This window comes from Paenibacillus sp. CB74 (assembly GCF_055687625.1).
Genome location: NZ_CM146009.1, coordinates 979,158 through 1,209,843 on the forward strand (window position 1 = coordinate 979,158; position 230,686 = coordinate 1,209,843).

Here is a 230,686-nt window from a genome sequence, read left to right on the forward strand (position 1 = left end):
ATTCTCCTGTTTCAGCCGGGTTAGAATTACTTTGTTCTTCTTGAATCGTGGTGGATTCGCCTGCTGATGTGGAATTTTCCGATGTTTTTTCTTCGGCTACCCCACAGGCTGACAGCAGTAAACTTGCAGCAATAATCAGGGAGGCTGTATGTCTGAACATGATTTCAACTCGCTTTCCTGTATTTATGCGGAATGAGATTGCTCACTACCGCAAACACTAAATATGATTTTAACACTTGAAGGAGGTTGGTGTAATGAAGACGTCATCCTTTTTTTGGGGCATTGTGATTGGTGTTGCAGCCAGTTCATGGCTGTCCAAAGGCAAATTGCCCATGATGTCATCGGGTTCATCACGAAACATGATGGATCAGGCAAAACATAAGATGATGGAGATGACTTTCCCGGGTATGGATGGGTTCACAAGCAAGCAAAATCAACATGGTGAATCACACAAAAATCCAGTGGCAAAGAGCGCAAGAGCAATCACACCGCAGGAAAAAGAAGCGAATATGAGTATGCTCAAAGATTTTATTCGCACTAATCCAGATGTGAAGCATGAAGTTGAGCAAATTTTAAGTCAAACAAACACAACAGTACCGGGTTTATAAACCAAAACCTCCAATTAGAATCATCCACAGTCTTGATTGGCTGTGGAATGATTCTTTTTTTGTCGATTTTACTTCGTGCATTTAGAGGTATAAAATGATAACATAACTACATAGATTTATTTTCAGCACATATTGTTTTGTGCTTCATAATCTGTTATAAGACTTGCTTATAAAGGGGAGATCCTGTATGAAAATAGAACGACTAAGTCACGATAAGATACGGATTTTCCTGACCTTTGACGATCTGAGCGAGCGCGGAATACAAAAAGAAGATATGTGGCAGGAAATACCTAAGGTTCATGAACTGTTCACTGAAATGATGGATCAGGCCTATTCCGAACTTGGATTTGATGCCACGGGTCCACTCGCTGTCGAAGTATTCGCACTTCCCGCTCAAGGGATGGTTGTCATTGTCACACGTGGAAAATATGATCCGCAACAATATGGTTCAGGTCATGAAGATGATCTTCCTGAAGAAGTATATGAAATGGAAGTTACACTCGAGCAAAGCGATTCCATCGTCTATGCGTTCAAGGACTTTGAAGTGCTCATTGAAGCTGCACATATGTTGCGTCAGCATGTTACGGATGCTGGGAGACTTTATTCTTATAAAGACAAGTGGTTCTTGCATTTGGAGCCAGATGAGGTTGATTCCACCAAACATGCGGCATTGATTGCCTTGCTTGCTGAATTTGGTGAAGGCTCCTCAGTGACTCCGGCAGTTATGGAAGAGTATGGTAAAGTTGTTATTCCTGCACAAGCGATTGATGTTATCTGCACCCACTTCAAACGCCAGGATTAATCTCTAGTTGTAATCGCGTCTTTAGTCAGAGGAGGGAATTTCGGTGCTTTTGTTTTCGGTCTTAGCGGCAGCAGTTGCTCCGGGTCTCGCCTTGTTAACATACTTTTACCTGAAAGACCGTTATGATTATGAGCCACTTCATATGGTATTGCGAGTGTTCCTTATGGGGATTCTCATGGTATTGCCAGTGATGATCATTCAGCGTGGCATGATGATGTGGCTCGGAGATAATCCTTATGTTGAGTCCATTCTGATCTCAGGTGGCGTGGAAGAATTCATCAAATGGTTCGTGCTTTATCATATCATCTACAATCACACCGAATTTGATGAACCGTATGACGGGATCTTATATGCAGTTGCTGTCTCGCTTGGATTTGCCACAGTTGAGAATGTGTTGTATGCCTTTGCGGGGAATGCATCCGTCTCAGCTATGTTTCTCCGGGCGTTGCTCCCTGTATCAGGGCACGCTATGTTTGCGGTAATCATGGGTTATTACATGGGCAAGGCCAAGTTTATCGGTGGCAAGAAAAAGCGGTGGTACCTGGTTCTTTCCCTTGTGTTACCTTTTTTCTGGCATGCGTTATACGATGTCATCATGAACACTATGGTGAATTATTGGTTATGGTTTATAGCGCCGCTAATGGCGGGCCTGTGGTATGGGGCAATGGGTAAAATCACACGTGCCAATAACCGTTCTCCTTTTCGTTTTGTGAAGCGGGAGGAAGAGGTTAAATTATAAAAATACGGACACACTGGTGGACATAAAGCGCATATTGCGCCTATGGCTCCGGTGTGTTTTTATTTTTGCGAAATATACTCCGGGGAATGACCAACAGAAACGGAGATTAACTGTGATGAGAATTAAAATTAAAATCAGATGCAAACAATGTGGTGAACGTTTTACATTACGTGGCAAGAAAGAACGGGGCCGAATTGAGACGGGATTCAAGCAGTGCCTCTGTGATAACAGAGACCAGTTCGAAATTGAAGAAGAGGGCATGGCAACTGGGGTTCAGTTGAATTAAAAGCAGGACCCTAACGGTACTTCAGCAGCCTGCTTGTGTAAGGACTGGAAATCGCATGCATAAGAGGTCTTTCTTCGATCCACAATAGAGGTAGTGGTTTAGAAGAAAGGAGACTCTACCGATGTATAAACGTTTAAGTTCAGTTATGTTTCCGATATTTGCGGTTCTGCTGGTCGGTGCGCTCGTGTGGGGCTATCAGGAGAATCAGGAGAAGAATGCGATTCTGATCAAGGCAGAGAACCAATATCAGCGTGCCTTTCACGATTTATCTTTTCATATGGATAAATTGCATTCGGAGATTGGCAACACCTTGGCGGTTCACTCCACATCACAGGGAATGCACCGCAAAGGTTTGATGAATGTATGGCGACTCACCAGTGAAGCACAGAATGAGATTAACCAGCTGCCACTCACCATGCTGCCATTTAACGAGACAGAGGAATTCCTCTCGCGCATTTCCAACTTTGCCTATCGGGCGTCGATGCGTGACTTGACGAACGAGCCGCTCAGTGAGAAGGAAATGGGCAACTTGAAAAAGCTGTATCAGAATTCATCCGAAATTACCAAGAATCTGCAGGATGTACAGCAGAAAGTGCTGACGGACCGTTTGCGCTGGATGGACGCGGAGACTGCCATGGCAACACAAGAGCAATCCATGGACAACACGATCGTTGACGGTTTTCGTACAGTGAATAAAAAGGTGCAGGAATACCCGGAGCTGGATTGGGGTCCTTCCGTATCCAATATCTATGCCAAACGAACAGTCAAGAAACTGGACGGCATGCCGGTGACCAAAGAACAGATTCAGAGCAAGGCTGCAAAATTCTCTGATGCGGACAGCAGCAAAATTAAGGTGCAGGAAAACGGTAAAGGAACGGACTGGGAATCGTATACTGCGACGGTCGATCATGCCAACAATGGCAAACTGATGATGGATTTCACCCGTAATGGGGGGATGCTTATCTCTTATAGTGATACACGTCCGATTGGAACCAAAAAAGTATCTCGTCAGGATGCCATGGCAAAAGCAGATCAATTTCTAACGAATAAAGGCTACAAAGATATGAAAGCCGTCAATTACGATGAATTTGGTAATTTGGGTAACCTTACTTATGTGCGTAAGCAAGGGGACACCTTGATCTATCCTGAGAAAATGTCAGTTCGTGTAGGACTGGATACAGGAGAAGTAACCGGATTTCAGGCGAGTGACTTTGTCTATGAACATAATGACAAGCGCAAAATTCCGAAAGCAACACTTACGGAGCAACAGGCACGTCAAAAGCTCAACTCAGACTTTGAAGAAAATTATGTACGAAAATCTCTGATTGAGAATGATTACAGCAAAGAAGTATTGTGTTATGAATTCGGAGGGAAAATTAACGGTTCTCGTTACCGGATATACATTAATGCGAATACAGGAATAGAAGAAGCGGTTGAAGAGATCAAACCGGTCAATGCAACCTCATAAAAAGATGGATAATCTCAATTTAAGTTGAGCGAATAATTGCGGCAGACCACGATGTGGTCTGTTTTTTTCTTGTTCAATGTGAGAAAGGTCATGGTATAATAGTCCTTGTACATACGAAGATAAATACATAAAGTGGCGGTGAACAGCTTGTTTCCTAAAATAAATGAAATTTTATTCATCCAGATTGCTTCTGCAGATGAAAAAGAGGAACACAAAGAGTACAAATCACGCATTGCAGATATGGATGACAGCAGTTTTCTGATTGAGGTCCCAATGCAACAAGGAAGCAGCCGTCTGAAAAGACTTTTTTTCGGAGAGGAACTGTCCATTTCATACATTACGGAAGATGGAGTCAGACATTATTTTAATACCTTTGTCACAGGATTTGAAGAAGATGTGGTTCGTCTTGTTCGTATACGCAAACCGCTTGCGAGCGATATATCCAAAATACAACGGCGTAGCTTTCTTCGTGTTCATGCAAATCTCGAATTGGCCATCCAGAGTGAAGATCTGACCCGTGCCGTCGGATTGACTGAAGATATTGGTGGCGGTGGATTGTCCATCTACGGCGAATCAGGGTTTCCAATAGCTGAAGGTCAAAAATTGAAATGCTGGTTGCTTGTTCCATACCGGAATTCAATCATAGAACATGTGAATTTTGAAGCTGAAGTTGTGCGGATCAAAACCCTGGAAACCGGCAGACAGTTATGCATGCTGAAATTTGTGCAGATCTCAGATTCGGAGCGCCAGAAAATTATCAAGTTTTGTTTCGAACGACAACTGGACTATCGCACGAAATAGGAATGTTGTGGCATAAATAGAGGGAACTGCGGGCACTGTAATGTAAAAAACGGAGGAATTGTCTTGAATCATCGTCATGCAACCCGCAGATATGAACGACTTTATTATGTTTTCTCCAGACGAATGGAACGAAGGGTTACGATTCTGATTACAGGCCTTTTAATCCTGCTTGTGGTGTATCAATTACTGCTGTTGGTACCAGGCTTCAAAAAGAATTTGACCACGATTGACCGTCTGGAAGGAACGCCAGTTCAATTGCAAACGGTGAATGAGTACGGGCAGCGCTGATTTGTCTGTTTTTGCATCCATGTGTAGAGTGTGGTATAATTTTCACGATGCAGGCAATGCCTGTTTTTTTATTGAGGTTTATCGTTTGAGGAGGAATGCCCCGTTGGCAAGCCAGAACACATCAGAGAACGGGAAAATGAACGTTGCAATTGACGGACCTGCCGGTGCCGGGAAAAGCACGGTGGCCCGATTGGTTGCAGAGGCGCTCGCGTATGTATACGTCGATACAGGCGCAATGTACCGTGCGGTAACCTTGCACATGCTTCGGAAAGATATTGCGCCAGAAGAAGTGACACAGGTACTTCAGGAAGCCCAAAAGCTGGTCATTGATTTACAACCGGATCCCGACGGACAGAAAGTGTTCTGTAATGGGGAAGAAGTAACCTCGGAAATCCGCTCCCGTGAAGTGACGGGAATCGTGTCCCGATATGCGCAAATCGAGGGGCTGCGTACGCAATTAGTGGATACTCAGCGGCAAATGGCTTTGCGCAAGGGCGTCGTTATGGATGGACGCGATATCGGAACGACAGTATTGCCCGATGCGGAAGTGAAAATCTTTATGACTGCCAGTGTGGAAGAGCGTGCGCTTCGCCGCTTCAAAGAACTGGACCCCTCTGAAGGACTGACGTTGCAACAGCTGGAGCGAGACATTGCCACCCGTGACAGATTGGATGAGAATCGGGAAATTTCCCCACTGCGTTGTGCTGAGGATGCTATCGTCCTGGATACAACAAAGATGAACATTCATGAAGTGGTTGACAAAATCGTATCTTATTGCACAATGGTCAGAGGAGAGATCGGTCTATGATTTACACATTTTGCAGCACATTACTGCGGATCATTTACACCATTCTTTTCCGCTTGGAGGCCGTTGGACGGGAGAATATTCCGGAAGAAGGCGGCGTACTTTTATGTTCCAATCATATTAGTAATTTCGATCCTCCAACTGTTGGTATCAAAATTCGCCGTCAGGTGCGTTTCATGGCCAAAAGCGAATTGTTTGAAATTCCGGTACTCGGCCGAATTATCAAAGCCGTGGGCGCTTTCCCCGTTAAACGTGGAGGTGTCAGCAAGGAATCCATCAAAACCTCACTCAATATTTTGCGTGATGGTCAAGTGCTTGGGATCTTCCCCTCGGGAAGCCGTCACAATGATGGAGGTATCGGCAAAAAAGGAGCAGCGAGTTTTGCTCTCCGTAGTGGCGCTACAGTTATTCCTACTGCTATTATCGGTAACTACAAAGTTTTTCGTAAGATGAAAGTTGTATATGGAGCACCAGTAAGTTTGGACGAGTTCAAGGAAGACCCCTCCGGAGAAGCTCTGGAGAAGGCCACTGAAAAGATTATGTCCAAGATTAACGAAATGGTGCAAACGGGCGTGCCAAGCAAGTAATGGCTTCGTCGGTAGCTGAGTGCATGTTTCCATATTTTTGAGGGAGACTAAAGCTTGAGTACTCAGTGATGAAAGTGTTTTGAACTCTGCTACAGGCAGGTTTGAATATAATGGGGTTTTTGAATTGAGGAGGGTATTTGACATGTCGGAAGAAATGAAAAATCAAGAAGCAACCCAAGATGAGTTGGATCAATTCGTTTCCTTGAAAAAAGGAGATACCGTAAAAGGAACCATCGTCAAATTGGAAGATAACCAAGCCTATGTGAGCATTGGATATAAATATGACGGTGTCATTCCAATTCGTGAACTGTCTTCATTACATGTGGACAGCGCGTCTGATGCAGTAGAAGTTGGACAAGAAGTTGAAGCTAAAGTTCTTAGCATCGACGACGAGAAAGAAAAACTCGTTCTGTCCAAACGTGCAATCGACAGCGAAAACGCTTGGGATCAATTGCAAAAGCATTTTGAAGACCAAGACGTATTCGAAGTTGTTGTAGGTGATGTTGTTAAAGGTGGTCTGGTAGCAGACGTGGGCGTGCGTGGATTTATCCCGGCATCCATGGTTGAACGCCATTTCGTTGAAGACTTCAGCGACTACAAAGGACGCACACTGCGTGTTAAAGTGAAAGAGATCGACCGTGAGAACAACAAAGTGATCCTTTCCCAAAAAGACGTACTGGAGCAAGAATTCGAAGCAAACAAAGCAACGGTTATGGCTGGTTTGCAAGAAGGTCAAGTGATCGAAGGTACAGTACAACGTTTGACTCAATTCGGCGCATTTGTTGATGTGGGCGGAGTTGACGGTTTGGTTCACGTATCCGAGCTGGCTTGGACACACGTTGAAAAACCATCCGACGTTCTGTCTGAAGGCGATAAAGTTAGTGTGAAAGTGCTGAAAGTTGACCCTGAAAAAGGCAAAATCAGCCTGAGCATGAAAGCAGTTCAACCAGGTCCTTGGGAAACTGCAAGCGAGAAATTCAATTCCAGCGATATCGTAACAGGTGTTGTAAAACGTCTGGTCGACTTCGGTGCATTTGTTGAAATCGCTCCTGGTGTTGAGGGACTTGTGCATATTTCACAAATCTCCCACAAACACATCGGCACTCCTCATGAAGTGCTGAAAGAAGGACAAGAAGTTCAAGTTAAAATCTTGGACATGAACCCTTCTGAGCAACGTGTAAGCTTGAGCATCAAAGAAACTGAAGAAGCTCCTGCTCAACCACAAAAATCAGAGCGTCCAGCAAGAAACAACGCTCCACGTGAAGAAATCAACAATCCAAACGTTTCCTTGAACAATCAAGGTATGAGCACTACGCTCGGCGAACTGTTTGGTGACAAACTCAGCAAATTCAAATAAGTTAACAATGCATGGTTCTAAGTTATATACTGCATATTTTGCTGAATAATAAAAGCAAGATCGGCGAGCCCCAGGCGGGTTCGCCGATTGTTTTTATTGCAAGTAATTTGGCATGAAACGTTAGCCAAGACTTATCTTTTTTGCTATGATGATTATCGTAAGTATGGACAGGAGGAGTGGACTGTATGGCAAGACCCGTTGTGGCAATTGTCGGACGACCGAACGTGGGTAAATCCACCATTTTCAATCGGATCATCGGCGATAGACTGGCCATTGTGGAAGACAAGCCGGGCATTACCCGTGACCGTATATATGGAATCGGTGAATGGAACGGTAAACCATTTAGTATTATTGATACAGGTGGTATCGAAATTGATGGTGAAGATGTAATCTTAAAATCGATTCGGATGCAAGCAGAGCTCGCTATTGAAGAAGCAGATGTTATTGTATTCATGTGTGATGCAAAAGCAGGTATTACGCAATCGGATGAAGAGGTAGCAGAGATGCTATACCGCTCAGGCAAGCCTATTGTTGTAGCGGTTAACAAAGTGGATAATATCGGACGAAGTGAGCTCATTTATGAGTTTTATGGATTCGGTTTCGGTGATCCCATCGGCGTATCGGGAAGTCACGGTACAGGTGTAGGTGATTTGCTTGATGCTATTGTGGAGAAGTTGCCAGAACTTGAGGAAGAGACTTACGACGAAGATGTCATTCGTGTAGCTCTGATCGGACGTCCTAATGTGGGTAAATCTTCACTGGTGAACGCTATTCTGGGGGAAGAGCGTGTCATTGTAAGTGATGTGGCTGGAACGACCCGGGATGCGATTGATACACCTTTTGAAAAAGACGGCCAACGTTACGTGCTGATTGATACAGCAGGTATGCGTAAGCGTGGTAAAGTATATGAAACAACTGAGAAATACAGTGTAATGCGTGCTATGCGTGCGATTGAGCGTGCAGATGTCGTTCTGATTGTCATTAATGGTGAAGAAGGCATTATTGAGCAGGACAAGCATATTGCTGGATATGCATTTGAAGCGGGCAAAGCGTCTTTGTTTGTCGTGAACAAATGGGATGTAGTCGAGAAGCATGACAAAACGATGAAAGAGTTTGAGACGAAAATTCGGGATCACTTCCTGTTTATGACGTATGCTCCAGTCGTATTTTTGTCAGCCCTGACAAAACAACGCTTACAAAAATTATTGCCGGTTGTAAAACATGTGGCGGAACAACACTCGTTGCGTGTTCAGACGCATCTGCTTAACGATGTCGTATCGGATGCGGTAGCTATTAACCCTCCGCCAACAGATAAAGGACGGAGAATGAGAATCAACTATGTGACTCAGGTTGCCGTTAAGCCACCGACCATGGTTGTTTTTGTGAACGATCCGGAATTGATGCACTTCTCATACGAGCGCTATCTGGAGAACAAGATCCGTGCAGCGTTTAACTTTGAAGGTACACCAATCCGTATATTTACTCGGAGGAAGTCCGACGAAGGTTAGGGGAGAAGTGTGTGATTTTACCAATCGCAGCGATTGTGCTGAGTTATCTGCTCGGTTCGATCAGCTTTAGTGTCCTCCTTGCAAAAGCGATACGGGGGATCGATATTCGTCAGCACGGAAGCGGAAACGCAGGAGCTACCAATACGTTGCGTATATTGGGTAAAGGACCGGCTATTGCTGTTCTGTTACTTGATGTACTTAAGGGTGTTGCAGCTGTATGGATTGGAATCTGGCTCGGCAACGGTTCTGCCTGGATTCCTGCACTCAGTGGTATAGCAGCCATCGCAGGACATAACTGGCCTCTTTACTTCCATTTTCGTGGAGGAAAAGGGATTGCCACGGCCATTGGTGTTCTGGTGAGTCTTGCTTTCCTACCTGCGTTATGTGCTGGGGTGATCGCTATTCTGTCTATTGTATTGACCCGGTATGTTTCATTGGGGTCTCTGATTTTTGTAGCATTTACACCCATCTTTATTCTGGTATTACCCGGATATTCAATGAATATCTTCTGGGGGAGTCTGATTATTTGTCTGTTTGCGTTCTGGAGACATCGTACCAATATTGCGAAGCTCGCCAAAGGACAGGAAAATAAATTGGGATCGAAAAACCCTGGAGGGGGTAAACGTGTTGTCTAAAAAAGTTGCTGTTCTGGTTGCTGGGAGCTGGGGAACAGCTCTGGCCAGTGTACTTGCCGCCAATCAGTTGGACGTGATGATGTGGACACGTGGTGAAGACCAAGCTAACGAAATCAATAGCAAGCACACCAATGCTCGCTATCTTCCGGATGCGGAGCTTTCACCACGAATTCAGGCAACAAGTGATATGGAAGCAGCGGTGGAAGGCGCTATAGCTGTGTTAATTGTTGCGCCTTCTTCAGCCATGCGTGCAGTTACGAACCAGCTTAAGGCTTATTATAAGCCTGAGATGTTAGTCATTCATGCAACCAAAGGTTTTGAGACAGAAAGCCTCAAACGGATGTCTACAGTCATTTCAGAAGAACTTGAATGTGAAGAAGGCCGTGTTGTAGTTCTTTCTGGCCCAAGCCATGCGGAAGAAGTGGTGAAGCGTTGTCCGACTACTGTGGTTGTAGCTTCATTGGATAAGTCATCTGCCGAGGCTGCTCAAGCTTTGTTTATGAATGCCTATTTCCGGGTTTACACGAATCGGGATATGCTCGGTGTTGAGCTGGCAGGTGCATTCAAAAACATTATTGCTCTTGGTGCAGGTATGTCCGATGGTCTTCAGTTCGGTGATAATGCCAAAGCCGCTTTGCTAACACGTGGTCTGGCAGAGATCACACGTATTGGAGTAGAGATGGGAGCGAATCCGTTAACGTTTTCGGGACTTGCCGGAATCGGAGATCTGGTTGTAACGGCTACAAGTCAGCATAGCCGGAACTGGAGAGCAGGTTCGATGCTGGGCCAGGGACAGAAGCTGGATGATGTTCTGAAGTCCATGGGCATGGTGGTAGAAGGCATTCGAACTACCCAAGCTGCCTATTTCATCTCGCAAAAATACGGTGTGCAAATGCCGATTGCGGATCAGCTGTATCACGTTTTATTCCAGGAGAGACAGCCGCGTGATGCAGTTGAAGCCTTGATGGGACGTGACCCGAAGACTGAAATGGAAGTCATGAAGCTTGAAACCTGGGAGCAGTGGCATTCCTGATTGTAATCCGCCTAAACCTATTTGTGAAATGAGAAGCTTATTCACCTTTTCTGTTGCGGACTCATACTATACACATGAGTATTGCCGGAGGAGGGGAGACGAATGGGTAACAACATTTCCAAAGATGCGCTGAATGCAATCAACAAGAAAACGGGTAAAACGATCACAGAAGGTGCCGTCAAGAAATTGGCAAGCACGGTGAAACCAACGACGATTCAAAATGAAGCTCAGTTGCGCCAATTGATCAAACAAGTATCCGCCATGGCGAAAGTTCCGGTATCTGAGGATACGGTTAAGGATATTGTGAGTGCGGTCAAGAAAAGCGGATTAAATCCGAGCAGTATGGAATCGTTAATGAAAATGATGATGAAAAAATAATAGATCACGCCTGCATGTGCAGGTGATCCAGTAAGACAAAAAGACGAGTCGGCTCCTGTCGGCTTGCTTTTTTGTCTTTTTTTTGGAAAGTTGCGCTTAATTTCGTGTTATAATGGTTGCAATTGTCACAGTGTCAGTGATGAATATCGGACTGAAGGGGAGATTGCTGGATTATGAGCGCAATGGACAAGATGTGGCTGTCATTGGTCGCCATCCTCATTATGGGACTATCTGTATTCCTGATTACGTTTGCTCGTGCCAAAACAAAAGGTATTGTACGAGGGATTCTTTCCTTCATTGCATTTTTGATTATGCTGATTGGCTTTTTCGGTGGAATCGCTTCTCTGACCTGATTTCCTATGCCTGAAGGTTAACATCCGCATAAGCACATCATAAGAACTGACACAATGAACACGGATGAGGGGAGTGTGAGCCTATGGGGCCGCATGATACGGAGGGTCGGACAGAGCGTTATCCGGAATTACACGCGGCTTTGCTGGAAACGGCCAAAGCCTGGAACACACAGCCACAGACATGGTTGCTTGGAGGAAGCTGTGGGTTGCTGCTTCAGGGAGTAGAGTTGCAACAGGCTCCCAGAGATATTGATATTTATGCGGATGTTGCTGCTGCTAAGGAACTTCACCGTAGTGCTCCAGGGGAAATGCTTGACGAGCCCACAGTGGATAAAACTGGACCTTATGCTTCTCTGCTAAGCCACTATCAGGTTGGTGAATGTGCGCTAGAACTGGTTGGTGGCTTCGAAATATGGGCTCGCAAAAGTTGGTACCGCATCGATATTGAACATGTACTTGCTCCGCATGCACCAGTAGCACAAGTGGGTTCATATCCCCTGCGACTGATGCCGCTTGCGCATGAGCTGTTGTTTAATATGCTGCGAGGTCGAGAAGATCGTTATGTACCCATTGCATCACAGATGCGTCAGCAACCACATGCCCATCAACCTATAATGATGCTTTTAAGTCAACAGAATGTATGGACAAGCCGCTTTAGAGCCGAAGTGGAAGAACTTGTTGGCTTTGCCTGGTCACAGTAGGGAGGAACATAATGGACTACAAAGTTACTTTTTTACCCATGAACAAATCAATCGTGCTTAAACCAGGGGCGACACTTCTGCATGTAGCACGACGAGCCGGAGTGAAGATTACGACCCGATGTGATGGTAAAGCTGCTTGCTTGATGTGCAAGGTGAACGTAGACGAAGAATATCGGGCGGAACTGTATCCGCCAACGGATGCAGAAAAGCGCAAGTTGGGTTCATTGTTGGAAGCAGGTACAAGACTGTCCTGTCAGGCCAAGGTGTGTGGTTCTCTATCGGTTCATGTTCCGGAGGACCCGCTGAAGGCAGCCATACGGAAACAACTGGAACGTCAGCAACAGGAAGACGACTGGTTCTGAGATAAGCGTTATTCTAGGAGGACACGAATGATTAGGAACAAGCCAAAAGGTGTTGAAGGAAGCGGACGGCACCGTCTGATGCATCAGATGAGCGGTCTGCTGTTATTCCTGTTGTTTGCTTTTACAGCAAGTGGTTGTATGTATCCATCGCAGAGCAATTCGGACCCTAAAATAGCCTATCGGGAAAGCGTGAGCCGTATCCAGAGTGCGGTAGAGGCATTCCAGCAAGATGAGGGGATTTTACCCATCCTCAATGCAGATATGGAAACGCCAAAATATGAAAAATTCAGAGTGGATCTGCCCAAGTTGAAGCAACTGGGGTATCTGGATGAAATACCGGGAACCGCTTTTGAAAGCGGTGGTAGCGCTTACTTCCTTATCCAGGATGAAGAAGTGAATCCCATCGTTAAAGTGATGGACCTCCTGACCGTTCAGAAAGTCAACGATGTGCAGCGAATGGTTAATCAATATAAATCCGTACATAACAATAAGCTGCCAAGCGGGGAAGAATTGTATCCGGGGTTATATGCTGTGGATATGGATCAGGCTGTACAGGCAGGAACTCCTTCCATTACATTGAATAGTGTGTATTCGGGTCAGGCATTACCTTTTATGATGGATGACGAAGGCAAGGTCTATGTAGATTATGCTTTTGACATTATGCAGGCAGTGGAAAAGTCTGATGTGTCTCCAGCAGAGACGGATGATGTTCGGGATCTTCTGTTGGAGCACTCCTACTTCGTACCTGTAAAATCTGTTTTATACACTTGGCAAAATAATGCACCAGTGGCACAGCCAACAAAATAAGTCTGGTTGCCATTCATATGATCTAACTGTATGCCTCACATGCCTCTAAGGGTTCAAAAAGAGATATTCCAAATCAGGGATATCTCTTTTTTCTTTTGTCCGTATGAGCAATAACCGTCATAAAAACTTCACGGATCACATAAAGTAGATTGAAATAAAGACGCGCAGTCCGAGATCGGGGGATTCTCCTAATGTCATCACCATAAGATAAAAAAACAAAAATACGCGTCATATTGCCGCATACGGATACATAAGATGATACTAGTCCAATTGCATGTACGAGTTAACGCCGCTCTCGCCGGTTTCATCAGAATGCAACGTTCGGCGGCGGACGACTTCCGGGCACTCACAAAGGCGGCTCTACCGTTGCAGGGATTTCAGTCTTCTGATTGAAAAAACGAAGCGGATGCTCTTTAGCATTTTTCCTTCGGAGTAATTTAGGGAGGGGATTTCATTGGAGAAAGTGGACATTTTTAAGGACATAGCTGAGCGGACCGGAGGGGATATTTATCTCGGGGTTGTCGGCGCAGTCCGGACGGGAAAATCAACATTTATTAAACGATTCATGGAAACGATCGTATTGCCCAACATCGCAAGCGAGGCTGATCGTGCCCGTGCAGTGGATGAACTTCCACAAAGTGCAGCAGGCAAAACCATCATGACAACCGAACCAAAATTTGTACCGAATAACGCAGTTCAGATCAAGGTGGCCGAAGGGCTTGATGTCAATGTACGCCTTGTGGATTGTGTGGGTTACGCGGTGGAAGGAGCCAAGGGGTACGAGGATGAAAATGGTCCGCGCATGATCTCCACGCCTTGGTTCGAAGAGCCAATTCCGTTCCAGGAAGCCGCCGAGATTGGGACTCGCAAAGTCATTCAGGAGCATTCCACACTGGGTGTTGTGGTCACAACAGACGGCACAATTGCCGAAATTGCCCGCAGTTCCTATGTGGAATCCGAAGAACGGGTTATTGCGGAATTGAAAGAAGTCGGTAAACCGTTTGTCTTGGTCATCAACTCCACTCGCCCACGCAGTGAAGAAGCCCTGCAATTGCGTAGTGAACTTGCTGCCAAATACGACATTCCGGTGATGACACTCAGTGCAGCCACAATGACTGAAGATGATGTGACGGGTGTACTTCGTGAAGTGCTCTATGAGTTCCCTGTGCATGAAGTGAATGTAAACCTGCCGAGCTGGGTTATGGTGTTGAACGAGACTCACTGGCTGCGAAGCAACTACGAGAATTCTGTACGGGATACCGTGAAGGATATTCGCAGACTTCGCGATGTGGATCGGGTTGTCGCTCAGTTCATGGAATATGAATTCATTGATCGCGCAGGACTAAGTGGTATGAACATGGGGCAGGGTGTAGCTGAAATTGACCTGTATGCGCCGGATGAACTGTATGATCAGATTCTCGTAGAAGTAGTTGGCATCGAGATTCGCGGCAAGGATCATCTGCTGCAATTGATGCAGGAGTTCTCACATGCGAAGAGAGAATACGATCGCTTCGCAGAAGCGCTGGAAATGGTCAAAACGACCGGATACGGCATTGCTGCTCCATCTCTCGCCGAGATGGCTCTGGATGAACCTGAGCTCATTCGTCAGGGCACCAAATTTGGCGTACGTCTGAAAGCTACGGCACCGTCCATTCATATGATCCGGGTCGATGTGGAATCGGAGTTCGCTCCAATTATCGGTACGGAGAAGCAAAGTGAGGAACTGGTGAGATACCTGATGCAGGACTTCGAGAACGATCCGATCAAGGTATGGGATTCAGATATGTTCGGCCGTTCGCTACACTCTATCGTGCGAGAAGGGATTCAGGGCAAGATTGCCATGATGCCGGATAATGCAAGATACAAACTGCAAGAGACGCTGGGAAGAATCATTAACGAAGGTTCAGGTGGCTTGATCGCTATCATTTTGTAAGACATCAAAAGACCGTAAGGGGAAATCCCCTCGCGGTCTTTTTTATGTGATTTCTTTATTTTGGATGAAATGGATGGGAAGAATAGTGCTTTCAAAAAAAACTTAGCGATTTTTAGCTTTAAATTGCTAAAACCCATTTACATACTAGGGATTAGCCGTTATATTAATATTCAACTATTGTGATCGAGATCACAGAGAGTGGACAGGGGGAGACAGAGATGAAAAGAAAAGAGATAAAATGGGTATGGTTGAGTGTGTTATTGGTATTTACATTGGCACTGTCCGCTTGCGGAATTAAAAAAGAACCGGCAGCAACTCCAGCTTCAGGTGCATCAGCTGATACGCCGAAAACGGAAGCAGTTACAGGCCCTTTAAGCGGTAAAAGAATTGCACTTATTATGGAATTTAATACAGGTACCTTCTCGCAGCAATATGTACAAGGAGTCAAACAAGAAATCGAAAAATTCGGTGGCGAACTGACGACGTTTGTTGCCGATAATGACAAAGCAAAGATGGTATCTTTGCTTGATAGCGCAATTAATCAGAAATTCGATGCCATTCTTACGGATCACGGTGATTCCCTATTAGAGCCAGGCGTAAAGAAGGCAGTAGAACAGGACATTCCCGTGGTTGTATTCGACGCAGCCATTACTGTACCGGGAGCTACAGTCCTGTCACAGGATGACCAGAAGATGGCTGAGCTCACACTGGAGCAAATGAAAAAAGATATCAATGGAGAAGGAAATATTGTGAAAGTATGGGTAGCTGGTTTCGCACCGATGGAACGTCGTCAGATTGCATACGGTGAATTCATGAAAGCAAATCCGGACATCAAGGAAATAGCTACATTTGGTTCCGCACAGAATCCGGCGCTGGATACTCAAGCCAAAATGGAAGCTATTCTCAAGCAATATCCAAAAGGTGAGATTACAGCTGTATGGACTGCATGGGATGAATTCGCCAAAGGTGCAGCGCGTGCAATTCAACAAGCTGGACGTGACGAGATCAAAGTGTATGGTATCGATATGAGTGACGAGGATCTGCAAATGATTCAGGACCCGAAAAATCCTTGGGTTGCTTCTGCTGCTGTTGATCCAACGGATATTGGTCGCGTCCAAGTCCGTTATGCTTATCAGAAACTGAACGGGGACGAGACAGAAGATTCAGTTGTGCTTAACCCGGTCTATGTTCAACGTGAAGCTCTGCCAGATCAACAAATCTCCACTTCGGAGCTGTCAGAGTTCGTTGAAGGATGGGGTGGAAGCACACAGGGAATCAAGGACTGGATGAGCGAATACGGAATTACTGCTAAATAAGCAGCGTATGGGAAGCGCGCCGCAAGGCGCGCTTTTTTCAAACATAATGAAGATATGTTTGGCCTGGATGAAAAAAGGGATGCTCCCGGAAGGGAACGATTGGAGGTTAACATCATGAGCACTGCACCGATTCTGCTTCAAATGGAACACATCCACAAGCAGTTTTCAGGCATACCTGCACTGAAGGATGTGGATTTCTCTGTAAAAGGCGGGGAGATTCATGCGCTGCTGGGTGCCAATGGTGCCGGTAAGAGCACGTTAATGAAAATTTTGTCTGGTGCTTATCCATTGGATCAGGGGACGATTCAGCTAAGTGGACAAGCGCTTCATTTAAGTTCTCCGGGAGACGCGAAGGCAAGCGGGATTCACTGTGTCTATCAGGAAGTGGATGCGGCACTGGTGCCACAGCTGACGGCTGCGGAGAACATTATGTTGGATCAGTTGGCTTCACCTGCCGGGGGGTGGTGGAAAAGTCCACGGAAGCTGCAACAGCGTGCGATTGAGGCATTGAAGCAATTAGGGGCGGACATATCCGTTCACCAAAAAGTGGCTGATCTGACGCTTGCAGAAAAACAAATGATACTGCTGGCGCGGATTTTGATTCAGGATGCCAAGGTCATCATTTTTGACGAACCTACTGCACCGCTGAGTCAGGAAGAAACGGATGCATTTTTCCGGATTGTTCATCTTTTGAAGGAACGGGGCGTAGCCTGCATTTTCATAACCCATCGTCTTGCTGAAGTGACGGGTCACTGTGATCGCGTTACGGTTATGAGGGATGGGCAACATGTATTTACCGGCGAAGCAAAGGGACTGACAATCAACGATTTGGTTACTCAGATGTTAGGCAAACCATTTGAAGAAGAGTTTCCGAAGACGGAAGCCCCCGTGGGGGAGATGCTGTTAGAAGCTCGTGGGCTTCGTCGTGGAGTGAAAGTCAAAGGTGTTGACCTCTCTGTACGCCGAGGTGAAGTCCTCGCTGTGGTTGGCTTGGTAGGCGCGGGTAAAACGGAAAGCTCTCGTTTGCTGATTGGTGCAGATCGGCTGGAGGGAGGGGAGATCCGGCTTAACAACCGTAATCTTCGTCTGTCTCAGCCTGCGGATGCGGCGGCTCTGGGGATTGTTTCTGTACCGGAGGAGCGACGTAAACAAGGAATCCTGATTCAGGAGAACGTGGAACGGAATCTAAGTCTGCCTTTGCTTAGCCGTCTCAGTACATTAGGTTTCGTAAGCCGCAAACGGGAACGTCTGAATGCTGAGTCGTTGGTGAAACAGCTTGGAATCAAAACATCGTCAGTGAAGCAGGAAGTGAAATATCTAAGCGGTGGTAATCAGCAGAAGGTAGCCATTGGCAAATGGCTTAATGCGGATGCAGATGTATTTATATTTGATGAGCCAACCAAAGGCGTAGATATCGGGGCAAAAAGTGACATTTTCCGCATTATCAACGAACTGGCTTTAGCCGGCAAGGGCGTCATCTATTTCACCTGTGAACTGGATGAAGGCATGGGAATTGGCGACCGAATCGCTGTCATGTGCGAGGGTGTTATCGTGAAAGAGTTCAAACGAGGCGAGACTAATCAAGAACAGCTGCTATACTATGCAAGCGGTGGACAAGAGGTGCAATCATGAAGGATAAATCAATGGATTTTGCGTTCCGTTACGGAGCAATTATAGTTATTATAGGAGTTATCGCATTTTTCGGCATTAAATTGCCTTATTTCTTTACGTACAGTAACTTGACCGATATTTTGGGCTCGATTTCAATCGTCACGTTTGTAGCGATAGGTGTTACGTTATCTCTCATTGTTGATGGATTTGATCTCTCTGTAGGGGCGACTGTTTCATTGACCACCGTCGTGACGGCTTCATTAATGATATGGTATCAACAACCGCTAGCAATCGTCATTATCGTGCCACTAATTATCGGTGCTGTTATTGGTTTGTTGAACGCTTTGCTCATTGTAAAATTGCGTATTCCGGATTTGCTGGCAACCCTCGCCACGATGTACATCATCGGAGGTATTCACAAAACGTATGCACAGGGGTATACCATTTACAATCACATGCAGTTCCCTGATGGAAGCAAAGCTGCGGGCGAGATGGACCCGACCTTCCTGCTTATAGGGCAGGGTAAATGGCTGGGGATGCCAATATCGGTTATCCTGCTGCTTATTGCGGTAATAGGTGTGCATATCTTTTTGACGTATACGAAATATGGGCGCCAGATGTACATTACAGGCGGTAATGAGGAAGCTGCACGATTGTCTGGAATCAAGGTGAAAAAGGTGCGTACACTCGCCTATGTAGCCGCTGGAGTGTTTGCAGCAATCGGTGGTATCATCTATGCTTCCAAAGTAGGATCTGGGCAAATAGATGCGGGATCACCGTTGTTAATGGAATCCGTAGCGGCAGTATTTGTCGGTTTCTCTGTGTTCGGGGCGGGTAAACCGAATGTCATCGGAACCTTCATCGGTTCGGTTCTGATTGGTGTTCTTGTGAACGGGTTAACGATGATGAACGTACAGTATTTCACGCATGATATTGTAAAAGGTGGAGTTCTCGTGCTTGCCCTGGCGGTTACATTTTACGTCTTAAACCGCAACCGGACTTGAAATTGTGGGCTGTCTGTATTAGTATGAAATTTGTTCGGCGTCTGAAATGCCCGTGGTTTCAGACGACATTCTGCCGAAAATGACTGTTGACCGCAAGCGGAGATTTGTGTTCATCGCTCAAGATGTACGTAGATTTTTTGCGTATGAACGTATATTTCGCTATAAAACGGAAACACAGTATAACATTCAGGACATTGATACAGGAGGTGAAAAACAAATGAACAAATCAGACTTGATTACACACGTATCTGAAGCGACTGAATTGTCCAAAAAAGATGTAACGAAAGCGGTTGATGCCGTATTCGAAGCAATCTCTGAGGCTCTTCAAAGCGGAGATAAAGTACAATTGGTTGGTTTTGGGAACTTCGAAGTTCGCGAGCGCTCCGCACGTAAAGGACGCAACCCGCAAACAGGTGAAGAAATCGAAATTCCTGCGAGCAAAATTCCTGCATTCAAACCAGGTAAAGCGCTCAAAGACGGAATTAAATAAGATTTCTACATATTCCATATGTCGACAAAAAGACCGTGACTTGTTCACGGCCTTTTCTTTTGCCCTTTAACGATGATTCTTGCGGCTATCCGAGTGCTCAGGATCATCCGGTTGCCCGGTATAAGCAACGAGAATCAGTTCTTCGCCAGCAGCTGCAGACAGATGCTGTTCAATTTTTTTTAACTGATGAATATGCTCGTCTGTAAGTGCGGCAGGGGTGTACTTCATGTAGATTCTCCTTTCTGTGGCGGTACAACTGTAGTATGACCCGAGGGTAGCTGATTCTTGCGGTGCATCGTATAAGGCGCAGGTTGACAAATGAAACAATCTTAATCATCATTAACGCTATCGAACTTAAGAAGGGGACATGCGTGATGGATCATCCAACCGGCAATGATTATATTGTAATTAAGGCAGAGGAAAATGGTGTCCAGGTGATCGGATTAACCCGAGGTCAGGATACACGTTTTCACCACACCGAGAAATTGGACAAGGGTGAAGTGATGTTTGCCCAATTTACCACCCATACCTCAGCTATTAAAATCCGGGGCAAAGCCACGCTGATTACCAAGCATGGACAGATTGAATCGGAGTAATGTACAGATTGAATACAATCAAATGAAGATTGCAGGCATAGCCTGCTTTTTTTCATTGTACAATGAGGTATGAGCCTTTACCGGACAGACTACACTAACAGGTAAAGGCAGGGAGGCGTATATGAATCCGCGGATGATTGTTACTGCTTCAATGCTGGCAACGGTTGCGGCAGTCTTTCTGCTTGTTGCGATACAAACCTTACATATGCGTACCTGGGGCGGGGAAAACGTACAACCTGCCTCTGCATCACATCATCCTGTTCAGCTAACGAATGACAATCTGGTTGATGTGCTAAGCTCCATGCAACTATCCACACCCATCGCAAGAGTGGAATGGAAACAGTCCATTTTGACACTGGACCTCAAAGTAAAAGGAACGGGTACAAGTTACACTGAAATCTATGAGAACATGGCAGCTGTGGCGGATCTGGGCTTTCGTACTCTGGATAACGTGGATCAGGTGCTGCTGCGTGTGATGGCAGAGGATGAATGGATGCATAAACGACATCTGTTGCTTGCTGCTGATATTCGGCGTGGTGAGTGGCCCCTGTATGCGATTGACACATTACGGAACTGGAAAAGTGCGGCCTTTTCAGAGGAATTGAAGGACTGGTTTCATTTGATGGAAACCGAACTCTGGAAGAAGCAATTCGAAATGACAAGTCAGGGGTAATAGAATAGCAGGATTCAGTGCGTGCCCGATCAACATATGCTATAATATATAAGATTGTAGTGCAGAAATGGTTTAACAATGTTAAGGCTCGGAGGCTGAGAATGAATTCATATCGCGTACCCCAACTAGCAAAGAAATATACGGATTACGACATGATTCGACAACATACGGAAATCCCATCATTTCCGGATAGCCGAGCACGTCTGCTGCAGGTATTTGTGGGCCGCACAGACGAAAAGCTGCATCAAGAGTTATATGCTCTTGCAACTTCGCTCGTTCAGTTGGCCATGGATACGCATGATCGAATCGATACCATTTCCGGTGAGCGGAGAGAGCAGGAGATGCGTTCACGCCAGTTGAATGTACTCGCCGGAGATTATTTAAGTAGCCGTTTTTATCAATTGCTTGCCCAAGCGGGCAGAATTGAAATGATTGGCAAACTCAGTGGTGCTGTATCCGAAGTGAACGCACGCAAGATGACGCTGTATGAACGGATGAAGAAGCTTCTCGTTTCGGCTGATGAATACTTGCGTGAAACGGTACAGCTGAGAATGCAGCTGTTTCTTTCATTTACAGGCATGATTCGAGATAACGAAGAATCACTATGGAACAGCCTGTTGACCGAATTCAGCTCCTGCGAAACGATCGTGGAAGAACTGAAGCGGATGAATGACGAAAGACAATATCTCCACAGCTATGCATACTGGCACATATACGAGCATGGTAATGACGATGAGCGCACTGTGCTGCGTCAATCTGAACCGGATGTACGTGCATGGAACGCTATGATGCTGAAGCATAGGGTTGGTGAAGTTTTGCTGGACAAGCTTCGCGATTGTACACACCGCATTCAAGTGTTGTTGCAAGACGAGGAAGGGCGAATGGGCTTGCATGAGATCCATGCGATTCTTGAGCCTTACTTGGCATATTTGCAGCCTTCACATGCGGCAGTAAGGGAAGATTGAGGGGGAGACAGACGAATGGGGAGCGGAGAGACCAAACCGAAAGAAGAATATGTCCATTCGGTTTTTCAGAGCATAGCCGGAAAATATGATGTCATGAATGATATTCTAAGTTTCCGCAGGCATAAGGCTTGGCGCAAATTCACCATGAAAAAGATGAATATGTCCAAAGGTGACACCGGTCTTGATTTGTGCTGCGGCACGTGTGACTGGACGCTTGCTATGGCAGAAGCAAGTGAAACAGGGCACATGCACGGACTTGATTTCAGCAGCAACATGCTGGAGGTCGGTCAGACGAAGATCAATGCGGTTCAACGTCAGAATCAGATTACCCTGACACAAGGGAATGCCATGTCACTTCCTTTTGAAGACAATTCATTTGATTATGTGACAATCGGGTTCGGGCTTCGCAATGTACCGGATCTCAGACAGGTGTTATCTGAAATGAAACGTGTGGTCAAACCGGGCGGTATGGTTGTGTGTCTGGAATTGTCCAAGCCAACATGGCAGCCGTTCAAAGGTATTTATTATTTTTATTTTGAGAAGGTTTTACCGAATCTTGCCAAAGTGTTTGCTAAAAGTTTTGAGCAGTACAAATGGCTGCCCGACTCTCTGGCGATTTTTCCCGGAAGGAAGGAACTGGCGGACATTTTTGCAGAAACAGGATTACAAGAAGTGCAGGCCTACCCTCTAACCGGAGGTATCGCGGCATTGCATATTGGAACCAAGGAGAATCAGCATGTTTAGGAAAATTCGCATCTTTTTAGAAATGATCAAGATTGAACATACGCTTTTTGCTTTACCCTTTGCATTTATGGGGGCCATTCTAGGCTCCATGGTAGTGAATGATACCTTCCCAAGCTGGATGCAGATCATGTGGGTATTGCTTGCGATGGTCGGTGCACGTAGTGCAGCATTCGGTTTGAACCGGATTATTGACCAAGCGATTGATGGTAAAAACCCCCGTACTGCGATGAGAGCCATCCCGGCAGGGCTTTTGAAAAATGGGGAAGTTGTTATATTTGTCATTATCTCATTTATATTGTTATTCTGGGCCTCATCCAATCTTAATGTATTGTCCATGCAGCTGTTGCCTATTGCTGTGTTTATGTTGGTACTGTATTCGTACACCAAACGATTCACATGGTTATGCCACGTCGTTCTCGGAATGACGATTGGTTTGGCACCACTTGGTGGCTGGGTAGCTGTAACAGGCACGATGGATTGGACAGCGATTGTGCTGTACGTTACGATTGTGTTCTGGACAGCGGGCTTTGATATTATCTATGCATGTCAGGATCTGGAGTTTGATCAGGGAGAGGGTCTTCACTCCATACCTTCTCGCTTTGGCCTGGTTAAATCCTTGCAGATCGCTAAGTTCTTCCATGTGATTACTGCAATTGGTTTTCTTGCGTTATTGTTGATGACAGATCTGAGCTGGTGGTATGGCGCAGGCATGTTGGTGACGTATGGAATTCTGTTCTATCAACACTATATTGTATCGCCTAATGATATGAGCCGTGTTCAAACGGCGTTTTTTACCATGAACAGTTTGCTTAGTATAATCGTATTTACGTTTACTCTGATTGATCTGGCGGTGAAATAAATGGTACAGCAGCCGGACAATAAACGACTGGTTGTCGGAATTACCGGAGCGAGTGGCAGTATATATGGCATTCGATTAATTGAAACGCTGCTTGATTTGGAATATAACGTTCATCTGGTCATATCCAATGCAGGGTGGCGTGTACTGAAAGAAGAAATGGACTGGGATGTGACGAATCGGGATGTGGTGCTGGAAGAAAAATTCGGCAACCGTGCCGGTTCTCTGATCTACCATCCTGTGAGTGATATAGGGGCCTCCATTGCAAGTGGTTCTTATCTGGCCGACGGCATGATTATCATGCCATGTTCTATGGGAACTCTTTCGTCCATTGCGCAGGGATCGTCGGATAATCTGATGTCCCGTGCAGCTGATGTGATGATGAAAGAGGGAAGAACATTGATCCTCGTACCACGTGAGACGCCTCTTCATGCAATCCATCTGGAGAACATGCTGAAGCTTTCACGTCTTGGTGTGCGTATGATACCGGCTATGCCTGCTTTTTATTACAAACCTCAGACTATGGATGAGTTGATTCTGTTTTTGGTGGGAAAAGTGCTGGATAGCTTGCGAATCCCACATCAACTTTTTACAAGATGGGGAGAACCGGATGTACGGGGATAATGACTGAGTCCGATACAAGGCAGTTTTTTGCCAAGGTGTTGCTCGGTTTATTTGTCCCCCGAATCCCGGGGTATTGGTGAGTGCTGATGGTGAGTCTTCATGAACCACAGTCTTGACCCATGCTCCGGCAACTTCTGTATTTTGTTTCAGAACAAGTCGCAGAGTTTAATTCCCGGTTGTCGGCCATGACATTCGGTGAAGAAGAATACGTTAGAACTTTATGGAAAAACACAAGCAAGAACGGTAAGACGGGTTTTTCGTAATGCCTGCAGGCCCGACTTGCTGGAGGGGAAGGTAAGCATGGATTTGTGGACTGACAATACGCTGATACGGGTGAACGAATGAAACTATTGGATATTTTCGGGTTGTTAAAAAAGGACATGGATTACATTGAGAAAGAGCTCTATCGCAGTGTTCGAGGAGAACAGAAGCTGCTGAGTGAAACGTCGCTTCATTTGCTCAAAGCAGGAGGAAAACGGTTGCGGCCCGTTTTTGTATTACTTGGCGGGAAATTTGGTACATATGACATTGAACGTCTGAAGCTGGTCGCGGTTCCGTTGGAACTGATTCATTCCGCATCGCTCGTTCACGATGATGTGATTGATAATGCGGAGACACGCCGAGGCAAACCCACGGTGAAGTCAAAATGGGATAATCGGATTGCCATGTACACAGGAGACTATATCTACGGTAAGGCACTTGAGATGACTGCCGGATTATCCGATCCAGCTATTCATCGTATTCTTGCCAAAGCCATGGTACAGATGTCCATTGGTGAAATGGAGCAAATTCGCGATTTTTTCAATACGGGACAAAGTGTTCGTAACTATCTGCTGCGGATTCGCCGTAAAACAGCACTTCTGATTGCGGTTAGCTGTCAGTTAGGCGCATTGGCCACACGCGCGCCTGAGCATGTATCTTCCCTGCTGTATACATACGGATACAATGTGGGGATGGCTTTCCAGATTCAAGATGATGTACTGGATCTGGTAGGTACCGAGAAACAACTTGGTAAGCCACCAGGCAGTGATATGAAGCAAGGAAATATTACTCTTCCTGTACTTTATGCCCTAGAAGAATCCGATCTGCGGGAACCTTTGCTTAAGGAGATTTCCCGTGTCCAGCATGAAGAAGGACGGGCAAGTGCATCGGATGCAATTGGAATGATTCGCCAAAGTCAAGGAATCGCTAAAGCAGAAGCCCTTGCTGACCGATATATGAAGAAAGCGCTCGATGCTCTCGATCAGCTACCTAACATCAAGACGACCAAAAACCTGCGTGACATCGCTCATTTTGTGGTTAAACGTACGCATTAAACTTTGTATGACCTTCAACTCTCAGATCGCTCATACCCAAAGATGAACAGACTTGTGATATTCCTCATTGGGAGGATTTGGACATGTATGTTACAATCAGAGGGATTGCGTTTACATAGTGATTAACTTTGAACCGTGAGTGAGGAGTGAGCTGATGGATCGTACATTTTTGATGGTGAAGCCGGATGGTGTGCAGCGTGGATTGATCGGTCGAATTATTAGCCGTCTGGAAGACAAAGGATTTAAGTTGGTGGCAGGCAAATTGGTGCAGATGTCTGAGGAACAGGCAAAACGCCATTATGCTGAACATGAGGGCAAACCGTTTTTCGATGATTTGGTTCGTTTTATCACATCTGGGCCTGTATTTGCCATGGTGTGGGAAGGGGACGATATTGTGGCGCTTGCGCGCATCGTCATCGGAAAAACCAATGTGAAGGAAGCAGCTCCGGGTACCATTCGCGGAGACTTCGCCAGCCACACACCACATAATCTGATTCATGGGGCAGATTCACCGGAAAGTGCTTCCCGTGAAGCAGCCAATTTCTTTGCTTCAGATGAATTGGTGGTATACGACAAGAGCATCGCAGCCTGGTTGTAATTATTAGCCAAAAGGGTGATACACGATGCTGGAGCAAGAACAACTACTAGACCCGGATTACACCGGATTCATTCGTAAAATCAAAGAGAGCACAGGCATTGATCTTGCTCAATACAAGGAAGGCCAGATGAAAAGAAGGCTGACCACACTTCGCAACAAAAACGGGTTTCATACATTTTCTAACTTTTTTGATGCTATGCAGAAAGATAAATCATTGTTTTACGAGTTCCTTGATCGCATGACCATTAATGTGTCTGAATTCTGGCGTAATCCCAATCGTTGGGAAGTGCTGCGGGACGAGATCCTGCCTGAACTGCTAGGGTCCAAGCGTCGTGTCAAAGTCTGGAGTGCAGCCTGTTCAACAGGTGAAGAACCATACACACTTGCCATGATTTTGGACACGATGGGTATTTTGAAGGACAGCTCGATTACGGCAAGTGATCTGGATGAAGGTGCATTGGCCAAAGCCAAAGAAGGGCGTTATATGGAACGCTCACTTAAGGATGTGCCAAAGGAAACGGCGAACCGTTACTTCAAGCAAGATGGCCTGGTATACCGTATTGATGAGCAACTCAAAAATTCGATCAAGTTCATGAAACAAAATTTGCTGGTGGACCGTTTTGACGATGGGTACGATCTGATTGTGTGCCGAAATGTCATGATCTATTTTACCGAGGAAGCCAAAAACCTGTTGTATCACAAATTTGCAGCAAGTTTACGTCCAGGCGGTATCTTATTTGTGGGTAGTACGGAGCAGATCTTCTCCCCGGGACAATATGGTCTGGAGACAGCAGAAACATTTTTCTATCGGAAAAAATAATGATAATGGTTGTTCAGCCGTCTGAAGCACATGTACATGTGTTCAGGCGGTTATTTGTATACCAAGTACAAGAAAGAGCCGACTTTCTTGTCAAAGCCGGTCAGCTATACTATAATAAGCAAAGAAATTATGGGATTTTAGCAATGTGAAGTTTAACAGTTTAAAGGGGGAACGTATTATGAGTTTACGCTATTTAACCGCAGGGGAGACGCACGGACCCCAATTGACCGCTATTATTGAAGGATTGCCAAGTAATTTGACGATTGATTTTGAAGAACTGAATTTCCAGCTTCACCGCCGCCAAAAGGGGTATGGTCGTGGACGCCGGATGCAGATCGAGAAGGATCAGGCGAATTTCGTTGGTGGGATCCGTCACGGATATACAACAGGTGCTCCGGTAGCGCTGGTTGTTCAAAATAATGACTGGAAACATTGGCAGAATATTATGAATATTGAGCCGATCGAAGGCAGTGACGAAGAGAAACGTCGCGTTCATCGTCCTCGTCCCGGACACGCTGATCTGAACGGTGGACTCAAGTATAATCTCAAAGACTTGCGTAACGTATTGGAGCGCTCCAGTGCACGTGAAACAACAGTACGTGTGGCATGTGGTGCCATTGCACGTCAATTCCTGGCTGAATTTGGAATCAAGGTAGCTGGACGTGTACTTCGTATTGGAGAGATCGAAGCTCCATATCAGGACCTTCCGATTGATGAACTGATCGCAGTGACAGAAGCTTCCTCTGTACGTGTCACGGATGCTGAGACAGAGAAGAAGATGGAAGCCTACATCGACCAGATTAAACAAGAAGGCGATTCCATCGGAGGAATCGTGGAATGTATCGTTGAAGGGGTGCCAATTGGTCTGGGTAGCTATGTTCAATACGATCGCAAGCTGGATGCGCGAATCGCTCAAGGCGTAATGTCCATTAATGCATTCAAAGGTGTAGAGATTGGTATCGGATTCGAAGCCGGAGTCATTCGTGGTTCACAGGTGCATGATGAAATCATGCATACGGATGAACGCGGCTACCACCGGGCAACCAACCGTCTGGGCGGATTCGAAGGCGGGATGACGAACGGTATGCCAGTGGTTGTACGCGGTGTGATGAAGCCAATCCCAACGTTGTATAAGCCACTGCAAAGTGTGGATATTGATACGAAAGAAGCATTTACGGCTCAGGTTGAGCGCTCGGACGCTTGTGCTGTACCAGCAGCAAGTGTGGTGATGGAGCATGTTGTAGCGTGGGAAATTGCCAAGGCATTCCTGGAGAAATTCGGTGGGGATTCCATGGAAGAGATCCGTGCTAATGTTGCTAACTATAACGCTCAACTGGAGAATTACTAATATGCGTCAGCTGACGGTACAGTTGGAGGAGCGCTCATATCCGATTCTGATTGGTAGCGGCCTATTGGCACAAGCCCCTCAATATTTTGAGCAATATGGCCTAACCAAAAAAAGTCCCTTACTCATCATTACAGATGAAAATGTGGCTCCCAAATACTTGTCAGGTTTGGAGCAAACGCTGCGTATGGCTGGTTATACAGTCGTATCGGCGGTTGTACCCTCTGGTGAGACATCGAAATCCCTTTCGGTGTATCAGGATATGATGACCGTCGCGATCGAAGGCAAACTGGATCGGAGTTCTGCGATTCTGGCCCTAGGTGGTGGTGTCGTAGGTGATCTGGCGGGCTTTGTTGCTGCTACATATATGCGTGGAATCAAGTTTGTTCAAGTACCTACAACGATTTTGGCGCATGACAGCAGCGTAGGTGGCAAGGTGGCTGTCAATCATCCGCTGGCCAAAAATATGATCGGTGCATTCCACCAGCCCGAGCTGGTACTCTACGATGTGGACACACTTCAATCCTTGCCGCCACGAGATGTTTCGGCAGGTTTGTCAGAGATGCTGAAGCACGGGCTGATCCGTGATGCGGCTTTTGCACACTGGTGTGAGGAACATGCAGAGGAGTTGCTAGCGCTCAATCCCGAAGCGTTGGGATATGGTCTGGAGCGAGGTTGTGGTATCAAGGCAGAGATCGTATCCAGAGACGAGCGTGAAAATGGAGAACGTGCATTGTTGAACCTTGGACATACGATTGGTCATGCCATTGAAGCGATTGCCGGTTATGGAGAATTCCTGCACGGAGAAGCAATTTCCATCGGTATGGCTGGATCGGCATTGCTTGGTGAGAAGCTTGGTGCGCCAGCAGGGCTGTATGAAGATACGGTCCGCATGTTGCGTTCACTTCGCCTTCCAACAACGATGCCTGCTCATCTGGACACGGATGCATTAATGGAAGCGATGATGCATGACAAAAAATTCCGTGAAGGTCATATGGTGTTCATCATTCCTGATCGGATTGGGGCTGCAAGAATTGTGAAGGACGTACCTGTGTCGACAGTTCGGGACGTCATTGAGATGCTCAGGAAGGGAGAATAACAGCAATGGTCACACGAGGAATTCGCGGGGCTACAACAGTCACGCAGAACAACGAAGAACAGATTTTGAAAGAAACGGCTGTATTGCTGCAGGAGATTGTGGATCGCAATGAGATCCAACCGGAAGATATCTGTAGTGTGTGGATTACGTTAACTGGGGATCTGGATGCTGCTTTTCCGGCAAAAGCTATACGCCAACTGGATGGTTGGGAACTCGTACCACTGATGTGTGCACTGGAAGTTCCGGTTAAAGGTGCCTTGGCACAATGCATTCGATTCATGGTACATGTCAATACAAACAAAGCTCAGAACGAAATCCATCATGTGTATCTGAACGGTGCACAGGCATTGCGTCCGGATCTGGCAGCACCTTCTGGATCTTAAAAAAGCAGGTTGTCAAACAGATCATAATGATGTATAGTGAGAACCAGTTGAGTAGAGTAGAGATTGAGCTGAGAGCAGCTGAGCTAGTGGAGTATATAGCAGAGTCCAGTGGGTGGTAACCGGGGCAACAGAAACCGGTCAACTGATTCACGGTACGTCGTGCTACGGAAGTTGTAACAGGAACAGGAAAGCAGCAAATGTGTCGTAGGACACCTTTTGTTTAGATATATATCGGTTCAACACAAACATGTACTTTCCCATATTTTACGAAATATTGGAATGAGTAGTTGATGTGTTATAACTGATTTATTTTCCCGCATTGGATGATGTAACATGCATCAATCCAGAGACCTGTAATAATCCGAGAGCGAAGTATAGGGACTTGTTATTTATGAAGCATCACCCTGTTGAATACAGCTTATAACCAAACCTCTACCTGATGGTAGAGGTTTTTTTGTACATATTTTTTTCTTCTACCCTTATAGGTTCAACTAAGCTTTTTACACAAACGGAGAGGACAGAAATAACCTGATGAAGCGGAGCGTTCGCCTTTATCAACGGATTTTCCCTTTAGAAAGGGAGTCAAAAAATTCTGGGGATAACAGCGATCGGAAGGTTGTTCAGTCATCGGAGTGCTCAGTGTAACCTCTTTAGTTGAACCTACCTAAATCTGAAAGGACGTGATTTGATGATAACGCCAAACGTTAATCAAGTACTGAAAATGTCAAATGAGTATAATCTGATTCCGGTAGTCAAACGGATTTTGGCAGATATGGAGACTCCGATTCGAATATTCCGCCGTTTTGCTGACAACGACCGGGCATTCCTGTTGGAAAGTGTAGAGGGGGGAATCCAATGGGCGAGATACTCGTTCATCGGTACAGATCCGTTCCTAATGATTTCGGCCAAGAAGGGCCGGATTGTAGTGGAAGAAGCGGGACAGACTCGTGAATTGCCAGGCAAACCGATTGAAGAACTGAAAGCACTGTTGCGTAAGTACCGCAGCCCAAAAGATGATGAACTGCCACCATTCACAGGCGGGGCAATTGGTTTCTTCGGATATGATCTGCTGTCCTATTATGAGAAGCTTCCAGCCCACGCGCTGGATGATCTGAATATGGATGACATCCGTTTTATGTTCTGTGACCAGATTATCGTGTTCGACCATGTGAAGCAGCAGATGCTGCTCGTCGGTAATGTACACGTCAAGGATGGTGCAACGGATGATGAGATACGGCAAGCGTATGCGGTGACTTCGGAGAAGCTGGAGCAGGCCGCTGAACGGTTGCAGCAGCAAGGACCAGGGGAAAATCTGAATCCGCGTTCCATTCCAGGAGACGTGGAGCTGGGAGATATTCGCTCCAACCTTACGAAGGAACAATTCATAGGTAATGTAGAGCAAGCCAAAGAGTACATTCGCGCAGGTGATATTTTTCAAGTGGTATTATCCCAACGTTTTCACATTGATACAGAGGTTTCTCCGCTTCACGTGTATCGCGTGCTTCGAACCCTGAATCCATCACCTTATATGTACTACCTCAAAATGGATGATGAAATTATCGTCGGCACTTCGCCTGAAGCGCTGGTCAAGGTGGACGGAAATCGTGTGGAGACACGTCCGATTGCGGGAACACGTCCAAGGGGGGCAACCGAAGCGGAAGATCGTGCACTCGCTGCTGATCTGCTCCAGGATGAGAAGGAACGTGCGGAGCATCTCATGCTGGTTGATTTGGGCCGTAACGATCTGGGTCGGGTATCCAGCTTCGGCAGTGTGAAGTGTGACATGTTCATGGAGATTGAACGGTATTCTCACGTGATGCACATGGTATCCAACGTTACGGGCGAGCTAAGAGATGATAAGGATTTCTTCGATGCGTTCCTCTCATGCTTGCCAGCGGGTACCGTATCTGGTGCACCGAAACTTCGTGCAATGGAGATCATAGCGGAACTGGAGAAAGAGGCACGCGGTGCATACGCCGGAGCGATTGGATACCTCGGTTTCTCTGGTAACATGGACTCCTGTATTACTATTCGTACGATTATTTTCAAAAAAGGAAAAGCATATGTGCAGGCCGGAGCAGGCATCGTGTGGGATTCAGTGCCTGAGAATGAATATGTAGAAACGGTTAACAAAGCCAAAGCATTGCTCAAGGCGATTCGAACAGCAGAAGCCATGTTTCCTGCCAAAGAAAAGGACAGCACGTTGAGATTGGCAAATGCAGACTACTTTGTCACACCAGCTGCCGCTAAAAACTAAGAGAGGAGAGACCGGAGATGAACATAAACCCGATTATGAATGAAAACTTTGTAACCCCGATTACTGAGATGACTCGCGAGGATGGCATGAAGAATGGATTAGCGAAGATTTTAGAGGGCAGCCATCTGGAGCAAGCCGAAGCACGAGATTTGATGTATTCGATTATGAGAGGTGAGGCAACGCCGGCTCAAATCGGAGGTTTGTTAATGGCGCTGCGCATGAAGGGGGAAACGGTGGATGAGATCACCGGTTTTGCTGAAGCGATGCGTGGTCAAGGCGGACGGATTCTCACGGATGGCAGCGGCTTGTTGGACACTTGTGGAACAGGCGGATCGGGAATTCATAAATTCAATATTTCCACGGCATCTGCCATTATTGCTTCCGCCGTCTCGGTTCGGGTCGCCAAACATGGCAACCGTTCAGCTTCAGGCAAAGCAGGTAGTGCAGATGTATTGGAGGCACTCGGTGTAAATATCCATCTGAACGGGGAACAAGCCAGACAATGTCTGGATGATATCGGAATTTGCTTCTGTTTTGCCCAAGTATATCACCCTTCCATGCGACATGCGGCAGGACCGAGAAAAGAGCTGGGTGTGCGTACCATTTTCAATATGCTCGGACCCTTAACCAATCCTGCGGGAGCAGATCGCCAATTGCTTGGTCTGTATGATCGTTCCCGGACGCCGATGATCGCTGAAGTGCTGAATCGTCTTGGTCTCAAAAGAGCGTTGGTCGTGGCCAGTCATGATGGTTTGGATGAAATCAGTATCTCGGCGCCAACTCAGGTATCTGAACTTCGCAATGGTGAAGTGCACACCTACGATATTGATCCACGTGATATGGGCTTGTCTCTGCATCCACTCGAAGCGGTGCTTGGAGGAGATGCGGCACAGAATGCCGAAATTATTAAGAGGATCTTCCAGGGTGAGCAGAGTGCCTACCGTGATGTCGTACTGTTGAACGCTGGAGCATGCATCTACGTATCCGGTCTTGCAGATAGCATTGCTGAAGGGGTCACACTTGCCGCCGAAGCGGTAGATTCAGGCAAAGCTGCCGGGAAGCTTGAACAGTTAATTCATACAACGGAGGCGTACAGTCATGTATCTTGATCGAATCGTTGCAACCAAACATAAAGAAGTAGAAGTATTGGCACAGACATTTCGCATGGATGAGGCTATCCAAAAAATCGAACAACTACCCGCAACCCGGGGATTTGAACAAGCATTATCAAGCAGACGTAATCGCAAACTCGGCCTTATTGCTGAAGTGAAGAAGGCTTCACCATCCAAAGGGTTAATTCGCCCGGATTTTCATCCGGTAGAGATTGCTGCTGCTTATGAGCGAGCAGGTGCAGACTGCATCTCCGTATTAACGGATGTGTCGTATTTTCAAGGGAGCAACGAGTACTTGCAGGCGATCCATCAAGCGGTGAATATTCCGCTATTACGCAAGGATTTTATTATAGATGAACGACAGATTGCCGAGGCAAGATTACTGGGTGCTGATGCGATCCTGCTGATTGCCAGTATTCTGACACCTGAACAGATTCGTCAATATCTGGAATTTGCCAAAAGTTTGGGGCTGGATGCCTTGATTGAAGTTCACGATCGAACAGAACTGGAGCAGGTATTGGAGATTCCGCAGGCCACACTTGTGGGCATTAATAACCGTAATTTGAAAACATTCGAAACCAGTCTGAGCACGACACTGGATTTGATGGAATTGATTCCAAGTGGGGTCACTTTGATTAGCGAAAGTGGTATTGACGGACCAGAATCAACGGTGCCTCTGATCCAGGCCGGTGTTCATGGTATTCTCGTAGGTGAGCATCTCATGCGCAAGGATGATGTCGAGGCGGCTGTATATGATTTGATGGGACCCAAATGATGAATACTTCCATACACGATGGCACAGGTGACAGTATGTCTGAACGGAGAAACCCGCTGCCAGCGGCCGTAAAAATATGTGGACTTCAGGACGTTGAAGTGCTAAAATCGATGATAAACTTGCCTGTGGATTACATTGGTGTTGTTTTTGCCAAATCACGCCGCCGAATCGAACCCGAGCAGGCTGCTGCATTAAGAACCGTGTTGTTCGAATGGTCTGCCTATGATCGGCCGAAGCTTGCGGGTGTATTTGTGAATCCTACGCTTGATGAACTGGAACACATTATGGACATTGCTCACCTGGATGTTATTCAACTGCATGGACAGGAGTCTGCGGAATTCTGCCATCAGGTCAAGCAGCGGTGGAATGCCGAAGTATTCAAGGTTTTTTCTTTTCCCAAAGATGAAACGGGTCCGGAAGCTGATGATGTAGCCGTAAGGGCTCTTGATGCTTACGATAAATTCGTTGATGCGATATTGCTTGATACCCATGATCCTCTATATGGAGGGGGCTCCGGGAAAACATTTGCCTGGGAGCGAATTCCTGCCTATGCGGAATGGGCGAAAAGTCGCGAAATCTCTCTGTTCGTTGCAGGAGGTTTGCAGCCGGACAATGTACAGCAATTAATACAGACATATGCACCTTTCGGCGTCGATGTATCCAGTGGCGTTGAGACTGAAGGTGTGAAGGATATTGCCAAAATTACAGCATTCGTAGAAAGGGTGAAGCAGGCATGACACATCAATTGCCGGATCAACACGGGCGTTTCGGTCACTTCGGAGGCCGCTTTGTACCTGAGACACTAATGAACGCACTTATTGAGTTGGAGGAGGCATACAGCCACTTCTCTGAAGATGAGGAATTCAACAAGGAACTGAATTATCTGCTGAGCGAGTATTCTGGACGTGAAACCCCATTGTATCATGCAGAGCAATTGTCACGCCGATTGGGCGGACCGAAAATTTATCTGAAACGTGAAGATCTCAATCATACAGGCGCGCACAAAATTAATAACGCCATTGGACAAGGTCTGCTTGCCAAACGGATGGGCAAAAAGAAAGTTATTGCCGAAACGGGTGCAGGTCAACACGGCGTTGCAACGGCAACTGTAGCCGCATTGCTTGGACTGGAATGCAAAGTATTTATGGGCGAAGAAGATACAGAGCGTCAGCAGTTAAACGTATTTCGGATGAAGCTGCTCGGAGCAGAAGTAATTCCGGTTACGTCCGGAACACGGACACTGAAGGATGCTGGTAATGAAGCGCTTCGCTACTGGGTCAGCAATGTGGAGGATACGTTCTATGTGCTTGGATCAGTGGTTGGACCTCATCCATATCCGATGATGGTACGGAATTTCCAACGAGTGATTGGTGATGAGACCCGTCGTCAGATTCAGGAGATCGAAGGACGTTTGCCGGATGTAATTGTAGCAGCTGTCGGTGGAGGAAGTAATGCAATCGGCATGTTCTATCCATTTATCGGTGACCAGGATGTGAAGCTTGTTGGCGTTGAAGCCGCAGGCAAAGGGGTCGATACCGAGTATCACGCTGCGACGATGACCAAAGGTACGCATGGTGTGTTCCAGGGATCTATGAGTTACCTGTTGCAGGATGAGTATGGACAGGTTCAGCCAGCGCATTCCATCTCGGCCGGACTTGATTATCCGGGTGTTGGTCCGGAGCATTCCTATCTCAAGGATATTGAACGGGCAAAATATGTACCGATCACGGATCAGGAAGCACTTGATGCTCTGCAACTCCTATGTCGGACGGAAGGAATTATTCCTGCTCTGGAGTCTGCACATGCGGTTGCCCAAGTTGTCAAACTGGCGCCTGAACTCACAGCAGATGATATTGTAGTCATTTGTCTGTCGGGACGTGGAGACAAGGACGTTGAATCGATCATGAAATACACGGGAGGCGACTTGGGATGAATCTGATGGACCAGACCTTCCAGCAATTGAAGCAACAGAACCGAACGGCACTTATTCCATTCTTAACCGTGGGAGACCCGGATGTGGATACAACGATCGATATCATCAAGGAGCTTGAGCAGGCCGGAGCGGATATTTTGGAATTGGGTGTTCCTTATTCCGATCCACTTGCAGATGGTCCCGTCATTCAGCGTGCTTCCGAACGTGCGCTGAAAAGCCAGATTACCATTCGTACGGTTATGGAAACCGCAGCAAAAGCTCGTAAGGCAGGCGTGAAACTGCCGTTTGTGCTGTTCACCTATTATAATCCGGTCTTGCAGACCGGGTTGGATGTATTCTTTGAAGAATTGGTCAAACACGATATTAGTGGCATGATCATTCCGGACTTGCCAATTGAGGAAGCGGAAGAGATGCGACAACGTGCTAATCGCGCGGGAGTACATCTGGTGCCACTTGTTGCACCTACATCTAATGCACGGATTGAGCGGATTGTGAATGGAGCAAGTGGCTTTATCTATTGTGTATCTTCCCTTGGAGTAACCGGAGAGAGAGCTTCTTTCTTTGATGGTGTAGAAAGCTTCATTGAGACGGTGAAAAGTCTGACAGACGTCCCTGTAGCGGTAGGTTTCGGTATTTCTAGTCATGAGCAGGTGGAACATTTCTCCCGCATCTGCGATGGTGTTGTTGTAGGTAGTGCCATCGTTCGTCAGGTGGAAGAAGCGATCCCTCTGCTTGGAAATCCGGACACGCGTGCAGAGGGGCTGTTGCAAATTCGCAACTTTGTGGCACAATTGAAGGGATAGAGATGTCTTGAAAGTACATCCCTTGGACACATGAGGTGCACGCTCATTCGTGTCTAACATTATTTCAATAACAGGAGGCGGTCGGGTTGAAACCGAAATCCCAGATTGTCAATCTGCCTGTGTACCAACCGGGCAAACCGATTGAAGAAGTGAAACGTGAACTGGGGCTTGAACAAGTCATCAAACTGGCCTCCAACGAAAACCCATACGGCAGTTCTCCTGCCGCCCTGGAAGCCATTACGAGAGAAATGACTAACATAAGCATATACCCAGACGGTAGCTCGGTTGAGCTGACTGGAGTTCTTGCCAAGCATCTTGGTATTAAACGGAACAACTTAATATTTGGTTGTGGTTCTGATGAGATTATTGCTTTGATCACGAGAGCTTTCTTCTTGCCGGGTGACGAGACCATCATGGCAGATCAGACATTCTCCGTATACAAAAGCAATGCCGATATTGAAGGAGCCGTTACCATCGAAGTGCCTCTTAAAGATGGAACGCATGATCTGAGCGCGATGCTTGCGCAAATCAACGACAAAACGAAAGCGGTCTGGGTGTGTAATCCAAATAATCCGACAGGTACGATTATCTCTGAGCAGGAACTTACAGCCTTTATGGACCGTGTACCTGCACATGTGATGGTTGTACTGGACGAAGCTTATTATGAATTCGTAACCGATGATGCATATCCGCAAAGCATACCATTGATCGAACGGTATCCGAACTTGGTCATTCTGCGGACATTCTCCAAAATTTATGGTTTGGCTTCGCTCCGGATCGGATACGGCATCGCACGTCCCGAAATTATTGATTTGATTAACCGTGTACGTGAGCCGTTTAACACTTCGCGATTTGCACAGGTTGCGGCAACCGCTGCACTACTGGATCAGGATTTTGTTCAAGAGTGCTCGAAGCGGAATGCAACGGATCGGGATTTCCTGCAAAATGAATTTACACGGCTCGGATTGTCGTATTTCCCTTCACAGGGTAATTTCATTATGGTTGATCTGAACATGCCTTCGGCTACGGCGTTCCAATCCTTGCTGAAACAAGGCATTATCGTTCGCCCAGGATTCCACGTATACCCAACTTACATTCGTGTGTCCGTCGGAACATCAGAACAGAACCGTGCATTTGTCACGGCACTGGAGAACACGCTGGCTGAGAAGGCGGTAGCAAGCCCTTAATACTGGCGATGAAAGAGTGAGGACCCATGAAACTAAAAATTGCAATGATTGGTGTAGGACTCATCGGCGGTTCACTTGCGCTCTGCTTCAAAGGCAAGCCAGGTGTAACCGTGATGGGCTATGCCCACTTGGATGAACTGAAGGACAAGTACATAGCGAGCGGTGTAGTGGATGATGCTACGCTCTCACTGGAAGAAGCGGTAGAGGATGCCGACTTTATTTTTTTGTGCGTTCCCGTAGGTTTGCTTGAGTCCTACTTCGAGAAGCTTTCCAGGCTTCCATTGAAGAAAGGATGTATCATCACGGATGTAGGAAGCACCAAGGCTTCCATTGCCGCTTGTGCCGAGCATGTGCGGCTGACTGACGCTTACTTCATTGGTGGTCATCCTATGGCAGGGTCGGAGCGTGCAGGCGTGGATGCGGCCTCAGCCGTGTTGTTTGAGAATGCATATTATGTCTTAACCCCTTCAGAGCAAGTACCTGAAGAAGCTTACAGCAGGTTGTCGGAGCTGCTTGCCTATACGCGCGCACAGATCGTGCGTGTGGAGCCTCTGCTGCACGATGACATCGTGGGTGCGATTAGTCATTTGCCACATGTTATTGCTGTTGCGCTGGTCAATCAGGTGCGTGAATATAATGAGTCAAATCCGCTGTATAAAATGCTGGCTGCAGGTGGTTTCCGGGATATTACCCGGATTGCGTCCAGTGATGCAATTGTATGGAGAGATATCTTGCTTAGCAACCGTGATGTCCTACTGGGCTTGCTTAAGGACTGGAATAGCCAAATGACGGCCTTTACGGATATGTTGGAACATAAGAACGGTGATGGCATAGAGGAAGCATTCCGTCAGGCCCGTGAGTTCCGCAGTGTATTGCCCGAACGACGCAAAGGCATGATCTCACCGTTATTTGATCTGTACACCGATGTCCAGGATGCTCCGGGTATGATTGGTAAGATCGCAACTGAGCTTGGGGCGAATGACATTAACCTGAGCAACTTGGAGATTATCGAAAACCGGGTGGATGTGCCGGGCATCATGCGTCTGTCTTTCCGTCAGGAAGAGGATATGGAACGAGCCAAGACATTGTTGGATTCCTTAGGCTATCAAGTGTGGGTATAAGACGAGAAAGAGGGCGAAAGCCCTCTTTTTTGTGGAGTTGTAATGGAGTTGTTATATGAATTTCCTCAGAAATCAAAGAGGGCGATATATAAAAGATGAATGCAAATATTAACCTCTAAACTAGAGGTAATTCCTTTTTGAAGACAAAAAAAAGACCGCTTACAAAAGCGGCCATTGCTCACGTGGAGCAATACAGTTATTGGATAGGAGTGGAGAGAAACCATACTGTACCCTTATTATATGTATACGTTTTCATTCTGTCAACACTTTAAATAAAATTGTTTGAATTAATTATATCTTTCGGTAATTCAGGATAATAACTCCTTTTTTTGAGGGCCTGAAATCAAAAAAATATCACATTTTTGTAACCTTTTCAGTATATCATGCGTCTATATATGAAAGGCTTACCAAAAAGGCTCTAAATGAAGTCATGAACGTGAAAATGACTGCATATGAATGACAGGTCGGGTTCTGTGGACAGCAATGGATTTGCCAGGATGATGCAGACCGTTGTACAATAAATACTGTTAATGTAGAAACGTTGGGGAAATTGCCATTACATAGGGGAATTTGGCGGGAGGGCCAGTTATGGCGCTGAACGCTGTTTATATGCGGTGAAAACCGCAACTTTTTTGTGCCTGTTCGGTAATACATGGATAGAGTCGAACGGGGAGAAGCACATGGATGGGCGAGGAGGGGTCGCACTCAAATGACGGATTCCCAGTTGATTCGAGAGATCAAGGAAGGTAACCTGGAGTTATATTCCGAGCTGATGAGTCGTTATCAGCGTAAAATACTGGCTTTCGTATATCATATGTTGAAAAGTTCCAATATGGAGCTGCTTGCGGAAGATCTCTGTTCTGAGACTTTCTATAAGGCGTTCCGCAGTCTGCACTCTTTCCGTGAGGTGGATGCCTCATTCTCAACTTGGTTATATACCATTGCGAGAAATACGGTACTGAGTGAGCTTCGCAAACAGCGCAGCGGAAATGTCCCACTTGAAGAGAGCGGGATTGTTCCCGTTGCTCCTTCGGAGAATGCACCGGAGTATGCTGTACTGCGCAGCGAGCGGGTGATGCTGGTTAGAGATGCGATTAACAACTTGCCGGAGAAGCAACGTTCTGCGATTATACTCCGTGAGTATGATCAACTAGACTACCAGGAGATTGCGAATATTCTTGGGCAGAGCGTCAGTTCTGTGAAATCGCTATTATTCAGAGCAAGATCAAGCGTAAAAACTCAATTGGAACCTTATTTCTTCGAACCGGTGTACGAGCCATATGAAGGGATGAAGAACCGATGAATTGCAATGATGCCCAGGAACTGTTTGCACTGGTCTGGGACTTGCCGGAGAATCATCCTCAGCGGATTGCATTTCATGCTCATCTCGCTGGTTGTGAAGACTGCTCCGAGCAGTTTGAGGTTTGGGAAGAAGCCCAGATCTTGCTGCACAGCATCCCGATTCCAGTGACAGAACAACAGGCAGAGAGAGTGAACCGTAACGTTATGGACCGGATTTATGCGGAGTCTCCATGGTTATTGCCGGAGGAGGCAAAGGTTAATCGTTTCTCTGCTGCGATCCGCAAGCATATGTCTTTGTGGATTGCCGCGTTCCTGGCTATTTTTTTATGCAGCTTTCTGTACATGGCAATGTTTAAGCCAGATGTGTCAGAAGCTGAGCAAACCAAAGTTGTTGCTACGGGTATTCTGGAGACAGGAGTTGCCGGAAGCGCACCTTCGTCATCTGGATTATATCAGTACGACATGACTGGAGCGGATAGAGGAAGCATTATCGAACCTTTTGTAGTGAGTATGGGACCTGCTTATCCGCAGTATTGGATGGCCCTGTCTTTACTTGCAATTGGAATGGCGTTATTTTCTCTTGGCCGTATGCATCGAACAACGAATAAACGTAAACAAAGTGCGAGTGCATAGGTAATAACCTTTCGTTCGCCGTGTGGAGAAATGAGGGATGTAAGTGCGAATCGGGCTTATTCGTCACGGTCTTACAGACTGGAATGCGGCAGGCCGTATACAGGGGCAGACTGATATACCTCTGAATGGGGAAGGTCGTGAACAGGCTGAGCGACTGGGAAGACGTCTGTTGACTGAAGATTACCAGTGGGACCATATCATCACAAGTGGATTATCGCGGGCACAGGAAACAGGGGAGATTATCTCCAAACTGTTAAATGTACCTATGCTTGAGCCGGACGCACGGTTGAAAGAAAGGGCTTTTGGTCAGATTGAAGGTCTGACGTCAGAAGAGCGGGTTGCCCGTTGGGGCCAATCCTGGGAGACATTGGACTTGGGACAGGAGAAGATTGCGGATATCCAGCTTCGTGCAATGGCGTTTCTGGAAGATCTATGGTCTGCCTATTCGGACCAAAACGTACTCATTGTCACTCACGGAGCTTTTCTGGCCAACCTGTTAACAGCCTTGTTTAAAGATCGGTATACGCAGCGGATTGGAAACCTGTCACTGACGATCCTGGAAAAGGAACGTGATGACTGGAGTCCGCTGTTATATAATTGCACACGACATCTGTCTTTGGACACAGCAAAACAACCTGAGTAATCCAACTTGGGTTGTTTTTTTGCATTTTAGGGGGAATAAAGCCTTTATATGATTTCAAACCTCTCATTTTTCTTCTGATTGGCCGACTTGGGGCATAGTATGATTAACAATTAATTTCATAATTCACTAAAGATATTATGAAATTGATTCAAACATAAAAGATTTCCAAAAAGAGGTTTAGATTATAGGAATTCCGTCAACGATGTTTACAAAACCAAACTATTTCAGGCTCCGAATCAGCAGCCGAAGTAGTTAACGGGCGAGGCGATGGACCCATGAATCTAGCGGATATGCTTACTTTTGCCGATATTGGCCAGCTTAATCGAATTGCAGACTATTACCAATGTGAATGCAAACCCAACTCCAAACATGAACTCATCCAGAGTATTCTCACTACATTGGGCAGCAGACCCTTTTTTGAGCAGCAGGTACGACAACTGAATCAAGCAGATCAGCGCTTTTTGAACAACTTGTTGTTTGATCCTCGCCAGTATTATGGTATGGAAGAACTCATTGCCATAGCCCGTCAATCGATGGACAAAAAGGAGAGTGAGGCAGGCGCCAGTCCACGTGATCTCATCGTTCGCTTCAATAAGAGTGGATGGTTGTTCAATGGGACAACGCAGCAGACCAGGTATTTGTATCAGGTGCCACAGGATCTGAAATTAAGATTCAGGGATGTGTTATCCACACATCTGCGAGCAGGGATCACCAAAACTACGGAACCGCCCATGTATCGGGATGAGTATCATCTCTTAGCGGATGATCTCAAGTTGTTCCTTCAGTTTGTCCAGCAGCACGAAATTGCCCTTAACGCTGAGGGCATGATGTACCGGCGCTCTCAACAGCAGATTATGGAGCATCTACACATTAGTGAGGAATTGGTGGGCAAAGGTGGCTGGAGATTCGGATATGGTCGTTCATTTAAGGATTACCCGGATCGTTTTGCACTTCTCTACGACTATGCATTTCACCACCGGCTGGTTCGTGAGGAGCAAGGCATGCTGAAGCTGTCACCAACCGGAGAAGACAAGCTGGGGGCTGAGAAAACGGCCGAAATGATACAGCTATTTAGGTTTTGGTTAAGATTGTATAAAGGTGCTATTCCCAATCTGTCCTCTATTGTGTATTGGACAGGCGAATGTGCCTTGGAATGGTCTACCGCCGAGTCGCTGTTTCGTCAGATCGGTCCATTCATTCAGCCGTTCTATTATGATACAGCCGAGGCCATCTATGATAACAGAATTGTTAAAATGATGTTGCATCTTGGCATGGTCCGAATTGGGGAACATGAGGAAGGTCGGACGATACAAATGACAGCTTGGGGTTCACGTCTTGCTGCATCCTGTCGCTCCATTTCAGGAGACGTTACACCTATTATGTTTGACAAGTGAAGGACAAGTTGCTAAAATCACTCCCAAATTAAGGAGTGATAATAATGATAATTCCATACAAAGGCCTACAACCTCAGTTACACTCTTCGGTATATATAGCTGAAGGTGCGAAACTAATTGGTGATTTGAGAATGGGAGAAGAGTCTTCCGTCTGGTTCAATGCGGTCCTGCGGGCTGATTTGGCTCCTATTGTCATTGGAAAGCGCTGTAATATTCAAGATAATGTTGTTGGGCATGTCAATACGGATCAACCTTTAATTGTGGGAGATGATGTTTCCGTAGGACACACAGCGATCATTCATGGTTGTCGTATTGGAACAGGATCATTAATCGGCATGGGAGCCATTCTGCTGAATGGAGCAGACATTGGGGAATATACGCTGATTGGAGCCGGTTCTGTTGTTACTGAGAATAGTAAAATTCCGCCCTATACTCTTGCTTTGGGGACACCTGCCAAAGTGATACGTGAGTTGACTGATGCTGATCTGGAGCGGATGTCCAGAACTTCACTGGGTTATGTCACCAAAGGAAAAGAATATAGGAGCTCTTAAATCCGTTTTGGAGGTGCATCCTATTGGATAAAATGAAAGTTACGTATGAAGTCATGTTGGGGCTAGCAGCTGAGATGGTGTGGGACGAAGCGCTTCGCAAACAGCGCAGCGAGAAGCTCTATTTGGAAATCGATAAAGCGTTAGCTACCGGAGACGAAGTAGCTTTCCGGAGTCTGACGGATGAACTGAGGACCATAAACTGATGGGCAAAATAGTTCCTTTCTGAGATAAAAGGGAATGCGCAGATGCGTGTTTCCTTTTTTGATATGTGAAATTACGAAATGAATGTCTGGATTTATAAGAAATGGTCATATATAATATGGGAATAAAATGGATAGAGAGGGGATATAGGGAATTGAAATTCAGTGAGATGACTCAAGACAGCTGGGCTGAACTGCAACTCTATCTGGATACATGCCTTATTCCATATACAGCTCTTAGCGGTGAGCAGTCGCCGGTTGAAGTTACCGAGGCATTGGAGCGGCTGAGAGATTTTCTGGATCTGGTCGAAATTCCTTTCAAAGGGAGAATCATGACTTATCCAGCCTTTCACTATGCTAATCCGAAATTGTCAATGACATTAAATTCCTTGTCTTCACAGCTTAAGTCTTCCGGATTCAAATATGTGGTTATTATGTCATCAGATGGTCAATTAAATGAGGTGGAAATTCCTTCTGCTGATCTGGTTTTGAGTCGGTCCGTATTAACTCATGAGGTCGGAGAAGAGGGCATTGCGAGATTTGTAGGGGAAAAGATACGAGAGTTGTGGAAAAAATAGTTTTTGGCGACAAATGTGACAATTTTACAACATTTTTTTAATAACGCTTACAAATGAACCTTAAAAATGTGTGACAAATTCTTGACGGTGTTCTAGGGCTACTATATGATTATGTATGTTCTAGTAAGTCGTGGAATTTATGAAAATGAAAACGGTTGAGAGAGTTGGCTGAAAAAGGGGGTTGGAGACAGTATGAGCAGTGAGCATGACCACCACGAAGCTTCATTGAAATTGCCAAGCCGCATGGAGATGTCACGCAGGCAGTTTTTGACCTACACGCTTGGTGGAGCTACAGCCTACATGGCCGCCGGTGCAATCCTTCCTATGGTCCGTTTTGCGGTGGACCCGATTTTGCAACATAAGGGAGAAGGCACCTCTGTCAAAGTAGCTGAAATCAGCAAAATTACGAATGAGCCTCAAGAATTCACCTTTGAACTTAAACAACAGGATGGTTGGTATCTGAGTAATGCATCGTTAGTGGCGTGGATTCGCAAAGACGAGCAGGGTAAAATTTATGCACTTTCACCTATCTGTAAACATCTGGGATGTACAGTAGGCTGGAATAGTGACAAACAGTACCCTGACGAGTATCATTGCCCCTGCCATGGCGCGCACTATGACAAGGAAGGGAAGAATCTTGCCGTAGCCCCCAAACCGCTGGATGAGTACGTAGTCAAGGAAGAGCAGGGTTGGGTATATCTGGGCGACATTGTTCCGAACACCCGAGTGAATTAGGAGGCGTGAACGCAGATGTTTAAAAATGTCTATGACTGGATTGACGAGCGTCTCGATATCACGCCAATATGGCGGGACGTTGCGGATCATGAAGTTCCAGAGCATGTAAATCCGGCTCATCACTTTTCCGCATTCGTGTACTGCTTTGGTGGATTGACGTTCTTTATTACTGTTATTCAGATTCTGTCAGGCATGTTCCTGACCATGTATTACGTACCTGATATTATCAATGCCTACGCAAGTGTGGAGTATTTGCAGACCAAAGTAGCCTTCGGCCAAATTGTTCGCGGCATGCACCACTGGGGAGCCAGTCTGGTTATCGTAATGATGTTCTTACATACGATGCGTGTGTTCTTTACAGGCTCTTACAAGGCACCGCGTGAAATGAACTGGGTTGTCGGCATGCTGATCTTTTTCGTCATGTTGGGCCTGGGTCTGACAGGGTACTTGTTGCCATGGGATAACAAAGCCTATTTCGCAACAAAAGTAACACTGGAGATTGCCAATACGGTTCCTTGGTTGGGACCAATTATTAAAGAATTCCTGCAAGGCGGTACGATTGTTGGTGCACAGACACTAACCCGATTCTTTGCCCTGCACGTATTCTTCCTCCCCGCTGTGCTTCTGGTGCTTCTGGTCGGACACTTTATCATGATCCGCAGACAGGGCATTTCGGGACCACTATAAACGAAAGAAGGGAGGAATCGCAATGGCTCACGGACATAAGAAGCATGATGAGGAAAAGGTTATCTTTGTCGGTGATTCACGGGTTCGTAAAGGTGCGGGATTCATTACCCCGCCTGATTACACGGCGTATCCCGGCAAATCAGAAGCCTTTATTCCTAACTTCCTGCTGAAAGAATGGATGGTTGGTGTCGTTGTATTGGTGGGGATTTTGGTACTAACGATCTCAGAACCTGCACCTTTGGGGTATCCGGCCAATCCAAGCGCATCCGTTATACCCATGCCGGACTGGTACTTCCTTTTTCTGTATCAGTACTTGAAGTATCCATACGCATCGGGCGATTACGTGTTGCTCGGGGTACTGGGGGTCAGCGGGGTCGCTTTTGGAGCGTTGCTGCTGGCACCATTTCTGGACACAGGTAAGGAGCGGCGTTTCTATAAGCGCCCCATTGCTTCATCACTGATGATTCTGTCGGTCATTTCTGTATTCTATCTGACGAATGTAGCGTGGACACACTACGAGCATGAGTTGGAAGCAAGTGGACAGAAGCCTGAACATATTCAACGTGAAGAAGAAGCACTGGAGAGGCGTGAACAGGGGCTCCCTCCAGTTTCCAATGCACCTGGACAGCAAGAAGAAGTTGCGATCGTGGAACAGGATGATCCTGCAATGGAAACGTACAAGAAGGCTGGGTGTATTGGCTGCCATGCGGCTGATATGAAGGGGGCAAGTGGACCTTCACTTCGAGGTGTGGGTGACAAGCACAGCCAGGAAGAGATTCTGACCATTATCAAAGAAGGCTACAACGAGATGCCTGCGATGTACAATCAAGCGATTGCTCAAGGTGTAACGGATGAAGAGATTACTCATCTGACCGAATGGCTTGCGAAACAGAAAGCAGAACAGTAAAATCGAAATAACCAATGAAACCTGATCGTTTATGCGGTCAGGTTTTTTTGAAGTGTTTTTTGGACAGCACTGTATGTGCGCAATATATGATGAAGGAAGGGGCAGGGAATGTGGCTTTATCGTATTTCTGGAGCAGGGAGTTTCTGACCAATCGTTATTTCCTGTGGCTATTATTTTGGTGTAATGCGGTAGGAACGGTATACGGATACATCTGGTACGGAGAGCAAATGAAATTGACGCTGGCTGAGCAACCGGTGTGGCAGATCGTATTTGTGCCAGATAGTCCAACAGCGAGTTTGTTTTTTACTTTAGCGTTGCTATGGATCTTGTACCCACCACGGTCCATCGTTATCAAACGGATCGGACATGTGATTCAGGCGCTTGCTGTGGTCACATCTGTGAAATATGGCGTGTGGGCCGTATCCATTATTTTCGCTGGCTGGATGCAAGGTGGCACACAGCACTGGCAAGACTGGATGTTGATTGCTTCCCATAGCGCAATGGCGATTGAAGCTCTTATATATGTACGCTTTTTCGGCTTCCGATGGGCTGCCCTTGTCATTGCAGGTCTCTGGACGCTGTTGAACGATACAATGGATTATACATATGATATTTACCCTTGGTTACCCGCCTCCCTCTATGATCATGTTGATGGTGTGCGTAATTTCACATTCGGACTGACACTGGTGAGCATTCTGTGCGCGTGGCTAGCCTTAAGACAGGCAAGACGTACCTGAGCTCATACTTTGGGGAGTGGATAACAGTCTCATGAAGAGTCGCTATTTTAGCGGCTTTTTCTATGTCACAAATCGAGTAGGGTACGGAATCCTCTTCTGCTTGTTCTAACGAGTTGTCCCCCGCCATACATTGGTGGTGGGAGGGATGTCCATGAAGAGAACGTTCGGGATCAAAACCGGCTTATTGGTGGTATCGTTCATGGCTCTGCTGCTTTGGACGAACTTAGCATATCGTGTATCCGCGCAAAGTGATGGACTGAATTCGATTTCGGATCAGCAAGTGTCCACTAGCAATTCAATTGCGCAACTTAATGAAGAAGCAGCCATTTTGTATCGTCAGGCACTGGAGAACAATATTGAAGAAGTGCGAGGAAGCATTCTGCGTATTAGTAAAAGTCTGGAGCATATCTCCTTTGAGGGACAAACGACAGTCGAAGGCATTCACGCCTTGTCCGAAACCATAGTTGAAGTGAAACAAGCCGTTGTGAAGGTGAAAAATGACGACGCTTCTCTTCAGCAGTCCTCTGCCAAACTCAGACTTGCAGCAGATAGTCTCGCGAATCCAACCAAGCCTTTATGGCTTCAGTATTATAAAATCGTGAAAAACGATCTGGATGCTTTGTCCGCTGCTACAGATCAAGGGCAAACTGCGGCTGTGCTGGCAAATCGCTACACCGTTTTGGAGGAGCATTATGAGACGATACGTCCTGCCGCTCTGATTCGACGTGAACCGTATGAAATTGCTCAGATGGACGCTTGGTTATCTCATACCAAAGGGCTTACCGCTGCAAAACAGCCTGATCTGGCTCAGTTAAAGAGCATGGTGGGCCACGGTGAGGAACTGGTGAACCAGTTATTTGGTCGCGAGAAGGACGAGAGTGCCTTTGTACCGTTTGTACAAGGCCCTGATCGAAGGGCAGCCGGGCTGCTGATAAGTTCGGTCATTGTGGCGACGCTAAGTTACGCCGGATATCGTAAATATCGTGCACAGCAGCAGGGGATTTTTCCTTTTCGGCGCTAATTGGATATAAACGTGATCGTGGTATATTTATTATAAAAAAAGACCTCTTTCGCATAAACAGCCACGGTAACGGCTCTTCATGTGAAAAGAGGTCTTTTTGTAGTTTCTACAGCATGTCAGCTTTCTTTGAAACCTTCTCCATGTACATCGTGAACATCGCTGATGATGACAAAAGCTCTGGGGTCTATGGAACGTACAATAGTCTGCAGACGCCGGAACTCTTGCCTGGAGATCACACAGTAGGCCATGTGTTTGGCCTGTTTAGAGTATGCGCCAATGGCTGGAATGAGGGTAACGCCACGATCCATATCCCGTGTGATCTGGTCCGCAATCTCGGGTGCATGGTCACTAATGATCATAAATGCCCGGGCAGAATATGCACCTTCCTGAATAAAGTCGATGACTTTGGAAGCGATGAATACAGCTACGAGCGTATACAGGATTTTTTCTTTGGGGATGTAGATGAGAGAGAGACCGATAATAACAAAATCGATGCCAAGCAATACCCGTCCCATACTCCACCCATACTTGCGATTTAGAATGCGAGCAATGATGTCTGAACCGCCCGTCGTTCCACCCCAACGAAATACGATGCCAAGACCGGCTCCAAGGGTAACACCTGCATATAATGCAGCTAACAGGAGGTCATTCTCGGTATGTAATGGTTCAATCCAGCCCAGATGAATCAACTTTTCAAACAACCATAGAAAAACGGTCAAAGCCCCGATTCCGATACCCGTATAGATCATCTGTCTGCCGCCCAAAATTTTGAGCCCGATCAGAAAGAGGGGGACATTAAGAATCAAGGTCGTTAGAGAAGGTGAGATGCCGAAAGCATAATTGATCAGCACGGTAACCCCGGTGAGGCCACCTTCCATAAGCTGGTTAGGGATAATAAAATAGAGGAGCCCAAAGGCATATAAGGCTGTACCCAACAGGATGGGGAGTACCAGTTTAACTTGAACCCAGGTTTTGGCAGTGCTCATAAGATCCCTCGCTGTATATAAATTAGAATGAAGAAGCAATCATTCCCATCCTAGTATACCTGTTTATTGATTCTTTAAAAATGATTTGTCGCTGATGATGGTGGAAGTGAATCTAAATAACTGATATTATTAGGAACAAATACGACATCATTTCAAAAGGAGAATCCGTTCTCATGGAGAAAAGCATCGCAGAAATGCAGCGTGAGGTTGATCAGTATATCTCCCAGTTCAAGGAGGGGTATTTCAGTCCTCTGGCCATGCTGGCCCGGATGTCTGAAGAGGTTGGGGAGCTTGCCAGGGAAGTGAATCATGAGTTTGGCGAGAAGCCAAAGAAATCTTCCGAAGCAGCCAATTCCATTGAACTTGAGCTTGGAGATATTTTATTTATCACGATTTGTTTTGCGAACTCACTCGGCATTGATCTGGCTGAGGCGCACGACAAAGTCATGCATAAATTTAACACCCGCGATGCCAATCGGTGGACTCCCAAAAACACCGATTAGGCGTAGATTACATATGCTGTACCATCACCCGATCGGGGAGGGTCAGCTTAATGATGAAACCGGAAGAATATATGCAGCAGGCTTACCGCTGTATATTGCAAAATGATTTTGAGCAGGCGATTCGTTGGTTCGAGTCAGCCATTCACGCTCATCCCAAACATGCGGAGTTATATTATCGCTGTTCCATTACCCACGCCCGCAGCAAGCATCTGGTTCCGGCGCTTGAATATGCGCGTAAGGCGGTTGAATTGTCGCCAGGAACAGAAGAGTATATATTACATCTGCAGACGCTGGAAGCGAAACAATTGACCTCCAGAGCGAAGTTGCTGTTGGAGCAGGCGGGTATTGCAACACAGGAGCGCTATGTGGAAGCGTCAACGCTCCTGCAAGAAGCGGTCAAACTTGATCCGCTCTCCGTGGAAGCTCATGTTATGCTTGCGCTGGCTTACAGTGATTTGAATGAATTTGACTATGCCATTCAGGTGCTGCGTGAGGCAATTTTGCTGGACCCGCAGAATGGGCAGCTGCATCAGATGTTACAGGAAATCAAGCAACGTATGAAATCCATTCAATAAGAATTCATTTTGCAAAGATTCTTTTGAGTTGAAATGGATTCAACGATATGATCCAACATAGCGAGGAGATGCAGTCAATATGAGTGAAGTAATTAGAGTTGCCGTGATTGGAGCGGCTGGCCGAATGGGCCGTGAAGTTGTGAAATTGGTACTTCAGGACCCGGAATTGGAGCTTGCAGCGGCTGTCAACCGCTCCGGAGCAGGCACGGATGCAGGAACCCTTGTTGGTTTGCCGGAGTGTGGAGTGCTGGTGACTGATGATATCGAAATGGCGTTTGCCGAAACAAAACCTCAGGTTATGGTTGATTTTACAGTGCCGCAATATGCATTTGCACATACCGAGATCGCGATTCGTCATGGGGTTAGACCTGTCATGGGTGTTACCGGCTTTACGCCGGAGCAGATTGAACAGTTGGACAAGCAATGCCAGGACAAAGGAATTGGAGGGCTTATTGCCCCTAACTTCTCGATCGGCGCCATTCTGATGATGCGATTCGCAGCACAGGCTGCCAAACATATGCCGAATGTGGAGATTATCGAATATCACGGGGACCAGAAGCTGGATGCTCCTTCCGGAACAGCGATCAAAACGGCTGAACTGATTGCTGCCAATCGGGAAGAACTTCGCCAGGGTAACCCGAATGAGGAAGAAACGATCGAAGGATCACGTGGCGGTTATTACAACGGCTTCCGAATCCACAGTGTACGTTTGCCTGGTGTATTCGCACAGCAGGAAGTTGTTTTCGGAGACTATGGACAGTCACTCAAAATTCGGCATGACTCCTACGAGCGCGCAGGTTATATGCCTGGTGTTAAGATTGGTGTGCAAAAGGTTATGGAATATACAGGAATGATCTACGGATTTGACCACTTTATCGACTAAAAGGAGATTGTCATGTTGAAAATAGCATTTATCGCCCATGATCGTAAAAAAGAAGAGATGGTTAATTTCGTGACAGCATATGAGCCTGTTTTTACGGACCATCAATTGTATTCTACAGGAACCACAGGCCTTCGTATTATGGAAGGAACCTCTCTGAAGATTCATCGATTTGAATCAGGCCCATTGGGCGGAGATCAGCAGATTGGAGCTTTGGTTGCTCAAAATGAGATGGATCTGATTATATTCCTGCGAGATCCACTGATGGCACAACCTCACGAGCCGGATATCAATGCATTGTTACGTCTTTGTGATGTGCAGGGAATTCCACTTGCCACGAATATCGCAACCGCTGAGATTCTGGTTAAGGCACTGGATCGTGGCGATTTTGCCTGGAGAGAGCTGGTACATAAATACAAGCCGGAGGCTGGATTGAATTCAGGTGATTCCGAATGAGTCTGGATATTCTCATCTTTGGAGCTCATGCGGATGATGCGGAGATTGGTATGGGTGGAACGATTGCCAAACATACCGCTGCTGGCTTGAAAGTAGGCGTGTGTGATCTGACTCGTGCTGAGATGTCCTCCAACGGAACAGTAGAGCGCAGAACCGAGGAAGCGGAGCAAGCCTCCCGCGTCCTCGGTCTTTCGTGTCGAACGAATCTGGGGCTTCCTGATCGTGGGTTGTATCTTACTCCAGAACATGTACAGGCAGTAACGGCTGAGATCCGCCGTCATGCCCCTCGGATGGTATTTGCTCCCTATTGGGAAGATCGTCATCCGGATCATGTCAATTGCAGTAAGCTTGTGCAGGAGGCTGTTTTTAATGCCAAGCTTCGGAACTACATGCCAGATATGCCTGCCGTGCAGGTGAAGGAACTTTATTTTTACTTTATTAATGACATTGGACCTACGGATTTGATTGTAGATATTACGGAACACTATGAGCAAAAAGAAACTTCATTGCTCTCTTATCGTTCCCAATTCGAACTGGGAGACGGAGCGGTCTCGACGCCATTGAATCAGGGGTACATTGAACGTGTAAGAGCCCGTGATTCGTTGCTCGGACAACGAAGTCTCATCCCGTTTGCAGAAGGTTTTGCTACAATTACGCCTTACGTGGTTCATCAATTTGGCCCGAGTGCCCAATAAACGATTTCATTTTCTACGTATTAATGAGACGATTTGTTTCATTATTCCGTTGCATTATATCAACCTGCATGAAGCGGGAGATCAAAGGAGCGTCCACCGGATGGATCAAAAGCTAAAAATCGGCATCACCTGTTATCCGTCCCTCGGAGGGTCTGGCGTTGTCGCAACGGAGCTGGGCAAATTGCTTGCCGAACAGGGGCATCAGGTTCATTTTATTGCCAACAGTATCCCGTTCAGACTGGGTACGTTCCAGAAAAATATTTTTTATCACGAAGTTGAAGTAAATGATTATTATGTTTTCCGTTACCCTCCGTATGATCTGTCACTGGCAACGAAGATGGCCCAGGTGGCTAAGTCACAGCAGCTGGATCTGCTGCATGTTCATTATGCAGTGCCACACGCCGTATGCGCCTTTCTCGCGAAACAGATGGTAGGGGACGGCTTGAAAGTAGTTACCACGTTACATGGAACGGATATTACGGTTCTGGCTCAGGATGAATCTCTGAAGGATCTGATTCGACTTGCCATCAATGAAAGTGATGCGGTTACTGCTGTATCACAAGATTTGATTCGGGAAACGGTCGAATTGCTGGATATTCAACGTCCAATTGATTTAACCTATAATTTTATTGACAAACGAATATATTATCCGCGGGATGCTGCCAGTCTGCGAAGAGACTTTGCTGCGCCTGAAGAAAAAATATTAATGCACATTTCCAACTTCCGACCGGTGAAGAGAACTCAGGATGTGGTAGAGGTCTTCCGTCAGGTACAGGAGCAGGTTCCGGCAAAACTGTTATTTGTAGGAGAAGGGCCCGATTTGCCGAAGATGCAATGGAAGATTAATGATCTCGGCTTAAATGATAAGGTTCATTTCCTTGGTAAGCAGGATGATATTGCCCAAGTGATCTCCATGGCTGACGTGTTGATGCTTCCATCGGAGAAGGAAAGTTTCGGACTTGTTGCACTCGAAGCAATGGCTTGCGGCGTACCCACGATCGGTTCACAGGCTGGAGGAATTCCGGAACTGGTCTTACATGGCAAGACGGGATTCTTATCCGCCATTGGGGATACACAATCCATGGCCGAGAACACCATCCGTTTGTTAACGGACGATCGTTTGGCTGCGGAGTTCAGGGAAGCGTGTCTTCAGCGCGCACATCATGACTTTTGCAATGATGCCATTCGGCATGAATACGAGCAGATTTATTACCGGGTGTTGGGAAGGGAAGTTCCTAACTTGAAGCCGGTTTGCGGTTAATCAATTTTTTGACGTAATTATACTGTGCATACCACAACAGGCAAGAGAAGAGGTGATATGTGGTGGTTCAATGGACACAGGTTGATCGTGAAATGGCAATTCAAAGTGAGAATGTACTCACAACTTTAAACAAACATGGCTACAAGGCATATTGGGTAGGTGGTTGTGTTCGTGATGAATTGTTGGAACGTGTTGTAGACGATATGGATATCACGACATCTGCTTCTCCCCAGCAAGTCATGGAATTGTTCGACGATTGCATTCCTACAGGTTTGCAACATGGGACAATTACCGTGCGTTCAGGCGCTTATTACTTTGAAGTGACCACGTTTCGAACAGAATCCGACTATCAGGATAACCGCAGACCTGCTGCAGTTCAATTTGTTCAGGATATCAAGGAAGATCTACAGCGGCGTGACTTCACAATGAACGCTCTTGCGATGGACGTCACTGGAGTAATCGTTGACCCGTTTGGTGGACAGGCAGATATTAAGGAAGAGCGAGTCAGATGTGTAGGTTCTGCGATGGAACGGTTTGGTGAAGATGCACTGCGGATGCTCCGTTGTGTGCGATTTGCTTCGGTATTTGATTTTAAAATTGCCCATAACACGTGGAAGGGTCTTGTAAGGCAGCAAGACCTGCTTCAACATATTGCAATGGAACGGGTACGGACCGAGATGGTAAAAATGATGTCTGGGCCGCATCCATTAAGAGGGTTGGAACTGTTATACAGAAGTAATGCGCTTGCACATGTCAAAGCGCCGGTAAGCTCAGCCCGATTCAACAAGACGTTGTTATCTAATCTGGAACAGCTGTCAGGTGAGCATGTGTTGCTCCGTTGGTCACTCATTCTGCTTGCTGGCGGTTATAGCAAGGACGAGGCAGACGCATTATTACGTCAGTGGACATTCTCTAATGAACATCGTTCTCGTATATCAGGGGTCCTTCAGGTGGAGCAGTTGATTTATACTTCCGTTCAGGAGCAGAAGGATACGGTTAGTCTCCGTTCCGATTGGATTGTTACTGTACTGGCTTGTGGTGTTCAGGCTACTAATGATTGGCTTCGCATACAGTCTCTACTGCCAAGAGGCTGGCGGAACCAGTCCGAACAAGCAGAAATGCAGGTTGTTTTGGTTCAAGAAATGGCAGTCGAATGGAGTCAATCAATCCCTGTGCATGACTTGAAAGAATTGCACATCACAGGGGAACAGGTATTACAAATGCTGCAGCGCAAAGGCGGGCCTTGGCTGGGTCAACTGATGAAACATTTGTTAAGAGAAACGGCGATTGGAACGATATCGAATCAGCATGAAGCACTAAGTGCAGAAGTGAAGCGGGTGGTTGAAGATGACCAAGCATGAAGATCTGTTACATATGTTATTAGATGCAGAAGGACGGTTTGTATCGGGTGAAGAGATTAGCCGTCATCTGTCCATCAGTCGGACTGCTGTGTGGAAACATGTGAACAAGTTGCGGGACATGGGGTATGAGTTTGAAGCTGTATCCCGCAAAGGATATCGTCTGGTCACGAAGCCGGACAGCATTGACGCAACTGCCCTCCAATTGGCGCTGGATACGGCCGTATTCGGCCGTAAGGCTGTTCTGTTAACCTCGACCTTGTCTACACAAGGGGATGTTCTGAAGCTGGCTGAGCAGGGGCAAGCTGAAGGTGCTGTGGTCATTGCGGAAGAACAAACAGGAGGAAGAGGACGTTTTGGTCGCCAGTGGTTCTCTCCCCCGGGTAAAGGAATATGGATGAGTATCCTGCTGCGCCCTGATCTACCACTTCAGCATACACCACAGCTTACTTTATTAACAGGAGTGGCTGTGTGTCGTGCCGTTCGAGCTTGTACAGGCACTGATGCAGGCATCAAATGGCCCAATGATCTGATGATTGATGGACGCAAGGTATGTGGCATATTGCTTGAATCCACGGTGGAAGATCATGAAGTCAGATACTGTATTGCAGGTATAGGCGTTGACGTGAATTTTGATCCCAAGGATTATCCGGAAGATCTGACAGCTATAGCTACTTCACTCAAGATGGAGACGGGGCAACCTGTTGATCGTACCAAGCTCACGGCTACCATTTTAACCGAGCTGGAACAGTTATATTTTTTGTATCAAAAAGAAGGATTCGGTGTGATCTCAGCTCTATGGGAGGCCTTGTCCGTATCGATAAATCGAGAGATTACAGTGACGAATCCTCAGGGTGTCATTGAAGGGACAGCAATCGGTCTGGCCCCTTCAGGAGCACTCCTTGTGGAAAAACACGATGGAGAACAAGTACACGTCATCTCTGGTGAGATTTCCTGGAAATCGTAAACAATATGTCGAATTTTACTGGGAAAATGAACATAAGACGTGAAGTTTGAGCAGAACTTTGGTATACTGTCTTCGTGAGGCGATATCGGCTAATGCAGACCGAATTGCACTCCCGTAACAGTAACCTTTGTTCTGCTTTGATGTGTTTGATGTAAGCAGATCGCAGTGCAAGAATGAAATACGTTTAAGTGAGTTGTTGGATTCTGCTCTGAGCCGAAGAGGACCGAGACAGAAGGGACGATCGCAAGTGACTCTTTTTTGACTTTTCGGGACTTTTTAGTGGAAAACTAAAAGGTTTTTTTGTTGCGTTTTATTTGAAAAGAAGAAAGGAGCCATGAGAGAAAATGGCAAACAAACAAGCGATGAATATTGTGAAAATGAAAAAATATAAGCAGGATGGCGTGCCGCTTACGATGATCACGGCTTACGATTATCCTACAGCGCTCCTCGCAGAGGAAGCAGGAATCGATCTGATTCTAGTTGGTGATTCACTCGGCAATGTAGTGCTGGGTTATAACTCAACACTTCCGGTGACCATCGACGATATGGTGTACCATACACGTTCCGTCGTACGCGGGGCTGAGAAGACGTTTATCGTGGCTGATATGCCTTTTATGACTTATCATGGCAGCGTGGATGAGACGCTTAAGGGTGTACGTCGACTGATGCAAGAGGGGCATGCCCATGCGGTTAAGATGGAAGGCGGGGTGGAGATTGCGGACACCGTCAGAGCCGTTGTGCAAGCAGGTGTGCCTGTTCTTGGACATATCGGGCTGACACCTCAATCGGTCAATCAAATTGGTGGATATCGCATTCAGGGCAAGGATGCAGTGGATGCGAAACGTTTGATGGACGAAGCCAAAGCCTTGGAAGCTGCTGGTGCATTTGGCATCGTGCTTGAACTGGTTACGGAAGAAGTTGCACGGGCGATCTCGGAGGAACTGTCGATCCCTACCATTGGGATTGGTGCAGGACGGGGCTGTGACGGACAGGTACTGGTATTCCACGATGTGGTTCAATACGCCTCCCCGTATACGCCCAAACGTTTTGTCAAAACCTATGGAGATGTGGGTACATTAATCAGAACCAGCATCGAAGCTTACGTGAAAGAAGTTAAAGATCGTTCGTTCCCGGCCGAAGAGCATGTATTTAATGCTGCGGATGGTGTTCTGGATCAATTGTATGGACAACGCAAGGAAAAGGTGGGAAGTAACTCATGAAAGTATTACGGACAATCGCAGAGTTAAGACAGGAGCTAAGCTTGAAGCGTCAAGCGATTCGATCCAATGCGTCCGTTGTAGGTCTGGTACCGACAATGGGGTATCTACATCAAGGTCATGCTAGCTTGATGCAAGCAGCCAGACAACAGAGCGATATCGTGGTATTAAGCATTTTCGTTAATCCAATTCAATTTGGTCCTAATGAAGACTTTGACAGCTATCCGCGGGATGAAGCCAGAGATGTGGAAACAGCACGCTCACAAGGAGTGGATATCGTATTTATTCCCTCAGTTGAAGAGATGTATCCACAGGCAACGCAGACAACGGTATCTGTGTCAAAATTGACTGAGCGCTTATGTGGCGCTTCCAGACCAGGACATTTTAACGGAGTAACGACGGTAGTTTCGAAGCTTTTCAACATCGTACAGCCACAGCGTGCTTTTTTTGGTATGAAAGACGCTCAGCAGGTTGCGGTTATTCAACAGATGGTGAATGATTTGAATATGCCTGTAGAAATTGTTCCCTGTCCGATTGTTCGCGAAGAGGATGGTCTTGCTCTTAGTTCACGTAATGTCTATCTTAACTCGGAGCAGCGTACACAGGCATTAGTTCTGTCGAAAGCACTGCGCACAGCCCAGGAAGCTGTAGATACAGGGATAGCTAGGAACGCTTCAGATATCCGTCGTATTTTGCGTGAGCAGATCGCAACCTCACCGCTTGCAGTGATTGACTATGCCGAGATTCAGGCTTTTCCAAGTCTGGAGCCGCTCGCAGATCAGGAAGTAGTTCAAGGACGTGATGATCTGCTCATTGCACTTGCGGTGAAATTCGGAAAAACAAGATTGATTGACAATATAAGGTTGCAAAAATCGGAGGTGCTGTCCCATGTTTAGAACACTCATGAAATCCAAAATTCACCGGGCTACGGTAACGGAAGCCAACTTGAACTATGTGGGTAGCATTACCATAGATGAAGACTTGATGGAAACATCCGACTTGATGGAAAACGAGAAAGTGCAGATTGTGAACAACAACAATGGTGCACGTCTGGAAACTTATGTGATTCCAGGACCGCGCGGAAGCGGGGTCATCTGTCTAAACGGCGCAGCTGCTCGTCTGGTGCAGCCTGGAGACAACGTTATTATCATTTCTTATGCCATGATGTCGCAAGAAGAGGCAAATACTCACAAACCAACCGTTGTGTTTGTAGATGGACAGAATAAACCTGTACAAACAATGAAGCAGGAAGTTCACGCAACAATTATGTAATCGACTGGTAAGGAGAATGAAATCGGCCCTTGAAGCAAAAAATGAGTACAGGTCACTGCACTAATCCATTTTTTCAAGGGTGGGGATGCAACGATGTTCCAGCATGTTTTCGCAGAAATGAACGACATGTTAGATGAAATTATCAAGAGCTATCCTTCCGCTGAAGGTCTGAACAAACAAGAATTGCTGCAAAAGTGGAACTTGCTTAAGCGGATGAGTGACGGAATGTTGGATGAATGGCTGATGTTTGAAGAAAAGATGAGCCAGGTGAGGGAACGGGAGATGGATAAGCCTGCGTCCCTTGAACCGGAACAGGAAGCTGTCACCGCTCTGCCTGAACTCCATCTGGAATGTTTCAGTCGAGGACAAGGGTATTTCAAATTACAGATGTATCCGCAGGCGATCTTGCAGTTCTCCCGGGTTGTGACCGACCATCCGGAGAGTGCATTAACTCGTTTTTACTTGGCACTCGCATATCTGAATCTGGAACAAATCGCTGAAGCCGGGACACATTTGCAGCAGATCATGTATCTTAAGGGCTCACCTCGCTTGAAAGGGCTTGTATGTAACGCTCTGGGCTGTATTCAAGCCAAGCTTGCGAACCCGGAGGCTGCATGTTCACTCTTTGCACAGGCCCTTCAGTATGACCCGACATTGACCGAACCGCTGTACAACATGGAAGCTTGCAGGTTGAACAGGGGAAAATTGCAATATGCTAATCAGCTGACGACCCTTCATTAAGCGGGAATTCGGCGACAAAAAAACGGTGTTCCCTCCTTTGGCATAGCGGCGGGGACACCGCTTTTTTGTCAGTTAATTTTCAAATCCCCTTTTTTTTGCTATGCTGTAACATAGACTGGAATGGAAGGGACCGTATATTGCAATGAAATTTGCCGTATTGGATTTCGAAACAACCGGCACGCAGTCCGACGGTGAGATTATACAAGCCGGACTTGCCATCATAGATCATGACTTCAGCATAACTCAAATATATAGTTCTTATGTGAACCCTGGTGTCCCGATTCCCCCGTTTATCTCGGGGCTAACGGGTATTACCGATGAAGATGTGGCGGACGCTCCATCACTCGAAGAGATGATGATGGAGATGGTTCCGCTGCTTAACGATGTGGTGCTTGTTGGACACAACGTCGCTTTTGATTTTCACTTTTTGCAGAATGCTCTTGACCGTTGCGGTTATCTGCCGTTCACTGGCCGTATTCTGGATACCATTGATTTTCTGAAGATTACGTTCCCATCACTGGGTTCTTATCAACTCGGTTATGTGTCTTCTGAATTTGGATTTCAACATGATCGCCCTCACCAGGCCGACAGTGACGCACTGGCGACAGCCTATGTGCTGCTCAAGTGTCTGGATGAGTTAAAGGAATTACCGCTCATAACGATTCAACGGCTCAGTGACCTGTTCGCACCAGAAGACAGTGACTTGGGTTGGTTCTTGGACGGGATGCGCAGTGAGAAGGAAGCAGAGCCGATTCAGGATCTGGACGGACATACCTATTATCGGCAGCTTGCTCTTAATGTAAGTGATTGGACCGATATTGGTGCACCACGTGATGAGCGGGAAGGTAACCCCCTCGATGGTGTAAGCTTCGAACAGTTTATGGACCAGGTTCGGGAGAACCTGAAGGATACGCTGGATCATTACGAAGAGCGTGAAGCGCAGACCCAGATGTTCAGCAGTGTAAGGCAAGCCCTGGATGAAGAGAAACATCTCTTGATCGAAGCTGGAACAGGTACCGGTAAATCTCTGGGTTATCTGCTGCCAGCGATATACGAAAGTGTGAAACAAGAACAGAAAGTCATGGTCAGCACGCATACGATCAATTTGCAGGAGCAATTGAGAGAGCGAGATATTCCGATGCTGACCCAAGTGGTTCCGTTTCCGTTTAAGGCTGCTGTCTTCAAAGGACGTGGACATTACCTGTGCCTGCGCAAATTTGAACACAAAATCAATAAACGTGAATTCGCCACGCCCAAAGAGGATTATTTCACAGCCGCTCAGATGATTGTGTGGCTCACACAGACTGAAACTGGAGATGATGAGGAGCTTAACCTTAGCGGACGCGGAGGCGACTTCTGGGAGACTGTACAGAGCGAATCCGAGTCCTGTCTGGGAAGATCCTGCCCATGGTTCCGCAAATGTTTCTATCATCGTGCCAAACATGAGGCCGGGTTGTCTGATATCGTAATAACCAATCACTCCAAATTGTTTACCGATGTCAAAGCAGCACATCAGTTGTTGCCAGCCTATGAGAGTCTTGTGATCGATGAGGCCCATCATCTCGAGGATGTAGCTGGTAAACATCTTGGAATGCATATGAAATACTTCACGTTGGTTCATACCCTGACCCGTCTGTTCAAAGACAGTCGTAATGGACAACTGCCTATGCTTCGTTCGCAGTTATCCGGGCATGAAAATTCGGTGCAATGGGGCTCCATGGTAGATCAGATGTTCCCGCTAGCTGTTGAGGTTAAGGAACTGTGGGATCGTATGAGCGATGCCCTGTTCGGTCTTTTGCCTGAACGAAGTGATGCTTCACCGGGAGAGACAGGGCAATTTTCCCTGCGCCTGAAGGCATCTCAGAAACCTGCGAAATGGCAGGAGTTGCAGGATCTGGAGAACCAGATCTATGTGACTCTGGGCGATTTGGTTCGCAAAGGGGACAAATTGCTGCTTGAGGTGAAAGAGGATCAGGATGATTATCAATCGGATAGTCTGATTACGGACATTACAGGACTGCTGAAAGATCTGACCACATTGAAGGAGAATCTGCGATTCTTCATGCGTATGGATGATGCCAAAACGGTGTACTGGATGGAAGCCAGCGGTCAGTTCCGCAGTAAATCTCTTCAACTGTACGCCGTACCTGTCGATGTCAGTACACAACTGAAGGATTTGTTCTTTGATAAAAAGAAAAGTGTTGTGCTTACATCGGCTACGCTCTCTGTAGATAAGTCATTCCAGTTCATGATTGAGCAGCTTGGCTTACAGGAAGCCTCTGAGAATAATCGGCTGTTAACGTCGATGCTGCCATCACCTTTTAATTATCGTGATCAGGCACTTCTAGTGATTCCGCGTGATTTCCCGAGTGTGAAAGGCAGTGTGGGTGATGCGCACTTTGTCAATATGCTGGTGCAATCACTCGCAGAGACCGCAATTGCCACGCGTGGACGCATGATGGTTCTGTTTACTTCATACAAGATGCTGCGACAGGTCTATGATCCGCTGAAGGAGGCACTGTCTGGTAACGACATCTCGTTGTTGGGTCAAGGTGTGGACAGTGGAAGCCGCTCCAAGTTGACTCGCAGGTTCCAGGATGCCAAAGCTACGGTACTCTTGGGCACAAGCAGCTTCTGGGAGGGTGTAGATATCCCGGGAGAAGCACTGACCTGTCTCGCTATTGTGCGTCTGCCTTTCCAGCCGCCGAATCATCCGTTGGTTGAAGCCAAGAGTGAATTGCTCCAGGAGCAAAAGAAAAATCCATTCATGAAACTGTCTGTGCCGCAAGCGGTCATTCGTTTCAAGCAAGGATTTGGCCGGTTGGTGCGAACAGCGAAGGACAGAGGTATTGTCATTGTTTATGATACACGTGTGATCGAAGCGTACTATGGCAAATTCTTTTTATATTCATTACCTGGTCCCAAAATGGAGCATATGCTCACGGAGCAGATGGTTCCCCGAATTACCGAGTGGTTAGAAAAACCTCTTAATGAACAAGAATAATGGTTAACTTTGTTCGTTATATCATTGCATGACACTATCGTTTGGCGTTAAACTTTATTAGATATTTCCGTATCCGATTAAAGCAGTTGCACGTAAGAACTTATAACCTAAATTACAAAGAGCATTCTGTATAAAATGTCACGTCTATCTTTGAGTTTATACAGAATGCTCATCTTTTCATCTATTATTTTATCGTGGCATTGGTAAGGGGGAGCAAGAATGAAATCGGATAAAATTTCGGAAGCGGTGGTACGACGTCTGCCTGTATACTTGCGCTATTTGAACGAGTTGCATCAGCGTGAGGTGGCTACTGTTTCTTCTCAAGAGCTTGGACAGAGGTTGGATCTGAATCCGGCCCAAATTCGAAAAGACCTGGCTTATTTCGGTGATTTTGGTCGAAAAGGGATCGGGTATGATGTATCCTATTTGATCGAGAAAATTCGTCACATTCTCAAAATTGATCAGCAAATTAATGTAGCTTTGGTAGGTGCTGGTAACCTGGGACAGGCCTTGTCCAACTACAACGCATATCTGAAAGACAACATGAAGATTGTTGCTGTATTCGATGCATATGGACCGAAGATTGGTAGTCAAATCAACAGTTTGACGGTAAAACCAATGAATGAATTAACGGAAGCGGTTAAGACAGATAACATCCGCATCGGAATTATTACAGTTCCGGATACGGAAGCTCAAAATGTAGCCGATCAACTTATTGAGTCGGGAATCGAAGCGATTCTTAATTTTGCACCAACCATTCTAAAAACACCGCCACATATCCGCATTCACCATGCTGACTTTACAACGGATCTGCTTAGTTTGGCCTATTACTTGGAGACTGGAAAGGACGACGAGGAAGATGACAACAAATAGATGGGTAATTCACAACGGCAAATTTGCCGTTAATGAAGGCACTACATGGAACGTGGTTCATGGATACATGGTTGTCGAGAATGACAAGATTGTGCATATTGGTGAGACATTGCCGGATGGAGACGAAAATTGTACCAAAGTGGATGGAAAAGGATTGTTCTTCCTGCCGGGTCTGATCAATACGCATGGTCATGCAGCGATGTCGTTGCTTAGAGGACACGGGGACGATCTTGCGTTACAAGTATGGTTGCAGGAAAAAATGTGGCCGATGGAAGCAAAAATGACTTCTCAAGACGTATATTGGGGAACTTCGCTATCCGTGCTTGAAATGTTGAAAGGCGGAACTACAGCTTTCCTGGACATGTATGATCACATGGATCAGGTTGCCAAAGTTGTGGAACAATCCGGCGTTAGAGCAGCACTTGCACGTGGTGTAATCGGGCTGTGCTCGGAAGAAGAGCAATTGCGGAAGCTGGAGGAGTCGGCAGCGTTTGCGCGTGAGTGGAATGGACAGGCAGATGGTCGCATCACAACCGTAATCTCGCCACACGCACCATATACATGCCCTCCTGACTACATAGAGAAGCTTGTACAGGTCGCAAATGATCTTAACCTTCCGCTGCATACACATATGTCGGAAACGCTTCGTGAAGTGGAGCAGAACGTTACAGACTATGGACTGCGTCCTGTGGCACATCTGGAGAAACTGGGCTTTTTCTCCCGTCCATCCCTGGTAGCACATGCGGTGCATCTAAATGATGAAGAGATTGAAATTTTGGCCCGCCATGATGTGGCTGTATCCCATAACCCGGGAAGTAACCTGAAACTCGCTTCCGGTGTTGCGCGGGTACCTGCATTACTGAAAGCAGGAGTTACCGTGTCACTCGGAACCGACGGACCGGCAAGCAACAACAACCTGGATATGTTTGAAGAAATGAGACTGGCTGCATTGATCCACAAAGGTGTGTCTGGTGATCCGACTGCCGTGCCAGCGGGCGAAGCGTTACTACTCGGAACTTCATATGGTGCTAAATCCATCTTCCTGAACAATACCGGTGCGCTTCAGGTAGGCATGAAGGCTGATTTCATCGCCCTGGACATTGAACAGGCACACTTCTACCCACATACAGACCTGATCTCGCATACGATTTATTCAGCCTCTGCCAAAGATGTGGAGCACGTATGGGTAGATGGGAAACAAGTGGTTAAACATGGCGAATGTCTGACGCTGGATGAAGAACGCATTTTGCGTGAGTCTCAATTGGCATTTGATGGTTTGCTTGCGCGTTAATTGCATTGCGGAGCATCATAGGGAAAGGAAGTTCGGCTTTTGAAGAAAAAAAAGAAGTGGATATGGATTTCGCTGCTTGCACTAGTTCTGATTCTGTTTGGACTTCAGCGTTATTACGTGTATGTCACACAGGACCAGCGTAAGGAAGAAGCGCTCGCGATACAGGCAGCACAGGAGCAACTGGGCATTACATCTTATGATGAATTGCGTAAGTACATCTGGGGTGATAAAGAAGGCTCTGACAACATCTACTGGACCCTGCTCGGCAAAAACAAGGATAACCAGGATGTTATGGTCTGGGTTAAATTCGATGCAAACAATCAACCTGCTACAGGTGCTAACGCTATACACAGTGAACTGCTGCAGAATGGCATGTCCGAAGCACAGATACGCAATCGCTTTAGTTCCGAAGTTCCAGCCGGTGAGATTAAACGAATCATGCCCGGAGTTGTGAATGGAATATATGTGTGGCAAGTGTATTATAAAGACGGTACGCATAACCACTATCGGTTTTATCGTTTTAGCAATGGAGAACAGGTAGACTTGGTTTACACACTCCCCAACAGCTAGAACAAATAGAGTAACTTAGCTAGAGAATCGTAGAAATGAAAGAACCGGCAGACGGATATCCGACTGAACCGGTTCTTTGTGTTGCCTGTGAACAGTTTTGATTTAAATAGTTAAAATTAATAATTTATTCATATTTTCGCCTTCGAAATTGTATATACGATGTGATATACTCAGTTATGTACTCAAAGTTACATTCATAACAAATAAACCTGTCGAAATTCTCGCAGGAGTCAATGTGCACATATTCGTATATACCAATAGGCCAGTAAGTTAGGCCAAAATCTGGGAGGGGTAATTCACTTGAAGCTAAAAGTATTGCCTATTGCTTTAACTGCCGTCATTTCAGCCGTTGTGTTGTTTGGAGGTTGGTTTGTGTATCGTCAGGTGGCTTTGCAGAATCCGATTGAAAAGATGGTTACCCAGTACGATGGAGTCAATGACGTTCAATTAACTATTAACCGCAATGACGTACAATTGAAACTGGATCTGCAACCTGATGTTGATTTGGGCAGACTGGTACAATATATTCACAAAGAAGGACAGACCTTGATTGGAACTCGCTCATTAAAGTTGGATGTTGTAGATCATTCCAGTGAAGCACTGGAAAGCTGGTGGGGTGATGCGATGTTTACCGTAGCTCAGGCGATGGAGAACAAACAGTACACCGAGATCACACCAACATTGTCCAAGATGGCTACGAATGGAATAAAGGTAAATACAGCGATGGATGACAACAATGTATATGTCAGTCTCAGAGACGGAGATGCCAGCAAATTTATTATTCTGCCGCGTGTGCCCGGTCAGATAGGAGTGTGGCCTAATGCCTAAGTGGACCAAAGAAATTGCCATTGGATTTGTCCCCGTGTTGATTATTTTTCTTGCTTTTACTGGTGTTAATATTGTTCCGATTCTAATTGCAGCGGTGTTTGTTGGAGCTTTGTTGTTCATGATGCAAATGCGTGGCGGGATTACCGTAGGCGCTGCACAGGAGCGTAAACGGAAGAAAAAAGGTCCTTCCAAGCTTACTTTTGAAGAAATTGGTGGTCAGGACAGTGCCAAGCAAGAATTGCGTGAAGCACTGGACTTTCTCATCAAACATGAAGAAATTCGCAAGTTCGGGATTCGCCCGTTAAAAGGGATCTTGCTGACAGGCCCTCCAGGGACAGGGAAAACGTTGATGGCCAAAGCGGCTGCGCATTACACCGATTCTGTTTTCGTTGCTGCATCGGGCAGTGAGTTTGTGGAAATGTATGTTGGTGTTGGTGCCAGCAGAATTCGGGATTTGTTCAAGGATGCGAGAACCCGTGCCACCAAGGAAAATAAAGAAAATGCTATTATATTTATCGATGAGATCGATGTCATCGGGGGGAAACGTGAAGGTGGACAACAGCGGGAGTATGATCAGACGCTGAACCAGCTCTTGACGGAAATGGATGGAATTTATTCTTCCGATACCCCAAGAATACTGGTTATTGCTGCAACAAACCGCAAGGAAATGCTGGATAGCGCCCTGACACGTCCAGGACGTTTTGACCGCCACATTCAAGTGGACTTGCCTGACAAGAAGGGTAGAAAGCATATTCTGGAATTGCATGCGGTGAATAAACCTCTGATGAAGGAAGTGAATCTGGAGAAGACAGCGGAAGAATCGTATGGTTTCTCCGGTGCGCAGCTTGAAAGTGTGATGAACGAAGCAGCGATATATGCCATGCGGGATGGGCTGTTACACATAGAACAACGGCACTTGTCTCTGGCTATTGATAAAGTTATGATGGGCGAGAAAACAGATCGTGAGTCCAGTGTGGAAGAGAAGAAAAGGGTTGCCATTCATGAATTGGGACACGCCATTATGGCTGAACTTGTTCGTCCGGGCAGTGTAAGCCAGGTGGCACTCAGTCCGCGTGGACAGGCGCTGGGATATGTGCGTCATAACCCGCAACAGGAACAGTTCCTTTATACGAAGCGTTTTCTTGAAGAGCAGATCATGATTGCACTTGGAGGAGCTGCTGCAGAGGAAATGTATTACGGTGGACGTTCTACGGGTTCGCGCAATGACTTTGATCAAGCAACCAATGTCGTGCAAACGATGATGGCTTCCGGATTGACTTCTCTTGGGATTGTGAACATGGATATGGTTACCACCGAGGAGCTCATGCGAGAGAATAAATTAATATTGCAAGAACTCATGGAACAGACGAAGCGCTTACTTGAAGAACAACGGACAATTTTCGACAATTCACTCGACATCCTGATTCGAGAGGAAGTTTTGTCCGGCGAACAATTTCGTTGTCAATTTCGTGACAGTGCCCGTTTACCAGCATAATTTCTTTATGCTGGTTATTTTTTTTTACATTTCACTCGTGCTAAGATATTATTATATGTTGGGTCGAAATTTGTAATTTTCGGCGAACAGGGTACAATAGAGAAATAGAGAACCGAAAGGATGGAGCAGAACCATGTTTTTCAAAAAAATAGGAGTTGTCGGCGGCGGTACGATGGGGCAAGGTATTTCCCAAATGCTCGCAGCCAAAGGACTTGATGTGCTTCTCGTGGAGCATACAACACAAAAACTGGATCATGCCTATGACATGATCGAAACGAACCTGGATAAACAACTGGAGAAATGGGCGATTACAAAAGCGGAGAAGAAATTGATTCTTTCCCGTATTACCAAGGTAGCTCATTTAGCTGAACTTGGAACTTGCGATATGGTCATTGAGACGATTTCAGAAGATCTGGATGCGAAAAAAGCAGTATTCAGCCAACTGGACCAAGTTTGCCCAAGCAATGTCATTCTGGCAAGTAATACATCCACGCTGAGTTTGACCGAGCTTGCAAGCTCGACCAAATACCCAGAGCGTGTTATTGGTATGCACTTTATTCACCCGGTATCCCGGGTTGATCTTGTAGAGATTATTCGTGGACTGAAAACGTCGGATTCAACATTCGAAGAGACCAGACGTTTTGTTGAAGAAGTGGCAGACAAAAAAGGAGTCATGATCTATGAATCACCTGGATTCGTAACTTCCCGCTTGATCTGTCTGTTGATTAACGAAGCGTTGCATGTATTACAGGAAGGTGTTGCATCTGCTGAAGATATCGATGATGCAATGCGTATCGGATACAACTTCCAACATGGACCACTCGAAATGGCTGACCGTTTCGGATTGGACTCTGTTGAAGCTGCACTCGAAAGAATGTTCCGTGAATTCGGAGAATTGAAATATCGTCCTTCCACGGTCCTGAAGAAAATGGTGCGTGCAGGACACCTGGGTGTCAAAACAGGCGAAGGATTCTTCAAGTACGACAAGGATGGTGACCGACTGTGAAAGTACTCGTAATTAATGCGGGGAGTTCCTCGCTCAAATATCAACTGTATAATATGACTGACGAATCTGTCCTGGCTAAAGGTCTGGTAGAGCGGATCGGAATGGATTCCTCCATTCTGACACACAAACCGACAGGCCGTGAGGATGTTACAGAAGTTAGTGAGATTCTGGAGCATACAACGGCAATCCGTAAAGTCATTGATATTTTGACTCATAAAGAAAATGGTGTACTGGATTCTGTAAATGAAATTCAAGCTGTTGGACACCGTGTTGTTCACGGTGGTGAAGCATTTAAAGAATCTGCATTGGTAGATGATGCTGCCAAAGCTGAAATTCGTCGTTTGTTCGACTTGGCTCCACTTCATAACCCCGCAGCAATGATGGGGATTCGTGCGGCTGAATTAAATATGCCAGGTGTGCCTCAGGTAATGGTCTTCGATACAGCGTTCCATCAAACGATGCCGGAAAAAGCATATCTGTATGCTATTCCGCGTGTACTTTACAAAAAATATAAAGTACGTCGCTACGGCGCACATGGTACTTCCCATGATTTCGTAAGCAAGGCAGCTGCTGAATATCTGGATCGTCCAGTGGAAGATCTGAAAATCATCACTTGTCACGTCGGTAACGGTGGTAGTGTAACAGCAGTTAAAGGTGGCGTATCCGTTGATACTTCGATGGGTATGACTCCACTAGAGGGACTGATGATGGGAACGCGTTCGGGTGACCTTGACCCAGCCATCGTACCTTATGTCATGAACAAGGAAGAACTGAGCGTAAGCGAAGTGAACTCCATGTTGAACAAACACAGTGGATTGCTTGCAATCTCCGGAATCAGCAGCGACATGCGTGAGATTACAGAAGGTATGGAGAATGGCGATGCGAACTCCACGCTCGCTTTTGAAATGTACGAATACCGTCTGCGTAAATACATCGGATCATATGCAGCTGCAATGAACGGTGTAGACGTGATTGTCTTCACAGCTGGTGTAGGTGAGAACTCCGTTGTTCTTCGCCAAAAAGTATGTGAGCAACTTACGTATCTTGGCGTTGAGCTGGACGAAGCCCTGAACGCAGTCCGTTCTGGTGAGCCGCGTCGCATCACAACAGCGAACTCGAAAGTGGATGTTCTCGTTGTTCCAACAAATGAAGAATTGGTCATTGCGCGCGATACGCATCGAATCGTATTGAATTCTAAGTAATCTAACTGTAAAGTAAATATAGAGTGGCAAGGAAGTGCAGAGGACAGGCAACAGCCTGTCCGCTGCATTTTCAAATTTCAGGAACCAAGGGGAGATATGGCATGAATACGAATTGTGTAATTCGTAATGTGAACGAGCATGTGGGCGAGACCGTAACGATCGGTGCCTGGATTAACAACAAACGTTCCAGCGGCAAAATTCAGTTTTTGCAGTTGCGTGATGGAACCGGATATATTCAAGGGGTTGTTGTAAAAAGTGAAGTTAGCGAAGAGATCTGGAACAATGCGAAGAGCCTGACTCAAGAAAGTTCTTTGTATGTTACAGGGATTATTCGTGAAGAACCTCGCAGTGCGTCCGGTTACGAGATGACTGTGACTGGGGTCGAAATTATACATCTGACTGAAAACTATCCAATCACGCCTAAAGAGCATGGTGTTGATTTCTTGATGGACCATCGTCATCTGTGGCTCCGTTCTACGAAGCAACGTGCGGTTATGGTGATTCGTGCAGAGATTATTCGTGCTGTTCAGCAGTTCTTTGATGGTAACGGATTCACACAAGTTGATCCTCCGATTTTGACACCGTCGTCTGCTGAAGGAACGACAAACCTGTTCCACATCAAATACTTTGATGAAGATGCTTATCTGACGCAAAGTGGTCAATTGTATATGGAAGCAGCAGCCATGGCGCTAGGCAAAGTATATTCCTTTGGTCCTACATTCCGTGCTGAGAAATCCAAAACACGTCGCCATCTGATTGAATTCTGGATGATTGAGCCGGAAATGGCATTTGTTGATCACGAGGAAAGTCTGCGCGTACAAGAGAAATTTATCGCTCATGTTGTTCAATCCGTGGTGAAAAACTGCCGTGCAGAACTGGAATCCATCGGTCGTGATGTATCCAAACTCGAAGGCATCGTAGCGCCATTCCCGCGAATTACGTATGATGAAGCGATTGAATTCCTGCATGGACAAGGCTTTGATATTCCTTGGGGAGAAGACTTCGGTGCACCGCACGAAACAGCCATTGCCGAGAAGTACAATACACCAGTCTTTATCACGCATTACCCTGCAGGAATCAAAGCTTTCTATATGAAACCAGATCCAAATCGTCCAGAAGTTGTTCTTTGTGCTGATATGATTGCACCTGAAGGCTACGGAGAGATTATTGGCGGTTCTCAGCGTATTGATGATCCGGAATTGATGCAACAACGTTTTGAGGAGCACAATCTCTCGGATGAAGCTTACCAATGGTACCTGGATTTACGTAAATACGGATCGGTTCCTCACTCCGGTTTCGGTCTGGGATTGGAGCGGACGGTAGCATGGATCTGTGGATTGGATCATGTGCGTGAAACAATCGCATTCCCACGTATGCTCTATCGTCTGTACCCTTAATGCTTAACCGAGGACCGTCTATGGAAGATACCACATCCAAAGCCTGGTTGGATGGGGCAGCTTATGGCATGACTTCGGGCACAGCCCATCTGCCTTATGCCTTGTTACGTTATTATCACCAGCTTGGCCTATCAGATGCAGAAGTGCTTCTTCTGATTCAACTCCTAGGGTTCCGTCAGGCGGAGTTCAATGAGTTTCCGACGCTTGAAGAGCTTGCGGGGCGTATGGGACTTGCACCTGAAGGCATTGCCAGAATGTTGCAACGTCTGATGAGGGATGGATATATCGCTATTGACGAGCATCGTGACGAGGAACATGACATCCAGTACGAACGATATGACTTACATGGACTCTATGCCAAGCTTGCAAAGTGCACTGCGGAAGAAGTAGCCGCATTGCGTGCGGAGCAGCTGAGCAGCAGTGCAGCACGCCAAGATTCGAACAGTGTTCAAAAAGAAGAGGAAGAACGGAACATGTTCTCCATCTTTGAAAAAGAATTCGGACGTCCGCTCTCTCCAATGGAGTGTGAGACGATATCCAGCTGGTTGGATCAGGACCGTTACCAAGAGGAATTGATTCTAATGGCTCTGAAGGAAGCGGTTTTTGCAGGTAAAGTACATTTCCGGTATATCGATCGAATACTGCTTGAGTGGAGCCGTAATCGTGTCAAGACCGTTCAAGATGCGAAGGCATACACGCAGCGGTTTCGTAATGGTGGACGTTAATTCAGGTGTGGGCAAGAACAAGAGACAGGCCAGAAGTCATTCTGTGCCTGTCTTTTTTTGAATTATGAATTGGGTGAGTGATCAGCTACATCGACCTTTCAGGCAATGATTTCACTTTGTTATACAAAAATTTGATAGATCACGCAGGGGTAAACACACAAGCTGTCGTCTATTGTATTGGAGAGGAGGGGAGAGTTATTGATGAAGCGCGCGTAATCGAACAAATCCGTCAAGGAGATACATCGCAGATGCGTACTCTGATTGATAAGTATAGCCAGCATGTATACCATGTTGCCTATTCCGTACTCAGGAACGATCAGGAAGCACAGGATGCAGCTCAGGAGGCGTTCATACAGATGTATAAGTCTCTCCCCGACTACCGTTCCGAAGGTTTCAAAACGTGGTTAACCCGAATTGCCTTTCACAAAGCGATTGATGCCAAACGTAAGCTGGGCAGACGAACGGCCGAGGATCTGGGTGGAGAAGAAAAAATAATAAACATGCCCGGACGGGATGAAGACGTTCTTACCCGTCTCGTTCGTGAGGAACGTCAGGACAAACTTCGCGAACGGATCAATGAGTTGCCTGCTCAGCACCGTGACATTATCACTGCGTATTATCTAAGCGAAAAAAATTATGAGCAGATTGCCAGCGATGCACAGGTGGCTGTGAAAACTGTGGAATCCCGCTTGTACCGTGCCCGGCAGTGGATTCGAAAACATTGGAAGGAGGATGAATGGCGTGAGTAAACAGGAAAAGTATACCGCTGAGCAATGGACGGATTATATTGAAGGTTATATGAGTGAAACTCAAGCGAGTCGAATGGAGCAGCTTCTGATGGAAGACCCGGATGCGATGGACGGCTATCTGGAAGCACTCGGCATCCATGGAGAACTGCCCTCGTTGCCTGACCCGACAGGGTTTGCAGATTCAGTCATGCATCGGATTGAGGGGATTCAATCCTCCAAGGCACAACGCAAATCCCGTGCTGGACGAAACCGGCGCTGGCTTGAACATAAAGTGTTCCATTACGCGGTAGCGGCCTGTTTGACATTGATCTTCCTCTCGTCTGGACTTTTTGACAAGGTAGCACCTTATCACAAGTTTCAGGATGGCGACCACAGAGGGTCTTTTACGGAGAAATGGACGGAGGCAGCCACTTCATGGCTGGATAACCTCAAGCCTAAACCATAAATGGTTTCACATTGCCTGAAAAGAAAGGATGACGACTGTGCACTCAGATCGTAATAAATTACTCGCATTTCTATTAAACCTAATACCCGGTCTTGGTTTTATGTATTGGGGTAGGCCGGCAAGGGCTGTAATCTATCCATTGCTTTTTTTTGGAACAGCTGTTGGTTCATTCATGCTGGCAATGCTGCTTGCTGAACATGATTTATTGATTATTGGTGCCATTTTTTCGGCTTTCTTCTGGGGGATCAGTATGCTGGACATGATTATTGTTCTGCTCCGTGCACCTACTGCCCGGGATGCTCACTACAGGGGATACGCGGCGCACTATGGGCCACAACAAGGAGCAGCATACCAGGGAGCATACATGGGTCAACAAGGGCCTATGGAACCTATGAATGAAGATGAGCAGCATCAGCATCCAGGTAGTGAATATAGTCACCATGAGGGTGGATATGGTCAGCCCATGTATCAAAAAGGCAGTGAGGGTGAACGATTCTTCACCATTTTACTTTCATTTGTTCCTGGTTTGGGACATCTTCATCTGGGATTGTTGCATCGCGGGTTGTCCTTCCTGATGGCGTTTTTTGGTTCCTTTGCCATGATGGTCTTTGTAGCTTCAATCACCAATGAATCGGTGTTTTTAATGTTCTTGCTCATTCTGCCTGTAATATGGGTATACTGCATGTTTGATGCGGTGCAGCATGTCCACCGTAAGCAGGCTGGAGAGGTACTGCAGGATCGGACGTTATTCGAAGAATTGGAGATGGGCAGAGTAGCTGGACGACGCAGTAAAGTGCTGGCAACCCTTTTATCTGCTTTTCCAGGTGCGGGTCATCTATATCTGGGGTTGCAAAAAAGAGGCATGCAATTGATGTTCCTATTCCTGGGCAGCATTTATGTTCTGGACCTGCTACACCTATCCGTGTTCCTTTTCATGATACCGTTAATCTGGTTCTACAGCTTCTTTGACGGGCTACAGTGTTCCAGCCGCTATGGACGCGAGCCATTGATCGATCAGCCGATCTTCAAGGATTGGGCCCGCCATCAGCGACTGATTGGATTCGGGATTGCCGCGCTGGGTCTATATTACCTGACGATCCGTCTTGTCATTCCACAGCTGAATGAGCTCTTCCCTAATGCATTTATGACGTATGAGATTCGTTCCTATTTGAACACCGTTATTGTTTCCTTGCTGCTCATTTTTGGCGGCTTGAAGCTGCTGTTCGGCAAGCAACGGGGAACAGGCACCAATCATGCGGTTCATCGGAATGACGAAGAAGTGGATAGCCTCTTTTTATTCAAGGATCGGAATGATCGGCTGTAAGGTGTAATCGAAGTGGATCAAAGATGATTTTATTGACGCTGCGATGACAAAGGAATTTTCTATTCCATATCATCCCACAACATAGAAACACGCCAAGGACTGTGAAAATTCAGCCTTTGGCGTGTTTTTTGTTTTACATTTTAGATTTCAAGATGAATGATTGCTATTTCGTAGCACCCTTCAGCAGAAGTTGACGGTACATCACTTCGAATAGGAATTCGAAAGCTTCCAGGTGACGTTTTGCTTCAAAAGCATCTTTGCCCCACGCATATATGCCGTGATTACGAAGCAAGATTCCTGGCACATTGGCATCCAGAACATCCGGCACCAACTTAGCAATGGATGGGATGTCGGCAAAGTTAGGCAAGACAGGGACACGAATCTCGGCATTTTCTTCCCAGATGTTGAAAGCCTTAATCAGTTCGATGCCCTGAATCGGCACTTGACCCTCTGCTCCAAAGAATTCACTAATCAGATTGTTAAACACGGTATGCACGTGGAATACAGCACCGCAGCCGGTCAAACGATAGATTTCGCAGTGAATCAACGTCTCGGCACTTGGTTTCAACGTTGTTGTCTCAATTGCTTTGCCATGTTTGTCCACAAAAAGGAAGTCTTCCGGTGTGCGAAGAGATTTGTCTTTGCCAGAGGCGGTAACCGCAAAATAAAATTGCTCCGGGTCAAAATCTCCTACACGCATCGACAAGTTACCACTTGTACCCGGGAACCAGTTACGGCTGGCGAACAACGCTTTAATATCAGCCAGTTCTTCAAGGACCTGACGTTTGTGTTCCAATGTAATCTTTTCAAAGCCCATCGTTTACAGCACTCCTTGTGTTTGCTTCTGTTTCATATCTTCGATGATATCGTAAAAGGTAGCGAATGGCACATGGTCCACACCAAGTTCAATACATTTATCCGTCAAAATGGAGCGGGAGTAGACGAGATCGGCAATCTTTGCACCCTCAAAATCTGTCAGACTGTCTCCAATGAGGATTCGATTGTATTGTTCTGCCGGGAATGTACGAATCACGGTCGTTTTACACATTCCGCAACCGTTCTCACAAGGAGGCTGGCAGGGATGCGGCCATTCAATGCGGATGGTCTCACCTGAGAAGTCAGCGCCGTTACAATAGACATGATCCTGCGGGATATCGAAGGGCGCGAGTAAGGGTTCGATAAAGAAGTCCATACCACCGCTGGTCACATTGAATTCAATCCCTTCGCCGCGAACATAGTCAAGAAATTCGCTGAACCCTTCACGGATGCCGGCTTGTCCAAGTACGAATTCGACAATTTCATCTTTTTGCGATGCAGGCAACAGAGCGAACATGGCTCCAACCCCTTCACGCAGCGAGATGTTCTGCTCAATCGTATCTTTCATAATTGCTTCAATGCCCTCAGGCTTGAAATGTTTCATAATCGCGACAATATTGTCCGAGAGGGTAATTGTACCGTCAAAGTCACAGAAGATGACGGTTTTTTTATCACTTCTCATCGTTCGCCACCCCACAGGTCCAGTGCGCTTTTCAGTTCTGGATGATCGATTGCATATTCAGCGAGTGGAATGGAACGCTGAGCCGCCTCAATCGCTTGCAGGAATGCACGTCCGCCTGCTTCAGTTCCCATAGGATGCCCATGAATACCACCACCAGCATTAACGATAACATCTGTCCCAAAGTCTCGCAAAATAAGCGGTACTAGGCCTGGATGGATACCGGCTGATGGTACTGGCATACTGGATCTTACAGGCAGATCAGCTGTCAGTAATTGTTCTGTGATTGCCATATTTTCTTCCTTCGGCATCGTTACCGATCCATAAGGAGAAGGGAAGAGCACCAGATCGGCACCCGCAAGACGCATCAACTGGCCAAGTACAACCGAAGCCGAGATGCCGTAATGTGGTGAAGGATACAATGCTCCTGCAAGTGCAGGGTGAGCCATAATCGGCACATTAATATCAGGATCACTGCTGAGTTCATGCAGGACATCATACCCGTAGGACAACACGTTGAACAACAAGGCATTGGCTCCAGCACCGATGGCACGTTCAGCCTGCTCTTTCAGACGAGATGTAGGTCCTGTGAGATTGGTTGCATACAGTAGCTTCTTGCCTGTCTCTTGGCGTGCCTGTTCGGCAGCTTTGATGCAGACCTCGACTCTTTTTTCGATAGGTGTTAATTTGTTCTCGAACAGAATTTCATCGTCTTTGATCAGATCCACGCCACCAAGTGCCTGACGGATAAACTGTTCACGCAGTTCATCAGCGTTCAGCCCGATGACGGATTTGAAGATACTCATTAACAGCGGACGATCATGTACACCAAGCAGATCACGAACACCATTCAGTCCAAACTTGGGTCCCGGGAATGCACGGAGGAAGCCATCCGAGAAACCAAGCTTTGTCAATTTGATTCGGCCATCCATTGAGATTTTGCCAAAGACCGTTACGAGCAGGGCAGGGATATCACGGCTAAAGTTGATATCAGGATAGCCGATGGTAATGTCAGCGTAACGCTCACCCGCAGCCATTCCATCAGCTTCATGTACTTCTACGCTTATGACTTCACCCAGATGCTTCTGCATCGCTTCACGCTGAGCTTGTGGTAACTCCGTCCAGCTGCCCACGGTCATGCCGATCGCGATGGACTCGGCCTTCTTGCGGAAGTCTGCATGATCATCATGCAGACGATATGTGGCTGTGCACATGTTATTCATTTTTTAAATCCCCTTCCAAAGCAGCTCCCATCTCCCGTGAGCGCTCTGCACAGCGGTTGACGGCTGCGATTACATTTTCAAAGAAATCACCTTCGTCCAGCGTCTTCAGTGCTGCTTGTGTTGCCCCTCCCGGGGATGTCACATCACTGCGAAGCTTCATCGGCTCCATACCGGTTTGCTGTACCATGCGTGACGCGCCGAGCACCGTCTGAACAGTGAGATCACGAGATTGCTGACTGGATAAGCCACCACGAATGCCCGCGGCAATCATGGCCTCCATTAAATAGTATACATAAGCAGGGCCGCTTCCGGAAATCCCAGTGAGTACTTCGAGTTTATCCTCAGGTACAATGGTTACGATTCCGACCGCTTCAAACATGGTCATCACCGTGCTGCGCTGCTCATCCGTAATTTCCGCAGAGAAGGCAAGTCCGGTTGCACCAAGCCCGATCGTACTGGATGTATTCGGCATGGTTCTGGCAATAGGCTGTTTACGTCCAAGCAAGGATTGCATCGTGCGGATCGATAATCCGGCAATGACAGACACGATCAATTGATCAGGTGATAACAGCGGACCCAGTTCGCGCAGCGCTGCGGCAGCATCTTTGGGTTTCATACAGAGTACAATGACCGGAGTGGAAGCGAGATGATCCAAGGATTGCGAGGCAGTTCCGGTATGTACAGCATAACGGGTGCTGAGCTCCTCCTGACGTTTCTGGTTGCTGCGGTTCAGCATCGTAATATCCTGAGGACGAACGACAAGGCGGGAGATGAGTCCGCGCACGATGGCTTCGGCCATCGCGCCTGCTCCGTGGAAAGTAATCTTCTGTTGTAGTAACGTCTGTTGCTCTTGACTCATATTAATCGTTCCTCCTATATAACTGGTGCTGGATATTATTGACGAATCTGTCCATTGCCTGTAATACGATATTTGGTTGATGTCAGTGCTGGCAGCCCCATTGGTCCACGTGCATGCAGTTTTTGGGTACTGATGCCAATCTCGGCTCCATAACCAAATTCGAACCCGTCCGTGAAACGAGTGGAGGCATTGTGATAGACTGCTGCTGCATCCACATCATGCATGAAGCGTTCTGCATGGGCTGTATCCCGGGTTACGATACACTCGGAATGTTTGGTTCCGTAATGTGCGATGTGCTGCATGGCTTCGTCCAGGTTCTCAACCACACGGATATTTAAAATATAATCGTTGTACTCGGTCGCATAGTCTTCCTCGGTTGCCTCAAGGGCGGTAGGGACAAGACGGCGCACCGTGTCGCAACCTTTCAAGACCACACTCGCCTCACGGAATTGCTCGGCAAGAGCAGGAAGATGCTCTTCCGCGTATGCGGCATGCAGCAATAAAGTCTCCATGGAGTTACACACGGATGGGCGTTGTGCCTTGGCGTTGATGGCAATTTCGGCTGCCATGACGGGATCAGCTGATTCATCCACATAGGTATGACAGATGCCTGCACCGGTCTCAATAACAGGTACGGTCGCATTGGCAACCACATTACGGATGAGGGAGGCCCCGCCGCGTGGAATGATGACATCCAGCAGTCCGTTCAACTTGAGCATTTCATCTACGGAAGCACGATCCGCATCTTCAACCAGTTGCAAAGCATCAGCAGGCATGGCTGTCGTTGCCAGTGCATGATGCAGAACCTCTACAATTTTGCGATTGGAGGACAGGGCAGAGGAGCCACCGCGCAGAAGCACTGCATTACCTGTTTTGAGACATAATCCGGCTGCGTCTACAGTGACATTGGGACGAGCTTCGTAGATGATACCGATTAGACCAATAGGCACTCTTAACTTTTCAACATGCAATCCGTTGGGGCGCGTGAATGTCTCCAATACCTCACCGACAGGATCAGGCAGACCTGCAATCTGACGTAGTCCTTCGGCAATGCCTGCGATCCGTTCCTTATTAAGTGCGAGTCGATCCAGCATCGATTCCGGCGTGCCTTGTGCTCTGCCTCGTTCGAGATCTTCAGCGTTTGCTGTGATGATTGATTCCGACTCCGTGATCAATGCATCGGCCATAACACGAAGGGCCGCATTTTTCTGATCTGTATTCAATCGGTTCAGCTGTGTAACCGTAGCCTGAGCTTTGCTGGCTTTTTCTCTCACTTCACTCATCGTAATTCCTCCTCATATATATAAAGTTAAAATTTTTACCTCATGTTGGACTAAAGATTATCCACACAGACACTACGATGACAGAATAACCTTCCAATCGCTGTTACCCCCAGATTTTTTTGATTCCCTTTTCTAAAGGGAAAATCCGGGGATAAAGGCGAACGCTCCGCTTTTTCAGGTTTTTTCTGTCCTCTCCGTTACGTGTAAATGATTAGTTTAACTTAATATAGCTTCATGTTTATTTTAACGTAATCCACTCGTCTCTATGAATAACTTCAAGTCTGTGGATACTGGCAAGCTGTTTCATCACTTCGCCACTGGGAAGTCCGGCAATGAGTCGAAGTTGGTCATCATCATAATTGACAATACCGCGACCAAGCAAGGTTTCATCCATTCCAATGACCTCTACGACGTCTCCGGCGTGGAATGTTCCCAGCACCTTTTTGACCCCTACAGGCAGCAGACTATGCCCACCATGCACAAGAGCCTCTTCGGCCCCAGCATCCACAACAATTGTACCGAGCGGAGTGGACATGAAGCCAAGCCATTGCTTTTTACGGGATAACGAAGCGAGTCGTGTCTCAAAATAGGTTCCTTTGCCCGTTCCGTCCACGGCCTGTTGCATATCTCCAGGTTCTTTCACACTTCCTACAAATACAGGGACACCACCACGGGTTGCTACCTTGGCTGCATCAACTTTGGATCGCATCCCGCCTGTACCAACCGATGATCCTGAACCGCCGGCAAACGCATAAATCTCAGCCGTTATTTCAGGGATGCGGTCGTAACGAATGGCTGATGGATCTTTACGTGGATCGGCGGTGTACAGCCCGTTGGTATCCGTTAGAATGATCAGATGTTGTGCTTTTACCAGGTTCGCCACCAACGCGGACAATAGATCGTTATCACCAAACTTCAATTCGTCTACGGATACCGTATCATTTTCATTGAATATCGGAATCACTCGCTGTTTGAGCAGCTCTTCTACGGTCATTCCCGCATTACCCATACGTTTACGACTGTGAAAGTCTGTGCGGGTTAACAGAATTTGTGCCGTAGTAACGCGGTGCGCTGCAAAAGCCTGTTGATATGCCTGCATCAGCAATGCTTGCCCAACGGCTGCTGCAGCTTGTTTCTCATGCAACAGTTTGGGCCGCTGAGGGTAACCGATCTCCCGGAAACCTGCCGCCACTGCTCCAGAGGTAACCAAGAGCACCTCATGACCCTGGTCAGCCAAGGCTGCAATTTCTCCGGCAAAAAAGGTGATCGAACTGCGATCCAGACCGCCTTCTTCCGTGGTAAGCGAGCTGCTTCCAATCTTAACTACAATACGTGAAGTCATGATTTCACTTCCTTAAACATGATTAATAAGTGATTTTGTGTGAGGCTTAAGCGGGTACAAAAAAAACTCCCGCCCTTTAGTTAAAAAGGACGAAAGTTCGTTACTTCCGCGGTACCACCTTTATTGATGATTAAATCATCCGGCTTCATGCCCTGTAACAGAAGGCACTGTCCTGTACGTAACAGGCCGCTCAGGGGTAGGTTTCAGAGAAGAGCCGCGGTAAATTCTTTCAGCAGGGTGGAATTTACTCTCTGGGCACGACTGATATTCTCTTACTGGTCCCGTCATCACGTTTCGTTCAATATTTCTTATAACATACCATGGAAACTTGGCATATGCAAAGGGGTTATCGTCCTGTAAATTACTTGAATAAGTTCAGCTTGCCAATCCGTTCCACAGCTTCGCGTAATCGGTTTTCATCACTGAGCAGTCCTACGCGGACATAGCCTTCACCATGTGAACCAAAACCGACACCTGGGGCGACTGCCACCTTGGCTTCCTGCAGTAACAAGTCTGCAAATGAAGCAGAGGTATAACCTGCAGGTACAGGTAACCAGCTGAAGAATGAACCTGCCGGTTTCGAAGCTTGCCAGCCAATCGAAGAAAGAGCGTCATAGAACGCATTACGACGGGATTCGTAACGTGAAACCAGCGAAGTGACACATTCCTGAGATCCAGTAAGTGCTTCCGTTGCCGCAGCTTGTATCCCACCGAAAAGACTGACATAGATATGATCCTGCAGCAGATTGATTTTAGAGACGATCTCCGCATTACCCAGCGCGAATCCAACGCGCCATCCAGCCATATTGTACGTTTTGGATAACGTATAGAACTCAATGCCCACTTCTTTGGCACCAGGGGCTTGTAAGAAACTTACTGGACGATGTCCGTCAAATCCAATCGCACCGTAAGCAAAGTCGCTTGCAACGACGATTTGATTTTGAATGGCGAATTTAACCGTATCTTCGTAGAACGACAGTGGAGCCGTTGCCGACGTTGGATTGTTGGGATAGTTGAGGAACATCAGCTTGGCCTTCTCCCGATCTTCGGCTGTAACTGCTTCATAATCCGGCAGGAATGCATTGGACTCCAGCAAAGGCATATATGACATGTGTGCTTTCGCGAGTGCAACACCAGACCAGTAATCCGGATAGCCTGGATCGGGAACGAGAACAGTGTCACCGGGGTTAAGCAGAACCTGAGGTAACTGAACCAGTCCTGTTTTGCCTCCGAACAGAATGGCTACTTCAGTCTCGGGGTCCAGATCAACATTGTAATCTTCCTTATAACGTTTGGTGACCGCTTCCTTCAGGAAAGAGTACCCTCTAAAAGGGGAGTATTTGTGGTAGAGGGGATTGTCAGCCGACTCTTGCAGTGATTTCACAATATGGGGCGGTGTAGGTGTATCCGGGTTCCCCTGACCCAGATTAATCACATCATGTCCACTTGCGATTTCACGATTTACATTTTGAACAAGGGTAGCAAAAAATTGCGTTGGCAGCTGTGTCATTACATCAGAAGTCGGTATCGTAAATGCTGAACGAGCAGTTATATGATCTGAATGGGTCATTAGCTTCATCACTCCGGTTATTAAAAATGGCAAATAGTTCTCATTAATTTATCACGCCAATCCCGAGCTGTATAGAGGGAAATACACTTAATTATGCAGTACATAGGTGCCAAGAGCGGGAGATTGTACAAAATTGAAAGTGCTCATTTCGTTTTGTCCATTGAGCTGAGAGGAGCCATGTTTTATGATAATATCCGATAATGATAATCAATATCATTAAATTATATTGCACTATGCACATGATACAGGGGGAGAAACAGCAATGAAAAAGGGCATACGAAATACGGCAGTATTATTTACGATTACGTGGTTATCCGTGTTGATGCTGGCTTGTGGAAATCAGGCTGCAACACCTGCTGCTGGCGCAGAGGATTCCAAAGCAGCCACAGAAACTCAGGCTGAAGGAAAGGCAACCAATCAGGAACAAACTGCAACGGAAGAGACAACGAATGAGGGTGAGACCCGGGTATTCAAAGATTGGACTGGCCATGAGGTTGAGGTTCCTGTAAATCCGAAGCGAGTCATCTATCATGGAGAAGTTACCGGGGACCTGCTCGCGCTAGGTGTTGTACCAGTAGGCATACTGCATCAGGAGGGAACCGTATACGATGATCAGGTTGCTCAGGCAGAAGATGTAGGATTTCCGATTAGTGTGGAAAAGGCGTTAGCCTTGAATCCCGATTTGATCATCTTCTCCAACAGTGATGAGGCGCAATATGATCAGATTGCGAAAGTTGCACCCACGGTTACTTTTGACTCATTCGGGTCAATAGAAGATCGGTTGCGTATCCTTGGCGACTTGTTGAACAAGAAGCAAGAAGCGGAGGATTGGATTACGAAGCATCAACAAGCAACAGATGCGATGTGGAAGCAACTGCATGAGAACGGCTTGAAAGAAGGGGAGACGGCTTCGGTATTCACCATGTATCCCGGGAATCGTCTGTTTGTCATGGCAGGTGCAGGATTGCCACAGTTGTTATATGGTAAGGACGGACTGAAGCCAACCGCGGAAATTCAGAAAGTATTGGATCAAGACATGGGATTCGTAGAGATTTCGACCGAAAAATTATCTGAAATTGCCGGTGATCGGATATTTATTCTGGACCCTGTGACCGATGATGCCAAGCAATCCACCAAGGAATTGCTGGATAGTTCAATCTGGAAGAACCTGCCTGCGGTGAAGGAAGGAAAAGTATATCGTTTTGATATCGTAAAAGCTTCAAGTGATGCCCTTTCCAGGGAGTGGCTGTTACAAGAGCTGCCTAAACAGATGATCCAATAATTGGTGATGAGCCAGTAAGGCACCAGTAATACCTTTAAGTATGTTGATTAAAAAGTAAAAGGAGCCTTCAACTTTTCGTTGAGCGCTCTTTTTTGCTGATTAAAGTCATAGCTGGATTATTAACCATCACTCGCTTATAATCAGACCATACAGAACAATTGATAATCATTCTCATTTTAGAAAGACGAGGTGAACCGACATGCAGGCGCTGGATGCCGATGGGGGAGCGTTGTTCTTTTCAGCATTCATGTTTCGGCTGGATCATCTGGTACGACGAATTGAGCCACCTGAACAGGTGATGCTAGAAGTTGATTGCGAGAAACATGCGTTCCTGATCTGCGAAGAAGGAGAGGGACGTTTATATATTGGAGATGAACAGTATCCGTTTACTACGGGATTTGTTTATCCACTTTCTCCGGGAGAAGGCTACCAGATTGAACATCGCAAGGATTCGGAATTGAAATATATCGTGATGAGCTTTGATGTTATTCATGTGTTGACGAGCGATCCAGAGCTCTATACCCGCCCTGTATTTGCACACAGAAACCAATTGAATGGCTATCCATATGCTCCGTTAAATGGGCTATTGGAACAGATGTATGTCATTCGGAACTATAAAACAGACGCCGAGTACAGTCATCTGAATGCACAGTTCCAAAAATGGATGGAGATAATTATTACCCGGTACACTTCTCCAAAGAAGGAGCAGAGTATGGAAGCAAGGCTACGCAGTACAATTCAGTATGTGGACGACCATTATACTGAAGAAATCACTGTACAGAAACTGGCCCGTCTTGCAGAGATCAGACCTGTGCAGTACACGATTCTATTCAGACAACTTACAGGTCACAAGCCACTTGATTATGTAAACCACGTACGCATTAAACATGCCAAGGAATGGCTCCGCAAATCGGATGAGCCTCTTCGGGATATCGCAAGCCGCGTGGGGTTTAAGGATGAGTATTATTTCAGCAGGCGTTTTCGCCAAATGACTGGATTATCTCCTCGTCAATATGACAGATCTATTCAGCAGCAGACGTTGGTACAGGACTGGATGGGTCATGAAGTGAATATTCCTGTAAATCCGGAGCGAATTATGTATTACGGAGATTCCGCGGGAGATCTGCTGATGCTGGGTATTCCGGTGCTGGGAGATCAGACTTATGACGCGGTTGCTCCGGTTAAAGTGGAAGCAGCTGTTGTCATGAAGCCGGATCTGATAATTGTTGATAGTAACAATGAACAGCAGTATGAACAACTTTCCCACATTGCACCAACACTCGCTTACAATTCACACGCCATGTTGGACGAGCGAATGCGCGGTTTAGGCAACTGGTTTGGCAAACAACCTCAGGCTGAACAGTGGCTAACCTCCTATGCGGAGCGTACTGAGCAGATGTGGGTGAAGATCCATACAGCGATTGAAGAAGGGGAAACAGCATCCGTATTTACATTCCATCGAGGTGCACGATTATTTGTTATGGGCAATATCGGGCTGGCGCCATTGTTATACCATCCAATGGGGTTCAGGCCGGTTACCAAAGTGAAGGAAGCACTTGCGGCAGGCAGGGCCTATAAGGAAATTTCAGCAGAAGCGGTACGACAGTATGCGGGGGATCATGTATTTGTTATGCTGCCTGAGGAAGTCGTGGCAAGAAAGGCTACCGAGATGCTGATGAAAAGTTCCAGTTGGCAAGCCCTTCCGGCTGTGCAGAATAGACGGGTGTATACTGTGGAGGAGTCGATCTGGAACATGGGTGATGCGCTTACAAGCGATCGATTGTTGACCCTGCTGCCTGAGTTATTGTGTGCAAGTTCATAACAAAAACAGGCTTGCAGTCTTCAAGAGGATCAAGCTATGATAGCAGGTATTACGGTTCAGAGGAGTGCTTGTCATGACAGAACAACAACAGGGAGAAATGCGTGTAGCTCTGATTCAGGGGGATATCCAGCTCGGAGACCCTGAGGCTAATCATAAACATATGCAGTCGTTGCTTGAACGTGCGGTAGAACAATATCCGGACCTGGGGCTGGCTGTGCTACCTGAAATGTGGAATACCGGATACGCGTTGACGCAAATTCATGAACTCGCTGACCCGGAAGGCCAGAAATCTCGGGAATGGCTGTCCGCTTTTGCTCAAAAACATCAAATTTCCATCGTTGGCGGTTCCATTGCCGAGAAACGGGATGGTCAAATATACAATACAATGTACGCGTATGATCGTGAAGGAAAACAGGTAACGCGATACGATAAATTACATTTGTTCCGTCTGATGGACGAGGAGAAATATTTAGAGCCTGGTGCGGAACCTGAAATTTTTGAATTGCAAAATGGTCTTACAGCGGGTGCTTCGATCTGTTACGACATCCGGTTTCCGGAGCTTGCTCGGACCCTTGCTTTAAATGGTGCCAAGGCATTGATTGTACCGGCCGAATGGCCGAATCCTCGTCTGCACCACTGGCGTACATTGCTTACGGCAAGAGCGATTGAGAATCAGATGTATGTGATCGCCTGTAACCGTGTGGGAAAAGGGGGGGACACCGAGTTTTTCGGACATTCCCTCATCATTGATCCATGGGGTGAGATTGTGGCTGAAGGTGGCGAAGGGGAAGAGATCGTGACCGGAATCATTCGCCCTTCCCTGGTAGATGAGGTTCGCGGACGTATTCCCGTGTTTGAAGACCGTCGACCTGGCGTTTATTTTGGTGATAAATAAAAAAATGAAATAAATTCTGCAGAAAAAGTGTTTATTCTTCCAGCGTGCGGGTAATGATAACTATCCCGTTACCAAGGAGATGATCAATCAATGGACAACCATGTGAAAGATACGCTCAGGAGACTGGAACAGGATAACACAAGGGAAGATCACTTAAGGGCATTCTTAGAGAATGGAGCAGGAGGGCTATCACCGCCTGATTCAACTGTTCAGGACGAAGGCCGTGTAATGAATCAGCAAAACAGGCTGACAAGCGATCGTAATTTGCGAAAATAAACCGTTAGACATGAAGTTTTCTTATGTACGTTTCTACATTAACATTATAAATTAGCAATAAAACTAAACAACTTAACAAGCAACATTGTACTCTAACCAGTTACTGTGATTGCGTTGTAAGAACTCTATCCTGCTTATGCGGGAAACGAGTATATGACAAAGGCTTGGCCCATTAGGGTCAAGCCTTTGTTTTGGTCTGTGTTATATGTCCCCATACCCCTAGGAGAAATTCCTTAGTCTCCCTTGGACAATTCGGCCACCGTTTGTTGAAACGTATGGATGAATGCTTCGGCTGCCTTCGACAGTACTCTGCCTTGCCGGTAAGCCACAACAAGTGTTCTGCTGGGCGTTGGCTCAGCAAGTGGCACATACACGGGTACGAATTCACTGCGCGGCGCACGGGCAATAAAGCGTGGAACCAGTGTAATCCCCATCCCTGTGGCGACCAGTGACTGAACGGTTTCAATATTTGTGCTCTCGAACACAACCTGGGGATCAAAACCGGCCTGCTCACAGAGATCAAATGTAAGTTTGCGGAAACCTTGTCCTTTTTTCAATACAACAAATGGCTCATCCCGAAGCTCTTCAATGCGCACAGGAAGCGGATTATCCGGATCTGCCCTGCGTGCCAGAGGGTGATTCGGGGGAACCGCTAGATCAATCCGTTCTTCGCCAATAGTTACATAAGACAAGCTTGGTTCTTGTAAAGGAAGTGATAAGAGGCTAAGATCAGCTTTGCCGCTTGCTGTCAATTTCTCAAGCGTAAGTCCGGAGTCTTCCAACAAGGTGACTTCAATCTCGGGGTACGCTTGTTGGAATGCAGGAAGCACGTGTGGGAGCAGGTGTGAGCCGGTGATCGGCATGCTGCCCACAACGACTTTACCTTTGCGAAGCTGGGAGATGTCTGACATTTCCTGACGTAATAACTCCATAGCATCTACGATCTTCTGGGCTTGCTCCACAAACGTAACACCTGCATGGGTTAACTCTACGGTACTCGTATTACGCTGAAACAGCAGTACTCCCAATTCTTTTTCTAATTTGGATAATTGCTGGCTTAATGAAGGTTGAGCAATATGCAGTTTTTCTGCTGCCCTGGAGAAATTGCGTTCGGCCGCAATTTGCAGCGTATATTGAAGTTGTCTGAATTCCATCGTCATTGGTCATTCCTTTCGTTATGCCACCATTATATCACTACAGATAAAGAAATCATTCTTATTACCGGAACTACTGGTAAACTCAATTATTAAGAGGCGGCTTCTTTATTTTGTATAAAAACATTGACAGCGACGAAGCGGGAACGTACTATAAGACTTACATGATAATGATAATTGTTATCAATTGAAACCTCTGCGATGAGCAGTGGTTTATTTGCCTTTCTTTTATTATAGGTTAAACCTATTACATCTATAGATATTATATCTTGGAACAATGAAGGACGGGGTGATATATTTATGTCATTCAAGAGCTTCACTTTTTAAAGAAAAACAGAGGCTCTTCCAAGGACCGAACTTATGATGAGGTGAAAATGATGAGTAAAAAAACGATGTTTGAGAAAATTTGGGAAAATCACGTAATTCATCAAGAAGAAGGCAAACCAAGCATTCTGTATATCGATCTGCATCTGGTGCACGAAGTAACTTCTCCGCAGGCATTTGAAGGACTTCGTCTGAGTGGACGTAAAGTTCGTCGCCCTGAGCTGACATTTGCAACAATGGACCACAACGTTCCAACCAAAGACCGCTTCAACATTACAGATCCAATCTCCAAACAACAAATTGATACCCTTTCGCAAAACTGTCGTGATTTCGGCGTGAAGTTGTATGATCTGGACACGGTTGATCAAGGCGTTGTGCACGTTATGGGACCTGAACTTGGTCTGACTCACCCAGGTAAAACGATTGTATGTGGTGACAGTCATACGTCCACACACGGTGCGTTTGGCGCACTGGCATTCGGAATCGGAACAAGTGAAGTTGAACACGTTATGGCAACGCAATGTTTGCAACAAGCGAAAGCCAAAACGATGGAAGTTCGTTTTGTCGGCAAACGTAACCCGGGTGTAACCGCGAAGGATATGATCCTCGCAGTCATCGCCAAATACGGTACAGACTTTGCAACAGGTTATGTTATTGAGTACACGGGTGAATCCATCCGTGAATTGAGCATGGAAGAGCGTATGACGGTCTGCAACATGTCCATTGAAGGTGGAGCAAGAGCAGGATTGATCGCTCCGGATGAAACAACATTTGAATATCTGCGTGGACGTGAATACGTACCAGCGGGTGCGAAGTTCGATGAAGCTGTAGAAGGTTGGAAACAGCTTGTAACCGATGAAGGCGCGGAGTTCGACCATGTGGTTGAAATCGATGTCGAAACATTGATTCCACAAGTAACTTGGGGAACAAGCCCTGGCATGGGAACCGACATTTCTTCGAAAGTTCCTGTTCCGGCTGAATTGCCTACAGAAAACGAACGTAAAGCGGCTGAAAAAGCGCTTGAATATATGGGACTTGAGCCGGGAACACCAATTGCCGAGATTCCAATTGATTATGTATTTATCGGTTCTTGCACCAATGGTCGGATCGAAGATCTGCGTGCAGCTGCAAAAGTGGCTAAAGGTCACACGGTATCCAGTCAGGTTACAGCAATTGTTGTACCAGGTTCAGGACGAGTTAAAATCCAAGCAGAACAAGAAGGTTTGGATAAAATCTTTACGGAAGCCGGATTTGAATGGCGTGATGCGGGATGCAGCATGTGTCTGGCGATGAACCCGGATGTATTGAAGCCAGGACAACGTTGTGCTTCGACGTCCAACCGTAACTTTGAAGGACGTCAAGGACGCGGAGGACGTACACATCTGGTATCTCCGGCAATGGCAGCAGCAGCAGCGGTTAAGGGTCACTTTGTGGACGTACGGGATTGGAATTTCAAAACGGAAGCAGCGATCTAATCTATAACAGACAGAAGGGAGAACGTTTAATATGGAAGAATTCAAAACATTACAAGGCATCGTTGCACCGGTAGACCGGGTCAATGTAGATACAGACGCAATCATTCCGAAACAGTTCCTGAAACGGATTGAACGTACGGGATTTGGACAATTTTTGTTCTACGAATGGCGTTTTGATGAAGAGGGTAACAATAATGCCTCCTTCGAAATGAACAAACCTCGTTATGAAGGAGCATCCATCCTGATCTCACGTGCCAACTTTGGCTGTGGATCTTCCCGTGAGCATGCGCCATGGGCAATTATGGACTATGGATTCCGTTGTGTCATCGCTCCATCTTTTGCAGATATCTTCTATAATAACTGCTTTAAGAACGGGATCTTGCCAATCAAGTTGTCAGAAGAGCAAGTGGAAGACTTGTTCCAACGTACAGCGACACATGAAGGCTATGAGATGAATGTAAATCTGGAAAACAAAACGATTACCGATGCATACGGACTGCATATCGATTTTGATCTGGATGAGCATCGTCGTCAATTCCTTTTGCAAGGACTGGACGATATTGGTCTCACTCTTCAACATGATGACGAAATCGCTGCGTATGAGCAACGCCATGCGGCTAAACTATTCGGTTAATCGCTAGATTAGCGTACAGCAGAAAGCTTCTGTCTCGCCAAAGGAACCTTATTTCCTATGGATGAGATAGAAGCTTTTTTTATAATTTCAGAAGCTAAAATATCTTAATGAATCATCTATACATAGAACTCCCGATCTTTCTCGATTGAATACTTCAACATGTAATATCTTCAATATATGACATCATTGATACGGAATCGATGTACATTCATGTAAAAGAGAGGATGTTTTTGAATGTGAGCTGCTTTTTTTATCTTATTTCCGACTGAATATGACAACGTTGTAACCGGATGAAGGGACAATATCTGATAAACTGATTAGTAGATTATGGAAGGTTACATAGCGCCATTGATGTTACGCTGCAGAGAATCTGGTCGGATGTTCAAAAGACAAAAAGAATGGTGGATGAGGTATGAAAAAATGGTCCGCAGCAATCGTTTTTCTTCTGTTCCTATGTTTATTTCCAGTCATGGCCCATGCAGACACCACTCCCTCGATTGTACTCGACGGTGTAACCATTAACCAGCAGACAGGAGCACCTGCCGAAAATATCGGAAAGACGGTCATGGTTCCGATTCGAATTGTATCGGAGAATCTGGGTTATAAGGTGAAGTGGGAGAAGGCAACTCAGTCAGTCCAGGTTCAAAAAGGAAACAGCACAATTCAAATGACGGCTGGCAAAGATGCAGCTACAGTGAATGGAAACGTGGTGAATCTGGATTCGCCTCCACTGATCAAACAGGGAACGACGCTTGTTCCGTTACGCTTTGTCGGGGAAGGCATGGGTCTGCGTGTTGGTTGGGACAATGGAACCAAGACAGTAAGCCTATTTAGTATTCCTCCCGTAGTCGGAACGGAAGGTGACAGTGACCCCGTCGAGGCTCCTGTCCCGGATGGTCTGACAGAGCTTCAAGGGATCACCTTCAGCGGAGATCGGTTGATTGTAGCAACAAACGGGAATATCACTCCCAGAGTATCCAGTATAGGCGGGCCAGACCGTATTATAGTTGATCTGCCTTCAGCCACATTTTCTCAGGAATTCATTCAGGGACAAGCCTCTAACGCGGATGGCAGTGGACAGTTTCTCGTTACGGATTCATCATTCGTTTCCAAAGTCCGGTATGCCATGTTTAGTAAATCGCCTTCCACCGTGCGTGTCGTTCTGGATCTGAGTCAGTCGGCTACTGCCAAATGGTCTATTGGAGATAACAATGTCTTGCTTGTTGACCTGACAGCTACAAGTGGAGAACCCACAAGCCAACCGGCATTACCTACGAATGATGGCAAAACCATTGTGGTCATTGATCCCGGACATGGTGGTCGTCAATCCGGTGCAGTAAGTTTGTCTGGAGCTTATGAGAAGGATTTCAATCTGGCTGTAGGGCTGAAGGTACAGGCTATTCTTCAAAAGTACTCAAATATCCAAACGGTCATTACACGCCAGGATGACACAGAGCTTTCACTCAAACAGCGAGTGGATATTGCTGAATTGAATCAGGCAGATGTTTTTGTGTCCATTCATGGAAACAAATTCACCACACCCGTGCCAAACGGGATTGAAACGCTATATAGTCGCAAAGAAAGCAAGACTTTGGCTGATACTCTTCACAAATATGTGTTGCCGGTAACCGGACTCAAGGATCGTGGGGTTAAAACGGCTAGTCTACATGTGACCCGTGAAACAACCATGCCTGCTGTGTTGCTTGAATTAGGTTTTTTAAGTAATTCTTCAGATGAAGCAGTCATGCTCACAGAAGAATACCAGGAGAAATGTGCTCAGGCGATTGTGGACGGAATTGTTGAATTTTTGGGACTCTAAAATGAATTGTGCGTAATTATGCAGGTTAGGCTAGTACGTTGTTTAGAGATGTATATTTGATAAATAAGGAAAAAATAAGACATTGAAATGTAAAAAAAGCTTGATCTGACAACGTTTTTTTTCTGTTATGTTGGAATATATTCGCAACTTTTGAGAGCGAGGGGCGTCTAATAGGTGTCTGGTAATGCCCAAACGGTCAGTCGGAGTTGGAAAATGACAACATGCGGCAAAAAAATATGAGAATGGTAGGGGTGAAGGATGAAGAAGTTCGGTTTTTTGGTACTGTTATTTGTCTTTGGGCTCGTATTCCCGGGCTATAGTCACGCAGCAACAGACACGAAAATTATCCTAGACGGAAAAGAAATCGTACAGCCATCGGATGCAAAAGCGGAAATTATCAACAGCAAGGTGATGGTTCCGATCCGGGTTGTGTCCGAAAATCTTGGATATAGCGTGGAGTGGAAGCAGCAAACGCAAACGGTGACTATCAGCAAAGACAACACTGCCATGCAGATGATTGTTGGACAGAAGACGGCAACGGTGAACGGCAGTAACGTAAACCTGGATGCCCCGCCACTCGTTAAAAATGGTACTACGCTCGTACCTCTCCGATTTATCGGTGAGGAAATGGGTCTTAAGGTGGGTTGGAACAATACCACGAAGACGGTAACATTAGTTACCCAGAATTCAGGTTCCGGAAACGGGACAACCACACCTCCGAACTCTGGCAATGAAGGCGGAGGATCGGATCAGGAAGGTCTTGTACTGGTGAACGGCATCAGCTTCAGCGACAACCGCCTCATGATAGCAACAAGCGGGAGTACGAAGCCGAACGTCTTCACGATGACAGGACCAGATCGAATCGTTATAGACTTGCCGAATACCGCATTTGCTGATTCATTCAGTGAAGGACAGGCTCTAGACAGCAACCAGAATGGACAACTCGTCGTTAGCGGCTATCCGGATGTGTCTAAGATTCGTTACTCGTTATACAGCAACAGTCCATCCACAGTTCGTTTTGTGATCGATCTGTCCAGTTCGAAAGGGTACAGTGTGCAAAATGATTCCGGACTGATCATGATTAATCTCGACAATCAAAGTGGTACACCTGCTCCTCCCGTTGGGAATAATGGCAAAAAAGTTGTCGTTATCGATGCAGGTCACGGAGATCAGGATCCAGGGGCAATTGGTGTAACGGGGAAACGTGAAAAAGACTTCAATCTGGCAATGGCTCTGAAAGTGGAAGCCTTGTTGAAAAAAGAATCCAAAATTGACGTTGTGTTAACGCGCAGCGATGATACATTTTTGGCATTAAAAGAACGTGTGAAGATTGCACAAGACATAAAAGCGGACATCTTCATCTCCATTCATGCTAACAGTGGCCCTGCTGCTGCGAACGGTGTAGAGACATTCTATACACGCTCCAACAGCAAAGCACTTGCTACAGTGATGCACAAGTATCTCTTACAGTCTTCCGGACTGAAAGATCGCGGAGTGAAAACGGCAAGTCTCCATGTTACCCGTGAAACGACAATGCCAGCAGTTCTGCTGGAAGGTGGATTCCTTAGCAATAAGAGCGACGAAGCAGCCCTCTTCACGGAAAGTTTCCAGAACAGTGTTGCCAAAGGGATTGTTGCAGGAATCAAGGAGTATCTGGGAATTAAATAAGGGACAAGCCCTTATGTTGAGGAGGCGGAGTTAGAATGAACAAGAAAATATGGATTGCAGCCTTGCTGGTAACGGTTATGGCAGTTGCTGCTGGATGTGGAAGCAAGCCAACAGCTGCTCCGAATCAGACGCAAGGCGCGGGAACGGAAAACAATGTGACCGAGGTTGAAGGCGAAACAATTACCGAACCGGTAACTGCTGAACCAGAAGAGAACACAACACCAACAGAATCCACGGAAGGCAGTTCGGAGGGAACGACTACAACTACTCCGCCAAGCGAAACGTCTACGGACACGCCAACAACTTCCGAAAGTAATGAAAAGAAAACGATCACTGTATTCTATACGGATGAAGAAGAACTGGAGTTGCACAAAGCTTCGGCAGAGATTTCATACGCATCGGATGATGCCAAATATAAGGCTGCTTTTGAATCACTGCAACAGAGCAAAGACAATAAACTTGTTCCACTGTGGTCTAAAGAAATTGAATTGAAATCTGTTCAGTTCAAGGATGGAGCTCTTACCCTGGATATTCATATGCCAGATACGGCACGTCTTGGAGCAGGCGGAGAAGTCTTTGCGATGGATGCTCTGAAACAAACGTTCTTTCAGTTTGATGAAGTAAAATCACTTGATTTACTGGTGGATGGTCAGCAGACTGAGAGTCTGATGGGCCATGTGGATCTTGAACATCCAATGACAAGATCCGAATAGGTTGTACAGCAGTTGTTGTACCGTGAATCCACGGAATATGGGTCGTTTTACATGAGAGAGGGGAATCATAGGTGACTTTTAAATATAACAATCCATCACACTCTAAAAAAGTAGTATCAGCCGTGCTTGCAGGCATGATGGCCCTTAGCGTCGGCGGAGCTGCCATGGCAGCAGAATCAACAGAAACGGGGCAGGGTCAGACAGCTGCAATAACGAATACGGCTGCACCAACTGGTTTGTTCAGTGACATCAAGGTCGGATACTGGGCTGAGAAACATGTGTACAAACTGGCATATCAAGGCATTCTTCTCGGTAACAACGGCCTGTTCCGTCCAGGAGACGCGGTAACACAGCAAGAAGCTGTAACAATGGCAATCCGTTTTATGAATCAAGAGGGCCAGTTGAGTACCGACACGGCTGCGGCATTACCGACAAACATGGAAGTGGGAAATTATTTCAAGCCATATGTCGCGCTGGCACTTCAACTGGGACTGATTGACAAGACGGAAGAATCAACTGTGGATGTATCCAAGACATCATGGGGGCAAAAGCCGGCTTCACGGGAATGGATTACGAAATTGTTAATCCGCTCATTGGACAAGGATGCTGAAGCAAAGGCACAAAACAATCAATCTACCGGATTTGCTGATAATGCAGATATCTCTGAAAGTGGTAAAGGTTATGTCAATCTGGCTGTTAGCCTGGATCTGGCCAAAGGTGTGGAAGGCAACAAATTCAATCCAACTGGTTCCGTAACCCGTGCTCAACTTGCTACCTTCTTCAGTCGTGGCGAATCGTTAACGGATACGAAGTATCCGAACACTTCCACGGGTTATGTGACTGGATTGAAAGATGGGCAGATCACGCTGGTTGTGGACGGCAAAGCCGTTAACTTCGCAGTGAACAGCAGTACGCCTTACTTTACGAAAGACAGTGAGACGCGTGCTTCATCCACAGATGTGAAACTATACACGAAAGTTATGGTTGTGGGTTCGGCTGGCGGGGCTTCCTATGTGGAAGTCGTTGATGCTACACCACAGGTGGAAAGCGTTGAAGGTACATTTGCACGTTCATTGTCTGGCAATAAGATTGGTATTTTTGTGGGCGAGAATTACGAAACGTACAGTTATGATGAAGCAACGGCATTCATCGATCAGAATGGTAATGCAATCAGACTGTCCGATATTACGGCAGATAGTGTCATCGAAGTACAGCGTGAGACGTTCTCGGCTGACAAAAAAACAGTCGCAATCCGTGTGAAATCCGGCATTGTGAACAAGAGTGACAATGGCGTAGTTGCTGAAGTATCTACTTCTGGCAAAACCATTAAACTTGTCAATGCAGCGGGTGCTACCGAGCAGTTTGCTTACAATGACAATCTGCTTATCACATATCAGAACCGTATCCTGTCAGTGGCTGATCTGAAAGCCGGCAGTGCTGTAAAATACACCGTTAAGGACAGTGTTCTGCAAACGATCGTATTAACTCAAGGTGTGGAGCAATCTGTGCGCGGAACACTGGTTGAGATCGGTGGTAACCAATCCACGTTAACGTTCAAACGTGAAGGAGGTTCACTGGAGGCGAAACTGCTGACTGAAAAGCCGGAAGTCATTATCAATGGCATTCAGGATGCAACGCTGAATGATCTCATCACGGATGCTACGAACGGGGATCAGGTGGAGCTGACATTAAACGCTGATGACCAGGTAACGCGTATTCAGGTCATTGGACGCCAAATGGAACCTATGAACGGGGTAACAGTTGTGTCTTACAATAGTAAAACAAAGGTACTTACCGTGCTGGACAACAACAAAAAACCGTTTGTATTTACATTGGATGAGAAAACAAAGCTGGATTATAATACGACCAAACCTACACTGGCTGGTCTGGAGTCACTCTTAAACGATGGTCGAAAATTGGATCTGACATATGTGGGAACACGTGCATTGTCCGTTAAAGTAATTTACAAGTATGAAGGTACAATTAGCAACATTGATACTTCTGGCAAGAAAATCAGTTTGTTGTCCGGTAATCAGACGATTACAGTGCCTTATTCTACGGTTCCTACAGTCGAGATGTATAATAAATCCGGCGCAAGTCTGGGAGATCTGAAGATTGGTGACAAAGTTACCATAACACTTGGAGCAAATCAGGATGTAGTGCAGAAGATTGCACTGAACACTGTGGCTCAATTCGAAGTGGTTGCCTTGGAAGCAAATAGTCGTATTCGAGTAAAATCAGATATGTTGACAAGTCAGTTCTACGTGGATCAAGCGGTACTGACAGGAGAGAGTGGTCAGACGATCACGCCTTCACAGCTGACAGCAGGCAACCTGATTAATGTAACATTTGAAGGAGTTACGCCAAAAGCGGTTCAAGTCGTGAAGCGTACGCTGGCTGAAGTTACAGCAGTGGATGCTTCATCCGTAACACTCAAGCAGTTTAACGGCCAGACTGAAACCGTGCCTGTTAGCGGTTCGGTTAAAGTCGTAAAATCTGGCTCTACGTTAACTTCGCTGACTAGTCTTACGGTCGGTGATCGTGTTGAAATGACAAAAGATACGGATAATTCAACACGCTTCAGAGTACTAACTGTCATGAGCAAACAATTCTGGTCTTATGATGGCGTGGGTAACCAGATTTTGGTTAAACGGGAAACGACAGCAGACACAAACTATCGTTTTGCACTCGGATCAAGTGTATTTGTTCACCAGGGTGACAATACTTTAAGCGTGCAATCTCTCAGAGATAATGATAATATTGTATTGTATCTCCTGAACAATGTGATTCTGGAGATACAAAAACAGTAATCGTTTCTTTTCGAGGATCAAAAGAATGACCGTCTTGATACGGGATCTTTCCCGCATCAAGACGTTTTTTTTGCAAGCTTTTTGAGGTCCCCGCAAAGTATTCGGATGAAGCTTCGAAGTAAGGCTCCGCAGAGTGGAGTCATTTTGTGGGAGGTAGCTCTTCATGAATGCAGCGACGGTTAGGCATATACTCGAAACGATGGAAGCAATGTTTCCTGATGCACATTGCGAATTAAATCACAGCAATGCATTTGAATTGACGGTAGCTGTCCTTTTGTCTGCCCAGTGCACCGATGAAACGGTGAACAAGGTAACCGCAGATTTGTTCCAGAAGTACAAAAGCCTAGCAGATTATCTGGCGGTTCCTCTCGAAGAGTTGGAACAGGATATTCGGCGAATCGGTTTGTATCGGAACAAGGCCAAGCATATTCAGAACATGTGCCGAATTTTAATAGAGCAGTATGGCGGTGATGTACCGCAGGAACATGATCAGCTTGTGACGCTACCAGGTGTCGGGCGGAAAACCGCGAATGTAGTTGTTTCCAATGCGTTTGGAGTACCGGCAATTGCGGTAGATACTCATGTTGAACGTGTATCCAAGCGGTTGGCACTTGCAGGTTGGGATGACTCCGTACTTGAAGTCGAAAAGAAACTAATGAAGCGCGTACCCCGGGATGAGTGGACACTAACTCACCACCGGTTTATATTTTTTGGACGCTACCATTGCAAGGCACAGAACCCTGCGTGTCATATCTGTCCATTGCTGGACATATGCAGGGAAGGGAAAAAACGTATGAAAACGTCCCAAATCAGGAAAGATAAGGAACGTGTCACCACCCGAAAACGAAAAATAAATTAATGAGCAGAAAAGGATGAATAATCATGAAATGCATTTCCGTGTACACTGACAATTTTGAGGCCTTCTCCGATATTTTTGAACAAATCGTTGAACAGGAAATGGCGGAGAATGAAGAAAAAGAAGTAGAAGGCATCACAGTAAGCCATTCTGGCGACGTGCCTGAACATTACCTGGAGCGTATGTCCGTTAAACCAGAAGTTGTGGTTATGAGAGACAAAGGCAGAGACATTACAATTCTTCAGCATGGACAAGTATTTGAAATCTTGCTTCCTTCCATGGAGAACGCAGTTTCCTAAGTAGTGATTACACAATTGGGTTCTGTTGTATTAAAGAGTTAGCAGTATGCTAAATACTGAGTATAGAACGTCTGACAGATAAAACCGACTTGTTCGGTTTTATTTTTTTATAGATTTATATGTTCACAGCGCACCTGAACAATTCGGTAATTGCAAGAATAGCAATCACTAAACACGTTCTGTCTTCTGTGAAAATACGTTGATCAACGTTTTTCTTATATTTGCATTTGTATATATAGGATAGTTCAGGTATATTCCATTCAATCGTTCAAATTCAAACTTGATAATGTTAAAATAAATGTTGTAAAAGAGATAGACATCGAAACGGATGTCAAATTAGAGGAGCCAGGGGGAAGGCCAGTCATGTCCAGAACAGATTACCCAAAAGAAATGGCCAAACCTCTGCTTCCGCTGCGTGAAGCGATGGAGCAGACAGGGGACCATACGGCTGTACAGGCTTTAACGGATTTAATCAGCAAGGCGGAAACGAAACATCTGACGATTGCGTTCTGTGGTCATTTCTCTGCAGGCAAATCGAGTCTCATCAACAGTTTGTGCGGTAAGCGGGTGCTGCCTTCAAGTCCCGTGCCAACAAGTGCGAATGTGGTATCCATACGTAATGGTAAGCCGAGAGCGCTGATTTATACTACGCCAAACGTAAGCGCTGACAATGGAGCAGGAACACTTGAAGTTTCTCCAGAGGAACTGGAGGCGTATTGCAAAAATGGGGGAGCGTACAGCTCCATTGAGGTATGGGATGATATTCCCTTGCTGAAAGATGATGCTGTTCTGCTGGATACACCCGGTGTGGACTCTACAGATCGTGGGCACAGTCTTGCGACCCATTCCGCGCTCCATCTGGCGGATGTGGTCTTCTATGTCATGGACTATAATCATGTCCAGTCCGAGACGAACCTTTCATTTGCCAAAAGTTTGTCGGATTGGGGCAAACCCTTGTTTTTGATCGTGAACCAGATCGACAAGCATCGGGAACGTGAGCTTTCTTTTGAACAATATACCGAAGGGGTCGAAGCTATATTTGCAGCCTGGGAAGTTAGATATGACGGACTGTTGTTTACTTCCCTCCGCGACAAGGAGCATCGCTATAACCAGTGGGATATGCTGCCGGAACTCATTGGACACATGATGCAAGAAAAGGAAGCGTTAATTACGCACAGTTTGGCAAGTTCGGCCAGTCATGTAACGGAGCAGCACCTGACGAGAGAAGCGGAGAAACGTGAGGATGAAGAACAATCTCTGCTGGATGAGATCGGTGGTAAGGAAGGAATTGAACGCTTGGAACGGGAGCTGGAGCTTCTCGATCAACAAGCAGAAGACATTCGTACCGGGCCTTCGCGAGTGCGTGAGAAATTCCGGGCAGAGCTTGAGCCTCTTCTGGCGAATGCAAATCTTACTCCTGCGGATATTCGCGCGTCGGCTGCTGCCTATTTGGAGAGCCGCAAACCGGGTTTCAGGGTAGGCTTATTGTTCTCAGGCGGCAAAACCGAGCAGGAGAAACAACGCCGTGCTTCTGAACTGGTGCGTTTATTACAGGATCAGGCTTCCGGACAAGTGGAAGTACATATTCGTACGATGCTTAGGCAGCTGGGTGAATCCCATCAGATATGGGGAGCGGAGTGGGAGCAGGCGCTCAATACGGAGCTTCCTGCTGTGGATGAAGCACTATTGGAGATGAAACGCAGTGCCAGTGCAGAGGTATCTCCCGAGTATGTGATTCAGTTCAGTAAAGATGTGCGGGGCGAGATTGAGGCCCGCTATCGCAGGTCGGCCATGATGCTGGCCGACCGCATGCTTGAAGCGCTGGGTGCGCGAGGCGAAGCCGCGCTCCAGGCGCTGGACGCCAGCCGCGCAGCGCTGCTGGCGCAATCCGCGGCGGCGGCGCGCTACACGGCGCTCCAGCGCAGCGCCGCCGCAGAGGCAGCAGGGCTGCGCAGCCTGCTGCCTGATGCGGGCCCCCTCCCCTCCGGGCTATTGCCGGAGGTGAAGGGCCCGCACGTGCCCGCGGTGCCTGGACCGGGCGAAGCTCCCGGTCCGCATGCGGGCACGTCAGCGTCTGTGGCTACGCAGCCACAGACGCCAGAGGCACCGCCAGCGCAGCGCGCAGTCGCGGCGGCGGTGCCAGGGCCAACGGCAGCGGCTGGCGCTGAACGCCGCCGACGCCTGGACGCAGCAGCTGCACGGCTTGAAGCCGCTGCTGCGCTGGTAGAGCCGTACCCCGCCATGGGGTCGGCGGTACGGGATCTGCGTGCACGCGCGGCTTCGCTTGCGGGCGGCACGTTCACACTCGCGCTGTTCGGAGCGTTCAGCGCCGGCAAATCCTCCTTCGCCAACGCGTTGCTGGGCGAAGCTGTACTACCCGTCTCGCCGCATCCAACAACAGCGGCGATTAACCGGATCATGGCTCCTGCCGGGGGCGCGGAGCATGGAACAGCCCGGGTCCGCATGAAGACCCGGGACGCCTTCCAGGAAGACCTCGCCTATTCCTTCCGTTTGCTTGGACTGGGTGAGCCTGGAACCGAGTGGCAGAAGCGAGTACGTTCCCTCTCGCCACAGGATGTGCATCCGGCGGGGCGCCCGCATTACAGCTTTTTGCAGGCGGCAGCAGCCGGCTGGGAAGAAACAGCGGACCAGTTGGGCCAGGATGTACTGGTGGATCTGGAGGGTTACCGTAATTTTGTCGCAAACGAGAAGAAGTCCTGTTTTGTAGACAGTATTGATCTGTACTACAGTTGCGATGTGACTGAACAAGGCATTGTATTGGTAGACACACCAGGAGCGGACTCCGTGAATGCTCGTCATACGGGTGTAACCTTCAATTATATGAAGAATGCGGATGCACTCATTTTTGTGACGTATTACAACCATGCTTTCTCACAAGGCGATCGGCAGTTCCTGAATCAGTTGGGACGTGTTAAGGATAGTTCTGCCATGGATCAGATGTTCTTTGTTGTGAATGCTAGTGACTTGTCTTCCTCCGAGGAAGAACTGGAGCAGGTTCTCGATCATGTGAGCACCCAATTGCGCAGTAATGGAATTCGGGCACCACGACTCTTCCCCGTATCCAGTATATTGGCGATGGAAGGCAAGATGGCAGGTGATTCAAAGCTGCTTGAGCAATCCGGATTTATTCGTTTTGAGGAAGAGTTCAACCAGTTTGCAGGCAGAGAATTAGCCGATCTTGCCGTAGGCGGAGCTTCCGAAGAGATGGCACGTGTCATTCAGCGGCTGAAGAAACGCGCGGAGGATGCGGCTCAGGGAGAGGAAGCTTTGCAGCAGCGGCGGAATGAACTGGAGACGATCCAGGGACAATCACGCCAGCGCATCCAGCAACTTGCAGCACGATCCATGAAGGAAGAACTGTCACAGGAAACAGCAGAACTGCTCTTCCATGTGAGGCAGCGACTTGCCTATCGCCTTGGCCTATTCATGGCAGAAGCATTCCATCCATCCGTACTTCGGGAGGATCGGGGCAATCTGAAGACGGCTTTTGCGGCCTGTGGACGTGAACTGTTGCGCATGATTGCGATAGAACTTGAGCAGGAACTGCTTGCGACCACCCTCAGACTTGAACAGACAGGTCAGACTTGGCTGACAAAACAAGTTACAGATTGTATAGATGACGTCAGACAGTTATCAGGTGGGGTGGATGTGTCACTGCCACTGACCGAACGCTGGAGTACACCTGTGCTTGAAGAAGTCCGTCTGGAAGAACCGTCTGGATGGAAAAGCTATTTGAATTATTTCCGCAATCCGAAACAGTTCTTCGAAGGGGATGGGCGTCAGCGGTTACAAGAGGCGCTTGATCCGGTCCTCAAACAGATGATCATTGAAGTTCTTCCTGCTGCGCAAGACAAACTGATTCAGTTTTATGACAACCAGCTCAGTCAGTCATTGCAACACCAATCCCGTCAGTTGGAAGAACGTCTGGACGAGGCAGTGAGCGGAATTCAAGATACACTGGAGAGCGGAATTCCGGCGGAGCAATGGACCAGCTTGTCCAACCAACTGGAACAGATTGAACACCGTTAGAATCGCGGCATAACGCGTATTCTCTGGAAGTCTTTGTAAAACAAAATGAATGATACAGCAACACATTGAAAATGTTGCGAAAATCAACCTAAAAAGGCCCCTGCCGAAAAGGCATATAGGGAGCCTTTTTTTGGTACGAACAACCTGAAATAAAGAGAATATTCAAACATTTGATTGAAAGGTGGGTATTTACCTTCATTAATGCGTCAATAAGCTGAAAGCAGGCAGAATATGGTCTGTTATTCGCTTTGCCGCGAATGGGGTACGGTGATAAACTTCATAAATGTTCATAGTATTTTTGAACGACATAAGAGGAGGAGAAACATGGATGTTCTTAGGCAACTGCAAATCTTTTTTTGGGAAAAGCGAACGTATTTATTTGTATCAATCTTGTTCCTCGCCTTAGCGACCGCACTTGGGTTGGTGTATCCGTACATGCTGAGGATACTGATTGATGATGTTATTGTTCCGCGCACTTTTGAAGACGTTCCCATAATTGCCTTAACTGTGTTAGGTGTAGTGATTTTAAAAGCAGGAATGCAGTTTTTACATGGCTTTTTTGGAGGACGCTTGGGTAACTTCCTGGCGTACAGACTTCGTAACGCATGTTATGAAAAGCTTCAATTTTTATCCTTCCGTTATTATGATACGGCCAAGACAGGTGATCTGATGTCCCGCCTCACGGGAGATTTGGAAGCCATCCGTAACTTTATCGGATTTGGTTTCGCCCAGATTCTCAACATGGTATTGATGGTCGTATTCGGCGCAATCATGATGATGACCATGAGTTGGCAGCTTACACTGTTCACGCTCATATGCATCCCATTACTTGCCTTCGTTGCGCTGAGATTCGAATCCAAAATTCACCCTGCGTTTCAGGAGATGCGGCTGGCGCTCAGTTCACTGACGACAGCGGTACAGGAGAATATTACTGGCGTGCGTACGGTAAAATCCTTTGCACGTGAGCCTTATGAAGTGGAGAAGTTCTCCACACGCAATGAGCGTTACAAGACGAATCAGATTCATGCCGCAACATTGTGGAGTCACTATTTTCCGATCATGGAGATTCTTGCTTCGGTGAGCATCGTGCTGTTGCTGGTAATCGGTGGAAGAATGGTTATACAGAATACGCTGACACTTGGTGAACTCGTTGCCTTTTTCAGTTTGATCTGGTACATAATCGGTCCAATGTGGAATCTGGGGTTCCATATCAACAACTATACGCAATCGAAAGCTTCAGGTGAACGGGTGCTCGAACTGCTTAATACGCCAGTGGATGTGGAAGAAACGCAAGATCCGGTCATTGTGGAAGCAGACCAAGTGAATGGTCATGTGACATTTGATTCCGTTACCTTTGCCTACGGCAACAAAATGCCAGCGGTAACCGATATTAATTTTGATGCTGCACCCGGTTCTGTAATCGGTTTCCTCGGGGGCACAGGGTCAGGTAAATCGACGATCATTCAGCTTCTGATGCGTGCATATAACGTCAACTCGGGTACGATTAAGCTGGATGGCAAAAACATCAAAGATATAGGCATTCGCAGTTTGCGGAGTCAGATCGCTTCTGTTTTCCAGGAGACATTCCTGTTCTCATCCAGCATTCGCAATAATATTTCCTACGGACTCAAGAATGTCACCATGGATGAGATTATCCGTGCAGCCAAGCTGGCCAAGGCTCATGACTTCATTATGGAGTTCCCGGACGGATATGACACGGTGGTTGGTGAACGCGGCATGGGATTATCGGGTGGACAGAAACAGCGGATTGCGATCGCAAGGGCTTTGCTGAAAAATCCGAAAATTCTGGTACTTGATGACGCAACAAGCGCCGTGGACATGGAGACGGAACATGAGATTCAATCTGGTTTCCAGGAAGTTATGCGCGGTAGAACTACATTTATTATTGCACACCGGATATCTTCACTAAGACATGCAGATGAGATTCTGGTGCTGGATGAAGGTCGCGTGGTACAACGTGGCAAACATACCGAACTTATTGAAGTACCTGGACCATACCAGGATGTTTATAAAATTCAATACGCAGATTATATTGCCCGCGGTAAGCGGGAGGCTGGGGAGCAGGTGAATTCATGAGTGCCGAGACGATAGCAGACAGGCGCGAGGCCAAAGGGGCCTCCGAGAAGAAACTGAATGAACGATTTGTGTATCAGGATGATGAAATTATTGAAAAACCGTTTAACTGGAAAGAATTTGGACGTTTATTTGCATACATGAAACCTTATGCGAAACAACTGTTGCCACTCGTTATTCTAATGATGATTCTGGGTACCATTACGAAATTATCCGTACCTTTTCTGATCAGTCTGGCGATTGACCGGGCCATCGCACCGGCCACAGGGCTGCCAAGTATGACGATGCTTTATCTGATCGCAGGCTCCATATTCGTGTTGTATCTCATTCAGTGGGCTGCCAATACGTACCGGATCAAATTGACGAACATTATTGGACAGCGCGTTATCTACGATCTTCGCTCGGATCTGTTCAAGCATATCCAGAAGCTGTCCTTTAACTTTTTTGACAAAAGACCGGCAGGTTCCGTACTGGTGCGTGTGACGAATGATATTAACTCCCTGCAGGATCTGTTCACGAACGGTGCAGTTAACGTCATGATCGACTGCGTGCAGCTGCTCGGCATCATTGTGATCTTGCTGTTGATTAACTGGAAACTGGGTCTTGCCGTAATCATTACGGTGCCGATCATGTTTATCATCTCGACCAAACTGCGGGTGCTGATCCGTCGTGCCTGGCAGGATGTTCGCATGAAGAATTCCCGGATTAACTCTCACTTGAATGAATCCATTCAAGGGATTCGAGTGACTCAGGCGTATACACAGGAAAAAGAGAACATGAAGTATTTTGACAACATGAATCTGTCCAGCAAAAAGTCATGGGATAAAGCATCAGCGATGAACCAGGGCTTCGGACCACTGATCGAGATTACCGGCGGATTCGGGACATTAATCCTTTTCTGGTTTGGTGCCTATCTGATTCAGGATGGTCAGTTAACCGTAGGGTTACTTGTCGCTTTTGCCAACTATGTCGGCAACTTCTGGGACCCAATCAACCGTCTGGGACAGATGTACAATCAGCTATTGGTTGCGATGGCATCATCGGAGCGTATCTTCGAATTCATGGATGAAAAACCAAGTATTGCGGATAAACCAGGTGCCAAGCCACTTCCTTCTATTAAAGGAGATATCGCATTCGAAAACGTGGTGTTCGAATACGAGAAGGGCAGACAGGCGCTGAAAGGAATCAGCTTCTCGGCGGCTGCGGGACAATCAATTGCACTCGTTGGTCATACCGGTTCAGGTAAAAGTACGATCATCAACCTGATCAGTCGTTTCTATGATATATCCGGTGGACGTCTCACCATTGACGGACAGGATGTGCGGGATGTAACGGTAGAGAGTTTACGCAGCCAGATCAGTATTGTCTTGCAGGATACCTTCATCTTCTCGGGTACGATTCGTGACAATATTCGATTTGGACGATTGGATGCAACGAATGAAGAAGTGGAAGAGGCCGCCAAAGCAGTCAATGCGCATGAGTTCATTATGAAGCTGCCTGGCGGATATGATACCGAAGTGGAAGAACGAGGAAACGTATTATCCATGGGACAACGGCAATTGTTATCCTTTGCCCGTGCGCTGCTTGCCGATCCTCGCATATTGATTCTGGATGAAGCTACTGCCAGCATTGATACCGAGACAGAGCTTAAAATCCAGGAAGCACTGAAGGTATTGTTGCAGGGAAGAACGTCCTTTATGGTCGCTCACCGTCTCTCCACCATCCGGAATGCAGATAACATTATTGTCCTGGATCATGGTGAAATTAAAGAAGAGGGCAACCATGAGCAGCTTATCCAAAAACAAGGCGTATATAATGGATTAATAGAAGCTCAATACAGATTTTTGTAATAAGACCTTCGGACGGCTTTTAAAGTTAAAGTGTCTGAGCGCATATGAACGTATAATACTCTGGCGTTCTTTAGCCTGATCCTCAATAATAAGTGCATTTTATTTATTGAAGACAGGTTAGAGGATAGCCGGAGTGTTTTTTTTATCTTTAGTTCGTGTGGTATGTTATGTTTTAAAGAATGAAATCAGCATAATCGTTTAAGTCTGGAGGGAGATCAATGCAGATGGACAACAACGAAATAGATTCAAAACATTTTGATCACCTGGATCATATGAATTTTAGGCTCATTCACGTGAATTATACGACTGGTCCTGCGAAGGAGTGGCTTCTGAGGAAACACTTTATTGAAACTTACATGTTATTATTTGTAGCGAGTGGCCAAGGTTGGTTAAAGATAGATGGGACTTTCATCGAATTGAAAGCAGGCGGACTGTACATAGGTTTTCCAGGGCAGTTGATTGAGGCAAATGTGCATTCGTTGGATGAACGAGGCGTATATCACATGAGTTTTGATGTCATGTACGCACTGGAGCAGGAGGGTGGAACAGCCCTTGATATGATGAAGCAACTTTTACGTAATGAAGTGAATGGCGAGGTCAGCTCATCTTCTCCCATTGCCGTTGGTGTGATCTGTCAGATGATTTACCACCACACAATGAAGAAGGATGGCTTGCAAAGGTACTATGGTCAGATTCGTTTTCAGGAACTGTTGTATACCCTGTTTTACGACGTGGCCTGTGCAGAAAAGACGGATATGGCTTCACCGATCGAACATGTTAAAGCCTACATGGAGCAGAATTATTCCAAGAGATTAACTATTGAGGAATTAGCAAATGTGGCACGAATGAGCCCTCGACACTTCATGCGTTTATTCAAGAAAAGGTATGGCTACAGTCCAGTCGACTATTTAACGCTATATCGAATGAAACAAGCCCAGATCTTAATGAGAAATGATCACAGTTATCGACTCAAGGATGTGGCATCGTACATGGGGTACCAGGATGAGACGTATTTCCGGCGTAAATTCAAGCAAATCTCCGGGGTTCCACCGGCAGCGTTTATACGTAATAGCAAACAAAAAATTGCAGCGGTTCATTCCCTGAGCATTGGTATACTGCTTGCATTGCAGATCATTCCATGTGCCGCGCCGGCAAGTCATCCATGGACATATTATTATAGACGTAAATATGAAACGGACAAAGTTATGCCACTTGCTGAGAGTGAGACCACCTGGCTAGAACAGCTTCGATTAGTTAAGCCTGACTATATTATTACGATTGGGACGGAGTCTGAGGTTTTGCAAAGTCAGCTTCAATCCATTGCTCCTGTGTGTGACCTCCCGTGGGAAAAAGGGGATTGGAGAGAGCATTTGAGAGTTGTTGCAAGTTTTTTGGACAGGTCTGATATTGCAGAGGTATGGCTTCAAAGATATGAAGAGAAAGTAACGGTCATAAAGAATCAGCTTGCGGATTCCATACGAAAAGACAAGCTAGTTGTACTCAAATTTTATGGCGAAGAGTTGCGAGTGTTAGGCCCAAGGAGCATTGCTTCCGTTTTTTACATTGATATGCAAATGGATGGTCCCGAAGGAATTGAAACTTATTGGGAACGGGGAACAGTGAGCATTAAGGAGTTGTCTGTTCTTAACATTGAAAGAATATTACTGATTGTGGGTGATGATGAGACATCCAGGCTGACATGGTCTGTTGTGCGTAAGTCTGAAGAGTGGCTTGAGCTGTTAGCGATACAGAATGGCGTAATAGATGTCCTTTTGTCGAGCGTCCTGCTGGACTACACGGCGTTTACCCATGAGCTTATGTTGGATGAAATATTAAAGTTATGGCAAGATCGTCCATGGCAAAAAGTCTGAATAGTCAATATCATGCCTGAACATATTTGATTATACTACTCCTATATCGTAGTGATAATGATAATTATTATTGATTAGACATTGTCATATATTAATGACCTATAGGGGGTACATACAGAATGAGATTCAGATGGTTAACCGTCATATGTGCAATGATGTTGATGCTCGTTATTTCGGCTTGCGGGGCAGCAGGTAAAGAAGCGTCCACGAGTGAAGGACAAGAAGCGGGTACCACCAATTCTTCAGCGACAGAAGCAAGTCAGGTGAAGAAAGTGGACACGGAAATGGGAGAGATTGAAATCCCGATAAACCCACAAAAAATAGTGGGTCTGTCTGTGGTATATCCAGAATTTTTATATTCACTTGGGATTGTACCCATTGCTGTTCAGAACTATCATGAGGAGTTTCCTTCTTACTTACAGGAACCGTTCACAAACACGATGAAAATGGGAATCGGAAGAACACCTAATTTTGAAGCCCTCATGGAGGCAGCTCCGGATTTAATTATCGCTCCTGACTGGTGGTCCAAAAAGGACTATGATCAGCTTACGCTGATTGCACCTACCGTACTTTTACCACAGCGTGATGATTGGCGTGATGAACTGCGGGATATGGCCAAAATTCTGGATAAAGAAGAGCAGGCAGAAAAGGTTATTCAGGATTTGGTCGCTAAGGAGAAGGTAGCTGCTGACAAATTGCATAAGCTGATCGGTGAAGAGACTGTTCTCTACATTAGAGTGATGGAAAAAGAAATTGTACTGCATGGAGAGAATCTTGACCGAGGAAACTTTGTCCACAAACGATTGGGAATGAAACCACTTCCTAATTTCCCGAAAGATCAAACGGCCATGTCCGTATCCTTGGAAGTACTGCCTGAATACGACGCAGATCATCTGATCGTTCAGCTGGATGATGATACTAATCCGGAAATTAAAAAGAAATTTGAAGATATGTTATCGTCATCGTTATGGAAAAATCTGAAAGCAGTCAAGCAGAACCATGTTTACATGGTGGGTGGCAAGGAATGGTTCAACCTGGGAATGTCCCCGCTTGCCGACGAATATGTCATTGATGATATTGTAACTGCTTTTGAAGAAAAAAATAAATAAGGCAAACCGTACGTTACCAGAATCTCTCTAATTCATAATTAAATTAACAGGGTGTGTTCAAGATGAATGAAGAAGATATTTACGATGTAACCATCATTGGAGGCGGACCTGCCGGCATGTATGCGGCTTTTTATGCAGGGATGCGTGATATGAAAGTAAAGATCATTGAAGGTAAAGACCAGCTTGGTGGTTTTCTGCACACCTATTCGGAAAAAACAATTTGGGATGTAGGCGGTCTGCCGCCTATGAAATGTTCGAAGTTGATCGAGTGGCTTGTTCAGCAGGCCAATACGTTTAACCCGACGGTAGTATTGAATTGTAAAGTGGAAAGGTTCACTCGAATGGATAACGGAATATGGAGGATGTATACCACTGGAGGAGAGATACATTATACTCGTACGATCATTGTTGCAGTAGGCCGTGGTATCGCAGAGATTCAGAAGCTGGAGCTTCAGGAGCCGATTGAATATGAGCAAGAGAATCTTCATTACACCGTGCAAAATCCAGAACATTTTTCCGGGAAGCGTGTACTCATTTCGGGTGGAGGCAACAGTGCAGTAGACTGGGCAATTGAACTTGCTCAACTTGCTCGCAGTGTAGTTGTAATTCACCGGAATAATGAGTTCCGTGCAATGGAACGAAATGTCAGTAAGATGAACAATATAACGGATGTGAGAACACCATACAGCATCACGCAGCTTCATAATAATGGTAAGCGAATCCAGCAGGTTGTGATTACGCAGATGGAAAGTCAGGCCAATGTCGTGTTGGAAGTGGATGAAGTCGTTGTTAGTCACGGATATAAAAGCAATCTAAGTGATCTGGCCAGTTGTGGGCTGAAGATGGACGATGGAATGGTTCGAATGAGCCACGATGCACAGACGAGTCTTCCAGGTGTTTTTGCAGCAGGGGACTGTTCGACCCACGAGAGCAAAGTCAGACTCATTGCCGGAGCCTTTAATGATGCGATTGTTGCAGTCAATAGTGCGAAGCAATACATGACTCCAGACGCACCCAAGATGGCTTACGTTTCCTCACATAATGAAATTTTCAGAGAAAAAAATCGACAAATCCCAAGATTTTAAATTTGGGATTTTTTTGTGCACCCCGATTCTCTGAAATATTAAAATCTTCCCTTTTAACTTTTCCTTAATTCTGGGAGGAATGGAAAGAGTATTGAATCTGTGAGCGGTAATTGTAAAATTTGATCGAAAAAACACAAAAAATCTTGTAAAATTCACAAGAAAAATAGGGAGCACTCTTGCAATCTTTAACCAAAACCCCGAAAATAGAGAGACAGATATATAGAAGATTTCTCTTTGGGAGGATTGGAAAGAACATGTGGGGTGCTCCTTTTACGGCTCAAGCCAAAAAAATGCTGCTATTAGGCAGTGGAGAATTGGGAAAAGAGGTCGTTATTGAGGCCCAACGACTGGGAGTAGAGACGATCGCAGTTGATCGTTATGAGAACGCACCTGCAATGCAGGTCGCGCACCGGTCTTATTGCATCGACATGCTGGATGCCGAAGCTTTGAAACAATTGATCCGTAAAGAAAAACCTCATTACATCGTACCTGAGATTGAAGCTATTGCAACAGAAGCTTTACTGGAGCTTGAGGAAGAGGGATTTTGTGTAGTACCTACTGCCCGTGCTGCACGTCTAACGATGGATCGCGAAGGCATCCGTCGTCTTGCAGCCGAACAATTGAAACTTCCGACAGCTGATTACCTTTTTGCGGACAACCTGGAACAACTTCAGGAAGCCGTACGTGAGCTTGGCACACCTTGTGTCATTAAACCATTGATGAGTTCTTCCGGCAAAGGGCAGAGTGTATGCCGTACACCGGGGGATGTGGAGGATTGCTGGAACATTGCTCTTTCGGGAGCTCGTGGCAAATCCGTTCGTGTCATCGTGGAGAGCTTTGTGCAATTTGATAGTGAGATTACATTACTTACCGTCAGGTCTGTATCAGGCACCGTATTTTGTCCTCCGATTGGCCATATTCAAAAGGATGGGGATTATGTCGAATCGTGGCAGCCTCATGCAATGACGCCTGAGCAATGGAAACAGGCTTGTCATATTGCCAAATCCGTTACGGATGAACTTGGCGGCTATGGACTGTTTGGAGTGGAATTGTTCCTAACATCGGATGGTGTTGTGTTCAGCGAGGTATCTCCTCGTCCGCACGACACAGGTATGGTTACAATGGTGACGCAAGACAGTTCCGAGTTTGCGCTGCATGTACGTGCAATTCTTGGTTTTCCGGTCACAGGTGTACATCTGTTGACACCGGGAGCTTCAGCAACGCTGAAAGCTAATGATGAAACATCTGACTTTACTGTAGGCGGGATTGAAGAAGCACTGGCTCTTCCTCGTACTCAGATTCGTGTATTTGGCAAACCTGAGACGAAGGTAGGACGCCGAATGGCTGTAGCGCTAAGTGCTGGCCAAGATGTGGAAGAAGCTCGTAAAACAGCGGTGCAAGCCGCTAATATGCTGAAAGTGGAGGTAAATCATGTCCAATAATGTTGAGGCCCCTGTACTGATGATCCGAGAGTGTGAACTGCGAGATGCTGAAGCGGTAACAGGATTGATGCGAGAGGTCAGCTATCCGACAACAGCTAATGTCATGAAAGAACGCATTGAATGTTTGGAAACCAATCCAAACGCATGCATGCTTGTTGCCGAAGTGGATGAACAAATTATTGGTGTGATTGGCTTGCAATGTGTGCAAAGTCATGCCTATCCAGAACCTGCCGCACAAATTACTTCCCTGATTGTAGGTCAAGAACATCGTGGTGGTGGTATTGGCCGTCGTCTGATGGCTCGAGCCGAAGATTGGGGCAGACAGCAAGGTGGTAAACAACTGTTTGTCACAGGTGCGAACCGTGAAGTGACTTCAACAACGTACTCTTTTTATGAGCACATTGGTTTCCAGAAGAGAGGCTATCGGTTCAGTAAGGTTCTTCTATAGTATAAAAAGGTCTTTCCTACAACATTAAATTCTCATGATATCCTGATCTGCATGTTCTGGTGTAGTGACTGATAAATAAATGGTGAAGCGACATTCGACTAGCTTTGTTAGTCTGAATGTCTTTTTTTTATGGCTAAAAAATGACAAAAAAGTTACTTTTCCATATTTTATAGGTTCACAATCTCTTGTTGAATTGATATACTGCTAGAGTATTAATTACAAAGTTGTAATAACTAATTTTAAGGAGATGAATGAATTTGAAAAAGAAATGGATGAAAACTGTCGTAACGAGTAGTCTGACAGCCGTACTGGCCGTAGGGGTAATGCTCCCTGCTTCCGCGTCTGCTGCAGATTCAACATATAAGACTACCACAACGTATAAAATTACAAGTACAGACAGCCTGAAAGCATATATCGAACAGTGGCTCAAACAAAACGGATACACTGTATCCGAGGGACAAATTGTAGAGAAGCCTGCTACGCAGCCTGATCAAACGACCAAACCTGCTGAGCCGACTACAAAGCCAACTCAGCCGACAACTAAGCCTGAGCAACCGGCTAAACCAGCACAACCAACACAAGAAGAAAAACCGGCAACCACGCCAGCTAAAGATTCTTCAAACACAGGTAATACCGGTAACAATACAAGTAATAATGACAGCGAAAGCACACAATCCGACTTTGCTACGCAAGTTGTAAAGCTTGTGAACGCTGAGCGTGCCAAAGCAGGTCTGAGCGCACTGACTTCAGATGCTCTTCTGGACAAAGTAGCTGTAGCCAAAGTAAAAGATATGAGCAACAATAACTATTTTGATCACCAGTCACCGACGTATGGTTCTCCGTTTGATATGATGAAACAATTCGGAGTAACTTACAGCTATGCAGGTGAAAACATTGCCAAAGGACAAAAAACACCTCAGGAAGTTGTAACAGCCTGGATGAATAGTGCAGGACACCGTGCCAATATTCTGAGCAAAAACTTTACACATATCGGTGTAGGGTTCTACAACGGATACTGGGCTCAAGAGTTTATCGGTAAATAAGTAATTATAATGAAGTAAATAAAAATTTGTATATCAAAAGGTTATGCCAGCACAGTTGAAATCTGTGTATGGCATAACCTTTTTTCCGTTAAATGACATATAGAAAATGAATTCTGCGAATGTAGCGGCAAAATTTGCAAATTAACGACAGAACATTTATGTTATTTAGGAATAGCATCATCAAGGCGTGTCTTGAAAACTCCGAAGCAAGCGGATTTTCAGACACGCCTTGATGTAAAGTCATTATAAATTATTAAGCACCCAGACTGGTGTACATGAGCGGAGATGTGATGATGAAAAAGAAAAAAAGCCTTGATTCAGCACCATGGATCTGGAGAACCGTCAGTACAGTATCCATCTTGGCAACCTTGCTGTTGTTATTTGGATTTGGATACGCTATAAAAGACGTGATTTTCCCCGAGGGAGATTCAGCGTTAACTACAGGCCAGGAGGCAACTGCTCCATCTAGGGATAAGGAAGGTGAACCGGCCGTAGTGGAAGATGGCAAGATTCGGATGGCCGTCATCGGTGATTCCTTGGCAAGAGGTACGGGGGATGATGAGGGACTTGGTTTTGTGAGACGTGCAGGGAACTTGCTTAAAGATAAAGGATATGTTGTTCAGGTTCTAAATAATCTGGGTGTAAACGGGTTGAGAACGGATGCTTTATTGGAAAAACTCGATGAGCAAGGCGTGCGTTACGTCCTACAGCAGTCCAATTTTATTTTGCTATCCATTGGCGCGAATGATCTGTTCCAGGGAGGGCAAGTTCTACAGGGGGAAGATCCGCCAACAGCAGAGCAGCTGGCAGCGGCTTTACCGGAAACGTCAAAACGCCTTCAAGAGATTTTGAAGAAAGTCAAAGAAATCAATCCCGATGCACAGATTGCGTACATAGGGTTGTACAATCCATTTGGTGATGTGAAAGAATTGGAGAAGCCAGGGAATGCGGTTGTTGCCGCTTGGAACGATGCTGCACTGGCTATTTTAAACAATGAGGATAAGATGACACTTGTCCCTACATTCGATTTATTTGAAAATCATCTGGGGGAGTATCTCTCGTCAGATCATTTTCATCCAAACGGCCAAGGTTATGAGCAAATTGCAATTCGGATTGCACAGGAATTCCAGGCGGATACACCGGCAGAAGGGAGCGGAAAATAAATGGCAGAGCAGCAGTATGATTCCGTCCTGTCTGTACAGCATCTGAAGAAGCGGATCGGGCGCAAGTGGATCATTAAAGACGTTACATTTGACGTGAAACCCGGTGAAATCTTTGGATTTCTCGGTCCTAACGGTGCGGGAAAAACAACAACGATACGGATGCTGGTGGATCTGATCAAACCGACAGAAGGGAAAATTAAAGTCTGTGGTTATGATGTGAATCGGGACCCTGAGCGTGCTTTGAAGTATGTAGGCTCCATTGTTGAAAATCCTGAGGTATACACCTATCTGACCGGATGGGAGAACCTGGAACATTTTGCCCGCATGCAACCGGGAGTGGACAATGATCGTATCCAGGAAGTTGTGGATATTGTACGATTGGATCAGCGTATTCACGATAAAGTCAGAACCTACTCCCTGGGTATGCGTCAGCGGCTCGGTATTGCACAAGCGCTACTAGGGCGGCCTCGTCTGCTCATTCTGGATGAACCGACGAATGGTCTTGATCCAAAAGGAATTAAGGAACTTCGTGTCTTTATTAAACAACTTGCGAGTGAAGGCATGGCTGTATTTGTCAGCAGTCACTTGTTAAGTGAGATCCAACTGCTCTGTGACAGAGTAGCAATTATTAGTGCGGGTCGTGTGCTTGCTGTTGGAGGCGTAAGCGAACTGATTGAAGATCATTCCAAGTTGGCGATATGGCATGTATCCCCACTGGAGCAAGGCAAAAAAATGTTATTGGATGCAGGCATTGCTCTGGTAAGTCGACCTGCGGATGTGATGGATGATACCATTGTTGCGGGCCTTGGTCCCAACGCTGTGGTTGCCGAGATGCATGAAGATCGAATTCCTGATATGGTACAGCAGATGGTTCAATCTGGTGTACAGGTTGAAGGGGTACAGCGGATTCAGCCTACGCTTGAACAACTATTCTTAAAAATGACAGAAGGTGAATCCATTGAGTAATATCATGCCGCTGATCCGGAATGAAACGATTAAGATGGTGAAGAAAAAACGGCTTTATATTATATTTATTGTACTTGCGATCCTGGTACCGATGTTTACGTATGCCCAGATGAAATCTGCGGAGAATAATCGTGACAAATTCGGAGGCGATTGGCGGCTTGAACTGCAACAGGCCATTACAGACAATCAAAACTCGCTCGGTAGCGATCGCGTGCCAGAAGAGTACAAGAAATATAGAACCGTGTATATCCAGCAGATGCAGTATTATCTTGAAAATGACATCAATCCCAAAGAACCGGGTGGTGTTACCTTTACACGGGAGTTCATGAACAATGCAGTTGGATTGTTTATTCCACTGTTAATCATGGCCATTGCTTCAGATCTTGTTTCAGGTGAACGTACCACAGGTACGATTAAAATGCTTTTAACGCGTCCGGTTAGGCGCTGGAAAGTGCTTCTGAGCAAATTAATTACGCTGATTATGTTTGTTTCGATCATCGTGGTATCAGCCTACATTATATGTTATGTCATATCGGGTGCGGTCTTTGGCTACAAAGGCTTCAACATGCCAATCTTCACAGGATTCAAAGTTGTGGGAACAGATGTTGATATGTCGGCAGTGCATGCTGTAGACCAGTGGTTGTATATGCTTATGCAGGCTGGACTGATCTGGTTTGTGAGTGTAATCGTGGCTATGCTTGCATTTATGGTATCCGTACTTGTACGGAGTACAGCTGCAAGTATCGTGATTATGATGGCTGCTCTGATTGCAGGAACAATCTTGACCAGTATGGCTGCATCCTGGCAGACAGCGAAATATCTGTTCATGGTTAACCTCGAACTTCCTGATTATTTGTCAGGTGGATTACCACCAATCGAGGGTATGAATTTAGGTTTTTCTCTTATTGTGCTTAGTGTTTGGGGCGTTGCTTCACTCATTGTGTCATTCCTTGTCTTTACGAAACGGGATATCTTGAATTAAAATGGACAAGGATAAGAAAACATCTGTTTGCATTTTAGGCATTTTTTTAGTTGCAAGTTAAGAAGGGGGAGCATGAATGGTCGAGCAAATCGATATGTCGGCAGGTTCGACAGGCGGAGGACAGGGGTCTTCAGGCTACGACGCGGACGACATTCAAGTACTTGAAGGGCTGGTAGCGGTACGGAAACGGCCGGGGATGTACATCGGCAGCACCAGCACTTCGGGTTTACATCATTTGGTATGGGAAATTGTCGACAATGCTGTCGACGAACATCTCGCCAAATTCTGCTCCAAAATCGATATCACGCTGCATAAGGACGGTTCTATTACGGTTCAGGATAACGGAAGGGGAATTCCGACAGGTATACATAAAACAGGGATTCCTACTCCCCAGGTCGTGTTTACGATTTTGCACGCAGGCGGAAAGTTCGGTGGATCAGGATACAAAAAATCAGGCGGTTTGCACGGTGTAGGTGCGTCAGTTACTAACGCATTGTCCGAGTGGCTTGAAGTCGAGATTTTCCGTGATGGCAAGATTCATCGTCAGCGATTCGAGTATTGGAAGGACAAAAAAGGGATTGAACATGTCGGTGAACCGGTCTCCGGTCTCGAAGTGTTGGGCAATACCAATCGGACAGGTACGAAAGTGACATTCAAACCGGATATTCGGGTGTTCCAGAATGGCATTCAATTTAATTATGATACATTGGCAGAACGCCTTCAGGAGATTGCTTTTCTGAATTCAGGTTTGAAAATTGTGCTCAAGGACGAACGTTCGGGCAATCAGGATGAATACATGTATGAAGGCGGAGCAAGCCAGTTTGTTGCTTTTCTTAACGAAAATAAAGATGTGTTGCATGATGTTATTCACTTCTATGCGGAGAAGGATGACATTGAAGTCGAAGTGGCAATTCAGTATAACGCGGGTTATACAGAGACACTGGCTTCGTTCGTGAACTCGATCCCTACTCGGGGTGGCGGTACTCATGAGACCGGATTCAGGGCTGCGTATACCCGTGTAATGAATGATTACGCACGGCGTACCAGCATGATCAAGGAAAAAGATAAAAACCTCGAAGGTAATGATCTGCGTGAAGGCATGATGGCCGTCATCAGTGTTAAAATGTCAGAGGTTGAGTTCGTAGGTCAGACGAAGGATCAGCTTGGGAGCGCGACTGCGCGGAGTGCTGTGGATTCGGTCGTGTCCGAGAATATTCAGCGGTTCCTGGAAGAAAACCCGCAGGTAGCGCAAACGTTAATTCGCAAAGCGGTGCAAGCCTCCAGAGCCAGAGAAGCAGCTCGCAAAGCACGTGATGATATGCGTACAGGCAAGAAACGCAGTGAAAGTTCCAACCTGAACGGTAAGTTAACGCCGGCGCAATCCAAGGATTTTACCCGAAATGAGTTGTTTATTGTCGAAGGTGATTCCGCGGGTGGTTCTGCCAAACAGGGACGCGACTCGAAGATTCAGGCGATTCTGCCCCTCAAGGGAAAACCGCTCAATCCGGAAAAATCGAAGCTGGCGGACATTCTCAAAAATGAAGAGTACCGCGCCATAACCGCGGCGATCGGGGCGGGCATAGGAACCGAATTTGCAGTTGAAGACAGCAATTATTCCAAAATTATCATTATGACCGATGCGGATACGGACGGCGCACATATTCAGGTGCTGTTGTTGACCTTCTTTTATCGTTATATGAAGCCTTTAATTGATGCAGGCAAAGTATATATTGCTCAGCCGCCATTGTACAAACTTACTCGTAAGTCTGGTAAGCTCGCGAGTGTTCGATATGCATGGACGGATGAAGAACTGGCGAATTATATGAAGGAATTCGGTAATAATGTTGAGCTTCAACGTTATAAAGGTCTTGGTGAGATGAATCCGGATCAACTGTGGGAGACAACAATGAATCCGGAAACTCGTGCGATGTTGAAGGTACAGATTGTTGATGCAGCAAAAGCAGAACGTCGTGTATCTACGCTCATGGGTGATAAGGTTGATCCGCGGAAACGCTGGATTGTAGAGAACGTCGACTTTACAGAGTACGAAGAATAGAAGGTGCTTGGAATGAGTCCATCAGAACAATTTATGCCGGCCTTTCTCGAAGAGGTCGTAGGGGACCGTTTCGGTCGCTACTCCAAATATATTATTCAAGATCGAGCCATTCCGGACGTCCGGGATGGATTGAAGCCAGTACAACGGCGTATTCTGTACGCCATGTACGATTCAGGTAATACGCCTGACAAGACTTACCGCAAGTCTGCCAAAACCGTTGGGGACGTAATGGGTAATTATCATCCACATGGTGACTCCTCCATCTATGAGGGCATGGTGCGGATGGCTCAACCATGGAAAATGGGCCATATGCTCGTGGACGGTCATGGTAACTGGGGATCACAGGATGATGACCCGGCAGCGGCGATGCGGTATACGGAGGCCCGTTTGTCGCCCATCGCGATGGAGATGCTTCGCGATATCGAGAAACGGACGGTTCTGTTTAAGGATAATTTTGATAATACAGCCAAAGAACCGGTTGTATTGCCATCCCGTTATCCGAACTTGCTGGTTAATGGTGTCAGCGGTATCTCCTCAGGGTTTGCAACGGAGATTCCTCCACACAATTTGCGTGAGGTCATTGATGCTTCCATCGCTGTGATGGAGAAGCCGTCGATTGAGCTGGACGAGATCATGATGTTCATGAAGGGTCCAGACTTTCCAACCGGCGGATTGATTATGGGTGGTGACGGCATCCTGGATGCTTATCGCACAGGTAAAGGACGGATCTATATCCGGTCCAAAACCGAGATTGAAAATATGCGCGGTGGCAAACAGCAAATTGTCATTACCGAAATTCCTTATCAAGTCGTGAAGTCGCGTCTGGTTACAGCGATGGAGAACATTAGACTTGAGAAAAAAGTCGAAGGTATTGCCGAAGTGCGTGATGAGAGCGGACGTGAAGGGCTACGGATCGTGGTTGAGCTGAAAAAAGAAGCGGACGCACAAGGTATTTTGGCTTATTTGCTGAAGAAAACCGACCTTCAGGTCACTTATAACTTCAATATGGTTGCGATTGTGAATAAAGCACCACAGCAAATGGGATTGAAATCAATTCTGGAGGCTTACATTGCCCATCAGCGGGAAGTTGTCACATTCCGTACCCGGTTTGAGCTGGAGAAAGCGGAAGACCGTGCACATGTGCTGGAGGGCTTGGTTAAAGCTCTTAACATCCTTGACGAGGTCATTGCAGCGATCAAAGCGTCCAAGAATCGGCAGGATGCTCAAAATAACCTGATGTGGATGTTTGGATTCACGGAACGTCAAGCGGATTCCATCCTTACTTTGCAATTGTATCGTTTGACGAATCTGGAGATTAATTCTCTGGAGAAGGAACTCGGTGATCTGATGAAAAAGATTGCGCAATTACGATCCATTCTGGATAGTGACCGCAAGCTTATCGGAGTCATCCGCAAGGAATTGATGGAGATTCGTGAGAAATACGGTATAGACCGTCGTTCTGCGATCCAGGGTGAAGTGGAAGAACTCAAGGTGAATCTCGAAGTACTTGTGAATGCAGAAGATGTATTTGTGACGTTATCCAAAGAAGGATACGTGAAACGTACAGGCATGCAGTCCTTTACACGTTCTGGTGGTGAACGGAGCGGAAGTGGTGTAAAAGACGGCGATTATATCGCTCAGGTTCTGGAAGTAAATACGCTTGAGAATCTGCTTGTCTTTACGAGGAAAGGTCAGTATTTCCTGTTACCTGTTCATCAGGTACCTGAGTTCAAGTGGAAAGACCCGGGCACAGCCATTGTGAACGTCATTCCTCTTGCGAAAGACGACCGTATTGCAAGTGTGCTTGCTGTGAAATCCTTTGAAGAGCCGAATCATAGTCTGGTCTTCGTTACACGAAGAGGACAGGTGAAGCGGACGGAACTGAAGGATTACGTTACCAAACGTTCCGGCGCAGTTGCAGCTTGTAAAGTGGGTAAGGACGATGAAGTGTTATCTGTACATCTGAGTACGGGTGACCAAGATATTATGTTGATTACAAAAGAAGCCATGGCGATTCGTTTCCGTGAGGATGAGGTCAATCCAATGGGACGTGTATCCGGTGGTGTTCGTGGCATTCAGTTGAGAGATACAGATGAAGTTGTATCCGCCCTATGGGTTGCAGGAGATGAAGGTGAAGTTGCCGTGTTGTCCGATTTGGGATATGGTAAACGTTCATTACTGCTGGATTATGCTGTGCAGAGTCGTGGAGGCAAGGGACTTGCCACATTCGAGTTCAAGGAAGGCAAACGCGTGAAACCGAATGGCAGTCGTATTGTTGGCGCTTTTTATTGCAAAGAGCAACGCAACATCACTGTCATGACCAAGGAAGGCCACGTGCATCCGATCTCTTCGGAAGGTGTTCCGATTACGGAACGCAAACATATTGGCAAACTGCTCGTTCCTGTGGATAAACAGGACGAGATCGTTGAACTTCTGAGGGACTTCAATGAGAATCAGCCAGCATCAACTTGATAAAGAGTAAGCATAAAAGACTTTTCGCAGCGCAGCTAATCCTGTCATGCGAAGAGTCTTTTTTTGTTGTTCGAAGGCGGATTAGAAGAGCACATCCATGCGAAGTTTAACAACCTTCGTCGATTACGGTCGATCGCTAGGAAAATGAAAAAAGGCAGCAGGAATGCGGCTTTGGAGGGCGAAAACTTAAGCAGGTGAAGTGATAACCGGTTGCAGAGAGGAGCGATGCAAGATGTATAATTCCGATTTTGCCAAGTGCTGGTCCAGACTAACCAAAGATTATAAACTGCATATGGATCAAGAGCTGGCCCCCTCATTGACGGAGGCTCAGCTAGCTGTCCTGGAGGTGCTTGAGGATCATCAGAAGATGAAACCTTCGGATCTGATTCCTTATCTGGCGACTACGCCAGCTGCCGTAACCATGCTGCTCGATCGGATGGAAAAGAATGATCTGATTCGCAGGAATCGGGATAATCAGGATCGACGCATTGTCTGGGTTTCTCTTTCCGATAAAGGAAGAATGGAAACAGAGCGGGGGATTTCCATCCGCAATGAATTCATGAACTCTGTTCTCAGTAACATATCGATGCACAATCAACAATTGCTGGTATATCTGTTAGGCAAAATGACAACACCTAAAACGAAAGAGCCTGCATTATCCACTTCGGTATAATACAATGCTGATTATTCTGAGTAACCATAGGAGTACCTGCTCGTTTCGTGCAGGAGCCCTATGGTTATTTTATTTACAAATTACATATGATACACATTGTGTCCAGGTTAGTTGAGGAAAGGGGCAAGGAAATCACACATTTTAGTATGCCCCAATATTATTTTGTTGATTTCATATGTAAAGAGTTGACTATGTAAATATTTTTGTTATAATAAATAATTGTTCCCCTGATATTTCGTGTACGAAATATTATATTCCATAAGTAAAAGGGTGAAACAATGACTGATACGTATGAAGTATTCTATATTATCAATTCGTTCCGCCAAGTGAATCAAATGCTTTTTCGAGCATTCTGGAATGAAAACAAGGAGATCGAGTTGACTTCGATTCAGTTTATGGTGTTATCCATCCTGAGGGAGCGTCCTTCCATCGGCATCAACGAAGTAGCTGAGCTATGCCATATGGGTAGCAGTTCCATGAGTGCTGTTGTGGAGCGGCTCGTCAAGGGCGAGTATATCGTTCGGACACGTTCTGATGCTGACCGCCGATCCGTTAAACTTCAGATCACGGATAAAGGGGAGCAGGCCCAACAGGAAACCCACCATCTGTGGATGGAGAGAGTGTCACCCATTCTGGATATATCGAAGGAAGACCTTGAGCACCTACTTAGAATTCATAGTCAAATGATTGAAAAGTTACAAGGAAGAGAGATGAACAACATATGAGCACGACTACTGCTGCAGCTCCATCCTCCGCGATGGACAACATCAAGAAAGGCCCGATTGTAGCGGCATTGTTAATTGGTGCCTTCGTGGCATTCCTGAACCAAACCCTGATGAACGTAGCTCTTCCTAAAATTATGGAAGACCTCGCGATCAATGCAAACAAAGCCCAATGGTTAACCACGGGTTACATGCTCGTCAACGGTGTACTGATTCCGGTTACGGCATATCTGATTGCGAAATTTTCAACTCGTCAAATTTTCATTACAGCCATGACTCTCTTTACCATAGGGACGTTAGTCTGTGGTCTTAGTCCAACCTTTACGATTCTAATGGTGGGTCGTGTCATTCAGGCTGCGGGTGCAGGTATCCTGATGCCTCTGATGACCGTTGTATTCCTGACCATCTTCCCGATTGAGAAACGTGGTCAGGCCATGGGAACCATGGGGATCGCGATGATTCTGGCTCCTGCGATTGGGCCTACACTTTCAGGTTATGTAGTTGAGCACTATTCCTGGAGATTATTGTTCTACATCATCTTGCCATTCTCTATTATTGCAACGGCAATTGGTATTGCTTTTGTCAAAAACGTAACACGCCAGTCCAGACCTAAACTGGATTATCCAGGCGTTATTTTATCTACACTTGGTTTTGGCAGTTTGCTTTACGGATTTAGTGATGCGGGTACTGATGGATGGGGCAGTGCAATTGTCATTGGATGTCTCGTGGTAGGTGCGATTTCCCTGATTCTGTTCGTTATTCGTCAATTGACAACAGATCATCCGCTCCTTGAATTCCGTATCTTCAAGTACAATATGTATTCTTTAACGACAATCATCAATATGCTTGTGACAATGGCGATGTTTGCAGGTATGATCCTGCTTCCAATTTTCCTGCAAAACATTCGTGGTTTCTCACCAATTGAATCAGGACTTCTGATGATGCCTGGTGCGATATTGATGGGGATCATGTCTCCGATCACGGGTCGCATATTTGATAAGGTAGGCGCTCGCTGGCTTTCAGTTGCAGGTCTTGCCATTACGGCAATTACAACATTTGGACTGAGTCGTCTGGCCATCGACACGACTTACGGTTACATGATGTTTATCTACACGGCTCGTATGTTCGGTATGTCGATGCTGATGATGCCGATCCAGACAGCAGGTCTGAATCAACTGCCTCAACGTCTGAACGCGCATGGTACTGCGATGTCCAACACATTGCGTACGGTTGCCGGAGCGATCGGTACAGCCATTCTCGTTACCATCATGAGCAGCAAGCTCAAAACACATCTGGCCGATGCAGTGGCTGCGGGTCAGGTTGATCCTACTGATAAGACAGCGATGATAGCTGCTACAGCAGATGCAACAATATATGGTGTTAACTATGCATTCATCGTGGCTACCGGAATGACCGTGGTTGCTTTAATTATGGCGTTCTTTATTCGTAAAACGAAACCAGCTGTTGAACCTGTTACTGTAGAACAGGAAAAAGCGACGGCTACCGCATAACAAATATCAGATAAAAGCTAAAAAAAGAGAACTCTAGCAGTTGAAAAGGGGTAGCCCCTAACTGCCTGAGTTCTCTTTTTTGGTGTGCTGAAATATGGAGAGAGGAATCTTATTCGGGCTGGATCGTTGGATCGATAAGAAATACAGGATCGGGCTCATGTCCGAACCGTTTGAGATTAATGGTTCCGTTTAGTTGGAACTCCACACCTTCGCTAATCAGTTCTGTTTCCTGCATCATGCGCGAGTGTTCATCCGGTATGGAGATTTCGCCTTTTGCGTTGACGACACGGTGCCAGGGCAGACGTTCCTTGCGGCTCATCGAGTGGAGGATTCGTACGACTTGTCTCGCGGCTCTTGGACTACCGGCATGGGCTGCAATCTGACCGTAAGTCATCACTTTACCTTCAGGAATCGCCGCAATAATCGCAATGACTTGTTTGGTAAACGGGGTCATCAAAATGTCTCCTCTCTGTATGTTAGGCATATAGCTGGAAATATTAAAAAACGTGTCGTCAGATACAGAATCTGAACGACACGTGATATGGACAGATCTAACCTGATCCTGTGTACTTATAGAGGTTGTTCAAAAGCTTTTTGGTACACTGCAGCAGGCCATTCTGCCCAGGGAAATTCTCTTGCAGGCAAGGATTGCAGAATGACTTCTTCCTTGGTAACTGGATGGGGGAAGGCTGCAATCACAGACCATAGCGCAATCTGTTGCCCGGGTTTATTCACGCTTGCACCGTACTTCTGATCCCCGTACAGAGGACAGCCGACTTCTTTCATTTGCACCCGAATCTGATGAGATCTGCCGGTGTGCAGTTCGATATGGACGAGGCTGTAACGGTCTGTCTCCCCAATAACGCGGTAATCGAGAACGGCATCCTTACCACCAGCTGTACCCTTAGGTACAACCGTAACAGTATTCGTGCGTGCATCCTTCAGGAGCGTATGTTTTAACGTTCCCTGTTGTGCAGGCAGCTTGCCATGTACAACTGCCGCATATATTTTACGGAAATGACGTCCCCGCACTGTCTCGGACAATCTCGAAGCTGCTTTGGATGTCTTGGCAAAGATCATTGCCCCTCCAACAGGACGATCAAGTCGGTGTACCAACCCGAGATAGACATTGCCAGGTTTGTTATATCGTTCTTTCAGATCCTGTTTCAGCAATGTAAGCAAATCCGGATCACCTGATGCATCTTCCTGGGTAGGTACATTGACCGGCTTCGTAATGCCTAATAGATGGTTGTCTTCAAACAGAATCGGAATTGCATCATGATCATGCCGATGTTCTGACATGATTAGGACTCCCAACGGCCCAGAATACCACAAGGCAGATCAAGACCACTGCGTGTGATCGGCAGCCCGATTTCACCTGCAGTAATGTCACCACCGTACTGAGCAGACATTGTCATGGTTAACATGTTACGCAGAACCGTGGAGGAGATACCCGTGGTGTAGGAGTTAACCAGCATGAATAATGGATTATCCGACAGGATTGTCATACATGATTTCAAGAATGGATAAAGGTTCTCTTCCAGTTTCCATGTCTCTCCATTCGGACCACGGCCATAAGAAGGAGGGTCCATGATAATGGCGTCATAACGATTTCCACGTCGTTGCTCCCGTTGTACGAATTTGAATACATCATCTGTAATAAAACGAACAGGGCGATCAGCCAGTCCGGATAATTGAACATTTTCCTTGGCCCATTGAACCATGCCTTTAGCTGCATCCACATGCACGACAGAAGCGCCTGCGTAAGCTGCGGCTACCGTTGCACCGCCTGTATAGGCAAACAGGTTCAAGACAGAAATAGGGCGTCCTGCATTGGAGATTTTATCCATCATCCAGCTCCAGTTGGCAGCTTGTTCAGGGAACAGGCCAGTATGCTTGAAGCTGGTAGGTTTAATGTGGAATTTCAGGTTTTCGTATCCGATCGTCCAGCGCTCGGGAATGGGCTTTTTCATATCCCAGTTACCGCCACCGGAAGAGCTGCGATGATAGTGACCATGCACTTGACGCCATTCATTGGTTTCTTGCTCAAGGGGCCAAATAATCTGTGGATCGGGTCTGCGTAAAATCACATCTCCCCAACGCTCCAGTTTCTCTCCGCCTCCTGTATCGATTACTTCATAGTCCTTCCAATTCTTAGCTACGTACATAATAATTTATCCATCCTTCAAAAGTCATTTGGATACTATTGTACAACAAAAAAGGGCTTGTACGCCAGTTGGGGGACGGGATCATTGGAGGAAGGTATGACATCGGACCTTAAAAGGGTGAAGGATGTTTAGCTGTGTTGAAATCCAATGTGCGCCATATATTGAAAAACAGAGATAATCAAAATTTAATTTGACAATGATAATCATTATCACATATGATTTTGTTAATTCAAATTCATTCTTTCTTCGGAGAGAATATTAACATGATCCAATTAAAGTGAGGGAAAAATAGATGGCTAAATTGTTAGTGGCTTATGCGAGCATGACGGGAAATACAGAAGAAATTGCAGAACTGATTGTGGAAGGAATTACACAGGGAGGACACGAGGCAGATCTGAAATCCGTAACGGATTGTAATGCATCCGATGTATTGGACTATGACGGATTCATGATTGGCGTCTACACTTGGGGAGACGGGGAGTTGCCAGATGAATTCCTGGATTTCTATGAAGAGCTGGATGAGCTTGACTTGAGCGGGAAGAGAGCCGCGGTGTTCGGAAGTGGTGATACCTCGTATGAGCAGTTCTGTGGTGCAGTTGATCTCGCTGCTGCCAAGCTGCAAGAGCGTGGGGCGGAGGTTTCTCCAGAGATGTTAAAAATAGAATACAGTCCGCTTGAGCAGGAGAAGGATTCATGCCGTGACTTTGGCAAACGCTTTGCTGCTGCCGGATTACAGGTGTCCTAAAGATCATGTTAAGACATAATATTCAGGCGGCGATGCCGGTCGGAAGGAATGACCTTCCTGCCCGCTTGCTTGAAGATTACAGATTGGAAGAAATGCTGCGCAGCCCAGACCGGTTCATCCGCCCTGAACCCGTATCTGAGCAGCGTCCTCCACTGCAATGGAGGCACCGTGTACAATATGCGGTGAGCCATGCGGTTAATGCCTTTTATAGCTTGGACCCCGATGTTCGCAAAGAAATACCCGTACAGTATTTACTTGAGAAGTGGTGGCCCAGAAAGACAGATGGTTTCGAGTCGGTACTCCATTACTGGGATGTGAAGAGCAAGATCACGGATGAATTGTCACTCGCCATTGCAATGAACGATGATCTGAAGCATCCAGCCATTCTATTTGAACAGTGGAGAACGGAGTTACCTTCATTATCCATGCATTTGTCGATGATATTTCAGGCGGCCTGGCAACCAGAAGGATGGGATTCGCTGCTTATTCAGAAATATATGGTTGTCCATGATCCGAACGTAGTTGAGGCGTTTCAGCATATGGTCAGTGCATTCTGCTGGGAAGCTTTCGGAAAATTACCGGGGATGATCGAGATATACTGCTTGTTGGAAGGACGCAAAATTAGGTACATCCCTGGACGCCAGTCTCTGATTCGTTCCATGGACTACATTCACTTGATACGTGATAGCATGCCGCAAGCAGAAGTGGTGGAGTCAGAACAGTTTACAACGCGTGATAAAGTGCGCATACACGAAGAGGTGGATCGCTGGAGAACGGAAGCCGTTGAACCGAAGAAAACATGGTTGATGTGAAGGCGGTTGAAGGATAAAGATATATCATGCAGATAGAGGAGGGAAAGTAGCCATGTCTACCGGTCTAAGTCAAGATATAAGCAGCGGCAAAAGACGTGCAGGAACTTGTGAATTCAGTCCGTTGCCAGTACCCCAGTCGGTTATACGAAAGTTGCTTGATGAAGCAGATCCTTCATTATATGTGATGAGTTCAGAACCTTGGAGGTTTATGTTGTTTGCAGGCGAAGGGCGACAGCTATATTTGGAAGCGGTCAGACAGAGCTATCCACCCCATCTGGCTGATCGTTACGGCGATTGGGCTACATATCAGTACACGGAAGCGATCCCTACCCATCTGGTTGTGGTAGCGCCTGTGAATGCCCGTGAGGATAATCTTCTGCCGGCCAAAGCCTGGAGCAAACGTTTCAGTATTCTGGCTGCGGAACAGGGGTTGAATGCTGTCTGGAAGATCAATGATTATCAGCAACATCCTGTATTTATGAATCTGATGGGTTTGACAAGTGCAGAGAAGGTGTTAGGTGTATTCCATATCGGTTACGGAGACCAGCCTGGATTGCGGGATGTCGATGCAAGCAGACCGGCCTCTGAACTGATGACGGTCTATGACCATCTGGTATAAAATGAATCTTTGGTTCTCTTATTTGCTGGTATTGGTTAGAAAATCACGAACGAGCTTACGATTTGTCTGATCTTTGTTATATACGGAGTATAATCGATTGGATACGGTAAGGACATTGCCAAAAAAGAATCGTTCGAATTGAGTCTGTCTGCCTCCGAATGATCCAGCCCCAAGTTCCCAGATCAGACGGAACAGAGCGTTGCGTTCATAAGAAGCCATATCGTTCCCTTTCAGATAGATATTCAATGAAGGGGCGATATCGGATTGAAACTCTTCTTCCTGAGGGATCATAATTACCCCACTCGAACCCAAAAGTTGCAGAGTTTCAATCATCTCAGGATAAAGTTTCGGGAAAAGAAGATTGGCTGCCATCAATGGTTTGGGTGCAGGTAATACAAATCCTCTTCCATCTGGTATCGCACCTGCCTCCGCAGCCAAAGCCAATGCTTTTAATGATTCAAGACCTGCGAACAGACGTGCAGTTTTCTCAATAACATGTGCTTCCGTATTCAGATCGAGAGTATCCGTGAGAAGCTGAATTGTACCGAGGACAAATTCCGTCTTGGCAATATAACGACACAATACCTGATGACCTGCGTGAATATGAAAGTTACTACCACTGAAGAGACGTGAGGACATCTCCTCACTTCCTGCAAAAAATATTCGTTCATGTGGAACGAGTACCCGGTCAAAGATAACGATATTGTCCATTTCTTCATATCTGGAACTCAGTGGATAGTTGGTGTGAGATTCGGCTGCATAGGTATCCCTGCATACCAGACTGATTCCTGGAAGATCATTGGGGACAGCAAAAGAGAAAGCAAATGGATTTTCGTCATCAAATGGGGCAGGAGAAGGTGACGGATAGACAAAAATCTCATCCGAAGTGGCCGCTTGTGTAGCCATCATAAATGCTCCGCTAATAATGAGACCTTCTTCGGTACGATCTACGACTTTTGCTGCAATAGCATCCTCAGTGGCATCCAATTGCCCTGACATTTTGCTGGCATAAGGCTGAATGAAGGCATGAGATAGCGTAATATCATGATCACGGCAGTAGGCATAATAATTCTTGAGATTTTCTGCATATTGGGGAGACAATTCGTTCAGAAGATCGGCACCTGTGTAAAAGGACATGATGGCTGTATTCATGTAATCGGGTGAGCGTCCAAGAAAGCCATGATGGACATTTGCCCAGATATTCATCCCTTCCCGTCGTTTGCGGAGGTCGTCGGCACTGGTTGGGGGAAGGAAGGATATGCCCACAGGTTTTCCATCGGCCGGAGAGGCATACGTCATCATTTCCGTAAATTTAGGGTCAGATTGCAGATCATACATGTACATCTGAGTCTCCATTAAACCAGCAAATGCTACATGTTCAGAGCGTTTTCCAGTAATAAGGTTACCTTTGTACCAGCAAGGGACGGATTGTGCATCAATTCGTTCACGATACTGTGTGCCACTTTTAACAGGCATTGTTATTCACCTCTTGGTTCTAATCGTTCATGGGCAGATTGACTTCTTACGTAGTGTACGTAGGTGATCTGTCCAATGTGCATTTAAGAGGTGAGAAGGATTTTTACAGATTAGGGCTTGATAATAATTATCATTCTTGTTAAAATAGACAAAGAAAAAAGGAACCGGTAAGGGCTCCTTTAGGGAATTACACGAGATTACTTATTTTACTTCAAAAGTCTTACAGTCTGTTTCAGCAGACTGACTTGCTTCTTTGGAACTGTGGCTTACGATGTAGATTGAAGAAGCATTACATTTGTTCTCTTGAGCCCAGTGACGACAGGAATTAACTTCACACAATACGTCTTTTGCCATGATTGTTAACCTCACTTTAATTGGATTACATTCGTTGGTATAAAGAATCCAGATGTAGCAAGTTGCCGCTTGCGAATATGGAAAATTTTTGCTCTCACGAAAATTGGAGGGCTTTTTTGCGTTATACACAACGATGCATATTTAGAATAGCAAATTTTATTGAAGCTTGCAACCAATGACTACCTTCTGTGGCAGAATAGTGGACGTGCTTTGGTTAGATTTGCAAAAAGGCATTAGTATGTTATTATTTAATAGTAATAATTACGATTAAAATTTATTGGATTCTATATAACTTGAATCACGGACTTAAACTATAAGTGAAGGAGCATTTGTTACATGAGCAAAATGAACCATATGAACCGGATTCCACGAGCAAAAGGGATCGATATGGCTGCTTTTTACACACCCAAAGAGTGTAGGCGCAAAGCCCAGCATATTGTATTTTCCGCTGAAAATGAGCGTATCATTAATGAATTCATCACCATTCTGGGCATGAAAGAGAAATTCAGAGAGCATGATGTGTCCATCCCCAATAAAATGGTCATGTTCGGGCCACCTGGTACAGGAAAAACATTAACGGCATCACATCTGGCAGAGCGGCTTGATTTGCCACTGGTACTCGTGAGATTAGATGCAATTATTCATAGCCATCTTGGGGAGACGGGCAGTAATGTTCGCAAGTTATTCGAATATGCGCGATTGAATCCCTGTGTGTTATTTCTAGATGAATTTGATGCCATAGGTCGCACGCGTGAGAGTAATGATGAAGTAAAAGAGATGGCTCGTGTCGTCAATACGTTGTTGCAGTGTCTGGACGAATTCGATGGGGACAGTATTCTGGTGGCTGCAACGAATCTGGAAACCCAACTGGATCATGCCATATGGCGGCGTTTTGATACGAAGATGACCTATGGTATGCCTGATGATTCAAGTCGCAGATTGTATATCAGCAAGTTGGTTGGGACATTTGAACAGGAGACCCGGCTGGAAGATTACATATGTGAACGCCTGGCAGGGTGCAGTTATGCGGATATAGAGCAGATCGTTTTGAAAGCAAAGCGGAAAGCGATCATAGCCAGCAGTTTACTTCATAAGCAACTGATCTCGGATGCGTACGATGAATATAGGCCACGTGTATTAGAGTGTTGACTGAAAAACGCTGGAATAGCCCAGTCTCCTGAATGGAATTCCTGGGCTATTTGTCATGTTAGTGTTAGCATGTTGCGTTACACTTTAACGGCTGCTCCGTATGCTTTTTCCGTATTCACGGCTTCTTGACTTGCAGTCCAGCGTGGCAGGCTCAATCTGAACGTGCTGCCTTCCGGACTACTGGAGAGAAGTGTCAGTTCACCGCCTTGTTCCTGAGCGAGTAGCCGGCTATATGTTAAGCCTAGACCCAGGCCGCGGTTACGACGTTTCTTGAGTTCTCCACGATAGAAGCGTTCGAAGATCTTGGGTTGGTCTTCGGACGCGATGCCTGTGCCGTTGTCCTTGACATCAACGTATAACATCTGTTCTTCTGCGCGTAGATAAATATCGAAGACAGCCTTTTGTTCAGGAGCTGTGGCATGAAGTGCATTATTGAGCAAATTAACAATGATCTGCTGAATGCGGAGAGCATCCCCCATGGTAAAGAAGTTAATTGAAGGGGTGTGCAGCTGAACCTCTGGCATTTTATCCTCATACGCAATCTTCCACTGATAGATGATCTCACCAACTAACAGCTTCAGATCCGTCCGTTCCTTGCGAACCGTAACACTTCCTGCTGCCATGGCGTTATAATCCAGCAAATCTGCGACCATACGCTCCATGCGTTCAGATTCCTTCAAAGCGATATCCAAAAATTCTTTTCCTTCCTGTGGACTCACAACATCGTCACGTACTGCCATTACGAGCCCCTTGATGGAAGTTACCGGTGTCTTGAGTTCATGACTTACCCCTGCCAGCGAAAGTGTGCGCCATTCTTCAAGTTGTTGGAGACGAGAGGCCATATCGCGGAATGAATTAACAAGTTCATTGATCTCACGCTCTCGTGTATTCAAGTCAAGACTCACATCATAATTGCCACCTCGAATCTGTTCAGCTGCATAGGCTACCTGACGAATAGGTCTGGATAACTTATTGGACAGGAGATAGATTGTGAACCATCCGCAGAGGATTAGTCCTCCGAGGATTAGAGCCACGAGCCATATGGTCTCTGGACCAAATGTAATGGATTGTTTGGACTGCATGACCCACACTTTACCCAAGGTTTGATCGCCCTCGGATATGTTGACCGTTACACCTGCATATTTGTTGTTTCGCGGTTCAAGATAGTCGTCTGATAGTCGATATTGTACATCTTTTTGCTCCATTTTAGGCTGGGAAAAAATCAATTGATTGTTGTTGTCCAAGATCATCACACAAAAATAATGATCTGTATTAAATAGTTTCTCTCGCTTGGTTACCAGTCTGTCCAGATCGGGTGGAACCCGTAGTATATTATTTTCACTGGTCACATGATCTGCGATCTCCAGACCCAGCAGTTCTGCAGTTTTGAGGCTTTTCTCAATGGAAGTTGTTCGAATCCAGTAGAGTGCCCCAGCCACAATAATTGTGAAACCAATACATAAAATCAGAAAATATCGCAGTGTCCAGTGTGAAAGAATGGATATCGTTCGTTTCGGTTTCTTCTGTTTCAGTTGGCTATCCAAAATTGATACCCCATTCCTCGCAACGTCCGAATTTCTCCTGTCTCTGGCGACCAGTGGGAGAGGGCTTGACGCAGTCGTTTAATCGATAGATCCACAGCACGGTCACTGCCATCATAGTCCATCCCCCATACCTGTTCAATAAGGTGATCCCTGGTAAACGTACGATTTGGATAATCGGACAGGAAGAACAGTAATGAGAGGTCACGAGGTGTGAGTGCAACTTCTGCACCGTTCAGCAGCACCTGCTTGGCAGCAAGATCAATGACGAGATTTCCAAAGGAACGTTTCTCTTCGCCGCCTGAGGTCCAATGTGGATTACGGCGCAACACCGCATTAACTCTGGCGACCACTTCTTCCGGTACAAAAGGTTTGCTCATATAATCGTCAGCACCGGCATTCAATCCGTTGAGACGATCTGAAATGTCATCCAGTGCGGTTAGCATGATCACGGGACAAGCACTTTTTTCACGAATAATCCGCAGCAGATCCCATCCATCCATTCCTGGCAGCATCACATCAAGTAATACAAGGGAAGGTGTTACGGTATCAAAAAAGGTAAGTGCAGTCGGTCCATCTGCTGCATGATGAACTTCGAATTCTGCTTTTCTCAGATAAGCAGCCAGTACTCGTGCAATAGCTTGTTCATCCTCGACGATAAGTATGGATTTCAAGAAAAGCGTTCTCCTTTCATTTCATAAACTTGTACTGATTTTACATGAGCCAGAGCGTAAAGCCAATCCTGTATTACGGATTCGAAAAAAATATGGGCCTTGTCTTTTCTTGACTTCTTCCTGACACATTCAATTGATATGATCCATTCAACAACCAACTTAAACAATGATGCACTGGAGGAAATAGAGATGAACAAGAAAGCAAAAGCATGGCTCATAACAGGTGTAGCGGCTGTTGTCGTAATCGGTGGCGGTGGATACTATCTCAGTAATAGCTATTTGGGGAACAACGTGGAGATTGAGCAGGTGATTCCTGCGAGCACAGCGACTTCCACAACTACGGTAGACAGCACAGGAACGGCTATAGCCAATGAAACTGCGGGAGCAGAGCAATTGAACGGAGACTGGAGCATTAGTGAAGGTTCCAAAGTATACTTCTCTGTAACTACTTCGCAGGAGACCGTTAACTTTGTGGACGAGCAGGTAACAGGCAATTGGACTATTAATGTAGACGATGCTGCTCAGATGAAAGCAGAAGGACAGATCGAGATGGATGGAATTGATTCCGGGAATGGACAGCGTGATGGTCACGTGAAGCAAGCGGATTTCTTCGACATTGCTACATATCCGCAAGCAACATTTACAGCGACTTCATTTGAAGGGGTACCTGCAGAATGGCCTGTCGGTCAAACGGTTGATATCAAGATGAAGGGTACTTTAACCGTTAGAGGTATTGAAAAAGAAGTCACTTTTGATGCAAAAGCGGCTTATGAGAATAACGAAGTTTTGTTGTCAGCGACATCGATGGTAACCTTCGAAGATTTCGGAATGGAAAATCCGCACTCGGTTGTGCTTTCGACAGAAAATGATATTCAGGTACAGCTTGAATTAAAACTCTCCAAATAAGTATAGCAACGATCATATATCTAAAAATCTGTTCTGCATCCGCATTCCGGTGCACGGACAGATTTTTTTGTTTCTTACAAATCGTGGATTCTTATAGTGTGCGTTGTCATATGGTTGTCATATGAATGAAAATTTAAGATGCTGTGAAACTACGAGATTTGGATTTTATTGATGACGAACCTAACACTCATCTAAGTATAGTTTTGTGGGACATTGGACCAGTGCACATTAAACTAACGTAGAAACGTTAGTGTATAATGACAACAAGAAGCGGCCGATTATTGTGAATCAGGCCAAAAAAACAGAAGGGGTTACGGGAATTCATCTAGAGGTCAGCTAATGTATGTGAAGTACTCTAATATCTGGAGTGCTTCACTGTATTTAGTGAGATACGAGTGAGCATTTTTGCCCAAAAGGGCAATCAGACATACCCATTTGTACGATGCAAAGGAGGGGTAGATAACATTAAGATGAGGTAATAACTGAATTAACTCTCTTTCGCGCTTTTACAAATCTTTAGCATAAGTATCGGATAAGTCGTTAACCATATACCCAAAAAAGGGAATATAAGCTTTTATTGAAAAATTTTCAAAAATCATTGTACATATTGGAACTGAGGTGAACTTATATGGTTGTTACTAATAAGAATAAACTTGAGACTATACATGAACTATTTGAAACAAGAAAGCCCATCTTGATCTGGTTAATCTTTGTATACGCAGGATCTGTTACGCTTCAGTTTCTGGATGATCCTAGAGTGATTAGCAGTTTGGTATTCACGGGACTATTTATTCTCCACGCCGCGTTGCATTGGTTTTCTTATCGGGTTAACCAAAGACATTTTTGGTTTTATTTCGGAATACAAGGGATTTTAATTTACTTGTGCGCTATCCTTTTCCCCGGAAGTTATCAGGCAGTGTTAGTTGGGTTGCTCCCCGTACTCATTGCTCAAAGTTTAGGTTTTTCTTTTCGAATTAGCAGGGTGATATTTATAGCTTTAATCAGTGTTATTATATTTTTTGATTCTGCCTTAACCGTGGGAGATACCAAGGAACTGATAGTATTTATTCCAATGTTTGTGATGATGTTAATTATCGTAATCGCTTATGGAATCCTATTTTTTCGTCAAGTACATGAACGAGTCAGATTGCAAAAGTTTTTGAATGAATTGCAAGTGGCTCATCAAAAAGTCGAAGAACTTACATTGTCCAATGAACGGCAGCGAATGGCTAGGGACTTACATGATACTCTTGCTCAAGGAGTCGCGGGTCTAATTATGCAATTGGAAGCTTCTAATGCACACATGATGCAGGGGAATACAGAGAAGGCTCATAACATTATAATTCAATCCATGCAGCAAGCACGTAGAACACTGGCTGAAGCACGTAGGGCAATAGATGACCTTAGAACTAAATCAGCACCTGATATCGATTTTAAGGAAGCGATTGAAGATGAGGTGAGACACTTCAGACATTCCACGGGCATTCAGGTAGACTGCCATGTACAACTGAATCAGCTACTATCCAGAGTTGTGATGGAACATAGTCTGCATATCATCAGAGAAGTGTTGACGAATGTTGCACGCCATGCCAAAGCAAATGTAGTAAAAGTCAGTGTTATCGTCTCGAACAATCAACTTCAGATTGAAATATCAGATAATGGAAAAGGATTCAATCCTGATGCGATCGGAAAGGAACCAGGTCACTATGGGTTACTTGGGATCCATGAGCGAGCAAGATTGATTGGTGGACAGATTGAGATCGAGAGCAGCCTAGAAGGTACAACTATAACGATGTCAATGACAATTCATGAAGGAGGTCAGCATGAGCCCTTATAAAATTATGTTGGTGGACGATCATTTTGTAGTGCGTGAAGGACTGAAGCTCATATTAGAGACTAGCGAAAAATATCAAGTCGTAGGGGAAGCCGTAAATGGCCAGGATGCCCTTGAGAACGTTGAGAAGCTTCAGCCAGACATCATTTTAATGGATCTGAATATGCCTGTTCTGAGTGGACTTGAAACGATGAAGGAATTTAAGAAAAAAGGTCTTACGATCCCTATTATTATCCTGACTACGTATAATGAGGATGAAATGATGATTAACGGGTTGGCTTTGGGAGCCAAAGGATATTTGTTAAAAGACACAAGCAGAGAAAGCTTGTTCAGAAGCATTGATTCTGCAATGCGAGGGGAAATGCTTTTATCTGAGGAGATGCTAGAGCGAGTGATGGCCGCTAAATTAAAATCGCAACAAGAGGTCAAGGAAGATGTCAAACTGTTGAGCGATAAAGAAAGCTACATTTTGCAATGCGTGGCTAAAGGCTATAAAAGCAAAGAAATCGCATTCGATATGAATATTGGAGAACGAACAGTCAAAGCTCATCTAACGAATATATACAATAAATTGGGGGTAGATTCTCGATCACAGGCAGTAGCAACTGCGCTGGATCGAGGTATTCTGAAACTATAAATGTTAATCAACGCTAACCAGCATGCAGGGTACCTACCTGCATGCTTTTTACGTTGTCATCTATCTAGTTACATTTATTGCATATGATGTAGATGGTATCCACAAAAGAAAATATGAGCGTGTTACATCTTTCCCCAAAGGGCAGAATTGAATGCCCATTGGGACGATGTTGCTAATCCAAACTAATTATAAAATAAGATTATATTTAAGAGATAGAGCAGAGGAGACGATACTGACATGGCAAAAATGTTATACAGACTGGGATTTTGGTCTGCCAAGAACCGTATTAAGGTAATCATCGGAACAATAATGGTGATGTTAATTACCTCAATGGTAGCAATGGGGATGGGGCCAAAGCTTACTGAAGAAACTACGATACCCGGGTTAGAATCAATTGAAACGATGGGACAGATGTATCAGGAGTTTCCTTCAATGATAGATAGTAGTAAAGCAATTCAGCTGGTGCTCAAGGCGCCCGCAAACGAAACATTATCATCTGAAAAGGTGAAACAACTGATTGAAAAACAACTTCAGAGCATATCCAAAGATCCTGCTGTAACTGAAGTGTCTGGCCCATATGATAATGAATCAATGAACACCGATGGCACGATCGCTTATGCGACAGTCTCTTATAACAAGGCTGATGGTGATGTTAGTGAGACGTCTAAAGAATATGTAATTCATGCTGCAGATGATTTACGGAATGCCGGACTGCAAGCTGAGCTCACGGGCGCAGGTTATGTAAAGATGGAGATTGGTGGAGCTACAGAAGGCATTGGTATTCTAATTGCGTTAGTTATACTTTCTATTGCTTTCGGATCTGTCCTAACTGGAATCATTCCGATTCTAACCGCAGTCATTGGTCTTGGAACGGGTGTAATGCTAATCATTCTGGGATCTAATTTCCTGGATACACCTTCCTTTGCATTGTCATTGGCAAGTATGATTGGACTTGCAGTGGGTATTGATTATGCACTATTTATTATTTCAAGATATCGTCAAGAACGTGCAAAAGGTTTTGAGAAAAGAGAGGCTATTGCTATAGCTAATGGTACAGCAGGTAGTGCAGTTGTTTTTGCAGGAGTAACCGTAATTATTGGACTTGCAGGTATGGCAGTTGTTGGAATTCCTTTTCTCACAGCCATGGGAGTAGCTGCTGCACTTTGTATTTTTGTAGCTGTACTAATTGCAGTAATTACAGTGCCGGCCGTTCTTGACGTAATGGGCGGAAAGATCAAAGTTAAGCCGATAAAGGATTCTAAGAAATTAAATCAGTCCCGAGGAAATCTATGGGGTAGATTGGTTACAGGACGACCTTGGATCACAGTGATTCTAGGATTGGTTCTTCTCTCCACGATATCGGTACCCTTTCTACACATGGAAACAGGGACTATGGATGATGGATTAAAATCAACCAGTATGACGGAACGACGAGCATACGATTTGTTATCTGAAGCATATGGCGTAGGATACCACAATCCTCTGATGATTCTTGTCAAAACGGATGGAAGTGCTGAAGCTGGGGCTAATGTGGCAAAAACAGTGGAACAACTTAAAACCTATCCGAACATTGGGGTGGTTGCCGATCCGGTTACAGGCGCATCCGGAAAGGTATCTTTGATTAACATTATTCCAGCTACGGGGCACGCTGATGTGGAAACGGTGGAACTGGTAAAAACAATTCGCAGTCATATTCCTGAGATTGAACGTCAGAACCATGTGGAACTACAAATAACGGGCAGTACGGCAATTAATATTGATATCTCTCAAAAACTGAACGAAGCCTTACCTAAGTTCTGTATCATAATCGTTAGTTTGGCCTTTATCCTGCTAGTCATGGTGTTTCGCTCCATCTTGGTTCCAATTAAAGCAGTACTCGGTTTTGTTCTCTCACTCGGAGCTACGATGGGATTTATTACCTACGTTGTTCAGGATGGACATTTCCAAAATCTCTTTGGTTTCAGTGGACAATCACTTGTGCTTAACTTCTTACCAATAATGGTTGTGGGAATCCTGTTTGGACTGGCTATGGACTATGAAGTGTTTTTGGTTAGTCGTATGCGTGAGGACTTCAAAAAGCATGGTGATGCCAAACAATCTGTACTCGCAGGAATTAAGCATAGTGGGGGCGTAGTTACAACTGCTGGGTTGATCATGATATCCGTATTTGCAGGGTTTATGATGACAAATGATCCAAGTATTAAGGTTATGAGTTTTGCCCTACTCTTTGGTGTATTGTTTGATGCCTTTATTGTTCGGCTATTTATTGTCCCGGGTGTGATGATGCTTATGGGTAAATCGGCTTGGTATTTGCCGAAATGGTTAGATCGTCTTCTTCCGAACTTGGATGTTGAGGGGGAAAAGGTAATGGAAATCGTTGAAAAACGTCATCAGAAACGTGCGAATCAGCATGATCTATTTCCAGAGCCTATAAATAGAGCAGAGGTGTAAATCAAAGATGGCAGGTTTCGTGATGAAACCTGCCATCCAATGTTTTGTCGAGAGGTTAATCTCGTTTTTCTATTCTAAAAGATTGATTACGTTGTAAGGGAGGGAGGTGCTGCTCCTTCTCCTTTTTAATAATTTTAGAGGATGAATGGTATGTACAAACGAAATGAAGGCGCGGACATCAGATTACAACATCGATCCTATGAAAATTTGTGTTTGTTTAGTTTTATTCTCCTGTTGAAAAGTATAGTCGCATGGTCCGTTGTATTTCATGATGGAACGAATTGGACTATCGTTCAAACAGAGCTTCCTTTTTTTATCCTGGTGTTCAGCCTAATTGAATGGTTTGCAGCCAAGAGGAAGATCTTATACTATATACTTGTAAATTTGTGCATGACTTTAATATATTTTGCAGTCATCATGTACTATAAATATTACGGTGTTATCGCTACATATCATTCACTTAAACAAGCCAAAAAGGTTACTCATGTCGGAGAGAGCGCATTATCTCTGCTTACACCCTATTATTTATTTTTGTTTGTTGATATTGCCTTATTTCTAGTTCTAATTATCTTACCTAAGTATGGTTCAATCTGGAAGGATCGTGCTTCACGTATGAGTCATAAGGTGTTAACTTGTACGATTAGCGCATCTATCGTTTTATGTGTATTCAATATCTGGCCGGTTCATGCTAGTCTGAATGAGATCAATAAAGCGAAGAGTATGGGGATTCTTAATTATGAAGTATATAAGGTTGTTGCCGATCGTATGGAGAAGGAAGTGCTTATAGCTCCTGATGATATCTCCCAAGAAGCAATTAATGAAACCAAGGGAATTCCTCCACTTCAAGACGAACCAAAGTTTCATGGAATTAATAAAGGCATGAATTTAATACTCGTACAGATGGAATCCTTTCAAAACTTTTTGATCGACCTCAAAATGGATGGGCAAGAGATTACACCTCATCTAAATCAGTTGATTAAGAATAATACGTACTTCCCTTATTTCTATACGAATGCTGGACAGGGGACAACCTCGGATGCCGAGTTCGTCGTAAACACCTCCTTTTACGTACCTAAGGATGAACCAGCAACCTCATCCAAATATATGGATAAACAGCTTCCAAGTCTACCGCACTTACTGAAGGAAAATGGTTATGATACAGCGACGTTCCACACCAATAGTGTGGATTTCTGGAATCGTAATCGATTATATCGTGCCATTGGTTTTGAACGTTATTATGATGAAGTTTTTTTCGGAGAAGATGATCCTATTGCTTTTGGTGCATCGGATGAAGTTTTGTACGCCAAAACATCTGCTGAATTGTCCATGTTGGATAAGCAGGATCAACCTTTCTATGCCATGGTCATATCCATGAGTGCGCATCATCCCTATCACTTGCCTGAAGAAAAGGCTAAAATGAAGCTTCATGAGCGTTTCCAGGATACATTGATTGGTGACTATATTCAGGCTCAAAATTATGCAGATGTTGCGCTGGGTCAGTTTCTTGATGAGCTGATAGAGTCTGGACTATGGAATAACAGTGTGGTCGTATTTTATGGAGATCACCAGGGGATACCAATGACTGGTCTTACAGGAGAAGAAAAAGAACTGATGAATTCCTTGTTAGGTCATAACTATGGGTACACAGATATGATGAACATCCCATTCATTGTGCATTCGCCTTCAGGGCAGCTTCCTCCTGTAATTAATACGATAGGTGGACAAATTGATATTCTACCAATAGTAGCCAATCTGTTGGGAATTCCTCTGGGAGATCAACTGGTTTTAGGTGAAGATCTGTTCAATCAAGAGCGTAATTTGATTCCGTTAAGACACTTTCTACCTGATGGTTCATTTATTAATGATAAAATATTATATATGCCAGGTAATCAATATGCCGATGGAGTACATTATGAACTAAGCAATAATAGGATCGTTGAAGGTGGATCTACTGCATCTCAATTCTTGGCCGCCCAGCGTTTACTTGACCTCTCGAATAGCTACTTATTACAGTTACCTGATGACTACAGCAATCAGGAGAAATGAGAGTTAAAATGGGTGATTGCAAACAACTATTTTATGATACAGGACAAAGGCAAAGGGAGACATCAGTATCGATGTCTCCCTTTGCCTTTGTGTTTGCTCCTCAGATATGAAGAGCATATGCCCAAAAGTACAATACCTCTTTGCCCCAAGGTACATTACGTTAATTTCTTATTCAAGATAAAATGAATGTATACCAATACAAAATTGTTTTAAAGGAGACATTACAATTGATTATACAGACAGATATAGGGAAGATAAATGTTTTGGAGCAGGCGATTACAACAATTGTTTCAGGAGTTGCAAGATTAGAATCTCGAATAATATTGTTGTCAACAGGAGCCGTAGACAGCCTAATTAAACACGTGAGTGGGAAAAAAATGCATAAGGGAGTATCGGTTACCTTCTCGAACTCAAAGTTAATTATTGAGCTTAGAATTGTTGTCACTTACGGAGTGAAAATCCACTATGTCAGCCGTGAATTACAGTCCAGCATATTTGAAGCGGTGAATCATATGACGGGTATTTCTCCAGATCAGATCCACATTCGTATTGAAGGTATTACACGATAATGATTAGTGATACTTTATTAGAACTTGTTAATCAATACGGATATGTATTTTTCTTCTTGGCTTTTTCACTGGGTCCTTTTGGGATTCCCATACCTAATGAAGTCATTATTTTATCTGGATCCATTTTAAGCCATACGGGAGTAGTCATTTATTGGGCGACGTACAGCGCCATTTTAACAGGCTTATTGACTGCAATCACAACTTCCTATATCATGGGAAGGTTTTTTAGCCATAAATTTAAAAAAAGATGGTTAAACAATCGCTATTTTTTAAAGGCGGAGTCTTTGTTGAGGAGAAAGGGTAATCAAGCAATGTTCATTGGAATGTTTATCCCGGTGGTGCGCTATGTCATGCCTTTGCTGATTGGAATGAGTGAGATTCATTTCAAGAAATTTGCTCTTTTTACCTATACAAGTGCGCTGCTTTGGACAATGACCTATTTTGCTATAGGTATTTATTTTAAAGCGCCTATTTTATCGTTGATGCAAGTCTTGGGATATTGATATATGATAATCGTATATAAAGGAGATGATTTGCAATTAAAGAAACCTACATACATATTCAAGAAAAATGCGCTCCATACTGGAATAAAGTCAAGCAGATCGTCGTCCCTGAGTTGCGTTTACTCCCGGGGCATCTTACACTTTTTTTCGTGTTATCCCTAATTCCAATTTTAATTCTGATTAGTTACACATCATCCTATTTGAAATTTCCGATCATTGATATTCTAGAATCGTTAAAAGGAATACTTCCAACGTCTGTATTTGAAATGCTGGTTCCTTATACTGAGAAAGGGCTCACGCTTCATAGTGGCGTCTGGATGGTCTTTGCATTTATTTTGGCTTCTAACGGAATGCATGCAGTGCTTGTCTGTTCGGACACTTTATTTGGTTTTAAACATCGAAACTATTTTCTTCGTCGATTAAAAGCACTTCTGCTGACGATCATGTTGGTGATTATAATCATATTTACCTTGTTGGTGTATAGCTATAGTAGTATTATTTTGCATTTCGATTTACTTCATGACATGAATGAAATAACAAAGCTGTTGATCACTATTTTGAGGTGGCCTGTCGTTTTACTGTTTTTGTTTCTCACGATTAAAATTGTGTATATGGTAACACCTAGATATCGAATCCCTGGAAAGTACTCCAATATCGGAGCACTTTTTACTAGCATTGTATGGGTGATTTCAACATTTGCTTACTCATATTACCTTAATCATTTTAATAACCAATACAGTGATTTATACGGGGATTTTGCCAATGTAATTGTGTTAATCATGTGGATGTACATTTTATCCTATGTATTTACTTTAGGTATTTCTATAAACGCATATCATTATCGGATTAAACAAGTAAGCTGATGATCACAGCTACATTCTTAAATACATATAGGAGCACCCATTGCTGGATACTCCTCGTCTGTGTTTAGTGCTCTCATAACCACCTGAGTCACTTCGTCCAGGTTTCAACAACTTTTAGGCTGTTATTCTCTTCGGCAAAGTGTAAAAACTGCATGACGTCCCCAGCAGTCTTTTCCCCTGTCTTCGTGTCCTCATTCGTTATTCTATAGTGAATGGCTGCCCAGTCACCGCTGATAAGCATATTATCAAAACGAATACGTTTGACCTCGGTCGCTGCGGCATAATTCTTGACGGAATCCTTGTACTCATCGAGAGTCATAGTCTCTGCATTAGTGTGATATTTCAGATCGCTACTATAATACGTATCGGCCCAGTCACTCCAAGCATCAAAACCTTGGTTCCATCTATCAAAATCGCTATAAATGGCGCTTTGAATTTTTTTACCCATATCGGTATCAACCGTTGTCGGATAAGTAACAGGATATTTGGTTTCGAGATCTGTAGTGTTGGGGATCTTGGTGTTAACGATCTCATCTAATGCAGCTTGTTGTGCCGCCTTCGCTTCATCCGTTTGAAAATGGGTCAATGCGTCAAAATCTGCTCCCTTTGTACCGGCCCAGCCTTCAACAACTCGAGTTCCGAGCGGATTACCATAATCTTTGAAATGGACAAACTCCATTACACTTCCATCGGAAGATTGCTGGCTGCCTCGGGCAGTCGACGAGATGTCATATCGAATTGCTGCCCAATCATCGTTAATGATCATATTGTTGAAGTTACCCATCTGAATATCGGTAGACTTTAGCTGTGCATCCATAGCAGCCTGATATTCCTTCAATGTGAGTTTCACGCCGTGGACGTTATAGAGAGAGCCCTCTGTATAAAGAATGTCCCCCCAGGTTTCCCATGCCTCATATCCTCTATTCCAGTTTTCAAAACCATTTAGGAGTCTATTTTGTATATTCTTTTCCATCTCAGACTCAATTGGTGTTGAGTTAATAATTGGGAATTTAGCCGCAAGTTCTTCAGTATTGTCATAGGAATCAGAAATACTGACCGCAGATTCGTCTGAACTCACATTCTCCTCAACTTGGGCAGGGGTTGGATCTGTATTATTTCCACAACCTACAGCAACGGTCATAATGGTCAAAGCTGTCAAACTCGCCGTCAACATTCTCATCGTAGTATTCTTCATCATTATTCTCCTCTCAATTCTTAAGTTACTTTCATGCTTCGCTATGCCAACTACCAAATTAAAATGATTAGCTTACACATATATTACAATTGAAAAAAAATTGTAACATCGTTCGAAGAGGCAGATCATTTCTGCCCTTTAGGGAACTCTGCATCATTTGCTCAGATCAAAATGAAAAAATCCGAAGAAGTAACTTTATTTACTGTTGTTTACTACATATAAAAATTGAAGAAATAGAAAAATGAAATTTCACACTAACGATAGATTTTTATACAAAACTTGGTGGTTAAGCAAACGAAACAGAGTGGAAGCTCAAAGAAAAGCAAAGAGAGACCAACTTTGTCATTCTTCATGCTCCTCCTATCCACAGATACCCGAAAGGGCTGGATCAGATCCGCCCTTATGTACGATGTTGACCGTTCGTAATGAATATAAAATTAAATCATAAATTGAAGTAATTCATGGAGAGGGAGCATTCCAGTGATGAAACCAAAAATGATTGTAAATCCCGTTTCTGGGCAGCATAAAGCATATAAAACAAAGGCTTCAGTTATAGAGTATATGAAGAAGAGATACGCTTTAAATGATCGTGATATCTTTTACACAAGTAAAGAAAATCATAATTTAGGAGCTTCATTTTTTGAAGAATGTGATTCTTTAGTTGTTGCGGGAGGAGATGGAACCCTGCATTATGCAATAAACACGATTAAAAATCTGGGTCTAGATATACCCTTAGCATACCTGCCGACAGGTACAGTTAATGATTTTGGAAACGCGTTGAAATTACCACGATCCTATGAAGGATTCACGAGAATGCTAGAAAAAGGAGCGACCAAGAAGATTGATATCGGGTTGGCTGGAGAAGAATATTTTCATTACGTTGTGGCAGGTGGTGCAATGAATTCCATTAGCTATACAACCAATCAGACCCTGAAAAACGTGATAGGAGATAAGGCTTATTATTTGTCTGCTCTACCTAAACTCCCCCAAATATTATCGGGAACACATATTAAGATTGAATGTGACCATACAGAACAAGAACATGATGCACTACTCTATCTGGTTTCAAAATCAGCGATTATTGGCGGAATTGAGGGCATCGTTCCGGGTGCTAAAATGGATGACGGTCACCTTCATGTGCTTGTCATTCAAAAAAAATCATGGTTCAATACCTTGCAACTTCTGTTAGATATTAAAAATGGAAATCATCTTGGCCGTTCAGATGTGTTGTATTTTAAGACAAAGCGTTTAAGAATTACTCAATTTGGTGATGACATAGCAAAAGTTGGGATTGATGGTGAAATGCATACTACTGGGCTAATGGATATTGAAGTGATTCCTCGTGGATTAACGATGGTAGTCCCGTGTGGTTCAGATGTGGCGTAGATTCTGGATAGACTTATTATGTAGAAAGATTTAAAGAGATTTAAACGTTCTATATTTTAGGATAATACGGTTCCTCATTGGATCGAGTCAGGTGGACTGTATGTTCCTGTGTACCAACTTCAAGATGCTTATGTTCAATGGACCGAGTGAATTTACTAGTTTTAATTTTGACAATATTTTATGTGGTTTCTATAAAAGAGCAGAAGACAAAATAATTTTAATGAAGAAAATAGAGTAGGTAAACTGACTGTTATCTATTACAAGATAATGGTTTTTTTGCTTTATAATTAAGATTAAAATAACGAAAAATTTGTATTGAAACATAAACTTCTTTGTTGATTTTTTCACTATTATGACAACCACACATAGATCAAATGTAACTTATCCGCGATCATATTGTTAAAATAACTGCTGTTTCCTTTGGAAAATGCCGTGTTACCCACCACTATTAAGCGCTTACAATGAGGAGGATTGATCACATTCATTGATCCATGCACAATCAAACACAAAAAGGGGGAGATCAAGAGTGAATAAAAGGTACATAAGTGGTTGTCTGGTCTTACTGATGCTGTTCTGTGATCTGGGACTGATGGTTCGTCCAGCGGCTGCGGAAGATGCAAAAGTGAACGTGGCACTTAACAAGGCAGTTACGGTAAGCACAGAATATTTGGAGTGGGGAAGCAAGAAAGACCATTTGGTTGATGGTAAAAGTGACACGCATTGGGCAGCTACGGCTGGAGTGACAACAGAACAACCTCAGTGGGTCATGATTGATCTGGGTGAAGACTACAATCTGTCCGGAGCGGAAATCACGTGGAGAGAAAACACGGTTGTGAAATATATGGTAGAAACATCTGCTGACCAGCAAGCATGGACCAACGTTGCTGATCAAAGTGAAAATGCCGATCCCAAACAGATCGCCGATCTGACCTTTCAGCAGAATGATGTACGATACATCAGACTGAATATATCTTTTTACAAGGGTGAGGGAGTCTGGCCGGAAATATTGGAGTTCAAGGTGTGGGGAGAAGCAGATGGCACTGAACCGGCCAATATTAAAGGATATGATGAGATCGAAGTGAGAACGGTGACCAGAAGTGCGCCAATTCTGCCCAACGAGGTAAAAGCACAGTTCCAGAATGGAAAATCGGGGATGGTACCTGTGACTTGGGACCATATCGACCCTATGGAGTACGCCTCTGCAGGCGATTTTACGGTAACAGGGACTGTATATGGTGCGCCTCCAGAGCCTCAGCTTAAAGCTAAGGTGATCGTTGAGGGATATCGTGAAGACTATGTTAGAGGTGTCGATATTTCCACATTGACTGCCATTGAGGACAAAGGTGGCAAATACGTTGACAGCAACGGTACGGAGCGTGATTTGCTCGATATTCTCAAGGATCGCGGTGTCAATTACGTGCGTCTTCGTCTGTGGAATGATCCACAGAAATCAGGGGGCTACAACGATAAGGAAGATGTCATTCGTTTGGCTACGCGGGTGAAGGAAAAAGGTATGAAAATCCTGTTGGACTTCCACTATTCGGATGAGTGGGCGCACCCGGGTCAGCAGCTTCGTCCCAAAGCTTGGGAAGGTCTTTCCCACGAAGAGTTGAAGCAAGCCGTATACGATTATACGGTTGAAGTTGTGGGAGAGATGAAAGCAAAGGGCGCCATGCCAGATATGGTGCAGATCGGTAATGAGATCAACAGTGGTGTTCTGAACGGCTTGAGCAGTGACGTCGATTTCGAGAAAAATGTTGCATTGCTGAAAAGTGGAATTGATGCTGTACGTGCAGTAGAAGGAGAGATCACCAATAACGCGGATAAGGTGAAGATCATGATCCATCTGGCTGAAGGCGGCAAGGCGGATATGTTCAAATGGTACTTTGGAGAGTTAAGTAAAGGCGGACTGGACTATGACATTATCGGACTGTCATATTACCCATTCTGGCATGGGACGTTTGCGGATGTACAGAATACGATGAATGAAGTGTCAGCCGAGTTTGGCAAAGATGTCATTATCGCCGAGACGTCCTATCCGTTTTCCTACAAAAACGGGGACGCGCATGGAAACATCATCGGGTCGGACGAAGCGCTTCATGTAGGGGGAGCAGACTTCCCCGCAACCGTTCAAGGTCAATATGATGCCATCGCCGGCATTATGGACATGATTGCAAATGTGCCGAATAATCATGGTGCAGGTTTCTTCTACTGGGAGCCAGCATGGATTCCGGCCGGTGTAGGCTGGATTGCATCTGAAGGGAATGCATGGGAGAACCAAGCGATGTTTGACTACGATGAATTTCCGGCTAACGGCGGCCATTCGTATGAAGGCAGAGCATTATGGTCCCTTGATGTGTACAAGCGCGGATTAAATCTTCTGCCGGCAGACCGCCAACAACTGGCTGCGGCGCTTGCACGAGCCGAATCATTAGTCGAGACTGATTTTATTCCTGAAAGCTGGGGTACTCTGGCTCCGGCAATCTCCTCAGCGAATGCAATATACCAACAGGCATACACGCCGGGTGGCGTGACTCAAGCAGATACAGATGCAGCGACAACGGCATTAGAACATGTGATGCAGCAAATGCAGGTTATCCCTCCGCAGCTTGACGAGCTTCGAGCCAAATTAGCAGAAGGGCGTACGTATCAGCAGGCTGACTGGTCTGCGGCCACTTGGGCGGTATTGACCAAAGCACTGGAAGGCGCTGATCAGGTCTTGAATGATCCAAGAGCAACACAGACGGATGCAAATACAGCGGTTAAACGTTTGCATGATGCCATTCAAGGTCTATCCAATGTCGACAAAACGCAACTGCACCAGTACATTCAACAAATGCAGCAGCAGAACGAATCCTCATATACACGTCGGAGCTGGTCTGTATTGCAACAATCTTTGAAGGCGGCGATTCAGGTCCGAGATAACCAAGCTGTTGTCCAGTCTGAAGTGAATTCAGCACTGAGTACGTTGAAACAGGCCTTTACTAATCTGGTCTCTCTGGAGGCTCTCACAACGGGCAAAACGGCAACGGCTTCAAGCAGTGCAGGGACAGGAGGCAATCAAGCCAACTCACCTGAAGGTGCGATTGACAACAATCCAAACACTTCATGGGGAACGGATAAGAGTATTGATCGCTGGTGGCAAGTGGATTTGGGACAAGTCGCTAACCTTCGCAAGATCGAGATGTCGATGTGGAGTGGCGGCATCAAATACAAGATTGAAGTTTCCAATGATAACCAAAATTTTGTGAAAGTAGTGGACACCACAAGTGATGTGGTTGTATCGACCGCACCTAGCCATGTTCTTCCAGAAGGCACGGAGGGACGTTATATTCGCGTAACGATTACGGCAGGTCCTACATGGGTAGGATTCATGGAATTTGAAGCCTACGGTACGTTCCCGGCGGACAAATCTGCACTGCAAGTTACTGTAGATAACGCTGAGAAATTAAAACAAACGGAGTACACGACTTCAAGCTGGAATGTATTCAGTAAGGCGCTTTCTGAAGCGAAGGCGTTCATGCTGGATGTTGAATCTTCAACACAAGATGTAAGCAATGCGGATCAATCGTTACAAGATGCTATGAGTAAGCTTGTGCGTCAAGATAGTACACCTGGCCCTGGTCAGCCATCACAACCAAGTGTACCTTCACAACCTTCCAACCCGGGAACAGCTCCTTCGACGGGGAATCCCGATGTAACCCCACCCGTTGGATCGGGCACTGCACCAGAGAAGGGTTCAATCACGATAAAAGGAACAGCAACCGGGGATGACAAGTATTCGATTCGTCCGGCTGCATCCCAATTAACTCAGGCACTGCAATCCATGGATGCAGGAAATCGTACGTTAAAGCTGCTTGCAGATGTTCCTGATACAGCCAACACAGTTACATTCCAATTGGCTGCAAGTCAATTGGCAGCATGGGTTCGTTCCGAGGAAGTAAAATCTCTGGATGTAGTCGTAGGACAGACTACCGTTCGTGTTCCTCTAAAATCACTGCCGCTAACCATTGCTGAGACTACGGGAACGTTCGACATTGTAGTGGCAAAAGGATCAACAGATGCACTATCCACATCTCAAAAAGCAGCAATCGGTCATCATAAGGTTGTTGATGTGAATTTATTAATGAACAATAAGCCAATATCATGGACAAACAGAGCGATTGAAGTTGCTCTATCCAGTGTAGAGCAGCCTAAGCTGAATGATGTGGTTACGATCGTACATTCCATATCTCCAACTGGGGAGATGACACCTGTTACGTACTCCAAGTACGATGACAAAACGAAGACGATGGCGTTCAAACCGCTGGAATCCGGCAGTTTTGTCATAGCAGAAGTTGACGTGCCACTACATGATTTGCAAAATTACAATTGGGCTCTCCAAGAAGTGCGGAACCTCTACGGTAAAGGAATTATTATGGGGATGAGCGCAACTCGTTTTGCCCCGCAAGGTGAACTGACCAGAGCACAATTTTTGCAAATGATTATTAAAGGCATTGGTGACGCACGCCAGTCCGATGCATTCATTTCGCTCCCAGCGGATGTGAAGGAAGGGCAGTGGTATGCGGATTCAGTACGACTTGGCATTGAAATGAACATTATTCAAGGCCGAGCGGATGGAAGCTTCGGGGCCAACGAACGCATTTCACGAGAAGATATGGCCGTTATGCTGAATAGAGCTCTTCAGGTTGTGCAGCGTGAGGATGCGACCCATTCTGTACAAGGAAATATGGTGTTTGCAGACAACGATGAGATCGCGCCATACGCCAAAGAGGCTGTAGCCTCGATGCAACAACTTGGACTGCTGAATGGCATGCCTGATGGCACGTTTGCTCCGAAAGAAACGGCGAACCGTGCACAAGGGGCTGTTGCAGTAGCCAGATTGATGGAACGACTGTATTAGAAAATAACGAAGCAGGTAAGGAGATCGAATCAACGGATTCGGTCTCTTTGTTTTGTGGAAAGAAGAGGTTCAGACTTCATCCATTTCTCTACATAGGCATATGAATCATTTGTTAATGTCGTATTGACAATATAAAATTCATTTGTTATCATTTCGATAATATCAAAACGACAATATTAAGAAATGAGGAATGAGCCATGTTTGGATTCCGATTTGCGAAGTTTCAACCCAGTGAATATGTCATGAAGGTGAAAAATGGTAAGGTACAACGTCAGGGTATCGGATTGTCCTTTTATTATTATGAGCCGACCACATCGGTAGTGGTCCTACCCGTATCCTCGGTGGATGTACCATTCATGTTCGAAGAAATTACGGCGGACTATCAGACTGTTACTGTGCAGGGACAACTTAGCTATCGCATTGTAGATTATTTGAAAATAACCCAGAGCCTGAATTACACGTACAATTTGCGCAAGAATCGGTATATTTCCGACGACCCCGGCAAACTGGACCAACGGGTGATCACCACAGCGAAAGTACTAACTAAGAAATATCTGGAGAAAATGCCGTTGAAGGAGGCCATTCAATCCAGTGAACGGCTGGCAAGCAGCATGAAACGCGAAGTTGTGCAGAGTGAAGAGTTGGAGAAACTGGGCGTTGAGCTGATGAGCCTATCCATCCTGGCCATTCTGCCCAATAAAGAGACGATGCGTGCATTGGAAGCACAAGCGCGGGAAGAGATTTTACGTCAGGCTGATGAAGCGCTGTATGTGCGTCGTAATGCATCAATTGAACAGGAACGCCGAGTGAAGGAGAACGAACTGAACACCGAAATTGCCGTGGAGACAAAGAAACAGCAAATTCGTGAGACCCAATTGCATGCAGAACGCTCGGTGAAACAGAAACAAAACGAGATGGAGCAAGAACAGCTTCAGTTCAATACAGCGATGGAGGAACGCAAGCAGCAGTTAATTGAATTAACCATTGCCAATCACAATGCAGAAGCCGATGCCAAAGCATATGAGATCGCTGCCGTTATGAATTCGTTGCAACATGTACAGCCGAGTGTACTGCAAGCGATGGCAAACATGGGCATGAATTCCGATAAGCTGATTGCACTTGCATTCCAGGAACTGGCTGAAAATGCAGGCAAGATCGGACAGCTTAATATCTCGCCGGATCTGTTGCAGGGGTTGATGTCTCCCGCGCCGGGCAGAGATCAGGGAGGTAGAGGGCGATGAGATTAGGAAAAAGAGAGCAGGCAGAGCAAGCAGGGAAATCAGTACGTCATCAGGCTGCGCCGGACGATCGAATGAGCGAACACAAGCTCATTCTAGTTAAGCGTCGGACCCGACTGGAAGAGTTGGTGGTTCGATATAACACGGTGCAGCAAGCTCAGTTTTATATCGAACGTCTGGGCGCCGACTTCAGTGATTATATGGAGGAAGACCGTCGTTATCGGTTATCTGTGCAGCAGGCGCAGCAGCAACTGGGGCAATTGGGTCGTGTACAGACCATTGATCGGGAACATGTGCCGAACTTTATTTTTGGAGAGCAGGATATTGTGGTTGTGGTTGGACAGGATGGGCTTGTAGCCAATACCCTCAAATACGTAACCGAGCAGCCGCTCATTGGCGTGAACCCGGACCCGATGCGGTGGGACGGGGTGTTATTACCTTTTACTGTGGAGGATCTAAGCTTCATTGTTCCTGATGTCATTCGAAAGCAACGGACTTTGAAAGAAGTCACTCTCGCCAAAGTGGAACTCAATGATGGACAGTATCTATATGGTGTCAACGATCTGTTCATTGGTCGGAAGACACATGTATCGGCACGTTATGAAGTGCGTTTGGGTACATCCGTAGAACAACAATCCTCCAGCGGTATCATTGTATCTACAGGCATGGGATCGACAGGTTGGTTCAAAAGTGTGCTGGCCGGGGCCACTGGAATTGTAGGATCGGCGGCGTGGCAGAACATGAATTCGGAAGATGAGGTTGCTGTAGCATCCTCATCCATTCATGGAAGCAGGCAGGAGCTGAATCATTTTAACTGGGATGCGCCGTACTTGTATTTCTCAGTACGTGAACCTTTTCCAAGCCGAACGACTGCGGCCAACCTGGTGTTTGGACAGATCCATTCGAAGCAACCATTGCACATTGTATCCCAGATGCCGGAGGACGGAGTTATTTTCAGCGATGGGGTTGAGCAGGACTTTCTTGAGTTCAACTCAGGGGTGGAGGCTATCATTGGTTTGGCAGAGAGAAGGGGGCGTCTCGTAGTCTGACCCTTTATTTCCAAGCCGTTTCCAACTAAAATGGGTAACTAGATGTGATACATTGACGTCAGGAAACGGAAAGAGGGTTAACGATGCAATCGATATTGTTGGTTGAAGATGATGCCAAGCTTGCAGGATTGCTGGCGGCTTATCTGAACCGAAATGGATTCCAGGTACAGGTCACCGGTGATTTTCGTCATGTATTGGATGAGTTCGTGAAGATGGAACCGGATCTTGTGCTGATGGATGTGAACTTGCCTCAATATGATGGCTACTATTGGTGCAGACAGATACGTACACATTCCATATGTCCCATTTTATTCATATCTGCTCGGGATAGCGGCATGGATCAGATTATGGCATTGGAACATGGAGCGGATGATTATATTACAAAACCTTTTCAATATGAAGTTGTGCTTGCTAAAGTCCGCAGTCAGCTGCGCAGAGCCTATGGTTCTTACGCTGCTGTGCAGCAGGAAGTGAAAGTGAATAACGGTCCCATGATTCTCTATCCTGAGCGATTCGTATTGGAATATGATGAACGCTCTACAGAACTGACTCAGAAGGAAGCGATACTGGTGCAAGCGCTGATGGTGAAGGCAGGTCGAGTGGTCAGCCGGGAAAAATTGCTAGAACAGATGTGGGAAGATCAGCATTTTATTGATGATAATACGTTGAATGTCTATATTACACGTGTACGTCGGAAGTTGAAGGAACTGGGAGCAGAAGAGATTTTGGAGACGGTTCGCGGAGCGGGTTATCGCGTGTTGGATCTGGGCGCTTCTGCACAAGGACAAGGGAAATGAAACTTTTTCTGAAAGACCACCAGATGTTAGTTGGATTTTATGTGCTGCAGATGCTGCTTGTTCCGTGTGTATATTGGCTCTCTGGTGAAGATCGTCCGATGAAAATTATCCTCTATGGCATGCTGATTAGTACCGTTGTGTTACTGGTATATCTGGTCGTACGTTACTTCCAGCTACGAGCGTATTATCATCTGCTTCAACAACCACGTAAATGGGTAAACGAGTCTTTTCAGACCCTTGGAAATTCGGTTGTAGCTGAGGCTATCCAGGAATTGTTACACGAACTGGAGCGTAATCGGCAGAACGAGATGGGTCAGTTACGTACTAGCAAGGAACAGCAGGTGGTATTTATGAATCGCTGGGTTCATCAGATGAAGACACCGTTGTCTATTATCCAACTGACCTTGGAAGACGTGGAAGATGAGACGGCTGGCAGCATTCAGGATGAGCTGGATAAAATGCGTAAAGGACTTGAAATGGTCTTACATTCATCCCGGCTTGAACAGTTCGAAGGAGATTTTCGTGTGGAGCTGCTGTCTCTGCAAGAGGTACTTCGGAGCAGCATTGCAGAGAACCGACGTTTGTTTATACGCAGAGGTATTAAGCCGGATATCCGCATGGAGGAAGATCTTAAGATCTATAGTGATTCCAAGTGGCTGCGGTTCATGTTCACCCAGATCCTGACCAATGCGGTGAACTATTCCGATAGCAAATCAGGCAAAAAAGTGATCATTACCGGCTATAAACAGGAAGAGCGTACAATCCTGGATATTCAGGATGAGGGAATCGGCATCTCGTCCGAGGATATTCATCGTGTGTTCAATCCCTATTTTACAGGTGAACGTGGCAGGCAATACCATGAATCTACGGGAATGGGATTATATCTGGTTCGTGAGATTAGTGCACGCCTGGATAACCGGGTAGAGTTATTTTCAGAGCTGAATAAGGGAACATTGGTTAGATTCAGCTGGGTTCATACGAAAGTTCCGCAGTAAAGAGCGCTTTGCCCACAGCCGTGGGTGAGGTGTTTTTTTTATAGATACCAAAAGTTATGGAGGCAGGGGAACAGAACCTTAAACGTACTGTAAGGAAAGTTTAAGGTAATTCGATAGCACCGTTACGGAAGGTCAGTTAGGATAAGAATAGGATTAACATATAAAGAGTAATAGATTCGGAGGGGAATACACATGGAAATGTTACAAGTATCAGCACTAAGCAAAGTATATCAGGGCAAAGTGCAGACTCAAGCCCTTAGTGATATTCATCTGACAATCAAGCAAGGTGAGTTTGTGGGCATTATGGGCCCGTCCGGCAGTGGCAAAACCACATTGTTAAACATGGTCTCTACCATTGATGAACCCAGCTCAGGCAAGGTGCTGATTAATGGCATGAACCCGTTTGATATGAAAAAGAAAGAACTTGCCATGTTCCGGCGTCGGGAACTCGGGTTTGTCTTTCAGGATTTCAATCTGTTGGACACGCTGACGGTTGCCGAGAATATTGTACTTCCATTGACACTGGACAAGGTCAAACTGAAGGAGATGGAGAGTAGACTACAGCGCATTACAACCAAGCTTGGGATTGATCATATTCTGGATAAACGAGTGTACGAAATCTCGGGCGGTCAACGACAGCGCACAGCCATTGCGAGATCCATGATCAATATGCCTTCAATTGTATTGGCGGATGAACCTACGGGCGCATTGGATTCTACTTCATCTCAGGCTGTCATGGAGTCGCTTGAACAGATTAATCAGCAGGAGAAAACGACCATTATGCTGGTGACACACGATCCCCTTGCAGCAAGTTATTGCAATCGAATCGTATTCATCAAGGACGGGAAACTGGCAGCGGAGGTACACCGCGGAGATAATCGGCAGACGTTCTTCCAGCGGATCATTGATACGTTATCCTTCTGGGGAGGGAATTCACATGAGCTTTCCTCAGTTCGCGTTTAATAACATTCGCCGCAATGGGCGAGCGTATATTGCTTTTTTTCTAAGCAGTGTGTTTATGGTCATGATTTTCTTCGCTTATGCAGTGTTCATCTATCATCCGTATGTGACAGAGTTGCCGATGGGTGACACAACTGCTATGGGGATGCAGGTGGCTTCGATCATTGTATATGTGTTTGCATTTTTCTTTGTCATGTATTCCATCAGTGCTTTTCTCAAATCACGGAACAAGGAGTTTGGCATTCTAACCATACTTGGTGCGGAGCCTGGACAGATTCGGAAATTAATTATATTGGAAAATATGTTGATCGGCTGTCTTTCCATTATTGCGGGTATCGGCGGAGGCATGTTGTTGTCGAAGCTGTTCCTGATGTTAACCACTCGTTTTATCGGGATGGATGATCTGCCCTTCTATTTTCCGGTGAAAGCGATTCTGATTACGATCGGGGCATTTCTGTTATTATTTTTCTGCATTTCACTTTTCACATTGATATTTATCGGAAACAAACGGACGTTAGAGCTTTTGACAGGGACCAGCAAACCTAAAAAAGAACCCAAAGCTTCGTGGTTCTTCTCACTTCTGGGCCTGACATTACTTACAATCGGATTTGTAGTACTCCGCAGTAAATTGAGCGGCGGTACGATCTTACTCGCAGCAGTAACAGGCATCGCGGGGACGTATTTTTTCTACTCACAACTTTCCGTGCTCATTATACGGGTATTAAAGCGTAATCGTAAAACGGTATGGCATGGTACTCGTCTGTTATGGATCTCAGAGATGAGTTACAAAATGAAGGATAATGCTCGCATGCTCTTTATGGTGACCGTGGTCATTGCGATTGCTTCGATGAGTGCAGTTGTGATTTTGTCACTGGATCAAGAGAACCGGGAGCAATTTACCAATAACGATTTTGCAATCCAGTACAATGTGTACACACCTACGGATCAAATGGATATGAGCGCTATTAATTCAGCACTTGAAGCCGCAGGCTTGGATTATCAGCAAATGTATCTAGAGTACTTCTGGTCGGATGCGGATCAGAGTGCTGTCTCGGTTATGCCACTTAGTCACTACAACCGATTCAATACAATTCTAGGAAAAGAGACATTCCAATTGGATTCAAATTCAGCATTGTTCGTAGATTCCCGGAATGAGAAGGATCAGGCTCAGATCGATCGCAACAGGTTTCGCAATTTTTCGGAAGGAGACACATTGACCTTGAATCTAGAAGCTGGCCCAATGCAAGCAAGAGTTACAGCTACAGATGTGGAGGCAAGGTTTGCAACCTTAATCTATTCAACAGGTGTAGTTGTCCTCACGGATGAGAAGTTTGAAGAGATCACACAACAGGTCCATGAAAATAGGTTATCTGGCAAAGTTCTGTATCAGATTCCTGTCTGGGGTCATGCAGTACCTGACCGGCACTCCTCGGAAGCCATGGTTAGCGATCAGTTACTTTCGTCCGCAGATACCATTCGAAGCGATAATGCTTCGGATGAGAATTACTCCGGATATCTGAGTACACGGTACGGTGATTTTGAAAGATTCAGACAGGGGACAGCACTATTTACCTTCTTGGGCATATTTATCGGATTGATCTTCTCCATCTCTTCCGCAAGCTTTCTGTATTTCAGACTGCATACCGATCTTGAAGCGGATGGAAAGATGGTGCATTCTCTTTCGAAAATGGGTCTCAGTTTCCAGGAGATGAAACGATCATCCACCGTTCAGATTGCTATTCTGTTCTTTTTACCGATCGGGGTAGCTATCATTGAAACGTTGGTCGTGGTTAAGCCATTTCTTACTGAATTCGGTATTACCAATTATACGATGCCGGTGTTGACTGTATTTGGTGCCTTTGTACTTGCACAGACGTTTTATTTCATCGTTATACGTTCGAGATATATCGCTTCTCTGCGCAAAATGATGGTGTAACCATCTTAAAAACAAAGGGTCGTAAGGATCGACCATGATTTGTTCATTGCCTGCATTCCTTGATTCAGATCAAGGAAATGCGGGCTTTCTTGCGATAAGATGAATGTATTCACAGATTATATTATCGAGGAGGAAGATTAATCATGAGTATTACGTCATTGCAAGAAGTCAAAACATTCAGCGAGGATCGTTTTACGAAACGGGTATTATTCCAACAGGGTGGGGGAGTGACCTTTGTCCTTCATTTTCTGCCAGGACAAGAGCTTCCCGTCCATCAACATCCGGGCACAGACGTTATTCTGCTGGTGGTCGAAGGCACAGGCACACTTATTCTGGATGGTGAAGAACAAGTGGTGAATCAAGAGGATGTAATCCATTGCGGCGGCGAGGTAGAGTTCGCATTCCGTAATACAGGAGAACAGGAAGTTCGTTTGTTCGTGGTGTTAAATAAAGTACCAGCAGCATCGTATGCAAAGGACATCTAAGAGTTATTATCAAGGAATAGATACAATGATTCACTGATCGCCACGAATATAAGGGGGAACTCTATTCTGGAGTTTCCTTATTTATTTTTTTATCCAAAAATCACTGCATGTGTCCGACAAGGCCATTTCGTAGGAGACGATCCAGTGCAAGTCAATCCTTCGCAAAACAAAAAGCATACCTGGGTCTGAGAGAACATCAGATATCAGGTATGCTTTTTCATATTCCGTCAGCAACTTGTTCATTCATCCGGTCTATAGTCATTCGGCCTAGAAGTATCCTAGCATTTCCTTGGCTTCATTCGACATCCGCTGTGGAGACCACTGTGGCTCCCACACGACTTGAACATCAATATCAGTCTTGCCCCCGTATTTTCCTGCAAAACCCACTTCACCGCACCAACGATGGTATCGTGCAGCGGACAACCTGGTGTAGTCAGTGTCATCCGCACATGTACTCGTTCAGGTTCTTCTCTTACTTCATACACCAGACCCAAGTCAACGATATTGACACCTAATTCAGGGTCATACACTTCCTTGAGACATTCGAGTAAATGCGTCGTTTGTTCCACCTTTTCCACGCTCCGATCGATTTCATAATTTTAACGTCTGAATACCAAAGCAATATTTGCGATATAAACGATGGAGACAAGAGACAAAATCGTTCCACCAACCATCATGACCTCCGCCAGATTAATCAGAATTCCACTAACAAGCAGCAGGCTTCCAGCCACCATGGCGAGCATACCCCAATTGACATACCGTTCACTCAGCATACCTGCCATCAGCGGTGTTCCGGGTCTGCCTGCCTGCTTGCCATATTTGTGGGTCCACCACAGAAAAGGCACGATTTTGGAGGCATAGCCAAGTATGGTGAGAGACACCCAGCCCCCGAGATATATCCATCCAGACAACAGAACAACACGTGGATGGAGCAGCAGTTCAGTCCCTTGTGCGGAATAGATCAGTAGGGCGACAGCATATGCGGCAAATGCACGGCTTACATACACAGACCAGCGAATGCCTGGACCTGGGTTGCTTTTGTGTCGTTTCTCCTGAATTTGCTCCAAGTGATACACATAGACGAGTAAGGCTGCGGTAAGGAGAAGTAGCGCGAACCAGAGCCAACCTCCCTTGAGCCCAGTGAGAAATGCAACAACGCCTGTGATAACAGCTGCGTTCCACAGAACCAGGACCACTTTCTGTAATCGAATGGAATAATTGTGGGACAGGTAGAACATGGGCAGCATTTTGTAACTGAAACCGGTAATTAACATGCCAAACCAGCCGAGTGTCCCCATCCAGATGTGTGCGCCGAACAAGCGTTCATGCAAGCCATTCCAATCACCAAAGGCAAAATTCAGACCCATCAGCATACCGGACAGCCCGGTAAGAACCAGATAAAGACAGGAACAAGCTGCGCTGATCGTTACCGGATTCCATTGTGAAGCCCGGAAGAGGGTAATAGCCATATTCCATCCGAACAACAGAATGCCCGAGAGCGCGAGTGCAGCAGAACCGGCAATCCAGATGACATCAGCATGAATGAAGCCATATAACATGCCCACAATTCCGATACTGAACAAGAAATAATGACAATAACCGAGAAACAGACTATAGATATTGGATTGCAAAATAACATGTATCAACTGATATACGGCACCCATAGCCAGCATCGTTGCCCATCCAAGCACAAACAAATGAGCATGAAACCAGCCTTCGGGTCCTCTGAGTTCATCACCAAGCCAGCCTGTCAGCGAGAGCAGGGAGAAGACATGATACATTACAAATCCAAAGATGCCCGTGATGATAAAAAGAAACGGCAACCTGGACATGGCTTTCGCCTCCTTACCCTTTTTCAATTCTCACTTTGGCTGTGCCATCGGTTTGATCTTCAACCGTGTAGGTGCAACCGAGATTATTCAACTCTTCAATCAGGAATACAGGTACACGGTCATTGTGGATCAGCACGACTTCCCCAGACTTGCAACGATCCAGAGCTGCGAGTGTTCTCACCATGGGTTGTGGCGGTTCCAATCCGCGATTGTTCAGTATAATGGTGGGAGCCTGTAGAAATTCTAGGTTTTTAAATGCAGCAGGTTGCTCCTCTGGATGTCCATGGCATGAAGCTGATTCTTCATCTGAATCAGGTTCTAAATTAACTTCTGATCCAGATAAAACCATTGCAGAAATTGCCTTTGCACCGGTTTTATTTTTTTTGTGCACAAACGTGGTGACCCAGTGATCTGAAGCCTTTCGTTCCGATGTGCTGGAGTATCCTTTCAGCTTGAGAATACCGAGCAGAGGTGTTGGCTTGAACGGAGCGTGTAGTACAAACACATCGTCACGCTGAAGACCTTTGACCGTGTCCATAATCAGCTGAAACGGCTCCACCTTGTTACTCAGATGAGGACGCACATCCAATTCAACAACATGAACATCAGATGGATACATGTGCGTTCACATCCAATCCTGCTCCAATTCCAGCCGTCTGCTGTACTAACTGTAGAGATGATTCATACAGGCCGGCCATCCCACCGTACAGTGCATAGAAGAATGAATCCGGCGCATTGAGGGAGAAGGACAGATAAGATTTGGGGTCTATGCTGAGCATCTGTTCAAATAGTCTTGCACTGTCATAGGCGTAAAAACAGAAATGAGTATATTCGAACACTGGCATTTTTTCGTAAATGGTAATAATCTCTTGCGCATATTCGGCCTGTTCACGCTGTGCCATCTTCACCATGGTTATGGCATCTTCCAGCCGTAGCGTGATGCGAAGTGTAGTATCATCAATGATTTCAACGTGTGCCATCGCGGTTCAGCTCCAATCTATAGTTTGCTGATTTTGACCTGGAAGGTTGTAGGGCCCTGCTCAATATATTCCCAGTTGAAACCATCCGGATGTGTGGACTGGAACTGGAATCGAAGTGGCTTTGGATCGTGATCGTTAATGAGCAGCATGGATTCCTGTGGTCGCAACTGATCAAACGTTTCGAAAATCACTTTATGTTTCAAATGCGGTGCATACTCCGTGGCATTAATGGTTGCTGTGTATGTGTTCATGTGTCATTCCTCCAATTAGGGTTAGTTTGGTGTTGCAATTTGATTATAGGAAATGTGAAGAGGGATCTGTGTGAGCCTGCTCACATATTTGTAATGTCATTGTCTCGCCTTAATATGACTGAATTCTGCATACACAAAGAGACCTTAACGTGGGTTACGGGCGCTAAGGTCGTTTTGTGTAAACACAGTTTTATTGTTAGAGTGTGGGCCAAAAATAAAGTAGCCTGGGTGCAGGGAGATCAAGTATCCCTTTGCTGCTTCAAAGCTTGCAAATCATGAATGATAATCCGGTTGCGATCTACTTCGAGCAGATTCTCTTTTGTAAGCTGGTTCAAAAGCCGATTTGCTGTTTCCCTGGTTGTACCAATGGAATTGGCAAACTCCTGATGGGTCATGGGCAGATTGATGACAATATGTTCTTCATGTTTGTGTCCGTGCTGCTCTGCGAGCATGAGAAGGAAGGAAAGCACACGATTGCGTACATCCTGACCAGAGAGCACCTGCAACTTATCCTGCAATTCTCGTATTTTATCACCGAGCACACGCATAATTTTGATCGCAATGGAGGGTGTACTCAACATTAATCGTTCGAAAAGCCGCACAGGTATGGCAAGTAGCTCGGTAGGGGTAATTGCTTCCGCAGTAGCCGGGTAGGGGTGCGCGTTAAAAAAACCGGTGTGTGGGAACATATCTCCTGTTTTGAGGAAAGAGACGATCTGTTCATGCCCGTTCTCATCGGTTTTGTAGGCCTTTACAATGCCGGTACGTATGAAAAAAACAGCTTCTTTTTCGCTTCCTTCGCTGAAAATAACCGATTTCTTCTGAATGCTTCTGGAAATGGCGATGTCTTCGACTTGCTTTAATTCCTCGGGGCTAAGATCCTGGAAGATGGGGAACTGTTGCAGAAACTCCGCTGTGGTATCTTTGTTTACCCTACTCATGAGAATCTCTCCTCTCTGTGCTCATATTTCTGAACTACGACATCATTTTATCATAGCGTGATTTTTAAACACATCAGGTGATATAGATCACCGTAAAGCCACATCACTGTTTTTGATTGTTCAACCAGGGTTAATGGAATGATAGAAGCTAGAATATGATTGAACAAGAGAGGGGTCGACCCGGATGTGGACTGCATTCATGTGGGGCGGCATCTCTGCCTCCGCGGTAGTCATTGGCGCACTCGCAGCATTGTTTGTGAAGATTCCCAAACGAATCATCGGCTGGATCATGGCATTTGGAACAGGAACATTAATTGGTGCAGCAACCTTTGAACTTCTCGGAGATGCGCTGAATGATGGAGGTATTATACCCACAGCCATTGGATTTACAGCGGGGGCTGTTGTGTATACGCTGTTTGACCTGCTCGTTTCTGCAAAGGGAGGGGCAGGGCGTAAACGTTCGGCAAAGTCGGGAGACTCCAATCAAAGCGGCCTTGGCATCTTTGCAGGAACGGTAATGGATGCGATCCCGGAATCCATCATGCTTGGAGCCAGCTTGCTGGCTGGCAACGGTGTCAGTGTAGTCCTGATGGTATCGATCTTTGTCAGCAACATCCCTGAAGGTCTGTCCAGTACGGTTGGGCTACAGGGCAAGTACAGTCGCGGTAAAATCATGCTGATGTGGCTGAGTGTCCTGTTGATCTCTGCTCTTGCGGCACTGGGGGGCTATCTGTTTCTGGAGCAGCTTCCCAAAGAGATGGGTGCAGCGATTGGTGCATTTGCAGGTGGCGGAATTATTGCCATGATCTGCTCAACAATGATGCCGGAAGCCTTTGAAGAGGGCGGGCCTGTAGTGGGATTGATTGCATCCATGGGACTGCTTGTGTCGCTGTTGTTGGATATCTGAATAACTGGACCATACGAAAGAGTATCCGAACAGAAGCCCTTCTGTCCGGATACTCTTTTTGGCATAAACAGACTGCTCGCACCTGCAAGCTTGCTTACCACGTTCATTGGCTTAACGCTGGCGGTTCAATTCTTTCCCTGAGCTGTTCCAATTGAAGAATAAGAATGCAGTTCCCTGTAACCTGAAGAAGCCCCTGCGCTTGCATCATGGCGAGTTTACGACTAAGCGTCTCTGGTGTGATACCAAGCAATAGAGCCATGTCTTTTTTGAAGACAGGCAAACGGATCTCATGCCTTGCATGATTTCGGTTGTGGAAGAACAGAAGCAGTTTGGCAATCTTTTGTTCCGTTGTCATGGCACTAAGCGAGCAGTTCCATTCATCGGTTTCACGCAGAAGGTTGGAAATGGCAAGCAGGAAATGATAAGCAAGCTTTGGATCATGTTCAAGTAACCGGTCAAAATCATGCTTGCCGATGGAGCAGATGGCTGAAGGCTCCAGAACTTCGGCGTTCGCGGCATGTGGTTTTTGGTGTAACAGGGAATCTTGTCCGAAGAAATCTCCAGGAAACAGAAACCGGATAATATGTTCTTTGCCATTTTCATTATATTTGGATAACTTCACACATCCCTGATGAATCACATAAAGCGTATCTGAGCGTTCGCCCTCCTGGACAACCATCTCACCTTTGTTATATCGGCGGGTATGCAGAAGGGAGCTCAGCAATGCAGCTTCGGATTCATCCAGATGCTGGAACAGAGATACTTTGGAGAAACAGGTATCCTTCGCTTCGTGCGCACAGATCATCATATAATCACCTCGAAATGTTCAGGATGGGTACAGCCATTACCTATTGTTATGTCTTTAGTGAGACATGGCTAATCCACCATGATCTTTACCATCCTTGGTCACACGCAGAACAGCAGCAGCTCCTTTGGCTACATGATTGAACTGGTGGGTTACGATCGCATAATCGCCTTCTTCGGTCACGGTAAACTCCACGACAGCTCCACCACTTGCAGGAAGCATAACCGTCTGTATTCCATACTGGATATTGCATGGATTCCCATCGGTATATACACGGTCCATAATTGTACCTACAACGTGGAAGGATGAGACTTCATTGGGCCCGGCATTGCTGACATAGATCCGCACGGTATCGCCAACTTTGGCTAGCAGGGGGTGCTTGGTCAATCCATAATCATTGCCGTTAAATACGACATATTCAGGTTCTTCGTTCAAAAAAGCTTCGTAATCATGCTCTTTATACCATTCACTTTGAACCATGGTATACTCACGATCAACCAAGTGATCGGAAGGGTATCCAGCCTTGGGCTCCACAATAATCATGCCGTACATGCCGTTCGCAATATGGGCCAGCACTGGTTTGGTTCCACAGTGATACATGAATACACCGGGTGAGGAGGTTGGATAGGTGAACGTGCCTTTCTCGCCTGGCATAACATCTATAAATTTGCTGCTGGGAGCGGCATGTACCGCGTGAAAATCCATGGAGTGAGGCAGAGTAGAATCTTTATTTTTTAGTGTGAACACCAAGGTATCCCCCTCGGTCACTCGCAGGACGGGTCCCGGAACAGTACCATTAAATGTCCATGCGTTGTAGATCACACCCTCGGAGATTTCGATGTCTGTAACCTGAGCCGTCATTTCAATATATACCGTAGTTCCTTCTCTACGAATGATTGGGTCCACCGGGGGTTGACTGGCCGCAGAGGAGGAGACTTCATCGTTGTGAACAGGTTTAATCGTATCGGTGGAACTACAGTGAGAGAGAGTAGCAGTGAATATGGCGAATAGGAGTGACCATTTATATACATTTATGAAGGAAAACATAGGTGCACAACCTTTGCTAAGTGATGTTTTTCACAATATAAAAAGCAGGTATACCTTCAATCCAGTATTTATTTAGTTATAGATTACGTTATTGAGGCAGGAGCTGGTGTGACGGGGCACACACTTGGGTATGTCTTATTAAAGCCATTTTCAACAATCTGGCTTCCATTCTTGTGCTGAGGAACGGAGTTACATATAATTTTAGAGAGATGGATTGGTAAATGTTACGTATTTTCAGTCTGTGTATATCTTAGTTACAGAAGGAAGGGTGGATACGGAATGAAACGTTTCGAAGATGAAGGTGCGTATAAGTACAGTTTCTATGCGGTACTTCGTCGGGGCGAGCAGGTTGATGTGAAATGTCCCCAATGCGGTGGGCACGCATCTATAGAACAACGGAACAATCAACTGGGATGGAAGTGTTTTGAATGCTACGCTCAAGCTCTTGAAGAACCAGTGTATCAATATAGAGCCAAGGGGAATTGTGCTGTATGTGAACGTTGGTTTAACGTGGAGGTCACAGACGAGAAGAAGACGTCTCACCGATCATCGCATGTGGAATGTCCACATTGTGGTTCTGTTAATCAGGTTGAATTACATGCCAAGCCGATGTACGGCAGGTGTTTTTCCGAGATTCGTGCAGGGAAAGATCCTGTATTCGGGTTGGAGCTATACTTCCTGGATGAGTTCAGAGGAAAAATAATATGGGCAGTGAACCGGGAGCACTTAAATTATCTCATCGCTTATGTTTCCGCAGATCTGCGTGAAAAACCTGGAAATATGCCTTTAAAAACAGCTTCACACAGTATCCCAGCTTATATTAAGGATGCGAAGAACAGGGATGTGGTTGTTCGTACACTGTCGAAGCTTCAGCACAAGACTGGATGAGACTGAAAGCGAAGATGAAGCGTTAACGCTGCAAGGGAGAGTAAAACATGAAACTACGATTGAAATTAACTATTTTTGCAATCATTCTGGGTATGTTGATGATTCCGGCTTATTTTATTTTACAGACTTATGGTGTATTTCAAAAACAGACAGTTTTATCTGACTATGCTCTCGCGGTTGATGTGAATGGCAAGTCCTATGCAGCCTGGCCGCTGATTAACAGTTTTGCAGCGATGGATAAACAAGAGGATAACCGTCAGTTTTATTACCGGATCGATATGAGTCATATCCAATACCTGTTTAATCTGGCCTATCGGGAGTATGAAGTGAAGCCCGGTGGGGACAATCCATATCTGGATGGTACTGTGAACTATGAACATACGGACCATAACTACGTGCAGACCGAGAGAAAGTACGAGAATGCCAATGACTTCTCAACGGTCTTAAATCTGTATGATCAGGATGGGCAGATCGTCTATACCTACGATAATACTGGCAAAGCGGATAACGAATTGGTGAAGTCCATAATTCATCAGGGAATGAGCCGTACCAGTGGGAGTGGCAGCGAAGCTGCTCGCGATCCTTATATCAATATTACAGCGCTATTCCGTGACAAGCTAAACATCGATGTGAAACTGACGGTGGATGAGGAGCACAAAGTAGTTACTATTCGAATGAACAAATCGGAGGCGAGATGATGAATGAGTATGGTGTACAACACGGACCTGTATATCTGGAAGGTTTGACAAGAAAAGAAGAGGACGTTAAGTCCGAGGAAGTGGAGTGGAAAGGCAAGCTTCTAACGAGTGATGGTCATGATAAATTCCATATTTTTTATTATGGTGACTTGACGGAAGATGATCTGATTACCTGGCATGATTCGACACCGCTTCTTGTATATGCGGAGCATACCGTCACAGGTGAACGTTATCTGCTCATTGATGCCGCCAAGCACGGATATGATGCCATGTTATGTGAGACCTATTCGGAAGAAACACTACGTGACAGACCTCTTCGCCCTTATCTGGATGTTGAAGGAGAGGACATCTTTGAAGTGGAATTGACGGCCTACTACAATGTGCCTTGGGATGAAGAGTTCGGCGAAGATGTAGATGAAAATGGTGCATATGAACTGATTACGGGAGAGCGCATGCATTTTGATCAGGTCAAACGTGATGGATATGATGCCTTTGCCATTCGTATTCTGAATCGTAAAGGGGTCTGGACTGACATTGTACAGGAAGAACTGGCTTAGATCTGTAACGAATGAACCAAATTGAGATGGGAGATGCCAAAACAATGTATATCGTATCCCGTGCACTTAAGCCGGTTCCAGCAGAGGAACTGGATCACTTTGAACAACAGCATGCCATCTCACTACCTTTGTCATACTGTAACTGGATTGAACAATATGGGGAAGGCACATACACGGGCTGGATGAATGTGCAAAGACCGGACCCGGAAGTGTTGAAGCCTTTTGTTGAATATGATTTTTGGATACATACGGATGAATCGCCTATAAGTCAGCATCAACTTGAGCAGTGCATTACCATCGGCAGTTCTGTAGATGGAGATTTCCTTGCTGTTCATCCGGAAGTTGAGGGGCTGTTATGGCTACCGCGTCATGATGAGAATATCACCTTATGGACATGCTCGGAGACTGAATTTGGCAAAACGCTGGATCGGATCTATTGTGGGTATTACCATCAGGATACACCGATAACGCCTCGATACTATGAACCGTGGAATGAGCTGCGGAAACATACGTTTTACCACTTTACAGGTCTGGAACAGGGAATTTCAATGAAGGCTCTGGCGGAGAAGTGTAAAACGGAATACGAGTGGGACGCTGTGTTGGAGAATGAATACATGTGCAAGCTGTTTATGGCGTCAATGGGCGGATACGTACGTTTTAACTATGCAACGGGGAGAGAAGTTGCCTTATTTTATGAAGAAAAAAGCGGTACTGAAGAGGCCACAGATAACGATATCAGTCTGTTTTTGCAAGCACATCATTGCACGGCATATGAATAGGTTAGGGTGGAGGGGAACAGATGAGTTGGTTAAAGGAAGACATCGCGGAACAATGGCGCAATGAAGGCAAGCGTTATGCAAGGGATGTCAATGCATTTGTAAGGAGAAGCATGGAGGGAGAGCAACCAGACGAAGCCGAGCTGGAGGGAGACTCCAGAAGCGGAATGAGTACTAAAGTGCTCCATATGGTGAGACAAGCCAATCTCCACGGTGACTTGGAGGTGCTCCGACGTGAGCTGCCCGCAGCAACATGGCCATTGAGCGAGGCCTTTCAGTCTTCCATGCAAGCGGTCAAAGTTGTAGGTTATCTGAATGAGGAAACGTGTGTATGTAATACGGGTATCTTCACGGAGAAGGGTCAGGTCTATACGATGGATCAGCACGGATGGCAGTTGATTCCTTCGTATACTTTTGCAGGGTGTTCATCAGACGGATTGGACTATGCGCTTGCAGGACCGGATGGGATTCGTGTCATCCGTCAGCCTGATCGCAGGTTGGAAGGACAGGAGTTGGCAACATATCGTTGGGAGGATATTCAAGCCCGGATACAGTCTTCCTTTCCTCGGATCGAATCGCTTGCGGACTGTGAGCATCCCGAACGGACACTTGAGGGACTTATCCCTATGGATGCAGGCAGAGCACTACTCATACAATCACGATATGGGATATATCTGGTCACACAAGCTGAGGTGACCTTGCTTCATCCCGATCTGGCAGAGATCGAAGAGTATGAGTTAGAGGATACACAGATAGATATGGGACATGCAGCGGTATCTCGGGATGGCCGATGGATTGCCTATGGTAGCCAAGGGAGCAATCATATGGTGATGGACCGTCAGGTGAACAAAACTTACTCCCTCTATCCGGAATCGAGTTACCCTCATTATGCCGCATTCATGAGTGCTAAGCAGAGCGTGTGGTTTAACGCATGTCATTTCTATAATGGGGTCACGATACAGGTTCCGCTGGAAGATATACCAGGTAACGAAACGAAGGAAGACTGGCCAGTCATGGATGAGAATGCACGTGTGTATGCGGCAGTGGAAATAGAGGCGGGCATGGTGCTTGGAGATGCATATGGTTACCTGTACTGTGTGAATGGCGAGGGTGAGGAAGTATGGCGTCATTTTGTGGGCAGTACGATCTATTCTCTGGCTGTATCCCCTGAGCAGTCCAAGTTGGCAGTAGGTACCTATGGTGGCATGTTGCATGTGCTCAATCTTCATTCCAACGAGATGGACGAGTATGGGATCGGCACAGGTACACTACGTGAGTTAGAGCGGTATGTATTGTGGCGTGGAGAAGAACCTCTGCGTTGGTGAGGTAGCATGATGAGCTGGTTAGGGGTGAAGGCATGGAACGTGAAGAGGCTGTAATGTTATTAAAATGTCATGCTTTTTCCTATGATGATCTGAGTCATCCCAAGATGCAGAACGGTTTTACTGGCAGTCTGCGTCCCTTTCGTGGACATTTGATTGAGGAGAATTTTCATGAATTGATGGAGATATTACGGGTTCTGGCACCAGAACTTGCGCGGCCTACACTGGATCGGGAAGTCATGGCTTGTCTATGGGGAATTACTCACATGGCACGTGCCTGGGCTGTTGAACCCGAGGGCATGCTCCGCAGCAACAATCTCATCTCGGACGAGCAGGTAGTGTTGATGGAACAATGGCTTAATTTGTTATCTTACGCAGTCATGATCCTGATCGAGGGTGGTGGAGAGGAAGAAGCATTCTGGGAATATCATCAATATGTGCAAGAAGGGAATGGCGGAGCTAAGAAAGGGGAGGCCTAGTGAAACCGGAGTCGAATGTAACATTAAACGTACTTATGGACGAGCTGAATCGATTGCTTGATGAAAAAATACAGGATCAAGAGATTCGCAAATTGTTTGAAGAGTATCAGCATCGGGATGGGGCATACGAAGAAAGTCTCGATTTGTTCGAAAAGGAGTATGGGATTAGATTTCCTGCTGATTTTCGTACTTTTTACAAAGGCAAAGATGGCAGTGGCTACGGGTTGCATGTGCTGTACCCAGGTGATGCTGAGGCTGGGCGTTGTACGCCATTTTATCTGATGTCATTGGAAGATATTCGAGAGACCAAACAATATTTCTGTGAAGTGGATGAGAAGCTGGAAGAGTATTATTCTGCGGAAGAGATCAGCCAGTTGGACCCGGAGATCAAGCCATACCTGTTCCACAAACCATGGATTCCATTTGCAACGATCGCAGGAGGTTCATTATATCTGATGCTCGATTTCGATCCAACGGAGGAGGGGACGTATGGGCAGATTATTATGTACGTACATGATCCAGATTTTGTCTATTATCTAACCCCTACCTTCACGGATCTCCTCAGCATGTCGAACCGAAATCTGAAGGTGATGGATGAGATCACATATTAGCTCTAAACGATTAGAGGATAGTTCTAGATGAATAAAGAAGCTGCTGAAGCAGCTTCTTCATCTGATCTGAACCTGGACTTTGAATGAATCACATGTTTACCACTGAAAAAAACGATGTCCGTGAAATCCTCCGCCTGGAGGTCCTCCGTGTCCACCTGGACCACCTGGACCGCCGTGAGGTCCGCCGGGATAGCCACCTCCTGGGAAATGACCAGGGTGTCCACCGGGGTAACCACCGCCGGGATAGCCACCATGCCACCAAGGACCACCAATCGGAAATGGCAGTGGAACAGGAACGACGGGCGGGTATGGATAGGGATAAGGGTAAGGGTAGGGTGCCGGTGGTGGTGGATAATAAGGGTAAGGATAACCCGCAGGTTGCGGGGATGATACTGAACCAGGGCCGTATGCCATGTAACAAGCCTCCAATAACTGGATTGATGATATCAGCCTATGCCACAATGGTTGCAGGTGATACAGAAGATTGAAGATTAATCAATATAGAGTCATGAGGGGGAACCTATGGTAGCTGTAGCTTTTCACACCGATCCAAGTGGAACTGCCTATGAACTGTTGATTGACGAATTGATCGAGAAGACAGATCGTTTTATGTTGGTTGACCGAAAGTATGTTGAGGGAGATACACCTGAGAGGGTTGCCAAAGTGTTACAAAGACTTGAGCCGTATCTGATTGAAAAGAGTACGATGGAAGAAATGATGATGCAAAGCGGCGCGATGTACTCAGAGGGCATCTATTACATATATCGGTGCACGCCTGATTCCGGGCAGGTCCTTAAGGAGGAAGCCAATCGCTTTCATGACTGGTTATATCCGTCATTGCCGGATGATCTTTGTTTTCTGAAAGAGGATGGGAGCGATTACTTCTACACGGTTGCTCATGAGCATATGTATGGCATGCACATTACACAAGAAGAAGCAATTGAGCTAATGGAGCGTATTCCAGGCTTGTTCTTCGAGTTAGGTCGTCAGAGAGATATTCATCGACTGTTGGACGATGCCATCATGCATCAGGCTGATGTGCTGAATATTAGTTCACATTTCTTGAAAGAGATTCCGGAACGAATTCGGGAATTGACACATTTGAAACGTTTGACGATTTTTGAGCAGGATGTATATACGCTTCCTCCAGCCCTTTTTGAACTGACATCATTGGAAGAATTGGAGATCATGACAGCGGATTTGGAAGGCATTCACCAAGACATTGGAAAATTGAAACAACTTCGAGAGCTTAGAATTTATTGCGGTAGTTCTTATCATGTTCCTACCGGGTGGAAGCCGAAGGAGAAGTCGGATCTGGGTCTGAAACATATTCCAGCCGAGATTGGCGAATTGAGTGAACTTGTGAGTCTGGATATAAGTTACTCTGGCATTCGTGAAATCCCACCCGAACTGGAGCAGTTGAAGAAACTGCGGTATCTGAGTATAACGAATAGTTTAATCGAAGGTATGCCGGACATAGTCAAGCGGATGACATGGCTTCAGAGTGTAAATCTGGACAGTACTCCATTAGGGATCAGTTGGGAGGACATCTCCGACGAAAAAGAATTATAATAGCCAAATATCCCTGCTCCGTGTATCCGAGTCAGGGATATTAGTTATGCGATAAAAAATTGGCAGAAATGGGCTCACGTCTCTGGGTACTGGGCATAAGCTGATATATAGGTTATGACCTAAACCGAGAGCGAAGGGCAGGCGTTTTATTTTGGCAACCTCAACCATGGATTATACTTTACCAACCACCCAATTTACTTACGATTTAAGCAACAATCCGTTATTCAAGAAGGATGAGGACAACTATATTAACTCTCTCTCCATCAACCAGTTAAACACACTGGGCAATACTTCCTTACTGGATATTTTCCTTAACACAGGCAATGTGGTTGAACCACATATTCATCAGAATGCGACCGAACTGGTATATTGCATCAGCGGTTCTGCCGTTGTGTCCCTCATCAATCCGTTCACCAATGAGTTGCTTCATTTCCCAATTACTCCGGGGCAAGTGGCGAATGTACCTCAAGGCTGGTGGCATTATGAAGTGGCTACTGCAGATCATACGCATTTACTGGCGATCTTCGATGCACCCGTGCCTGAAGCGATATTTGGTTCAGACATCTTGCGACTTACACCTGCCAAACTTCTGGCTTATACGTACTGTCTGGACGAGAAAAAAGTTCAAGAAGCGCTGGCCCCCATTCAAAAAACAGTGATTATTGGCCCGCCGGCAGATTGTATGACGTCCACTGCCCCTATCTCTAACAGTGCTCCGAATGTGAATCATCAGCCGTACGTAATGCCTAATGTACAACCAAACATGCAGCCCAATGCACAGCCCAACATGCAACCAAACATGCCGCCAAATACTCAGCCCAATATGCAACCTTACGTAAACCGTCTTCCATACTGGGGTACTTGGGTCGATCCACGTATCATCCACGAACCGGGTTGTCCGTATTATAGAGAGCTTCCTGTGAATACGAATAATCAAGAGGAAAGATGACGGTTTATTAGGCAAGGTTTATATAGTACACATAGGTACTTCAGTTAAATAAGGTATAGAAAAAGAAGCGTTCCTTAGCGAACGCTTCTTTTTCTTGATTGCAGGTGTCTTCATACTTGCGAAAAGCCGTGTTTAGAGCTAAGCATGAGGCGCTAACGAATCGTAGGCTTCTTAATCAAGGATTAAAAGCGTGCCCAGAAGTCTAAAGAATCTGAGACACCTACTTACGATGTGTAATTTCGTCCCAAACCAATTTCCGTTAGTAATTGCCGATAAGCAATTGAAGTACGGTCAGCGGGAATGTGGGCCTCGGCATGCAGATCAAGGGGCAGATCCTCCGGTTTCTGTGACTCGACCATCTCGCGATCTTCTTCGAATACCTGCAAATTAAACTTGATTGTGTCTTCAATAGGAGCGTCTTTGTCAAAGTTGCGTGTGATTGGACAGAATAGACGGGTATACCGAGCAGAGATCGGCGAAGCACAATTCAGAATATTCAGCTTGTCGTCTCCTGGGAAATGTACCGTCAGCGAAGCCGCAAAAGGCGGGAATACCCGAAACTCACGCAACCATTGGAAACCTTCTGGAGCAACAAGATCTTGCCCTTTGCCATAGTTGCTCACCGTACTCCAATACTCGGCCAGTAACTCATTACCTTCACGTTTCACTTTGTATTGAGGGACTTCTGTGTTGTTTTTGTCACCAAACGTTTCCGTATGCACATAGGCAAAATGGGATACATCGAGGAATCCCTCCATTTGTCGCCCAGAAGAACCGGCAATATCAAAGTTGGGTGGCAAAATATTGATATATTCCGGATCATCCCATCCAGGGAAGGAGGGGATCTGTTCTTCCGTTCCCGCCAAAGTGGTCCAGATTAAACCATAACGTTCAACTGCGGGATACACAATAAGTTTGAGCTTAGGCGAGATCTTGGAGCTTGGGTGTGCAGGTACTGCGGTACATTTACCCTCACAATTATAACGGAAGCCGTGATAAGGGCAGACAATCTCACCATTTTCTACCCAGCCTTTGCTAAGTGGGGCCCCGCGGTGGAAACAAAGATCCTTGGCTACGACAACCTGATCATTACTACGATAGAGAACCAGCTTCACATCGAGTAATTGAGCAGCAAGTGGTTTGTCTGTTACTTCGGTAGCTTGTGCTACCGGATACCAATATTGTGATAATACATGCCAGTCTTCAGCGGTGAATGTACAACCTCTAGGCAATTCGGACGTATTAGGGTTTGCGTTGGAAGTTATCATAGTAAAAACACTCCTTACCAATATGAATAAACATTTCTCTTTATTATGTTAGAAAAGTTAACTTTATTAGCCGTATGTTACTACTCTTATAGTCAAAGTATCAATATATCCAACCTATTTTTGGTTTAAATCACAAACGGTACAGCAAAAACCGTACATGAACACGGAAATTTTCGAGTTTGCTTTACATTAGATGTTATATGTAGGAAAAGAAAACAACGTCTAGGCATGTTATTTCTTTAACTGATGGATGGCTGTATGGAGATGTTTTGTTAGAATCTCAGTGTTATATCTGTTAGTTGAGCAACCATTCTTGTGGGAATAAAAATATTTTCGTAAAGTATGTCACAGATCCCGGCCGTCGTTTGTCTACAGTATGTAAACCAAATGATGGAGGCGAATGAAATGAATTTAAGAACCAACTACAGAGCAGTGAGTCCAGGCGCTTTTAAAGCGATGATGGCGATGGAGCAGTATATATCCGGGCAATTCGAAAATAAAGTATTGTATGAGTTGTTAAAAATCCGTGTGTCCCAGATCAATGGCTGTGCCTTTTGTCTAGATATGCATGCCAAAGATCTGATGAAACTGGGTGATTATGCGGATCATATTCTATTGCTGAGTGTGTGGCGTGAAGTGTCTTTCTTCACGGATCAAGAACGTGTTATGCTGGAGCTGGCTGAGGCGGTGACCCGTATCTCGGAACATGGTGTACCCCTTGCGTTGTACGATAAGGTTCGTGAACATTTCAGTGAAGCCGAACTGGTGGATCTGATCCTGGCCATTAACACAATTAACAACTGGAACCGGATTGCGATTACAACAGGGATGTATCCGGGCTGCTTTAACTAAAATACATGCACCATGCCAGAGGAGGCCATTCTTATGAATTCCAATCTTCACGCCAATGAACCAGAAGTGTCTTCTCTGGATGTTGGTGAGCTGTATATACGGTATAAAAATTATGCATTTTCAATCGCTTATCGCATGCTTGGCAGTGTGGTAGAAGCTGAAGATATGGTTCAAGATTGTTTTGCGGGGATTCAGAGCAATGCTACTCAAGATATTCGTAATCCGAAGTCTTATATCGCCAGACTCGTGGTGAACCGAAGTTTGAACCTGCTCAATTCTGCCCGCAACCAGAGGGAGAATTATGTTGGAGAGTGGCTTCCGGAACCGATAGCAGACAGTAAGGCGGGAAACATACCAGAGGAAACGATGCAGAAGAAAGAGATGATTTCCTATGCCTATCTGGTCATGTTGGAGCGGCTCTCGCCTGTTGAACGGGCTGTTTTTGTACTTCGTGAAGCTTTCCGGTATGACTATTCTGAAATAGCGGATTGGCTGGGCAAAACGGAGAGTAACTGCCGTCAAATCTTTAGCCGAGCCAGACGGAACTTGCCTGAAAAACTTCCACCAATCGAGCAGAGTGATGCCGATATGATAGCGAAGGGTGAATTAATCAGCCGTTTTACAACGGCTTTCCTTCGTTATGATATCGCTGCGATGCTCGAGTTACTGGCAGATCAGCCTGTATTTACAGCAGACGGCGGTGGCGTTGTGCATACTGTGATGAGAACGATGAGCGTTCACAAAGGCGTGCTTGCCCTTCTGACCTCACGGCGGGTCCTAACGCGATTGCGTGAAAGAGAATGGGTACCGATGTGGATGAATGGTGAACTTCAACTTGCATTGATGAAAGAAGGACAATTGTCCGAGGTGCTCTGTTTGGGGTTGGACCCTTCAGGAGAGCGGATTGAGGGCATTTATCTCGTCGTTAATCCGAACAAACTTACATCAATTGACACTTCATCTCTTTGATCCAAACGTAAGGTGTGGTATGTAATGCAAAAAGGCGGCAACCTCGTTCAGAAGGTGTGCCGCTTTTCTGCATTTGTATTTGGCTTTTCTCGATCCGGGTTAATCAAGGGCAAATTGTTGTTGAACAGGTTCAATGATTGCTCGGACTTCAGGTGTAAGCTCATCATTGTTCTGATTCAGAACCTGCAAAATCTTTTCCATGGTATCGAGAAGAACACTCTCCGTATTGGGCTCCCGCTTAGCCAAAGCTTTCTCGTAAGCTTTTTTCACCTCAGGGTCCATGGTGCGGATTTCTTCATCCGTGTACCAATCATATACAGGCGTGTTGTCACTTCCGTAAAAAAGATATTCTACAAATAACCACTGCTTCACTGTTGAGGTGCGATTGGAATTCGGGAAGTTGTTCAGAAAGGCCTCTTTCTCCAATATACGCTGAATTAATTCATTCCAAGAGATGATAATGCCAGCATCTGCAGTTGTCATTTGATTGGATTCGGTAGCCATAATGTCGATGTATGCAGCGATATCAGCCTTAACAAACGGTTTGAACTTTTGGTAGATCTCATAATTGATGATAGGGTAATACAAGCCTTCACTGGTTTCCAGTTTGAATCCGAGATCAGATGCTTCCTGCAGAACCTTCCTCACTGACGGATCTTTAATTTCCTTCAGAAGACGACTATATGTAAGCTTCTGTTCGTAACCAAGTTGTTCATGGGCTTGAGATAGGGCTTGTTGAATCTGTTCCGTATACATTTGGTGATCCATATCCGCCAGCTTCATATTCTGCATATTCTCCAATTGCAGCGTCATTAATGTTGCCTGCCAAGGACCGACTTTGTCGATATGATTCATTAGATATTTACGTGCTTTAACCACACTTGCTGTGGATTTCACTGCTTCCGTTCGATACGTTTGGAATTGATGATACACCGCTTTGGAAGTGGGAACAGGTGCAGCCAGTGTTGTTGAGGTCACAAGTGTTGAGCCAATAGCAGTACAGCCGAGAGCCATAGCCAGTAAACCAAGTTTAGCAGGTTGCTTCCATCTCATTCGTATACCTCCCCATAATGAAGAAAAAGCCATTTGAATTCTCATATAACGGCATTTCACCGTATTCTATATGTATGATCCGTAAGTTGACTATGTACGTGTTTGTCATTGATTAAACCAGTTTCTGGTAACCGAATCAAGAGTCTTCAGTAGGAAAATGATTGTAAATAACCAAAAAACAGCCCCTAAAACCCAAATGGGTTGAAGAGACTGTTCTGGGTCTTCAGACTTTATGTTCTAACTTAATGAAGTGGTTTATTGCTGTTAGGCATCTGAGGTGCTCCTGTTGCTGGGATGTATGCCTGAAGCATCTGTTGTGTATCACTTGCAGTGAGTTGAGGGACTTGATAATAGGCGTTTTTATTCTGGAACATGAAAATCTCATAGGCCATCTCGATAAAATGCTGGATCTGTGAAGCGATGACACGGCGAACCGTTCCATTCGTGATCTCGCTGCAGGACATGCCGAGTAGACTCGCATGTGATTTAATGAGTCCCAGCATATGACCGCTAATCCCGGCATCCTTTACTTCAGCCAGGCTCTGGTTTGGCTTTTTCGGTGCTGATGGCTTAAGGCCATATACCGGCGGTACGATGTTGGGGATCATGTAGGTTGCCGTCTCTTGATGAGGCTTCTGTCCGGATGCAAAACACTCTGCTGTCAGATTGTACTGGGATAAAATGAAGTTATACTGCCGGTCCAGAATGCCAATCAGTTCCTGGCTTTGCACGAATGAACGGAAGATCATATATTGATCCAGCACGTTAATGGTGGAGGACAAAATCTCGTGTACATCGAACATCTCATGACCGCCATGATTCATGTTAGGGCTGATATTTGGATTTGTATTCAAGCTGTGCTGCATTGCATTTTGAGGGTTCATCGAATTTGGATTCATTGGTAATTTGATTCTCCTTTGGTAAATGGTATGATTCTAGTATGCTTGGAGAGTAGTGAAATTATGTAATACGTATGGATAAAAGCGTAAGCATAAATAGGAACAGGTTTGATCGAGATTAAGTTGAAGGAGACCGATTGGGGTGTAGTAGGATAACTGTGGATTGAATTTACGTGTTGAAAAGAATAAGGAAGAATTCATCGCTTTTCGGCAATGAAATGAAATCTTATCAAGTGAGGTCAGAATCATTGAGAAAACTGAACTATATTCGCATATTTATTTTCCTTAGTATGGTCACAGCCGTAACGCTGGGCTTGTACTATGTAGCCGCAGATTGGCTGGATCAGCGTTATTTCCGCTTCCTGATCTGGAATCTGTTTTTGGGCTGGATTCCTTTTGTGTTCTCCTATGCATCCTATCTGCTATCTGATGTGAAATGGAAAGGTGCCGGATGGCTTGCAGTCGCAAGTGGGCTGCTGTGGTTATTGTTTTTCCCCAACTCTTCTTACATTGTTACGGATTTGGTTCATCTGACAGCGAGAAGTTCCCGGTATTATGGTGGAAATGGAGTGGACTACACCTATTGGTACGACTTGAGTGTTGTTTTAATGTTTGTCTGGACGGGGCTCCTGCTTGGCTTCTTGTCCATGTATCAGCTTCAGGAAGTGATCTATCACCGAATCGGACGCTGGGCATCTTGGATCTTTGTACTCGCAGGCTGTGCTTTGGGAAGTTATGGAGTATTGCTTGGACGTGTATATCGACTGAATAGCTGGGATGCACTGACGAATCGCGAGACGCTGATTGAGCTGATGCACGAAAGTGTAAGCCGCCCGTCTCTTGCATTTTGCCTTTTCTTTGGCACGTTTATCATCACAATCTATGCCACACTATATTATCTGATTAATACGAGGTCTCTCCGTGATATGAAGAGTAGTGCAGGAATTCCAAGGTATAAAACGAGTGGAACAAGTGATTGAACAGCATTTAGGTATACTTTGTTCAACTTAGTCTTACCTTGTATGAAGAAGGGATATTTCCTTTTATAAGGGGGTAACTCTTCTTTTTTTATGGAAATTTGGCAGGTATGCAGGATATAACGAAGAATTAAGAATGAGAATGTAATGAATACATAGACAAGTAGGTGAACAACAAAATGTTGAATGTATTAGAGCTGACAACAAAGGTAGAAGAAGTCATGGAACGCGTCAATTTTTCGGGTGTTGTATTACTCCAACAAGGCGGGAAAACCCTTTTGAATATGAAACGTGGTTATGCGAATCGCAGTGAAGAGCTTGCCAATCAGGTGGATACACGGTTCGGCATTGCATCAGGATGTAAGATCTTCACGGCAGTGAGTATATGCCAGCTCATTGAAGCGGGTAAGTTATCTGCTGATTCCAAGCTTACGGATGTGTTGAATGTGGAATTTCCGCAGTGGGACGAAGGAATTACCATTCATCAATTGTTAACACATACGTCGGGTATTCCAGATTATTTCGATGAAGAAGTGATGGAAGACTTTTCGGAATTGTGGAAAGAGAGACCCGTCTACGCGATGCGGCGATTAAGTGACTTTCTGCCCATGTTTCAGCAGCTGCCGATGAAGTCTGCTCCGGGTGAACGTTTTCACTACAACAATGCGGGTTTCATTGTGCTGGGGCTTATTGTGGAACAACATTCAGGACTGTCGTTTACAGATTATGTGGAAGAGCACATTTTCAAACCGTGTGGCATGAAGGACTCCGGTTATTTCGTAACAGATCAGCTTCCGCGAAACACCGCTTTAGGGTATATCGATCATGAAGATGGCTCTTGGAACACCAATATGTTCTCCATTCCTGTCAAAGGTGGATCAGATGGTGGAGCCTATGTTACGGCACCGGATATGGTTCGATTTTGGGATGCTTTGCGGGGTCACCAATTGCTGAATGCTGAGACAACACGGCAGTTATTAACTCCACATGCTCATCAAGAGGATGAAGAGTATTATGGGCAGGGGATCTGGATTGACCGCAAGGGGGAAGGGATTTTGAAATTTCATGTCATGGGGTTTGATCCAGGGGTATCGTTCATGTCTTCCGTGTATCCAGACTATGATCTACAATTGGTTGTGCTCTCGAATCAAGAGTCTGGTCCGTATCCAATCACGGTTGCCATCGAAGAGGCATTCGTATGACGAATAAACCCTCAGCCTATGGGCTGGTTAAGCCTTCATAGGTTGGGGGTTCATTGGTCTAACCATTGGTCCAACAACATAAAAGAGCGGCCTGCATTTATAGCATTTTCCATAGCTCAGGGGCGATTAATCGAGGGAAAACATCCAGTGGAGGTTTCTCTTTCTTTCGTTTGTCATTGGTTAACACCGTAACAAGTTCCAGCTCAGGGACAATATATACATACTGACCACCAAATCCTCGCGCGTAATAATAATGGAGGTTGGGTCTGTCGTTCTCAGCAGCAATATCTTCGGCAACAGACCTTTCATTCGGATAGACATCGACCCACCAATGCCAAGCATAACTGCCGTAATTAGGTGGGCTGACTGTAATGAATGGCTGCGTTGAACGGGTAACGAGATGACTAGAAATGAGAGATTCACCCTCCCACATCCCTTGCTGTAAAAAGAGCTGGCCGAATTTCAGCAGATCTGCGGGCAACATCTTCATACCGAATCCGCCAGTATGAACACCTTGTGGGTCACTTTCCCATTCATAGTCCTTAATTCCCAGTGGGTCGAAAAGATAACGTTCTGCGAACGCGGCTACGTTCATACCTACATTTTGCATCAGAATAGCGGATAGGATCTGTGATACTCCTGAGTTGTACTCCATATGTGTACCCGGTACATGACTTAACCGTTGTTCCAACGCAAAATCCACCCAATGATCGGTGCGGGTCATGCGAGGAAATGAATTCTGCCCGCCGAACTCATCCCAGTTGAATCTAGCTGTCATGGTGAGTAGTTGTTCCAGTGTGATTGCTGGCTTACGCGGGTCAGGATCGGATGTCAACTGTGGGAAAAAGGTAGAGATTGGGGCTGATGCCTCTGGCAACAAGCCTTTATCCATCGCTATACAGATGAGTGCGGATAGCACACTCTTGGTACAGGAATTGATTTTTGCAATATCGGTCGCAGCCTCTTGGTTGCGGTAGTGTTCGTACATAAGCTCACCGCGTACACTGACGAGGCAGCTTCGCAGATCCAGCGGTGGAATGATCTGTTGTAACTTGGATGACAGTAATGAAGGATTCATAGTGTCCTTTCTGTACGGTTGATTTGTAATAGAATTTTGAATTTTGTAGAAATAGGTGTCCATTATCTTAGCATATTCCCGAGGTAGGGCTCAACAAGCGTAAATGTTTTGCTTGAAAAATCAGCTTGTAAAAGCTGCGAGTTCATCATGTGAGTAGTATATTTCAGAAGTAAGGGTGGTATATCATGCTTCAACAGTTACTGACTTATTTTAAGGCAAATCCTGAATTCTCAATCGTTACCACTATTGTTTGTACAGCTATTATCTGGCTTTATAAAGAGTTTAAAGTCATGATTGAAAGAGATAATCAAAATAAACTGGCGAGGATTCAGAAGCGGATGGATTCATACATTAAAGTTGAGGCTGCCATAGCTAGTATTTTAGCTCAACCCGCCAACGCAGGAGTGCTTCAGAACTTATACGATAAATTTGGTGAGTGTAGTTCTTACTTTTCCGAAGATATACGCGCTTTGATAAGAGAGTATTACACTAGGCAAGATGTTGCCAACCTAGTAACGATTATGAGTTTTATGAAAATTGAAATTAGGAAGTTAGATAGCCAAAGAAATAAAATAGAATCTCAAGATGTTTCGGGCGATGATTTTGATTCCATTCTTCGTTTATACAGACCCTTGAAACCCATTTTACTTATTATTTTGTTGTTCTTTGTTACTATAGGGTTCCTATTGCTTGCCTTATTAGAGAACAGTGTATGGAACAGATTATTTTTAGGAACTAGTTTTGTAACAACATCGCTAAGTGTAATGTTTTTATTCGCGGTTGTTGTAGTCTGGAAGAATGGTGAGTTATATATTAGAGGGAAATTGGAATCATCTCTTAAACTCAGCATGATGTTTTCTCCTCTTTTGATACTTCTTGATTGGAGATTGTCTGTTCTGTCATTAATTATTCAAATTGTTGCAGGTATACTGATAGCTAGGAGTATGAAAACAAGGCTGATCGTAATGTAAAAGTAATTAAACATTAGGAGGGTACACCTTTGTTCAAAATCGGAAATCAAGGATCGTTCGAAACGCTTCCTGATCAAGCTAGGGCAATATATGAGGGAGACACCGGTGCTGTAGAACAATTCATTAAGCAGGGCATGGACCTTGAGGAAGAGATTACACTCAGTAAATACATAGCATTAACGCCGCTCGACCTTGCCTTAATCTGCAATCAACTGGAAGTGGTTAAGTTGTTGGTCGAGCATGGAGTTAACCTGAATGTGAAAAATAATCCGGCGATCCTGAAGGCGGTTAGATATTGTGGAGAAGAAATGGTGCGATACCTGTACCAGCAAGGTGCCAAGTTAAATGGACTTAATCGGGTCAAATCCAGTGCATATGATGAAGCCTACTATGGTAACAAAAAGAATATAACCGTGCTGAATGAACTGGGGTTGGATATTCGTAAATATGGAGGCAAAACGTTACGCAAGGCAGTAGCAGATCACGATATGAAGACAATTCAGTACTTGCTGGATCAAGGAGTGGATGTCAATTACAATGAACCGGATATGGTATACCCGTATAAGGCGACACCTCTCACGGTAGCTGCAAGACTTAATAACATGAAGATGGTTCGATATCTGGTGGACCAGGGAGCAGATGTGACCATTCAGGAGAAGGATGGAGAGCGAGCGTACACGATCGCAATGAGTCAGAAAAATGAAGAAATGGCTGAATACCTAAAGGGGAATGAACCTCAAGAATTTCATGATATGAGCAACAAATTGCATACATTGAAGTCTTATAAACTTCCACAGCAACTTATTGATTTTCTAACTAGTGGACCCCGAAGAATAGACTTGCCAGATAGTGAATCAGGCATCCGATATATAGAATTCTTTCATCTGATCGATACCGTAGAGATGAAGATGGGCAGACAGAAGCTACTGCGTATTTCTTCGGATATCGATCAATACTCACATATCCTGATTGTCTGGAATCCGAGCAAAAAAATGATGGGATATGCGGATATTGAACATCAAGAACATGGAACGATAGCTACCTTTGAAGAGTTCATGTTAAATCCAGATACAGCTATAGAGGATATCCTGAATTAGATGGAGTAACACGAGAATTCCATGAACCTCTTTCCTATGATCATAATGGAAGAGGTTCTTTACTATTATGAACATGTTAATATAGGAAAATTTTCGTATGAAAAAAAGTATGATGGTGTCTGATAAGTTTTAAATGGTAAAATACCGAATTATGTTATAACCGTGGCGACAAATACCATGAATACTGCTTTGATATCATCTCACCCATCCCCATCCTGAACTAGAGCAACTCAGTTCCAATGAAAATGAAATTTGGCTTATTTAATGAAACGTTTCGAATTTATATTTATAAATTATCTTTATGATAATCAGAATTTGTAAGCGTTTTATTTTCTTGTTTACGGAAATGGGAAATTTATGATAACATATACACGAAACGTTTCGAATTCATTTGAAGGGAGAACATCATGAAAAAAGTAAAACTATTCAGCTTCATTTTAACTTTTTGTCTGTTCGCTAATCTAGCTTTAAGTCCGATGGCCTTAGCAGGTGAATCAAGCAATTTAATTGGATTTCGAGCAGAATTGAAAGCGATTGCATATAAAACCTATTCGTATTTTGAGGATTATACGGATCAGAACACTGGCTTGACTTACGATGAAGTTCGGCTCACTGAAAAAGGGACAGAAGAAGCTAAACGTACCTCGCCCACGAACATCGCCATGTATATGATGAGCACCGTTTCAGCGCAACAATTGGGTATCATTTCGAAGAAAGAAGCAGTACATCGCCTGCAAACGACTATCAATTCCCTCGAAAAGTTAGAAAAGTGGAACGGCCTATTTTATAACTGGTATAACACAGATGACGGTACAGTGAAGAAAGATTGGGGACAATTTATATCCCAAGTCGATAATGGCTGGTTATCCGCTGGTTTAATTGTTGTTGGGCAAGCCTATGAAGAACTTCATGGGGCAACAAGCGAGTTGGTCGAAAATATGAATTATACTCCGTTATATGATCCTGAAGTCGGTCAATTCCGCGGAGGCTATGATGTGGCTAAAGGTGCACTGACGGATCACCATTATGGAATGTTTTACACGGAACCACGTGTAGGCAGCTATATTGCCATTGGGAAAGGTGATGTTCCCCAAGAGCATTGGTGGAAGATGTATCGCACATTACCTCAAGAATGGGATTGGCAAGCTCAGATTCCTCAAGGCAAATCCGTTAAGTACGATGGAGTGGATGTGTTTGAAGGAAGTTATGTATACAAGGATAAAAAGTTCGTGCCAAGTTGGGGAGGCAGTATGTTTGAAGCTCTTATGCCCGGTATGGTTATAAAGGAAAAAGACCTAGGTACTCAAGCTTTGGGATTGAACAACCAGCGTCATGTTGAATTGCAGATCGAATATGCCAAAGAAAAAGGGTATGCCGCATGGGGGGGTTCACCTTCTGCAACGCCGACAGGTTACAGTGAGTTTGCAGCAACGCCGTTAGGGACCTCAGGTTATAAAGATGGAGCAACGGTTACAGCACACGCAACATTCCTTGCCCTCGATTATGCCCCTGAAGCTGTTCGAAAGAATATTAAAGCTTTAAAAAAATTCAAAATGTTTGGCAAGTATGGGTTCTATGACTCAGTCAATGTTGAAACGGGAGAACTCGCAAAAGCTTATCTGGCACTGGATCAAGGGATGATTATGGTGTCGATCGCTAACTATCTTCAAGACGGCGTTATACGCGATTATTTTCACAGTGATGTGATAGGGCAGACGCCAGAAGAATTGTTGAAAAAAGAAGTGTTTTCTATTCAATAAAGGGGAGGAAAACTTGCCATACCGATTGTTTGAACGGAACGAAGCAGCGTGTTTTCTGCTTCGTTCCGTTTGCGTTTGTCGAACCGTTTCTTAGTTCCAAACCTCCTATCCGTAGCGAGAACCGCCAAGAGCCTTCCGGTAAACTTGAGATGTTTAGGCTGGGTGAAAGGAGTGGTTTCTCTCATGAATGATGCAATGACTTAGAGTTGTATTGGTCGTTATCAAGATCCTATAGAGAAGAATTTTTCTTCGTATTTAATACCTCAAATGCCTCTGTCAAAAAATCCATGGTATGCTTAGGGATCAACGACTCATAGGGTTTTACGTTTATATAAAGTTCTTCGTTCTTTTCTTCGTCATGGAGAATCAGTTGATTTAATTGGGTATTTGTAATGATATCCTTCAACTGTTGCTGTATGGAAGGATGATCTGGTTTAAGATCGTGTAGGGTAGCTCGATGGACAAGCAATACCAGATTGGATAATTGTTCATCCAAGTAAGTTTGCTTAGAGATATCCTCTGGGAACACCTTTTCAATAATATCCGCAGAAACATAATTTCGAAGTAGCTTTTTTTGGTCCTCCTCAACACGCATCGAGTTCATAAGTAGCATGAGCAATTCTGAGTTTAATTCATTGAATTGATCTTTTTCCTTTAACCGTTTTATTCGTTTAATTAATGCCAAAGAACAATCAATAGCTTTTCTCCTATGTTTAAGCGATTGTTCTTGAACTTTAATTATTTCATCAAAAGAATATTGCGGATTATCCAAACCGGCTTTAATCTCGTTTAATGAAAGTCCTAGATTTTGCAACAATTGAATTTCATGCAGCCTTTTAAAATCCTCATTTATATATACATGATGATCATTTTCGTTCTTTTGTGAGGGAACCAATATGCCAAGTTGTCGATAATGTCTTAACGTACGGACTGTTGTGCCCGCCAGCTTTGCAAATTTACTCACTGTTAATTGCATCTAACGTCCCTCTTTTCAAATAATCAGTTCTTGTATTTTCGTGCCAGAATAATTCCAATAGAAATATTATAAATGACATGGGCAAGGATTGGGGGAATTAACGACCCCGTAAAATAAAAGAGTAGAGCAAAAATCAAACCATTTACAAACACAACGATAAGGACACCCGTAGCTCCTCTATATTGAGGAACGTGTATTATCCAGAATAGAAAAGTGCTTATTAGAATGACGATCCAATCCACGAACAAAGAGTATCCAATAAATAATCCGATCAGGACCCCTCTAAAAAAGAATTCTTCAAATATACCACCTATCGCTGTTAAAGCTATACCACTTGGTTGGATCATTATTTTTTTAATCATATCTGACCCTTCGGTTTTAGGGAGTTCTGTTCTTGTTCTGATAAATGTAATTAGGACAATCGTAGTAATAAAAAGACTGGCAATAAGACCAATGATGATTACGGATAATAAACTAATCTTGTTCGGTATGAATAAGGAAGCTATAAATGGCAACATTTCTCCCCACTTAAATAAACCAATAAAAATAAATCCAATAAATAGAAAGGCTGATTGCGTTAGTAATGCGATCAACAGTATTTTGTAATGTTCCTTTGCATAGGTCTCAGACATAATGAAAACTCCTTTATCACATTTTTTTCATTGTAGATTGTGACGTAACGTCCTCCGCAACAGCTTTTTTTATCAAAATATGATCAGCTACTCATAACAAAAGTTTGAATTCTTGCTCGGTGATCACAATATGTTTCTTTTGCAACGAGGAGGAGGTTCGTAATTCACATATTTACAGCCTTGCTCCATCTGCAACCATCCACATCAAGGCTAAACGAAAAGTACCGCAGTAGCGCGGTTTTACACACCCTATCGTGACAATGCAGAACCTACATATTTACCGTGTCATCTTCGTTTCTCTATACTTCGGATTGTAAGCGTTACCAAAATAGAGTCAGCAAGAATGCAAAGCAGCAACATAACCGTAGGTAATGAAAGGCATAGAAAGGAGTGAGAGAGTGAAGGAGAGTCACACAGTAGTATCCGTAAATCCTTCATTGAAGAAGAACTCTCTTGGCAAGAGAATTTGGAAAAACTGGGAGCTTTATCTGTTCATGCTTCCCGCGTTGTTGTATTTCCTTATTTTTCATTATGGCCCGATGTACGGCATTCAGATTGCTTTTAAGAATTTCGTACCTTCAAAAGGAATTACAGGCAGCGAATGGGTTGGTTTTGATCATTTTGAACGGTTCTTCAATTCTTATTTTTTCTGGGATCTGCTCTGGAACACATTCAGTATCAGCTTCTATGAACTTGCCATCGGATTTCCGTTGCCTATCATATTGGCGCTGGCCTTCAATGAAGTCCGCAACGGCCCGTTCAAGAAATCGGTCCAGACGGTCACCTATGCACCCCATTTCATTTCTGTAGTTGTCATGGCAGGTATGATCATTACCTTTTTATCACCCTCAAGCGGAATGATTGTCCGGTTCATCGAATTCATTGGTCTTGAACCAGCACAGTTTTTGACTGATCCCGCATGGTTTAAGACGGTATATGTATTCTCCGGCGTCTGGCAGAGCACCGGGTGGGGAACCATTATTTATCTCGCAGCCCTGTCAGGCGTAGATCCCCAGCTTCATGAAGCAGCCATTATGGATGGAGCCAGCCGAATGAAACGGGTGCTACATATCAATCTGCCGACGATATTACCCACGATTACGATCATGCTGATCTTGAATATGGGTAATATACTGGGTCTTGGTTTCGAGAAGATTCTGCTGCTGCAGAATTCACTCAATATGGAAGCATCCGATGTAATTTCCACCTATGTATATCGCGCCGGATTGGTGAACGCTCAGTATAGCTTCTCAACGGCTGTCGGATTGTTCAATTCGGTTGTCAACGTTATTTTGCTTGTTACGGTCAACCAGATCGCCAAACGCACCAGTGAGAACAGCCTCTGGTAGAAAGGAGTTGAAGTCTTTGGTTACTGCGATGAAAGAATCTCGGGGGGACAAGCTTTTCCTGATCAGCACTTATATTTATCTGGGTCTGGCAATGTTGGTTGTTCTCTATCCGCTCATCTATATTCTCAGCGCTTCAATCAGTTCGCCACAGGACGTCAATTCGGGAGCGATGTGGTTGTTTCCGAAAAATGTAACACTGGACGGATACAAGCTTGTGTTTGAGAACCCAAAGATATGGATTGGTTACTGGAACACCATTATCTACACAGTGGTGGGCACTCTGCTCAATCTCGCCGTCACTCTGCCGGCCTCGTATGCGCTCAGCAGATCTGATTTTGTCGGGCGCCAATTGTTCATGGGCCTCATTCTGTTCACGATGTTCTTCAGCGGCGGAATCGTGCCGACGTATCTGCTGGTCAAGAATCTTGGACTCATGAACAGCATGTGGGCATTGGTCCTGCCAGTGGCCGCTTCGGTCTGGAATATCGTCGTAGCCCGTACCTTTTTCCAGACGACCATTCCGAAAGAACTTCAGGAAGCAGCGCATATTGACGGCTGTACGAATCTAAAGCTGTTCATTCGCATTGTTCTACCGCTGTCGGCACCGATTGTAGCCGTTATGGCCCTGTTCTATGGGGTTAGCCACTGGAACAGCTACTTCCCGTCTCTGATCTATTTAAATGATGAAGCGAAGTATCCGCTGCAGATGGTTCTGCGTCAGATCCTTGTTCTTCAGGAAATGACAGCGGAAACGACGGGCTCTTCCATCAACGGCGAGGTGGCGACCGCCATGAATAATAAGGCAGAAACGGCATCCCTGATCAAATATGGAGTCATTGTTGTCTCCACACTGCCCATCGTGGCAATTTATCCGTTCCTGCAGCGTTACTTTGTCCAAGGGGTCATGATAGGCTCTGTTAAAGGTTAAACAGCTAAAATGTGATGAAATCAAGGGAGGAATTATAAATGCCAACCACACGTAGGTCATGGAAGCTTCTGTTATCTTCGGCTTTAGTTATTACATTATTGGCAGGCTGCAGCAGTACAAATGAAGGTGAAGCGAACAACAATCTCGGAAAAGTCGCTGTGAACAATGAAGGTTTCCCGATTGTTAATGAACCCGTTACTTTGTCGCTTATGGCGCCAGATGTAGGGATTCAGAACTGGGAGAACATGGCTGTGCTTCAGCAGATGCAAGAGAAGACCGGTATTAAGCTGGAATACAAGAACGCACCGAAGGATAGCTTCGAAACGAAGAAAAATCTGGTGCTCGCCAGTGGAGATTACCCGAATATCCTCTATGCTGCCGGTTTGACAACTGCAGAGCAGATGAATTACGGAGAGCAGGGTATCCTCATTCCACTGGAGGATCTGATTGAAGAGTATGCTCCGAATTTCAAGGCTCTGTTGGAGGAGAATCCGGATGTCCGCAAATCGATAACTGCACCGGACGGGCATATCTATTCCTTGCCAGTAGTAGAACTTAGCCAGCACTGGTACCGCAATCCGATGTGGTATAACGGAGACTTCCTAAAGGCGCTGAATATCGATAAACTCCCCGAAACGACAGAGGAGCTGTATACCTATCTGAAACGTGTGAAAGAGGAAGATCCCAACGGTAATGGCATAGCTGATGAAATTCCGATCTCCTCGGTGACTACACCCGCTGCGAACCTCCGCGATATCCGTACATGGCTGCTGGGTGCCTTCGGCATTTATGAAGAAGAAATTTATGTGGACGATGCGGACAAGGTGCATTACACACCGCTTGAAGAAGGCTACAAGGAATATTTGACCTATATGAACCGACTGTGGTCTGAAGACCTGCTGGATCATGAGAGCTTCTCACAAACAGCGGAGCAAAAAAAGGCCAAAGCACAGAACAATCAAATCGCCCTCTTTTCGGACTGGCATGCCTACATGAGCAAAGGTGGAGAGCCTTCGACGGCAGATCCCATGTTTGCACCTGTCCACAGTGAATCAGTTGCTGCCCCAGCGATTGCAAAGAACAGGGGGATTACAAGCGGTGCCTTTGCTATTACGCAGAGTAATCCTGCGCCGGAAGCCTCTATGCGCTGGGTGGATTATCTCTATTCTTATGAAGGTGCCATGTTCTTTAATAAAGGTCCAGAGGGCACTCTCTGGGAGTACACAGACAAAGAGAATCGGGACAAACGTTACTTGCCAGTACCGGACGGTAAGGAAATGGAAGATTATCGGGCAACTCTGACACCTAACTACGGCATTCCCGCTCCAACCCTGTCCATGGATGATATTAATAAGGGGCTGAAGACAGACTTTGACCTATGGGTCGAAGAGGAGACCAAGCAGAAGCTTCTCGATAAAGGCGCACGGATTCCGTTTCCGACCCTATTCCTTACCGTGGAAGAGCAGACCGAAATCAGTGGCCTGAATTCTGATTTGAAGACATATGTGAATCAGATGGAGGCGAAATTCATCACTGGAGCGGAGCCGCTTACGGGCTGGGACAATTATGTGGCGACAGTCAAGAAAATGGGCGGAGAGCGTATGGTTGAAATCAATCAGGCTGCCTATGATCGTTGGAAATCCAACTAATCAGGTCCATGCGAAAACGCGTCCCTGAACATTCATGCAGATGCAGGAGGAATAGACATGCAAATTACGAGGCATCCGAATAATCCCATTGTTGTGCCGGGCGATTATGAATGGCGTAAGGTTACGGTTTTCAACCCGGCGGTTATCATCGATAACGGCAAATTTTATATGATTGAGCGTACCGCGGGTTCCCTAACTCCATGCAAAAATTATTTGGGTCTGCTAGAGAGTGAAGACGGGGTGAACTTTACGCACGTGAAGGATAAGCCCATTGTGACGCCAGACATGCTGGGATTCCCTTATGGTAGTGTGCAGGATCCGCGGATTGTCAAAATCGACGGAACCTTCTATCTAAACTACGCCCTTCGTCCCTGTGCCATGAGTTATTACCCTACCGGGGCAGGTGTCCCCCTTCGCTCTATTCCGGAATATCCGGACGGGTGGGGGGACGAGGCGGGACATTGGCTAACCCGGTCCTCCATATTGAAATCAGATAATCTGCTGGATTGGGAGTATGTGGCGGACACGACACCTCTTGATATTAATGACCGGGACAACATTCTGTTCCCTGAGAAAATAGGTGGCAAATTCGTACTGTTGCGCCGCCCTGAGGAATATGTAGGAGAAGCCTACGGTACGGATAAGGCGGCCATGTGGATTACCTACTCCGAGGATCTCGTGAACTGGGAAGAGCCCAAGCTGCTTGCTACCGCCCAGAACTTCTCCTGGGAATCAAGGAAGATTGGCGGCTCAACGCCTCCGATTCGTACGGACAAGGGCTGGCTGGTGCTCTATCATGGCGTCGATGAGGACATTGTCTACCGTGTGGGAGCCATGCTGCTGGATTTGGAGCAACCGGAGAAAATCATTGCCCGAACGCATCATTTTATTACGGAGCCAGAGATGTATTATGAGAAATTTGGGTTCCAGATCCCAAATGTCATCTTTCCGACTGGAAATGTGGTCAAAGATGGACTGCTCTATATCTATTATGGGGTAACAGATACGGCGATTGCTCTTGCAACAGTTCCGCTGGACGAACTGGTAGAGCACATCCTCCAGGAAGGGCAGTAGCTAAGCAAAATAAACCTTAGATGAAGCGTATCTTTTAATATAAAAATGTAGTGCAGAAAAGGCGGAAGCTCCACTAACTTAAACAGGTCCTTTAATAGTGGCTGCTCTCAGGGCATGTTCCTTGCGATACTGACCTGGTGTCAAACCGATTTCTTTTTTGAACTTGCGGATGAAATTTGGCGCATCCATGTAACCGACCTGTTCGATAATTTCTTTGAGGGGTGCGCTAGTGTTCTCCAGGAGCCGCATGACTTCATCTACACGCCGCTGCCAGATATATTGTGAGAAATTGCGGCCGGTCTTCTCTTTGAAGCTCCGGCTTAAATATGAAGTTGAAATGGCAAACTTAAGTGCCACATGCTCTAGGCTGAGTGTGTAGTCTGCAAACTGTTGATCCACGTAAACCAGAATATCATCCATTAATGTTGACTCGCTTGTCTTCGTATTCAGCTCCACCTGCGCGCAAATGTCAGCAGCCAGACAGAGCAAACGACTCTCCAGCTCTTCGAGTGTTTCAAAGGCAGTCAATTCTGACATATTGGCGAACACCTCGTTCATACCAAGCTCGGAGGCGGTGCGTAGAAAAGCGTTTAGCAGATCGAAACAGATGCAGCGCAGCAGGTGAACCTGTAATGGCTCATTTTTGATCATATGAATGGTCTCGGTAATCAGTTGCACGGTTACTGATTCGTTGCCCTGCTTAAGGCTCTGCTCCAGTTTCAGCATGGATTTGCGTGGAATCCAGAAGCTCTCGGAAGCAGAAGGGTTCAGCTCTGCAAGCTGCTCGAAATAAGTTACCTGACCGCTGTGTTGGATGATCCGGTGCTCCAGAGCTGTAGCAGCTTCAATGAAGGATTGGTTAAGACGGGCCAAGTCCCCGTATGCCGTGCCGACACCGATACTCAGAGATAGCTGCGAATGCTCGCGGATTACCAATTGAATGGCTTCAATTACCTCTTCCAATTGGTTTTGAATCGGCTTCTCCACATCACCGGGAAGTGAAATTATCAGAGCAAACTGCTCTTTGACCGAGAATTCAACGCCGAAGATCTGAGCACCGGTGCCTGGTAGACATACATTGCTAAGTATATCCTGCAACAGAAGGCGTTCCTGCCAGCACTTGTCGCCAAGCAAAGTATCATCCCAAGACAATATAGCCGAGAAATATAGGCCTTGTCCCTGAGGATGCCGGAATCCGGCGTTCAGAATCATTTGTTCGATCTCAGGATCATCCGGCTTGCCGTGCTTGAGTAACAGCAGCATGCACTGATTACGGACGAAGGGCTCCTGAAAATCAATTTTCGCACTGTAATTGTGTAGGGTCTGTCGTATCCATTCCCATTCATTGTGGAGCTTGGAAGCATCATCGCCGTTGCCTCTCATCTTGTCCATCAAATCTCTGATTGGATGGTACTGCCGTTTGGCTAGCAACAGCGCAGCAGCTATACCGGTAATGACAGTAATGCAGAAGACGATCAGGATCAGAGTCTGGACATGGGCGACACGGCTGAAGAATTGGAAGCTTGGCATGGTGGTTACATAGGTCCAGCCATTTTCTTCCGATTGAACAGAAACAACGGAGTATTGTTCTCCGTCCATCTTCAAATTATGGATACCAGGCGCAAGTGTAGCTAAGTTCTCAATTTCGTTCTGTGGAAGGCTGATGCCATGGCTGTTCGCGGTCAACACCTGTCCGGAGGGACTGAATATATAGCTGCTTCCTGAAAAATCACTCAAAATCGAATCCATGACCCCGGTAAGGTTGGATTCTTTCATTAAATATACAACGGTCCCATATGGAAAGGGGTCATTCGGTTTAACAGGCACAAGCATGACGAGCATCGGCTCCATTCGGGAATTAACCTTCACGTTCTCAGCGGGACGGACCAGCGGCTGTCTAGTTTCATTTAAGTCCTGTCGCAATTCTTGCAGATTCCAATGTTCGAATTGATAGAGGCTAGCAAAGGTGACATCAAGATTAGCCAAACCGCGGTGCGAATAGATGTGGGAATCATTATGGAAATAGAGAAGCAGATCCTCTGCAATGCTGCTGCTAGCTTTGTAATTGGCCAGCGCTTGAATCGCCTCCAAGCTGTAAAAGGGGTGCTTTACCATATAAGGGGTCAGGTGTTTGTCATAGGCGATTCTCCCCGCTATTTCCTGAAGTTCATTCATCCGGTTATCTATAGTGCTCTTCACCTGGTTAAGTTGATTGACATTTGATTGTTCAATCTCAACACGCAATCCCTTGACAGCGTTTTCATAAACAAAAATAGTTACACCTGTCAGAGGGATAAGAAATATGAGAATGTAAGAAAAGGCATATTTCAGCAGAAGCCTTGATTTGAAATGATTCCAGCTGAGCCTGAATCTGTCGAGCAAGGATGGCTTGAATGCGGAATTTGCCATGAAGCAGTCCCTCCAGTGTTAAAATATTCGGATTTTGAATTGAAAATCGCTGTTCTCTTCTGGATTACACTTGTGCTAGTATAAACATTATAACATTATAATCTTTGAAGTGAAGTAGCTCATCAGGCTTATTTTAACGATTTGGAAATACAGATCTCATGTCATGAATCATTTTTTTGGAATTTGCCTGTATACCGTGGTTGAAAAAGGAGATGGGATGAGTGGGCACAGAGAATGTGCTGCGCAATTTGCAGCTTGTTGACGGGCGGATCGTGGATATCACCATTCAGGACGGGATCATCACCGCCATAACACCGCCAGGCCAAGCTGAAGGAGAAAATGTGTTGGATTGTTCAGGGTTATATGCGTCCAGTGGGTGGATTGATCTGCATGTGCATGCCGTCCAGGACCTTGACCCCTATGGCGATAATATCGACGAAATTGGTGTGAAGCAGGGGGTAACAACGCTTGTAGATGCCGGAAGCTGTGGTGCAGACCGAATAGGAGCTTTTTATACCGCAAGACTACAGGCTGCTACACAAGTATTTGCTCTGTTGAATATTTCAAGGATCGGACTTGAACGGACGGATGAACTGTCACAGCTGGAATGGATTGACCGGGCCAAGGTCTTGAATGCGGTAGCGGCTTATCCTGATTTCATTGTTGGTCTGAAAGCCCGCATCAGCGAAAGTGTCGTTAAAGACAGCGGGATACAACCCCTCAAGCTCGCACGCACACTCTCGGAAGAAACGAAACTTCCGCTCATGGTTCACATCGGTTCTGCTCCGCCCGCGATCTCGGATGTGCTGGAGTTATTACAGTCTGGCGATGTAATCACCCATTACCTTAACGGCAAGTCCAACAATCTGTTTCATCCGGACGGCACACCGCTGCAAGAATTACTGGACGCGGCTGCTCGGGGAGTTCATCTGGATGTGGGACATGGTACAGCGAGCTTCTCCTTCCGAATTGCAGAACAGGCCAAGGCTGCAGGCATTGCGCTGAATACAATCAGTACGGACATTTACCGAGGCAACCGTATGAAGGGTCCGGTATACAGTATGTCGAATGTACTGACGAAATTTCTGTACCTCGGCTACAGTCTGGAAGAGGTCATTCGCGCGGTTACAAGAAGTCCAGCAGAGTGGCTCGGTAAGCCGGAGCTCGGGAAGATCAGGGTTGGACAGCAGGCAAACCTGACTTTGTTTTCCCTGGAAGAAGGCGAAAAGCAGCTTGAGGACTCGGAAGGAGATGTCCGGGTCACACAACACTATATTGAGGTTAAAGGAGTGTTTGCTAATGGGTCACTCACTACAGGCTAAATATGGATTGAAGCGTGTTATTAATGCCAGTGGAAGAATGAGCATCCTTGGCGTTTCTGCACCAACGGATTCAGTCATGGATGCGATGAAACAGGGCGGACAGCGGTACGTGGAAATGGCTGATCTTGTGAACAAATCCGGAGAATATATTACACAGTTTCTTGGTTCGGAAAGCGCAGTTGTGGTGAACTCTGCATCCAGTGGTATTGCGCTTTCGGTAGCGGCCATTGTGACCGCCGGAAATCCGCGTATCAGCCTTCGTTTGCATCAGGAGCCGGTATTGAAAAATGAAATTATTATGCTAAAGGGCCATAATGTGCAATATGGAGCGCCAGTAGAAACCATGGTATTCCTTGGAGGTGGCCGGGTAGTGGAAGTTGGATATGCGAATGAAGGCCGCAAGGAGCATATCGATCAGGCGATCGGTGAAAACACGGCAGCCATTCTTTATGTTAAATCTCATCACACTGTGCAGAAAAACATGATTTCAGTGGAAGAGGCCTGGGAGGTGGCACAGCGCAGAGGGGTGCCGCTGATTGTGGATGCGGCAGCGGAAGAGGATCTGCGCAAATATGTCCAATTTTCGGATCTGGCCATTTATAGTGGGTCAAAAGCTATTGAAGGCCCTACTTCCGGTATTGTCGCCGGCAAAAAGAAATATGTGGAGTGGTTACAGGTACAACTTCACGGGATCGGCCGCAGTATGAAGGTTGGCAAAGAGACCATCTTTGGGTTACTTCAAGCTTTGGAGGAATACCAGGACAAAGCGGACCATAGTGAACGAGAGAATCAGAAGCTGGAGGCTCTTCAGCCACTTGGTGAACTTCCTGGTGTTTCGGTCCGCATTGTGCAGGATGAAGCCGGCAGATCGATTTTCCGAGGGCGTGTTCAGATTGATTCCTCTCTTGCTGGGGTGGATGCAAAGAAAGTGAATGACCAGCTGCGTGAAGGTGTTATTGCGGTATATACCCGAGACTATGGCGTCAAGCAGGGTTATTTCGATATTGATCCAAGGTCGCTGCAAGGGGATGATTTGCAGGTCATCGTCAGCAGAATACATGAAATCGTGGGAGGCAAACCAGAATGAGTCATATTCAGCAGTGTCTGTATAAGAATAGAGCCGCAATAAATGTACTGGCAGGAAGTATCGGGAACGCTAGAGATGTGTACGAGGCTGCGGAAGGTTATGTACTTGTTGGTGTGCTCTCCAAAAACTATGCTACGTCGGAGGAAGCTGTAGTGGCCATGACTGAATATGGTCAAGCGATTCAAGATGCAGTATCCATCGGACTTGGAGCTGGAGACAGTCGTCAGGCTGCAGTTGTGGCGGAGATTGCCGCGAGCTATCCGGGAAGCCATATCAATCAGGTATTCCCGGCAGTGGGGGCAACCCGTGCCAATCTGGGACCTAAAGATAGTTGGATTAACTGCCTGGTATCTCCGTGCGGGCAACCAGGCTATGTGAATATATCGACTGGCCCCGTTAGTTCAGTAACCACTCCGCAGGCCATTGTTCCAGTTCATGCCGCCATTGCACTGGTTCGTGACATGGGAGGGAACGCGCTCAAATATTATCCGATGCAGGGATTGAAGCTGGAGGAGGAGTACCGTGCGGTTGCCAAGGCTTGTGGGGAAGCGAGTTTTGCTCTGGAGCCCACAGGCGGAATTGACCTGGACAACTTTGGACCCATTCTAGAGATTGCACTACAGGCGGGTGTACCTCAAGTTATACCACATGTTTATTCTTCAATTATTGAGTCACAGAACGGGAATACCAACGTACAGGATGTCCGCAGATTGCTCGAAATAATGAAATCGCTGGTGGACCAGTATGCATAGGGTTGCTGCTTTTGGCGAAGTGATGATGCGGCTGCAGGTTCCGGGATACGAAACGCTGGTCCAGAGCAGCAGGCTGGAGTATTCTTTTTCCGGCAGCGGGGTGAATGTAACGGCAGCACTAGCCAGATACGGCCATAACGGTGCTCTTATTACGACTTTGCCGGAAACTCCGGTGGGCGAAGCGGCTATCGCTTATCTGCGCAAGCTTGGGGTGGATACCTCTCTTATTAGACAGGGCGGTAAACACCTTGGGATGTATTTTCTGGAGAATGGCTTTGGAGCCCGCCCAGGCAGAGTCACTTACACAGACCGGCTGGGCAGCAGTTTCAATACTGCGGGTGCGGCCAATTATGATATGAGAGATCTTGCGTCCCGGATCGACGTGCTTCATTTATGTGGCATTACGCTGGCTATGAATGAAGGCGTGCGCAAGCAGATGAAACAGCTTGCGGAGGAAGTGAAGAATGCTGGAGGCAAGGTTGTCTTTGATTGTAATTACCGTCCTGCGTTATGGGGGCCGGATGGCTATGTCAAGGCCCGCCCGCATTATGAAGAAATGCTGGGGCTGGCAGATCTGGTGCTGATGAATGAGATGGATGCGAAGGGCATTCTTGGCATCGGTACCGAAGAATATGATAGAATGACACGGATGAAGCAAGCGATTCCTGAAGTTGCACAGCGCTTCGGAATCGGAACGGTAGCAGGAACCCACCGTGAGATCAACGCGGACCATACGCATTCCTTGACAGGATATATCTATCATCAAGGTACGTTCGTATTTTCCCGCAAGCTGACGTTCCCGGTATACGACCGGATTGGTGCCGGCGATGTGTTTGCCAGCGCCATCATCCATGGAGAATTGCAGCGATATCCACAGGAACATACGGTTAATATGGCGGTGGCGGCAGCGATGCTGGCCCATACCACACAAGGTGATACAGCGCTTTTTACCGAGAATGAAGTACTCCGAGCGCTGTCGGATCGTACCTCAGATGTTGAAAGGTAGTGAACAGTGAGTGTCCCTAAAGCGCAAGCAAGGTCCTTTATATCAGCAAATCCAAAAAATTCTCAAAGATCGGATTCTACATGGCGTATATCCTCTCGGAAGCATCATTCCCTCCGAACCACAGCTGGAGAAGGAATTCGGAGTCAGTAAAATGACAGTCCGCGGTGCGGTCCAAGAGCTGTCCCAGGAAGGCTATGTGCAGAAGAAAAGTGGAGTCGGTACAATTGTAATGCGCAATACCTCTCATCAGAAGCTCTCAAAGGGCAAACGGTTTACGGAACTGCTCGTAGAAGAGGGTCATAAGCTGGAAAAGAAAGTTCTGAATTCCCGGTTACTGACCAATGATACTGGTACGGAGGAGTATGATCTCTACGGGCCATATTGTCAGCGGATTGAAAGACTCTACATTCTTAACGGACAACCTTATATTCATCTGATACACTTCTTGGCAGCAGCTGCATTGCCCGGCGGAGGCAAGGAGGAAATCAATGGAGACATCCAATCGCTCTATGAATCACTGGAGGAGAACGACATTTTGCTGGAGAACTTCAAAGACCGTTTCTTTGTAGAGCCGGCAACTCCTGAAGTATGCCAACTACTGAAGATCTCCCCGGGAACGCATGTGCTAAAGCGCCTTCGTAACTCCTTCGACGGAGAAGGCAGATTAATTGAGCACAGTATCGGGTGTTATAACACGGAACTTCATCATTATCTGGTTAGTTATGACACTTGAGGCCGGCGGACATATCGTGAAAGAAATTGTATTCATACAAAAAAAAGGGTCCTGCACTATCGATAACAGGGCCCTTTTTGCGTAAACAACGGTTTAACGGTGAAATCCCTAGAAATCTTTCAAACGTCAAATACCTCATATAATTCCTCGTCATTAACTTCTACCGAATCATCTTGACGCAGTTCCTAATTCTGCTGCATCTGCTCTAGTTGACTTAATTGACGAATTTCCTTCAAACACTGCTTGTATTTTCGTTCTGCACCATTTGATGCTAAGCTACTTGTAAATCAGGTATTCTGAAGAACTAACAATAAATAGATTATATCCAAGTCATTCAGAGACTACCATTTTGGGATAGAGTCGAATAGGCCTGAATACTTTTATAAAAAGGAACGATGTCTATGGATGCAGGTATGAGCCGTAGCAAAAAACTGGGTGAGTTTTTGAAATCACGTAGAAGCCGCATTCAACCGGAACAAGTTGGATTGTCAGGATCTTATGGACAGCGAAGAACACCGGGACTAAGGCGGGAAGAAGTAGCGGTATTGGCTGGTGTCAGCGCAACGTACTACACGTGGCTTGAACAAGGTAGGGAGTTGGCAGCTTCACGAGAAGTAATACAAAGCATAGCGAACGCGCTCCGGTTAACCCCGGAAGAGAAGATTCATCTGTTTGACTTATGGGACCCGAATGCGGAACATGAATTCCTTGCATCGTATTCACAACTGGACCCAGGTTGGCAGAGTATTATTAGTCAGTTGACTCATCCTTCCTTTATTACCAATGAACGCTCTGAGGTGCTTGCCTGGAATGAAGCAGCGGATACGAACCTCTTTAAGTTCTCGTCGATGAATATGAATGAGCGTCTATTGATGCGGATTTTATTCTTGGATGAAACGCTGAAGGAGCGCATGCACAATTGGGATGAATTCGCACGGCACTCGGTAGCTGTCTTTCGTACGTATTATGATAAGTATCCGAGTGACCCCGGATTTGGCAGCATCGTGAAACAACTGAGTGAAGAAAGTGTGGACTTCCGAACGATCTGGAACCTGCACCAAGTCGAATTAAAACAAGTCAATCGTGTTCTGCTTGAAACGACGGAACGGGCAGATGGTGTTGTGCATGCGTACGATATCTTTTCCATGAATAATCTGAACAGCCAATCGGGCATTCATTGTTGTATTTACGTCCCTGTTGTTATGTAGAAGGTTGACTAGACTAGTAATTTCTTTACTAGCATACACGGAGTGTGGTTGGTGTCTCGGTATTAAAATAGAATGAACTTAAGCTCACTCGTAGCTATTTATCGTTTCTATTTTAAGATGAAAAGAGGAAGCCTCATGCTCAAGACAAGAACGTTAGGTAAAGACAAATTACGTATATCTGGGCTCGGCCTGGGTGTGATGATGATGCCAGATAATGACGAATCGGTACATACCATTCAGGGTGCACTGGATGCAGGAGTCACCATGTTTGATACGGCGGATCTGTACGGAGAGTATGAAAAACAGCGATTTGGAGGAAATGAAAAACTGCTTGGTCGTGCGCTTCAAGGTCGAAGATCCGACGTTGTTGTTGCCACCAAATTCGGTATTACGCACACGCAGGGCCCCAAGGGAGATCCGGCCTACATCAAAAAGTCAGTAGATGCGAGTCTCTACAACCTGGGAATGGATTATATTGATCTATATTATCAACATCGTCCTGATCCGAACACCCCCATTGAAGAGACGGTAGGCACACTTGCCGATCTGGTTCAACAGGGAAAGATTCGATATATTGGTTTGTCCGAGGCGCCAGTAGAGGTCATTCGGCGTGCACATGCTGTTCATCCGATTACAGCGTTGCAGACGGAATATTCATTGTGGAGTCGGGAACTTGAGGATGCGATTATGCCTGTCCTGCATGAATTGAACATCGGCTTGGTTCCATATAGCCCATTGGGACGTGGCTTCCTGACTGGTCAGATCCGATCTATAGACGATTTGGCGGAAGATGATTATCGTCGTCACTATCCGCGTTTCCAAGGTGAGAACTTTCAGAAAAATCTGGAGGTTGTTGGATTGATCCAAGAGATGGCTAAGCAAAAAGGATGCACCGTTTCTCAACTTGCTCTGGCCTGGTTACTTGGAAAGGGAGAGCATATCGTTCCGATCCCGGGGACTCGCAACCTGGAAAGAGTTCACGAAAACTTAGGCGCGTTAGAAGTTTCGCTTACGGATGATGAGATGAAGCAGATTGATCGCATATCACCCCAAGGCATCGCAGCTGGAGGCAGATTCCCGGGCCAAGTCTAACTCTTTAAGACATGATTCATGAAACCTGCAGTTTCGGATGAAAAGAATGTATAACAAGTCAACGGTATTATCTTCCTAATCTCCGGCATACAGTACAACAATGAGATGTATGCTCAAGGAGGAGAAATGATCGTATGATGAATCCGATTTTGCAAGCCCCAAATGCTCCACTAGCTGCCGATTCCAATGCGGTTGTCAATTATCAGAGGGATTCACGCAACTATGTAACCCAGTTGTTTGGAGAACAGCTGCCGACCATTGCCAATGGTTTCTTCAACGTGTACTTAAGCAAAGGAATTATTGTACAGCCACACTGGCACACCAATGTCACGGAGATGGTTGTAGTTATCAGCGGTGAAATTACAGCGTCAGTCTTCAATCCGTTTACGCGTGAACGATTGACATATCGCCTGAAACCAGGTCAAGTTGTGGTATTTCCGAAAGGTTGGTTTCACTGGTTTGTCGCTGAGACAGATGATGTATATGTATTAACGATATTTGATCAACCAACCCCTGATATTGTGTTTGGAGCGGATTTCTTGGCAGCTACACCACCGGAGGTGGCTCACCGCGCGTACTGCTTGGATGAAGAGGCGTATGCCAGAGCCGTTGCGTCCATTAAAAATGATGCCATTCTGGGCCCTCCAATAGGATGTGATACGGAGGTTTCTGATCAATCGACTTCACCTTCCAAGACGCCAGTGTCACCATCCGATAAGCAGAAGTCTTAATTCAAAATTCCTTATTCATCATTATATAAGTACAGAGCCTGTAACTGGGGAATAACAGTTGCAGGCTTTTTGATGTGCCGATGTAATCATTATCGTATGAAGTCCATGGAGGGGGTAGCATTATATTAGAAAAAAATTCAAAATACCTGAGTCAGTGCCTTGCGTTCTCTGTTAGTATAGTATGAATATCCAATAAAAACGGAGGACTCCTTAATGAACATGTCAGAGATGGAAACACTTGAAACTGCAATGAGTTATGCACCTATTTTGATGTTTGACAGAGCAGAGCCCTTTTATCCTGATTTTGTTGGTATTTCTGTGTTGCTTCAATCCGGGCCTTCACCATCGTTCAGAAGGGAAATTGCGTTTCCAAACGAGGTCGTTCAATACGTGATTGAATATGCAATTTGGTGGGATTATGAGATTGGACATCTGTACGAAATGGAGCATGTATGGATATATGTGGGTCATAACGGAGAGGTAGTAGACTGTGAAGCGAGCTTTCATGGTAAGGTTCTGCGCGGATTATTGAAGGAACGGGTTAATATGGTTGGGCATCATGTATGTCTGTACTCGCAGCCCGGTAAACATGCTTTCTCACCGCTTCCGGTTGTATTTGAGTTATTGCCTAACCTGTATAGTGCAGCGGGTTCAGATGCTGGATGTGATGGGCTGCTTGTGAATGAGTTGTTTCAAGGTTATTTTGAAACGAATGAACAGATCGATGCTCAGGTGGAGCGTTATCTAAAGACCAAAGCGTTCGTTCCTACCATGGAGTTTGAAGAATATATATTAAGACCGGAGATGTTCATGACGTGGGATAACCTGTTTGGTATTATTCCGCATAGGATTAAAGACCGCTTAGTGGAACTGGAACAATTATATAACACATGAAAATTAGTTTTAAATGGGTTATATGTTAAATTAAAGTGTCTTTTTTTGCTTCAAACCAAACTTTGTTGACTCGGGTTTGGTTTTTTTTGTGGGAAATTGGACTCATTATATGTGAGTATTTAATAGACTTAAGTCTTGTAATTTGGAAGTGGAATGTTTTGATACATATATTTTTTTTACAAGAAATATGTATGTGTTAGACGTAAGAACTATATAGTTTCTTATGTAAATTTAAGAATACCATATTACATGAAAATTTGTATGTAGATGTATATGCAAGTTGATGCTAATTGTTTTGTTATGCGTATATATGTAATGTTAAAAAACAATTATATAGGTAAAAAGTATATAGATCATAAAAAAGTAGATTCTTTATATCTGAAATAAAAATTCATAATAACGAAAATTCATATAAATAAAAATCTTCTATTCAGTTTTATTATATTTATGTCGAAATAAATCGTAAGTTGTCTGGAGCGCGACCAAGAGAAGGGTTTGCCAAGCGTTATATACATAACTGGACACTACGATGCCTAGGAGGAGATTACATGAAGTGGTTTGGAAACTTGAAAACAGCAACAAAGATTATCTCGGCATTTTTAATTGTGTCGATAATCCTCGCGTCACTTGGCGTCTACTCGGTAGTAACATTGAGAAGTACGAATGAACGAATGCAAGAGATGTATAACAATAATCTGATCTCGGTTAGAGAACTGTCCTCAGCTCAGGTTGATTATCAGAGATTGCGAGTTAACGTGCGAGATTTGAATTTTGAAACTGTAGCAGCAGAACAGACCAGAGTTACGGAAAATATGGCTACAATTCGTCAATCCATGGAGGAGCGAATTGCTACGTATCGTCCTCTTGCTACTACCCCGGAAGAAACGGAATTGCTTCGTAAGTTAGATACCCAGTATGACAGTTATATGAAACTATTTGATCAAGGCGTCACTATGGCGTTATCTAATGATGATGCAGCTTTCATTACATTCCTCAAATCAACATTGAAACCTCCGGGTGATGAGGTGGTAAAAACACTCTCTGATTTGGTAAACCTTAATGTAACCCTGGCAGAGCAGGCAAACACGAAGTCTGAAGAAGCCTATACAACTTCTTTTGCAGTAACCATTATTCTTGTGATTCTGTCTGTACTCTTCAGTATCCTCATTGGTTACATGATCTCTCGCTCGATTTCAAAACCACTCATGTCCATGTTGGTTCTGGCTAAGGAAGTCGCCGGGGGAAATCTGGCACTTAAGTCAGACATCTCTAGTAAAGATGAAGTGGGTCAACTGGCAGCAGCACTGAATCGTATGGTCGACAACCTGAAAGAGTTAATCAACAATATCGTGTTGAACTCCCAAAGTGTTGCTGCTTCTTCGGAACAGATCTCAGCCAGCACACAGGAAATAGCAAGTACCAGCACAAGCCAATCCAGCGAGGCAGGAAACATCTCCGAATTGTTCAAGGAGCTCTCACTTGCCATTAACTCTGTTGCTGCTAGTGCGGAAGAAGCTGCTGAATTGTCCAATGATACTGTGAAGACTGCCCGTGAAGGTGGGCTTGTTGTACAGACTTCTCTGGAAGGCATGCAAGCTGTTAATACGAAAATGACCAAGCTTGAAGATGATTCCCGTAAGATTGGCGACATCATTGAAGTGATTGACGATATTGCTGAGCAGACCAACCTGCTTGCGCTGAATGCAGCAATTGAAGCGGCACGTGCGGGAGAACAAGGACGAGGATTCGCTGTAGTAGCAGATGAAGTCCGGAAGCTTGCAGAACGAAGCGGCGAGGCGACGAAAGAAATTACAGCCATTATCAAAGCGATGCAGGAAAATACGAGACAGAGTGTGCAGGCAGTAGCAGCCAGTGTTGAGCAGTCTTCCATGACTGGACAGGCGTTTGATCAGATCATTGATATGGTCAATAACTCCTCCCAGAAAGTAAACGAAATTGCAGCTGCATGTGAGGAAGAGGCGGCGCAAGCGGCAGAAGTAATGAGTTCTGTTGAAGCCATCTCGGCTTCCAGTGAAGAATCCGCGGCTGCATCAGAAGAGACTGCGGCAACCTGTCAGTCTTTGGCACAACTGGCGGAAGAGCTGGCGAAATCTGCGGCTGCCTTCAAAACCCATTAAAACAAATTGAATTGAGGGTGAATCGATGTCTTCACTTCAGAAAGAACAATATATTGAGCTGTCTGTAGGTTCAGAGACTTGCGCCATTCGAATCGAAGAGATTCACGAGATTATTAAAATGCTAAGCATTACAGATATCCCATTTAGCCGTCCGGAGATTAAAGGGGTAGTTAATCTGCGGGGCAAGGTTGTATGTGTGATGAGTCTGCGCAACCTGCTGGGTATGACGGATGAACCGGATACCAGAACAACACGAATTATCGTAGTTCGGTATCAGGATGAATATATTGGCCTGATTGTGGATCGAGTGAACAAGGTAACCACATATTCGGAAATACATCCACCAACCGGGGGTTACGGTCGTAACCGTGAAGACTTTTTCCATGGCGTGGGTCAACAGGAAGACAAGCTTGTGGGCATTTTGAAACTGGACGAAATATTGGGCGGTTAGGGAGGTATATACGAATGATGGATTTGTCTGCCTACCGTGACATCTTTATCGAAGAACTGAATGATCAACTGGAACGGATGGATCAGTCTTTGCTGGCGTTGGAGCTTTCGCCTTCTGTTGAACTGGTTCAAACGCTGTTCCGGGCAGCGCATACCATCAAGGGATCGGCATCGACAATGGATTTTCGTGAATTAAGCGACCTCACTCATGAGGTGGAGTATGCCCTTGAATGGGTTCGGGAGAAAAAACCCGAGATGACTTCCGAGTTAATTGATACGTTATTCCGCTCTTTGGACGCCATGAAGGTGCTTCGTGATCAGTATATCCGTGGAGAAGCCTATGCAGACTTTCGAGCGGTCGTACGAGAAATTAAGGATCTAATTCAAACCCCGGCAGTAGTTGGGAAACTTGCAGCACCTCAATTGCAACCAGCGGAGGCAAATGTTGCACAGGTTGCTGTTGAGTCAGGAAAGCACCTGTTATCCATTCACATTGTGCTTGAGCATAAGTGTATGATGAAGGCGGCCAGATATCATATTTTGCGCCAACGCATTGAAGACATATGTGGGACGGTTGTTACAACTTCTCTCATGGAGATCCAGCCGGGCGCGCAGAATGAAGATGATCATTACAGTCAGTTCATCATCATCACGGCAACTTCGAAGGACTCTCAGCAGCTTGAGACAGAATTGTCTACAGACTCGGATATTCATACGCTGGAGATTCATCCATATATGCTGGAATCCAATGAGGTTGCAGCGGCTTCTGCACAACCTGAATTAATGAATGAACCAGAGCAGACAAAACCAAGCTTGCCTACCGTGGCTACATCTGGCCCGGAAGAGAAAGCGAAAGCTGCTCAACCTACAGTTCGTGTGAGTGTTGAACGTCTGGACCATTTGATGAATTTGGTCGGTGAACTGTTAATTGATCAGACATCCCTTGCAGATCTGAGTGCGTCGGGTGCGCGTAAGGAGTCTTCTTCACTGATTCAGAGTATTAGTGGTGTATCCGATCATATGGGCAGTGTTATCAAGGAGCTCCAAGACGGTGTAATGAAGACCCGGATGTTACCCATTGATCAACTGTTCAGTCGCTTCCCGAGGTTGGTTCGGGACCTTTCGCAGAAGCTGGGTAAAGATCTGGAATTGGTTATTCAAGGTGGAGAGACTGAGCTTGACCGGATGATTATTGAAGAATTGAGTGACCCACTGATCCATCTCATTCGCAATAGTGCAGATCATGGTATTGAAAGCGCAGAGGTTCGTGGAGAGTCGGGCAAGCCGTCCAAGGGACGTATTACCTTAACATCATTCCATGAAGAGAATCATGTTGTCATCCGGTATTCGGATGATGGCAAAGGTATTGATGGGGATAAGATCAAGGCTTCCGCCTTGAGCAAAGGCATTATTAGTGAGGAACAGGCTGCACGCCTATCAACACAGGAGGCTGTACATCTCATATTTGAGCCCGGTTTCTCCACAGCTTCTTCTGTAAGTGAAGTATCAGGTCGCGGGGTTGGAATGGACATTGTGCGCAGCCAGATCGGGCGACTGAACGGCATCATTGATATTGATACGGAGGTTGGTGTTGGTACTACGTTTACGATTCGTCTACCGCTCACTTTGGCGATTATTAAAGGTCTGTTAGTCAAAGTATCGGGGCGTGTTCTGATCGTGCCGATGTACAACGTGTCCGAGATTGTTCGGATTTCACCTGAAGATATTCAGATGATCCAGGGGCAACAAGCGATCCTGAACCATGGACGCATTGTACCCTTTCACCGCCTGTGTGATAAATTGAACTATCCACGAACGGAACGCAAATCCAAAACCATGCCTCTGGTGATTGTGCGCTCTGTCGATAAAATTGCAGCTTACGCAGTAGATGAGATCATAGGAAATCAGGAAGTCGTTATTAAGACACTTGGTACGTATCTGGGCGCGATGAACCATCTTTCTGGCGCAACGATCCTTGGGAATGGTAAGGTTGCCCTTATATTGGACGCGTCCTATCTGGTCAGTCACTAATCGTTAGATAAACTAAACATTATGCAGGCCAAAGAGCCTCATCATCCATAACGGGATGGTGGGGCTCTTCGTTGTACTTTTTGACATGGTAACTAATCAGGACTGGAAAATAAGATCCATAAAGCGGTTGGCAGCCAAAGAAATCGGCATATTGCGCTTGGTCATAATCCCCACATGGGAAGGGGGGAGTGGAACGTCAAGCTGAATCTCGAAGAGGGAGCCTTCCTCCAGCTCTTTAGAGATGAATTCTCGTGTCACATAGGAAATACCCAGTCCTCGACGCGCAAACTCAATCAACAGATCAACGCTACCGACCTCAATCTCAGGCTTCAACGTGTAATTATAGCTGTTAAACAACTCGGTTATAGCCATCCGAACCCGGCTGTTCCGGGAGAAGAGGATCAGTTGATGCTCTAGGAGCATCTCAAGTGTCATGACTTTACCCTTCAGCTGAGCATAGCGTTCTCCGGCTACAAAACAGTCTTTCAACTGAATGCTTTCTCTGACTTCGAGCTGCGGATCAACAATGGGCATCCGAACAACACCGAGATCGATCTTGCCTTCTTTTAGAAAAGTGATGACTTCCGGCGTGGTTCCATGACTCAGATGTAGCTTGATGTTAGGATACAGGGTGTGGAATTCCTCCAGATACGCCAGCATGTAATGCTTGAACAGGGAGTCACTGCCACCAATCCGGAGTTCACCATTGTCCAGATTCTTCAGGGCGGCCATTTTTTCTTCCGCAAGCGAGATCAGAATCTGGGATTGTTCAATATAGGAGTACAGACTGGCACCTTCCTGTGTCAAGGCTACACCCTTGGAGTTCCGATAAAACAGGGTAAGACCAAAGCTCTCTTCCAATTGCTTGATGGCATGACTGACGCTGGGTTGAGTGATATACAGTGCTTTCGCAGCCTGTGTCAAACTTCCCGTTTTGGCCGCCCAATAAAAGACTTTATATAGTTCATAATTTGTTGTCATAGATGTTGTCTATAGCTCCTGTGAAATATATTAATTACTTGTATGGCTATAAAACGTATTATAGTGTAACTACAACAAAGAAACCAGAGTTACTTGGAAGGAGAACGGTGAGATGGAACCAACTACCATTGTTTTATTTGGTGCTACTGGCGATTTAGCCAAAAGAAAAATATATCCTGCCTTATATAACTTATATCTTGAGCAGAAGCTTCCTGAAACCTTCTCATTGATTGGTCTGGGGCGTAGAGAGTGGTCTGATGAATTCTTTCAGGCACAAGTGGAAAAATCATTAAATGAATTTTCCAGACGCCAGGCTGATCCTGAAGTTGTGAAGTCATTTGTGAAAGCTTTTCGCTACAGTGTATTGAATATAAGCCATAAGGAAGATTATATAAAGCTGTTGGGATTAGTTGAACAAAGAGAAGCTGAACTTGGCATTCCGTCCAATCGCTTGTTTTATCTCTCGGTTGGTCCGGAATTCTTCGAACCGATTGCCGAGAACATTCAACAAAGTGGGCTGGGTTCCACAGAGGGCTGGAAGCGTCTCGTCATTGAGAAACCATTTGGTCACGATCTGCCGTCGGCCCGAGACCTCAATCGCAAATTAAGCGAATCGTTCACGGAGGAAGAGATTTATCGGATTGACCACTATTTGGGCAAACCGATGGTACAGCGCCTGGAGACGTTACATCAGAGTAACCCAATCATGAAGGCGTTATGGAACAACCGTTACATCTCCAATGTGCAAATTACGGCTAATGAGACTGTAGGTGTCGAAGAACGTGCATCCTATTATGATCATGTAGGTGCAGTGCGAGACATGTTCCAGAATCATATGCTGCAATTGCTTATGATGATGGCGATTCAGCTTCCATACAACAGTTCTTCCGAAAAAGTTGGATTGAAGAAAAAGCACATCATGGAATCGATCCAGCCGCTACAAAAGCAAACCGTGGGCGCAAGCATCATTCGTGGGCAGTATTCAGAAGGCAACATTCAAGGCCAACCAGTCAATGCTTATACTGCTGAACCGGGTGTAGCGGAGAATACGATGAATGACACATTCATTGCTGCCAAATTGCAAATCGATGATTTCTTCTGGCGCGGTGTTCCGTTTTACATTCGTACGGGTAAAAGAATGAAGGAGAAATCAACACGTATCGTGATTGAATTCAAAGAACCTTCAGGACAGACGAATGTGCTGAAAAACAAAGGCTCCAAGCCAAACCTGCTCGTCATTGAGATGAGTCCAGATCAGAGCATGACATTGCAACTGAATGCAAGTGATCCAGAGAATAAAGGTGAATTCAAACCGGTTCATATCGATCTTTCTCCGGATAAAGGTGACCTTGCGGAAGCTTACGAGAATCTGATTCGTGACGCTTTGCTGGGAGATCCAACTTTCTTTGCCCACTGGGATGAAGTAGAATTGTCATGGGCATGGGTGCAACCCATTCTGGATGCATTCCAGGAAAATCTGCTGCCACTTCACCTGTATCCTGCAGGAAGCTATGGACCAGCTGAATCAGATGCTATGCTTGAAGAAGATGGTCACCACTGGTGGTTTGATGAGCCGGCGGATCAGGAGTCTGTAGTTACAAATAGCATGCCCTTGGCGGTTAATGCGAATCTCTAAACCATAATAAAAAATATATCTGGAGGTAATTAAATCATGAAATTTTTTATCGATACAGCTAACGTGGAAGACATCCAAAAAGCATACAAAATCGGTGTATTGTCTGGTGTAACAACAAACCCATCTTTGGTAGCCAAAGAAGGCGTGAAATTCGAAGATCGTATTGAAGAAATCTTGCGTTTGGTACCTGAAGTGGAGTCCGTATCTGCGGAAGTGACACCAGATGCCCTTACTGCTGAAGATATGATTGCACAAGCAAACGAATTGATCAAAATTAACAACAGCGACAAAAATATTACGATTAAATTGCCAATGACACTTGCAGGACTTGAAGCTTGCCGTTACTTGACCAAAAAAGGCGTGAAAACCAACGTAACGTTGATCTTCACTGTGAACCAGGCGCTTCTGGCTGCTCGTGCTGGTGCGACATATGTATCTCCATTCCTGGGACGTCTTGATGATATCTCTGAGGATGGCGTACAATTGGTTACCAAAATTGCTGAGTTGTTCCGTACACATAACCTGGATGCACAGATTATTGCGGCTTCCGTAAGACATCCGGATCATGTTACACGTGTAGCAATGGCGGGAGCACATATCGCGACTGTTCCATTCTCCGTTATTGAACAAATCTCCAAACACCCACTGACAGATCAAGGTATGGACAAATTTGCAGCGGACTGGAAAAAAACAGTACAATAATCACTGAACATTTATTCGTTTCAACTTACAATAGAATTATATAAATCATGGAGCATTGGGAGGACATAATGAGTAAACAACAGATCGGTGTTATTGGATTGGCAGTAATGGGTAAAAACCTGGCTTTGAATATTGAAAGCAAAGGGTTCTCGGTATCGGTATTTAACCGTTCCCCAGAGAAAACCCATGATCTTCTGAAAGAAGCAGAAGGTAAAAACCTGACTGGTGCGTTCACTATTGAAGAATTCGTGGAATCTCTGGAGTCTCCGCGTAAAATTTTGATTATGGTACAAGCGGGTAAAGCAACAGATGCAACGATTGAACAACTGCTTCCTCATCTGGATCAAGGCGACATTATTATTGATGGAGGTAATGCTTACTTCCCTGATACACAACGTCGCAGTAAAGAACTGGAAGAAAAAGGTTTCCGCTTCATCGGAGCAGGTGTATCCGGTGGTGAAGAAGGCGCACTGAAAGGCCCGGCAATCATGCCAGGCGGTCAGGAAAGTGCTTATCAATTGGTAGAACCGATCCTTACAGCAATCTCCGCCAAAGTGGGCGATGATGCTTGTAGCACATATATCGGACCAGATGGTGCCGGACACTATGTAAAAATGGTGCATAATGGTATCGAGTACGGAGATATGCAGTTGATTGGTGAAGCGTACCACTTGCTCAAATCCGTATTGAACGTTTCCGTTGAAGAATTGCATGAAATCTTCACAGAGTGGAATCAAGGGGAGCTGGACAGCTACCTGATCGAAATCACGGCAGACATCTTCTCCAAATACGATCCAGAAACCGGCAAACCGATGGTTGACGTTATTCTTGACGCTGCTGGACAAAAAGGAACTGGTAAATGGACGAGCCAAAGCGCGCTGGATCTCGGCGTCCCATTGTCCATGATCACAGAATCCGTATTCTCCCGTTTCCTGTCTGCGATGAAAGACGAGCGTGTAGCAGCAAGCAAAATCCTCAGTGGACCAGCAACTGAAGCATTCTCTGGCGATAAAAAAGCGTTCATCGAGAACGTTCGTAAAGCATTGTTTGCAAGTAAAATCGTATCTTACGCACAAGGATTTGCACAAATGCGTGCAGCTTCCGACGAGTATGGCTGGGATCTGAAATACGGCAACATTGCCATGATCTTCCGTGGCGGATGTATCATCCGTTCACAATTCCTGCAAAACATCAAAGAAGCATATGACAAAGATGCAGCTCTGAAAAACCTGCTGCTTGATCCATATTTCCAAAACATCGTTGAGTCTTATCAAGGTGCATGGCGTGAAGTTATAGCAGCTGCTGTAAAACAAGGTATTCCGGTACCAGGCTTCTCCAGCGCTCTTTCTTACTACGACAGCTACCGTACAGAGCGTTTGCCAGCAAACTTGCTGCAAGCACAACGTGACTACTTCGGTGCTCACACGTTCAAACGTGTGGACAAAGAAGGTTCATTCCACTTCCAATGGATGGACACCAACGAGTAATATTCGTTTCGAACATATAGCATTCTTGCAGTCGGTCATGAATTCAACTTCATGGCACCTGCAAGGGTGCTTTTTCACGTTAATGGTTCGAATTTGAATATCATCAAATTGTAATAAAATGTACGAATCTGGGTTGGGCAAACAGATGATCTGGCCCTTCATCTACGTTATACTTGTTCAGACGGAACTATATCCGTGATTAAAAATTCAGCATACAACTTATTGACGTGGAGGTTAGACCGGGCATGTTTGTATTAGCGGGTATATTATTTTTGATCGTATATGGATTATTAGTGTTCTACATAGGCTGGAGCGGTTGGAGTTGGATGAAACCAGTGGTGTCCGCCAGATTTCGATGGTTTTATATTATAGCGCTTGTATTCCTTGCTGTTTCTTTCATTTTGGCACGTGTGTTTGGAAGTATTTCGTTTCTCAGTATTATCGGTTCTTACTGGCTGGCGATCTTTTCGTTGTTATTGCTGATCCTGCCCGTCGTTCATCTTACGATGTGGTTGCTGAGATTAACCCGTATTCCTAGACATCACACACAGAAATGGGCGGGTGTCGTTACACTGGTGCTGTTAGTGTCCACAATGGGTTATGGAATTTTCAATGCTTACAGCCCGGTAGTGAGAACGTATAATATCCAGATTGATAAAAAAGTAGAAGGTGTGGACAAGCTTAACATTGTCATGGCTGCCGATATGCACTTTGGATTACTGTCTGGCCCTGCACATGCCAAACGCATGGTGGAGGAGATTAATGCGCTGAAGCCGGACCTGGTGCTATACCCGGGAGATATTATTGATGACAATCTGGATATGTATCTGAATAGCGGAATTGCTGATATTATCAGTGGAATTCAGGCTCCAAATGGTGTCTATGCTTCTCTCGGGAATCACGACAAGTTTGATGGTCCAATTGAAGAGTTGATCGCTGCGCTGGAGAAGAGCAATATGCAAGTTTTGTACGATGACAAGATTGTTCTGGACGACAAGATCACCCTCATTGGACGGAAAGACCGGACAGAGAAGGGGCGTGCGGAAGTAGCCACATTAATGCAAGGTACGGACTTGAGCCAACCGGTACTTATGATGGATCACCAGCCGTATGATCTGGATATTGCGGAACAGAACAATGTAGATCTGATGGTATCCGGTCATACTCACCGCGGTCAGATTGCACCTGCTCAGTTCATCACACAGGCTATTTATGAGAATGATTGGGGTTATCTGCAAAAAGGTTCCATGCACTCCATCGTAACCTCGGGATTTGGATTCTGGGGACCTCCAATTCGTACAAGCAGTCGTTCGGAGATTGTGCAGATTCATGTGACGTTCCAGTAATGATGAAGGCCCTTTGAGAAAAGGGATAGCTTATAAACACGTCAACCGTAGATTGATGATATCGGCTCCGCTTTATGATGACAAGCTCAGATCACTGTCATGATAAAGCGGAGTATTTCTTATGCGAAATTAGATGGGCGCCCGCTGATTAATTAAGGCGTTTTTACTAATATAAGACGGCTTGATCTCTCGGAAATCGGAGTTCAAGCCGTCTGTTTTTTTATTATGTAAGTTTAGTTTCTTACCCCGTTGTCAGGAAGGGCTTCAAACGAATAAAATGCGCCTTTTGTATTGATTTTACCGATAAGCGTTGTGGCTCCTTTTTTCGTGAAGGTGTATTCGTTGTTTTGGATACGAACGGAATAACCTTTTAGCTTAATACCAAATATAGATCTGACTGTAGGTGCAGCGATGGATAGTGCTTTGTTTTTGCTGAGCTTGGGCTTGGCGAAAGACTTTTTGAAATCAGTATCATTTTTCCAGTTAATACCTAGTTCGTTAGTGACTTTCCATACTTTTCCGGTCTTGCTGCCGATATGTACATAATTTAGATTGTCGTCATCCCGATACTGCCATAACATATCTTTTCCTTCTACGGTAAATAAGGTGTAATCAAAAGCTTTTACTGAGGGAATTCCAAGTATTTTGAGTGAATTTCGTGCTATGTTTGTCATCCATGCATAGGAATCATCGATTTTATATTGCAGAATTGCCGACATTTGATTGCCTTTGTCCACATCGATGTAAAGTTGTTGACTTGGTCCAAAGATGACCCAGTAGTTTTGGAGTAAATGTCCATGTTCTGGGTCATTGGCTTTGAAACGCCAGAAACCACTCTTAATGAAGATATCTTCATCTTCAAATGTTTTTAGGAAGGCATCAAGCTTCAGGAGCAGCGCATTATCCATGACTTTATCCAGATCAGCGTTATCATACATGATATGGGTGGACGCGACACGATTAGTATCGGGATCGTATGTTTGTGTGAAATAGGCGAACCCGGTTCCATCAATAGTTCCGTTAATGACCCACGGATCAAATGATGTATCTATTGTGGTGAATTGAATGTTCTGTTTTCCCACGAGTTTAACTAGTTCTTCACTTAAAAGTTTTTTTGTCTCCGAATCTAGGTGCTCAGCAGACTCTTGACTCTCTACCAATGAGAGGTTATTGGAATTTGCGGCCAAGGTGAGTGGGGCAGACAACAATAGTGACATGGTAGCGACAAATGCGGTCAATGAAACGATTTTTTTCAAAATGAATCCTCCTGTTAAGTTTAGGTCATATTATTAAATGTCAGTACGCACATATCTTTCAATGTACCATAAAAGTAAAATGTTGCCTAACCATATAAACGCAAACATCGATTTCCTGTTGACACCGTTTTCAGCTTATGATAAATTAGATCCGAGGCTTGTTACCGGTAATGCGGGCAAAACCACTATGGAAATGATTTTATTATTTCTGTTTTGGTTTTGCCCTTTTTTATTCCTCAAAAAAAACCAGGTGGGTCCAGAATGATTATTAAACAGATATTTAATAACAATATTGTCAGTACCGTGGATGACAAAAATCAGGAACTACTGATCCTCGGCCGGGGTATCGGATTCAAGTTCAAAGCAGGCGATGAGATTGATGAAGAGCGGATTGAGAAGGTATTCCGTCTTCAGGATACATCGATCTATGAGAAATTTAAATCCATCGTAGCTGAAGTGCCGATTGAGATTTTGCAGGCAACAGATGATATTGTGACACTGGCACGAACACAATTGAACAAAACCATCAGTGACGGGATCTATGTCTCGCTGTCGGATCACATTCACTTTGCTGTTCAACGCTTGGAAAAAGGAATGATCACTCGTAATCCACTTTCTTGGGAAGTTCAGCACTTCTATAAGGCAGAGTATGATGTGGCCAGAGAAGCATTGACTTTGCTGAAGGAAAGACTGGATATTGAATTCCCCAAAGATGAAATCTGTAATATTGCCCTACATTTCATCAATGCGGAAGTGAATGATTCCATGAATGATGTCACTCATCTCATGCAGCTGCTGCAAGAGATTATGAATATCATCAAATATCACTTCAATATCGAATTGGATGAAGATAGCGTCAATTATTTCCGCTTCATCACCCATTTGAAGTATTTCTGTCAGCGTGTCATTACGCATTCTTCACATGATGATGCCGAGGAGTATCTGTATGAAGTGGTTCGGAAAAACTATCCGGAGACATTCAAATGTATTGGCAAGATCGAGACTTTTATCCATAAGAACTATCAGTATGACATGACTCACTCGGAGCAGTTATATCTCACGCTCCATCTGGAACGTCTGATGAAAACCAAGCGGGACGTATAATGTTCACGCGATGGTATGAAATTACAACTGGATATCCCATGGGCTTGTTACTGTTCAATCAGGCAATACCCGAATGAGATGGCGCCACATTTTTGCGCTATATTCATTCGGGTATTTTTTATTGGAAAAATGAGGAGGAAAACATCATGAAACATCAGGAAGCGGCGCAGGAAATCATCAAAGCCGTTGGGGGAACCAAAAATATTAATTCAGTGTATCACTGTGTTACACGTTTGCGTTTTGATCTGAAAGACAACGATAAAGTCGATAACGGTTCACTCAATAAACTGGATAAAGTCATGGGTACGAACATTTCGGGTGACCAATTTCAGGTCATTATCGGTAACGATGTGTCGAAAGTATTCGACGCCATGGTGAAGGAACATCCAGCGATCCAGCAAAGTACGGAAAGTAAACAGCCTAAGCCGGAAAAAAGTAAAAATGTCATTCTGAATATTTTTGAGACCATCGCAGGTGTCTTCGCCCCGATGCTTCCGGCGATTACTGCGGCAGGTATGCTCAAAGGATTACTCGCACTGTTTGTGTCCGTAGGTTGGATGTCAGCTGGGACAGATACGTACCGAATTCTTTCAGCCATTGGAGACGGCGTATTCCATTACCTTCCATTACTGATAGCAGTCAGCGCGGCTCGTAAATTCGGCAGTAATCCATTTGTGGCGATTGCACTAGGAACAGCTCTCATGTATCCAGACATGACTACATTGTTATCTAGCGGTGAATCGGTCGGATTCTTGGGAATCCCGGTTACAGCAGTAAGTTATGCTTCATCGGTTATTCCGATTTTACTCGCTGTATGGTTGATGTCCTATGTTGAGAAATGGGTTGACCGTGTTATCCCTGCTGCACTCAAGCTATTGCTTGTGCCGTTGATTACCTTGCTTGTCATGGTTCCGGTAACGCTGATTGCGATCGGTCCATTGGGTACATTTGTAGGTAGCGGATTGTCTGGCGGCATCAACTGGCTGCTGAATGAAGGTGGATTGATTGCAGGTATCGTACTAGGCGGCGCAATGGCGCTCATTATTATGACAGGAATGCACTATGCACTTGTGCCGATCATCTTGAGTAATATCGCTACACTGGGCTTCGATAAATTCTTGCCATTGACCTTTATCTCCAATATGGGTCAGGCTGGTGCAACTCTTGGTGTATTCTTCCGGGCAAAAGATAAAAAACTCAAAACCGTGGCATTATCAACGAGCTTCACGGCACTCATGGGTGTAACGGAGCCGGCGATGTACGGGGTTAACATGAAGTATAAAAAACCATTTGCCGCAGCGATGATTGGTAGCGCAGTTGGTGGCGGCTTCGCCCTTGCTTTTGGCGCCAAAGCATACGTACTTGCAGGTAACGGTGGTCTCCCAGGACTTCCTTCCCTGATCGGTCAAACGTTCTGGTATTCCTTTGGCGGTATGATTCTTGCATTTGTTGTAGGTACGATTATGTCTACGATATTCGGTATTAAGGAAGAAGAAGGAGACGCTGAGGCATTGGCTCAATTCTCACCAGGCGCTTCTTCTGCGGCAGCGACAACACCTTCGAGCGATGCGGCAAGTGTAAACGTGGACGACATGGGCGCTCCAACACCAACGAGTAATGCGGTAGCCGTTGCACCAATGACAGGTAAATCCATTCCGCTCAAAGAAGTCAATGATCCAACATTCGGTGATGAATTGATGGGTAAAGGTGTGGCATTTGTTCCTACGGTGGGCGAATTGCTATCTCCAGTGACGGGTACGATCATGAATGTGTTCAAAACGAAACATGCGATCGTTGTCCGCAGTGATAACGGAATGGAATTGCTGATTCATGTCGGAATCAACACGGTGAAGCTGCGTGGACAGTACTTCGATGCACATGTGGCTACAGGAGCACGTGTACAAGCCGGAGACAAGTTACTCACATTTGAACTGGCCGAGATTGCCAAAGAATACGATATTACAACGGCTATGGTTGTTACCAATACGGCAGATTACAAGCAGGTTCTACCGGTGAAATTGGGCGATATCACGATGGGTGAAGACGTCTTGAAAGCTGAAATCTAAACCGTCTTAGGACTAATAGACAAATTCAACAAAAGAAGGAGAGATACGGATGATTCATCGACAAGGGTTTCCGGAAGGTTTTCTATGGGGCGGCGCTATTGCCGCTAATCAGGCTGAGGGTGGATTCGACGCTGGCGGCAAAGGTTGGTCGACAGCCGACATGGTTCCTTATTTTGAGAAAAAGGACTACACGAACCTTAGAGAACTGATGCATGTTACGAGTGCAACGGTTGAGAAAGCAATGGCACATCACAGTGCGGACGGTTATCCGAAGCGTTATGGGATTGATTTCTACCACCGTTTCAAAGAGGATATTGCGCTGTTTGCTGAGCTGGGCTTCAAAACATTTCGTCTGTCCATCAACTGGCCGCGCATTTTCCCGAATGGTTATGATACCGAGCCAAATGAAGAGGGACTGCGCTTCTATGACGAAGTGTTCGATGAACTCCGTAAATACGATATCGAACCTCTCGTAACGCTCTCACACTATGAGATGCCGATGGCACTTGTACTGAAATATAACGGCTGGGCAGGCCGCGAAGTGATTGGACATTTTGTAAGATATGCAGAAACCGTGATGAATCGGTACAAGGACAAGATAAAATACTGGTTGACGTTTAATGAGATTAACACGACCATTATTGAACCGTTCACAGGCGGAGGTATTATTGAAGACCGGGTGGAGAACACGATGCAGGCTTCCTATCAGGCACTTCATCATCAATTTGTAGCCAGCAGCCTGGTAACGGAAAAAGCACGTCAGATTAACCCGAACTTCCAGATCGGATGTATGCTTGCACGCATGATTCACTACCCGGCGACATCGAAGCCAGAGGATGTGCTGCAAGCACAGATCGATAACCAGCTGAACCTGCTGCATACGGATGTACAAGTTCGTGGTAGTTACCCAACATTCATGGCTCGGTACTGGGCAGAGAACGGGATTACCATTGCCATGGAACCGGGGGATGAGCAGATCCTGCGTGAGCACACAGTTGACTTCATCTCATTCAGTTATTACACATCCTTGGTGTCCGCAGTAAATCCAGAAGAATATGGAGTGACTGGAGGCAACCTGTACAGCACGATTAAGAATCCGAATCTGGAGCGTACGGAGTGGGGTTGGCAGTTGGATCCGATTGGTCTGCGTGTAGCATTGAAAGAGTTGTATGATCGTTACCAATTGCCATTATTTGTGGTGGAGAATGGACTTGGCGCAAAAGATACCGTTGAAGCAGATGGTTCCATTAACGATGATTACCGGATTGATTATCTGAGAAAACATATTACACAAATGAAAGAAGCCGTTATGGATGGTGTGGACCTCATGGGCTATACCAACTGGGGAGCGATTGATATCATCAGCGCATCCACTTCGGAAATGTCCAAGCGTTATGGCGTGATCTACGTGGATCAGGACGACAACGGACAAGGCACATTGAATCGGTATAAGAAAAAAAGCTTTGGTTGGTACCAAAAAGTCATTGCCTCCAATGGCGAAAACTTGGAATAGATTAATCTGAATAGGCACCCCAGGCGTAGCTAGTGTTACGTCATCGGGGTGCCTTTTTAATATCATTTCGCAGGATTTTCATCAGCACTAAGGGCACTTTAATGCATAAAAGATGACTACATAACATGCTGGATGGTATACTGTGATCGTATTGGGGGAGGGATAACCATGAAGAAGCCTATTATTGCTGTAGATATGGATGACACGATATGTCATCTGGTCAAGCGGGCTATATATCACAACAACCTTAACTTCCCGACCCATCCGTTGCGGTATGAGGATATGATTCATTGGGATACATCCCATTTGCGTCATCCAGAGAGCACGCACGATGTATTTTATGGTCGGCCGGGTCTTTTCGAGGAATTGGAATTATACGACGAGTATGTTGTAGATGAGATGCGCAAGCTGAACGATGCTTATGATGTCATTGTCGTGACGGCAGCAGAACCAAAAACAGTGGTTGAGAAGTGGAACTGGCTTCAGCAGCACATGCCTTTTATAACCGCAGAACAGTTTATTACATGCAAACGAAAAAACTTGCTCGGATTCGATCTGCTCATTGATGATGGGGCACATAATCTGATTCCCGCGCATGAGGATGGAAAAAAGGTTATCTGTATCCCGCATCCGTGGAATATACAGGAGCGTGAGCGATACAACTTTCCGTTGATGTCTTCATGGAAAGAAGCCAAGGCATACATAGATGAAATGTTACAGGTTGTTGGTGTCTAAAAGGTAGGTAATCTTATCGTCCAGAGTGAAGTGCTCTGGATTTTTTGCGATAGGCGAGAGGTGTTTCGCCTGTTATTTTTTTGAATGCGGCATAGAATGAATCCATATCCCGATATCCGACCAGCTCGGCAATCAGGCTGACTTTGTGCTGTGAATTCTTTAGAATTTCGCAGCTTTTTTGTATGCGTAGATGTTGCAGGTGGCCGCTAAAGGTCTGTCCGGTATGCCGCAGAAACATTCGCCCAATCTGCTTTTCGCTCCAGCCTGATATGCGTACCAGATCAGACATCCGAATACGATTGCTTACGTGTTCCTTGATATAGTGAAGGATGTAATCAAACCCAGTGGAATGATTTTCTTCATCCTGATCCTTTTGATACAGTTGTCTATAGGTCATCAATACCAACTGGCTTACCAAGGTGTATAACATGGTAGACGAGCCGATTCCATGAACGGAGGATTCACGATACAGCTTCACCATTAGTTCTTCCATCTGATCGTTGCGATCCACAATGGATATATAAGGAACCTGATTTTGTGCCAAGTCCATCAGATGTTGAATGATTTCTTTCTCCTGAATGATGGCTGTCAGCGTGTTGATCAACTCAGCATTAAACAGACAATTATAGATAATTAGCGGATGCTCGGTCACATTTGTGCTCGCAGGACGAAAGACATGAGGAACGCCAACAGGAATGACAAACAGCATGCCTTTCTTCACGGGAATGACATCTTCACCGATATGATGAAAGCCCTTTCCTTCAGCAACATAGCTATACTCAATAAAATCATGTGCGTGAAAAGGGAGCATAAAATCTTCAGAGCAACGATTGACAAAAAGTTGCAGATGATTATGCAGAAAGTATTCGCTTTTCATAAGTTGTACAGATGAATCCACAGGCAACCTCCTCGCATAGATGGCTGAATCACCGGATGAAATAGTCCGGATCACCGGGTATTTACGACAGCAGGATCGATATAATTATATCGTAACCCCGAATGGGAAGCCAAGATGGAAAGGACGATCTGCTAATGTTCAACGTTAGTCACCTTCGCTGTGAATATAGAGTCAACCCGATAGGCCTCGATGTAAAATCACCGAGATTAAGCTGGCAGTTGCAGTCCGATCGGCGGAACTGTATGCAATCCGCTTACCAGGTACAACTCTCCCTAACGAAAGATTTTGAAGGGATTACATGGGATTCTGGCGAGATAAGCAGTGATCAATCCATACATGTGGAACTAAACCATTTTCAGCCTTCTCCGCAAACGCGATACTATTACCGGATTCGCGCATGGGATGATGCAGGAAGTGATTCAGACTGGTCCGAAACGGCTTATTTCGAGATGGGACTTATGGATCGTCATAACAAGTGGCAAGCAGAATGGATCACAGCTCAAGCATCAGATGATGGAGATACGTCATGCCCGCGTATGCGCAAGCAGTTTAATGTGAAACAACCTGTTACGTCTGCCAGAATATATGTCACAGCACTTGGATTATACGAGTTGTACATCAACAACTCAAGAGTAGGAGAAGATTATTTTACACCTGGCTGGACTTCTTATCGTAAGCGATTACAATATCAAACCTATGATGTTACCCACTTGCTTCAAAATGGACAGAATATATTGGGTGCATATCTTGGAGATGGCTGGTATCGGGGATATCTTGGCTGGAACAAAGAACGGGAGATATTTGGTTCAACGTCCGCATTGCTGTTGGAACTGCATATGAAATACGCAGATGGATCAGAGGAATGTATTGTATCCAATGGTGAGTGGACGACTGCTCCAAGTGCCATTCGCATGTCGGACATCTATATGGGGGAGACGTATGATGCGCGATTGGAGTCTGATTGGTCGGATACATCTGAAGTGAATTGGTCACCTGTGAACATATTGGAACATCCCCAGGATATCATCGTTGCGCAGGAGAATGTACCCGTTACCCAAGTCGAACAAATACAGCCAATCGCCTTCGTAACAACCCCACAGGGAGATCGTGTAATAGACATGGGGCAGAATATGGTGGGATGGGTGAGATTTAGCATTCAAGGTGAGGTCGGTCAGACGGTTGAGCTGCACCATGCTGAGATATTGGATCATGAGGGCAACTTCTACACCGATAATCTTCGCGCTGCCAAGCAGTGTATTCGCTATACGTGCAAGGGGGATGAAGTAGAAACATTTGAACCGCATTTTACGTTCCAGGGGTTCCGATATGTGAAACTGGTTGGCTTTTCTGAACACATTCATCTCGATAATTTCACTGGCATAGTGCTGCACTCAAATATGGAGCAAACAGGTCAGTTCTCGTGCTCCAGTCCCCTGGTGAACCAACTGCATCACAATATATTGTGGGGGCAAAAGGGGAATTTCCTTGATGTGCCGACAGACTGCCCACAGAGGGATGAACGGCTCGGGTGGACCGGTGATGCACAGATGTTTGTCCGCACGTCCTCCTACCTCATGAATACGGCGCCATTTTTCACCAAGTGGTTGCGGGATCTGGAAGCGGATCAGGGAGAAGATGGAGGTATTCCATTCTTCGTTCCGGATCTGAGAAGTTCCACGTCGGAAGGATGGGGAGACACCAGTCATTCCTCCGCCGCTTGGGGTGATGCAGCAGTCATCTGTCCTTGGACCATCTATGAGATGTATGGGGATGCCAGATTACTGGCTGAACAATATGAGAGTATGAAGCGGTGGATCGAGTACATTCATGGGCAGGGCGATAACCCATATCTGTGGAACACTGGATTCCACTTTGGCGATTGGCTGGGACTGGATTCCAAGCCGGATAGTTATGTTGGCGCAACGGACACGGACTATGTAGCAACTGCATTCTATGCCTATTCGGTTTCGTTAACTCAAAAAGCGGCAGAGGTACTTGGTAAGACAGATGATGCTGAATATTATAAAATGTTGCATACGAACATTGTTCTTGCGTTTAACAAAGAATTCGTCACTCCAGCCGGCAAAATTGCTGTTCCAACGCAAACAGCGCATGTTCTTGCGCTTCAATTTGACCTGCTGGACGCGACTGCACGAACTCGCGCTGTCGATCAATTGGCAAAACTTGTGAAAGAGGCGGGCAATCATCTTACTACAGGCTTTGTGGGTACACCTTATCTGAATCCGGTACTGAGTGATGCAGGTCTTCACGATCTGGCTTATACATTACTTTTTCAAGAGGATTATCCGTCCTGGTTATATCAGGTGACTCAAGGCGCAACGACAGTCTGGGAACATTGGGATGGGATCAAAGAGGATGGCAGTCTCTGGAGTGCTGATATGAACTCATTTAACCACTATGCGTATGGTGCGATTGGGGAATGGTTGTATCGTTATGTTGCCGGAATCAAGTCCGATGAACATCAGCCAGGATTCCGAATGGTGCATATTGAGCCGCAACCCGGACCTGGACTGGATTGGGTGGAAGCGAGCTTGGAGACGATGTATGGTCAAGTTGCTTCAAGTTGGCATCGGCTGGCGGAGGGAGAAATGGAGATACGCGTGCACATTCCTGTCAATACGAGAGGTACGGTACGTCTTCCTGGAGCAGGTGCACAGATCGTTCTGGAGCAAGGGAAACCGTTGGATCAGGTAAATGAAGTTCAGGATATTCGAAGTATTGGAGACGATATTGAAGTTACACTTGGATCAGGAAGTTACCAATTCAAGTACAAGGACACGGATATGAAGAAGGACCGAGATGTTCAGGATGTTACATTGACAGAGTCCGTATAATAATAGAATAAACGGTAAGATGTACTTTTGAATAGGATCTGCTCACACGCAGGTCCTTTTTCGAACTTGTCTGATGGAAGAGCAAGAATGTTGTGTCCTGGAAGCGGCAGCATGGTAGTTTCAATATCTGTTGGGAGGGTGTAATGACTGTGGGGAAAGAACATGTTAGATTAATTAAACCATCGCGAGCGTATAAGGATGCATATTTGGAATTTTATGAAGACTGGGTGAGAAGTGGAGAGTTGATGGTACCGTGGGTCATTTCCAAAGATCCTTCTGCTTTTGATGAGATGTTGGCGTTTTTGCAGCGCAATGAACAAGGTATCGATATTTCCGAAGGTTGGGTCAAAGACAGTACATACTGGCTACTCACCGAGAGTCAACAAATCGTGGGTGCTGTAAATATAAGGCATGAGCTTAACGACAAATTGTTCAACAGTGGAGGACATATTGGATATGGCATTCGTCCTGGAGAGCGGCAAAGTGGCTATGGTTCCGAAATTCTCAGGCTCTCTTTGGAGAAAACGAGAGAGCTTGGAATCACCAAAGTATTGGTCGTATGTGATGCAAATAATGAGCCATCCAGAAGAGTTATTCTTCGAAATGGTGGCATTCAGGATGAAAACTATGTGGAGTCCAATGGCAATGTTGTTGAACGATTCTGGATAGAGAATGTCGAATAATGAAGAATGGTGGTGAAATTTAACGAAAATAATATAGATTATGATTGTAATACCCTCGCGTGCTGATTAAAATGAAGCATAGAATCTGGATTGCGGCCGGAAACTATCATCCCATATCAGGCACAAGTGAGGTTATTTTATGAATCAACCGGTTAATCGGCCCCGGCGTATTGAGTATCTGGATCTCTATCGTGCATTGGCCATCATGGCAGTGGTAGCCATCCATGCGACTTCAACAGCAGTTGCGCATTACCCCAAGCACACGTTAGATCATGATGTGTATTACTTCTGGAACACGTTCCTGCAATTTGCCGTTCCAGCGTTCCTGTTCTTGTCCTCCCTGGTTCTGTTCTACAACTACAGCTCCAAGGTGAATGAGAAGGGTTGGATGCTCGCCTTTTACAAAAAGCGTTTATTCTATGTATGTGTACCCTATGTGGTATGGTCCTTTATCTATTTTACCGTTAAACAGTTGCTTGCGGGTAAAGAACCTTTGACCCATGGTGTGCAATTTGCCAAACAACTAGTGATGGGAACCGCTCATACCCACCTGTACTTTTTTCTGATTATTCTTCAATTCTATATCGTTTTTCCATTGCTTCTGTCGCTAACACGCCATCTTCTTTTTACTCGGTATTTGCCATTATTCTTTATTATGGGCCAAGCAATCTTCTATGCACTGCATTTGCAGTTTCACTTCGAGCGAACAGGAAGTTTGTTACCCAGTTATTTGATTGTAATTGGTTTTGGCGCATGGGTTGGGCTCAACTTTGAGTGGGCATTGAAGAAACTGTATACTCACCGTTATGCACTTATAGTTGCGTTATTGAGCGGAGGTGCCATTTTTATATATGGTAATGCTTATATCAAAACCGCTTTTCCTGCATACCCGGTGGTAACCTATACCGTGTTGTTCCTGTTCCGCAATCTGTTTACGTTGTCAGCCTGCTTGCTCCTGCTGATCTTTAGTGAACGGTTGGGCGCAGGAAAACATACTGAAGTTCGTAAAGCTACGCATGTTCTGGATTCCTTGGGTACAGTTGCGTTCGGTGTGTTTTTAATGCATCCCCTCGTACTGCTCTTCTGGAGACGTGAATTCTCAGATGACCTGGCTCGGCACTTCAGCGTGGGTGTCATCCTATCTTATGTTGTGGCGCTCCTGATCTCATGGATCTGCGCGATGGGATTGCGCCGGATGAAGTGGGGATGGGTCCTGATAGGACGTTAAGTTAAAATAAATCCATGCCATCTAAGAAAAGAGTTTTCAAGCCATCAAGCATTGTAATCGGGTACCCATACACTGAACACGTATAAAAGCAGTGTTTAGTGTATGGGTACCTTTATTTAGAACAATTCTATGGAATCAGACTCATACTAATTGAGAGCGCTCTATCAGATGGAATGAATGAATTGGTTCGTATTGGATCCACTGTTGCTGTTTGTGGTAATATGTATGAATTCCATGGGAACGTCCTTAAGAAGATTTTGACCAAAGATTGCTAGCCAGTCACCTTTACGTCCAAAAGTTAGAGTCTACCTACATAATTTTTTTGCATATTTTAGTAGTAAACCTACCTCGACAACCTCACTTATTTATTTCTACAGATTATGATCAATTTCACATTTATGTATAATATTGTTGATTTAAGTCTAGGAATCAACTAAAATTTAATAAAACATTCCAATTTCTTCAAATGGGGGCGGCTTTTGATGACATGGAATTTGTACAGTATGATGCCCAAAATGATCATGGCTCCCGGCTATTCTGAAACAGTATGTACGGAGCCAAATAGAATTTTGGTAGCGTTTACCGAACAGTCTTTTGAAACGAGGTATCGTGACACCTCGTACTATATTTCCACCAGGGACTTGTTGGTGGGCAACGATCTCATCCTGTTAAACCGATTGTCAGTACCTGTCGTAATCAGCGTTCTGACCTTGGAAAACATGACTAAAATGCGCTTTGGTTTTCCAATGGTATTATCCAGACAAGACGACGGAGTCAAGTTGTTTGTAAAATGCGTTTTAGAGATGTTCGGACAGAGCACTTTCAAACCTGAGTACAGCAAACAACTATCCCTTGAATTCACACGATTTTTCAATATGTACCGGGTGATGAACCAGAGCACCGATAATTTGAAAGGTAAGATTGACAACCGATTAATTATCGTTCATCGCATGATACGAAGTCAATATTCGGAGCCGCTTACCCTTGAAGACATGGCCGCACGAATCAGCTGTAATCCGGTCTATTTAAGTAACACATACAAGAAAGTGTTCGGTTGTTCACCCATTAAATCTCTTCAGAAAATTAGAGTACAAAAAGGACGCGAACTGCTTAAGCATACCGATCTGACGATCAATGAAATTACGAAGTCTGTCGGTTATATCTCTAGTTCACAGTTCTCCGGGTACTATAAAAAATATTACGGGCGCTCTCCAAGTGAATATCGTAAACATCTGTGCAATAAGACAGGGGAGGGAATCAGTGATGGAACAAGTATCTAACTCGATGATTGAAGGAAAAATCATTCAGATTATTCACAATATACTTGGATATCACTTGGACATTCCTCTGGATGAGCGATTAGAGAATCTCGGGTTTAACTCAATAAAATATATTTCACTAATTGTTTCACTAGAAGAGGAGTTTGAGATTGTTTTCCGCGACGAGGACCTGTTGTATGAATGTTTTGCTACAGTGGAGCAGATAGAGTGGAGAATCTCAGGTATGGTATCTTCTGCGTAAGAAATAGCTGGGGAAAATATGGACAGCGACTTATGTTCAAGGCTCTATAATTGAATTATATTCATCAAACAACATGTTAACGACAATTTATGCGATGAATGTATCACAGAAATCGTGCAAAATAAACACTGCGAATTCATGGAATGAGGGTCTGAATTGAAACGATTATGTGAGTTGTTAGATCATTCAGAACAACGATATCCGCATAAAACAGCTTTGATCACAGACGAAGGCCATTTTACTTATAGTCAACTAACTCAGGAGAGGGATCGTATATCCACTTATTTGCAAACCTGCGGTGTAAAAACTGGCGAGCGAATCATACTGCTTTTGCCTCATGGCAAATTTCTCGTCTCATCCATTTTTGCTGCCTCCAGGCTTGGAGCAACTTATATCCTCTTGCATGAGAGTACAACAAGGTATCAGTTGGACTACATTGTTAAAGATTCGCAAGCTTCCTATCTGCTGACGACCGATGCTTTTGTTGAAAAGTTGGCGATGTCATCCTATATAGGGATTAAGGTCATATCAGAAAATGACGTGACCACACATGCAGTGGAGCATAGCAGATTAGATGACCCCGATTACGAAGATCGCTCAGGTAATGAAGTTGCCTGCCTGTTGTATACATCGGGAAGTACAGGCCGGCCGAAGGCTGTGGTGTCACACCACTCCAGCATGCTATTTGTACTGGAGAGCATTCAGTCTTGCCTGAAAATAGAAGCAGACGACGTAATCGGCAATTTTCTTCCATTGTCTTTTGATTACGGGATGTATCAGGTTTTTTTAGCATTTAATCAAAATGCAACGATAGCCTTGGGTCAGCGATCTGATGTGGGCCCGGCGCTCATTCATAAAATAAGGGAATGGGGTATTACCGGGTTACCAATTGTACCTAGCATGGGAGAAGCGCTGATCAAACTTATGCGCAGACAGATGACGCAATTACCGGAGATTCGTTTCATTACCAATACAGGAGCTGCACTTCCTCAAACTTATGTAAACGAATTCAAAACATTTTTCCCGAATGCCCGGCTACATCTGATGTACGGACTGACGGAGTGTAAACGGGTCTCCATCCTTCAGCCGGAATTTCTCGCTGATAAACCGGGTTCTGTCGGAACATCTCTTCCGGGTACAAGTTGCACCATAATCGATGAGAGAGGATTGCAACTGCCACCATATAAGGTTGGCGAATTGGTTGTGCATGGTCCTCATGTCATGATGGGTTACTGGAATGATCCGCAACGAACACAGCACGTTTTTCGAAATATGGCTTCTCCTGAGCGGAGCTTGCACACAGGGGACTACTTCTGGATGGACGATGAAGGTTTCTTGTATTTCTACGCTCGCAAGGATGATATGTACAAGCAAAACGGCTTTCGTGTAAGTCCTACGGAGATCGAACTGGCAGCAGTCGACATCGATGGCGTCGAACAAGCCGCGCTGATACTGACCGGAGACACTGCTGTGCCTATTCTTGCGGTGAGTTCTACACGGACTGCGGATAGCCTTCTCGACGAATTACGAATGCGGCTGGAAGATTACAAGATGCCAGCACACATCTATGTTACAGACCAGTTACCTTTAACTTCGAACGGTAAAATTGATAAAAACAAGCTGAAAACAGACCTGGAAAAGGAGTGAAGCGTTTGGACTATGGAGAGTTGCGGTCGAAATACGGCAGTCCGTTATATATATACGACTTGAATATTCTTCGCCAATCCTGCCACAGGTTGAGAGATGCATTACCCGAGCCTTCGATGTTGTATTACTCTCTGAAGGCCAATCCTCACCCGGCAATCGTTAAGCAGTTGTTAGATTTGGGGTGCAGGGCTGAAGTTTCATCGCTAGGTGAGCTGAATTCCGTGTTAGAAGCTGGAGGATTGCCCCGGGATGTATTGTACACGGGTCCTGGAAAGAGCGAATCGGAATTGAAGGTGGCTGTTGCACAGGGAGTACAATGGTTCTCGGTCGAATCAATGAAGGAGCTGGAAAGATTAAGGTCTGTAGTGTCTTCTGGTACACCTCCAATTCAAGTCATTATGCGAATCAATCCCGATCAGGGCTTGGCTGATGCTGGACTGGCCATGACGGGCACACCCTCTCAGTTTGGAACGGATGAGCAGAAGCTTTTGCGAGAGCTGAAGGAAATGCAGGAATGCGACGAAATTCGTATTGCCGGTTTTCATATTTTCAATGGCACCAATACTGCGAATGCAGAGAGACTTGCGGAATCTTTTCTCTCTTCCATTCAGGTGATTGCGAGAATATCCAAGGAGACTGGAATCCCACTCCAATTCGTGGATTTAGGAGGGGGATTTGGACATCCTTATGCTGTGTCAGGCCCCCCTCCGGATTTTAGTGAAATCAAGGTCCAATTGGAGACTGCTCTCGATGAGCATATGCCGGGATGGAGAATGGGAGAGCCTGCTATAGCATATGAGTCCGGACGATATCTTTCGGCCGCATGCGGTGTTCTCGTTAGCTCTGTTGTGGATATCAAGGAAAGTAAGGGCAGCCGCTTTATCGTTCTAGACAGCGGCATTCACCATCTGGGCGGGATGGCGGGGCTCGGACGCATTCCACGTGTTCAGTATGACATCAATCCCGTCACAGAGAAGACCGACCCTCATCCGGAGTCGACCCACATTGTAGGACCGCTGTGCACCCCTCTTGATTTTTTTAACAAAAAAGCAGCTATGCCTTCCTTACAATTGGAAGAGCAGGTCTACATTCCGAATGTTGGGGCTTATGGGATTACGGCCAGTTTATTGGGATTTTTGAGCAGGGAAATTCCCGTTGAATTGGTCGTGGATGACGGTAACGTGAAGCATGTTTCACAGCTTGCTCTAACACGAAGAACGCATGTGAATGAAATGCATGAAGGGAGGACTATTTATGAGCATGGAATACATTGAACATGAAGTCACGGCGCTGGTAAAGCAGAAAATTCATCGGGATCTGGAGATGACGGACGATCTGAAAAGTGCAGGTCTCGATTCTATGAAAGCGATCGATTTGCTGCTAGAACTGGAAGAGAAGTTTGAAATGACTATTCCCGACGAGTACATGATTAATGATACGTTTGCTTCCATGAGCAACATTGTGAACATGATCCATACGTTGAAGCAAAATGCTTAGCTTTTCTATTAGGGGCGAGGGAGGATGCCATGGACGTACTTTTCATCTATAGCGGAAAGGGTGGAGTCGGAAAATCCACTTTCGCTGTAAATTTGGCCTATTCATTACCAGGGTTAAGAGTAGGATTGTTTGATGCAGATTTTGAAGGGCCGAGTATACCTACCATGGTATCCGGAGTTGAAGAAGAGTCTATGGTAGCAGAAGGACTGGGAATCCACCCGGGAACCTACGCAGACATCCGCATCTCTTCCTCTGGACTGATTGAAAACAACGGCCTCAGCAGATCTCTTTCAGGCAAATATTTGGAAGGTGCGCTGGATCAGTTACTGATAAAAGCCCGCTGGGATGTAGATGTATTAATCGTCGATATGCCTCCAGGGACTTCCGAGATTCACCATCAACTGCTTCGTCTGTT

The 230,686-nt window shown here is 45.5% G+C and carries 217 protein-coding genes, 1 pseudogene and 1 other annotated feature (2 of these 219 only partly in view); of the genes and pseudogenes, 180 read left to right on the forward strand and 38 right to left on the reverse strand.

Translation table 11 applies throughout. From position 1 onward, the window contains the following. A protein-coding gene (locus tag ACX9NY_RS04480) for a polysaccharide deacetylase family protein (protein ID WP_472477273.1) crosses the window boundary here: on the reverse strand, nucleotides 1-160 show its beginning. The gene continues 734 nt to the left of window position 1, outside the view; the window shows 160 of its 894 coding nt (coding positions 1-160); the start codon lies at nucleotides 158-160; its stop codon lies beyond the left edge, outside the window. 94 nt (nucleotides 161-254) lie between these two features. Between ACX9NY_RS04480 and ACX9NY_RS04485 the strand changes: the two genes are divergently transcribed. The 23 genes from ACX9NY_RS04485 (at nucleotide 255) to ACX9NY_RS04595 (ending at nucleotide 19,872) form a co-directional block, all read left to right on the forward strand. Next, on the forward strand, nucleotides 255-608 hold the full coding sequence (locus ACX9NY_RS04485) for a hypothetical protein (protein WP_339235257.1): 354 nt from the start codon (nucleotides 255-257) through the stop codon (nucleotides 606-608). Between the two features lie 187 nt (nucleotides 609-795). After that, entirely contained in the window at nucleotides 796-1,410 is a 615-nt protein-coding gene (locus ACX9NY_RS04490; RefSeq protein WP_076209900.1) for a genetic competence negative regulator, read from the forward strand. A 43-nt stretch (nucleotides 1,411-1,453) separates the two neighbouring features. Then, nucleotides 1,454-2,149 (forward strand): glutamic-type intramembrane protease PrsW, encoded by a 696-nt coding sequence (gene prsW / locus ACX9NY_RS04495; protein ID WP_339235254.1) that lies wholly within the window; start codon nucleotides 1,454-1,456, stop codon nucleotides 2,147-2,149. A gap of 115 nt (nucleotides 2,150-2,264) precedes the next feature. Further along, complete coding sequence (locus tag ACX9NY_RS04500) at nucleotides 2,265-2,435, forward strand: hypothetical protein (RefSeq protein ID WP_167350887.1); 171 nt, start codon at nucleotides 2,265-2,267, stop codon at nucleotides 2,433-2,435. Nucleotides 2,436-2,556: 121 nt separating this feature from the next. Further along, nucleotides 2,557-3,903, forward strand: a complete 1,347-nt coding sequence (ypeB, locus tag ACX9NY_RS04505; protein ID WP_339235252.1) for a germination protein YpeB — start codon at nucleotides 2,557-2,559, stop codon at nucleotides 3,901-3,903. Nucleotides 3,904-4,050: 147 nt separating this feature from the next. Further along, the gene (locus tag ACX9NY_RS04510; protein ID WP_339235250.1) at nucleotides 4,051-4,704 is read left to right on the forward strand and encodes a flagellar brake protein; all 654 of its coding nucleotides are present in this window, start codon (nucleotides 4,051-4,053) and stop codon (nucleotides 4,702-4,704) included. A gap of 63 nt (nucleotides 4,705-4,767) precedes the next feature. After that, nucleotides 4,768-4,992 (forward strand): hypothetical protein, encoded by a 225-nt coding sequence (locus tag ACX9NY_RS04515; protein WP_342570552.1) that lies wholly within the window; start codon nucleotides 4,768-4,770, stop codon nucleotides 4,990-4,992. A gap of 103 nt (nucleotides 4,993-5,095) precedes the next feature. Next, complete coding sequence (cmk, locus tag ACX9NY_RS04520) at nucleotides 5,096-5,800, forward strand: (d)CMP kinase (protein ID WP_339235246.1); 705 nt, start codon at nucleotides 5,096-5,098, stop codon at nucleotides 5,798-5,800. After that, the gene (locus tag ACX9NY_RS04525; protein WP_339235244.1) at nucleotides 5,797-6,384 is read left to right on the forward strand and encodes a lysophospholipid acyltransferase family protein; all 588 of its coding nucleotides are present in this window, start codon (nucleotides 5,797-5,799) and stop codon (nucleotides 6,382-6,384) included. Before cmk ends, ACX9NY_RS04525 begins: the two co-directional genes overlap by 4 nt. Before the next feature lie 142 nt (nucleotides 6,385-6,526). Further along, on the forward strand, nucleotides 6,527-7,741 hold the full coding sequence (rpsA, locus tag ACX9NY_RS04530) for a 30S ribosomal protein S1 (RefSeq protein ID WP_062835205.1): 1,215 nt from the start codon (nucleotides 6,527-6,529) through the stop codon (nucleotides 7,739-7,741). Between the two features lie 185 nt (nucleotides 7,742-7,926). Next, on the forward strand, nucleotides 7,927-9,249 hold the full coding sequence (gene der / locus ACX9NY_RS04535) for a ribosome biogenesis GTPase Der (protein WP_253438644.1): 1,323 nt from the start codon (nucleotides 7,927-7,929) through the stop codon (nucleotides 9,247-9,249). Nucleotides 9,250-9,260: 11 nt separating this feature from the next. After that, the gene (plsY, locus tag ACX9NY_RS04540) at nucleotides 9,261-9,884 is read left to right on the forward strand and encodes a glycerol-3-phosphate 1-O-acyltransferase PlsY (RefSeq protein ID WP_339235242.1); all 624 of its coding nucleotides are present in this window, start codon (nucleotides 9,261-9,263) and stop codon (nucleotides 9,882-9,884) included. Then, nucleotides 9,877-10,917, forward strand: coding sequence for an NAD(P)H-dependent glycerol-3-phosphate dehydrogenase (locus ACX9NY_RS04545; RefSeq protein WP_339235240.1), 1,041 nt, complete (start codon nucleotides 9,877-9,879; stop codon nucleotides 10,915-10,917). Before plsY ends, ACX9NY_RS04545 begins: the two co-directional genes overlap by 8 nt. A gap of 102 nt (nucleotides 10,918-11,019) precedes the next feature. Continuing rightward, on the forward strand, nucleotides 11,020-11,295 hold the full coding sequence (locus ACX9NY_RS04550; RefSeq protein WP_017687687.1) for a stage VI sporulation protein F: 276 nt from the start codon (nucleotides 11,020-11,022) through the stop codon (nucleotides 11,293-11,295). Between the two features lie 173 nt (nucleotides 11,296-11,468). Further along, entirely contained in the window at nucleotides 11,469-11,648 is a 180-nt protein-coding gene (locus tag ACX9NY_RS04555; RefSeq protein ID WP_278294380.1) for a DUF2768 family protein, read from the forward strand. Nucleotides 11,649-11,731: 83 nt separating this feature from the next. Further along, nucleotides 11,732-12,349, forward strand: a complete 618-nt coding sequence (locus tag ACX9NY_RS04560) for a hypothetical protein (protein ID WP_339235238.1) — start codon at nucleotides 11,732-11,734, stop codon at nucleotides 12,347-12,349. Between the two features lie 11 nt (nucleotides 12,350-12,360). Continuing rightward, the gene (locus ACX9NY_RS04565) at nucleotides 12,361-12,711 is read left to right on the forward strand and encodes a 2Fe-2S iron-sulfur cluster-binding protein (RefSeq protein WP_339235236.1); all 351 of its coding nucleotides are present in this window, start codon (nucleotides 12,361-12,363) and stop codon (nucleotides 12,709-12,711) included. Nucleotides 12,712-12,738: 27 nt separating this feature from the next. Further along, nucleotides 12,739-13,518 (forward strand): hypothetical protein, encoded by a 780-nt coding sequence (locus ACX9NY_RS04570; RefSeq protein WP_472477279.1) that lies wholly within the window; start codon nucleotides 12,739-12,741, stop codon nucleotides 13,516-13,518. Nucleotides 13,519-13,972: 454 nt separating this feature from the next. Further along, nucleotides 13,973-15,451, forward strand: a complete 1,479-nt coding sequence (spoIVA, locus tag ACX9NY_RS04575) for a stage IV sporulation protein A (RefSeq protein ID WP_017687692.1) — start codon at nucleotides 13,973-13,975, stop codon at nucleotides 15,449-15,451. Nucleotides 15,452-15,669: 218 nt separating this feature from the next. Beyond that, complete coding sequence (locus tag ACX9NY_RS04580) at nucleotides 15,670-16,767, forward strand: sugar ABC transporter substrate-binding protein (RefSeq protein ID WP_472477282.1); 1,098 nt, start codon at nucleotides 15,670-15,672, stop codon at nucleotides 16,765-16,767. Nucleotides 16,768-16,881: 114 nt separating this feature from the next. Continuing rightward, nucleotides 16,882-18,399 (forward strand): sugar ABC transporter ATP-binding protein, encoded by a 1,518-nt coding sequence (locus ACX9NY_RS04585; RefSeq protein WP_339307314.1) that lies wholly within the window; start codon nucleotides 16,882-16,884, stop codon nucleotides 18,397-18,399. Next, nucleotides 18,396-19,382 (forward strand): ABC transporter permease, encoded by a 987-nt coding sequence (locus tag ACX9NY_RS04590; RefSeq protein ID WP_472477284.1) that lies wholly within the window; start codon nucleotides 18,396-18,398, stop codon nucleotides 19,380-19,382. Before ACX9NY_RS04585 ends, ACX9NY_RS04590 begins: the two co-directional genes overlap by 4 nt. A gap of 217 nt (nucleotides 19,383-19,599) precedes the next feature. Continuing rightward, on the forward strand, nucleotides 19,600-19,872 hold the full coding sequence (locus ACX9NY_RS04595; protein ID WP_024630670.1) for an HU family DNA-binding protein: 273 nt from the start codon (nucleotides 19,600-19,602) through the stop codon (nucleotides 19,870-19,872). Nucleotides 19,873-19,938: 66 nt separating this feature from the next. Here the strand turns inward: ACX9NY_RS04595 and ACX9NY_RS04600 are convergent, their stop codons facing one another. Then, nucleotides 19,939-20,100 carry a hypothetical protein gene (locus ACX9NY_RS04600; protein ID WP_472477286.1) on the reverse strand — a complete coding sequence of 54 codons (162 nt, stop codon included), beginning with the start codon at nucleotides 20,098-20,100 and terminating at the stop codon, nucleotides 19,939-19,941. Nucleotides 20,101-20,246: 146 nt separating this feature from the next. Between ACX9NY_RS04600 and mtrB the strand changes: the two genes are divergently transcribed. The 32 genes from mtrB to ACX9NY_RS04760 all read left to right on the forward strand — a co-directional run bounded on the left by mtrB (nucleotide 20,247) and on the right by ACX9NY_RS04760 (nucleotide 48,467). Continuing rightward, the gene (gene mtrB / locus ACX9NY_RS04605) at nucleotides 20,247-20,468 is read left to right on the forward strand and encodes a trp RNA-binding attenuation protein MtrB (protein WP_017687697.1); all 222 of its coding nucleotides are present in this window, start codon (nucleotides 20,247-20,249) and stop codon (nucleotides 20,466-20,468) included. Nucleotides 20,469-20,589: 121 nt separating this feature from the next. Continuing rightward, entirely contained in the window at nucleotides 20,590-21,141 is a 552-nt protein-coding gene (locus tag ACX9NY_RS04610; RefSeq protein ID WP_339235223.1) for a hypothetical protein, read from the forward strand. 101 nt (nucleotides 21,142-21,242) lie between these two features. Then, nucleotides 21,243-22,106 (forward strand): heptaprenyl diphosphate synthase component 1, encoded by an 864-nt coding sequence (locus ACX9NY_RS04615; RefSeq protein WP_339256140.1) that lies wholly within the window; start codon nucleotides 21,243-21,245, stop codon nucleotides 22,104-22,106. Nucleotides 22,107-22,121: 15 nt separating this feature from the next. Next, on the forward strand, nucleotides 22,122-22,850 hold the full coding sequence (locus tag ACX9NY_RS04620; RefSeq protein WP_339235218.1) for a demethylmenaquinone methyltransferase: 729 nt from the start codon (nucleotides 22,122-22,124) through the stop codon (nucleotides 22,848-22,850). Continuing rightward, nucleotides 22,843-23,709 carry a UbiA-like polyprenyltransferase gene (locus tag ACX9NY_RS04625; RefSeq protein ID WP_091028934.1) on the forward strand — a complete coding sequence of 289 codons (867 nt, stop codon included), beginning with the start codon at nucleotides 22,843-22,845 and terminating at the stop codon, nucleotides 23,707-23,709. The genes ACX9NY_RS04620 and ACX9NY_RS04625 overlap by 8 nt, the downstream gene beginning before the upstream one ends. Continuing rightward, entirely contained in the window at nucleotides 23,710-24,330 is a 621-nt protein-coding gene (locus ACX9NY_RS04630; RefSeq protein WP_472477289.1) for a UbiX family flavin prenyltransferase, read from the forward strand. A gap of 341 nt (nucleotides 24,331-24,671) precedes the next feature. Further along, a complete protein-coding gene (locus ACX9NY_RS04635) occupies nucleotides 24,672-25,646 on the forward strand; it encodes a polyprenyl synthetase family protein (RefSeq protein ID WP_017687703.1) in 975 nt (324 codons plus the stop codon). Nucleotides 25,647-25,800: 154 nt separating this feature from the next. Then, nucleotides 25,801-26,244, forward strand: coding sequence for a nucleoside-diphosphate kinase (gene ndk / locus ACX9NY_RS04640; protein ID WP_339235211.1), 444 nt, complete (start codon nucleotides 25,801-25,803; stop codon nucleotides 26,242-26,244). A 25-nt stretch (nucleotides 26,245-26,269) separates the two neighbouring features. After that, on the forward strand, nucleotides 26,270-27,064 hold the full coding sequence (locus ACX9NY_RS04645) for a CheR family methyltransferase (RefSeq protein ID WP_062835189.1): 795 nt from the start codon (nucleotides 26,270-26,272) through the stop codon (nucleotides 27,062-27,064). A gap of 178 nt (nucleotides 27,065-27,242) precedes the next feature. Beyond that, on the forward strand, nucleotides 27,243-28,412 hold the full coding sequence (gene aroC / locus ACX9NY_RS04650; RefSeq protein WP_105599406.1) for a chorismate synthase: 1,170 nt from the start codon (nucleotides 27,243-27,245) through the stop codon (nucleotides 28,410-28,412). Between the two features lies 1 nt (nucleotide 28,413). Next, nucleotides 28,414-29,508 (forward strand): 3-dehydroquinate synthase, encoded by a 1,095-nt coding sequence (gene aroB / locus ACX9NY_RS04655; RefSeq protein ID WP_472477292.1) that lies wholly within the window; start codon nucleotides 28,414-28,416, stop codon nucleotides 29,506-29,508. Between the two features lie 5 nt (nucleotides 29,509-29,513). Continuing rightward, nucleotides 29,514-29,891 carry a chorismate mutase gene (aroH, locus tag ACX9NY_RS04660; RefSeq protein WP_253438600.1) on the forward strand — a complete coding sequence of 126 codons (378 nt, stop codon included), beginning with the start codon at nucleotides 29,514-29,516 and terminating at the stop codon, nucleotides 29,889-29,891. 688 nt (nucleotides 29,892-30,579) lie between these two features. Further along, nucleotides 30,580-32,148 carry an anthranilate synthase component I gene (gene trpE, locus ACX9NY_RS04665; protein WP_472477294.1) on the forward strand — a complete coding sequence of 523 codons (1,569 nt, stop codon included), beginning with the start codon at nucleotides 30,580-30,582 and terminating at the stop codon, nucleotides 32,146-32,148. Nucleotides 32,149-32,216: 68 nt separating this feature from the next. After that, a complete protein-coding gene (gene trpD, locus ACX9NY_RS04670; protein WP_253442664.1) occupies nucleotides 32,217-33,257 on the forward strand; it encodes an anthranilate phosphoribosyltransferase in 1,041 nt (346 codons plus the stop codon). Continuing rightward, nucleotides 33,247-34,035: an indole-3-glycerol phosphate synthase TrpC gene (trpC, locus tag ACX9NY_RS04675; RefSeq protein WP_472477297.1), complete on the forward strand. Its 789-nt coding sequence runs from the start codon at nucleotides 33,247-33,249 to the stop codon at nucleotides 34,033-34,035. Before trpD ends, trpC begins: the two co-directional genes overlap by 11 nt. Nucleotides 34,036-34,070: 35 nt before the next feature. Beyond that, the gene (locus ACX9NY_RS04680; RefSeq protein WP_472477299.1) at nucleotides 34,071-34,772 is read left to right on the forward strand and encodes a phosphoribosylanthranilate isomerase; all 702 of its coding nucleotides are present in this window, start codon (nucleotides 34,071-34,073) and stop codon (nucleotides 34,770-34,772) included. Beyond that, nucleotides 34,769-35,968 carry a tryptophan synthase subunit beta gene (trpB, locus tag ACX9NY_RS04685; RefSeq protein ID WP_215076005.1) on the forward strand — a complete coding sequence of 400 codons (1,200 nt, stop codon included), beginning with the start codon at nucleotides 34,769-34,771 and terminating at the stop codon, nucleotides 35,966-35,968. The genes ACX9NY_RS04680 and trpB overlap by 4 nt, the downstream gene beginning before the upstream one ends. Then, a complete protein-coding gene (gene trpA / locus ACX9NY_RS04690; RefSeq protein WP_472477301.1) occupies nucleotides 35,965-36,771 on the forward strand; it encodes a tryptophan synthase subunit alpha in 807 nt (268 codons plus the stop codon). The genes trpB and trpA overlap by 4 nt, the downstream gene beginning before the upstream one ends. 86 nt (nucleotides 36,772-36,857) lie before the next feature. After that, nucleotides 36,858-37,958 (forward strand): histidinol-phosphate transaminase, encoded by a 1,101-nt coding sequence (hisC, locus tag ACX9NY_RS04695; protein WP_472477303.1) that lies wholly within the window; start codon nucleotides 36,858-36,860, stop codon nucleotides 37,956-37,958. A gap of 26 nt (nucleotides 37,959-37,984) precedes the next feature. Further along, entirely contained in the window at nucleotides 37,985-39,079 is a 1,095-nt protein-coding gene (locus ACX9NY_RS04700) for a prephenate dehydrogenase (RefSeq protein WP_339256126.1), read from the forward strand. Nucleotides 39,080-39,788: 709 nt separating this feature from the next. Next, nucleotides 39,789-40,382, forward strand: a complete 594-nt coding sequence (locus ACX9NY_RS04705; RefSeq protein ID WP_062835180.1) for an RNA polymerase sigma factor — start codon at nucleotides 39,789-39,791, stop codon at nucleotides 40,380-40,382. Next, nucleotides 40,379-41,014 carry an anti-sigma factor family protein gene (locus ACX9NY_RS04710; protein WP_339235188.1) on the forward strand — a complete coding sequence of 212 codons (636 nt, stop codon included), beginning with the start codon at nucleotides 40,379-40,381 and terminating at the stop codon, nucleotides 41,012-41,014. Before ACX9NY_RS04705 ends, ACX9NY_RS04710 begins: the two co-directional genes overlap by 4 nt. 43 nt (nucleotides 41,015-41,057) lie before the next feature. After that, complete coding sequence (locus ACX9NY_RS04715; RefSeq protein WP_339307334.1) at nucleotides 41,058-41,657, forward strand: histidine phosphatase family protein; 600 nt, start codon at nucleotides 41,058-41,060, stop codon at nucleotides 41,655-41,657. 275 nt (nucleotides 41,658-41,932) lie between these two features. Beyond that, on the forward strand, nucleotides 41,933-43,051 hold the full coding sequence (locus ACX9NY_RS04720) for a hypothetical protein (protein ID WP_339256121.1): 1,119 nt from the start codon (nucleotides 41,933-41,935) through the stop codon (nucleotides 43,049-43,051). A gap of 44 nt (nucleotides 43,052-43,095) precedes the next feature. Beyond that, nucleotides 43,096-43,602 (forward strand): gamma carbonic anhydrase family protein, encoded by a 507-nt coding sequence (locus ACX9NY_RS04725; protein WP_339235180.1) that lies wholly within the window; start codon nucleotides 43,096-43,098, stop codon nucleotides 43,600-43,602. Nucleotides 43,603-43,625: 23 nt separating this feature from the next. Then, nucleotides 43,626-43,805, forward strand: a complete 180-nt coding sequence (locus ACX9NY_RS04730; protein ID WP_017687723.1) for an IDEAL domain-containing protein — start codon at nucleotides 43,626-43,628, stop codon at nucleotides 43,803-43,805. 152 nt (nucleotides 43,806-43,957) lie between these two features. After that, on the forward strand, nucleotides 43,958-44,380 hold the full coding sequence (locus tag ACX9NY_RS04735) for a DUF2487 family protein (protein WP_472477306.1): 423 nt from the start codon (nucleotides 43,958-43,960) through the stop codon (nucleotides 44,378-44,380). Between the two features lie 192 nt (nucleotides 44,381-44,572). Next, entirely contained in the window at nucleotides 44,573-45,115 is a 543-nt protein-coding gene (locus tag ACX9NY_RS04740; protein ID WP_017687725.1) for a QcrA and Rieske domain-containing protein, read from the forward strand. Between the two features lie 15 nt (nucleotides 45,116-45,130). Then, entirely contained in the window at nucleotides 45,131-45,802 is a 672-nt protein-coding gene (gene qcrB / locus ACX9NY_RS04745) for a menaquinol-cytochrome c reductase cytochrome b subunit (RefSeq protein ID WP_017687726.1), read from the forward strand. Between the two features lie 22 nt (nucleotides 45,803-45,824). Then, nucleotides 45,825-46,709: a menaquinol-cytochrome c reductase cytochrome b/c subunit gene (locus tag ACX9NY_RS04750; RefSeq protein WP_339256117.1), complete on the forward strand. Its 885-nt coding sequence runs from the start codon at nucleotides 45,825-45,827 to the stop codon at nucleotides 46,707-46,709. Nucleotides 46,710-46,819: 110 nt separating this feature from the next. Beyond that, nucleotides 46,820-47,446: a DUF1405 domain-containing protein gene (locus tag ACX9NY_RS04755; RefSeq protein ID WP_339235168.1), complete on the forward strand. Its 627-nt coding sequence runs from the start codon at nucleotides 46,820-46,822 to the stop codon at nucleotides 47,444-47,446. A 151-nt stretch (nucleotides 47,447-47,597) separates the two neighbouring features. Next, nucleotides 47,598-48,467, forward strand: a complete 870-nt coding sequence (locus tag ACX9NY_RS04760; protein WP_339235165.1) for a sporulation protein YpjB — start codon at nucleotides 47,598-47,600, stop codon at nucleotides 48,465-48,467. A 116-nt stretch (nucleotides 48,468-48,583) separates the two neighbouring features. On the opposite strand, the gene ACX9NY_RS04765 is transcribed toward ACX9NY_RS04760, so the two are convergent. Continuing rightward, entirely contained in the window at nucleotides 48,584-49,453 is an 870-nt protein-coding gene (locus ACX9NY_RS04765) for a YitT family protein (RefSeq protein ID WP_253438555.1), read from the reverse strand. Nucleotides 49,454-49,626: 173 nt separating this feature from the next. Between ACX9NY_RS04765 and ACX9NY_RS04770 the strand changes: the two genes are divergently transcribed. From ACX9NY_RS04770 to ACX9NY_RS04890, 25 genes are all read left to right on the forward strand, one after another. Continuing rightward, the gene (locus ACX9NY_RS04770; RefSeq protein ID WP_017687732.1) at nucleotides 49,627-49,956 is read left to right on the forward strand and encodes a nucleotide pyrophosphohydrolase; all 330 of its coding nucleotides are present in this window, start codon (nucleotides 49,627-49,629) and stop codon (nucleotides 49,954-49,956) included. A 50-nt stretch (nucleotides 49,957-50,006) separates the two neighbouring features. After that, on the forward strand, nucleotides 50,007-50,531 hold the full coding sequence (locus tag ACX9NY_RS04775; RefSeq protein WP_307410829.1) for a tetratricopeptide repeat protein: 525 nt from the start codon (nucleotides 50,007-50,009) through the stop codon (nucleotides 50,529-50,531). A 79-nt stretch (nucleotides 50,532-50,610) separates the two neighbouring features. Next, the gene (gene dapB, locus ACX9NY_RS04780) at nucleotides 50,611-51,414 is read left to right on the forward strand and encodes a 4-hydroxy-tetrahydrodipicolinate reductase (RefSeq protein WP_339235159.1); all 804 of its coding nucleotides are present in this window, start codon (nucleotides 50,611-50,613) and stop codon (nucleotides 51,412-51,414) included. Nucleotides 51,415-51,426: 12 nt separating this feature from the next. Further along, nucleotides 51,427-51,867, forward strand: a complete 441-nt coding sequence (gene mgsA, locus ACX9NY_RS04785) for a methylglyoxal synthase (RefSeq protein WP_017687735.1) — start codon at nucleotides 51,427-51,429, stop codon at nucleotides 51,865-51,867. Continuing rightward, nucleotides 51,864-52,562 carry a bacillithiol biosynthesis deacetylase BshB1 gene (gene bshB1, locus ACX9NY_RS04790; RefSeq protein WP_339235157.1) on the forward strand — a complete coding sequence of 233 codons (699 nt, stop codon included), beginning with the start codon at nucleotides 51,864-51,866 and terminating at the stop codon, nucleotides 52,560-52,562. Before mgsA ends, bshB1 begins: the two co-directional genes overlap by 4 nt. Before the next feature lie 100 nt (nucleotides 52,563-52,662). Continuing rightward, nucleotides 52,663-53,823: an N-acetyl-alpha-D-glucosaminyl L-malate synthase BshA gene (gene bshA, locus ACX9NY_RS04795; RefSeq protein WP_339235154.1), complete on the forward strand. Its 1,161-nt coding sequence runs from the start codon at nucleotides 52,663-52,665 to the stop codon at nucleotides 53,821-53,823. A 62-nt stretch (nucleotides 53,824-53,885) separates the two neighbouring features. Then, nucleotides 53,886-55,184, forward strand: a complete 1,299-nt coding sequence (locus ACX9NY_RS04800) for a CCA tRNA nucleotidyltransferase (protein WP_472477312.1) — start codon at nucleotides 53,886-53,888, stop codon at nucleotides 55,182-55,184. After that, the gene (locus ACX9NY_RS04805; RefSeq protein ID WP_472477314.1) at nucleotides 55,171-56,148 is read left to right on the forward strand and encodes a biotin--[acetyl-CoA-carboxylase] ligase; all 978 of its coding nucleotides are present in this window, start codon (nucleotides 55,171-55,173) and stop codon (nucleotides 56,146-56,148) included. The genes ACX9NY_RS04800 and ACX9NY_RS04805 overlap by 14 nt, the downstream gene beginning before the upstream one ends. A gap of 344 nt (nucleotides 56,149-56,492) precedes the next feature. After that, a complete protein-coding gene (gene panB / locus ACX9NY_RS04810; protein ID WP_472477316.1) occupies nucleotides 56,493-57,368 on the forward strand; it encodes a 3-methyl-2-oxobutanoate hydroxymethyltransferase in 876 nt (291 codons plus the stop codon). Next, a complete protein-coding gene (gene panC / locus ACX9NY_RS04815; RefSeq protein ID WP_339235146.1) occupies nucleotides 57,365-58,261 on the forward strand; it encodes a pantoate--beta-alanine ligase in 897 nt (298 codons plus the stop codon). Before panB ends, panC begins: the two co-directional genes overlap by 4 nt. Then, entirely contained in the window at nucleotides 58,254-58,637 is a 384-nt protein-coding gene (gene panD, locus ACX9NY_RS04820) for an aspartate 1-decarboxylase (RefSeq protein WP_017687742.1), read from the forward strand. Before panC ends, panD begins: the two co-directional genes overlap by 8 nt. Nucleotides 58,638-58,730: 93 nt before the next feature. Next, the gene (locus tag ACX9NY_RS04825) at nucleotides 58,731-59,378 is read left to right on the forward strand and encodes a tetratricopeptide repeat protein (RefSeq protein WP_339235142.1); all 648 of its coding nucleotides are present in this window, start codon (nucleotides 58,731-58,733) and stop codon (nucleotides 59,376-59,378) included. 142 nt (nucleotides 59,379-59,520) lie between these two features. Next, nucleotides 59,521-62,382, forward strand: coding sequence for an ATP-dependent DNA helicase DinG (gene dinG, locus ACX9NY_RS04830; RefSeq protein WP_472477319.1), 2,862 nt, complete (start codon nucleotides 59,521-59,523; stop codon nucleotides 62,380-62,382). Nucleotides 62,383-62,601: 219 nt separating this feature from the next. Beyond that, nucleotides 62,602-63,255, forward strand: a complete 654-nt coding sequence (locus ACX9NY_RS04835; RefSeq protein ID WP_253438523.1) for a redox-sensing transcriptional repressor Rex — start codon at nucleotides 62,602-62,604, stop codon at nucleotides 63,253-63,255. Continuing rightward, complete coding sequence (locus tag ACX9NY_RS04840; RefSeq protein WP_253438520.1) at nucleotides 63,242-64,546, forward strand: amidohydrolase; 1,305 nt, start codon at nucleotides 63,242-63,244, stop codon at nucleotides 64,544-64,546. Before ACX9NY_RS04835 ends, ACX9NY_RS04840 begins: the two co-directional genes overlap by 14 nt. Before the next feature lie 39 nt (nucleotides 64,547-64,585). Further along, nucleotides 64,586-65,116, forward strand: coding sequence for a DUF5590 domain-containing protein (locus ACX9NY_RS04845; RefSeq protein ID WP_339235134.1), 531 nt, complete (start codon nucleotides 64,586-64,588; stop codon nucleotides 65,114-65,116). Nucleotides 65,117-65,416: 300 nt separating this feature from the next. Continuing rightward, nucleotides 65,417-65,944, forward strand: coding sequence for a hypothetical protein (locus ACX9NY_RS04850; RefSeq protein ID WP_253438514.1), 528 nt, complete (start codon nucleotides 65,417-65,419; stop codon nucleotides 65,942-65,944). After that, nucleotides 65,937-67,439 (forward strand): AAA family ATPase, encoded by a 1,503-nt coding sequence (locus tag ACX9NY_RS04855; protein WP_339235130.1) that lies wholly within the window; start codon nucleotides 65,937-65,939, stop codon nucleotides 67,437-67,439. Before ACX9NY_RS04850 ends, ACX9NY_RS04855 begins: the two co-directional genes overlap by 8 nt. Before the next feature lie 133 nt (nucleotides 67,440-67,572). Then, nucleotides 67,573-68,445 (forward strand): 3-hydroxyacyl-CoA dehydrogenase family protein, encoded by an 873-nt coding sequence (locus ACX9NY_RS04860; RefSeq protein WP_253438508.1) that lies wholly within the window; start codon nucleotides 67,573-67,575, stop codon nucleotides 68,443-68,445. Continuing rightward, the gene (locus tag ACX9NY_RS04865) at nucleotides 68,442-69,647 is read left to right on the forward strand and encodes an acetate/propionate family kinase (RefSeq protein ID WP_339235126.1); all 1,206 of its coding nucleotides are present in this window, start codon (nucleotides 68,442-68,444) and stop codon (nucleotides 69,645-69,647) included. The genes ACX9NY_RS04860 and ACX9NY_RS04865 overlap by 4 nt, the downstream gene beginning before the upstream one ends. A 101-nt stretch (nucleotides 69,648-69,748) precedes the next feature. Continuing rightward, nucleotides 69,749-71,044, forward strand: coding sequence for an asparagine--tRNA ligase (gene asnS, locus ACX9NY_RS04870; protein ID WP_017687752.1), 1,296 nt, complete (start codon nucleotides 69,749-69,751; stop codon nucleotides 71,042-71,044). 20 nt (nucleotides 71,045-71,064) lie between these two features. Beyond that, entirely contained in the window at nucleotides 71,065-71,769 is a 705-nt protein-coding gene (locus ACX9NY_RS04875; protein ID WP_339256098.1) for a DnaD domain-containing protein, read from the forward strand. Between the two features lie 131 nt (nucleotides 71,770-71,900). Further along, nucleotides 71,901-72,518: an RNA polymerase sigma factor gene (locus tag ACX9NY_RS04880; RefSeq protein ID WP_472479211.1), complete on the forward strand. Its 618-nt coding sequence runs from the start codon at nucleotides 71,901-71,903 to the stop codon at nucleotides 72,516-72,518. Then, the gene (locus ACX9NY_RS04885; RefSeq protein WP_472477323.1) at nucleotides 72,511-72,963 is read left to right on the forward strand and encodes a hypothetical protein; all 453 of its coding nucleotides are present in this window, start codon (nucleotides 72,511-72,513) and stop codon (nucleotides 72,961-72,963) included. The genes ACX9NY_RS04880 and ACX9NY_RS04885 overlap by 8 nt, the downstream gene beginning before the upstream one ends. Nucleotides 72,964-72,991: 28 nt before the next feature. Beyond that, entirely contained in the window at nucleotides 72,992-74,287 is a 1,296-nt protein-coding gene (locus ACX9NY_RS04890) for a multi-tm2 domain protein (RefSeq protein ID WP_472477325.1), read from the forward strand. A 163-nt stretch (nucleotides 74,288-74,450) separates the two neighbouring features. On the opposite strand, the gene ACX9NY_RS04895 is transcribed toward ACX9NY_RS04890, so the two are convergent. From ACX9NY_RS04895 to ACX9NY_RS04925, 7 genes are all read right to left on the reverse strand, one after another. Next, nucleotides 74,451-75,104, reverse strand: coding sequence for a methylthioribulose 1-phosphate dehydratase (locus ACX9NY_RS04895; RefSeq protein ID WP_339235115.1), 654 nt, complete (start codon nucleotides 75,102-75,104; stop codon nucleotides 74,451-74,453). A 3-nt stretch (nucleotides 75,105-75,107) separates the two neighbouring features. Then, complete coding sequence (locus ACX9NY_RS04900; RefSeq protein WP_339235113.1) at nucleotides 75,108-75,785, reverse strand: 2-hydroxy-3-keto-5-methylthiopentenyl-1-phosphate phosphatase; 678 nt, start codon at nucleotides 75,783-75,785, stop codon at nucleotides 75,108-75,110. After that, nucleotides 75,782-77,005, reverse strand: a complete 1,224-nt coding sequence (locus ACX9NY_RS04905; RefSeq protein WP_339235110.1) for a 2,3-diketo-5-methylthiopentyl-1-phosphate enolase — start codon at nucleotides 77,003-77,005, stop codon at nucleotides 75,782-75,784. The genes ACX9NY_RS04900 and ACX9NY_RS04905 overlap by 4 nt, the downstream gene beginning before the upstream one ends. Beyond that, nucleotides 76,998-77,864 (reverse strand): pyrroline-5-carboxylate reductase, encoded by an 867-nt coding sequence (proC, locus tag ACX9NY_RS04910; protein WP_339235107.1) that lies wholly within the window; start codon nucleotides 77,862-77,864, stop codon nucleotides 76,998-77,000. The genes ACX9NY_RS04905 and proC overlap by 8 nt, the downstream gene beginning before the upstream one ends. A 35-nt stretch (nucleotides 77,865-77,899) precedes the next feature. After that, nucleotides 77,900-79,147 (reverse strand): glutamate-5-semialdehyde dehydrogenase, encoded by a 1,248-nt coding sequence (locus ACX9NY_RS04915; RefSeq protein WP_339235104.1) that lies wholly within the window; start codon nucleotides 79,145-79,147, stop codon nucleotides 77,900-77,902. 238 nt (nucleotides 79,148-79,385) lie between these two features. After that, the gene (gene proB, locus ACX9NY_RS04920) at nucleotides 79,386-80,489 is read right to left on the reverse strand and encodes a glutamate 5-kinase (protein ID WP_339235101.1); all 1,104 of its coding nucleotides are present in this window, start codon (nucleotides 80,487-80,489) and stop codon (nucleotides 79,386-79,388) included. An 82-nt stretch (nucleotides 80,490-80,571) separates the two neighbouring features. Next, nucleotides 80,572-80,786 (reverse strand) — a binding site (T-box leader). Between the two features lie 64 nt (nucleotides 80,787-80,850). Next, a complete protein-coding gene (locus tag ACX9NY_RS04925) occupies nucleotides 80,851-82,059 on the reverse strand; it encodes an aminotransferase class I/II-fold pyridoxal phosphate-dependent enzyme (protein ID WP_472477329.1) in 1,209 nt (402 codons plus the stop codon). 262 nt (nucleotides 82,060-82,321) lie between these two features. Between ACX9NY_RS04925 and ACX9NY_RS04930 the strand changes: the two genes are divergently transcribed. The 4 genes from ACX9NY_RS04930 to ACX9NY_RS04945 all read left to right on the forward strand — a co-directional run bounded on the left by ACX9NY_RS04930 (nucleotide 82,322) and on the right by ACX9NY_RS04945 (nucleotide 86,334). Next, nucleotides 82,322-83,341 carry an ABC transporter substrate-binding protein gene (locus ACX9NY_RS04930; RefSeq protein WP_339235096.1) on the forward strand — a complete coding sequence of 340 codons (1,020 nt, stop codon included), beginning with the start codon at nucleotides 82,322-82,324 and terminating at the stop codon, nucleotides 83,339-83,341. Nucleotides 83,342-83,540: 199 nt separating this feature from the next. After that, nucleotides 83,541-85,163: an ABC transporter substrate-binding protein gene (locus ACX9NY_RS04935; protein ID WP_472477331.1), complete on the forward strand. Its 1,623-nt coding sequence runs from the start codon at nucleotides 83,541-83,543 to the stop codon at nucleotides 85,161-85,163. 73 nt (nucleotides 85,164-85,236) lie between these two features. Beyond that, nucleotides 85,237-86,058, forward strand: coding sequence for a carbon-nitrogen family hydrolase (locus ACX9NY_RS04940; RefSeq protein ID WP_342570529.1), 822 nt, complete (start codon nucleotides 85,237-85,239; stop codon nucleotides 86,056-86,058). A gap of 90 nt (nucleotides 86,059-86,148) precedes the next feature. Beyond that, nucleotides 86,149-86,334: a hypothetical protein gene (locus ACX9NY_RS04945; protein WP_017687767.1), complete on the forward strand. Its 186-nt coding sequence runs from the start codon at nucleotides 86,149-86,151 to the stop codon at nucleotides 86,332-86,334. Between the two features lie 233 nt (nucleotides 86,335-86,567). On the opposite strand, the gene ACX9NY_RS04950 is transcribed toward ACX9NY_RS04945, so the two are convergent. After that, nucleotides 86,568-87,488 carry a LysR family transcriptional regulator gene (locus tag ACX9NY_RS04950; protein ID WP_339235087.1) on the reverse strand — a complete coding sequence of 307 codons (921 nt, stop codon included), beginning with the start codon at nucleotides 87,486-87,488 and terminating at the stop codon, nucleotides 86,568-86,570. A 377-nt stretch (nucleotides 87,489-87,865) separates the two neighbouring features. Here ACX9NY_RS04950 and leuC point away from each other — a divergent pair, with 377 nt between their 5' ends. From leuC to ACX9NY_RS05075, 25 genes are all read left to right on the forward strand, one after another. Then, nucleotides 87,866-89,287, forward strand: a complete 1,422-nt coding sequence (gene leuC / locus ACX9NY_RS04955) for a 3-isopropylmalate dehydratase large subunit (RefSeq protein ID WP_472479213.1) — start codon at nucleotides 87,866-87,868, stop codon at nucleotides 89,285-89,287. Nucleotides 89,288-89,318: 31 nt separating this feature from the next. Beyond that, nucleotides 89,319-89,921, forward strand: coding sequence for a 3-isopropylmalate dehydratase small subunit (gene leuD / locus ACX9NY_RS04960; protein WP_091028995.1), 603 nt, complete (start codon nucleotides 89,319-89,321; stop codon nucleotides 89,919-89,921). 412 nt (nucleotides 89,922-90,333) lie between these two features. Beyond that, on the forward strand, nucleotides 90,334-91,740 hold the full coding sequence (locus tag ACX9NY_RS04965) for an N-acetylmuramoyl-L-alanine amidase (protein WP_472477334.1): 1,407 nt from the start codon (nucleotides 90,334-90,336) through the stop codon (nucleotides 91,738-91,740). 258 nt (nucleotides 91,741-91,998) lie between these two features. Next, on the forward strand, nucleotides 91,999-93,408 hold the full coding sequence (locus ACX9NY_RS04970; RefSeq protein WP_339235081.1) for an N-acetylmuramoyl-L-alanine amidase family protein: 1,410 nt from the start codon (nucleotides 91,999-92,001) through the stop codon (nucleotides 93,406-93,408). Between the two features lie 35 nt (nucleotides 93,409-93,443). Further along, on the forward strand, nucleotides 93,444-94,121 hold the full coding sequence (locus ACX9NY_RS04975) for a GerMN domain-containing protein (protein ID WP_339235079.1): 678 nt from the start codon (nucleotides 93,444-93,446) through the stop codon (nucleotides 94,119-94,121). 71 nt (nucleotides 94,122-94,192) lie between these two features. Further along, nucleotides 94,193-96,931 carry an S-layer homology domain-containing protein gene (locus ACX9NY_RS04980; RefSeq protein ID WP_339235077.1) on the forward strand — a complete coding sequence of 913 codons (2,739 nt, stop codon included), beginning with the start codon at nucleotides 94,193-94,195 and terminating at the stop codon, nucleotides 96,929-96,931. A gap of 163 nt (nucleotides 96,932-97,094) precedes the next feature. Continuing rightward, nucleotides 97,095-97,790: an endonuclease III gene (nth, locus tag ACX9NY_RS04985; protein ID WP_472477337.1), complete on the forward strand. Its 696-nt coding sequence runs from the start codon at nucleotides 97,095-97,097 to the stop codon at nucleotides 97,788-97,790. 23 nt (nucleotides 97,791-97,813) lie between these two features. Continuing rightward, a complete protein-coding gene (locus ACX9NY_RS04990; RefSeq protein WP_017687779.1) occupies nucleotides 97,814-98,086 on the forward strand; it encodes a hypothetical protein in 273 nt (90 codons plus the stop codon). A 363-nt stretch (nucleotides 98,087-98,449) separates the two neighbouring features. Next, nucleotides 98,450-102,136, forward strand: coding sequence for a dynamin family protein (locus ACX9NY_RS04995; protein WP_472477339.1), 3,687 nt, complete (start codon nucleotides 98,450-98,452; stop codon nucleotides 102,134-102,136). Nucleotides 102,137-102,460: 324 nt separating this feature from the next. Continuing rightward, on the forward strand, nucleotides 102,461-104,233 hold the full coding sequence (locus ACX9NY_RS05000) for an ABC transporter ATP-binding protein (protein ID WP_339235070.1): 1,773 nt from the start codon (nucleotides 102,461-102,463) through the stop codon (nucleotides 104,231-104,233). Next, entirely contained in the window at nucleotides 104,230-106,080 is a 1,851-nt protein-coding gene (locus ACX9NY_RS05005) for an ABC transporter ATP-binding protein (protein WP_339235068.1), read from the forward strand. The genes ACX9NY_RS05000 and ACX9NY_RS05005 overlap by 4 nt, the downstream gene beginning before the upstream one ends. Before the next feature lie 224 nt (nucleotides 106,081-106,304). Beyond that, complete coding sequence (locus ACX9NY_RS05010) at nucleotides 106,305-107,951, forward strand: helix-turn-helix domain-containing protein (RefSeq protein ID WP_472477342.1); 1,647 nt, start codon at nucleotides 106,305-106,307, stop codon at nucleotides 107,949-107,951. Nucleotides 107,952-108,070: 119 nt separating this feature from the next. Then, complete coding sequence (locus tag ACX9NY_RS05015; RefSeq protein ID WP_472477344.1) at nucleotides 108,071-109,060, forward strand: ABC transporter substrate-binding protein; 990 nt, start codon at nucleotides 108,071-108,073, stop codon at nucleotides 109,058-109,060. A gap of 62 nt (nucleotides 109,061-109,122) precedes the next feature. Continuing rightward, entirely contained in the window at nucleotides 109,123-110,145 is a 1,023-nt protein-coding gene (locus tag ACX9NY_RS05020; protein ID WP_472477346.1) for an NAD(P)/FAD-dependent oxidoreductase, read from the forward strand. 254 nt (nucleotides 110,146-110,399) lie between these two features. Next, a complete protein-coding gene (purT, locus tag ACX9NY_RS05025; RefSeq protein WP_339235059.1) occupies nucleotides 110,400-111,587 on the forward strand; it encodes a formate-dependent phosphoribosylglycinamide formyltransferase in 1,188 nt (395 codons plus the stop codon). Beyond that, a complete protein-coding gene (locus ACX9NY_RS05030) occupies nucleotides 111,577-112,035 on the forward strand; it encodes a GNAT family N-acetyltransferase (RefSeq protein WP_253438357.1) in 459 nt (152 codons plus the stop codon). Before purT ends, ACX9NY_RS05030 begins: the two co-directional genes overlap by 11 nt. 257 nt (nucleotides 112,036-112,292) lie before the next feature. Then, a complete protein-coding gene (locus ACX9NY_RS05035) occupies nucleotides 112,293-113,078 on the forward strand; it encodes a CAP domain-containing protein (protein WP_472477349.1) in 786 nt (261 codons plus the stop codon). Nucleotides 113,079-113,368: 290 nt separating this feature from the next. Further along, complete coding sequence (locus ACX9NY_RS05040) at nucleotides 113,369-114,241, forward strand: GDSL-type esterase/lipase family protein (RefSeq protein ID WP_472477351.1); 873 nt, start codon at nucleotides 113,369-113,371, stop codon at nucleotides 114,239-114,241. Beyond that, the gene (locus ACX9NY_RS05045; protein WP_472477353.1) at nucleotides 114,242-115,207 is read left to right on the forward strand and encodes an ABC transporter ATP-binding protein; all 966 of its coding nucleotides are present in this window, start codon (nucleotides 114,242-114,244) and stop codon (nucleotides 115,205-115,207) included. Next, nucleotides 115,200-116,189, forward strand: a complete 990-nt coding sequence (locus tag ACX9NY_RS05050) for an ABC transporter permease (RefSeq protein WP_253438348.1) — start codon at nucleotides 115,200-115,202, stop codon at nucleotides 116,187-116,189. The genes ACX9NY_RS05045 and ACX9NY_RS05050 overlap by 8 nt, the downstream gene beginning before the upstream one ends. Nucleotides 116,190-116,265: 76 nt before the next feature. Next, entirely contained in the window at nucleotides 116,266-118,245 is a 1,980-nt protein-coding gene (gene parE, locus ACX9NY_RS05055) for a DNA topoisomerase IV subunit B (protein WP_253438346.1), read from the forward strand. A gap of 12 nt (nucleotides 118,246-118,257) precedes the next feature. Next, the gene (gene gyrA / locus ACX9NY_RS05060) at nucleotides 118,258-120,717 is read left to right on the forward strand and encodes a DNA gyrase subunit A (protein ID WP_339235046.1); all 2,460 of its coding nucleotides are present in this window, start codon (nucleotides 118,258-118,260) and stop codon (nucleotides 120,715-120,717) included. A gap of 232 nt (nucleotides 120,718-120,949) precedes the next feature. Further along, nucleotides 120,950-121,390: a MarR family winged helix-turn-helix transcriptional regulator gene (locus tag ACX9NY_RS05065; RefSeq protein WP_472477356.1), complete on the forward strand. Its 441-nt coding sequence runs from the start codon at nucleotides 120,950-120,952 to the stop codon at nucleotides 121,388-121,390. Nucleotides 121,391-121,668: 278 nt separating this feature from the next. Continuing rightward, nucleotides 121,669-122,115, forward strand: a complete 447-nt coding sequence (locus ACX9NY_RS05070; RefSeq protein ID WP_062835118.1) for a MarR family winged helix-turn-helix transcriptional regulator — start codon at nucleotides 121,669-121,671, stop codon at nucleotides 122,113-122,115. Continuing rightward, nucleotides 122,112-123,623 (forward strand): DHA2 family efflux MFS transporter permease subunit, encoded by a 1,512-nt coding sequence (locus ACX9NY_RS05075; RefSeq protein ID WP_124116268.1) that lies wholly within the window; start codon nucleotides 122,112-122,114, stop codon nucleotides 123,621-123,623. The genes ACX9NY_RS05070 and ACX9NY_RS05075 overlap by 4 nt, the downstream gene beginning before the upstream one ends. 109 nt (nucleotides 123,624-123,732) lie before the next feature. Here the strand turns inward: ACX9NY_RS05075 and ACX9NY_RS05080 are convergent, their stop codons facing one another. From ACX9NY_RS05080 to ACX9NY_RS05090, 3 genes are all read right to left on the reverse strand, one after another. After that, nucleotides 123,733-124,077, reverse strand: coding sequence for an MGMT family protein (locus ACX9NY_RS05080; RefSeq protein ID WP_253438335.1), 345 nt, complete (start codon nucleotides 124,075-124,077; stop codon nucleotides 123,733-123,735). Between the two features lie 116 nt (nucleotides 124,078-124,193). Continuing rightward, nucleotides 124,194-124,925, reverse strand: a complete 732-nt coding sequence (locus ACX9NY_RS05085) for an RluA family pseudouridine synthase (RefSeq protein ID WP_472477359.1) — start codon at nucleotides 124,923-124,925, stop codon at nucleotides 124,194-124,196. A gap of 2 nt (nucleotides 124,926-124,927) precedes the next feature. Continuing rightward, on the reverse strand, nucleotides 124,928-125,791 hold the full coding sequence (locus tag ACX9NY_RS05090; protein ID WP_017687801.1) for a class I SAM-dependent methyltransferase: 864 nt from the start codon (nucleotides 125,789-125,791) through the stop codon (nucleotides 124,928-124,930). Between the two features lie 292 nt (nucleotides 125,792-126,083). On the opposite strand from ACX9NY_RS05090, the gene ACX9NY_RS05095 reads away from it, so the two are divergent. From ACX9NY_RS05095 to ACX9NY_RS05105, 3 genes are read left to right on the forward strand one after another with little or no spacing between them, the layout of a single operon-like run. Further along, entirely contained in the window at nucleotides 126,084-126,536 is a 453-nt protein-coding gene (locus ACX9NY_RS05095) for a flavodoxin (RefSeq protein ID WP_339235037.1), read from the forward strand. A gap of 5 nt (nucleotides 126,537-126,541) precedes the next feature. After that, complete coding sequence (locus tag ACX9NY_RS05100) at nucleotides 126,542-127,348, forward strand: hypothetical protein (protein WP_472477362.1); 807 nt, start codon at nucleotides 126,542-126,544, stop codon at nucleotides 127,346-127,348. Nucleotides 127,349-127,400: 52 nt separating this feature from the next. After that, a complete protein-coding gene (locus tag ACX9NY_RS05105; RefSeq protein WP_339256068.1) occupies nucleotides 127,401-127,967 on the forward strand; it encodes a nitroreductase family protein in 567 nt (188 codons plus the stop codon). Nucleotides 127,968-127,985: 18 nt separating this feature from the next. Here ACX9NY_RS05105 and ACX9NY_RS05110 read toward each other — a convergent pair whose 3' ends face one another. Continuing rightward, entirely contained in the window at nucleotides 127,986-129,443 is a 1,458-nt protein-coding gene (locus ACX9NY_RS05110) for a 4-hydroxyphenylacetate 3-hydroxylase family protein (RefSeq protein WP_339256067.1), read from the reverse strand. Nucleotides 129,444-129,644: 201 nt separating this feature from the next. Beyond that, on the reverse strand, nucleotides 129,645-129,797 hold the full coding sequence (locus ACX9NY_RS05115) for a DUF1540 domain-containing protein (protein WP_074095586.1): 153 nt from the start codon (nucleotides 129,795-129,797) through the stop codon (nucleotides 129,645-129,647). 336 nt (nucleotides 129,798-130,133) lie between these two features. Here ACX9NY_RS05115 and ACX9NY_RS05120 point away from each other — a divergent pair, with 336 nt between their 5' ends. Further along, nucleotides 130,134-130,946 carry an AAA family ATPase gene (locus tag ACX9NY_RS05120; RefSeq protein ID WP_339235028.1) on the forward strand — a complete coding sequence of 271 codons (813 nt, stop codon included), beginning with the start codon at nucleotides 130,134-130,136 and terminating at the stop codon, nucleotides 130,944-130,946. Between the two features lie 77 nt (nucleotides 130,947-131,023). Here the strand turns inward: ACX9NY_RS05120 and ACX9NY_RS05125 are convergent, their stop codons facing one another. Further along, the gene (locus tag ACX9NY_RS05125) at nucleotides 131,024-132,490 is read right to left on the reverse strand and encodes a HAMP domain-containing sensor histidine kinase (protein ID WP_472477365.1); all 1,467 of its coding nucleotides are present in this window, start codon (nucleotides 132,488-132,490) and stop codon (nucleotides 131,024-131,026) included. Further along, entirely contained in the window at nucleotides 132,475-133,161 is a 687-nt protein-coding gene (locus ACX9NY_RS05130) for a response regulator transcription factor (protein WP_339235023.1), read from the reverse strand. Before ACX9NY_RS05130 ends, ACX9NY_RS05125 begins: the two co-directional genes overlap by 16 nt. A gap of 189 nt (nucleotides 133,162-133,350) precedes the next feature. Between ACX9NY_RS05130 and ACX9NY_RS05135 the strand changes: the two genes are divergently transcribed. The 8 genes from ACX9NY_RS05135 to ACX9NY_RS05170 all read left to right on the forward strand — a co-directional run bounded on the left by ACX9NY_RS05135 (nucleotide 133,351) and on the right by ACX9NY_RS05170 (nucleotide 142,970). Further along, on the forward strand, nucleotides 133,351-134,067 hold the full coding sequence (locus ACX9NY_RS05135; protein WP_339235020.1) for a YceI family protein: 717 nt from the start codon (nucleotides 133,351-133,353) through the stop codon (nucleotides 134,065-134,067). A 628-nt stretch (nucleotides 134,068-134,695) separates the two neighbouring features. Continuing rightward, a complete protein-coding gene (locus ACX9NY_RS05140) occupies nucleotides 134,696-135,904 on the forward strand; it encodes a sensor histidine kinase (protein WP_339235018.1) in 1,209 nt (402 codons plus the stop codon). Further along, nucleotides 135,891-136,538 (forward strand): response regulator, encoded by a 648-nt coding sequence (locus tag ACX9NY_RS05145; RefSeq protein WP_307534972.1) that lies wholly within the window; start codon nucleotides 135,891-135,893, stop codon nucleotides 136,536-136,538. Before ACX9NY_RS05140 ends, ACX9NY_RS05145 begins: the two co-directional genes overlap by 14 nt. Nucleotides 136,539-136,775: 237 nt before the next feature. Next, on the forward strand, nucleotides 136,776-138,989 hold the full coding sequence (locus tag ACX9NY_RS05150; protein WP_472477368.1) for an MMPL family transporter: 2,214 nt from the start codon (nucleotides 136,776-136,778) through the stop codon (nucleotides 138,987-138,989). 417 nt (nucleotides 138,990-139,406) lie between these two features. Then, nucleotides 139,407-141,035, forward strand: coding sequence for an LTA synthase family protein (locus ACX9NY_RS05155; RefSeq protein WP_472477370.1), 1,629 nt, complete (start codon nucleotides 139,407-139,409; stop codon nucleotides 141,033-141,035). Nucleotides 141,036-141,262: 227 nt separating this feature from the next. Beyond that, the gene (locus tag ACX9NY_RS05160; RefSeq protein ID WP_339235007.1) at nucleotides 141,263-141,604 is read left to right on the forward strand and encodes an Asp23/Gls24 family envelope stress response protein; all 342 of its coding nucleotides are present in this window, start codon (nucleotides 141,263-141,265) and stop codon (nucleotides 141,602-141,604) included. Further along, a complete protein-coding gene (locus tag ACX9NY_RS05165; protein WP_342570506.1) occupies nucleotides 141,604-142,107 on the forward strand; it encodes a DedA family protein in 504 nt (167 codons plus the stop codon). Before ACX9NY_RS05160 ends, ACX9NY_RS05165 begins: the two co-directional genes overlap by 1 nt. 113 nt (nucleotides 142,108-142,220) lie before the next feature. Then, the gene (locus ACX9NY_RS05170) at nucleotides 142,221-142,970 is read left to right on the forward strand and encodes a YihY/virulence factor BrkB family protein (RefSeq protein WP_445252745.1); all 750 of its coding nucleotides are present in this window, start codon (nucleotides 142,221-142,223) and stop codon (nucleotides 142,968-142,970) included. Nucleotides 142,971-143,058: 88 nt separating this feature from the next. Here the strand turns inward: ACX9NY_RS05170 and ACX9NY_RS05175 are convergent, their stop codons facing one another. Continuing rightward, entirely contained in the window at nucleotides 143,059-144,168 is a 1,110-nt protein-coding gene (locus ACX9NY_RS05175; protein WP_472477372.1) for a nuclear transport factor 2 family protein, read from the reverse strand. A gap of 480 nt (nucleotides 144,169-144,648) precedes the next feature. Here ACX9NY_RS05175 and ACX9NY_RS05180 point away from each other — a divergent pair, with 480 nt between their 5' ends. The 9 genes from ACX9NY_RS05180 to ACX9NY_RS05220 all read left to right on the forward strand — a co-directional run bounded on the left by ACX9NY_RS05180 (nucleotide 144,649) and on the right by ACX9NY_RS05220 (nucleotide 157,914). After that, nucleotides 144,649-145,551: a diacylglycerol/lipid kinase family protein gene (locus ACX9NY_RS05180; protein ID WP_339235001.1), complete on the forward strand. Its 903-nt coding sequence runs from the start codon at nucleotides 144,649-144,651 to the stop codon at nucleotides 145,549-145,551. Nucleotides 145,552-146,077: 526 nt separating this feature from the next. Then, nucleotides 146,078-150,454 carry a glycosyl hydrolase 53 family protein gene (locus ACX9NY_RS05185; protein ID WP_472477374.1) on the forward strand — a complete coding sequence of 1,459 codons (4,377 nt, stop codon included), beginning with the start codon at nucleotides 146,078-146,080 and terminating at the stop codon, nucleotides 150,452-150,454. A 197-nt stretch (nucleotides 150,455-150,651) separates the two neighbouring features. Then, nucleotides 150,652-151,695: an SPFH domain-containing protein gene (locus ACX9NY_RS05190; protein ID WP_472477376.1), complete on the forward strand. Its 1,044-nt coding sequence runs from the start codon at nucleotides 150,652-150,654 to the stop codon at nucleotides 151,693-151,695. A gap of 71 nt (nucleotides 151,696-151,766) precedes the next feature. Further along, the gene (locus ACX9NY_RS05195; RefSeq protein ID WP_339243130.1) at nucleotides 151,767-152,741 is read left to right on the forward strand and encodes a diacylglycerol kinase catalytic domain-containing protein; all 975 of its coding nucleotides are present in this window, start codon (nucleotides 151,767-151,769) and stop codon (nucleotides 152,739-152,741) included. Between the two features lie 83 nt (nucleotides 152,742-152,824). Next, on the forward strand, nucleotides 152,825-153,538 hold the full coding sequence (locus ACX9NY_RS05200; protein ID WP_342570502.1) for a response regulator transcription factor: 714 nt from the start codon (nucleotides 152,825-152,827) through the stop codon (nucleotides 153,536-153,538). Then, nucleotides 153,535-154,533 (forward strand): sensor histidine kinase, encoded by a 999-nt coding sequence (locus tag ACX9NY_RS05205; RefSeq protein WP_339256054.1) that lies wholly within the window; start codon nucleotides 153,535-153,537, stop codon nucleotides 154,531-154,533. Before ACX9NY_RS05200 ends, ACX9NY_RS05205 begins: the two co-directional genes overlap by 4 nt. 192 nt (nucleotides 154,534-154,725) lie before the next feature. Continuing rightward, a complete protein-coding gene (locus ACX9NY_RS05210) occupies nucleotides 154,726-155,496 on the forward strand; it encodes an ABC transporter ATP-binding protein (protein WP_339234990.1) in 771 nt (256 codons plus the stop codon). Further along, nucleotides 155,471-157,429, forward strand: coding sequence for an ABC transporter permease (locus ACX9NY_RS05215; RefSeq protein ID WP_472477379.1), 1,959 nt, complete (start codon nucleotides 155,471-155,473; stop codon nucleotides 157,427-157,429). Before ACX9NY_RS05210 ends, ACX9NY_RS05215 begins: the two co-directional genes overlap by 26 nt. Nucleotides 157,430-157,572: 143 nt before the next feature. After that, complete coding sequence (locus ACX9NY_RS05220; RefSeq protein ID WP_339234985.1) at nucleotides 157,573-157,914, forward strand: cupin domain-containing protein; 342 nt, start codon at nucleotides 157,573-157,575, stop codon at nucleotides 157,912-157,914. Nucleotides 157,915-158,181: 267 nt separating this feature from the next. On the opposite strand, the pseudogene ACX9NY_RS05225 reads toward ACX9NY_RS05220, so the two are convergent. The 6 genes and pseudogenes from ACX9NY_RS05225 to ACX9NY_RS05250 all read right to left on the reverse strand — a co-directional run bounded on the left by ACX9NY_RS05225 (nucleotide 158,182) and on the right by ACX9NY_RS05250 (nucleotide 161,918). Next, nucleotides 158,182-158,483, reverse strand: a pseudogene (locus ACX9NY_RS05225) (metal-sulfur cluster assembly factor). A gap of 30 nt (nucleotides 158,484-158,513) precedes the next feature. Continuing rightward, on the reverse strand, nucleotides 158,514-159,746 hold the full coding sequence (locus ACX9NY_RS05230) for a hypothetical protein (RefSeq protein ID WP_472477381.1): 1,233 nt from the start codon (nucleotides 159,744-159,746) through the stop codon (nucleotides 158,514-158,516). A gap of 13 nt (nucleotides 159,747-159,759) precedes the next feature. Beyond that, nucleotides 159,760-160,365: a DUF2249 domain-containing protein gene (locus ACX9NY_RS05235; RefSeq protein WP_472477383.1), complete on the reverse strand. Its 606-nt coding sequence runs from the start codon at nucleotides 160,363-160,365 to the stop codon at nucleotides 159,760-159,762. Continuing rightward, nucleotides 160,352-160,726, reverse strand: coding sequence for a hypothetical protein (locus ACX9NY_RS05240; protein WP_472477385.1), 375 nt, complete (start codon nucleotides 160,724-160,726; stop codon nucleotides 160,352-160,354). The genes ACX9NY_RS05235 and ACX9NY_RS05240 overlap by 14 nt, the downstream gene beginning before the upstream one ends. Nucleotides 160,727-160,743: 17 nt before the next feature. Beyond that, nucleotides 160,744-160,977, reverse strand: a complete 234-nt coding sequence (locus tag ACX9NY_RS05245) for a DUF2249 domain-containing protein (RefSeq protein WP_339234973.1) — start codon at nucleotides 160,975-160,977, stop codon at nucleotides 160,744-160,746. Between the two features lie 239 nt (nucleotides 160,978-161,216). Further along, nucleotides 161,217-161,918, reverse strand: coding sequence for a Crp/Fnr family transcriptional regulator (locus ACX9NY_RS05250; protein ID WP_339256045.1), 702 nt, complete (start codon nucleotides 161,916-161,918; stop codon nucleotides 161,217-161,219). A gap of 184 nt (nucleotides 161,919-162,102) precedes the next feature. Between ACX9NY_RS05250 and ACX9NY_RS05255 the strand changes: the two genes are divergently transcribed. Continuing rightward, on the forward strand, nucleotides 162,103-162,825 hold the full coding sequence (locus ACX9NY_RS05255) for a ZIP family metal transporter (RefSeq protein ID WP_472477388.1): 723 nt from the start codon (nucleotides 162,103-162,105) through the stop codon (nucleotides 162,823-162,825). Between the two features lie 103 nt (nucleotides 162,826-162,928). On the opposite strand, the gene ACX9NY_RS05260 is transcribed toward ACX9NY_RS05255, so the two are convergent. Then, the gene (locus ACX9NY_RS05260) at nucleotides 162,929-163,633 is read right to left on the reverse strand and encodes a Crp/Fnr family transcriptional regulator (RefSeq protein WP_339256044.1); all 705 of its coding nucleotides are present in this window, start codon (nucleotides 163,631-163,633) and stop codon (nucleotides 162,929-162,931) included. 54 nt (nucleotides 163,634-163,687) lie between these two features. Further along, nucleotides 163,688-164,677, reverse strand: a complete 990-nt coding sequence (locus ACX9NY_RS05265) for a multicopper oxidase domain-containing protein (protein ID WP_472477390.1) — start codon at nucleotides 164,675-164,677, stop codon at nucleotides 163,688-163,690. A gap of 279 nt (nucleotides 164,678-164,956) precedes the next feature. Here ACX9NY_RS05265 and ACX9NY_RS05270 point away from each other — a divergent pair, with 279 nt between their 5' ends. From ACX9NY_RS05270 to ACX9NY_RS05300, 7 genes are read left to right on the forward strand one after another with little or no spacing between them, the layout of a single operon-like run. Next, nucleotides 164,957-165,565, forward strand: a complete 609-nt coding sequence (locus ACX9NY_RS05270) for a hypothetical protein (protein ID WP_472477392.1) — start codon at nucleotides 164,957-164,959, stop codon at nucleotides 165,563-165,565. 47 nt (nucleotides 165,566-165,612) lie between these two features. Further along, nucleotides 165,613-166,263: a hypothetical protein gene (locus ACX9NY_RS05275; protein ID WP_339234959.1), complete on the forward strand. Its 651-nt coding sequence runs from the start codon at nucleotides 165,613-165,615 to the stop codon at nucleotides 166,261-166,263. Beyond that, a complete protein-coding gene (locus ACX9NY_RS05280) occupies nucleotides 166,260-166,820 on the forward strand; it encodes a hypothetical protein (protein WP_342570494.1) in 561 nt (186 codons plus the stop codon). The genes ACX9NY_RS05275 and ACX9NY_RS05280 overlap by 4 nt, the downstream gene beginning before the upstream one ends. A gap of 44 nt (nucleotides 166,821-166,864) precedes the next feature. Then, on the forward strand, nucleotides 166,865-167,599 hold the full coding sequence (locus ACX9NY_RS05285) for a hypothetical protein (RefSeq protein ID WP_342570493.1): 735 nt from the start codon (nucleotides 166,865-166,867) through the stop codon (nucleotides 167,597-167,599). Nucleotides 167,600-167,619: 20 nt separating this feature from the next. After that, a complete protein-coding gene (locus ACX9NY_RS05290; RefSeq protein WP_339234952.1) occupies nucleotides 167,620-168,921 on the forward strand; it encodes a hypothetical protein in 1,302 nt (433 codons plus the stop codon). Between the two features lie 32 nt (nucleotides 168,922-168,953). Beyond that, entirely contained in the window at nucleotides 168,954-169,397 is a 444-nt protein-coding gene (locus ACX9NY_RS05295; protein ID WP_472477396.1) for a hypothetical protein, read from the forward strand. After that, the gene (locus ACX9NY_RS05300; RefSeq protein WP_472477398.1) at nucleotides 169,397-170,008 is read left to right on the forward strand and encodes an SMI1/KNR4 family protein; all 612 of its coding nucleotides are present in this window, start codon (nucleotides 169,397-169,399) and stop codon (nucleotides 170,006-170,008) included. Before ACX9NY_RS05295 ends, ACX9NY_RS05300 begins: the two co-directional genes overlap by 1 nt. 96 nt (nucleotides 170,009-170,104) lie before the next feature. Here ACX9NY_RS05300 and ACX9NY_RS05305 read toward each other — a convergent pair whose 3' ends face one another. Then, entirely contained in the window at nucleotides 170,105-170,422 is a 318-nt protein-coding gene (locus tag ACX9NY_RS05305; protein WP_339234942.1) for a hypothetical protein, read from the reverse strand. A 108-nt stretch (nucleotides 170,423-170,530) separates the two neighbouring features. Here ACX9NY_RS05305 and ACX9NY_RS05310 point away from each other — a divergent pair, with 108 nt between their 5' ends. Together ACX9NY_RS05310 and ACX9NY_RS05315 are read left to right on the forward strand one after the other, a co-directional pair. Beyond that, entirely contained in the window at nucleotides 170,531-171,580 is a 1,050-nt protein-coding gene (locus ACX9NY_RS05310; protein WP_472477400.1) for a leucine-rich repeat domain-containing protein, read from the forward strand. A 151-nt stretch (nucleotides 171,581-171,731) separates the two neighbouring features. Continuing rightward, the gene (locus tag ACX9NY_RS05315) at nucleotides 171,732-172,529 is read left to right on the forward strand and encodes a cupin domain-containing protein (protein WP_472477402.1); all 798 of its coding nucleotides are present in this window, start codon (nucleotides 171,732-171,734) and stop codon (nucleotides 172,527-172,529) included. 224 nt (nucleotides 172,530-172,753) lie between these two features. On the opposite strand, the gene ACX9NY_RS05320 is transcribed toward ACX9NY_RS05315, so the two are convergent. Then, a complete protein-coding gene (locus tag ACX9NY_RS05320) occupies nucleotides 172,754-173,797 on the reverse strand; it encodes an aromatic ring-hydroxylating dioxygenase subunit alpha (RefSeq protein ID WP_339256032.1) in 1,044 nt (347 codons plus the stop codon). 405 nt (nucleotides 173,798-174,202) lie between these two features. Here ACX9NY_RS05320 and ACX9NY_RS05325 point away from each other — a divergent pair, with 405 nt between their 5' ends. Then, nucleotides 174,203-174,649, forward strand: coding sequence for a carboxymuconolactone decarboxylase family protein (locus tag ACX9NY_RS05325; RefSeq protein ID WP_339256030.1), 447 nt, complete (start codon nucleotides 174,203-174,205; stop codon nucleotides 174,647-174,649). 33 nt (nucleotides 174,650-174,682) lie between these two features. Then, on the forward strand, nucleotides 174,683-175,618 hold the full coding sequence (locus ACX9NY_RS05330) for a sigma-70 family RNA polymerase sigma factor (protein ID WP_472477404.1): 936 nt from the start codon (nucleotides 174,683-174,685) through the stop codon (nucleotides 175,616-175,618). A gap of 99 nt (nucleotides 175,619-175,717) precedes the next feature. Here the strand turns inward: ACX9NY_RS05330 and ACX9NY_RS05335 are convergent, their stop codons facing one another. Then, nucleotides 175,718-176,671: a hypothetical protein gene (locus tag ACX9NY_RS05335; RefSeq protein WP_472477406.1), complete on the reverse strand. Its 954-nt coding sequence runs from the start codon at nucleotides 176,669-176,671 to the stop codon at nucleotides 175,718-175,720. 242 nt (nucleotides 176,672-176,913) lie between these two features. Next, nucleotides 176,914-177,555 (reverse strand): spore coat protein, encoded by a 642-nt coding sequence (locus ACX9NY_RS05340; RefSeq protein ID WP_472479215.1) that lies wholly within the window; start codon nucleotides 177,553-177,555, stop codon nucleotides 176,914-176,916. Between the two features lie 263 nt (nucleotides 177,556-177,818). On the opposite strand from ACX9NY_RS05340, the gene ACX9NY_RS05345 reads away from it, so the two are divergent. Both ACX9NY_RS05345 and ACX9NY_RS05350 read left to right on the forward strand, forming a co-directional pair. Next, nucleotides 177,819-178,550, forward strand: coding sequence for a DUF1361 domain-containing protein (locus ACX9NY_RS05345; protein ID WP_472477408.1), 732 nt, complete (start codon nucleotides 177,819-177,821; stop codon nucleotides 178,548-178,550). 176 nt (nucleotides 178,551-178,726) lie between these two features. Beyond that, a complete protein-coding gene (locus ACX9NY_RS05350; RefSeq protein ID WP_472477410.1) occupies nucleotides 178,727-179,749 on the forward strand; it encodes a serine hydrolase domain-containing protein in 1,023 nt (340 codons plus the stop codon). 97 nt (nucleotides 179,750-179,846) lie between these two features. Here ACX9NY_RS05350 and ACX9NY_RS05355 read toward each other — a convergent pair whose 3' ends face one another. Next, nucleotides 179,847-180,827, reverse strand: coding sequence for a serine hydrolase domain-containing protein (locus ACX9NY_RS05355; RefSeq protein WP_472477412.1), 981 nt, complete (start codon nucleotides 180,825-180,827; stop codon nucleotides 179,847-179,849). Nucleotides 180,828-181,012: 185 nt separating this feature from the next. Between ACX9NY_RS05355 and ACX9NY_RS05360 the strand changes: the two genes are divergently transcribed. From ACX9NY_RS05360 to ACX9NY_RS05370, 3 genes are all read left to right on the forward strand, one after another. Next, nucleotides 181,013-181,798, forward strand: coding sequence for a hypothetical protein (locus tag ACX9NY_RS05360; protein ID WP_472477414.1), 786 nt, complete (start codon nucleotides 181,013-181,015; stop codon nucleotides 181,796-181,798). Between the two features lie 29 nt (nucleotides 181,799-181,827). After that, on the forward strand, nucleotides 181,828-182,895 hold the full coding sequence (locus ACX9NY_RS05365; RefSeq protein WP_472477416.1) for an ankyrin repeat domain-containing protein: 1,068 nt from the start codon (nucleotides 181,828-181,830) through the stop codon (nucleotides 182,893-182,895). 407 nt (nucleotides 182,896-183,302) lie between these two features. Beyond that, nucleotides 183,303-184,655 carry a glucoamylase family protein gene (locus ACX9NY_RS05370; protein ID WP_472477418.1) on the forward strand — a complete coding sequence of 451 codons (1,353 nt, stop codon included), beginning with the start codon at nucleotides 183,303-183,305 and terminating at the stop codon, nucleotides 184,653-184,655. Between the two features lie 229 nt (nucleotides 184,656-184,884). Here the strand turns inward: ACX9NY_RS05370 and ACX9NY_RS05375 are convergent, their stop codons facing one another. Beyond that, on the reverse strand, nucleotides 184,885-185,631 hold the full coding sequence (locus ACX9NY_RS05375; RefSeq protein ID WP_339256005.1) for a MerR family transcriptional regulator: 747 nt from the start codon (nucleotides 185,629-185,631) through the stop codon (nucleotides 184,885-184,887). Between the two features lie 23 nt (nucleotides 185,632-185,654). Further along, on the reverse strand, nucleotides 185,655-186,263 hold the full coding sequence (locus tag ACX9NY_RS05380; RefSeq protein WP_339256004.1) for a CPBP family intramembrane glutamic endopeptidase: 609 nt from the start codon (nucleotides 186,261-186,263) through the stop codon (nucleotides 185,655-185,657). 371 nt (nucleotides 186,264-186,634) lie between these two features. Here ACX9NY_RS05380 and ACX9NY_RS05385 point away from each other — a divergent pair, with 371 nt between their 5' ends. Genes ACX9NY_RS05385 through ACX9NY_RS05400 form a run of 4 tightly spaced genes read left to right on the forward strand, consistent with a single transcriptional unit; the run spans nucleotide 186,635 to nucleotide 191,263 of the window. Then, a complete protein-coding gene (locus ACX9NY_RS05385; RefSeq protein ID WP_472477420.1) occupies nucleotides 186,635-187,612 on the forward strand; it encodes an ABC transporter permease in 978 nt (325 codons plus the stop codon). Nucleotides 187,613-187,628: 16 nt separating this feature from the next. Then, nucleotides 187,629-188,540 (forward strand): carbohydrate ABC transporter permease, encoded by a 912-nt coding sequence (locus ACX9NY_RS05390; RefSeq protein ID WP_472477422.1) that lies wholly within the window; start codon nucleotides 187,629-187,631, stop codon nucleotides 188,538-188,540. 38 nt (nucleotides 188,541-188,578) lie between these two features. Next, nucleotides 188,579-190,189 (forward strand): extracellular solute-binding protein, encoded by a 1,611-nt coding sequence (locus ACX9NY_RS05395; RefSeq protein WP_472477424.1) that lies wholly within the window; start codon nucleotides 188,579-188,581, stop codon nucleotides 190,187-190,189. A gap of 57 nt (nucleotides 190,190-190,246) precedes the next feature. Further along, the gene (locus ACX9NY_RS05400; protein WP_472477426.1) at nucleotides 190,247-191,263 is read left to right on the forward strand and encodes a glycoside hydrolase family 130 protein; all 1,017 of its coding nucleotides are present in this window, start codon (nucleotides 190,247-190,249) and stop codon (nucleotides 191,261-191,263) included. Nucleotides 191,264-191,341: 78 nt separating this feature from the next. Here the strand turns inward: ACX9NY_RS05400 and ACX9NY_RS05405 are convergent, their stop codons facing one another. Then, nucleotides 191,342-193,672, reverse strand: a complete 2,331-nt coding sequence (locus ACX9NY_RS05405; protein WP_472477428.1) for a helix-turn-helix domain-containing protein — start codon at nucleotides 193,670-193,672, stop codon at nucleotides 191,342-191,344. Between the two features lie 221 nt (nucleotides 193,673-193,893). On the opposite strand from ACX9NY_RS05405, the gene ACX9NY_RS05410 reads away from it, so the two are divergent. The 12 genes from ACX9NY_RS05410 to ACX9NY_RS05465 all read left to right on the forward strand — a co-directional run bounded on the left by ACX9NY_RS05410 (nucleotide 193,894) and on the right by ACX9NY_RS05465 (nucleotide 207,116). Next, complete coding sequence (locus ACX9NY_RS05410; RefSeq protein ID WP_472477430.1) at nucleotides 193,894-194,994, forward strand: amidohydrolase/deacetylase family metallohydrolase; 1,101 nt, start codon at nucleotides 193,894-193,896, stop codon at nucleotides 194,992-194,994. Then, the gene (locus ACX9NY_RS05415) at nucleotides 194,972-196,081 is read left to right on the forward strand and encodes a DgaE family pyridoxal phosphate-dependent ammonia lyase (protein WP_472477432.1); all 1,110 of its coding nucleotides are present in this window, start codon (nucleotides 194,972-194,974) and stop codon (nucleotides 196,079-196,081) included. The genes ACX9NY_RS05410 and ACX9NY_RS05415 overlap by 23 nt, the downstream gene beginning before the upstream one ends. Further along, entirely contained in the window at nucleotides 196,078-196,833 is a 756-nt protein-coding gene (dagF, locus tag ACX9NY_RS05420; protein ID WP_472477434.1) for a 2-dehydro-3-deoxy-phosphogluconate aldolase, read from the forward strand. Before ACX9NY_RS05415 ends, dagF begins: the two co-directional genes overlap by 4 nt. Then, the gene (locus ACX9NY_RS05425; protein WP_472477436.1) at nucleotides 196,826-197,839 is read left to right on the forward strand and encodes a sugar kinase; all 1,014 of its coding nucleotides are present in this window, start codon (nucleotides 196,826-196,828) and stop codon (nucleotides 197,837-197,839) included. The genes dagF and ACX9NY_RS05425 overlap by 8 nt, the downstream gene beginning before the upstream one ends. A 10-nt stretch (nucleotides 197,840-197,849) precedes the next feature. Continuing rightward, nucleotides 197,850-198,572, forward strand: a complete 723-nt coding sequence (locus ACX9NY_RS05430) for a GntR family transcriptional regulator (protein ID WP_472477438.1) — start codon at nucleotides 197,850-197,852, stop codon at nucleotides 198,570-198,572. A 401-nt stretch (nucleotides 198,573-198,973) separates the two neighbouring features. Continuing rightward, complete coding sequence (locus tag ACX9NY_RS05435; protein ID WP_472477440.1) at nucleotides 198,974-199,780, forward strand: helix-turn-helix transcriptional regulator; 807 nt, start codon at nucleotides 198,974-198,976, stop codon at nucleotides 199,778-199,780. A 135-nt stretch (nucleotides 199,781-199,915) separates the two neighbouring features. Further along, nucleotides 199,916-200,872: an aldo/keto reductase gene (locus ACX9NY_RS05440; RefSeq protein ID WP_472477442.1), complete on the forward strand. Its 957-nt coding sequence runs from the start codon at nucleotides 199,916-199,918 to the stop codon at nucleotides 200,870-200,872. Between the two features lie 134 nt (nucleotides 200,873-201,006). Next, nucleotides 201,007-201,603 carry a cupin domain-containing protein gene (locus tag ACX9NY_RS05445; protein WP_342570470.1) on the forward strand — a complete coding sequence of 199 codons (597 nt, stop codon included), beginning with the start codon at nucleotides 201,007-201,009 and terminating at the stop codon, nucleotides 201,601-201,603. A 213-nt stretch (nucleotides 201,604-201,816) separates the two neighbouring features. Next, complete coding sequence (locus ACX9NY_RS05450; RefSeq protein WP_472477444.1) at nucleotides 201,817-202,497, forward strand: hypothetical protein; 681 nt, start codon at nucleotides 201,817-201,819, stop codon at nucleotides 202,495-202,497. Nucleotides 202,498-203,045: 548 nt separating this feature from the next. Next, entirely contained in the window at nucleotides 203,046-204,635 is a 1,590-nt protein-coding gene (locus tag ACX9NY_RS05455; RefSeq protein WP_339234858.1) for a methyl-accepting chemotaxis protein, read from the forward strand. Between the two features lie 25 nt (nucleotides 204,636-204,660). Continuing rightward, complete coding sequence (locus tag ACX9NY_RS05460) at nucleotides 204,661-205,086, forward strand: chemotaxis protein CheW (RefSeq protein WP_339234855.1); 426 nt, start codon at nucleotides 204,661-204,663, stop codon at nucleotides 205,084-205,086. A gap of 14 nt (nucleotides 205,087-205,100) precedes the next feature. Beyond that, nucleotides 205,101-207,116: a chemotaxis protein CheW gene (locus ACX9NY_RS05465; RefSeq protein ID WP_472477447.1), complete on the forward strand. Its 2,016-nt coding sequence runs from the start codon at nucleotides 205,101-205,103 to the stop codon at nucleotides 207,114-207,116. A 96-nt stretch (nucleotides 207,117-207,212) separates the two neighbouring features. Here the strand turns inward: ACX9NY_RS05465 and ACX9NY_RS05470 are convergent, their stop codons facing one another. Beyond that, nucleotides 207,213-208,097, reverse strand: coding sequence for a LysR family transcriptional regulator (locus tag ACX9NY_RS05470; protein WP_253438181.1), 885 nt, complete (start codon nucleotides 208,095-208,097; stop codon nucleotides 207,213-207,215). A 112-nt stretch (nucleotides 208,098-208,209) separates the two neighbouring features. Here ACX9NY_RS05470 and zwf point away from each other — a divergent pair, with 112 nt between their 5' ends. The 4 genes from zwf (at nucleotide 208,210) to ACX9NY_RS05490 (ending at nucleotide 213,268) form a co-directional block, all read left to right on the forward strand. Further along, on the forward strand, nucleotides 208,210-209,733 hold the full coding sequence (gene zwf, locus ACX9NY_RS05475; protein ID WP_472477449.1) for a glucose-6-phosphate dehydrogenase: 1,524 nt from the start codon (nucleotides 208,210-208,212) through the stop codon (nucleotides 209,731-209,733). Between the two features lie 36 nt (nucleotides 209,734-209,769). Continuing rightward, on the forward strand, nucleotides 209,770-210,435 hold the full coding sequence (fsa, locus tag ACX9NY_RS05480; protein WP_091020607.1) for a fructose-6-phosphate aldolase: 666 nt from the start codon (nucleotides 209,770-209,772) through the stop codon (nucleotides 210,433-210,435). Nucleotides 210,436-210,503: 68 nt separating this feature from the next. Further along, nucleotides 210,504-211,922 carry an NADP-dependent phosphogluconate dehydrogenase gene (gene gndA, locus ACX9NY_RS05485; protein ID WP_339255977.1) on the forward strand — a complete coding sequence of 473 codons (1,419 nt, stop codon included), beginning with the start codon at nucleotides 210,504-210,506 and terminating at the stop codon, nucleotides 211,920-211,922. 245 nt (nucleotides 211,923-212,167) lie between these two features. Further along, nucleotides 212,168-213,268 carry a metallophosphoesterase gene (locus ACX9NY_RS05490; RefSeq protein WP_472477452.1) on the forward strand — a complete coding sequence of 367 codons (1,101 nt, stop codon included), beginning with the start codon at nucleotides 212,168-212,170 and terminating at the stop codon, nucleotides 213,266-213,268. 233 nt (nucleotides 213,269-213,501) lie between these two features. Here ACX9NY_RS05490 and ACX9NY_RS05495 read toward each other — a convergent pair whose 3' ends face one another. Then, nucleotides 213,502-214,524 carry a hypothetical protein gene (locus ACX9NY_RS05495; RefSeq protein WP_472477454.1) on the reverse strand — a complete coding sequence of 341 codons (1,023 nt, stop codon included), beginning with the start codon at nucleotides 214,522-214,524 and terminating at the stop codon, nucleotides 213,502-213,504. A 261-nt stretch (nucleotides 214,525-214,785) separates the two neighbouring features. On the opposite strand from ACX9NY_RS05495, the gene licT reads away from it, so the two are divergent. The 4 genes from licT (at nucleotide 214,786) to ACX9NY_RS05515 (ending at nucleotide 219,942) form a co-directional block, all read left to right on the forward strand. Further along, nucleotides 214,786-215,628, forward strand: a complete 843-nt coding sequence (gene licT, locus ACX9NY_RS05500) for a BglG family transcription antiterminator LicT (protein WP_339255973.1) — start codon at nucleotides 214,786-214,788, stop codon at nucleotides 215,626-215,628. Between the two features lie 146 nt (nucleotides 215,629-215,774). Further along, nucleotides 215,775-217,694: a beta-glucoside-specific PTS transporter subunit IIABC gene (locus ACX9NY_RS05505; RefSeq protein WP_472477456.1), complete on the forward strand. Its 1,920-nt coding sequence runs from the start codon at nucleotides 215,775-215,777 to the stop codon at nucleotides 217,692-217,694. Between the two features lie 49 nt (nucleotides 217,695-217,743). Further along, nucleotides 217,744-219,207 carry a glycoside hydrolase family 1 protein gene (locus ACX9NY_RS05510; RefSeq protein WP_472477458.1) on the forward strand — a complete coding sequence of 488 codons (1,464 nt, stop codon included), beginning with the start codon at nucleotides 217,744-217,746 and terminating at the stop codon, nucleotides 219,205-219,207. 168 nt (nucleotides 219,208-219,375) lie between these two features. Continuing rightward, a complete protein-coding gene (locus tag ACX9NY_RS05515; RefSeq protein ID WP_339234829.1) occupies nucleotides 219,376-219,942 on the forward strand; it encodes a 5' nucleotidase, NT5C type in 567 nt (188 codons plus the stop codon). 13 nt (nucleotides 219,943-219,955) lie between these two features. Here the strand turns inward: ACX9NY_RS05515 and ACX9NY_RS05520 are convergent, their stop codons facing one another. Further along, entirely contained in the window at nucleotides 219,956-220,840 is an 885-nt protein-coding gene (locus ACX9NY_RS05520) for a helix-turn-helix transcriptional regulator (RefSeq protein ID WP_342570457.1), read from the reverse strand. Between the two features lie 134 nt (nucleotides 220,841-220,974). Between ACX9NY_RS05520 and ACX9NY_RS05525 the strand changes: the two genes are divergently transcribed. From ACX9NY_RS05525 to ACX9NY_RS05565, 9 genes are all read left to right on the forward strand, one after another. Then, nucleotides 220,975-223,695 (forward strand): family 78 glycoside hydrolase catalytic domain, encoded by a 2,721-nt coding sequence (locus ACX9NY_RS05525; protein WP_472477461.1) that lies wholly within the window; start codon nucleotides 220,975-220,977, stop codon nucleotides 223,693-223,695. A 143-nt stretch (nucleotides 223,696-223,838) separates the two neighbouring features. Then, nucleotides 223,839-224,378 carry a GNAT family N-acetyltransferase gene (locus tag ACX9NY_RS05530; protein ID WP_342570455.1) on the forward strand — a complete coding sequence of 180 codons (540 nt, stop codon included), beginning with the start codon at nucleotides 223,839-223,841 and terminating at the stop codon, nucleotides 224,376-224,378. Between the two features lie 139 nt (nucleotides 224,379-224,517). Continuing rightward, entirely contained in the window at nucleotides 224,518-225,606 is a 1,089-nt protein-coding gene (locus tag ACX9NY_RS05535; RefSeq protein ID WP_339255964.1) for an acyltransferase, read from the forward strand. Nucleotides 225,607-226,088: 482 nt separating this feature from the next. Then, the gene (locus ACX9NY_RS05540) at nucleotides 226,089-226,886 is read left to right on the forward strand and encodes a helix-turn-helix domain-containing protein (RefSeq protein WP_472477464.1); all 798 of its coding nucleotides are present in this window, start codon (nucleotides 226,089-226,091) and stop codon (nucleotides 226,884-226,886) included. Then, nucleotides 226,870-227,127, forward strand: coding sequence for an acyl carrier protein (locus tag ACX9NY_RS05545; RefSeq protein ID WP_339234815.1), 258 nt, complete (start codon nucleotides 226,870-226,872; stop codon nucleotides 227,125-227,127). Before ACX9NY_RS05540 ends, ACX9NY_RS05545 begins: the two co-directional genes overlap by 17 nt. A 156-nt stretch (nucleotides 227,128-227,283) precedes the next feature. After that, on the forward strand, nucleotides 227,284-228,774 hold the full coding sequence (locus ACX9NY_RS05550; RefSeq protein ID WP_472477466.1) for a class I adenylate-forming enzyme family protein: 1,491 nt from the start codon (nucleotides 227,284-227,286) through the stop codon (nucleotides 228,772-228,774). A gap of 5 nt (nucleotides 228,775-228,779) precedes the next feature. Then, nucleotides 228,780-230,048: a type III PLP-dependent enzyme domain-containing protein gene (locus ACX9NY_RS05555; RefSeq protein ID WP_472477468.1), complete on the forward strand. Its 1,269-nt coding sequence runs from the start codon at nucleotides 228,780-228,782 to the stop codon at nucleotides 230,046-230,048. Further along, a complete protein-coding gene (locus ACX9NY_RS05560) occupies nucleotides 230,029-230,271 on the forward strand; it encodes a phosphopantetheine-binding protein (RefSeq protein WP_339234808.1) in 243 nt (80 codons plus the stop codon). Before ACX9NY_RS05555 ends, ACX9NY_RS05560 begins: the two co-directional genes overlap by 20 nt. Nucleotides 230,272-230,300: 29 nt before the next feature. After that, nucleotides 230,301-230,686: the 5' portion of a P-loop NTPase gene (locus ACX9NY_RS05565; RefSeq protein ID WP_472477470.1), read on the forward strand. 376 nt of this gene lie beyond the right edge of the window; 386 of the gene's 762 nt are visible here — the first part of the coding sequence; its start codon is at nucleotides 230,301-230,303; the stop codon falls past the right edge of the window.

What these genes read in the sequence shown, in the direction of transcription:
- ACX9NY_RS04485 (WP_339235257.1), top strand. Translation starts at nt 255, where the DNA reads ATGAAGACGTCATCCTTTTTTTGGGGCATTGTGATTGGTGTTGCAGCC.
- ACX9NY_RS04490 (WP_076209900.1), top strand. Translation starts at nt 796, where the DNA reads ATGAAAATAGAACGACTAAGTCACGATAAGATACGGATTTTCCTGACC.
- ACX9NY_RS04500 (WP_167350887.1), top strand. Translation starts at nt 2,265, where the DNA reads ATGAGAATTAAAATTAAAATCAGATGCAAACAATGTGGTGAACGTTTT.
- ypeB (WP_339235252.1), top strand. Translation starts at nt 2,557, where the DNA reads ATGTATAAACGTTTAAGTTCAGTTATGTTTCCGATATTTGCGGTTCTG.
- ACX9NY_RS04525 (WP_339235244.1), top strand. Translation starts at nt 5,797, where the DNA reads ATGATTTACACATTTTGCAGCACATTACTGCGGATCATTTACACCATT.
- rpsA (WP_062835205.1), top strand. Translation starts at nt 6,527, where the DNA reads ATGTCGGAAGAAATGAAAAATCAAGAAGCAACCCAAGATGAGTTGGAT.
- der (WP_253438644.1), top strand. Translation starts at nt 7,927, where the DNA reads ATGGCAAGACCCGTTGTGGCAATTGTCGGACGACCGAACGTGGGTAAA.
- ACX9NY_RS04550 (WP_017687687.1), top strand. Translation starts at nt 11,020, where the DNA reads ATGGGTAACAACATTTCCAAAGATGCGCTGAATGCAATCAACAAGAAA.
- ACX9NY_RS04555 (WP_278294380.1), top strand. Translation starts at nt 11,469, where the DNA reads ATGAGCGCAATGGACAAGATGTGGCTGTCATTGGTCGCCATCCTCATT.
- ACX9NY_RS04560 (WP_339235238.1), top strand. Translation starts at nt 11,732, where the DNA reads ATGGGGCCGCATGATACGGAGGGTCGGACAGAGCGTTATCCGGAATTA.
- ACX9NY_RS04565 (WP_339235236.1), top strand. Translation starts at nt 12,361, where the DNA reads ATGGACTACAAAGTTACTTTTTTACCCATGAACAAATCAATCGTGCTT.
- ACX9NY_RS04570 (WP_472477279.1), top strand. Translation starts at nt 12,739, where the DNA reads ATGATTAGGAACAAGCCAAAAGGTGTTGAAGGAAGCGGACGGCACCGT.
- ACX9NY_RS04580 (WP_472477282.1), top strand. Translation starts at nt 15,670, where the DNA reads ATGAAAAGAAAAGAGATAAAATGGGTATGGTTGAGTGTGTTATTGGTA.
- ACX9NY_RS04585 (WP_339307314.1), top strand. Translation starts at nt 16,882, where the DNA reads ATGAGCACTGCACCGATTCTGCTTCAAATGGAACACATCCACAAGCAG.
- ACX9NY_RS04590 (WP_472477284.1), top strand. Translation starts at nt 18,396, where the DNA reads ATGAAGGATAAATCAATGGATTTTGCGTTCCGTTACGGAGCAATTATA.
- ACX9NY_RS04595 (WP_024630670.1), top strand. Translation starts at nt 19,600, where the DNA reads ATGAACAAATCAGACTTGATTACACACGTATCTGAAGCGACTGAATTG.
- ACX9NY_RS04600 (WP_472477286.1), bottom strand. Translation starts at nt 20,100, where the DNA reads ATGAAGTACACCCCTGCCGCACTTACAGACGAGCATATTCATCAGTTA.
- mtrB (WP_017687697.1), top strand. Translation starts at nt 20,247, where the DNA reads ATGGATCATCCAACCGGCAATGATTATATTGTAATTAAGGCAGAGGAA.
- ACX9NY_RS04610 (WP_339235223.1), top strand. Translation starts at nt 20,590, where the DNA reads ATGAATCCGCGGATGATTGTTACTGCTTCAATGCTGGCAACGGTTGCG.
- ACX9NY_RS04615 (WP_339256140.1), top strand. Translation starts at nt 21,243, where the DNA reads ATGAATTCATATCGCGTACCCCAACTAGCAAAGAAATATACGGATTAC.
- ACX9NY_RS04620 (WP_339235218.1), top strand. Translation starts at nt 22,122, where the DNA reads ATGGGGAGCGGAGAGACCAAACCGAAAGAAGAATATGTCCATTCGGTT.
- ACX9NY_RS04625 (WP_091028934.1), top strand. Translation starts at nt 22,843, where the DNA reads ATGTTTAGGAAAATTCGCATCTTTTTAGAAATGATCAAGATTGAACAT.
- ACX9NY_RS04630 (WP_472477289.1), top strand. Translation starts at nt 23,710, where the DNA reads ATGGTACAGCAGCCGGACAATAAACGACTGGTTGTCGGAATTACCGGA.
- ACX9NY_RS04635 (WP_017687703.1), top strand. Translation starts at nt 24,672, where the DNA reads ATGAAACTATTGGATATTTTCGGGTTGTTAAAAAAGGACATGGATTAC.
- ndk (WP_339235211.1), top strand. Translation starts at nt 25,801, where the DNA reads ATGGATCGTACATTTTTGATGGTGAAGCCGGATGGTGTGCAGCGTGGA.
- ACX9NY_RS04645 (WP_062835189.1), top strand. Translation starts at nt 26,270, where the DNA reads ATGCTGGAGCAAGAACAACTACTAGACCCGGATTACACCGGATTCATT.
- aroC (WP_105599406.1), top strand. Translation starts at nt 27,243, where the DNA reads ATGAGTTTACGCTATTTAACCGCAGGGGAGACGCACGGACCCCAATTG.
- aroB (WP_472477292.1), top strand. Translation starts at nt 28,414, where the DNA reads ATGCGTCAGCTGACGGTACAGTTGGAGGAGCGCTCATATCCGATTCTG.
- aroH (WP_253438600.1), top strand. Translation starts at nt 29,514, where the DNA reads ATGGTCACACGAGGAATTCGCGGGGCTACAACAGTCACGCAGAACAAC.
- trpE (WP_472477294.1), top strand. Translation starts at nt 30,580, where the DNA reads ATGATAACGCCAAACGTTAATCAAGTACTGAAAATGTCAAATGAGTAT.
- trpD (WP_253442664.1), top strand. Translation starts at nt 32,217, where the DNA reads ATGACTCGCGAGGATGGCATGAAGAATGGATTAGCGAAGATTTTAGAG.
- trpC (WP_472477297.1), top strand. Translation starts at nt 33,247, where the DNA reads ATGTATCTTGATCGAATCGTTGCAACCAAACATAAAGAAGTAGAAGTA.
- ACX9NY_RS04680 (WP_472477299.1), top strand. Translation starts at nt 34,071, where the DNA reads ATGTCTGAACGGAGAAACCCGCTGCCAGCGGCCGTAAAAATATGTGGA.
- trpB (WP_215076005.1), top strand. Translation starts at nt 34,769, where the DNA reads ATGACACATCAATTGCCGGATCAACACGGGCGTTTCGGTCACTTCGGA.
- trpA (WP_472477301.1), top strand. Translation starts at nt 35,965, where the DNA reads ATGAATCTGATGGACCAGACCTTCCAGCAATTGAAGCAACAGAACCGA.
- ACX9NY_RS04700 (WP_339256126.1), top strand. Translation starts at nt 37,985, where the DNA reads ATGAAACTAAAAATTGCAATGATTGGTGTAGGACTCATCGGCGGTTCA.
- ACX9NY_RS04705 (WP_062835180.1), top strand. Translation starts at nt 39,789, where the DNA reads ATGACGGATTCCCAGTTGATTCGAGAGATCAAGGAAGGTAACCTGGAG.
- ACX9NY_RS04710 (WP_339235188.1), top strand. Translation starts at nt 40,379, where the DNA reads ATGAATTGCAATGATGCCCAGGAACTGTTTGCACTGGTCTGGGACTTG.
- ACX9NY_RS04720 (WP_339256121.1), top strand. Translation starts at nt 41,933, where the DNA reads ATGAATCTAGCGGATATGCTTACTTTTGCCGATATTGGCCAGCTTAAT.
- ACX9NY_RS04725 (WP_339235180.1), top strand. Translation starts at nt 43,096, where the DNA reads ATGATAATTCCATACAAAGGCCTACAACCTCAGTTACACTCTTCGGTA.
- ACX9NY_RS04740 (WP_017687725.1), top strand. Translation starts at nt 44,573, where the DNA reads ATGAGCAGTGAGCATGACCACCACGAAGCTTCATTGAAATTGCCAAGC.
- qcrB (WP_017687726.1), top strand. Translation starts at nt 45,131, where the DNA reads ATGTTTAAAAATGTCTATGACTGGATTGACGAGCGTCTCGATATCACG.
- ACX9NY_RS04750 (WP_339256117.1), top strand. Translation starts at nt 45,825, where the DNA reads ATGGCTCACGGACATAAGAAGCATGATGAGGAAAAGGTTATCTTTGTC.
- ACX9NY_RS04760 (WP_339235165.1), top strand. Translation starts at nt 47,598, where the DNA reads ATGAAGAGAACGTTCGGGATCAAAACCGGCTTATTGGTGGTATCGTTC.
- ACX9NY_RS04765 (WP_253438555.1), bottom strand. Translation starts at nt 49,453, where the DNA reads ATGAGCACTGCCAAAACCTGGGTTCAAGTTAAACTGGTACTCCCCATC.
- ACX9NY_RS04770 (WP_017687732.1), top strand. Translation starts at nt 49,627, where the DNA reads ATGGAGAAAAGCATCGCAGAAATGCAGCGTGAGGTTGATCAGTATATC.
- ACX9NY_RS04775 (WP_307410829.1), top strand. Translation starts at nt 50,007, where the DNA reads ATGATGAAACCGGAAGAATATATGCAGCAGGCTTACCGCTGTATATTG.
- dapB (WP_339235159.1), top strand. Translation starts at nt 50,611, where the DNA reads ATGAGTGAAGTAATTAGAGTTGCCGTGATTGGAGCGGCTGGCCGAATG.
- mgsA (WP_017687735.1), top strand. Translation starts at nt 51,427, where the DNA reads ATGTTGAAAATAGCATTTATCGCCCATGATCGTAAAAAAGAAGAGATG.
- bshB1 (WP_339235157.1), top strand. Translation starts at nt 51,864, where the DNA reads ATGAGTCTGGATATTCTCATCTTTGGAGCTCATGCGGATGATGCGGAG.
- bshA (WP_339235154.1), top strand. Translation starts at nt 52,663, where the DNA reads ATGGATCAAAAGCTAAAAATCGGCATCACCTGTTATCCGTCCCTCGGA.
- ACX9NY_RS04805 (WP_472477314.1), top strand. Translation starts at nt 55,171, where the DNA reads ATGACCAAGCATGAAGATCTGTTACATATGTTATTAGATGCAGAAGGA.
- panB (WP_472477316.1), top strand. Translation starts at nt 56,493, where the DNA reads ATGGCAAACAAACAAGCGATGAATATTGTGAAAATGAAAAAATATAAG.
- panC (WP_339235146.1), top strand. Translation starts at nt 57,365, where the DNA reads ATGAAAGTATTACGGACAATCGCAGAGTTAAGACAGGAGCTAAGCTTG.
- panD (WP_017687742.1), top strand. Translation starts at nt 58,254, where the DNA reads ATGTTTAGAACACTCATGAAATCCAAAATTCACCGGGCTACGGTAACG.
- ACX9NY_RS04825 (WP_339235142.1), top strand. Translation starts at nt 58,731, where the DNA reads ATGTTCCAGCATGTTTTCGCAGAAATGAACGACATGTTAGATGAAATT.
- dinG (WP_472477319.1), top strand. Translation starts at nt 59,521, where the DNA reads ATGAAATTTGCCGTATTGGATTTCGAAACAACCGGCACGCAGTCCGAC.
- ACX9NY_RS04835 (WP_253438523.1), top strand. Translation starts at nt 62,602, where the DNA reads ATGAAATCGGATAAAATTTCGGAAGCGGTGGTACGACGTCTGCCTGTA.
- ACX9NY_RS04840 (WP_253438520.1), top strand. Translation starts at nt 63,242, where the DNA reads ATGACAACAAATAGATGGGTAATTCACAACGGCAAATTTGCCGTTAAT.
- ACX9NY_RS04855 (WP_339235130.1), top strand. Translation starts at nt 65,937, where the DNA reads ATGCCTAAGTGGACCAAAGAAATTGCCATTGGATTTGTCCCCGTGTTG.
- ACX9NY_RS04860 (WP_253438508.1), top strand. Translation starts at nt 67,573, where the DNA reads ATGTTTTTCAAAAAAATAGGAGTTGTCGGCGGCGGTACGATGGGGCAA.
- asnS (WP_017687752.1), top strand. Translation starts at nt 69,749, where the DNA reads ATGAATACGAATTGTGTAATTCGTAATGTGAACGAGCATGTGGGCGAG.
- ACX9NY_RS04875 (WP_339256098.1), top strand. Translation starts at nt 71,065, where the DNA reads ATGGAAGATACCACATCCAAAGCCTGGTTGGATGGGGCAGCTTATGGC.
- ACX9NY_RS04890 (WP_472477325.1), top strand. Translation starts at nt 72,992, where the DNA reads ATGACGACTGTGCACTCAGATCGTAATAAATTACTCGCATTTCTATTA.
- ACX9NY_RS04895 (WP_339235115.1), bottom strand. Translation starts at nt 75,104, where the DNA reads ATGGGCTTTGAAAAGATTACATTGGAACACAAACGTCAGGTCCTTGAA.
- ACX9NY_RS04900 (WP_339235113.1), bottom strand. Translation starts at nt 75,785, where the DNA reads ATGAGAAGTGATAAAAAAACCGTCATCTTCTGTGACTTTGACGGTACA.
- ACX9NY_RS04905 (WP_339235110.1), bottom strand. Translation starts at nt 77,005, where the DNA reads ATGAATAACATGTGCACAGCCACATATCGTCTGCATGATGATCATGCA.
- proC (WP_339235107.1), bottom strand. Translation starts at nt 77,864, where the DNA reads ATGAGTCAAGAGCAACAGACGTTACTACAACAGAAGATTACTTTCCAC.
- ACX9NY_RS04915 (WP_339235104.1), bottom strand. Translation starts at nt 79,147, where the DNA reads ATGAGTGAAGTGAGAGAAAAAGCCAGCAAAGCTCAGGCTACGGTTACA.
- proB (WP_339235101.1), bottom strand. Translation starts at nt 80,489, where the DNA reads ATGACTTCACGTATTGTAGTTAAGATTGGAAGCAGCTCGCTTACCACG.
- ACX9NY_RS04925 (WP_472477329.1), bottom strand. Translation starts at nt 82,059, where the DNA reads ATGACCCATTCAGATCATATAACTGCTCGTTCAGCATTTACGATACCG.
- ACX9NY_RS04930 (WP_339235096.1), top strand. Translation starts at nt 82,322, where the DNA reads ATGAAAAAGGGCATACGAAATACGGCAGTATTATTTACGATTACGTGG.
- ACX9NY_RS04935 (WP_472477331.1), top strand. Translation starts at nt 83,541, where the DNA reads ATGCAGGCGCTGGATGCCGATGGGGGAGCGTTGTTCTTTTCAGCATTC.
- ACX9NY_RS04940 (WP_342570529.1), top strand. Translation starts at nt 85,237, where the DNA reads ATGACAGAACAACAACAGGGAGAAATGCGTGTAGCTCTGATTCAGGGG.
- ACX9NY_RS04945 (WP_017687767.1), top strand. Translation starts at nt 86,149, where the DNA reads ATGGACAACCATGTGAAAGATACGCTCAGGAGACTGGAACAGGATAAC.
- ACX9NY_RS04950 (WP_339235087.1), bottom strand. Translation starts at nt 87,488, where the DNA reads ATGGAATTCAGACAACTTCAATATACGCTGCAAATTGCGGCCGAACGC.
- leuC (WP_472479213.1), top strand. Translation starts at nt 87,866, where the DNA reads ATGAGTAAAAAAACGATGTTTGAGAAAATTTGGGAAAATCACGTAATT.
- leuD (WP_091028995.1), top strand. Translation starts at nt 89,319, where the DNA reads ATGGAAGAATTCAAAACATTACAAGGCATCGTTGCACCGGTAGACCGG.
- ACX9NY_RS04965 (WP_472477334.1), top strand. Translation starts at nt 90,334, where the DNA reads ATGAAAAAATGGTCCGCAGCAATCGTTTTTCTTCTGTTCCTATGTTTA.
- ACX9NY_RS04970 (WP_339235081.1), top strand. Translation starts at nt 91,999, where the DNA reads ATGAAGAAGTTCGGTTTTTTGGTACTGTTATTTGTCTTTGGGCTCGTA.
- ACX9NY_RS04975 (WP_339235079.1), top strand. Translation starts at nt 93,444, where the DNA reads ATGAACAAGAAAATATGGATTGCAGCCTTGCTGGTAACGGTTATGGCA.
- nth (WP_472477337.1), top strand. Translation starts at nt 97,095, where the DNA reads ATGAATGCAGCGACGGTTAGGCATATACTCGAAACGATGGAAGCAATG.
- ACX9NY_RS04990 (WP_017687779.1), top strand. Translation starts at nt 97,814, where the DNA reads ATGAAATGCATTTCCGTGTACACTGACAATTTTGAGGCCTTCTCCGAT.
- ACX9NY_RS04995 (WP_472477339.1), top strand. Translation starts at nt 98,450, where the DNA reads ATGTCCAGAACAGATTACCCAAAAGAAATGGCCAAACCTCTGCTTCCG.
- ACX9NY_RS05000 (WP_339235070.1), top strand. Translation starts at nt 102,461, where the DNA reads ATGGATGTTCTTAGGCAACTGCAAATCTTTTTTTGGGAAAAGCGAACG.
- ACX9NY_RS05005 (WP_339235068.1), top strand. Translation starts at nt 104,230, where the DNA reads ATGAGTGCCGAGACGATAGCAGACAGGCGCGAGGCCAAAGGGGCCTCC.
- ACX9NY_RS05010 (WP_472477342.1), top strand. Translation starts at nt 106,305, where the DNA reads ATGGACAACAACGAAATAGATTCAAAACATTTTGATCACCTGGATCAT.
- ACX9NY_RS05015 (WP_472477344.1), top strand. Translation starts at nt 108,071, where the DNA reads ATGAGATTCAGATGGTTAACCGTCATATGTGCAATGATGTTGATGCTC.
- ACX9NY_RS05020 (WP_472477346.1), top strand. Translation starts at nt 109,123, where the DNA reads ATGAATGAAGAAGATATTTACGATGTAACCATCATTGGAGGCGGACCT.
- purT (WP_339235059.1), top strand. Translation starts at nt 110,400, where the DNA reads ATGTGGGGTGCTCCTTTTACGGCTCAAGCCAAAAAAATGCTGCTATTA.
- ACX9NY_RS05030 (WP_253438357.1), top strand. Translation starts at nt 111,577, where the DNA reads ATGTCCAATAATGTTGAGGCCCCTGTACTGATGATCCGAGAGTGTGAA.
- ACX9NY_RS05040 (WP_472477351.1), top strand. Translation starts at nt 113,369, where the DNA reads ATGATGAAAAAGAAAAAAAGCCTTGATTCAGCACCATGGATCTGGAGA.
- ACX9NY_RS05045 (WP_472477353.1), top strand. Translation starts at nt 114,242, where the DNA reads ATGGCAGAGCAGCAGTATGATTCCGTCCTGTCTGTACAGCATCTGAAG.
- parE (WP_253438346.1), top strand. Translation starts at nt 116,266, where the DNA reads ATGGTCGAGCAAATCGATATGTCGGCAGGTTCGACAGGCGGAGGACAG.
- gyrA (WP_339235046.1), top strand. Translation starts at nt 118,258, where the DNA reads ATGAGTCCATCAGAACAATTTATGCCGGCCTTTCTCGAAGAGGTCGTA.
- ACX9NY_RS05065 (WP_472477356.1), top strand. Translation starts at nt 120,950, where the DNA reads ATGTATAATTCCGATTTTGCCAAGTGCTGGTCCAGACTAACCAAAGAT.
- ACX9NY_RS05070 (WP_062835118.1), top strand. Translation starts at nt 121,669, where the DNA reads ATGACTGATACGTATGAAGTATTCTATATTATCAATTCGTTCCGCCAA.
- ACX9NY_RS05075 (WP_124116268.1), top strand. Translation starts at nt 122,112, where the DNA reads ATGAGCACGACTACTGCTGCAGCTCCATCCTCCGCGATGGACAACATC.
- ACX9NY_RS05080 (WP_253438335.1), bottom strand. Translation starts at nt 124,077, where the DNA reads ATGACCCCGTTTACCAAACAAGTCATTGCGATTATTGCGGCGATTCCT.
- ACX9NY_RS05085 (WP_472477359.1), bottom strand. Translation starts at nt 124,925, where the DNA reads ATGTCAGAACATCGGCATGATCATGATGCAATTCCGATTCTGTTTGAA.
- ACX9NY_RS05090 (WP_017687801.1), bottom strand. Translation starts at nt 125,791, where the DNA reads ATGTACGTAGCTAAGAATTGGAAGGACTATGAAGTAATCGATACAGGA.
- ACX9NY_RS05095 (WP_339235037.1), top strand. Translation starts at nt 126,084, where the DNA reads ATGGCTAAATTGTTAGTGGCTTATGCGAGCATGACGGGAAATACAGAA.
- ACX9NY_RS05100 (WP_472477362.1), top strand. Translation starts at nt 126,542, where the DNA reads ATGTTAAGACATAATATTCAGGCGGCGATGCCGGTCGGAAGGAATGAC.
- ACX9NY_RS05105 (WP_339256068.1), top strand. Translation starts at nt 127,401, where the DNA reads ATGTCTACCGGTCTAAGTCAAGATATAAGCAGCGGCAAAAGACGTGCA.
- ACX9NY_RS05110 (WP_339256067.1), bottom strand. Translation starts at nt 129,443, where the DNA reads ATGCCTGTTAAAAGTGGCACACAGTATCGTGAACGAATTGATGCACAA.
- ACX9NY_RS05115 (WP_074095586.1), bottom strand. Translation starts at nt 129,797, where the DNA reads ATGGCAAAAGACGTATTGTGTGAAGTTAATTCCTGTCGTCACTGGGCT.
- ACX9NY_RS05120 (WP_339235028.1), top strand. Translation starts at nt 130,134, where the DNA reads ATGAGCAAAATGAACCATATGAACCGGATTCCACGAGCAAAAGGGATC.
- ACX9NY_RS05135 (WP_339235020.1), top strand. Translation starts at nt 133,351, where the DNA reads ATGAACAAGAAAGCAAAAGCATGGCTCATAACAGGTGTAGCGGCTGTT.
- ACX9NY_RS05140 (WP_339235018.1), top strand. Translation starts at nt 134,696, where the DNA reads ATGGTTGTTACTAATAAGAATAAACTTGAGACTATACATGAACTATTT.
- ACX9NY_RS05145 (WP_307534972.1), top strand. Translation starts at nt 135,891, where the DNA reads ATGAGCCCTTATAAAATTATGTTGGTGGACGATCATTTTGTAGTGCGT.
- ACX9NY_RS05150 (WP_472477368.1), top strand. Translation starts at nt 136,776, where the DNA reads ATGGCAAAAATGTTATACAGACTGGGATTTTGGTCTGCCAAGAACCGT.
- ACX9NY_RS05155 (WP_472477370.1), top strand. Translation starts at nt 139,407, where the DNA reads ATGTACTATAAATATTACGGTGTTATCGCTACATATCATTCACTTAAA.
- ACX9NY_RS05165 (WP_342570506.1), top strand. Translation starts at nt 141,604, where the DNA reads ATGATTAGTGATACTTTATTAGAACTTGTTAATCAATACGGATATGTA.
- ACX9NY_RS05175 (WP_472477372.1), bottom strand. Translation starts at nt 144,168, where the DNA reads ATGATGAAGAATACTACGATGAGAATGTTGACGGCGAGTTTGACAGCT.
- ACX9NY_RS05180 (WP_339235001.1), top strand. Translation starts at nt 144,649, where the DNA reads ATGAAACCAAAAATGATTGTAAATCCCGTTTCTGGGCAGCATAAAGCA.
- ACX9NY_RS05190 (WP_472477376.1), top strand. Translation starts at nt 150,652, where the DNA reads ATGTTTGGATTCCGATTTGCGAAGTTTCAACCCAGTGAATATGTCATG.
- ACX9NY_RS05195 (WP_339243130.1), top strand. Translation starts at nt 151,767, where the DNA reads ATGAGCGAACACAAGCTCATTCTAGTTAAGCGTCGGACCCGACTGGAA.
- ACX9NY_RS05200 (WP_342570502.1), top strand. Translation starts at nt 152,825, where the DNA reads ATGCAATCGATATTGTTGGTTGAAGATGATGCCAAGCTTGCAGGATTG.
- ACX9NY_RS05205 (WP_339256054.1), top strand. Translation starts at nt 153,535, where the DNA reads ATGAAACTTTTTCTGAAAGACCACCAGATGTTAGTTGGATTTTATGTG.
- ACX9NY_RS05210 (WP_339234990.1), top strand. Translation starts at nt 154,726, where the DNA reads ATGGAAATGTTACAAGTATCAGCACTAAGCAAAGTATATCAGGGCAAA.
- ACX9NY_RS05215 (WP_472477379.1), top strand. Translation starts at nt 155,471, where the DNA reads ATGAGCTTTCCTCAGTTCGCGTTTAATAACATTCGCCGCAATGGGCGA.
- ACX9NY_RS05220 (WP_339234985.1), top strand. Translation starts at nt 157,573, where the DNA reads ATGAGTATTACGTCATTGCAAGAAGTCAAAACATTCAGCGAGGATCGT.
- ACX9NY_RS05230 (WP_472477381.1), bottom strand. Translation starts at nt 159,746, where the DNA reads ATGTCCAGGTTGCCGTTTCTTTTTATCATCACGGGCATCTTTGGATTT.
- ACX9NY_RS05235 (WP_472477383.1), bottom strand. Translation starts at nt 160,365, where the DNA reads ATGTATCCATCTGATGTTCATGTTGTTGAATTGGATGTGCGTCCTCAT.
- ACX9NY_RS05240 (WP_472477385.1), bottom strand. Translation starts at nt 160,726, where the DNA reads ATGGCACACGTTGAAATCATTGATGATACTACACTTCGCATCACGCTA.
- ACX9NY_RS05245 (WP_339234973.1), bottom strand. Translation starts at nt 160,977, where the DNA reads ATGAACACATACACAGCAACCATTAATGCCACGGAGTATGCACCGCAT.
- ACX9NY_RS05250 (WP_339256045.1), bottom strand. Translation starts at nt 161,918, where the DNA reads ATGAGTAGGGTAAACAAAGATACCACAGCGGAGTTTCTGCAACAGTTC.
- ACX9NY_RS05255 (WP_472477388.1), top strand. Translation starts at nt 162,103, where the DNA reads ATGTGGACTGCATTCATGTGGGGCGGCATCTCTGCCTCCGCGGTAGTC.
- ACX9NY_RS05260 (WP_339256044.1), bottom strand. Translation starts at nt 163,633, where the DNA reads ATGATGATCTGTGCGCACGAAGCGAAGGATACCTGTTTCTCCAAAGTA.
- ACX9NY_RS05265 (WP_472477390.1), bottom strand. Translation starts at nt 164,677, where the DNA reads ATGTTTTCCTTCATAAATGTATATAAATGGTCACTCCTATTCGCCATA.
- ACX9NY_RS05270 (WP_472477392.1), top strand. Translation starts at nt 164,957, where the DNA reads ATGAAACGTTTCGAAGATGAAGGTGCGTATAAGTACAGTTTCTATGCG.
- ACX9NY_RS05275 (WP_339234959.1), top strand. Translation starts at nt 165,613, where the DNA reads ATGAAACTACGATTGAAATTAACTATTTTTGCAATCATTCTGGGTATG.
- ACX9NY_RS05280 (WP_342570494.1), top strand. Translation starts at nt 166,260, where the DNA reads ATGATGAATGAGTATGGTGTACAACACGGACCTGTATATCTGGAAGGT.
- ACX9NY_RS05285 (WP_342570493.1), top strand. Translation starts at nt 166,865, where the DNA reads ATGTATATCGTATCCCGTGCACTTAAGCCGGTTCCAGCAGAGGAACTG.
- ACX9NY_RS05290 (WP_339234952.1), top strand. Translation starts at nt 167,620, where the DNA reads ATGAGTTGGTTAAAGGAAGACATCGCGGAACAATGGCGCAATGAAGGC.
- ACX9NY_RS05295 (WP_472477396.1), top strand. Translation starts at nt 168,954, where the DNA reads ATGGAACGTGAAGAGGCTGTAATGTTATTAAAATGTCATGCTTTTTCC.
- ACX9NY_RS05305 (WP_339234942.1), bottom strand. Translation starts at nt 170,422, where the DNA reads ATGGCATACGGCCCTGGTTCAGTATCATCCCCGCAACCTGCGGGTTAT.
- ACX9NY_RS05310 (WP_472477400.1), top strand. Translation starts at nt 170,531, where the DNA reads ATGGTAGCTGTAGCTTTTCACACCGATCCAAGTGGAACTGCCTATGAA.
- ACX9NY_RS05320 (WP_339256032.1), bottom strand. Translation starts at nt 173,797, where the DNA reads ATGATAACTTCCAACGCAAACCCTAATACGTCCGAATTGCCTAGAGGT.
- ACX9NY_RS05325 (WP_339256030.1), top strand. Translation starts at nt 174,203, where the DNA reads ATGAATTTAAGAACCAACTACAGAGCAGTGAGTCCAGGCGCTTTTAAA.
- ACX9NY_RS05330 (WP_472477404.1), top strand. Translation starts at nt 174,683, where the DNA reads ATGAATTCCAATCTTCACGCCAATGAACCAGAAGTGTCTTCTCTGGAT.
- ACX9NY_RS05335 (WP_472477406.1), bottom strand. Translation starts at nt 176,671, where the DNA reads ATGAGATGGAAGCAACCTGCTAAACTTGGTTTACTGGCTATGGCTCTC.
- ACX9NY_RS05340 (WP_472479215.1), bottom strand. Translation starts at nt 177,555, where the DNA reads ATGAACCCTCAAAATGCAATGCAGCACAGCTTGAATACAAATCCAAAT.
- ACX9NY_RS05350 (WP_472477410.1), top strand. Translation starts at nt 178,727, where the DNA reads ATGTTGAATGTATTAGAGCTGACAACAAAGGTAGAAGAAGTCATGGAA.
- ACX9NY_RS05355 (WP_472477412.1), bottom strand. Translation starts at nt 180,827, where the DNA reads ATGAATCCTTCATTACTGTCATCCAAGTTACAACAGATCATTCCACCG.
- ACX9NY_RS05360 (WP_472477414.1), top strand. Translation starts at nt 181,013, where the DNA reads ATGCTTCAACAGTTACTGACTTATTTTAAGGCAAATCCTGAATTCTCA.
- ACX9NY_RS05370 (WP_472477418.1), top strand. Translation starts at nt 183,303, where the DNA reads ATGAAAAAAGTAAAACTATTCAGCTTCATTTTAACTTTTTGTCTGTTC.
- ACX9NY_RS05375 (WP_339256005.1), bottom strand. Translation starts at nt 185,631, where the DNA reads ATGCAATTAACAGTGAGTAAATTTGCAAAGCTGGCGGGCACAACAGTC.
- ACX9NY_RS05380 (WP_339256004.1), bottom strand. Translation starts at nt 186,263, where the DNA reads ATGTCTGAGACCTATGCAAAGGAACATTACAAAATACTGTTGATCGCA.
- ACX9NY_RS05385 (WP_472477420.1), top strand. Translation starts at nt 186,635, where the DNA reads ATGAAAGGCATAGAAAGGAGTGAGAGAGTGAAGGAGAGTCACACAGTA.
- ACX9NY_RS05395 (WP_472477424.1), top strand. Translation starts at nt 188,579, where the DNA reads ATGCCAACCACACGTAGGTCATGGAAGCTTCTGTTATCTTCGGCTTTA.
- ACX9NY_RS05400 (WP_472477426.1), top strand. Translation starts at nt 190,247, where the DNA reads ATGCAAATTACGAGGCATCCGAATAATCCCATTGTTGTGCCGGGCGAT.
- ACX9NY_RS05405 (WP_472477428.1), bottom strand. Translation starts at nt 193,672, where the DNA reads ATGGCAAATTCCGCATTCAAGCCATCCTTGCTCGACAGATTCAGGCTC.
- ACX9NY_RS05415 (WP_472477432.1), top strand. Translation starts at nt 194,972, where the DNA reads ATGGGTCACTCACTACAGGCTAAATATGGATTGAAGCGTGTTATTAAT.
- dagF (WP_472477434.1), top strand. Translation starts at nt 196,078, where the DNA reads ATGAGTCATATTCAGCAGTGTCTGTATAAGAATAGAGCCGCAATAAAT.
- ACX9NY_RS05425 (WP_472477436.1), top strand. Translation starts at nt 196,826, where the DNA reads ATGCATAGGGTTGCTGCTTTTGGCGAAGTGATGATGCGGCTGCAGGTT.
- ACX9NY_RS05435 (WP_472477440.1), top strand. Translation starts at nt 198,974, where the DNA reads ATGGATGCAGGTATGAGCCGTAGCAAAAAACTGGGTGAGTTTTTGAAA.
- ACX9NY_RS05440 (WP_472477442.1), top strand. Translation starts at nt 199,916, where the DNA reads ATGCTCAAGACAAGAACGTTAGGTAAAGACAAATTACGTATATCTGGG.
- ACX9NY_RS05445 (WP_342570470.1), top strand. Translation starts at nt 201,007, where the DNA reads ATGATGAATCCGATTTTGCAAGCCCCAAATGCTCCACTAGCTGCCGAT.
- ACX9NY_RS05450 (WP_472477444.1), top strand. Translation starts at nt 201,817, where the DNA reads ATGAACATGTCAGAGATGGAAACACTTGAAACTGCAATGAGTTATGCA.
- ACX9NY_RS05455 (WP_339234858.1), top strand. Translation starts at nt 203,046, where the DNA reads ATGAAGTGGTTTGGAAACTTGAAAACAGCAACAAAGATTATCTCGGCA.
- ACX9NY_RS05460 (WP_339234855.1), top strand. Translation starts at nt 204,661, where the DNA reads ATGTCTTCACTTCAGAAAGAACAATATATTGAGCTGTCTGTAGGTTCA.
- ACX9NY_RS05465 (WP_472477447.1), top strand. Translation starts at nt 205,101, where the DNA reads ATGATGGATTTGTCTGCCTACCGTGACATCTTTATCGAAGAACTGAAT.
- ACX9NY_RS05470 (WP_253438181.1), bottom strand. Translation starts at nt 208,097, where the DNA reads ATGACAACAAATTATGAACTATATAAAGTCTTTTATTGGGCGGCCAAA.
- zwf (WP_472477449.1), top strand. Translation starts at nt 208,210, where the DNA reads ATGGAACCAACTACCATTGTTTTATTTGGTGCTACTGGCGATTTAGCC.
- fsa (WP_091020607.1), top strand. Translation starts at nt 209,770, where the DNA reads ATGAAATTTTTTATCGATACAGCTAACGTGGAAGACATCCAAAAAGCA.
- gndA (WP_339255977.1), top strand. Translation starts at nt 210,504, where the DNA reads ATGAGTAAACAACAGATCGGTGTTATTGGATTGGCAGTAATGGGTAAA.
- ACX9NY_RS05490 (WP_472477452.1), top strand. Translation starts at nt 212,168, where the DNA reads ATGTTTGTATTAGCGGGTATATTATTTTTGATCGTATATGGATTATTA.
- licT (WP_339255973.1), top strand. Translation starts at nt 214,786, where the DNA reads ATGATTATTAAACAGATATTTAATAACAATATTGTCAGTACCGTGGAT.
- ACX9NY_RS05505 (WP_472477456.1), top strand. Translation starts at nt 215,775, where the DNA reads ATGAAACATCAGGAAGCGGCGCAGGAAATCATCAAAGCCGTTGGGGGA.
- ACX9NY_RS05510 (WP_472477458.1), top strand. Translation starts at nt 217,744, where the DNA reads ATGATTCATCGACAAGGGTTTCCGGAAGGTTTTCTATGGGGCGGCGCT.
- ACX9NY_RS05515 (WP_339234829.1), top strand. Translation starts at nt 219,376, where the DNA reads ATGAAGAAGCCTATTATTGCTGTAGATATGGATGACACGATATGTCAT.
- ACX9NY_RS05525 (WP_472477461.1), top strand. Translation starts at nt 220,975, where the DNA reads ATGTTCAACGTTAGTCACCTTCGCTGTGAATATAGAGTCAACCCGATA.
- ACX9NY_RS05530 (WP_342570455.1), top strand. Translation starts at nt 223,839, where the DNA reads ATGACTGTGGGGAAAGAACATGTTAGATTAATTAAACCATCGCGAGCG.
- ACX9NY_RS05535 (WP_339255964.1), top strand. Translation starts at nt 224,518, where the DNA reads ATGAATCAACCGGTTAATCGGCCCCGGCGTATTGAGTATCTGGATCTC.
- ACX9NY_RS05540 (WP_472477464.1), top strand. Translation starts at nt 226,089, where the DNA reads ATGACATGGAATTTGTACAGTATGATGCCCAAAATGATCATGGCTCCC.
- ACX9NY_RS05545 (WP_339234815.1), top strand. Translation starts at nt 226,870, where the DNA reads ATGGAACAAGTATCTAACTCGATGATTGAAGGAAAAATCATTCAGATT.
- ACX9NY_RS05560 (WP_339234808.1), top strand. Translation starts at nt 230,029, where the DNA reads ATGAGCATGGAATACATTGAACATGAAGTCACGGCGCTGGTAAAGCAG.